At 67.5% G+C, this 181,644-nt stretch carries 160 protein-coding genes, 2 pseudogenes and 1 riboswitch (1 of these 163 running past the window's edge); of the genes and pseudogenes, 66 read left to right on the plus strand and 96 right to left on the minus strand.

Features of this window, described 5'->3' with window-relative positions:
* A protein-coding gene (locus AC1DER_RS12780; RefSeq protein WP_477243509.1) for an NADPH:quinone reductase crosses the window boundary here: on the plus strand, positions 1-330 show its 3' portion. Its footprint begins 666 nt before the window's first position; the window shows 330 of its 996 coding nt (coding positions 667-996); its start codon lies off the left edge, out of view; its stop codon occupies positions 328-330.
* A gap of 467 nt (positions 331-797) precedes the next feature.
* Here AC1DER_RS12780 and AC1DER_RS12785 read toward each other — a convergent pair.
* Positions 798-1,217, minus strand: a pseudogene (locus AC1DER_RS12785) (alpha/beta fold hydrolase); the annotation flags it as partial.
* Positions 1,218-1,391: 174 nt separating this feature from the next.
* Positions 1,392-2,195 carry an SDR family oxidoreductase gene (locus AC1DER_RS12790; protein WP_477243507.1) on the minus strand — a complete coding sequence of 268 codons (804 nt, stop codon included), beginning with the start codon at positions 2,193-2,195 and terminating at the stop codon, positions 1,392-1,394.
* A 572-nt stretch (positions 2,196-2,767) separates the two neighbouring features.
* Here AC1DER_RS12790 and AC1DER_RS12795 point away from each other — a divergent pair.
* On the plus strand, positions 2,768-3,766 hold the full coding sequence (locus tag AC1DER_RS12795) for an OmpA family protein (protein ID WP_477243505.1): 999 nt from the start codon (positions 2,768-2,770) through the stop codon (positions 3,764-3,766).
* A 75-nt stretch (positions 3,767-3,841) separates the two neighbouring features.
* On the opposite strand, the gene AC1DER_RS12800 is transcribed toward AC1DER_RS12795, so the two are convergent.
* The gene (locus AC1DER_RS12800; protein ID WP_477243503.1) at positions 3,842-4,318 is read right to left on the minus strand and encodes a hotdog fold domain-containing protein; all 477 of its coding nucleotides are present in this window, start codon (positions 4,316-4,318) and stop codon (positions 3,842-3,844) included.
* 81 nt (positions 4,319-4,399) lie between these two features.
* Positions 4,400-6,868, minus strand: a complete 2,469-nt coding sequence (locus AC1DER_RS12805; RefSeq protein WP_477243501.1) for an acyl-CoA dehydrogenase — start codon at positions 6,866-6,868, stop codon at positions 4,400-4,402.
* Between the two features lie 335 nt (positions 6,869-7,203).
* Here AC1DER_RS12805 and AC1DER_RS12810 point away from each other — a divergent pair, with 335 nt between their 5' ends.
* The 8 genes from AC1DER_RS12810 to AC1DER_RS12845 all read left to right on the plus strand — a co-directional run bounded on the left by AC1DER_RS12810 (position 7,204) and on the right by AC1DER_RS12845 (position 15,113).
* Positions 7,204-7,833 (plus strand): TetR/AcrR family transcriptional regulator, encoded by a 630-nt coding sequence (locus AC1DER_RS12810; protein WP_441817170.1) that lies wholly within the window; start codon positions 7,204-7,206, stop codon positions 7,831-7,833.
* 31 nt (positions 7,834-7,864) lie between these two features.
* Positions 7,865-9,685, plus strand: coding sequence for a phosphoenolpyruvate carboxykinase (GTP) (locus tag AC1DER_RS12815; protein ID WP_477243499.1), 1,821 nt, complete (start codon positions 7,865-7,867; stop codon positions 9,683-9,685).
* A gap of 7 nt (positions 9,686-9,692) precedes the next feature.
* Complete coding sequence (locus AC1DER_RS12820; RefSeq protein WP_441817172.1) at positions 9,693-10,277, plus strand: 2OG-Fe(II) oxygenase; 585 nt, start codon at positions 9,693-9,695, stop codon at positions 10,275-10,277.
* Positions 10,278-10,300: 23 nt separating this feature from the next.
* Positions 10,301-11,332 (plus strand): hypothetical protein, encoded by a 1,032-nt coding sequence (locus tag AC1DER_RS12825; RefSeq protein WP_441817173.1) that lies wholly within the window; start codon positions 10,301-10,303, stop codon positions 11,330-11,332.
* Complete coding sequence (locus AC1DER_RS12830) at positions 11,329-12,945, plus strand: tetratricopeptide repeat-containing sulfotransferase family protein (RefSeq protein WP_477358024.1); 1,617 nt, start codon at positions 11,329-11,331, stop codon at positions 12,943-12,945. Before AC1DER_RS12825 ends, AC1DER_RS12830 begins: the two co-directional genes overlap by 4 nt.
* Positions 12,946-13,019: 74 nt before the next feature.
* Positions 13,020-13,616: an RNA polymerase sigma factor gene (locus AC1DER_RS12835; RefSeq protein ID WP_441817175.1), complete on the plus strand. Its 597-nt coding sequence runs from the start codon at positions 13,020-13,022 to the stop codon at positions 13,614-13,616.
* On the plus strand, positions 13,613-14,128 hold the full coding sequence (locus AC1DER_RS12840) for a hypothetical protein (RefSeq protein WP_441817176.1): 516 nt from the start codon (positions 13,613-13,615) through the stop codon (positions 14,126-14,128). The genes AC1DER_RS12835 and AC1DER_RS12840 overlap by 4 nt, the downstream gene beginning before the upstream one ends.
* A 67-nt stretch (positions 14,129-14,195) precedes the next feature.
* Positions 14,196-15,113 carry a DUF4097 family beta strand repeat-containing protein gene (locus AC1DER_RS12845; RefSeq protein ID WP_477243493.1) on the plus strand — a complete coding sequence of 306 codons (918 nt, stop codon included), beginning with the start codon at positions 14,196-14,198 and terminating at the stop codon, positions 15,111-15,113.
* 93 nt (positions 15,114-15,206) lie between these two features.
* Here the strand turns inward: AC1DER_RS12845 and AC1DER_RS12850 are convergent, their stop codons facing one another.
* The 5 genes from AC1DER_RS12850 to hslO form a co-directional block, all read right to left on the minus strand.
* Positions 15,207-15,866, minus strand: coding sequence for a TIGR02466 family protein (locus AC1DER_RS12850; RefSeq protein ID WP_477243491.1), 660 nt, complete (start codon positions 15,864-15,866; stop codon positions 15,207-15,209).
* Between the two features lie 139 nt (positions 15,867-16,005).
* On the minus strand, positions 16,006-19,029 hold the full coding sequence (locus tag AC1DER_RS12855) for a TonB-dependent receptor domain-containing protein (protein ID WP_477243489.1): 3,024 nt from the start codon (positions 19,027-19,029) through the stop codon (positions 16,006-16,008).
* Between the two features lie 291 nt (positions 19,030-19,320).
* Complete coding sequence (locus tag AC1DER_RS12860) at positions 19,321-22,317, minus strand: TonB-dependent receptor domain-containing protein (RefSeq protein ID WP_477358027.1); 2,997 nt, start codon at positions 22,315-22,317, stop codon at positions 19,321-19,323.
* Between the two features lie 532 nt (positions 22,318-22,849).
* On the minus strand, positions 22,850-23,680 hold the full coding sequence (locus tag AC1DER_RS12865; RefSeq protein WP_441817326.1) for an XOO1806 family protein: 831 nt from the start codon (positions 23,678-23,680) through the stop codon (positions 22,850-22,852).
* Positions 23,681-23,845: 165 nt separating this feature from the next.
* Positions 23,846-24,778 carry an Hsp33 family molecular chaperone HslO gene (hslO, locus tag AC1DER_RS12870; protein WP_477243485.1) on the minus strand — a complete coding sequence of 311 codons (933 nt, stop codon included), beginning with the start codon at positions 24,776-24,778 and terminating at the stop codon, positions 23,846-23,848.
* A 102-nt stretch (positions 24,779-24,880) separates the two neighbouring features.
* On the opposite strand from hslO, the gene mtgA reads away from it, so the two are divergent.
* From mtgA to AC1DER_RS12885, 3 genes are all read left to right on the plus strand, one after another.
* Positions 24,881-25,627, plus strand: coding sequence for a monofunctional biosynthetic peptidoglycan transglycosylase (mtgA, locus tag AC1DER_RS12875; RefSeq protein WP_477243483.1), 747 nt, complete (start codon positions 24,881-24,883; stop codon positions 25,625-25,627).
* A gap of 353 nt (positions 25,628-25,980) precedes the next feature.
* Positions 25,981-27,000 carry a glycosyltransferase family 2 protein gene (locus AC1DER_RS12880; protein WP_477243552.1) on the plus strand — a complete coding sequence of 340 codons (1,020 nt, stop codon included), beginning with the start codon at positions 25,981-25,983 and terminating at the stop codon, positions 26,998-27,000.
* Positions 26,960-27,388 (plus strand): CBS domain-containing protein, encoded by a 429-nt coding sequence (locus tag AC1DER_RS12885; protein WP_441817183.1) that lies wholly within the window; start codon positions 26,960-26,962, stop codon positions 27,386-27,388. The genes AC1DER_RS12880 and AC1DER_RS12885 overlap by 41 nt, the downstream gene beginning before the upstream one ends.
* A gap of 22 nt (positions 27,389-27,410) precedes the next feature.
* On the opposite strand, the gene AC1DER_RS12890 is transcribed toward AC1DER_RS12885, so the two are convergent.
* Together AC1DER_RS12890 and trhA are read right to left on the minus strand one after the other, a co-directional pair.
* The gene (locus AC1DER_RS12890) at positions 27,411-29,339 is read right to left on the minus strand and encodes an AsmA family protein (RefSeq protein WP_477243480.1); all 1,929 of its coding nucleotides are present in this window, start codon (positions 29,337-29,339) and stop codon (positions 27,411-27,413) included.
* Positions 29,340-29,417: 78 nt separating this feature from the next.
* On the minus strand, positions 29,418-30,128 hold the full coding sequence (gene trhA, locus AC1DER_RS12895; protein WP_441817185.1) for a PAQR family membrane homeostasis protein TrhA: 711 nt from the start codon (positions 30,126-30,128) through the stop codon (positions 29,418-29,420).
* 203 nt (positions 30,129-30,331) lie between these two features.
* On the opposite strand from trhA, the gene AC1DER_RS12900 reads away from it, so the two are divergent.
* Together AC1DER_RS12900 and AC1DER_RS12905 are read left to right on the plus strand one after the other, a co-directional pair.
* Positions 30,332-30,955, plus strand: coding sequence for a sulfotransferase family 2 domain-containing protein (locus AC1DER_RS12900; RefSeq protein ID WP_441817186.1), 624 nt, complete (start codon positions 30,332-30,334; stop codon positions 30,953-30,955).
* A 2-nt stretch (positions 30,956-30,957) separates the two neighbouring features.
* On the plus strand, positions 30,958-31,587 hold the full coding sequence (locus tag AC1DER_RS12905; RefSeq protein ID WP_477243477.1) for an aspartyl/asparaginyl beta-hydroxylase domain-containing protein: 630 nt from the start codon (positions 30,958-30,960) through the stop codon (positions 31,585-31,587).
* 96 nt (positions 31,588-31,683) lie between these two features.
* Here AC1DER_RS12905 and AC1DER_RS12910 read toward each other — a convergent pair whose 3' ends face one another.
* The 4 genes from AC1DER_RS12910 to AC1DER_RS12925 form a co-directional block, all read right to left on the minus strand.
* The gene (locus AC1DER_RS12910) at positions 31,684-31,938 is read right to left on the minus strand and encodes a DUF1294 domain-containing protein (RefSeq protein ID WP_477243475.1); all 255 of its coding nucleotides are present in this window, start codon (positions 31,936-31,938) and stop codon (positions 31,684-31,686) included.
* 24 nt (positions 31,939-31,962) lie between these two features.
* Positions 31,963-33,567 carry a peptide chain release factor 3 gene (locus tag AC1DER_RS12915; RefSeq protein WP_441817189.1) on the minus strand — a complete coding sequence of 535 codons (1,605 nt, stop codon included), beginning with the start codon at positions 33,565-33,567 and terminating at the stop codon, positions 31,963-31,965.
* A gap of 107 nt (positions 33,568-33,674) precedes the next feature.
* Entirely contained in the window at positions 33,675-34,595 is a 921-nt protein-coding gene (locus tag AC1DER_RS12920; RefSeq protein ID WP_477243473.1) for a peptidoglycan DD-metalloendopeptidase family protein, read from the minus strand.
* A 4-nt stretch (positions 34,596-34,599) separates the two neighbouring features.
* Complete coding sequence (locus tag AC1DER_RS12925) at positions 34,600-35,724, minus strand: NHL repeat-containing protein (RefSeq protein WP_441817191.1); 1,125 nt, start codon at positions 35,722-35,724, stop codon at positions 34,600-34,602.
* Positions 35,725-35,843: 119 nt separating this feature from the next.
* A riboswitch (SAM riboswitch) is annotated at positions 35,844-35,980 on the plus strand.
* Positions 35,981-36,058: 78 nt separating this feature from the next.
* Between AC1DER_RS12925 and metX the strand changes: the two genes are divergently transcribed.
* The 4 genes from metX (at position 36,059) to AC1DER_RS12945 (ending at position 40,166) form a co-directional block, all read left to right on the plus strand.
* The gene (metX, locus tag AC1DER_RS12930; protein WP_477243471.1) at positions 36,059-37,159 is read left to right on the plus strand and encodes a homoserine O-succinyltransferase MetX; all 1,101 of its coding nucleotides are present in this window, start codon (positions 36,059-36,061) and stop codon (positions 37,157-37,159) included.
* On the plus strand, positions 37,156-38,361 hold the full coding sequence (locus AC1DER_RS12935) for an O-succinylhomoserine (thiol)-lyase (protein WP_477358030.1): 1,206 nt from the start codon (positions 37,156-37,158) through the stop codon (positions 38,359-38,361). Before metX ends, AC1DER_RS12935 begins: the two co-directional genes overlap by 4 nt.
* A complete protein-coding gene (locus AC1DER_RS12940) occupies positions 38,358-39,500 on the plus strand; it encodes a homoserine dehydrogenase family protein (RefSeq protein ID WP_477243467.1) in 1,143 nt (380 codons plus the stop codon). Before AC1DER_RS12935 ends, AC1DER_RS12940 begins: the two co-directional genes overlap by 4 nt.
* A 120-nt stretch (positions 39,501-39,620) precedes the next feature.
* A complete protein-coding gene (locus AC1DER_RS12945) occupies positions 39,621-40,166 on the plus strand; it encodes a peroxiredoxin (protein WP_477243465.1) in 546 nt (181 codons plus the stop codon).
* Between the two features lie 75 nt (positions 40,167-40,241).
* Here AC1DER_RS12945 and AC1DER_RS12950 read toward each other — a convergent pair whose 3' ends face one another.
* From AC1DER_RS12950 to AC1DER_RS12980, 7 genes are all read right to left on the minus strand, one after another.
* The gene (locus AC1DER_RS12950; protein ID WP_477243463.1) at positions 40,242-42,425 is read right to left on the minus strand and encodes a TonB-dependent receptor; all 2,184 of its coding nucleotides are present in this window, start codon (positions 42,423-42,425) and stop codon (positions 40,242-40,244) included.
* Between the two features lie 84 nt (positions 42,426-42,509).
* Positions 42,510-42,926, minus strand: a complete 417-nt coding sequence (locus AC1DER_RS12955; protein ID WP_477358033.1) for a DUF2946 family protein — start codon at positions 42,924-42,926, stop codon at positions 42,510-42,512.
* A gap of 90 nt (positions 42,927-43,016) precedes the next feature.
* Complete coding sequence (locus AC1DER_RS12960; protein ID WP_477243550.1) at positions 43,017-45,092, minus strand: glycosyl hydrolase family 18 protein; 2,076 nt, start codon at positions 45,090-45,092, stop codon at positions 43,017-43,019.
* 339 nt (positions 45,093-45,431) lie between these two features.
* Positions 45,432-46,679 (minus strand): c-type cytochrome, encoded by a 1,248-nt coding sequence (locus AC1DER_RS12965; RefSeq protein WP_477243459.1) that lies wholly within the window; start codon positions 46,677-46,679, stop codon positions 45,432-45,434.
* Entirely contained in the window at positions 46,676-47,245 is a 570-nt protein-coding gene (locus AC1DER_RS12970) for a (2Fe-2S)-binding protein (protein ID WP_441817199.1), read from the minus strand. The genes AC1DER_RS12965 and AC1DER_RS12970 overlap by 4 nt, the downstream gene beginning before the upstream one ends.
* Complete coding sequence (locus AC1DER_RS12975; RefSeq protein ID WP_477243456.1) at positions 47,242-50,088, minus strand: xanthine dehydrogenase family protein molybdopterin-binding subunit; 2,847 nt, start codon at positions 50,086-50,088, stop codon at positions 47,242-47,244. Before AC1DER_RS12975 ends, AC1DER_RS12970 begins: the two co-directional genes overlap by 4 nt.
* Positions 50,089-50,190: 102 nt before the next feature.
* Positions 50,191-51,588 carry an L-serine ammonia-lyase gene (locus tag AC1DER_RS12980; RefSeq protein WP_441817201.1) on the minus strand — a complete coding sequence of 466 codons (1,398 nt, stop codon included), beginning with the start codon at positions 51,586-51,588 and terminating at the stop codon, positions 50,191-50,193.
* A 194-nt stretch (positions 51,589-51,782) separates the two neighbouring features.
* On the opposite strand from AC1DER_RS12980, the gene AC1DER_RS12985 reads away from it, so the two are divergent.
* Positions 51,783-52,031 carry a glutaredoxin family protein gene (locus AC1DER_RS12985; RefSeq protein WP_477243452.1) on the plus strand — a complete coding sequence of 83 codons (249 nt, stop codon included), beginning with the start codon at positions 51,783-51,785 and terminating at the stop codon, positions 52,029-52,031.
* 4 nt (positions 52,032-52,035) lie between these two features.
* Here AC1DER_RS12985 and AC1DER_RS12990 read toward each other — a convergent pair whose 3' ends face one another.
* From AC1DER_RS12990 to AC1DER_RS13000, 3 genes are read right to left on the minus strand one after another with little or no spacing between them, the layout of a single operon-like run.
* Positions 52,036-52,599 (minus strand): YceI family protein, encoded by a 564-nt coding sequence (locus AC1DER_RS12990; protein ID WP_441817203.1) that lies wholly within the window; start codon positions 52,597-52,599, stop codon positions 52,036-52,038.
* Positions 52,599-53,180, minus strand: a complete 582-nt coding sequence (locus tag AC1DER_RS12995; protein ID WP_477243450.1) for a cytochrome b — start codon at positions 53,178-53,180, stop codon at positions 52,599-52,601. The genes AC1DER_RS12990 and AC1DER_RS12995 overlap by 1 nt, the downstream gene beginning before the upstream one ends.
* The gene (locus tag AC1DER_RS13000; RefSeq protein ID WP_477243548.1) at positions 53,177-53,941 is read right to left on the minus strand and encodes a YceI family protein; all 765 of its coding nucleotides are present in this window, start codon (positions 53,939-53,941) and stop codon (positions 53,177-53,179) included. Before AC1DER_RS13000 ends, AC1DER_RS12995 begins: the two co-directional genes overlap by 4 nt.
* Before the next feature lie 187 nt (positions 53,942-54,128).
* Here AC1DER_RS13000 and AC1DER_RS13005 point away from each other — a divergent pair, with 187 nt between their 5' ends.
* Entirely contained in the window at positions 54,129-57,689 is a 3,561-nt protein-coding gene (locus AC1DER_RS13005) for an ATP-binding protein (protein WP_477243448.1), read from the plus strand.
* A gap of 48 nt (positions 57,690-57,737) precedes the next feature.
* On the opposite strand, the gene AC1DER_RS13010 is transcribed toward AC1DER_RS13005, so the two are convergent.
* The 4 genes from AC1DER_RS13010 to AC1DER_RS13025 form a co-directional block, all read right to left on the minus strand.
* The gene (locus AC1DER_RS13010) at positions 57,738-59,381 is read right to left on the minus strand and encodes a bifunctional AfsR/SARP family transcriptional regulator/alpha/beta hydrolase (RefSeq protein ID WP_477243446.1); all 1,644 of its coding nucleotides are present in this window, start codon (positions 59,379-59,381) and stop codon (positions 57,738-57,740) included.
* Positions 59,378-60,286: an alpha/beta hydrolase family protein gene (locus AC1DER_RS13015; protein ID WP_477243444.1), complete on the minus strand. Its 909-nt coding sequence runs from the start codon at positions 60,284-60,286 to the stop codon at positions 59,378-59,380. The genes AC1DER_RS13010 and AC1DER_RS13015 overlap by 4 nt, the downstream gene beginning before the upstream one ends.
* A gap of 172 nt (positions 60,287-60,458) precedes the next feature.
* Entirely contained in the window at positions 60,459-61,265 is an 807-nt protein-coding gene (locus AC1DER_RS13020; protein WP_477243442.1) for an SDR family NAD(P)-dependent oxidoreductase, read from the minus strand.
* Positions 61,252-61,416, minus strand: a complete 165-nt coding sequence (locus AC1DER_RS13025) for a hypothetical protein (RefSeq protein WP_477243440.1) — start codon at positions 61,414-61,416, stop codon at positions 61,252-61,254. The genes AC1DER_RS13020 and AC1DER_RS13025 overlap by 14 nt, the downstream gene beginning before the upstream one ends.
* A gap of 162 nt (positions 61,417-61,578) precedes the next feature.
* Here AC1DER_RS13025 and AC1DER_RS13030 point away from each other — a divergent pair, with 162 nt between their 5' ends.
* From AC1DER_RS13030 to AC1DER_RS13045, 4 genes are all read left to right on the plus strand, one after another.
* Positions 61,579-62,502 (plus strand): LysR family transcriptional regulator, encoded by a 924-nt coding sequence (locus AC1DER_RS13030; RefSeq protein ID WP_477243438.1) that lies wholly within the window; start codon positions 61,579-61,581, stop codon positions 62,500-62,502.
* Between the two features lie 299 nt (positions 62,503-62,801).
* Positions 62,802-63,200: a YbjQ family protein gene (locus AC1DER_RS13035; RefSeq protein ID WP_477243436.1), complete on the plus strand. Its 399-nt coding sequence runs from the start codon at positions 62,802-62,804 to the stop codon at positions 63,198-63,200.
* A 133-nt stretch (positions 63,201-63,333) separates the two neighbouring features.
* Positions 63,334-63,729, plus strand: a complete 396-nt coding sequence (locus tag AC1DER_RS13040) for a GFA family protein (RefSeq protein ID WP_477243434.1) — start codon at positions 63,334-63,336, stop codon at positions 63,727-63,729.
* Positions 63,730-63,786: 57 nt separating this feature from the next.
* Positions 63,787-65,052, plus strand: coding sequence for a M24 family metallopeptidase (locus AC1DER_RS13045; protein ID WP_477358036.1), 1,266 nt, complete (start codon positions 63,787-63,789; stop codon positions 65,050-65,052).
* 14 nt (positions 65,053-65,066) lie between these two features.
* Here the strand turns inward: AC1DER_RS13045 and AC1DER_RS13050 are convergent, their stop codons facing one another.
* Together AC1DER_RS13050 and AC1DER_RS13055 are read right to left on the minus strand one after the other, a co-directional pair.
* Complete coding sequence (locus AC1DER_RS13050; RefSeq protein ID WP_477243430.1) at positions 65,067-67,253, minus strand: hypothetical protein; 2,187 nt, start codon at positions 67,251-67,253, stop codon at positions 65,067-65,069.
* Positions 67,254-67,271: 18 nt separating this feature from the next.
* Positions 67,272-70,394: a hypothetical protein gene (locus AC1DER_RS13055; RefSeq protein WP_477243428.1), complete on the minus strand. Its 3,123-nt coding sequence runs from the start codon at positions 70,392-70,394 to the stop codon at positions 67,272-67,274.
* Positions 70,395-70,643: 249 nt separating this feature from the next.
* Here AC1DER_RS13055 and AC1DER_RS13060 point away from each other — a divergent pair, with 249 nt between their 5' ends.
* Positions 70,644-71,204 carry a dihydrofolate reductase family protein gene (locus AC1DER_RS13060; protein WP_477243426.1) on the plus strand — a complete coding sequence of 187 codons (561 nt, stop codon included), beginning with the start codon at positions 70,644-70,646 and terminating at the stop codon, positions 71,202-71,204.
* A 37-nt stretch (positions 71,205-71,241) separates the two neighbouring features.
* Here AC1DER_RS13060 and AC1DER_RS13065 read toward each other — a convergent pair whose 3' ends face one another.
* The gene (locus AC1DER_RS13065; protein ID WP_477243424.1) at positions 71,242-71,697 is read right to left on the minus strand and encodes a DUF6010 family protein; all 456 of its coding nucleotides are present in this window, start codon (positions 71,695-71,697) and stop codon (positions 71,242-71,244) included.
* Between the two features lie 286 nt (positions 71,698-71,983).
* On the opposite strand from AC1DER_RS13065, the gene AC1DER_RS13070 reads away from it, so the two are divergent.
* Complete coding sequence (locus tag AC1DER_RS13070; protein ID WP_477243422.1) at positions 71,984-73,972, plus strand: M13 family metallopeptidase; 1,989 nt, start codon at positions 71,984-71,986, stop codon at positions 73,970-73,972.
* An 18-nt stretch (positions 73,973-73,990) separates the two neighbouring features.
* Here the strand turns inward: AC1DER_RS13070 and hemE are convergent, their stop codons facing one another.
* The 5 genes from hemE to AC1DER_RS13095 form a co-directional block, all read right to left on the minus strand.
* On the minus strand, positions 73,991-75,067 hold the full coding sequence (hemE, locus tag AC1DER_RS13075; protein WP_477243419.1) for a uroporphyrinogen decarboxylase: 1,077 nt from the start codon (positions 75,065-75,067) through the stop codon (positions 73,991-73,993).
* 138 nt (positions 75,068-75,205) lie between these two features.
* Positions 75,206-75,460: a WGR domain-containing protein gene (locus tag AC1DER_RS13080; protein ID WP_441817222.1), complete on the minus strand. Its 255-nt coding sequence runs from the start codon at positions 75,458-75,460 to the stop codon at positions 75,206-75,208.
* 20 nt (positions 75,461-75,480) lie between these two features.
* Positions 75,481-76,587, minus strand: coding sequence for a 3-dehydroquinate synthase (gene aroB, locus AC1DER_RS13085; protein WP_441817223.1), 1,107 nt, complete (start codon positions 76,585-76,587; stop codon positions 75,481-75,483).
* Positions 76,584-77,168 (minus strand): shikimate kinase, encoded by a 585-nt coding sequence (locus tag AC1DER_RS13090; RefSeq protein ID WP_441817224.1) that lies wholly within the window; start codon positions 77,166-77,168, stop codon positions 76,584-76,586. Before AC1DER_RS13090 ends, aroB begins: the two co-directional genes overlap by 4 nt.
* A gap of 78 nt (positions 77,169-77,246) precedes the next feature.
* The gene (locus AC1DER_RS13095) at positions 77,247-78,080 is read right to left on the minus strand and encodes a kinase (RefSeq protein ID WP_477243416.1); all 834 of its coding nucleotides are present in this window, start codon (positions 78,078-78,080) and stop codon (positions 77,247-77,249) included.
* A gap of 17 nt (positions 78,081-78,097) precedes the next feature.
* Here AC1DER_RS13095 and pdxH point away from each other — a divergent pair, with 17 nt between their 5' ends.
* Entirely contained in the window at positions 78,098-78,700 is a 603-nt protein-coding gene (gene pdxH / locus AC1DER_RS13100) for a pyridoxamine 5'-phosphate oxidase (RefSeq protein WP_441817226.1), read from the plus strand.
* Entirely contained in the window at positions 78,697-79,515 is an 819-nt protein-coding gene (locus AC1DER_RS13105; protein ID WP_477358039.1) for a cobalamin-binding protein, read from the plus strand. Before pdxH ends, AC1DER_RS13105 begins: the two co-directional genes overlap by 4 nt.
* A 24-nt stretch (positions 79,516-79,539) precedes the next feature.
* On the opposite strand, the gene AC1DER_RS13110 is transcribed toward AC1DER_RS13105, so the two are convergent.
* Genes AC1DER_RS13110 through AC1DER_RS13120 form a run of 3 tightly spaced genes read right to left on the minus strand, consistent with a single transcriptional unit; the run spans position 79,540 to position 81,578 of the window.
* Complete coding sequence (locus AC1DER_RS13110; RefSeq protein WP_477243412.1) at positions 79,540-80,016, minus strand: DUF4426 domain-containing protein; 477 nt, start codon at positions 80,014-80,016, stop codon at positions 79,540-79,542.
* Between the two features lie 18 nt (positions 80,017-80,034).
* A complete protein-coding gene (gene proC / locus AC1DER_RS13115; protein WP_477243410.1) occupies positions 80,035-80,880 on the minus strand; it encodes a pyrroline-5-carboxylate reductase in 846 nt (281 codons plus the stop codon).
* Between the two features lie 41 nt (positions 80,881-80,921).
* Positions 80,922-81,578 carry a YggS family pyridoxal phosphate-dependent enzyme gene (locus AC1DER_RS13120; protein WP_441817329.1) on the minus strand — a complete coding sequence of 219 codons (657 nt, stop codon included), beginning with the start codon at positions 81,576-81,578 and terminating at the stop codon, positions 80,922-80,924.
* A gap of 170 nt (positions 81,579-81,748) precedes the next feature.
* On the opposite strand from AC1DER_RS13120, the gene AC1DER_RS13125 reads away from it, so the two are divergent.
* Both AC1DER_RS13125 and AC1DER_RS13130 read left to right on the plus strand, forming a co-directional pair.
* Positions 81,749-82,786 carry a type IV pilus twitching motility protein PilT gene (locus AC1DER_RS13125; RefSeq protein ID WP_386705023.1) on the plus strand — a complete coding sequence of 346 codons (1,038 nt, stop codon included), beginning with the start codon at positions 81,749-81,751 and terminating at the stop codon, positions 82,784-82,786.
* 119 nt (positions 82,787-82,905) lie between these two features.
* A complete protein-coding gene (locus tag AC1DER_RS13130; RefSeq protein WP_441817230.1) occupies positions 82,906-84,051 on the plus strand; it encodes a PilT/PilU family type 4a pilus ATPase in 1,146 nt (381 codons plus the stop codon).
* A 9-nt stretch (positions 84,052-84,060) separates the two neighbouring features.
* Here the strand turns inward: AC1DER_RS13130 and AC1DER_RS13135 are convergent, their stop codons facing one another.
* Together AC1DER_RS13135 and AC1DER_RS13140 are read right to left on the minus strand one after the other, a co-directional pair.
* Positions 84,061-84,627, minus strand: coding sequence for a DNA-3-methyladenine glycosylase I (locus tag AC1DER_RS13135; RefSeq protein WP_477243407.1), 567 nt, complete (start codon positions 84,625-84,627; stop codon positions 84,061-84,063).
* Positions 84,628-84,716: 89 nt separating this feature from the next.
* Positions 84,717-86,444 carry a dipeptidyl-peptidase 3 family protein gene (locus AC1DER_RS13140; protein WP_477243405.1) on the minus strand — a complete coding sequence of 576 codons (1,728 nt, stop codon included), beginning with the start codon at positions 86,442-86,444 and terminating at the stop codon, positions 84,717-84,719.
* Positions 86,445-86,546: 102 nt separating this feature from the next.
* Between AC1DER_RS13140 and AC1DER_RS13145 the strand changes: the two genes are divergently transcribed.
* The 3 genes from AC1DER_RS13145 to AC1DER_RS13155 are packed head-to-tail and all read left to right on the plus strand — an operon-like array spanning position 86,547 to position 88,536.
* Positions 86,547-87,113, plus strand: coding sequence for a YqgE/AlgH family protein (locus tag AC1DER_RS13145; protein WP_441817233.1), 567 nt, complete (start codon positions 86,547-86,549; stop codon positions 87,111-87,113).
* Positions 87,113-87,610, plus strand: coding sequence for a Holliday junction resolvase RuvX (ruvX, locus tag AC1DER_RS13150; RefSeq protein ID WP_441817234.1), 498 nt, complete (start codon positions 87,113-87,115; stop codon positions 87,608-87,610). Before AC1DER_RS13145 ends, ruvX begins: the two co-directional genes overlap by 1 nt.
* A complete protein-coding gene (locus tag AC1DER_RS13155; protein WP_477243402.1) occupies positions 87,607-88,536 on the plus strand; it encodes an aspartate carbamoyltransferase catalytic subunit in 930 nt (309 codons plus the stop codon). Before ruvX ends, AC1DER_RS13155 begins: the two co-directional genes overlap by 4 nt.
* Positions 88,537-88,725: 189 nt before the next feature.
* Here the strand turns inward: AC1DER_RS13155 and AC1DER_RS13160 are convergent, their stop codons facing one another.
* From AC1DER_RS13160 to AC1DER_RS13230, 15 genes are all read right to left on the minus strand, one after another.
* Positions 88,726-89,520 carry a carboxylesterase family protein gene (locus tag AC1DER_RS13160; protein ID WP_477243400.1) on the minus strand — a complete coding sequence of 265 codons (795 nt, stop codon included), beginning with the start codon at positions 89,518-89,520 and terminating at the stop codon, positions 88,726-88,728.
* Positions 89,521-89,573: 53 nt separating this feature from the next.
* Complete coding sequence (gene mgtE, locus AC1DER_RS13165) at positions 89,574-90,935, minus strand: magnesium transporter (protein ID WP_441817237.1); 1,362 nt, start codon at positions 90,933-90,935, stop codon at positions 89,574-89,576.
* A gap of 127 nt (positions 90,936-91,062) precedes the next feature.
* Entirely contained in the window at positions 91,063-92,787 is a 1,725-nt protein-coding gene (gene ptsP / locus AC1DER_RS13170; protein WP_441817238.1) for a phosphoenolpyruvate--protein phosphotransferase, read from the minus strand.
* Between the two features lie 108 nt (positions 92,788-92,895).
* Positions 92,896-93,165: an HPr family phosphocarrier protein gene (locus AC1DER_RS13175; protein WP_441817239.1), complete on the minus strand. Its 270-nt coding sequence runs from the start codon at positions 93,163-93,165 to the stop codon at positions 92,896-92,898.
* 15 nt (positions 93,166-93,180) lie between these two features.
* A complete protein-coding gene (locus tag AC1DER_RS13180; protein WP_441817240.1) occupies positions 93,181-93,573 on the minus strand; it encodes a PTS sugar transporter subunit IIA in 393 nt (130 codons plus the stop codon).
* A 126-nt stretch (positions 93,574-93,699) separates the two neighbouring features.
* A complete protein-coding gene (locus AC1DER_RS13185) occupies positions 93,700-93,975 on the minus strand; it encodes a hypothetical protein (RefSeq protein ID WP_477243397.1) in 276 nt (91 codons plus the stop codon).
* A gap of 220 nt (positions 93,976-94,195) precedes the next feature.
* Positions 94,196-95,077, minus strand: a complete 882-nt coding sequence (rapZ, locus tag AC1DER_RS13190; protein ID WP_441817242.1) for an RNase adapter RapZ — start codon at positions 95,075-95,077, stop codon at positions 94,196-94,198.
* Positions 95,078-95,125: 48 nt separating this feature from the next.
* Positions 95,126-96,076, minus strand: coding sequence for an HPr(Ser) kinase/phosphatase (gene hprK / locus AC1DER_RS13195; protein WP_441817243.1), 951 nt, complete (start codon positions 96,074-96,076; stop codon positions 95,126-95,128).
* Positions 96,077-96,196: 120 nt separating this feature from the next.
* Positions 96,197-96,523: a ribosome hibernation-promoting factor, HPF/YfiA family gene (hpf, locus tag AC1DER_RS13200; protein ID WP_158734200.1), complete on the minus strand. Its 327-nt coding sequence runs from the start codon at positions 96,521-96,523 to the stop codon at positions 96,197-96,199.
* Positions 96,524-96,693: 170 nt separating this feature from the next.
* Positions 96,694-98,112: an RNA polymerase factor sigma-54 gene (locus AC1DER_RS13205; protein WP_441817244.1), complete on the minus strand. Its 1,419-nt coding sequence runs from the start codon at positions 98,110-98,112 to the stop codon at positions 96,694-96,696.
* Between the two features lie 93 nt (positions 98,113-98,205).
* Positions 98,206-98,925, minus strand: a complete 720-nt coding sequence (lptB, locus tag AC1DER_RS13210) for an LPS export ABC transporter ATP-binding protein (RefSeq protein WP_441817245.1) — start codon at positions 98,923-98,925, stop codon at positions 98,206-98,208.
* Complete coding sequence (lptA, locus tag AC1DER_RS13215) at positions 98,925-99,452, minus strand: lipopolysaccharide transport periplasmic protein LptA (RefSeq protein WP_477243393.1); 528 nt, start codon at positions 99,450-99,452, stop codon at positions 98,925-98,927. The genes lptB and lptA overlap by 1 nt, the downstream gene beginning before the upstream one ends.
* The gene (gene lptC, locus AC1DER_RS13220) at positions 99,433-100,005 is read right to left on the minus strand and encodes an LPS export ABC transporter periplasmic protein LptC (protein ID WP_477243391.1); all 573 of its coding nucleotides are present in this window, start codon (positions 100,003-100,005) and stop codon (positions 99,433-99,435) included. The genes lptA and lptC overlap by 20 nt, the downstream gene beginning before the upstream one ends.
* Positions 100,002-100,583, minus strand: coding sequence for a KdsC family phosphatase (locus tag AC1DER_RS13225; protein WP_441817248.1), 582 nt, complete (start codon positions 100,581-100,583; stop codon positions 100,002-100,004). Before AC1DER_RS13225 ends, lptC begins: the two co-directional genes overlap by 4 nt.
* A 6-nt stretch (positions 100,584-100,589) precedes the next feature.
* The gene (locus AC1DER_RS13230; protein WP_441817249.1) at positions 100,590-101,615 is read right to left on the minus strand and encodes a KpsF/GutQ family sugar-phosphate isomerase; all 1,026 of its coding nucleotides are present in this window, start codon (positions 101,613-101,615) and stop codon (positions 100,590-100,592) included.
* Between the two features lie 147 nt (positions 101,616-101,762).
* Between AC1DER_RS13230 and AC1DER_RS13235 the strand changes: the two genes are divergently transcribed.
* The 4 genes from AC1DER_RS13235 (at position 101,763) to AC1DER_RS13250 (ending at position 104,950) form a co-directional block, all read left to right on the plus strand.
* Complete coding sequence (locus tag AC1DER_RS13235) at positions 101,763-102,005, plus strand: BolA family protein (RefSeq protein WP_441817250.1); 243 nt, start codon at positions 101,763-101,765, stop codon at positions 102,003-102,005.
* A gap of 66 nt (positions 102,006-102,071) precedes the next feature.
* Entirely contained in the window at positions 102,072-103,367 is a 1,296-nt protein-coding gene (gene murA, locus AC1DER_RS13240; RefSeq protein ID WP_441817251.1) for a UDP-N-acetylglucosamine 1-carboxyvinyltransferase, read from the plus strand.
* A 10-nt stretch (positions 103,368-103,377) separates the two neighbouring features.
* Complete coding sequence (locus AC1DER_RS13245; protein WP_477243545.1) at positions 103,378-103,689, plus strand: EF-hand domain-containing protein; 312 nt, start codon at positions 103,378-103,380, stop codon at positions 103,687-103,689.
* A gap of 121 nt (positions 103,690-103,810) precedes the next feature.
* Positions 103,811-104,950: an SDR family oxidoreductase gene (locus AC1DER_RS13250; RefSeq protein ID WP_477243388.1), complete on the plus strand. Its 1,140-nt coding sequence runs from the start codon at positions 103,811-103,813 to the stop codon at positions 104,948-104,950.
* A gap of 257 nt (positions 104,951-105,207) precedes the next feature.
* Here the strand turns inward: AC1DER_RS13250 and AC1DER_RS13255 are convergent, their stop codons facing one another.
* Genes AC1DER_RS13255 through purM form a run of 4 tightly spaced genes read right to left on the minus strand, consistent with a single transcriptional unit; the run spans position 105,208 to position 108,423 of the window.
* Positions 105,208-105,921 (minus strand): DUF3108 domain-containing protein, encoded by a 714-nt coding sequence (locus AC1DER_RS13255; protein ID WP_477243386.1) that lies wholly within the window; start codon positions 105,919-105,921, stop codon positions 105,208-105,210.
* Positions 105,921-106,637 carry a DUF3108 domain-containing protein gene (locus AC1DER_RS13260; protein ID WP_477243384.1) on the minus strand — a complete coding sequence of 239 codons (717 nt, stop codon included), beginning with the start codon at positions 106,635-106,637 and terminating at the stop codon, positions 105,921-105,923. Before AC1DER_RS13260 ends, AC1DER_RS13255 begins: the two co-directional genes overlap by 1 nt.
* Positions 106,638-106,667: 30 nt before the next feature.
* On the minus strand, positions 106,668-107,354 hold the full coding sequence (purN, locus tag AC1DER_RS13265; protein WP_477243382.1) for a phosphoribosylglycinamide formyltransferase: 687 nt from the start codon (positions 107,352-107,354) through the stop codon (positions 106,668-106,670).
* A gap of 7 nt (positions 107,355-107,361) precedes the next feature.
* Positions 107,362-108,423, minus strand: a complete 1,062-nt coding sequence (gene purM, locus AC1DER_RS13270) for a phosphoribosylformylglycinamidine cyclo-ligase (protein ID WP_477243380.1) — start codon at positions 108,421-108,423, stop codon at positions 107,362-107,364.
* A 184-nt stretch (positions 108,424-108,607) separates the two neighbouring features.
* Here purM and AC1DER_RS13275 point away from each other — a divergent pair, with 184 nt between their 5' ends.
* The 3 genes from AC1DER_RS13275 to hda are packed head-to-tail and all read left to right on the plus strand — an operon-like array spanning position 108,608 to position 111,605.
* Entirely contained in the window at positions 108,608-109,714 is a 1,107-nt protein-coding gene (locus AC1DER_RS13275) for a DUF2066 domain-containing protein (RefSeq protein ID WP_477243378.1), read from the plus strand.
* Between the two features lie 14 nt (positions 109,715-109,728).
* A complete protein-coding gene (locus tag AC1DER_RS13280) occupies positions 109,729-110,874 on the plus strand; it encodes an AI-2E family transporter (RefSeq protein ID WP_477243376.1) in 1,146 nt (381 codons plus the stop codon).
* Between the two features lie 29 nt (positions 110,875-110,903).
* Entirely contained in the window at positions 110,904-111,605 is a 702-nt protein-coding gene (gene hda / locus AC1DER_RS13285; RefSeq protein WP_477243543.1) for a DnaA regulatory inactivator Hda, read from the plus strand.
* Between the two features lie 3 nt (positions 111,606-111,608).
* On the opposite strand, the gene murU is transcribed toward hda, so the two are convergent.
* The 4 genes from murU to cysG all read right to left on the minus strand — a co-directional run bounded on the left by murU (position 111,609) and on the right by cysG (position 116,022).
* Positions 111,609-112,364 carry an N-acetylmuramate alpha-1-phosphate uridylyltransferase MurU gene (murU, locus tag AC1DER_RS13290; protein WP_477243374.1) on the minus strand — a complete coding sequence of 252 codons (756 nt, stop codon included), beginning with the start codon at positions 112,362-112,364 and terminating at the stop codon, positions 111,609-111,611.
* Complete coding sequence (locus AC1DER_RS13295) at positions 112,361-113,383, minus strand: aminoglycoside phosphotransferase family protein (RefSeq protein ID WP_477243372.1); 1,023 nt, start codon at positions 113,381-113,383, stop codon at positions 112,361-112,363. The genes murU and AC1DER_RS13295 overlap by 4 nt, the downstream gene beginning before the upstream one ends.
* A 190-nt stretch (positions 113,384-113,573) precedes the next feature.
* On the minus strand, positions 113,574-114,554 hold the full coding sequence (gene cysK / locus AC1DER_RS13300) for a cysteine synthase A (protein WP_477358042.1): 981 nt from the start codon (positions 114,552-114,554) through the stop codon (positions 113,574-113,576).
* Positions 114,555-114,597: 43 nt separating this feature from the next.
* Entirely contained in the window at positions 114,598-116,022 is a 1,425-nt protein-coding gene (gene cysG, locus AC1DER_RS13305; protein WP_477243368.1) for a siroheme synthase CysG, read from the minus strand.
* Between the two features lie 196 nt (positions 116,023-116,218).
* On the opposite strand from cysG, the gene AC1DER_RS13310 reads away from it, so the two are divergent.
* Both AC1DER_RS13310 and AC1DER_RS13315 read left to right on the plus strand, forming a co-directional pair.
* The gene (locus AC1DER_RS13310; protein ID WP_477243366.1) at positions 116,219-117,202 is read left to right on the plus strand and encodes a LysR family transcriptional regulator; all 984 of its coding nucleotides are present in this window, start codon (positions 116,219-116,221) and stop codon (positions 117,200-117,202) included.
* 137 nt (positions 117,203-117,339) lie between these two features.
* The gene (locus tag AC1DER_RS13315) at positions 117,340-117,870 is read left to right on the plus strand and encodes a tetratricopeptide repeat protein (protein WP_477243364.1); all 531 of its coding nucleotides are present in this window, start codon (positions 117,340-117,342) and stop codon (positions 117,868-117,870) included.
* 69 nt (positions 117,871-117,939) lie between these two features.
* Here the strand turns inward: AC1DER_RS13315 and AC1DER_RS13320 are convergent, their stop codons facing one another.
* From AC1DER_RS13320 to AC1DER_RS13330, 3 genes are read right to left on the minus strand one after another with little or no spacing between them, the layout of a single operon-like run.
* Complete coding sequence (locus AC1DER_RS13320; protein WP_441817265.1) at positions 117,940-118,680, minus strand: phosphoadenylyl-sulfate reductase; 741 nt, start codon at positions 118,678-118,680, stop codon at positions 117,940-117,942.
* On the minus strand, positions 118,677-120,395 hold the full coding sequence (gene cysI / locus AC1DER_RS13325; protein ID WP_477243361.1) for an assimilatory sulfite reductase (NADPH) hemoprotein subunit: 1,719 nt from the start codon (positions 120,393-120,395) through the stop codon (positions 118,677-118,679). Before cysI ends, AC1DER_RS13320 begins: the two co-directional genes overlap by 4 nt.
* A gap of 1 nt (position 120,396) precedes the next feature.
* Complete coding sequence (locus AC1DER_RS13330; protein ID WP_477243359.1) at positions 120,397-122,256, minus strand: assimilatory sulfite reductase (NADPH) flavoprotein subunit; 1,860 nt, start codon at positions 122,254-122,256, stop codon at positions 120,397-120,399.
* Between the two features lie 224 nt (positions 122,257-122,480).
* On the opposite strand from AC1DER_RS13330, the gene cysD reads away from it, so the two are divergent.
* Both cysD and cysN read left to right on the plus strand, forming a co-directional pair.
* Positions 122,481-123,395, plus strand: a complete 915-nt coding sequence (cysD, locus tag AC1DER_RS13335) for a sulfate adenylyltransferase subunit CysD (protein ID WP_477243357.1) — start codon at positions 122,481-122,483, stop codon at positions 123,393-123,395.
* Positions 123,395-125,287, plus strand: a complete 1,893-nt coding sequence (gene cysN, locus AC1DER_RS13340; RefSeq protein ID WP_477243355.1) for a sulfate adenylyltransferase subunit CysN — start codon at positions 123,395-123,397, stop codon at positions 125,285-125,287. The genes cysD and cysN overlap by 1 nt, the downstream gene beginning before the upstream one ends.
* Before the next feature lie 84 nt (positions 125,288-125,371).
* Here the strand turns inward: cysN and AC1DER_RS13345 are convergent, their stop codons facing one another.
* Positions 125,372-125,620: a GlsB/YeaQ/YmgE family stress response membrane protein gene (locus AC1DER_RS13345; protein ID WP_477243353.1), complete on the minus strand. Its 249-nt coding sequence runs from the start codon at positions 125,618-125,620 to the stop codon at positions 125,372-125,374.
* A gap of 55 nt (positions 125,621-125,675) precedes the next feature.
* Complete coding sequence (locus AC1DER_RS13350; RefSeq protein WP_441817271.1) at positions 125,676-127,166, minus strand: M20 family metallopeptidase; 1,491 nt, start codon at positions 127,164-127,166, stop codon at positions 125,676-125,678.
* 237 nt (positions 127,167-127,403) lie between these two features.
* On the opposite strand from AC1DER_RS13350, the gene AC1DER_RS13355 reads away from it, so the two are divergent.
* Positions 127,404-127,826 (plus strand): ComEA family DNA-binding protein, encoded by a 423-nt coding sequence (locus tag AC1DER_RS13355; RefSeq protein WP_477243351.1) that lies wholly within the window; start codon positions 127,404-127,406, stop codon positions 127,824-127,826.
* A gap of 207 nt (positions 127,827-128,033) precedes the next feature.
* Entirely contained in the window at positions 128,034-128,648 is a 615-nt protein-coding gene (locus AC1DER_RS13360; RefSeq protein ID WP_477243349.1) for a HutD/Ves family protein, read from the plus strand.
* Positions 128,649-128,677: 29 nt separating this feature from the next.
* Here AC1DER_RS13360 and AC1DER_RS13365 read toward each other — a convergent pair whose 3' ends face one another.
* The 16 genes from AC1DER_RS13365 to AC1DER_RS13440 all read right to left on the minus strand — a co-directional run bounded on the left by AC1DER_RS13365 (position 128,678) and on the right by AC1DER_RS13440 (position 145,980).
* Positions 128,678-130,315, minus strand: a complete 1,638-nt coding sequence (locus AC1DER_RS13365) for a flavodoxin domain-containing protein (protein WP_477243347.1) — start codon at positions 130,313-130,315, stop codon at positions 128,678-128,680.
* A complete protein-coding gene (locus AC1DER_RS13370) occupies positions 130,312-131,280 on the minus strand; it encodes an FAD:protein FMN transferase (protein ID WP_477243345.1) in 969 nt (322 codons plus the stop codon). Before AC1DER_RS13370 ends, AC1DER_RS13365 begins: the two co-directional genes overlap by 4 nt.
* A 14-nt stretch (positions 131,281-131,294) precedes the next feature.
* Entirely contained in the window at positions 131,295-132,104 is an 810-nt protein-coding gene (locus tag AC1DER_RS13375; RefSeq protein WP_477243343.1) for a DUF4198 domain-containing protein, read from the minus strand.
* A 68-nt stretch (positions 132,105-132,172) separates the two neighbouring features.
* The gene (locus AC1DER_RS13380; protein WP_441817277.1) at positions 132,173-132,682 is read right to left on the minus strand and encodes a DUF2271 domain-containing protein; all 510 of its coding nucleotides are present in this window, start codon (positions 132,680-132,682) and stop codon (positions 132,173-132,175) included.
* A 38-nt stretch (positions 132,683-132,720) separates the two neighbouring features.
* Positions 132,721-133,365: a PepSY-associated TM helix domain-containing protein gene (locus AC1DER_RS13385; protein WP_441817278.1), complete on the minus strand. Its 645-nt coding sequence runs from the start codon at positions 133,363-133,365 to the stop codon at positions 132,721-132,723.
* A gap of 7 nt (positions 133,366-133,372) precedes the next feature.
* Entirely contained in the window at positions 133,373-134,059 is a 687-nt protein-coding gene (locus AC1DER_RS13390; RefSeq protein WP_441817279.1) for a Fe2+-dependent dioxygenase, read from the minus strand.
* Between the two features lie 66 nt (positions 134,060-134,125).
* On the minus strand, positions 134,126-136,480 hold the full coding sequence (locus tag AC1DER_RS13395; RefSeq protein WP_477243340.1) for a TonB-dependent receptor: 2,355 nt from the start codon (positions 136,478-136,480) through the stop codon (positions 134,126-134,128).
* A 179-nt stretch (positions 136,481-136,659) separates the two neighbouring features.
* A complete protein-coding gene (locus AC1DER_RS13400; protein WP_477243338.1) occupies positions 136,660-139,023 on the minus strand; it encodes a TonB-dependent receptor in 2,364 nt (787 codons plus the stop codon).
* A gap of 132 nt (positions 139,024-139,155) precedes the next feature.
* Positions 139,156-139,479 carry a non-heme iron oxygenase ferredoxin subunit gene (locus AC1DER_RS13405; RefSeq protein WP_441817282.1) on the minus strand — a complete coding sequence of 108 codons (324 nt, stop codon included), beginning with the start codon at positions 139,477-139,479 and terminating at the stop codon, positions 139,156-139,158.
* A gap of 3 nt (positions 139,480-139,482) precedes the next feature.
* A complete protein-coding gene (locus tag AC1DER_RS13410) occupies positions 139,483-140,049 on the minus strand; it encodes a GNAT family N-acetyltransferase (protein WP_477243335.1) in 567 nt (188 codons plus the stop codon).
* A complete protein-coding gene (locus tag AC1DER_RS13415; protein WP_477243333.1) occupies positions 140,046-141,281 on the minus strand; it encodes a cysteine desulfurase in 1,236 nt (411 codons plus the stop codon). The genes AC1DER_RS13410 and AC1DER_RS13415 overlap by 4 nt, the downstream gene beginning before the upstream one ends.
* Positions 141,278-142,573, minus strand: a complete 1,296-nt coding sequence (gene sufD / locus AC1DER_RS13420; RefSeq protein WP_477243330.1) for a Fe-S cluster assembly protein SufD — start codon at positions 142,571-142,573, stop codon at positions 141,278-141,280. The genes AC1DER_RS13415 and sufD overlap by 4 nt, the downstream gene beginning before the upstream one ends.
* Position 142,574: 1 nt before the next feature.
* Entirely contained in the window at positions 142,575-143,339 is a 765-nt protein-coding gene (sufC, locus tag AC1DER_RS13425; RefSeq protein ID WP_441817286.1) for a Fe-S cluster assembly ATPase SufC, read from the minus strand.
* A gap of 25 nt (positions 143,340-143,364) precedes the next feature.
* The gene (gene sufB / locus AC1DER_RS13430) at positions 143,365-144,813 is read right to left on the minus strand and encodes a Fe-S cluster assembly protein SufB (RefSeq protein ID WP_441817287.1); all 1,449 of its coding nucleotides are present in this window, start codon (positions 144,811-144,813) and stop codon (positions 143,365-143,367) included.
* Between the two features lie 44 nt (positions 144,814-144,857).
* Positions 144,858-145,313: an SUF system Fe-S cluster assembly regulator gene (locus AC1DER_RS13435; protein WP_441817288.1), complete on the minus strand. Its 456-nt coding sequence runs from the start codon at positions 145,311-145,313 to the stop codon at positions 144,858-144,860.
* A gap of 106 nt (positions 145,314-145,419) precedes the next feature.
* The gene (locus AC1DER_RS13440; RefSeq protein ID WP_477243327.1) at positions 145,420-145,980 is read right to left on the minus strand and encodes a hypothetical protein; all 561 of its coding nucleotides are present in this window, start codon (positions 145,978-145,980) and stop codon (positions 145,420-145,422) included.
* Positions 145,981-146,130: 150 nt separating this feature from the next.
* Here AC1DER_RS13440 and AC1DER_RS13445 point away from each other — a divergent pair.
* From AC1DER_RS13445 to AC1DER_RS13455, 3 genes and pseudogenes are all read left to right on the plus strand, one after another.
* A pseudogene (locus tag AC1DER_RS13445) lies at positions 146,131-146,592 on the plus strand (SET domain-containing protein); the annotation flags it as partial.
* Between the two features lie 497 nt (positions 146,593-147,089).
* Positions 147,090-147,887 carry a 3-hydroxybutyrate dehydrogenase gene (locus AC1DER_RS13450; RefSeq protein WP_477243325.1) on the plus strand — a complete coding sequence of 266 codons (798 nt, stop codon included), beginning with the start codon at positions 147,090-147,092 and terminating at the stop codon, positions 147,885-147,887.
* A 251-nt stretch (positions 147,888-148,138) separates the two neighbouring features.
* Complete coding sequence (locus AC1DER_RS13455; RefSeq protein WP_477243323.1) at positions 148,139-150,361, plus strand: DUF5916 domain-containing protein; 2,223 nt, start codon at positions 148,139-148,141, stop codon at positions 150,359-150,361.
* Here AC1DER_RS13455 and AC1DER_RS13460 read toward each other — a convergent pair.
* The 5 genes from AC1DER_RS13460 to fusA all read right to left on the minus strand — a co-directional run bounded on the left by AC1DER_RS13460 (position 150,333) and on the right by fusA (position 155,634).
* Positions 150,333-150,791: a putative toxin-antitoxin system toxin component, PIN family gene (locus AC1DER_RS13460; RefSeq protein ID WP_477243321.1), complete on the minus strand. Its 459-nt coding sequence runs from the start codon at positions 150,789-150,791 to the stop codon at positions 150,333-150,335. The genes AC1DER_RS13455 and AC1DER_RS13460 overlap by 29 nt on opposite strands.
* Before the next feature lie 7 nt (positions 150,792-150,798).
* Positions 150,799-151,506: a hypothetical protein gene (locus AC1DER_RS13465; RefSeq protein WP_477243319.1), complete on the minus strand. Its 708-nt coding sequence runs from the start codon at positions 151,504-151,506 to the stop codon at positions 150,799-150,801.
* A 1-nt stretch (position 151,507) separates the two neighbouring features.
* On the minus strand, positions 151,508-152,107 hold the full coding sequence (locus AC1DER_RS13470) for a YceB family lipoprotein (protein ID WP_477243317.1): 600 nt from the start codon (positions 152,105-152,107) through the stop codon (positions 151,508-151,510).
* Between the two features lie 101 nt (positions 152,108-152,208).
* Complete coding sequence (locus tag AC1DER_RS13475; RefSeq protein ID WP_477243315.1) at positions 152,209-153,510, minus strand: DUF2272 domain-containing protein; 1,302 nt, start codon at positions 153,508-153,510, stop codon at positions 152,209-152,211.
* Between the two features lie 66 nt (positions 153,511-153,576).
* A complete protein-coding gene (gene fusA / locus AC1DER_RS13480; protein ID WP_477243313.1) occupies positions 153,577-155,634 on the minus strand; it encodes an elongation factor G in 2,058 nt (685 codons plus the stop codon).
* 273 nt (positions 155,635-155,907) lie between these two features.
* On the opposite strand from fusA, the gene AC1DER_RS13485 reads away from it, so the two are divergent.
* Together AC1DER_RS13485 and AC1DER_RS13490 are read left to right on the plus strand one after the other, a co-directional pair.
* On the plus strand, positions 155,908-156,345 hold the full coding sequence (locus AC1DER_RS13485) for an OsmC family protein (protein ID WP_477243311.1): 438 nt from the start codon (positions 155,908-155,910) through the stop codon (positions 156,343-156,345).
* Between the two features lie 51 nt (positions 156,346-156,396).
* The gene (locus tag AC1DER_RS13490) at positions 156,397-157,068 is read left to right on the plus strand and encodes an alpha/beta hydrolase (protein ID WP_477243309.1); all 672 of its coding nucleotides are present in this window, start codon (positions 156,397-156,399) and stop codon (positions 157,066-157,068) included.
* 14 nt (positions 157,069-157,082) lie between these two features.
* Here AC1DER_RS13490 and AC1DER_RS13495 read toward each other — a convergent pair whose 3' ends face one another.
* Positions 157,083-157,979, minus strand: coding sequence for a PhzF family phenazine biosynthesis protein (locus AC1DER_RS13495; RefSeq protein WP_477243307.1), 897 nt, complete (start codon positions 157,977-157,979; stop codon positions 157,083-157,085).
* Positions 157,980-158,160: 181 nt separating this feature from the next.
* On the opposite strand from AC1DER_RS13495, the gene AC1DER_RS13500 reads away from it, so the two are divergent.
* From AC1DER_RS13500 to AC1DER_RS13515, 4 genes are all read left to right on the plus strand, one after another.
* Entirely contained in the window at positions 158,161-160,743 is a 2,583-nt protein-coding gene (locus AC1DER_RS13500) for a bifunctional aspartate kinase/diaminopimelate decarboxylase (RefSeq protein WP_477243305.1), read from the plus strand.
* Positions 160,740-162,146, plus strand: a complete 1,407-nt coding sequence (murL, locus tag AC1DER_RS13505; protein WP_477243303.1) for a UDP-N-acetyl-alpha-D-muramoyl-L-alanyl-L-glutamate epimerase — start codon at positions 160,740-160,742, stop codon at positions 162,144-162,146. The genes AC1DER_RS13500 and murL overlap by 4 nt, the downstream gene beginning before the upstream one ends.
* Positions 162,127-163,542, plus strand: coding sequence for a UDP-N-acetylmuramoyl-L-alanine--D-glutamate ligase (murD, locus tag AC1DER_RS13510; protein ID WP_477243301.1), 1,416 nt, complete (start codon positions 162,127-162,129; stop codon positions 163,540-163,542). Before murL ends, murD begins: the two co-directional genes overlap by 20 nt.
* Before the next feature lie 114 nt (positions 163,543-163,656).
* Positions 163,657-164,442 (plus strand): dienelactone hydrolase family protein, encoded by a 786-nt coding sequence (locus AC1DER_RS13515; RefSeq protein WP_477243299.1) that lies wholly within the window; start codon positions 163,657-163,659, stop codon positions 164,440-164,442.
* A gap of 39 nt (positions 164,443-164,481) precedes the next feature.
* On the opposite strand, the gene AC1DER_RS13520 is transcribed toward AC1DER_RS13515, so the two are convergent.
* Positions 164,482-165,495, minus strand: a complete 1,014-nt coding sequence (locus tag AC1DER_RS13520) for a polyprenyl synthetase family protein (protein ID WP_477243297.1) — start codon at positions 165,493-165,495, stop codon at positions 164,482-164,484.
* A gap of 156 nt (positions 165,496-165,651) precedes the next feature.
* Here AC1DER_RS13520 and AC1DER_RS13525 point away from each other — a divergent pair, with 156 nt between their 5' ends.
* The 8 genes from AC1DER_RS13525 (at position 165,652) to AC1DER_RS13560 (ending at position 172,778) form a co-directional block, all read left to right on the plus strand.
* Complete coding sequence (locus AC1DER_RS13525; protein ID WP_477243295.1) at positions 165,652-166,065, plus strand: hypothetical protein; 414 nt, start codon at positions 165,652-165,654, stop codon at positions 166,063-166,065.
* Between the two features lie 67 nt (positions 166,066-166,132).
* Positions 166,133-166,462 carry a DUF5076 domain-containing protein gene (locus AC1DER_RS13530; protein WP_477243293.1) on the plus strand — a complete coding sequence of 110 codons (330 nt, stop codon included), beginning with the start codon at positions 166,133-166,135 and terminating at the stop codon, positions 166,460-166,462.
* 199 nt (positions 166,463-166,661) lie between these two features.
* Positions 166,662-167,162: a single-stranded DNA-binding protein gene (gene ssb / locus AC1DER_RS13535; protein WP_477243291.1), complete on the plus strand. Its 501-nt coding sequence runs from the start codon at positions 166,662-166,664 to the stop codon at positions 167,160-167,162.
* 117 nt (positions 167,163-167,279) lie between these two features.
* Entirely contained in the window at positions 167,280-168,332 is a 1,053-nt protein-coding gene (gene rfbB / locus AC1DER_RS13540; protein ID WP_477243289.1) for a dTDP-glucose 4,6-dehydratase, read from the plus strand.
* Positions 168,333-168,342: 10 nt separating this feature from the next.
* Positions 168,343-169,227 (plus strand): glucose-1-phosphate thymidylyltransferase RfbA, encoded by an 885-nt coding sequence (rfbA, locus tag AC1DER_RS13545; RefSeq protein WP_477243287.1) that lies wholly within the window; start codon positions 168,343-168,345, stop codon positions 169,225-169,227.
* Positions 169,224-169,784, plus strand: coding sequence for a dTDP-4-dehydrorhamnose 3,5-epimerase (gene rfbC / locus AC1DER_RS13550; RefSeq protein WP_477243285.1), 561 nt, complete (start codon positions 169,224-169,226; stop codon positions 169,782-169,784). The genes rfbA and rfbC overlap by 4 nt, the downstream gene beginning before the upstream one ends.
* Entirely contained in the window at positions 169,781-170,677 is an 897-nt protein-coding gene (gene rfbD, locus AC1DER_RS13555; RefSeq protein WP_477243283.1) for a dTDP-4-dehydrorhamnose reductase, read from the plus strand. The genes rfbC and rfbD overlap by 4 nt, the downstream gene beginning before the upstream one ends.
* 103 nt (positions 170,678-170,780) lie before the next feature.
* Positions 170,781-172,778, plus strand: a complete 1,998-nt coding sequence (locus AC1DER_RS13560) for an alpha/beta hydrolase family protein (RefSeq protein ID WP_477243281.1) — start codon at positions 170,781-170,783, stop codon at positions 172,776-172,778.
* Positions 172,779-172,890: 112 nt separating this feature from the next.
* Here the strand turns inward: AC1DER_RS13560 and AC1DER_RS13565 are convergent, their stop codons facing one another.
* Positions 172,891-174,678 carry a peptide MFS transporter gene (locus AC1DER_RS13565; protein WP_477243279.1) on the minus strand — a complete coding sequence of 596 codons (1,788 nt, stop codon included), beginning with the start codon at positions 174,676-174,678 and terminating at the stop codon, positions 172,891-172,893.
* A gap of 150 nt (positions 174,679-174,828) precedes the next feature.
* Between AC1DER_RS13565 and AC1DER_RS13570 the strand changes: the two genes are divergently transcribed.
* Both AC1DER_RS13570 and AC1DER_RS13575 read left to right on the plus strand, forming a co-directional pair.
* Positions 174,829-176,835, plus strand: a complete 2,007-nt coding sequence (locus AC1DER_RS13570) for an OPT family oligopeptide transporter (protein WP_441817314.1) — start codon at positions 174,829-174,831, stop codon at positions 176,833-176,835.
* A gap of 147 nt (positions 176,836-176,982) precedes the next feature.
* The gene (locus AC1DER_RS13575) at positions 176,983-179,052 is read left to right on the plus strand and encodes a S9 family peptidase (protein WP_477243276.1); all 2,070 of its coding nucleotides are present in this window, start codon (positions 176,983-176,985) and stop codon (positions 179,050-179,052) included.
* A 73-nt stretch (positions 179,053-179,125) separates the two neighbouring features.
* Here the strand turns inward: AC1DER_RS13575 and AC1DER_RS13580 are convergent, their stop codons facing one another.
* Both AC1DER_RS13580 and AC1DER_RS13585 read right to left on the minus strand, forming a co-directional pair.
* On the minus strand, positions 179,126-180,193 hold the full coding sequence (locus AC1DER_RS13580) for an NAD(P)H-dependent flavin oxidoreductase (protein ID WP_477243274.1): 1,068 nt from the start codon (positions 180,191-180,193) through the stop codon (positions 179,126-179,128).
* Between the two features lie 122 nt (positions 180,194-180,315).
* Positions 180,316-181,332 carry an integron integrase gene (locus tag AC1DER_RS13585; RefSeq protein ID WP_477243272.1) on the minus strand — a complete coding sequence of 339 codons (1,017 nt, stop codon included), beginning with the start codon at positions 181,330-181,332 and terminating at the stop codon, positions 180,316-180,318.
* Positions 181,333-181,644 lie beyond the last annotated feature (312 nt).

Consider the following 181,644-nt stretch of genomic DNA (forward strand, 5'->3'; position numbering starts at 1 on the left):
GACTTTGCCGCCAACGTCGAACGCGACTTCGCCATGCTGGCGCCCGAAGGGCGGATCGTGGTCTACGGTAGCGGTGCGGGCGAGATCGCGGTGCCGTTCGTACCTGCGATCCTGAAGAGCGTGCGCTTGTCGTTCTTCATCGTCTACAACCTGTCGGATGCCGATCGCGCCGGTGCCATCAAACGGTTGCACCAGTGGGCAGGAACCGATGCCCTGCAACACGCCATCGCCCTGCGCCTGCCGCTCGAGGAGACCGCGCAGGCGCATGAGGCAGTGGAATCGGGCCGCGTGATGGGCAACATCGTGCTCGCCATTGGCGGGCAGGCCTGAGCGCGAGCCGGGTCAAGCCGGAGCGAGCACGCGACGCGAGCGACGGATGCGGATGGCCTGCACCGCAGCTCCAGCCAGGTACACCAGGAAGCCGACGCCCACCAGCATTTTCAGCGTGGAGATGGAAGAACAGCGTCAGCGAGTAGCCCATCACCGCCACGTAGCGCGGCAGGCCGGCATGGCCGGGGCGACGCTCGGCCCAATAAGCAATGGCCAGCACGACCAGCGTGATGATCGACAGCACATGCGGAGGCCCGAAGCCGCCGTGGTGGAAGATGAAAAGCCCGGTGATGCAGGTCGCCACGGTGAAGAGCACGTAGGTCAGCCCCGAACGCGTGCCGGTACCGATCTCCCCGTAGCGAACGATCGCGATGATGCCGGCCACCACCGCCACCAGGGCGATGGCGGTGTGGAACATTCCGAAAGCACTCATGTTCAGCATGGCAACCTCCCGCCGGTTGGCAGGGTCAGGCTTTCACGAATGCCAGCAGGTCGGCATTGAGCCGTTCCTTGTGGGTGTCGGTGATGCCGTGCGGCGCACCTTCGTAGACGATCAGTTTGCTGTCCTTGATCAACTTGGCCGAAGCGCGTCCGGCGGCGTCAATGGGAACGATCTGGTCGTCGGAGCCGTGGATGATCAGGGTCGGCACGTCGAACTTCTTCAGGTCGTCACGGAAGTCCGTCTCGGAGAAGGCCTTGATCGAGTCGTAGGTGTTCTTGTGCCCGCCCATCATGCCCTGCATCCACCAGGCGTTGATGACGCCTTGCGACGGCGTCGCGCCAGGGCGGTTGTAGCCGAAGAACGGGCCGCTGGGGATGTCGAGGAACAACTGCGAACGGTTGGCGATCATGCCCGCGCGGATGCCGTCGAACACCGAGATCGGCAGTGCTGGGCAGGCCGTGCGCGCCGACGCGTGCACCTTGCGGCGCGGATATGATGGCGATGGACATCGTGTGCTCCGTTGTGACCAGCCAGCAGTCTCCATCGGATGCACGTAAACCCTCTATGTCTGCCAAGGTTGCATGCGTAAGCGTCGCGTAAATTCTTCCGCGGCCAGGTGCTATCGGCTGCTTGTCATCGGGTTCGGATGATGGACGTGCGGTATCTCGACGCCGCCGTTGAGGTAGCCATCGAGCCAGTCCCTGAAATGCAGAGGCGCCAGCAGCGCCCCGGGTCCGGGTGTGAGCGTGTGGTCATCCAGGATTGCGTCGTAGTAGCGCGTCTGGGGGTCTGCCACCACCGGCCGGTCGTCCTGGTAGCTGTACATGACCCATTGCACGAGTTCGCACAGCCGGTAGGTTTCCGGGCCGGCGATCTCGATGACGGTGCTCGATGGCGGCTCCGCCACCAGTTCGGCCAGGCGTTCGGCGACATCATCGGCGGCGGCAGGCTGCACCAGCGCCGGCGAAAGATGGACGATGTCCCTGCCGCTGCCCGGTGGAATGATGTTGGCCATGAACTCGAAGAACTGCGTCGCCTGTACGAGGGTGTGGGGAACATCCGATGACCGCACCAGCCGTTCCTGCGTGTCTTTTGCGCGGAAGTAAGGACTGCTCTGCAGTCGCTGCGTTCCCACGACGGAGAGCGCGATGTGGTGGGAGACGCCGGCGCGCGCGCCAGCCGCAAGCAATTGCCCGGTGGAGCGACGGAAGAATTCGCCCACGTCCGGTTCGTCGAACGAGGGCGAGTTGGTCACATCGATCACGGTATGCGCGCCGTCCAGCGCCGCCTGCAGGCCCGCGCCGGTCACGGTATCCACGCCGGATCTTCGCGAGGCGGCGAACACGTCGTGGCCGCGCTGCTTCAATCTGGCGACCAGCTTCGATCCGACCAGGCCGTGCCCGCCTGCTACCACGATCTTCATTGTCCGGTTTCCTGTCGTGTGCGCGTGATCCCGGACCATAGTGCGGCAGCCGCAGTGAAGGAAGGCGCGGTCCCGGACACCCGGTGTTGTCCATCGCGCAACAAAGCCCGGGGCGGCATGACGCTCCGCGAGTTCCGTATTCCGCTGGTACAAAGCGTTGGATGACACGACAAGCCGGCATGAATCACGCCAGTGCCGGAAGTTTCGCGCGGGCCGGATATTGTTGCCGTCTGTCGGACAGGTATCGGCCTGAACAGCAAGCGATCGCATCGCGATCGACCTGCTGCGCCCGGGTTTCTGCCGAAACCGTGTCTCCGCCTTCAAGTGCAATAGCGAACGGCCGCAATGACTTGCATCGCATAGCTTCGCCCGATGCTGCGCAATCGCCTCATCACCGTTCGCCCTCACATCGCGCGGCGCTTCACTGCTGCTGAACGGCACCGGGACCACTGTCCCAGACCTTGCGGGCGCGGTCCGCGGTTTGGAGAAGGGCAATGAAACGCACGTCGATAGTCTTGACCGGGGCCATGGTGGGGATTCTCGGCGGAATTGTTGCGCCGAGTCTCTTTGCCGTGGAAATCATCACGAAAGAAGACATCGTCAACAACGTGGTCAAGAAGGATCAGCTGGAGAAGGTGGCCGACAACGCCGTCTTCCTGCTCGACACGTCGTCCTCCACGAACCGCAAGTTCGGCGACACCGGCAAGCCGGTGGTGCAGGTCGTCAAGAGTGAACTCAGGAACCGCAACTCCTACTTCCCGGACCTTGGCTTCAATGTCGGCATCTATACCTACACCGGCTGGCAGGACAACTACCCCATGCAGCCCTACGACCGCGAAAAGGTCGATGCGGCGCTGGCCGGGGTACGCGACAAGGGCAGCGGCATCACGCCGCTCAACACCGGCCTGGAAAAGCTCGAGGGCATCCTCAAGCCGCTGACGGGCAGGACGGCGGCATTCGTGTTCTGGGATGGGGAGTACACCGGACAGAATCCGGCCGAGATCGCCAAGCGGCTGGCCAAGGAATACGACGTCTGCTTCTATGTGGTCAGCAGCGCGAAGCCGGCAAGGGAGGCCACGCTGACAACGGATGTGGAAAGTCTCAACGCCTGCTCGCGGGTGATACCGCTGGCCGACTTCTTCAACCATCCCGAGTACACCAGCGGCGCACTCTATGACGTCAAGGTCACCGAGCAGGTCGTCACCACGACAGACACCAAGGTGGTCGGCCTCAAGGTCGACAACATCAACTTCGCCTTCAACGAGACCGCGCTCGCCGACAAGGACAAGGTCGAACTGGACAAGGTCGCCGCGTTCATGAAGGACAAGCCCACGGCCTACGCCGTCATCGCCGGATACACCGACAACGTCGGAACCCGGGACTACAACGAGCGCCTTTCCCGCGACCGCGCGAAGATGGTCGGCAATTACCTGACGGAAAAGCATGGCATCGACCACGGCCGCATGGTGCTGTTCTGGTACGGGCCGAAGAATCCGCTCGTCGCCAATGACACCAAGGAAAACCAGGCGAAGAATCGCCGCGTCGAGATGAACGTTGGACTGAAGGGCTAGCGCTCTGGTCCCTGCGCCCTCCAGGCCGATGCCGTTCGCGGTCCGGCCTGGTCGTGCGCGTTTGACAGTGCGCCGCTAGGCGGACGCCCGGCGCGGCGACACCCACATGATGATGCGCGCCCGGAACACGACCTCGCCTGCGTCGTCCTTGACCGCGACGCTCACAGGCAGCTCATAGCCGCTGGCCGATTCGACCACAGGCATGTCCGGCGTGGCCACGCCGTGCATCGTGCCGGTCGCCTTCTTCAGGTACTCGACGCTCATGCCCTTGGGGATCCAGCGCATGCTGGCGGGGATGGTCGCGTCGGTCATCACCCCGGCGCTGAGTTCGGCCAGGTTGCACAACGCGATCGCATGCACCGTGCCGATGTGGTTGTGGACCCGGCGGCGGTCGCGGATGCGCACCTCGCAGCGGCCGGGCTCCAGCGCGACGAAACGCGGCGCGATGGTGGCGAAGTAGGGCGCCTTGAAGCAGATGGCACGCGAGAACAGCCAGTGGCCGGCGGGCCAACCGGTGATGCGGCGGTACAGCGCGAGGATGGGCGTGGCCATGGTCGTTGCGTTCCTTGTGGCGAAAAAGACCACGGCGGGTCATGCCCGCCGTGGTCTTCATTCGTTGCCGCTGCGATGGTTTCAGGCGGCGGCGCGATTGTCGTGCTGCAGGTTGCGGTAGCCGGCCGAGCGCAGCTCTTCGCTGTCGAAGTCGTCGACACTGATGGTATCGATGGTCATCTCGCGCAGCTCTTCCAGCTGGCGGCGCTCGTCGGCGGTGATCCAGCCTTCGCGCACACCCTCGTCCAGCTGCGAGACGAAATCGTGCGCCTCGATGTCGCTGTTCTTGAGCGCCTTGAGGAACTTGCGCTCCACCGGTTCGGCCAGGATCGCCTTCTGAAGGTAGCTGTTGATGCGGCCAGCCGGGTTGTTCTCGCCGGGCGTGGTGAAGATGCCTTCGGCGAGGCGATCGCGTGCTTCGTTCGGCGACATCAGCAAGGATGCAGTCTTGTGGCCCAGGCGGTCGCTCGGCGCCTGCGCGCGGCGGCCCCACGGGAACACCAGCAGCCACAGCAGCCAGCCGACCGGACGGATCGGGAAGTTGCGCAGCGCCGCGGAGAAGGCGATCTCGATCTTGTGCACGCTGTTGTGCACCGACCAGGCCAGCAGCGGCTGGTCGGACACCGGACGGCCCTGGTCCTCGTAGCGCTTGAGCATCGCGCTGACGATATACAGGTGGCTGAGCACGTCGCCCAGTCGGCCGGACAGCGATTCCTTGAACTTGAGCTTGCCGCCCAGCAGCAGCATCGAGGTATCGGCCATCAACGCCAGCGCGGCCGAGTAGCGGTTGAGCTTGCGGTAGTAGCGGCGCGTGTAGCCATCGCCGGGAGCGGCGCCGAAGCGAGCGTTGACCAGACCGTACCACCAGCTGCGCACGGCGTTGGAGATGGCGAAGCCGATGTGGCCGAACAGGTTCTTGTCGAACTCGCGCAGGCGCTCCTCGGGATCGGGCAGCGTGGCGGCCTTCATCTCCTTGAGCACCCACGGATGGCACAGGATCGCGCCCTGGCCGAAGATCATCAGCGAGCGCGTCATGATGTTGGCGCCCTCCACCGTGATCGCGATGGGCGAGGCCTGCCAGCCGCGGCCCAGGTAGTTCTTCGGTCCCAGGATGATGCCCTTGCCGCCGTGGATATCCATGGCGTCCTGTGCCGCCTGGCGGCCCATCTCGGTGCAGTGGTACTTGGAGATCGTCGAAGGCACGGCCGGCAGTTCGCCGCGTGCGACCGCCGCGGCCGAGGCCTCGGCCAGTGCGCTGGCAGCGAATGCGTTGCCGGCCAGGCGCGCCAGCGCTTCCTCGACGCCCTCGAAGCGGCCGACCGAGAGGCCGAACTGCTTGCGGATGCGTGCGTAGGCGCCAGTCACCACCGCGGCCATCTTGGCGCCGCCGCTGGCGGTGGAGGGCAGGGTGATCGAGCGTCCGATCGACAGGCACTCCACCAGCATCTGCCAGCCCTTGCCGGCATAGGCTTCGCCACCGATCAACTGGCTGAGCGGGATGAATACTTCGCGGCCGTGGATGGGGCCGTTCTGGAACGGTGAGTTGAGCGGGAAGTGGCGGCGCCCGATCTCGACACCGTCGGTGTCGCGCGGCAGCAGCGCCAGTGTGATGCCGATGTCCTTCTTGTCGCCGATCAACCCTTCCGGGTCGTACATGCGGAAGGCAAGACCAATGAGCGTGGCCACCGGCGCCAGGGTGATGTAGCGCTTGTCGAAGGTCAGCTTGACGCCGACCACGCGCGCGCCGTTCCACTCGCCCATCGCGACGATGCCGTAGTCCGGGATCGAGGTCGCATCCGAGCCGGCCCACGGACCGGTCAGGCCGAAGCACGGCACTTCACGGCCATCGGCCAGGCGGGGCAGGTAATGGTCCTTCTGTTCCTGCGTGCCGTAATGCATCAGCAGCTCGGCCGGGCCGAGCGAGTTGGGCACGCCGACGGTGGAGCTGACCACCGAGGAGATCGAGGCCAGCTTCTGGATGACCTTGTGGTTGCCCAGCGCCGAGAAGCCCAGGCCGCCGTACTCCTTCGGCACGATCATGCCGAAGAACTTGTTCTTCTTGATGAAATCCCACACCGGCGGCGGCAGGTCCGCGTGGACGTGGGTGATCTCCCAGTCGTTGATCATCCGGCACAGCTCTTCGGTCGGGCCGTCGACGAAGGCCTGCTCGTCGGCGCTGAGGGTCGGCTTGGCCTGGCTCAGCAGCACGTTCCAGTCGGGCTTGCCGGAGAACAGCTCACCTTCGAAGCCAACCGTGCCGGCTTCCAGCGCCACGCGCTCGGTTTCCGACAGCGGCGGCAGGATCTTGGTGTAGAAGCCCAGCAGCGGCTTGGTGATGAACGGCAGACGGAACTGCGGCAGCAGCAGCGGCACCGCGATGAGGGCGGTGATGAAGGCGGCCACCAGCGTGGCGGTGGCATTGGCGCCCAGCAGCCAGCAGGCCACCAGCGCTGTGGCGGTCAAGGCCGCCCACACCGGCAGGCGCAGCCGGTGATAAGCGGCGATGGCCCCGACCAGCAGGAAGGCAATGAAAGGAATCGCAATACTCATGACAACGCTCCAGCGGCGATGCGGCTAATTGAAGGTCTGCAAGCAGGCCAACCATCGGGGTGTGGGCGCAGCGGCCATTCAAGCAACCGCATCAAACGCTCAACATACGGCCGAGTATGGTAAGGTTGCCGGGCCGCTGTCAAGGAAGCCGGGGCCGGAAGGGACGATCAGCGGTACAGGTCCGGTTTTGCCGTTTACCAGAGCGTAACCCGCCCGTCGCGGCCCGGCGGCCCCCGCGCGGTCACCTCGGTGTTTCCCGCCGCGCCCTTGCCGTCCCGGTGTCTTTACAGAATGCATACTGTTCCCGGCGGTGCCGTATGGATAAACTTGTCGCCATGAGCTCGACCGCGAACCCCAAGCAGGACCGTCCCGGACAAGCCCGCAATGGCGGCTCCGGCAGTGAACGAACCGGCCGCCTCAGCGCAGACGATTGGGCGCAGGCCGCGCTCGACCTGATTGCCGAACAGGGAGTGGCCGCGGTCGCGGTCGAACCGCTGGCGCGCCGGCTGGGGGTGACCAAGGGCAGCTTCTACTGGCACTTTCCCTCGCGCGACGCCCTGCTGGTCGCGGCGCTGGAGCGCTGGGAGAAGGTCGAGCAGGAGACCGTCTTCGGCCAGCTCGAACCCATTTCCGATCCGCGTGAACGCCTGCGTGCGCTGTTCACCCTGGTCGCGCACGAGTTCAAGTCGCACGTCATCTATTCCGAGCTGCTCAAGGCGCTCGACCACCCGGCCGTGCAGCCGGTGATCGGGCGCGTCTCCGAGCGCCGCCTCGACTACCTGACCGCATCGTTCCGCCAGGCCGGCCTGGCCCGCACCGATGCCCAGCATCGCGCCCGCCTGCTCTACGCCGCCTATGTCGGCTTCCTGCAGTTGAACCTGCAGTTGCACCAGGCGCGCATGCAGCACGACGAATTCGAGGCCTATGTCGAGCACATGATGGCCACGCTGATCCCTTCTTCTTGATAGCCCAGCCCCCGCTGGAGGATGTTTGCAAATGAATGCGATTTCACACGACGTCTCGAAACCTGTCATTGCACCGGGGAGCGAAGGCAGCAAGCTGGCGGCGCTGAACGCCTGGGTCGCCCAGGTCGCCGCGCTGACCCGGCCCGACGCGATTGTCTGGTGCGACGGCAGCGACGCCGAGAATGCCGCGCTGATCAAGCAGATGCAGGCCGACGGCACGCTGGTCAAGCTCAACGAGCAGACCCATCCCGACAGCTGGCTGCACCGCTCGCACCCGGACGACGTCGCCCGCGTCGAGCACCTGACCTTCGTGTGCACGAGCGAGCAGGAAGACGCCGGCCCGAACAACCACTGGATGTCGCCGGCCGACGGCCACCAGCAGATGGACGCGCTGTTCGACGGCTGCATGCAGGGCCGTACGATGTACGTGATCCCGTACTGCATGGGTCCGATCGAATCGCCGCTGTCGCGTTGCGGCGTGGAGATCACCGACAGCCCGTACGTGGTCGCCAACATGCGCATCATGACCCGCATGGGTGCGCCGGCACTGGCGCGCATCGAGAAGGAAGGCCTGCTGCATGACGGCGTGTTCGTGCGTGGCCTGCACTCGATCGGCGAACTCGACCCCGAGCGCCGCTTCATCATGCATTTCCCGGAAGAACTGACGATCAAGTCGTTCGGCTCCGGCTACGGCGGCAACGCACTGCTCGGCAAGAAATGCCACGCCCTGCGCATCGCATCGCACCAGGCCCGTTCGGAAGGCTGGCTGGCCGAGCACATGCTGATCCTCGGCCTGGAGAACCCGCAGGGCGAGACGCATTACGTGGCGGCTGCATTCCCGTCGGCCTGCGGCAAGACCAACCTGGCCATGCTGATCCCGCCGGAGGGCTACCGCGCCCAGGGCTGGAAGGTGTGGACGGTCGGCGACGACATCTGCTGGATGCGTCCCGGCGCCGATGGCCGCCTGTACGCGATCAACCCGGAAGCCGGCTTCTTCGGCGTGGCTCCGGGCACCTCGGACAAGTCGAACCCGAACGCGCTGGCCTCGATCCAGCACGACACCATCTTCACCAACGTTGGCGTCACCGCCGACAACCAGCCGTGGTGGGAAGGCCTCGACAACGGCCAGACCCCGGTCACCGACTGGCGCGGCAATCCGTATGACGCCGCCAAGGGTCCGGCCGCGCATCCGAACTCGCGCTTCACCGTGTCCGCCAGGCAGTGCCCGAGCTACTCGGAGCAGGCCGAGAATCCGGCCGGCGTGCCGATCAGCGCGATTGTCTTTGGCGGCCGCCGTGCATCGCTCGTGCCGCTGGTGTTCGAAGCACGCGACTGGGCGCACGGCGTCCTCGTCGGTGCCGCGATGGGTTCGGAGACCACCGCTGCCGCCACTGGCGCGGTCGGCGTGATGCGCCGCGACCCGATGGCGATGAAGCCGTTCTGCGGCTACAACTTCGCCGACTACTTCAGCCACTGGCTGTCGTTCGACAAGGCCGACGCGAAGCTGCCGAAGATCTTCCACGTCAACTGGTTCCGCAAGGGCGACGACGGCAAGTTCCTGTGGCCGGGTTTCGGCGACAACCTGCGCGTGCTGGAGTGGATGATCCAGCGCGTGAAGGGCGAGGCCGGTTCGGTCGAAACGCCGATTGGCCACCTGCCGGCCGACGGCGACCTCAACCTCGATGGCATCAGCCTCAACGATGAGGCCCGCGCCAAGCTGTTCGGCTTCGACCATGCCGGTTGGCAGGCCGAGTTCGACAGCATCGGCGAGTACCTGGACGAGTACGGCCCGCGCATGCCGCAGGCCCTCAAGGACGAGCACAAGCGCATCGCCCGGGACCTGGCTGGCTGAGGACTCCATGATCGATAATCCCGCCGCGCTCGCGGCCAGTCGTGAACTGCTGATCGACGGCCGCCCGCTGCGGGTGTTCGACGGGCACCTGCCCAACGTCGGCGACTACGTGCGTGGCCTCTCGCGGGCCGCGTACACGCGCACCGAAATTGCCCGGCCGGAGACGGCCGAGCACAAGCACTGGGCCACCGAGGTGAAGCTCGAAGCCCTGTTGCAGCAGCCGATCTTCGACATCACCCGGCGCGCCGTGCTCGGCTTCACCACGGCGACGTTCGGCTATCGGCCGTATCGCGCATACACCAACGTCGCGTCGTTCGGCGACATGCTTTTCACCCATACCGATTGCCTGCCCGACCAGCACGACCTGACCGCACTGTGGTACCTGTGCGAGAACTGGGACCTGGAGTGGGGCGGCGAAACGATGTTCTTCGACGCCCAGGACGAAGTCGCCGCGGCGATCCAGCCGCGCCCGGGCCGGCTGGTGATCTTCGACGGTGCCATCAAGCACGTGGGTCGCCCGCCGAACCGCATCTGCTATGCGCCGCGCTACACGTTCGCGATCAAGTTCGAGCGCCAGGCCGCGGGTCGCTGAGCGGGCATGACGGCGTGGCGTCGATGATCGACTCCGCAGCTACGGCGCTGCAGCGCGCGGCGGATGCCAGCTGGTTTCCGCTCGACCTCGACGTACCGGCACGCAGCTTCAGCTTTGCCCGGCTCGATGTCGAAGCGCTCGAGCGTTCCACGTTCATGGACACGCGCCTGGATGCGGCAATCGCGCAGGTCGAAGCCGTGCAGGCTGACGCGCTCGCGGCGATGCCGGCGCCGGCGGCGCCACCGGCCTGGCTGTTGCACACCTCGTTCTGCGGCTCGACCCTGCTGGCACGCGCGCTGCACGTACCGCCGCACCAGGTCGCGCTGAAGGAGCCGCTCGTATTGCGCCGCCTCGGTGATGCGCGTCATGCGGGCCGCTCGCTGGGAGACCTTTGCGAATTGTCGGCGCGGCTGCTGTCGCGACCGTGGTCCCCCGGTGGCGGTGTCCTGGTCAAGGCCACGCATGCGGCGCTCAACGTCGCCCCCGACCTGCTGGCGGCGATACCGGCCAGTCGCGCGGTGGTGCTGACCTCGTCGCTGGATGACTTCCTCGTCTCCAACCTCAAGAAGAGCGCCGAGACCCAGGCCAAGATTCCCGCCCTGGCCGAACGCGCGCTGCAAGCCGGGACGCTGCACCTGCGCTTGCCGTCGCAAGCGATGCAACCGCCCGACCTGCTGTGCGCCGCGGCGCTGCAATGGGCAGGCCAGCGCGATCTCGTCATGGCGCTGGCCACCCGCTTCGGCGAGGCGCGGGTGCGCGTGGTCGATTTCGACGCATTGCTTGCGTCGCCGGTGGAAGTGGCGGTCGCATGTTCGCGCTGGTTGCAGCTGCCGGCGTCGGAAGCCGACATCACCGCACGCGCCAGCGAGGTATCAAGCCGCAACGCCAAGGCGGTGTCGGTGTCCTACGGCGCCGGCCAGCGTGCACAGGAAGCGCAACTGGTGCTCGACCGTTACGCTGATGCGATATCCCGCGCCCGCGACTGGGCCAATCGTTACCTGCAGCCTGCACTGGAAACCCGTTTGCCGATGACCGCAGTGGAACACTGGACATGAGCGCGACCCTGGCTTCGCTGTGGCAGCAAGGCGAAACCTACGCCCGGCAGGGGCAGTGGGCCGCTGCGCTCAAGGCCTACGATGGCGTGCTCGGCCACGATCCGGGCCACGTCATGGCGATGTTGCGCGCCTCGCGCATGGCGCTGTCGCTGGGCCGCTACCGCGACTCGCGCGACTACGCGATGCGCGCGCTGGCAGCGCGCCCAAGCGGCGACGAGCCGGTGCTGACGCTGGCGCGCGCGCTGCGAATGTTCAATGAACCGCTGGCGCTGCTGGAGTGTGTCGAGAATTCGCGCTGGCGCGAGCGCAAGTCGGCGCAGTGGCTGACCGAGATCGCGATGCTGGTCAGCACCATCGGCGAGAACAAGCTGGCGATGGAGCTGCTCGACCTGGCCGTGCAGCGCGATCCAAGGAACCCGCCGACGCGCTATTTCCGTGGCGTGGTGCGGATGTTCTTTGGCGAGATGGACGCCGCCGAGCAGGAGCTGGAGCTTTGCATCGCCCAGCTGCCGACCTACGCCCAGGCGCACTGGGTCCTGTCGCGCCTGCGCAAACAGACGCCCGACAAGAACCACGTCGAACGCATGCAGGCGCTGATCTCGCGCGTCGCTCCCGGCACCGAGAGCCGCGTCTACCTGGCCTATGCGGTGCACAACGAGCTGCACGATCTGGGCCGCCATGAAGATTCCTGGCAGGCGCTCGACCACGCCTGCAAGGTGAAGCGGCAGCTGTCCCCGCACGATCGCGACGACGCCCGCCGCATGTACGAAGGGCTGATGAAGCTGTGCGATGCGGGCTTCGTCACGCCCTCGGCGCAGTCCGCGGCGACGCAGCCGCCGTACGTGCCGGTGTTCATCGTCGGCATGCACCGCTCCGGCAGCACACTGCTCGAGCAGCTGCTGGCCGGACACCCGGATGTAGCCGACGGCGGCGAGACCTATTCGTTCACCTCGCAGATGCGCTACTTCGGCGACCACCGCAACAAGGGCGTCGCCGACGCCGAACTGGTGCGCCGTGCCGCCGCCATCGACTACGAGCAGGTCGGCCAGCGCTTCTACGAGCACACCGCCTGGCGCGCGCAGGGCAAGCCGGTGCTGACGGAAAAGCTGCCGTCGAATTTCCTCAACCTGGGTTTCATCGCCCGGGCGCTGCCGCACGCGCGCATCCTGCACATGGTCCGCGATCCGCTCGACACGTGCTTCTCCAACCTGCGCACGATGTTCTCCGACGTCAACACGTTCTCCTACGACCAGCGCGAGCTGGCGCAGTGGTACGGCCAGTACCACCGCCTGATGGCGCACTGGCATCAGGTCATGCCGGGCAGGGTGCTCGACGTCCATTACGACAAACTGGTCGCCGACCCCGAGGGCGTGATGCGCGGCGTGCTCGACTTCTGCGGCCTGCCCTGGGACGCGGCCGCAACCCGCCTGGACCGTGAGCAGGGCGGGGCCGTGGCCACGGCCAGCAGCCCGCAGATGCGGGGCGGCATCATCAAGAACCGCAGCGCCGCCTGGGCTCCCTACGAGGACAAGCTGGCGACCCTGATCGAGGGCCTGGCGCCGTACCGCAACGTCACGCCGGGCCATGCCGGCCCGGACGCCGCCTCCGGCTGACCTCCCGCAGTCGGCGCGCCTGGGGCCGGGTCGGGTACTTAAACCGGCGGCTCGTTCGGCGCATCACAAGGACCATGCTGACCGTCGTGACCGAATTTCTGACCGATGCCCCTGCCGCCAGCGATGACGGCGCCGACGAACGTGGCCTGGTGGCCGCGGCCGCGCGCGGCGAAGTGCGGGCCTTCGAGTCCCTGTATCGGCGACATGCCGGTCGCGTTCATGGCGTCATCGCCCGCCTGGTCGGCAACCAGGGGGCGCGGGCCGAGGACCTGACGCAGGAAGCGTTCGTGCGGGCGTGGCAGGCTCTGCCGGCGTTCCGATTCGAATCGGCGTTCTCGACCTGGCTGCACCGGCTGGCGGTCAACACCGCCCTGATGGAACTGCGCAGCCGCCGCAGCCGCCCGCAGGACGACGGCGATTCCGACGAGGAGGTCTTCGACCTGCTCGGCAGCACCGACTCGGCCGGTCACACGACCGCGCTGACCATGGACCTGGAACGCGCGGTGGCGACATTGCCGCCCCGCGCCCGCGCCGTCCTCGTCCTGTACGACGTGGAAGGTTGGAAGCACGAAGAGATCGCCGCCGAACTGGGCATGGCGGTCGGCAGTTCGAAAGCGCAATTGCACCGCGCGCGTGGCTTGCTGCGCGAGCGGCTGGGAGGACAGGCATGAACAGCAACGACAAGAATATCCATACCCCCGAAGACGAGCTGCCCGACGCACTGCGCTGGCAGTTGCGGGCGATGCGCCGCGACGTCGAGCCCGGCAGCGACCTGTGGCCCGGCATCGCCGGACGCCTGCAGGCGCAGCGACCGAAAGCGGCAACGCGTCCACGCTGGCTGGCGCCGGTGGCGATGGCGGCGACGCTGGTGCTGGCGGTGGGCATGGTCGGTGTGTGGCGCGGCGGCGACGTCGGCGACGCGCCGGTCGGCGCTCCGCCCAGGGCCACGCTCGTCCAGCGCGAAGCCGAGGGCATGACCCTGCAATACCAGGCCGCCTTGCGCGAGGTCGATGTCGGCCAGCCGCCGATGGAGCTGCAGCCGGTCTTCGATGATCTCGACCGCAGCGCCGGGCTGATCCTGCAGGCACTCACGCGCGATCCTGATTCGCGCCTGCTGCTGGAGCAACTGCGCCGCACCTATGCACGCCGCCTGGCCCTGGCACAGCGCCTTGTCTATGCGTGATCCGTACCTCACCACCTCGATTTCCCGTCTTGAACCGCGAACCACGCCCGCTTTCCGGAGAAACTCCATGACCCGCGCCAATTTCCAACGTCTCGCACTCGGCCTGGCTGTGCTGGTGGCGAACTCCGCCATGGCGGCCACGCCGATCAATGAGACCCGGCCGCTGGATCCGCGAGGAACGGTCGAGGTCGAGAACGTCAAAGGTCGCGTCGACGTGCGCACCTGGGACCGGCCCGAGGTCAAGATCGAGGGCAGCCTCGGCCAGGGCGTCGAGAAGCTCGAGATCGAGGGCGACAGCGGCCACCTGACGGTGCGGGTGAAATACCCCAATCGCGGCGGCGGCGGCCTGTTCGGCAGCAACGACAAGAGCGAACCGACCGACCTGCGCCTGACCGTGCCGGTCCGCGCCGACCTCGATGTCGATGTGGTCTCGGCCGACGTTTCGGTCGAAGGCATCGCGTCGAGCCAGCTCTCGATCGACAGCGTCAGCGGCGACGTCACCGTCGCCGGCGCACCAAACGAAGCCAGTGTCGACAGCGTCAGCGGCGACCTGATGCTGACCCTCAACAGCAACCGCGTGCGTGCCGAATCGGTCAGCGGCGATCTCACCCTGCGCGGCCGCATGAGCGGCGAAGTGGATGTCGAAACGGTGTCCGGCCGGGTCGATGTCTCGGTGCTGCAGAACCGCCTGCAGCGGCTGTCGGGCTCGTCGGTGTCGGGCGACATCCGCGTCGCCACAGGTCTTGCCAGGAACGGCCGCATCACGCTGGAAACCGTCAGCGGCGACCTCGTCCTGGTGATGCCGGGCGACCTGTCGGCCAACGTCCGCGGCGAGAGCTTCAGCGGTGACCTGACCGCGCCGGGCGCGCAGGTGATCCGTCCCAAGCACGGTCCGGGATCTTCCTTCGAGCACCGCTATGGCAGCGGCGACGGCGACATCAGCATCGACACTTTCTCCGGCGATGCAACGCTGCAGCTCGATTGAGCGACCAGCACAGATAGCAAAAAAAGCCCGGGTTTTCCGGGCTTTTTTCGTTATGGCGCTGCCGGTGCCCGGCAACCGCGCTGGCGAAATGAACTACGCGTCCTTCATCCCGAACCAGCAATTGAACGCAACCGTGATGCGCTCGTCGTTGCCGAAGAAAGGCATCACTTCGTGCTGCAGCCAGGACGGGAACAGCACCAGCTGGCCCGGCTGGAAGCGCACGTTCCAGGTGCCATGGTGGTACGGCTCGCGCAGGTGCGCGTTGCCCGGATCCAGGAACAGATTGCTGTAGTGGTGCGGATTGTGGAAACGCAGGACGCCCGATTCCGGGCGGTCGTCGGGCGTCTGGCCCGGGTCGACGCAGTACACGCCCGACCACGACGCCATCGGATGCGTGTGCAGGATCGTGAAGCCGCCATTGCGGGTCACATGGAACCAGGTGTGCGAGAAGATCTGCAGGCGCTGCATTTCCTGCGGGCTGTAGCCATTGAGCTCGGCGATCGTGCGCCCCAGCGTGCTCCAGCAGAACTGGCGCAGTTGCTGGACACAGGCCTCCGGCCACGCAAACAGGTTGAAATTGCTCTCGAACACCCCGGTCTGCTGCTTCAGGGACGGGTTCGGGTTGGCGTATCGCGCACCTTCGCCCTCGCGCTCCAGCAGCAGCGTCTTGAGCTGGGCATTGATGGCCTCGGCATCGGGCAGCGTGTCCTGGGCGAAGGGCACCGCGAAGAGCGGATTGAGCTGGTAGGGCATCGCTTCCTGATCGCTGCGGGATGGATGGGGGCAAGTGTAGCGCGCCGGCCCGGACCGGCGGCGGCCCTGCAAACGCCTCCCGCGGATAGCACTACGGCCCCTCGCGGGGCCGTAGCGGTGGTCGGCTGCAACCGGACCGTCAGAACTTCTGCGAGTAGCGCATGTAGAAGAACTGGCCCGGGATCTCGTACTGCGGATCGAACGAATTGGCGAACGCGGTGAAGGCGATCGGCGGGTTCTTGTCGAAGATGTTGTTGATGCCGAGGGTGACCTTGGCATTCCACGGCGCGTTCCAGTAAACGCTCACGTCGTGGTAGGTCGTGGCGCCGATGTGGTGCTCATTGGCAGCCACCTGGGTCACCGAATCGCCACCGGCCTCGCCGTCCCAGACGCCATTTCCGTTGGTGTCGGTGGGCACGCCGACGAAGCGATCGGTCGTCGTGCACAGCCAGCCATAGCCGTAGTCCTCGAAGGTCTGGCAGGGCTCGGTCTGGTCGGAGAAGTAGCGGACGTTCCAGGTCGCGCCCCAGTCGCCATGCTCCCAGCGCGTAGCCAGGTTGCTGCGGATGCGCCAGTAGTTGAGCAGGTTCGGGCCGTCGTACTCGCCGACCAGGTTGCCGCCTTCGTTGAACTCCATTGGCGCGCCGATAGCCGGCGTGCGCAGGATGTCCTCACCGAAGCGACCGTCACCGTTGGAGTCATTGAGGAATTCCGACAGATAGGTCGTGTCCCAGGTGAAGCTGACCTTGCCCCAGGAATACTCCGGCAGGCGATAGCTGACGGTCATGTCGTAGCCTTCGACCTTGGTGCCACCAATGTTCGTGGTGGTGTTGAGCAGCGTGAGGATTTCACCGTCGGAGCGTCGGCTGTAGAGGCTGCACGTTGCGCTGGTGCCGCCCGAATCGATGCATTGCTGGATGATCTGCGCGCCACCGATGGTGGTGATCGCATCCTCGATCTTGATCTTCCACCAGTCCAGCGAGATATCCAGGCCCTCGACGAAGCTGGGGCTGTAGACCACGCCGAACGTGGTCGACTCGGCCTTCTCGGGCTGCAGGTTCGGATTGCCGCCCACGGTGATGCGGATCTGCGTATTGCTCTGTGCATATCCGCCCGGCGCCACGCCCTCGGCGACGCAGCGTGCCTGTGCCGGCGCGGTCTGGTTGCCGAAGTTGGCCTGGTTGCAGGGATCGCTCAACTGCGGGAACGAGTCGGCCTGGCCGGCGAACAGTTCGGCGATGGACGGAGCGCGGAAGCCCTCCGACCAGTTGCCGCGCACCAGCAGGTCCTCGAACGGCTTCCAGCGGAAACCAAACTTGCTGTTGAGCGTGTCGCCGAAGTTGCTGTAGTCGGAGTAGCGCGTGGCAAGGCTGAAATCGAGCAGCTTGGCGCCGGGCACGTCCGCCAGCACCGGAATCGCCAGCTCGAGATACGCTTCGTCGACGTCATAGCCGCCGTTGGTGGCGGTGCGCGCGTTGCCGGTGGTGTTGCCCGAATTGATCAGCGCATCGGGGGAGTCATACCCTTCCTCGGTGCGGTGTTCCAGGCCGATCGAGAAGCCCAGCGGGCCGCCGGGCAGGTCGAACAGGTCGCCGCCGATGTTGGCGTAGTAGGTCTTCTGCGTGTAGCTGTACTCGTCGTGCGCGGTGAACGTGCTGTAGTCGAGCATGGCCTGGGTGGCCGAGCCGGCGCCACCGAGCAGGTTCAGCGGTACGCATCCTGCGACGACGGTGCTTAGGTCACCTGCCGTGCCCACGCAGACCGGATTGCCCGTGGCATCGAGCATCGACGGGCCCAGTGCCGCGTCGAGCGAGATCACGTTGAACAGGCCGCGCGTGGTGTTGTTGGCCTTGTTGCGGCCGTAGAAATAGCCCGCTTCCCAGTCGTAGTACTTGTCGCCGAAGGTCAGCGTTCCTTCCAGGCCGGCGTTCATCGCGAACGTGCGAACGTCCTGGTTGAACGAACGGCCTCCGGTCTCGACCATGCGCCGCTGCACCCAGTCGATGTCGGTGCCGAACGGGTTGTAGAGGCTGTCGGCGCTGATGACGACGTTGCCGGCGTTGGTGCCTTCGACCGGTACGCCCAGCGTGACCGGCATCGAGGCGAGCAACTGCTCGGACTGGCGCTCGTTGTAGGTCAGCGTGGTCTTGAAGCGGATGTCGTCGGTGATGTCGATCGAGGCATTGCCGAAGACCGAGCGACGCTCCTGTGGCGTGATCAGGTAGTTGTCGGGCGCGAAGTTGTAGATGTCGTCGCCGGTGAACGGACGCCAGGCATTCGGGTCGCCTGCGCCGCGGTTGTAGGTGAAGCTGCCGGTGCTGCCATCGGGGCGGCAACGCGACGGCGCGCCACTGGCGGTGAAGCATTCGCCGAAGCGGACGCTGAAGTTGCCGTCAGGCGTGGTGGAGCTGCCGCCGAGCGCGGCGCCAGTGGTGTAGATCGGCTCCTTGGAAATGTAGCGGTCACCGGCCATGACCGGATCTTCCTTGACGTAACCAAAGCCCAGCATCACCGCGAAGCGGTCGGATGTGGTGCCGATGGTGAAGTCGTACGACTGGCGCATGCCGTCGCCCTTGTCGAACATGCCAAGGTAGGCGTTGGCTTCGGCGCCTTCGAAGTTCTGGCGCAGGATCACGTTGACCACGCCGGCGATCGCGTCGGAACCGTAGATCGTGGAGGCGCCGTCCTTGAGGACTTCGATGCGCTCCACCGCCGCGGTCGGGATGGAGTTGAGGTCGACCTGGCCGCCCAGGCCGGTGCCGCTGGCGCCGCCGACCCAGCGGCGACCGTTGACCAGCACGAGCGTGCGATTGGCGCCGAGGTTGCGCAGGCTGACGCCGGTATCGCCGTTGCCGCCGTTGTTGAAGGTCGAGTTGAGCGTGGAACCGTTGGCCGTGATGTTCTGGATCACGTCGCCCACGGAGGTCAGGCCCTGCGCGGTGATGTCATCGCGACTGAGCGAGAAGATCGGCTGCGAAGTTTCGATGTCGGCGCGCTTGATGCGCGAACCAGTGACTTCGATGCGGTCGAGGGTGGTGGCTTCTGCTGGCTGGGCGGGAGGAGTCTCCTGCGCCTGCGCTGCGCCAGTGCCGGCAAGTGCGGTGGTGCCCAAGGCGAGGGAAACACTAATGGCATCCCGGAGCTTTGTTGTGTGCAAGATCATCGCTCTCTCCAAAGTCGGTCTCAGGTGGGGAACCTACCGGGTGGAGTACAAACCAACGCCAAGTCCGGCAAGGTCGGGGCCGATGGTATGCCCGTCTCGCCAATACTTAAAGTGTTGTTAATCTTCATTATTCTGAATGCGAATTGTGCTGTTTTTGGCACAACGGCGATCCGCTCTACGCAGCATTCAGGGATGTGACGCGTTAAGAATTCGCGTGGTCGGCGCTTCGTTCATCACAAAAAACTACGGCCCCTTTCGGGGCCGTAGAGGTACATCAGGACAACAGGTCGATCAGAACTTCTGCGAGTAGCGCATGTAGAAGAACTGGCCCGGGACCTCGTACTGCGGATCGAACGTGTTGGCAAACGCGTTCAGCACGATCGGCGGGTTCTTGTCGAAGATGTTGTTGATACCCAACGTGACCTTCGCGTTCCACGGTGCATTCCAGTAGACGCTGGCATCGTGGTACGTGGTGGCGCCGATGTGGTGCTGCGAAGCCTTGCGCGACTGGATCGTGTCGCCGCCAGCCGTACCGTCCCACACGCCGTTGCTGTTGGTGTCGCTCGGGATACCAACGAAGCGGTCGGCGTCGGTGCACAGGTAACCGAAGCCGTACTCTTCGAAGCCCGGATCGCAGGGTTCATCCTGAGCCGAGTAGAAGCGCACGTTCCAGGTCGCACCCCAGTCGGCCTTGTCCCAACGAGCGGTCAGGTTGGAGCGGATGCGCCACCTGTTGTCGTTCTGGAAGTACTCGCCGACCTGGTTGCCGCTCTCGTCGGCGTTCAGCGGCTGGCCAATGGCCGGTGCCTGCTGGATGTCCTCACCGAACTTGCCGTCGCCGTCGAGATCATCTTCCTGGTCAGCCAGGTAGGTGGTGTCCCAGGTGAAGCTGAAGTTGCCCCACGCGGTTTCCGGCAGGCGGTAGCCGACGGTCAGGTCGTAACCTTCGACCTTGGTGCCACCGATGTTGGTGGTGGTGTTGAGCAGCGTGTTGATGTCGCCAGCTGCGTTACGGTCGTACAGCGAGCAGGTCGGACCGGTGCCGCCGGAGTCAAGGCACTGCTGGATGATGTTCGCGCCGCCGATCGTGGTGATCGCGTCGGTCAGCTTGATCTTCCACCAGTCCAGCGAGACGTCGAGGCCTTCAGCGTAGCTGGGGCTGTAGACGAAGCCGAAGGTGTACGACTCGGACTTCTCAGGCGCCAGGTTCGGGTTGCCGCCGACGGTGATGCGGATCTGCGCGCTGTCCTGACGGTAACCACCAGCCGCAACACCCTCGGCACGGCACTGGGCCTGGGCGATGGTGGTCTGGGTGCCGTAGTTGGCCGTGTTGCAGGGGTCAGCCAGGCTCGGGAACGAGTCAGCCTGACCAGCGAACAGCTCGGCAATCGACGGAGCGCGGAAGCCTTCCGACCAGTTGCCGCGGACCAGCAGGTCTTCGATCGGCTTCCAGCGGAAACCGAACTTGCTGTTGAGCGTGTCACCGAAGTTGCTGTAGTCCGAGTAGCGCGTGGCGATCGAGAAGTCGAGCAGCTTGGCGAACGGCACGTCCGACAGCACCGGCACGGCCAGTTCGAGGTAAGCCTCGTCCAGGCCGTAACCACCGGCAGTGGCGGTACGGGCGTTGCCCGTGGTGTTGCCCGAGTTGATCAGCGCGTCCGGCGAGTCGTAGCCGTCTTCGTCGCGGTGTTCAAGGCCGAACGAGAAGCCCAGCGGGCCGGCCGGCATGTCGAACACTTCGCCGGAGATGTTGGCGTAGTACGTCTGCTGGGTGTAGCTGTACTCGTCGTGCGCGGTGAAGCTGACGAAGTCCAGCATGTCGCGGGTGATGCCGCCGACGCCGCCGAGGACGTTGAGCGGAACGCAACCGGCGATCGGCAGGGCAGCCGTGCCGCAGCGGGCGGCGCCCGTTGCATCACGGAACGACGGGCCGAGGGCCTGGCCCAGGGCGATCAGGTTGAACAGGCCCTGGGTGGTGTTGTTGGCCTTGTTCTCGCCGCGGAAGTAACCGCCTTCCCAGTCGAAGTACTTCTCACCGAAGTTCAGCGTGCCTTCCAGGCCGGCGCTCATCGCGAACGTGCGGACGTCCTGGTTGAACGAACGACCACCGGTCTCGGTGATGCGACGGTTGATGCGGGTGACGTCAGCGCCGTACGGGTTGTAGATGCTGTTACGGCTGATGAAGACGTTCTGCGCGAGCGGGGTAGCGCCCGGGGCCAGGCCCAGGACGACCGGCATCGCCGCGAGCAGCTGCTCGGAGACGCGCTCGTTGTAGGTCATCGTGGTCTTGAAGCGGACGTCGTCGGTGATGTCGACCGAGGCGTTACCGAAGACCGAGCGACGCTCCTGCGGGGTCAGCAGGTAGTTTTCCGGAGCGAAGTTGTAAGCATCCACGCCCGGAACGTACGGACGGGCCGGGGTGCCAGCGCCGTCGTAGGTCCAGGTGCCGGCAGTGCCGACGCCGCCGAAGTTGGTCTGACCGCCGGTGCACACGTGCGTGGCCGGGTTGTAACCACCCGGGCACAGCGCGAAGCGACCGTTCGGGCTGGTGCCGCTACCGAAGAAGTTGCCGGTGGTGTAGGTCGGCTCCTTCGAGATGTAGCGGTCGCCGGCCATGACCGGCTCTTCCTTCACGTAACCGTAGCCGAGCATCGCGGAGAAGCGATCGCCGGAGGTGCCGATGATGAAGTCGTAGGCCTGACGCGAACCGTCGCCCTTGTCGAACTGGCCGAGGTAGGCGTTGGCTTCAGCGCCCTCGAAGTTCTGACGCAGGATGACGTTGACAACGCCGGCGATTGCGTCCGAACCGTAGATGGTCGAGGCGCCGTCCTTCAGGACTTCGATGCGCTCGACTGCTGCGGTCGGGATGGTGTTGAGGTCGACCGAGCCGCCGAGGCCGGTGCCGCCAACCCAACGACGGCCGTTGACCAGCACCAGGGTGCGGTCCGAACCGAGGTTGCGCAGGTTGACGCGGGTTTCGCCGTTGCCGCCGTTGTTGAAGGTGCTGTTGAGCGTGGAACCGTTGGCGGTGATGTTCTGGATCACGTCGCCGACGGAGGTCAGGCCCTGCGCGGTGATGTCGTCGCGGCTCAGCGAGAAGATCGGCTGCGAGGTCTCGATATCGGCGCGCTTGATGCGCGAACCAGTCACCTCGATGCGATCAAGGGTGGTGGCTTGCTGTTTCTCGCCTTCCTGGGCGTTCGCTACGCCGGTACCGGCGACAGCAGTGGTGCCCACTGCGAGCGCGAAGGTAATCGCGTCGCGGAGCTGGGTGGTCTTCAGGGTCATCTCTCTCTCCAAAGCAGGGTCGGTACTTCCCAATGGGTGGGCCAGGCCGGCGGAGTCAAGAAAGACGCCAAATGCGGCAAGGCTTAACCCGATCCTAACCCCATGCTTGGAAAAGTGAAAGTAGCGTTAACGCCCGGTTATCGGGTCGTGAGCCCCTGAATAGGGCGGTTCCGGCCGAAGCCAGGCCGGATGGGCGGGGTTGCAAGGTGGCGCCGCGCTATTGCCCGCGGCATCGGCGCCAGCGCTGGCTGGAGGGACTGGCTGTTCAGGCGCAAACCGCGCAAAGGGCCGCGGCCCGGAGCGGGTCTCACGGCGGCGACAGCCGGGGGAATGGCGAGCAGTTCGTCAACCCGCCAGATTCGGCAAAGTTGCCCCTTCGGAGTCGAGGTTTGCGCGAGGCGTGGATGGCCCTGAAAGCATGCGGTGATGCGCGTGGATGCGAGCGTCGAACACACGCAGACGCAGGCCCCGGCGCGGCCTGTGGATGAAGATGAGTGATCAGCCGCCGCGCGTTGCGCGGCAGGTCAGCAGGTCAGAGATCCTGCTCGTAACGGACATAGGGCACGGTGCCTTCGTCCTTCTCGTCGCTGCCGGGTGCGAACGGATTCTTGCCGCGGGTGACGACGTTCTCGGCGCCCACCGTCAGCTGTCCGCTCCACGGCGTACGCCAGGTCAGGCCGACGCCGAGGCCTTCCCATTGCCCCGGTTCGCCCGGGATATCGACGACGCGTCCGACGACGTTGGCGCTGAAATTACCCAGGCCGGCACCGATCGTGACGCTCTTGCTGCTCCAGCGGTCGGCCAGTGCGGGAACTTCGCCAGCCGGGATCAGCCTGGCCCGTGCCCACGTGCCGCCGATGGAGACCGTGGCCTCGCGACCGATGTTTTTCTGGCCGTAGACGGTGAGGGTGTTCTGGTCGACCTTGCTGGCCTTGTTGTTCGGACTCAGCCAGGCCGGCATCGCGTCGCGGCCGCTGCCCAGGGTCAGGCCGACCTTGCCAGCGGGGCGGCTCAGGCTGGCGCCGACGGTCGCGGTGCGACTGCCGGAGTAGTCGCCATCGTCGTCGAGGGTGGCCAGCATGCAGTGGTTGGCGAGGTTGCCGATGGCGCCGGCCAGGCCGGTCTGGCGATCGCAGACCAGGCCGAGTGTGTCTCCGGCCTCCAGGCCGAAGGCGGCGCCGAGCGTGTTGCTGCCGACCTGCCAGCGGGCGCCGGCAATCGGGGTGCTCGCCGGCTCCAGTTGCAGCAGGTATTCGAGCTTGCCGCTGGTCTGGTTCCAGACCGGGAGATAGGTCGTATCGCTGGCGACGTGCTTGCCGCTGCTCTGCGCATGGACGCCCGCAGCCACGCCCAGGGCGAGCAGCAGGGTCAACGGCAGTCGAAGCAGGCGCGCGTGCATGGTCTGGTTACGACCGGGTAAACCCGGTGGAGTTCCCCTCTCCTTAGGACCGCGACTATAGACCGTTTATGTTTATTTAACAATTTCAGATGAAACTGAGACTGCACCCGCAACGCCTGCTGGAGACGGCTACTGGAGCCGCTCCGGGGCGGCCAGTTCGGCAGCCGCCACCGAAAACAAGCTAGCGATTTCCTGTTTATCGAATTGATAACTGTGTCCGCAAAACTCGCAACGGATCCTGGCCTCGCCACCGGCCGCGTCGGCCGCCGCCTCCGCCTCGTCCGGTCCGAGCGAGACCAGCATGGCCTCGACCCGCTCGCGTGAGCATGAACAGGCAAACCGCAGCGGTTTGCGGCCCAGCAACTGCACCCCGTCCTCGTGGAACAACCGGGTCAGAAGATCGTCGGCGCTCCAGTCCAGGAGCTCGCGCGGGCTGAGGGTGTCGAAGAGGGCGCAGGCGCGGGCCCAGCCGTCGTCGTCGCCATCATCCCCCGGAAGCTTCTGCAGCATCAGTCCCGCGGCATGCCGTTCGTCGGTTGCCAGCAGGAGCCTCGTCGGCAGCTGTTCGGACTGGCGGAAATAGCCCTCGAAAGCCCCGGCCAGCGAGTCCGATTCCAGCGCCACCAGGCCCTGGTAGCGGGTCGGCTCGCGGCCATCGCCGGAGGGGTTCTCGATGGTGATCGCCAGTACCGCGTCCGGGCCGAGCTCGGTCAGGTCACGCGAGACTTCGCCGCTGTCGGCAAGCTGGGCGATGCCGCGCAGGGTGCCGGCGGCGGTGCATTCGGCGAACAGGGTGCGCAGGGCGCCATCGCCGCGCAGCTGCACCGACAGGCGCCCGTCGACCTTGGCATGGCCGGTGAAGAGGGCGGCAGCGGCGGCGGCTTCGCCCAGCAGTTCGGCGGCGGCCTGGGGATACTCGGCGCGTTCGCGGATCTGGTTCCAGGTGTCCTGCAGGTGCACACGCACGCCGCGCACGCCGGCGCCTTCGATCAGGAATCGGGTCAGCTGGTCGCGGTCGTTGCCTGCGTCGCTGCCGGGTTTTGTGGTGCTGGGTGCGGTCATCATCGTGCTCGTGCTGCCGGCGCGTGGCATTGGCGGATAATGCACGCGACCGTGTGAAGGGTGACGAGACAAGATGGGGATGGAGATGGCGCAGTGCAAGGCATGACCGGGACCGAAGCGGCAACCGTATCCGTGGCCGTTCCGGTCCGGCGCCGCCGTCGATGGCTGCGATGGGTGTTGGCGTTGCCGTTGCTGTTGCTGGTCACCAGCGTGGTGCAGGTGGCGACGCTGCGGTTCGTCAACCCGGCCTTCAGCGCTTTCATGCTGTCGCGGCAACTGGAGGCCTGGGGGGCGGGTGAGTGGTCGTTCCGCATTGCCTACGATTGGCGCAATCTGGACGAGATCTCTCCGAATCTGCCGCTGGCGCTGGTGGCGTCGGAGGATCAAAACTTCGCCGAGCACTTCGGTTTCGATCTCAAGGCGATCGAAAAGGCGCGCAAGAACAATGCGCGTGGTCGCAAGGTTCGCGGTGGCAGCACGATCAGTCAGCAGACTGCCAAGAATCTGTTCCTGTGGAGTGGGCGCAGCTACGTGCGCAAGGGCATCGAGGCCTGGTACACGCTGTTGATCGAGGCGCTTTGGCCCAAGCATCGGATCATCGAGGTCTACGCCAACATCGCCGAGTTCGGCGACGGTGTGTACGGTGCGCAGGCGGCGGCGCGGACGTTCTTCCGCAAGGACGCCAGTCAGTTGGCCGCGGCGGAGGCCGCGCGCATGGCGGCGGTGCTGCCCAGCCCGCGCCACTACAGTGTGGTCCGGCCGGGGCCCTACGTGCAGCGCCGTTCGCAGGCGATCCAGCGGCAGATGCGCTACATCGGCGGGGCGGAGTATCTGAAGCGTCTGGAGTAGCGGCGGCTGGTGCGTTGCGGGACTTCGTGGCGCCTTCCTTCGGAGTGGCGGCTTCCTTCGGCACCTTCCTTCGAAGTGGCGCCGTCCGCCGGGCCGGGGATTGCTCCGCCCCTTAGTCGGACATCCTTGTCCGATGCGGGGCGCGGGCCATCCATGGCCCGCTGCTACGCAATCCCCGACCCGGCGGACGACGCTCCGGCGTTTTGTTGCCCGGTCTTCGGCTCCTGGCGTCATTGCTCCAGGCCCGTCATTCCCGCGAAGGCGGGAACCCAGCGACGTTGCCTTTGCCCCGTCATCCCCGCGAAGGCGGGGATCCACGGACGCTGTTCGTTCGTCGGGCTACTATTCGCGGCATGAGCGACCGTCTGACCATCGTCATTGCCGCCTTCAACGAGGCCGACAATCTGCCGCTGCTGCATCCGCGCATCGCCGCCGCGCTCGATCCGCTGGCGCAAGAGCTCGATGCGCAGGTGCTGTATGTCGACGATGGCAGCAGGGACGACACCTGGCAGGTGATGCAGCAGTTGGCCGCAGCCGATCGGCGCGTTGCGGTGCTGCGGCTGTCGCGCAATTTCGGCAAGGAACTGGCGTTGACGGCCGGGCTGGACCGGATCGAGGAGGGTGGTGCGCTCATCCTCGATGCCGACGGTCAGGACCCGCCGGAGTTGATCCCGCAATTCGTGGCCAAGTGGCGCGAGGGGTACGACGACGTCCATGGCACGCGCCTGGAGCGCGAAGGTGAAGGCTGGATCAAGCGCAGCACCGCGCATGTCTTTTATCGTGTGATCGGGCGGCTGTCGCGGACGCCGATTCCCGCCGATACCGGGGACTTCCGCCTTCTGTCGCCACGGGCGCTGGCGGCGCTGCGCCAGTTGCGTGAGCGGCACCGCTTCATGAAGGGTCTGTTCGGCTGGGTCGGGTTCAACAGCGTCGCCATCGCCTACCACCGTGAGCCGCGCGCGGCCGGCCACAGCAAGTTCAATTTCTGGCGCCTGTGGAACCTGGCGCTGGAAGGGATCACCAGCTTTTCAACCGCTCCGCTGCGATTGGCTACCTATCTGGGCCTGCTCACCGCGCTGTCCGCCTTCGGCTATGGCATCGCGGTGATAGTGAAGGCGCTGTTGTGGGGCGACCCGGTCGCGGGCTGGCCGACGATGATGGTGGTCATCCTGTTCCTGGGCGGGGTCCAGCTGATTGCCCTGGGCGTGATCGGTGAATACCTGGGTCGCCTCTACGACGAGGCCAAGCAGCGGCCGCTGTACCTCGTCGACACCTGGCAGCCGGCGGCAGGAGTATCCTCCGGGCAAGCCCCGCTTGCGGAAGGAGACGGCCATGCGCACCGTGCGACAACTGCTAGAAGCCAAAGCGCCTGAGATTTTCGCGATCGGTCCGGATGCGCCGGTGATCGAGGCGATCCGGCTGATGGCCGAGAAGCGGATCGGCGCGGTACTGGTGCTCGAAGGCGGGCAACTGGTGGGGATACTTTCCGAGCGCGATTACGCGCGCAAGATCGTGCTGCAGGGGCGCTCGTCTGCCGACACGCCGGTGCGCACGATCATGACCGCGCAGGTGCTCACGGTCGGCCTGGACGACAGCACCGATCACTGCATGCAGATGGTGACCGACCGCCGCATCCGCCACCTTCCCGTGCTGCACAACGGCCAGGTGCTCGGCGTGGTGTCGATCGGCGACCTGGTCAAGGCGGTGATCGAGGACCAGCAGATCGAACTCGACCAGCTGCAGCGGTACATCGCCAGCTGAGCCGCGCCAGCTGCGCCGCGCACTACTTGGCGTAGCGCCCGCCACAGCCGGAATCCTCGCCGGGGCCCGTTTCCAGTGTCGCCAGCAGTGCTGCTGGCGGCGTGATCATGCCCAGGGTCAACGCGATCGCACCGCGCAGTCCGACCCCGGCCAGGTCCGGGTGGATCTTTGGCTGGCGGAAGCTTCCGTCGACCAGCAAAGGCGTGCGGAAGACCAGCAGGCTGCGGTCCTTGGGGCGCGGCTTGATGGTCAGGTCCAGGGTTTCCTTGCCCAGATCGATGGTGCCCGAGCCGATCAGGATGGTGTCGGTGGTGTCGAACGCAAACGAGCGTGCGGTCATCACGCCGTCGGCAACGGCGAAGTCGGCGAAGCCGCATCGCACCGGGATCAGGCGGTCGCCGGAGAGCTTGAACTTGATCATCTCGGCCAGGTCGATGCCGGCCATCTCCATCAGCATGTTGCTGATCTTGCCGCGGCCCATGCCCAGCAGCATCGTGCCGTCGCTGCTGCCAAGCATGTGCGCCACCGAGTTGCCGGTGCCGGCGATGTTGATCTTGCCGCCGACCTTGCCGATGGCGTTCTGCGCCAGTTTCACGTCCGGTAGCAGCTTGGCCAGGCTCAGGCCGGCCGCGTCGATGTCGGCGCGCGTGGTGATGGTGCTGGTGCGCGCGTCCATGCGGATCGTCGAGCGGATGTCGCCGTCGGCGACGCCGAAGTTGAGTGGCTGCATGCGAAGCAGGCCGCCTTCGAGCAGCAGGTGCGCGTCCATGTCGTCCAGTGGCAGGCGCGGCGCGTTGATGTGGGTGGCGCGCAGGCGCACGTCGGCGTCCATGGCGCGCAGTTTCTCCAGTTCATAGGGCTTGTCCGGAATCAGGCGCGGGCTGGCCTGGCGCGCGGCCGCCTTGGCCTGTTGCTCGGGGTTGGCCGTCTCGCCACTGCCGGCCTGCGGCGAACCGCCGACGAACCCGGCGAGGTCGTCGAAATCCAGGCGCTGCGAGCGCAGGTCGGCGCGCAGATAAGGGCGCTTGCGGCCGGTTTCCACGCTGGCGTCGCCATGCATGTCGCTGTCGCCGATCCGGCCGGTGAAATCGCGGTAGTGCCAGACATTGCCTTCGCGGCTGAAGCGGCCGTCGAGCGAGTACGGCGGCGTGGTCGGGATGGCCAGGCCCAGCAGCGGGTACAGGTCGGCCATGTCGCGCCCCGACAGCGCCATGCGCAGGTCGAATCCGCGCAGGCGCAGCGGGTCGAGCAGGGTGCCGCGCGCATGGGCGTGAGTGGCGCCGGCAGAAGCGCGCACGTCGATGCGATAGGGCGCGTCGCGGTCGCGCAGCAGCAGCGGCGAAGCGGCGTTGCCGCGCAGGCGGAAGTCGCTGCCGCGCCATTGTCCGCCGCCGACCACGGCCACCGGCGCGGCCTGGGCGTCGGCAGGCAACGCGTAGCTGCTGACGCCAATGCGGATGTCGGTGCGCTTGGGGCGGTCGAGGAAACGGATCTGCCCCTGGTCGATGCTGACGCGACGGAACTGCATGTCGGTCTCGCCCGGTTGGCCGAAGACCCAGTTGCCTTCGCCGCCGCGCGGGTTGGTTTCCAGCAGCAGGCGTGGGCGCTCCAGCGTGATCTGCGGCAGCAGCACCTGGCCGTGCAGCAGCGGGCGCAGGGCGATGTCGAGTTCAGCGCGGCTGGCGTCGGCCATCATCGGCTGGCTGGACCAGGCGGCGTTGCCGAAACTCACCTGCTCGGCGGTGATCCGCGGCGTCCAGCCCAGGTCGACATCGAGGTTGCCGCGGATGTGGAATTCACGACCGGTGCGCGCCTGCACCTGGCGTTCGATTGGGCCCCGGAACCAGTTCCAGTCCCAGATCGCGATGAGGACGACGATTGCCAGCGCCAGCAGTGCCAGCGCGGTCCACAACGGATGCCGCCTGGGCCAGGACGCTCCCGAACCATGCACGCGGTGTCTCCCTGCAATGAGCCGTCGACCACCTTCAGTGGCAGTCGGTCAAGCGGGGGTGAATACGTTGTGAGCAGTTCAGCTGGGAATCACCGCGCCGGGCGTCAGGACCTGTGCCATCACGGCGACGTAATGGCAGACGCTGCCGGCGACCACGAACAGGTGCCAGATCGCATGCGAGTACGGCAGCGACGGCCGGTGATAGAACACGGTGCCGAGCGTGTAGAAGATGCCGCCGGCGAACAGCCAGCCGATGGTCCAGGCATCGAGCGCACCGAGCAGCGGCTCGATCGCGACGACCACCAGCCAGCCCATGGCGATGTAGATGCCGGTCGACAACAGCTTGAAGCGGCCGGTATAGAACAGCTTGAAGATCACGCCGGCGACCGCCAGCGTCCAGATCGCCGCGAACAGGCCCCAGCCCCAGGGGCCGCGCAGTCCGATCAGCGTGAAGGGCGTGTACGTGCCGGCGATCAGCAGGTAGATCGCGCAGTGGTCGAACACCTTCAGCCGCGCCTTGGCGACCGGATTCTGGATCGCGTGGTACAGCGTCGAGGCCAGGTAGAGCAGCAGCAGGCAGATGCCGAAGACGATCGCGCCGGCGAGCTGCCAGCCGTCGCCGAACAGCGCGGCCAGGGTGATCAGTACTGTCCCGCCCGCCAGTGCCGCGGTCGCGCCGAGGCCGTGGGTGAGTGCGCTGAGGAATTCCTCGCGCAGCGACGGCGCGGCGCTGGTCGCCGGGCGCGATGCGGGGATGGAACCGTCGTTGACGGAGCGTGCGGTGGGCATGGCCACAGCATCCTAGCGCAGGTTGGAGCAAATACTCTGGAGAGACCGCCGCCGCTGTGACCAGATCGGCAAATGCCCTGTGCGCGGTGCGGCCGGGCAAAGCGCGCAAGAGCGGGCCGGGAGGCTGGCGAAGATCGCCGCAGGCGACCCTGCCCGGGCCGCGGAAGCCACTATCATGCGGGGACCAACGCACCGGCCCTTCCATGATCATTTCCCATCAGCACCGCTTCGTTTTCGCCGCGATCCCCAAGACCGGGACCCACTCGGTCCGCCAGGCGCTGCGCGAGCACATGAGCGAGGAGGACCTGGAACAGGTCGGCCTGTTCGTGAACAAGCGGTTCCCGTTCGAAGAGCTGGCGGCGATCAAGCACGGCCACATCACCCTCGACCAGATCCGGCCATTCCTGGGCGATGACGCGTTCGCCGACTATTTCAAGTTCGCCTTCGTGCGCAATCCGTTCGACCGCTTCGTTTCCTATTGCGCGTTCATGACCCGCGCCGACGGCGCCTTCCTGAAGAATCCGCAGCAGGTGATGCGCTACCTCCTGTTCCAGGCGCGGCCGGTGCAGCACATCCTGTTCCAGCCGCAGCACACCTTCGTCACCGATGGCGAGGGCAAGGTGCTGGCCGACGAGGTCGGCCGTGTCGAGGACATGCAGGCGTCGTACGACGCCATCTGCGCGCGCATCGGCATCGCGTCGGCGCAGCTGGGCCAGGTCAACAGCTCGCGCCGCGGCAGTTACCGGGACTACTATGACCAGGCGCTGATCGATGGCGTCGCCGACTACTACCGGCGCGACTTGGAACTGTTCGGATACGAGTTCTGACCATGCAGTCTCCCGCCATTTCTCCGCTGGATATCCACCCCAACCCGCGCAAGACGACCTCGATGCGCGCGCTGGGCCAGGTCGACATCGGCCGCCTGCGCGAAGCGGTGCTGGCCATCGAAGACGCGCTATGGGATGCCGAGAACGCCGACAAGCCCAACCGTTTCGAGGCGCTCGACCGCACCCGGCACATCGTTTTCCGCTTCGTCAGCGATTTCCAGGATTGGCGCAAGTCCTACGACCGGCCGCTGTGGGCGCAGTGGCGCGAACTGCTGGAGCCGGTGATGGCGCAGGCGGTGGCGTCCTACGGTTATGCGCGCGCGGAATTCCCGCGGGTGATGCTGGCGCGGATGGCGCCGGGCGGCGTGATCAAGCCGCATCGCGACGCCAATCCGGCGGCGAAGTGGCCGCACAAGATCCATGTGCCGCTGATGACCAGCGAGCAGGTGACGTTCTTCATCGACGGCGTCGGATACCACTTCGCCGAGGGCGAAGCGGTCGAGGTCAGCAACATGGCCGTGCATGCGGTGGAGAACAACGGTGCGAGCGATCGCATCCACCTGATCTTCGAGTACTTCGACCTGGACCAGCCGGCACCGGACTGGGTGGGGAAGTTGCCGGCGCGCTCTTGACCGGCGTTCGCGCGAAGGGGGGCGGCGGTACAGCAAGATGGGTCCCGGCGTTAGCCGGGATGACGCCATAGCAGCGTTCGCCGGGATGACGGCGGGTCAGCGGGTGAGGGCAAGCAGCGCGATGGCGGCGATGACCTGCACTGCGGCCACCAGTGCGATCGCGTTGCGAAAGCTTGGCTTGGCGGTCTTGTGGCGGAAGGTCCACATCGCCAGCAGGGCGCCGGGCATACCGCCACACAGGGCCAGACCGAGCAGGGTGCGCTCGGGAACGCGCCGGCGGCGACCGCCGGCGATGGCCTTGTCATAGCCGTAGACGAGCACGGTCACCGCGTTGAACGCGAGCAACCACATGGCCCACGCCGGCACCGTGCGGCCTCAGTCGATCGGCGTGGCGTGCGCGTGCTCGCGCGTGGCCATGAAGGTCACGTCCGGCGCGCGTTCCTGGGCCAGCTGCAGGTTGACCCGCGTCGGCGCCAGGTAGACCAGCTCGCCGGCGGCATCGATGGCGAGGTTCATCGCGTTCTTGTCGCGGAACTCTTCCAGCTTCTTGTCGTTGTCGCAGCGGATCCAGCGCGCCGTGGAGACGGCGACCTGTTCGAAGCTGGCATCGACGCCGTACTCGTCCTTGAGGCGGTAGGCGACCACGTCGAACTGCAGCACGCCGACCGCGCCGAGGATGAGGTCGTTGCTCATCAGCGGGCGGAAGAACTGGGTGGCGCCTTCTTCCGACAGCTGCGCCAGGCCCTTCTGCAGCTGCTTGAGCTTGAGCGGGTCGCGCAGGCGCGCGCGGCGGAACAGTTCCGGGGCAAAGTTGGGGATGCCGGTGAAGCCCAGCACCTCGCCCTCGGTGAAGCTGTCGCCGATGGAGATGGTGCCGTGGTTGTGGATGCCGATGACATCGCCCGGCCAGGCGCTTTCGGCGATTTCGCGGTCGGAGGCCATGAAGGTCAGCGCGTTGGCGAGCTTGACCTCCTTGCCGGTGCGCACGTGGAAGGCCTTCATGCCGGCGGCGAACGAACCCGAGCAGACGCGCATGAACGCGACGCGGTCGCGGTGCTGCGGGTCCATGTTGGCCTGGATCTTGAAGACGAAGCCGGTGAGCTTGGGCTCGTACGCGCCGACTTCGCGCGTGGTGGTGCCGCGCGGGCGCGGCGACGGCGCGTGTTCTACGAAGAAGTCGAGCAGCAGCTGCACGCCGAAGTTGTTGACCGCCGAGCCGAAGAACACCGGCGTCTGCTCGCCGGACAGGTACCGGGCCGGATCGAACGGATGCGAGGCACCTTCGACCAGCTCCAGCTCGTCGCGCAGCTCCTTGAGCATGTTCTCGCCGATGCGTTCGGCCAGGGCCGGATCGTCGATCGAGGTGAAGATGGTGGAGTCCTGGCGGGTGAAGTTGCGGCCCTGTTCGTACAGGTGCACCTCGCCCGTGACCAGGTGGACCACGCCCTTCAGGCGCTGGCCCATGCCGATCGGCCAGGTGATCGGCGCGCACTGGATGCCCAGCACCGACTCGACTTCATCGAGCAGGTCGATCGGGTTCTTGCCCTCGCGGTCGAGCTTGTTGATGAAGGTCATGATCGGCGTGTCGCGCAGGCGGCACACCTCCATCAGCTTGATCGTGCGCTCTTCGACACCCTTGGCGACGTCGATGACCATCAACGCCGAGTCCACGGCGGTCAGCACGCGGTAGGTGTCCTCGCCGAAGTCGGCATGGCCGGGAGTGTCGAGCAGGTTGACGATGCGGCCCTCGTAGGGGAACTGCATCACCGAACTGGTTACCGAGATGCCGCGCTCCTTTTCCAGCGCCATCCAGTCCGAGGTGGCGTGGCGCGCGGCCTTGCGGCCCTTGACCGAGCCGGCCATCTGGATGGCGCCGCCGAACAGCAGCAGCTTTTCGGTGAGCGTGGTCTTGCCGGCGTCGGGGTGCGAAATGATCGCGAACGTGCGGCGGCGGGCGGCTTCGAGGGAAACGTCGGACATGGCGGCGGCGGGCGGGTCCGGGGACCGGTCCGCGAATCGGGAAGCGGGTGAGGGGGGCGATTATACGCGGCCCGGCCACACTCCCCGCGGAGCTTCAGCCCAGGAGTTCATCCCCCCGAAATGCGCAGCGGGCCGGCCGGGCCGAGCATCCTGAACGGAATCGACTCCAGTCGCATGCCCCGGTTCACCTGCACGGCAAAGTGCAGGTGCGGGCCGGTGGTGAAGCCGGTATTTCCCGACAGGCCGATCTGCTGGCCGGCGCGGACGCGCTGGCCCACCCGCACCAGCACGCCGTCGTCGGCCTTCAGATGCCCGTAGAGGGTCATGCTGCCGTCGTCGTGGAGGATGCGGACGAAATTGGCGCGGCCGCCGTATTTCTCGCGGTTGAGCCCGGCCTTGTCGAAATCCGACTCGACCTGCATCACCACGCCGTCGCGCGCGGCCAGCACCGGTGTGCCGATGGCGGCGGCGAAATCGACCGCGTAGCGGCTCTGCGCGTCGTTGTGGCTGAAATGCCCGCCGTAGCCCTGGTCGATGCGGAACGTCGCCTGCTGCAGAGGCAGCACATAGTCGACGTTGCGCGGGTGTGCGTCGGGGTCGCCGGGCAGGCTTTCCATCTGCAACTCGAAATCGAAGCCGCGCTCCGGGTCGGCCGACTCCAGCACCGCCACCAGGGCGCTGCCGCGGGCGGCGACGGTGGCGCGGGCCGGCAGCAGCGGCCGCCCGACCACGTTGTCGCTGCGGCTGAAATCCAGCTGGACTTCGATCGGACCTGACAGCCGGTTGTCGGCAAAGGCCAGGTAGCGGTCGCCATCGTTCTCGATGCGCAGCTGCGCGATCGCGCTGGGCTCGGCATAGACAGGAATCGTGCGGACCTGCGCCGGCGGCGCATCGGGCACGTGGTCGCCGTAGTGGGTGATGCCGCTGCCGTCGGTCCAGCGATAGAGCTTGGCCGCACCGGCGGCAAACGCCAGCAGCAGCGCGGCGCTGCCGAGGGTGACTGCCGCCAGGTGGCGCCTGGTTGCCATCGCGCTAGCGGGTGCAGTCTGCCGACAGACCCAGCACGCGCACGACCTCGGCCAGGTCGAACGCGGTGACCGACTTGTCGTCGTGCACGGCGAACAGCGCGCCATTGGGGAACGCCGGCGTGGAGGCCGCATGCAGGGCGACGCCGTCGGTGTGGGCCGTGGTTTCGCCTTCGAAACTGCCACGCGGTGCGAGTGTGGCGCGGTCGAAAAGATGGAACACGGTCAGCGGCGCCAGCTGGTCGACGGCGATCCAGTAGCCGCCGCCATTGGGGCACGTCCACAGCGCCACGCCTTCGGCTTCGGCGGCGAAGCTGTCCTGCGGCAGGCTGCGGCCGCTGTACTTGCCGCTGAAGCTGTACTCGCGCAGCGTCGATTCGTGGCGGCGGTCTTCGTCGGCGACCAGCAGGCGGTCGTTGTCCGGATCGCCGGCGATCGACTCGACCATGCGCAGGCCGCCGGCCTCGCTGGTGTCGCCGAACGAGCCGCCGTAGCTGCTGCGCAGCCGGCCGTTCTGGTCGAACTGGACGCGGAAGCGGCGCACGCGCTGGTCGAGCTCCGCCAGCGGCGGCACCTGGTCGAACTTCTTGCCGTACATGAAGCTGTCGGTGACGTAGACCTCCAGTTCGCCCGGCTCGGTTTCGGTCAGCCACAGCCCGTAGGGGCTGCGCAGTTCCTTGTCGCCGAAGCTGCCAAGCGGCGTCAGTCCGGGCAGGTTGAACACCTGCACGCGGTGGTTGTCGCGCTCGACCACGAACAGGTAGTCGCCGTAGACGGCCACGCCGTTGGGGCGGTTGAACTGGCCCAGGGCCTGGCCTTCGCCGCCGACTTCGCGCAGGCGCTTGCCGGTGTCGGCATCGAACACCACCAGGCGATGGGTCGACTTGGCCGAGGCGATCAGCCAGGTGCGGCCGTCCTCGCTGGTCCAGGTGGCGAGCGAGTCGAGTTCGTCCTGGGGCGTTTCGGCCGAGACGTAGCTCTCCAGCACGGTGCGGACATCCGGGGCGCCGGCCGGAGGCGTCGCTGGTGCCGGGGCCGTGGTGGCGGTAGGGCCGGTGGTGGAGCAGGCGGACAACAGCAGGCTCGCCAACATGACTGCGGTGGCGGCGGGGGAAAGGAGGCGTGGGGTCATGTACGGAAGTGTATTCGCGTGGCCTTAACAATGTGGCCTCAAGACGTGACCGAAATAATAAATCGCTATATGCGGATAGAGCGATTGACACGCCTCGGCGGACGCTGGCAGACTGCGGCCATCCATCGAGACCGGCAGAGGGACAGGCCCTTTGAAGCCGGGGCAACCCAACCCACCACCCAGCCATTGCGGCGGGGCAGTGAGGTGAAGGTGCCAATTCCTGCGACAGGCGCCCGCGCCGGTCGGAAGATGGTTGTGAGTGCCCCCTGCCGATCGATGGCCGGGTGCACCGCGACTCGCAGGCTCGATGGCCCCGTCACTTCGGATGCCCGCCATGAGTCTCGCCAACGCCCCCGCCACCACCCACGACCACAGTGGCCATAGCGCCCACGACGCAGCCGCGACGCTGGATGCCATCGCCCATGCCGCCGCCTGGGTGAAAGGCACGGGTGTCCCCGCCATCGACGCAGTGCGCGGCCAGTGCACGGTTGAACTGCCGTTGCGCCATGCCGGCCGCCAGCGCCTGGAGCTTCGCTACGAAATCCTTGGCGATCGCACGCTGCCGGTGGTGTTCGTGGCCGGGGGCATCTCCGCGCATCGCCATGTCGGCGCGTCTGCCGCCTTCGGCGAAGCGGGCTGGTGGCAGGGCCAGGTTGGTGAAGGCCGCACGATCGACCCGCGCCAGCACTGCGTGGTCGCATTCGACTGGCTCGGCGCCGATGGCAACCTCGATGCGCCGATCGACCCGGCCGACCAGGCCGACGCGATTGCGGCGCTGCTCGACGTTCTCGACGTCGATCGTCTGCACGCCTTCGTCGGCTGTTCCTATGGCGCAATGGTCGGCCTGCAGTTCGCGGCGCGCCATGGCGCCCGCCTGCAGCAGCTGGTCGCGATCAGCGGCGTGCACCGAGCCCATCCCTACGCCAGTGCATGGCGCGCGCTGCAGCGCCGCGCGGTTGCACTGGGCGCGTTGCAGTGCGACGAAACCCATGGTCTTGCGCTGGCGCGTCAGCTGGCGATCCTGAGCTATCGCACGCCGGAGGAATTCGCGGCGCGCTTCGCTGCTGCCCAGGTCAGCGACGGCCGAGTCCGCGTTGGCGCCGAGGACTACCTCGACCATTGCGGCGCCACCTATGTCGAGCGCACTTCGCCGACCGCTTACCTGCGCCTGTCGGAGTCGATCGACCTGCAGGCGGTCGACCCCGGTGCGATCCGGTTGCCGGTGACCGTCATCGCCGTCGCCGAAGACCGCCTGGTGCCGCTCTCGGACGCCTACGACCTGGTCGAGCGCCTGCGCGGCGAGACCCGCCTGCGCGTGCTGCGCTCGCTCTATGGTCACGACGCCTTCCTCAAAGAGGAAGCCGAAGTCGCCGCGGTGCTGCGCGAGGCACTCGAAGACTGCGTCGCCGATGCACGCACGCAGGTGCTGGCATGAGCACGCGCAAGCGCTGTACCGCCGCCGTCCGTGCCGGCATCGACCGCGATCCCGCCTTCGGCGCGGTCACTCCCCCGATCGTGCTGTCGTCGAACTTCAGCTTCGCCGGCTTCAACGAGAAGCGGCAGTACGACTACACCCGCAGTGGCAACCCCACCCGCGACCTGCTTGCCGAAGCACTGAGCGAACTGGAGGGCGGCGCCGGCGGCGTCATCACCGCCACCGGCATGGGCGCGATCACGTTGCTGCTGCACGCTCTGCTCAAGCCCGGCGACCGACTGGTGGTGCCGCACGACGGTTACGGCGGCAGCTGGCGCCTGTTCAACGCGCTGGCCGCCAAGGGCGCGTTCGAACTGATCACCGCCGATCTCACCGATCCACGTTCGCTGACCGACGCACTGGCCTGCGACCCGACCGTGGTGTGGATCGAGACCCCGTCCAACCCGCTGCTGCGCATCACCGATCTGCGCTTCGTGATCGAGACCGCGCAGGCCAAGGGCGCGCTGACCGTGGTCGACAACACCTTCCTGTCGCCGGCGCTGCAGCAGCCGCTGGCGTTCGGCGCCGACTTCGTACTGCATTCCACCACCAAGTACATCAATGGCCACAGCGATGTGGTCGGTGGCGCGGTGGTTGCGCGCGATGCGCAGCAGCACCAGCAGCTGGTCTGGTGGGCGAATGCGCTCGGCCTGACCGGCTCGCCGTTCGACAGCTTCCTGACCCTGCGCGGCCTGCGCACGCTCGATGCACGCCTGCGCGTGCACCAGGAGAACACCGAAGCGGTGGTCGCATTGCTCGATGGCCATCCGGCGGTGCGCACCGTGCATTACCCGGGGCTGGAATCGCACCCGGGCCATGCCCTCGCGGCGCGCCAGCAGCTGGGCTTCGGCGCGATGCTGAGTGTTGAACTTGAAGGCGGCGTGCATGGTGAGGAGGAGCGCGCCGTGCGCGCGTTCGTCGAAGGTCTTGAGTGCTTCACCCTGGCCGAATCGCTCGGCGGCGTCGAAAGCCTGATCGCGCATCCGGCGACGATGACGCACGCGGCGATGTCGGCCGAAGCGCGCGCTGCCGCCGGCATTGGCGACGGCCTGCTGCGTCTGTCGGTCGGCATCGAGCATGCCGACGACCTGGTCGCCGACCTCGAAGCCGCGCTGGCCCGCGCCCAAGTCGCAGTGGCCACCGCCGAGCGCGCGAAACGATGAGCGCGGCCGCGCTCGACGTCGCCCCAGCTGTCGTCGACCGCGCTGTCGTCGACCGCGCTGTCGTCGACCGCGCCGTCGTCGCGCAGCCGCGCCACGCGCCGGCCCGGGTCGCGCTGCTCGGCACCGGTACGGTCGGCAGCGCCGTACTCGAGCGACTGGCTGCATGGCATGGCAGCAGTTTCGGCCAGCGCCTGCAGCTGGTGCATGTCGCCAATTCACGGCAGTCCGCCAGCGACCGTTCGGGCCTGGCGCCGGCAGAGGCCGCGCAGCGTCTTGCCCTGGCGCCGCAGCGCAGTTCGCTGGAGACGATAGAGGCGGCGCTCAAGGGCGACGGTTCGCGCATCGTCATCGACGCAACCGCGAGTGAGGCCGTTGCCGAGCGCCACGCCCACTGGCTGCAGCAGGGCATCCACGTCGTCACCGCGTGCAAGATCGGGCAGGGCACCTCGCTGTCGCGCTGGCGGTCGATCCGGACTGGCGCGGCGATCGGCAATGCCGGCTACGGCGACAGCGCCACGGTCGGCGCGGGCCTGCCGCTGTTGCGTTCGCTGCGCGAACTGCAGGCGGGCGGCGACCGCATCCATTCCATCGCCGGCGTGCTGTCGGGCTCGCTTGCCTGGCTGTTCAACCACTACGACGGCATGCGTCCGTTTTCGGCGCTGGTAAGGCAGGCCCGCGATGCCGGTTACACCGAGCCGGATCCGCGCGATGACCTCTCCGGCGAAGACGTGCGGCGCAAGCTGCTGATCCTCGCGCGAAGCGCAGGTGTCGAGCTGGACGCCGGCAATGTCGAAGTCACCTCGCTGGTCCCGCCGGAGCTGGCGATCCTGTCACGTGATGCGCTCGACGCTGCATTGCCGGCGCTCGATACGCCGCTGCGCAACCGCTACGCCAGCGCCTACAAGCGCCACGAGAAGCTGCGCTTCATCGCCCGCCTGCAGGACGGCGTCGCCCGGGTGGGGCTGGAGTCGCTGCCGGCCGACCATCCGCTGGCCGGTGGCGCCGGCACCGACAACCGGGTGGCGATCTGGTCCGACCGCTACTGCAACCAGCCGCTGGTGATCCAGGGGCCTGGTGCGGGCGCCGGGGTAACCGCGGCCGGGCTGCTCGACGACGCGCTGCGCCTGGCGGGTCGGTGACCTTGTGAACCTTTGATGGCGCCGGTCCGGTCCAGTTGATCGCAGGCGACCCTTCTTGACCCGCGCATATTGATCCGCGCAGTCGTATCGTATGCCGCACCCGCCACCCGGACGCCCGCCATGAATTCCCTGCTCAAGCTCTCCGCCGCCGGCTTCGTCGCCGCCGTTGCTTTTGCCGCTCCGTCCTACGCCGCCCTCAAGGAAGGCGCCAAGGCCCCCGACTTCAGCGCCCCGGCCTACCTGGCCGGCGAGCCCTTCACCTTCAAGCTCGCCGACGCCCTGAAGAAGGGCCCGGTGGTCGTGTACTTCTTCCCGGCCGCGCACACCCCGGGTTGCAACCTCGAAGCGCACCTGTTCTCCGAGGCCGCCGACCAGTTCAAGAAGGAGGGCGCGACCCTGATCGGCGTCACCGCCGGCAACACCAGCGAGCTGGCCGCGTTCTCCAAGGAAACCGAACATTGCGGCGGCAAGTTCCCGGTCGCCGCCGACAACGGCGCCAAGATCGCCAAGCAGTACGACGCGATCCTGGCGCAGAAGCCGGAATGGTCGGACCGCACCTCGTACGTGATCTCGCAGCAGGGCACCATCGTCCACGCCTACTCGGAGCTCAAGCCGAACCAGCACGTCAAGGAAACCCTCGACGCGGTGAAGGCGCTCAAGAAGTAAGCGTCCCGACGCCTGCCCGGGGCTGACGAAACTGCCCCGGGCAGCGCGGTTCAGCGCAGTCAGAAGGCCTGGCGGTCAGAAGGCTTTCTTCAGTTCCAGCTCCCACGACCGCGGTTCGCCGAGATAGACCATGTCGGTGTTCAGCGCATAGGTGACGACGTCGCGGTCGGCGAGGTTTCGGCCGCGAACGGTCAAGCTGGTGCTGGGGTCCAGCTGCCAGCGCAGGTGCGCACCCAGTACGCCGTATCCCGCCGCCCTGGTCGTGTTGGCGGTATCGGCATAACGCGACGAAAGCGCGCGCAGGTCCAGGCCCGCACTCCATTGCGGCGCGAACAGGTAATCCAGCCACAGGTTCGCCACGCGCGAAGGCGTGTTGGTCGGGCGATTGCCGGCGCGCGACACCGGCACACCGCCCACGCTCTCGTAGAAGTCGTCGAGCGAGGCGTCGACCCAGGCGAGATTGCCATCGATCGACAGCGCCTGCAGCGGCTTCACGCCAAAGGCCAGCTCCACACCGCGCGAGGACTGCTGGCCCACCGGCAGCGTCTGCCCGGGATTGGCGGGATCGGTGATGGCCAGGTTCTCGCGGACGATGTGGTACGCAGCCAGCGTGGCGTAACTGCGACCATCGCCCGACTGGAACTTGGCGCCGATCTCCTCCTGGCGGCCGGTGCTCAGATCAAAGTCGCGCAGCGTGGCGAAGTTGGCAGTGGTGAGGATGCCCGCCGGCGGATCGGCCGAGGTCGCGACCTGGGCGTAGACGCTCGCGCGCGGCGTCCACGCATAGTCGAGCGCGACACGGCCGGTGGTCGGTGCGTAGTCGTGCTGGAAGCGCGCCGGGTTGGTTGCGCTGACCGCGCGGTGATTGACCACGTCCAGGCCGATCCAGTCGTGACGGAGTCCGGTCAGCAGTGACAACCTGGGATTCAGGTGTGTCAGGTTCTCGACGAACAGCGCCTGCGTATGGAGCCGGTTGGTGCGGTCCGGGCGGTAGACCTGCTCGGCGCCGGGCACGTCGAAGAAGCTGCCCGGGGTGACAGAGTCAATAGGCACGGTGTCGACCACGCCCGGCAGCGACAGCGGGAAGCGCGTTTGCCGGTTGTAGCTGACGTCGACGCCGGCGCTCCATTGCGTCGGCAGCGTAGCCAAGGTGCCTTCATGCGACCACTCGACGCGGTCGCCGAACAACTGCTGGTCATGCCGCTGCAGCAACGCGCCGGAGCGGATCACGCCCTGATGGTCCGCCGTCAGCCGGTACGACTCGACATCGCGGTAGTCGCGCAGGGCGTCGTAGTGATAGAGCGTGTTGCGCACCTGCGTCTGCGCGGACGGCCGCCATTCCAGCAGCGAGCGCGCCCACAGCACCTTCTGGCCGTAATGGCCGTCAGCGACGTTGTAGTTGCTGGTGCGGGTGCCATCGACGATGCGCAGCGTGTCGCCGTCGCGATACGCAGGTGTGCCCCAGTACGGCCGCTCGCTGTCCTCGTCCTGGTATTCCAGCGCGAGCGTGTGGCTCAGGTCGTCGCCGATCCGGTCCAGCCACGACAGCGCCAGCGTCGTGGCTTCGCGCTTGTTGCGATCGGCCCAGCCGTCGCTATGCGACCAGGTTGCGTCGGCGCGGATCGCGTCATGGGCATCATCGCCGCCGATGCGCTGGTTGGTTCCGGCGGCGACCATGCCGCCGCCAAACGAGCCCACGGTGGCGAGCGCCTGGGTGTCGTCGCGATCGAGCTGCGCCAGGCGGGTGACGTAGTTGATGGAGCCACCGACCGCACCGGCGCCGTGCAGGAAACTCGAAGGCCCGCCGATGGCTTCGACGCGCTCGTAAATCCAGCCGTCGACCGGCCGGGCGGCAATCGCGTCGTACTGGACGCCGATGCCGTTGAACAGCTGCGCGATCTGCGCGCCGGAGAAGCCGCGCCAGGTCACGGCATTGCCGTTGCCCGGCGGCGAGGCCACCGCCAGGCCGGGAATGCCGAACAGGGCCTCCTGGGTGTTGCGGACACCACGTTCGTCCATGGTCTGGCGATCGATCACGGTGATCGAGGCGGGGGTTTCCTGCACGCTCAGGTTCAGGCGCGTGCCGGCGGCGGCCGAGGCGTCGAGGGGGTTGGGGCTGGCCGCGACTTCGATCCGTTCGAGGGTCGTCGCATCGGCGGCGATGGCATCGGCGTTGGCTGCGAAAGGGGTGGCGCACGCGAGCGCGGTCGAGATCGCCGCGCACAGGCGCGACGACGACCATAAAAACTGGGATGACATGGAAACTCCAAAGCACAAGGGCACGCGGCGTCATGGCCGCATGCGGGTATCAGGTGTCCGCAGGTAGCGGCGAGGTCTTGTGGTTCAGAGCGCGAGCGGGGGGCCGCGTGAGCCCAGGCCGCAGGGATGCCAGCGTGCCCAAGGCGGCGGTGTGCGTCGTGTCGGGACCTGCCGTGGTCGCGCCGACGGGGCGAACGCGAACACCACGCACAGCACCAGCGCGACCAGCGAGTTGAGCAACGGGCAATAGGCGCAGTCCTGCATCGGCAGGTCGCCCCCGGGCTGGGGCTTGGGCAGCACAGGGTCGAGCGGATTGGCGTCGCCCGCGGACACCTTGACCAGCTTCAGGCCGGCCATGGTGCACATCTGCGTCCAGACCCCACCGTCGCGCGCCCCGGACGCGCCGGCCAGCAGCCGGCCGACCGTCGGCATGAGCAGGAGCAGCAGCATGGCGGCAAGCGCCAGCAGGCTCATTCGACGGTGGAAGGGGGAGTGGCGCATGGGGTCGCGCATTGTAAAGGATGCAAAAAAAGAGCGCCGATCGGGGGATCGGCGCTGAGGGTCAAAACCCGGGAGGGTTCTGGAGAGGGGTTACTTGAGGCCGTTGCTCATCGTGTTCACCAGCGTGCCCTGGGCGTCGTCACCGCTGAATTCCCAGAAGAACGCGCCGCCCAGGTTCTGCGCCTTCACGTAGCCCATCTTCTCGGTGACCATGGCCGGCGTGTCGTAGCTCCAGAACGTGTTGCCGTCGTACTTCCAGGTGGCGCGCGCGTTGGCGTCGGTGTAGATCGTGCCGGCGCGGTCCTTGAGCACCTTGTAGTCCTCGTTGCCGGCTTCATACGTGCCCGGCGCCGCGGTGCCACTCTGGTACAGGCCGTTGTTGACGTTGGGCACGTTGGTCCAGCCGCGACCATAGAAGCCGATGCCGATGTTGAGCTTGGCGGCTGGCACGCCGCGGCCCAGGAACGCTTCGAGCGCGTCGTTGCTGTTGTAGAACTTCTGGTCGCCCGTGGATGGATCGCTGGGCGAGTCGAACAGCGCCGAGTGATGGTTGGTCTGCGGATCCCACGTGCCGTGGAAGTCGTAGGTCATCACGTTGATGTAATCCAGGTACTGCGAGTACGCCGCCGGATCGGTGACGCGGACCTTGTCGACACCGGCGCCGGCGGCGATGGTCAGCAGCAGCCCCGGACGCACCGCATCGAGCTGGCGGCGGAACTCGGCCAGCAGCGCGGTGAAGTTGGCGTTGTCGGCAGGCGTGCCGCAGCTCAGACCACAGGCGACGGGGTATTCCCAGTCGATGTCGATGCCGTCGAACACGCCGGCCGCCGCACCCGGGCCGCCGGCGCTGTCGGTCACCGGCAGGTTGCCCTTGATGTAGGCATCCACGCAGGAGGCGACGAAGGCCTGGCGGTTGGCCGCGCTGGCGGCGCTGGAGAAGTTGCGCGAGTACGTCCAGCCGCCGAGCGAGATCAGCACCTTCAGGTTCGGGTACTTGGCCTTGAGCTGCTTGAGCTGGTTCCAGCTGCCACGCAGCGGCTGGTCCCACGTATCGGCGGTACCGCTGACGCTCTCGCCCGCGCCGAACGACTTGGTGTAATCGGCGAACGCATCGCCGCCTACGCCGGTGTTCGGATCGGAGGCCTGGGTGACGCCGACTTCGCAACGGTTGTTGCGGACGTTGCCGAAGGCGTAGTTGATGTGGGTGATCTTTGCCGCCGAACCGCTGGTGTCGATGTTCCTGACGCGGTAGTTGCGGCCGTAGATGCCCCATTGCGCGAAGTAGCCGATGACGCGCTTGTTGCCGCCGCCACCCCCGGCGAGCGTGGTCGCGTTGACCGCGGCGCTCTGTGCCGATGCATTCGCAGGACTGGCGTTGTCGCGCGCACGCACGGTGAACGAGTACGTGGTGTTCGCCGCCAGGCCGCTGCTGGTGTAGCTGGTGGTGGTCGGCGAGGCGATCAGGCTGCCGTTGCGGTAGACGTCGTAGCCGGCCACGCCAGTGCCGCCGGTGTTGTCGGTGGAGGCGTTCCAGCTCAGGCCGATGCTGCTCGACGACAGCGCGCTGGCGGCCAGGCCGGTCGGCACGCCCGGTGGCGTGGTGTCGACGGGTGGCGTGCCGGTCACGGTGATCGTGTTGGTGGCCGAGGTGGCGATGGCGCCCAGGTTGTCGGTGGCGACGGCCTTGAACGCGTGCGTGCCGGCGGTGGCGTTGGACCAGGTCACCGCGTACGGCGCGCTGGTATCGACGCCGAGCGACACGGTGCCACGGAAGAACTCCACCTTGCTGACGCTGCCGTCGCTGTCGCCCGCATTGGCGGTGACCGCGATGCTGCTGCCGGCGCTGTAGCTGGCGCCGTTGGCGGGTGCGGTGAGGCTGACGGTCGGCGGCTGGTTGCTGCCACCGGCATCGCAGGTGCCCAGGTCGGTGTACCAGCCGCAGGTCGGACAGTGGGTCGGCGGCGCATTCCAGATCTGGATGTTGGCCTGGTAGAGGTGGTTCTGGTAGACGAGTTTGTCGCCCGGGTTGTAGATGGTGGATGCAGTCCAGGCCGGAATCGCCGCGCAGGACGCGGCCTGGGCCGCGGGCGTGGCAACGAGTGCGAGCAGGCCTGACAGCAATGCAACCGCGGGTAATGCAGTGACGGGCAACGCCTTGACGGGCAACGCCTTGACGAAGCGAGCGACTTCCTTGGATGCGTATTTCACGAGCTTCCCTCCCTACGTGATGGACCACCACACATGCCGACCCGCCCGGGCCGGCTCCTTTTCGGAGAAGGTCGACGGCCCGTCATTGGCCGTGCATCTGTTGACAACGTTGTCAGCTCGGGTCAGGTCGAAATGTGCGTTTCAGCACATTTCGCATCCGAGGCAGGGGGCGAAGCGACGAACGGACGGAGCTGTCACGTCCTGGAGTGCAGGTTTGTCACAGAGTTAACAAATGTCTTGCGGACAAGCGACCGGTGGCCGGGGACGCGACCCCCGGACAATTGCCCACCCGGCCGGTTACTTGCGCAGCTTCGCCACCGTCGCCGCATCGACTGCGGACTGCCCGCCATGCCGCTGCCGCAACCAGCTGGCAAGCGCCGCCACCTGCGCATCGTCGAGGTCGCCGGCAAAGCCCGGCATGTCCTGCATCCGGGCCAGACCCGGGAAGTCGTGTTCGGGCAGGCCGTCGAGAATGGCGACGATGAGGTTGTGCGGGTCGCTGTCGTGCACGGCGGTATTGCGCTGCAGGCTGACCGCCACGTTGGGCACGCCCTCGCCATCGCGGCCGTGGCAGCCCGAACACAGGTCGAGGTAGTGGCGCTGCCCGGGGCCGGCCACGGCGGCTACCGGCGTTACCGGCTTGGCCTGTAGTGGCGAGTCGCCGAGCAGGTACACCGTGATCGCGTGCACGTCGGCGCGGCTCAGACGGCTGGTCGACAGGCTCACCACGCGCAGCATCTCGTCCGACGCAACTGCCTGCGCACTGACGCCACCGGCGAGGTACTGCTGCAATGACGCCGCGTCCCAACCGCGTGCGGCCAGTCCTTGCGGGGTGATGTCGGGTGCGGAGAAGCGGCCCAGCTTGTTGTTGCCCGAAAGGGGATGGTCGCGGTCGACCTGCCCGAGTGTCCCGCGCGGACTGTGGCATTCGCCGCAGTGGCCCAGCGTTTCCACCAGGTAGTGCCCGCGCTTCCAGTCCGCGCTGGAGCCCTGCGAAGCGGGGCGGACCTGCGGACGCGCAAACAGCAGGTTCCAGCCGTGCACCGCGGTGCGGATGTTGGCGGGGAAGTACACGCCGTTCTTCTGGTTGGGCACGTTCACCGGCGGCTGGTTCATCACGAATGCATGGATCGCGTCGCTGTCCGCGCGCGAGATCGTGCGGTACGAGACATACGGCATCGCGGGATACAGCTGGTGGCCATCGCGCGCTTCGCCGTGGGTCAATGCATGGAAGAAATCGTCGGCGGTGTAGCGGCCGATGCCGTGCTCGCCATCGGGGGTGATGTTGGTGCCATGGATGATGCCGAACGGCGAATGCAGCGGCACGCCGCCGGCCAACGGGGCGCCGCCATCGGCGGTGTGGCAGCCGGCGCAGTCGGCAGCGTCGGCCAGGTAGCGGCCGCGCGCGATCTGCTCGGGCGTGGCCTGCACCTTCTGCACGGGCCCGCGGTTGGACCACCAGCGCGAGAGCCAGCCGATCAGCAACACGGCCACGAAGACCAGCAGCAGCCAGGCCACAATGCGCTTCCAGCCGACGCGGGTCATGGCGCACGCTCCTTGCCGCCCTTCACCAGGCCGGGCGTGGCCAGCACCAGCTCCTTCACCGCCTGGTAGTAGCGCACGTAGCCGGTGCAGCGGCACAGATGCGGATTCAGCGCTTCAGTGATCGTGTCCTCGACCTCCTCGCTGCGGATCGGCGCCTTGTGCAGTCGCTCCAGCAACACCGTGGTCGCGTTGACGAAGCCCGGCGTGCAATAGCCGCACTGGAAGCTGAAGTGATCGAGGAAGGCCTGCTGCACCGGCGACAGCTCGACGATCCGGCCGGCGTCATCGCGTTTGGCGTGGCCCTCCACGGTGCGGATGTGCTTGCCGTTGAAGTAGTGCGCGCCGGTGATGCAACTGCGCACTTCGCGCGGACCGCGCTCATCGTCGAGGATGACCGTGCAGGCGCGGCACACGCCCTGACCGCAGCCGAAGCGGGTGCCGGTGAGGCCCAGGTACTCGTGCAGCACGTCGACCAGCATCATGTCCTCCGGCACGTCGATCGGCCCGTGGGCGACGCCGTTGACCTGCAGCGACAGTGGGCGGGGCTTGGCGGGCATCGTGCTCATGCCGTCTGCTCCTGCACGCGGCCGGCCACCAGCGCGGCGCGAACCTTTTCCGCGGTTACCGGCAGCTCGCGGAAGCGCAGCCCGGTGGCATGGGCGATGGCGTTCACGATGGCCGGAACCACCGCGATCATCACCACTTCGGCCATGCCCTTGGGCGGGTCGCTGGCCGACAGCGCCGGCATCACTTCGCCGGTCTGTTTCCACACCGCGACATCGGTGGCGCGCGGCAGGGTGTAGCGGTTGAAATTCCAGGTGCCGTTGCCGGGCCCGTCCTCGTACAGCGGCAGGTACTCGTGCAAGGCGTGGCCAATGCCCATCGCAAGGCCGCCTTGCAGCTGCCCGGAGACCAGTTCGGGCACGATCGCGTTGCCGCATTCGAGAACCGAATGATGGTTGATCAGCTCGACCTGGCCGCTGGCGGTATCGACCGCAACCTCGGCAATGGTGCCGATCGCGCTGTAGTAGACGACGCCGGCGTTGTTGCGCTGGGTCGGCGGGTAATGCGCGCGGGTTCGTTCGATCATGCGATAGCCATTGGCGGTTGGCGTGCCCTTGCCGGTGCTGCCGTCGGCGCCCCAGCGCATGGCGATGGCATCCAGCGGCAGTCGAGCGTCGTCGCCATCGAGCGGGAACTCGGCTTCCGCCCATTGCCAGCGATTGAAGGTGTGGACGATCGCGCCGGTGGCCAGGCCGAGTTCGTAGGCCTTGGCGATGATCACCGGCAATGGCAACCCGGCCAGGCCGCCGGCGGTGAGTTTGCCATCGACCCAGCGCGCGTCCTCGCGGCGAATGGCCAGCGGCGCCAGCTGCCCGCCGCCGAAGCCTTCGCCCCATATGGCCCTGGCTGCCGGCCACAGGCCCTGGGTGAACAACAGGCGCGCCGCCTCCCGCGTGGCGTGGCTGAAGAAGTAGGCCGAGTTGCTGGCGCTGCTCGGGCTGCACAGGTTCGGCGTCCAGCGCGGATTGCCGACGTTGCGGTCCTGCTCGGCCTGCTGCATCAGCCACGGATCGCCAGTGGCGACCAGCGGCAGCTCCGGCCACTGCGTCTCGCCGGTGCGTATCTCGTCGGCCGGTTTGCCCAGCCACGGGATGCACAGTGCGGACTGGCTGGTGGCCATGCCGGTGCCCATGTCGATGCCGATGTGGCGCAGCAGCAGGCGGCCGTCGGGCGCGAGCGACACCTCGACGAACGCGGCCTCGGCGCCGGTGCCGAAATCCTTCTGCACGCAACCGAAGCCGGTGCCATGGCGCTTGCCCGGATGCGCGGCCTCGTACTCGCGCTTGCGCTTGTCGCGGTCGCGCCACAGCGGATGCGCGCGGCAGCGTTCCAGCACCTCGTCTGCGCGCTGCGCACCGCCGGGGATCGCACCCTGCGTGTTCTTCATGCCGGTGGTGAATACGTTGCGCTGGCGCAGTTCGATCGGATCGAGCCTGAGTTCGGCGGCGACCTCGTCGACCAGCATCTCGGTTGCGCCCATGCTCTGCAGCGTGCCGTAGCCGCGCGCGGAACCGGCGTCGAGCGCGCGCGAGGAGATCACCGTGCTGGCCAGGTCGCTCTGCGGGAAGTAGTAGATCGATTGCGCAGCCGTTGCCGCCACCAGGCATACCGACGGCGAGAAGTTCTGCCGCCCGCCGCCGTCGCCGATCATGTCGCCCTGGAAGATTCCGAACTTGCCGGTCTTGCGGTCGATGGAGATTCGATAGCGGATGCGGAAACTGTGGCGCTTCAGGCTCGACTGGAACTGCTCGTAACGGTCGTTGGCCAGCCGCACCGGCCGGCCGTCGCCGTAGAGGCCTGCCATCAGCACGTAGAACGGCATCGGCGCGTGGTCCTTGGAGCCGTAGCCGACGGTGTAGCAGGGGTGCAGCACCAGGTTCTTCACGTTCAGCGCGCTCGCCGCGAGCATGAGCGGACCGGATTCGGCGATCTCCTGGGGAGACTGCGTCGCCACGACCACGTGCAGCGTGGCGGTGGCGGCGTCGAACCAGGCGTTGCCGTTGTCGGGTTCCAGCGCGGCGGTGTCGATCGACTGCGAAAAGTACTCGCGTTGCAGCACCAGCTGATCATTGCCGGGCGAATCGAGCGCAGTCGCGATTGCGGCGGCATGGGCCGCGCCCTGTGCGTCGAGGCCGCCGTGCGGATTGGCCTGCGGCCACTGCGGCCGCTTCTTGCTGTAGGCGGTGGGGAACAGCGGTGTGTCTTTCAGGCTGGAATAGGCATCGTCGTCGAAGGCTGTCGCGCCGCCGACGCGGACGTAACGGAACGCGGCCCAGGGATCGCGTTCCAGCGGGCCGGTGACCGCGCCATGGCGGACGATGTCGTCGCGGAACTTGAGCGCGGTCTTGCCGGCGCGGAAACGGGCGAAGTCGTGCCAGATCAGCAAGGCCACCGCGTGGCCGAGGTAGGCCGGCGTCTTGCCTTCCGGCAGCAGCATGTCCTCGCCGTAGAACTGCGGGAACTGCACGCCATCGCGCTGCAGGTCGGCGGCGGTGACGATGCGGTCCGGACGCAGGGCATCGCCGAGGATCGACAGGTCGATGCCGGCATAGGCGCGGTCGGCGCGGGTCGCACGCAGCAACATCGCGTGCGCCTGCTCGCGCGGCCAGCCGGGGAGGTCGCGGCCGCGCATGTCGAAGCTGAAGATCTTCTCGCCGGTGACCTTGGCGGTAGCGTCGGTGCGGTAGCGGATCTTGCCGGTGCCCGGGTCCCAGGGAAGCGGTCGCGAGCGTTGTTGTTCGAACAGCGCCGCCAGCGCGGCACTGCCGGGCGCGGCGATGTAGACGCTGATGCCCGCGACCACGCTGCACTTGAGGAAGTCGCGACGACTGACGCGGGCTGGCATGGGCACGCTCCGGCTGGCCTGTGGTGGATGGTAACCACAGTGGCGGGAACGGCGTGTTGGCGGCGTGTGAGGGCCGCTAGCGATCCGGGGTGACGGGCTTCCTCAGCACTCGATCACGTTGACCGCCAAGCCACCGCGCGAGGTTTCCTTGTACTTGTCCTGCATGTCGCGGCCGGTGTCGCGCATGGTCTTGATGACCTTGTCCAGGCTGACCTTGTGCTTGCCGTCGCCGCGCATCGCCATGCGGCTGGCGTTGATCGCCTTGACCGCGCCCATCGCATTGCGCTCGATGCACGGGATCTGCACCAGTCCGCCGATGGGGTCGCAGGTCAGGCCGAGGTTGTGCTCCATGCCGATCTCGGCGGCGTTCTCGATCTGGCTGGAACTGCCACCGATGGCTGCGGTCAGGCCAGCGGCGGCCATCGAGCAGGCCACGCCGACTTCGCCCTGGCAGCCCACTTCCGCGCCCGAGATGCTGGCGTTTTCCTTGTAAAGGATGCCCACCGCGGCGGCGGTCAGCAGGAACGTGCGCACGCCCTGGATGTTCGCGCCCGGGCAGAAGCGGTCGTAGTAGTGCAGCACTGACGGGATGATGCCGGCGGCGCCGTTGGTCGGCGCGGTGACGACGCGGCCACCGGCGGCGTTCTCTTCGTTCACGGCCAGTGCGTACAGGTTGACCCAGTCCAGCGTCGTCAGCGGATCGCGCATCGCCGCTTCCGGGCGATGCGACAGTTCGGCGTGCAGCGTCGGCGCACGGCGTGACACGTGCAGGCCACCGGGCAGGGTGCCGTGGGCGCGGATGCCGCGGCCGACGCAGGCCTGCATCGCCTCCCAGATTTCGTCGAGGCCGGCGTCGACCTCTTCCGGGGTGCGCCAGACCTGTTCGTTGGCGTACATCATCTGGGCGATGGTCATGCCGCTTTCGCGCGCACGCATGAGCAGCTCGTCGCCGGAGCCGAAGGGGTAGGGCTGTTCGGTCTCGTCGGCGACGATGCGGTCTTCGGCGGCCTCGTCCTGGTTGACGACGAATCCGCCGCCGACGGAGTAGTAGTCGCGCGTGGCGATGACGTTGCCGTCGGCGTCGAAGGCGGTGAATCGCATGCCGTTGGTATGGAACGGCAGCTTCTGGCGCTTGTTCATGATGAGGTCGTGCTTCTCGTCGAAGCCGATCTCGTGCTGGCCGTGCAGATTGATGCGCTTGCTGTTGCGGATGCGCTCGAGCGCCGGCGGGATGATGTCCGGGTCGATGCCATTGGGCAGGTGACCTTCCAGGCCCATCAGCACTGCCTTGTCGGTGCCGTGGCCACGGCCGGTCAGCGCCAGCGAACCGAACACTTCGGCGCGGATGCGCGCCGTGCGCTGCAGGTCGCTGCCGTCGCCGTCGCCGCCCTCGACCAGCCAGCGCTGGACGAAGCGTGCAGCGGCGCGCATCGGGCCGACGGTATGGGACGAACTCGGACCGATGCCGATCTTGAACAAGTCGAAACTGCTGACGGCCACGTGGGACTACTCCGGAGGGGCGGGCGGCGCGGGGGATTGCGCGCTGGCTGGACGGTCTGGCAGCGCGCGCCTGCGGCACACGCTGGTAATCGGGCTATTCTACGCGCCCCGGCAGGGTCGCCCTGCCATACCCTGCCGCATTGCCGATGCCCGGATCCGTGAGCGATTCCATGCCCCTTTCCCCGCATGACTCAGTGCCTGCCGCCGCTCCGGCGTTGACGCTGTTCCAGCGCGACGATTGCCACCTGTGCGATCTGGCCCTGGACATCCTGGCGACGGCGCGCGCACCGGAATTCGAGAGCGTCTTCATCGACGCCGACGACGGCCTGGAACAGCGCTACGGCGTGCGCGTGCCGGTGCTGCGCGATGAAGGCCGCGGCATCGAGCTGGACTGGCCGTTCGACCTGGATCGCCTGCGGGCATTCCTGGCGGAGGCGCTGTAAGGCGTCACTTGGGTGGTGCGAACACGACCTTGGTGCTGATCGCCACTTCGTTGGGGATCAGTGCGGTGTCGGCCCAGTCGCCGCCGCCGACGCCGAAATCCAGGCGCTTGATCGTGGCCTTGCCGGTCAGCACCGGCTTGGCGCCCGGTGTCCAGGTGAAGGTGAGCGTCACCGGCTTGCTGATCCCGCGCAGGCTCAGCGAACCGTCAGCGGCGTATTGATTGCCGCCCAGGCTGCGGAATTTGGTCGCGGTGTAGCGCGCCTGCGGAAACTTGCCCGAAGCGAAGAAGTCGTTGCCCTTGAGCGCATCGTCGCGATCGGTGTTGGCCGTGCTTGCCGACGCCAGCTGGATGGTCACGTCGAGCTTGGCGGTCGCCAGCGCCTGCGGATCGAAGCTGAAGTTGGTGGCGAAGGTGGAGAAGCGACCGGTGAAGACTTCGCCTTCGTACTTGCTGGCGAAGGTGAGGCTGGAGCCTGCGGCCTGCACGTAGTCGGCGGCGAATGCAGGCGCGGCCAGCAACAGCGAAGCGGCCAGGCTGGCGGCCAGAGTAAGGCGCTTGATCGACATCAGCGGATCTCCGAAACAGGGGAGGGCGCGCGGCGCCGGCCCGGCAGCATGCGGGACAGGGTGGCGTCGTGCTGGAACAGATGGTGGTACAGCGCCGCCGCGGCATGCACGGCGACCAGGGCAATGAGCGCCCAGAACAGCCATTCGTGCCAGTCGCGCACCAGCGGCTGCAGTTGCTGGCTGGGCGCGGCGATCTTGGGCATCTTGAACAGTCCGAACCAGCGCATCGGCCGCAGGCCGCTGACCGAGTCGTAGAGCCAGCCCGACAGCGGAACGGCGAACGTCATCACGTACAGCAGGCCATGGGTGGCGGTGGCGATGCGATGCTGCCAGCCCGGTGTTCCGGCGATGGCCGCCGGCGCACCGGCGAACAGGCGCCAGACCAGCCGCAGCACCATCAGCGCCAGCACGGTGATGCCGAACGATTTGTGCAGGTCGTAGACCCAGAAATAGCGCGGCGATTTCGGCAGTTCGACCATCACCAGGCCGACCACGCCCAGGCCCAGGATCAGCAGCACGATCAGCCAGTGCAGCAACTGGCTGACGGCGCCCCAGCGGTCGGCGGTGTTCTTCAGCGTCATGGGGTCGTCGATTCCGGCGTCGTTTGCGGGGGCGTCTGCGGGGTCGTTTGCGGGTTGGCCGGGTCGGTGCCCGCAGGTTCATTGGGTTCGGTTGACGCTGGCTCCGCCCCGGGTGGCGCGTCGGCAGGCGGCGCGGTGCCGTTGTCCGGTTCGCCGGCGCCGTTGCCGTGGATGGCCTCGGCCTCGATGCGCAGTTCGACGCTGTCGCCGATCACGTTCTTCCATGCCGTCAGGCCGAACTCGGCGCGACTGAGCGTGGCCGTGGCGGAGAAACCCGCGGTGCGACGGAACGGTGGCAGTGGATGGCGCTTGACCGCATTGAGCGCCACGTCCATGCACAGCGGCTTGCTCACGCCGCGCAGGGTCAGCTCGCCGCAGACCTTGGCATGGTCGCCATCGACCGGCTCGACCGACGAGGAGACGAAGTGGGCCTGCGGATAGCGATCGCCGTTGAGCAGGTTGGTTGCCAGCACGGCCTTGTTCCACTTCGCGTCGCCCAGGTCCAGGCGCTGCAGTGGCACCTGCACGTCAAGGTGCGCGGACGTCCAGTCGTCGCGGTCGAACACCAGCGTGCCCGTGCTGCCCGATACGGTGCCCATCGCATGCGAGAAGCCGGCGTGCTCGACGGCAAACAGCACGCGGGTGTGCACCGGGTCGAATGACCAGGTTTCCGGCGGCGCAGCCAGGGCCAGGCCCGGGGCGAGCGCCAGCAACGCGAGCATCCGCCCCACGCTGACTGGTATCCGGCAGATCCGTGGCATCGGGCGTGGGCTCATGGGTGGTCGGCGTCCGGGTCAATCCAGGCAGCGATTCTAGGCGCACACAGGTGAACGGGTCGGTGGATCCCTGCAACGGAACGTTGCAGCGTTCCGGCCGGGCGCAGCGGACTTGCGCCGCCCCGGCGCTTCGACCAGCCTAGGGGCGGGGACAGGACGCCGGAAAGGGGCAATGCCGACACGAACGAGCGCAAGGACGGTGGCAAGGATCGTCGCAAGGACCTCCCTGGCGCTATGGCTGGCATGTGCGGCGCTGGCCGCGGCCCACGCCGCCATTCCGGAAACCCCGCGGCCGCGCCAGATCACCGTCGCCGACGGCCTGCCATCCAATCGCATCAACGGCATCACCGAAGACCACAACGGCTACCTGTGGATCGCGACCAGCGACGGGCTGGCGCGTTACGACGGCATCGGCTTCCGCATCTGGCGCGCCGAGGACGGCCTGCGCGACAACTTCGTCTGGGCGGTCCACGTCGATGCGCGCAACCGGGTCTGGATCGGCACCAGCCAGGCGGGGCTGGCGGTGCTCGACGCCGACCGCAAGCAGCTCCGCTATTACAACCGCGCCAACACGCCCGAGATCGGCAGCGACACTGTGTGGGCCGTCACCTCCACGCCCGATGGTGCGATCTGGTTCGGCACGTCCTTCGGTGGCCTGCACCGGCTCGACACGGACGGCAAGGTCACGCGCTTCATGCCCGATCCCGCCGACCCGCGCAGCCTGCCCGACGCCGAGGTCGGGCAACTGGTGGTCGCTCCCGACGGCAGCCTGTGGGTCGGCACCAAGGGCGGCGTCGCGCGCTGGACCGGCCGCGACTTCGAACGCCTGCCAACGACCGCGTTGAGTTCGCCGCTGGTCAACGGCATCACCGCCGAATCCGATGGCACGTTGTGGTTCGCCACGCCGCGCGGTGTCGGCGTGCGCCGTGCCGATGGCCACGTTTCGGCAACGCCGTGGGCGGAGGCGGGCATCAAGGACACGATCCTGCACGTGCTCCTGCGTGACCGCAGCGGCATCTACTGGTTCGACGTCCCGCAGGGCCTGGGCCGCGACGAGCGCGGCAAGCTCAGCGTAGTGCCGCTTTACAGCGGCACCGCGCAGGGGCTGGTGCGTCCGGGTTGGGTCGGTGCCTACCAGGATCGCGAAGGCGGCGTCTGGTTTGCCAGCAGCAGCAACGGACTGTGGTACCTGCCGCCGAACTGGCGCCAGTTCGCGGTGATGTCGCGCCGCATCGACGACACCCGGTCGATCGCCAACGCGCATGTGCGCGGCATCGCGCCGTCGGCCGATGGCGCGATGTGGCTGGTCGGCAGCGGCGGCGTGCTCGACCGCCTCGATCCCGACAGCGGCGCGGTCAGCCACGTCGCGCGCGACGTCGGCGACGGCTACGTCCTGTCCAGCGTGCTGGAAGATCGCGCCGGCAACGTGTGGGTCAGCTACGTCGGCGGCCTGGCGCGGATCGAGGCGGGCACGCGGCGCTTGCGGCGCTGGACCGCCACGGACGCGAACGACCCGGCACCGTCGGGCGAAAGCAAGCTGGTGCAGACCGGCGACGGCATGATCTGGCTGATCACCGAAGACGGCGCGATCCAGGTGCGCACGCCCGATGGCCGCATCCACGAGACGATGGCCGCAGGCGCCAACATCGGACTGAGCAAAGGCGTGTTCATCGAGCAGGCCAGCCCCGGCCCCGATGGCGCGTTGTGGCTGGCCGGCAGCGATGGCCTGTCGCGCTGGAACGCCGTCGGCCACCGCTTTGAACCGGTCCCCGGCGCCGGCCACGGCCGCATCCACGGTTTTGCCACCGATGCGCATGGTCAAGTGTGGCTGGCGCGCCTGGGCGAACTGGAGTCCTACCGCTGGGGTGGCGCGACCCTGCATCGGCTCTGGCGCATGGACAGCGAAGACGGACTGCCGCTGGTGGCCTCCGGCGGCTTGACCGTGGATGCGACCGGCATCGTCTGGATTTCCAGCGTGCGCGGCCTCACCCGCGTCGATCCCGCACGGCGCGCGGTGCGCGTCTATGGCGTGCGCGACGGCCTGCCGAGCCAGGAGTTCGACAACGCCCCCGTGCCCAGCCGTCGTGACGGCCGCATCCTCGTCGGCAGCCCGGAGGGGCTGGTCCTGTTCGACCCGTCGACGGTGCGTCCCAACCTGCAGGCGCCGCATCTGGTGATCGAGAGCATCGATGCCCGCCGCAACGACAGGCGCGTCTCGTTCTTCCCGGCGCAGCCGTTCGAGATCCGCCACGACGACCGCGACCTGCGCATCGTCGCGCGGCTGTTGTCGTTCAACGACGCCGGCAACCACGCATACCGCTTCCGCCTGGCCGGCTACGACAACGGCTGGGTAGCGGTCGGCTCGGTCGGCGAGCGCGTTTTCTCCCAGCTCAAGCCGGGCCGCTACGAACTCAAGGTGGCCGCGCGTACCGCCGACAACGTCTGGTCGAGGGCGCAGACGATCATCTTCACCGTGGCCGCGCCGTGGTGGCAGACCTTGCCTGCAATCGCCGGTTTCGTCGGCCTGGCACTGCTGCTGGGGTGGTGGATGTTCGATGCCTATCGTCGCCGCCTCAAGCGCCGTCACGACTGGCAACTGGCACAGCAGGAACGCGAACTGGCCAAGCAGGCCTCGCTGGCCAAGACCCAGTTCCTGGCCACGCTCGGCCACGAAGTGCGCACGCCGATGACCGGCGTGCTGGGCATGAGCGAGCTGCTGCTGGACACGCCACTGGACCCGCGCCAGCGCGGCTATATCGAATCGATCCGCCGCGCCGGTCGCCACCTGTTGCGGCTGGTCAACGATGCGCTCGACCTGGCGCGGATCGAATCGGGCAAGCTCGAACTGTCCGACGCACCGTTCGCACTGCACGAGGTGGTCGACGAAGCCGCTTCGCTGATGGCGCCATTGGCGCGCCAGCGCGGCCTGGCCTTCAACGCCGACATCGGCGTCGACGCCCCGGCAGGACTGCGCGGCGACAGAAGCCGCGTCTGCCAGGTCCTGCTCAACCTGCTCGGCAACGCGATCAAGTTCACCGACAAGGGCTCGGTTTCGCTGCGCGTGTCGGCGTTGTCGCCGCAGGGCGTGCGCTTCGAAGTCGCCGATACCGGCCCGGGCATCAACGCCGAGCAGCAGGCGCGCCTGTTCCGCCGCTTCGAGCAGGCCGATGGCGCGCGCACCACGGCCCGTTACGGCGGCAGCGGACTGGGACTGGCGATCTGCCAGGAACTGGCCGAAGCAATGGGCGGCAGCATCCGCGTCGAAAGCACGCCCGGCGAAGGTGCGCGCTTCATCGTCGAGCTGCCGCTGGCAGAGGCGGAGGCCCCGGCCGCACACGACGGCGGTGGCGCACTGCTGGCGTCGCGTGGCGCGCCGTTGTCGTTGCTGCTGGTCGAGGACGATCCGATCGTCGCCGAGGTCATCACGGGTCTGCTGCGACTGCAGGGCCATCGCGTCACGCATGCCGCGCATGGCCTGTCCGCAATGACCGAGGCAGCGACCGCATCTTTCGATGCGGCGCTGCTCGACCTCGACCTGCCGGGCATGGACGGCCTGGCGCTGGCCGAGCAGTTGCGCGCGCAGGGCTTCAGCCGGCCGCTGCTGGCCATCACCGCACGCGCCGATGCCGATGCCGAACCGCAGGCGACCGCGGCGGGATTCCAGGGGTTCCTGCGCAAGCCGGTGACGGGGGCGATGCTGGCGGGTTTGCTGGAGGGTGTGCCGCGGCGGTAGCCGTGTGCGGCGTACGTCAAACCGGGCCAACAACGAGTCCGTGAACTACTAGCGCTGGCTATCAGCCAAGCGCCGTGCGAAGCCCCTGATCGCTTCGATGATCGGTGTCGTCTCGCCCAACCACCACCAATGCGCGGACCCGGGAAATTCGAGCCACTGGGCTCCGGAGATCGCAGTTGCGACATGACGGCCTGCCTCGATGCGCACGGCGCGGTCGCCCGTTCGATGCATGACCAGCGTCGGCACGCGCACGTGCGGCAGCAAAGCGCGTACGTCGGTCAGCGCGAGTGTGCGCAGGACGGCGTGCATGCAGCGCGGGCTGGAGCCGAGACGCAGCATGCGCGCCCACCAGCGCTGCACCAGCGGATCGCTCGCGTGGTCGGGCGCGAAGGTGTCGATTGCAGCCGGGCGGCCCCATTGCGCGACGAGTGCATCGAGCCAACGCTCATAGCGCTCGGCCGTCAGTGCCCACGGATAGTCGTGCGCCGCGGTACCTCGGGCAAGCGTGGCCCAAAGAGCCAGCCCCGCAACACGCTCTGGATGCTCGACTGCGAGCCGAATCGCGATCGGCCCGCCTTCGGACACCGCGAACACCAGCGCGCGCCGGCTGCCTACCGCGTCGAGAACCGCCAGTGCGTCGGCGCTACTGACCGATGTGTCGGCGGGATCGACGGTGCGATCGGAGAGCCCGACACCGCGCCGGTCGTACAGGATGAGCCGAAAGTCGCGCGCGAGCTCGCCGAAGAAGGCCGCGGGCCCGCCAGGCTCCCAAGCCTGCTCCAGGTTCGAGATGAAGCCGCTGATAAGGAGCACATCGAGCGGGCCGGCGCCAAGTACCTGATAAGCGAGATGAACGTCGCCGCTGCGCGTGAACCGCACTGCCACCGCTGCGGGCGGATCGTCGGCAAGCGCCGTCGTGGCGGCGTCTCGCCCGCGGATCCCGTCGGCGACGCGGAGGGTTGCGGCTTCCGGCTCGACGCCGAGCTCGTCGTGCAGGATCTGCCGGCACCGCTCGAACTGCTGCAATGCTGCGCGGGGCTGTCCGACTGCGGCATACAGCCGGATGAGGCGGCGCTGCGCAGCCTCGTTCAGTGAATCGATCGCTACCAGCTCTTGCGCATAATGGAGCGAGCGCTCGTGCTGCTGTGCGTCTTCGAGCTGAGTGACGAGATGCGCCAGCGCCTGCGCGCGCGCCTGGTGCAGCGATTCGCGCTGTCGTTGAAGCCACGCCGACAGCTCGTCGCATTCGTCGAGCACCAGCCCCTCCGCGAACTCGGCGGCGGCCAGATCCGCCGCGTTCTCGAGGGCGGCGAGGCTCTCGTCGCTCGCGTCCTCGGCCGGTCGATACAGTCCTTGCGCAAGGGAACGGCGCAGCGAGGCGAGATCGGTAGCGGCGCACACATCGCTCGCGAGTGCGACGGTCTGGCGATCGGTCACAAGCGCGTTGCGCCCAACGTGGCTCGACATCTCGTGCAACAAGCGGCGCATGCGCCCGCGCGCGTCAACGTCGTCGGCATCGGGCCAGAGCATTGCAGCGAGGCGGGCGCGGCTCATCGGACGAGCCTCGGCCGCGAGCAGGGCGAGGAGCGCCTGCTCGCGCCGTGCGCCCGGCTCGAACGTCCCCGATTCCTGCTCGAGCCGCACCGGCCCGAGCACGCGAAGCGCGAGACGTGCCGGCACCTCAATGCTCATGCGACGGACCGCTCGAGGCATTCGACGTTGACTCGGTGCAATTGCGGGCGCAACCAAGCGACGATCTCAGCGACCACCTTGTCCGGATTCCGTGCCCAGGAAAAGTGACGCCGCCACGGCGCGTCTGCCGTGACGCCGTCGATCTGCCGGCGCTCGATCGCGCAGGATGCGAGCTTGGCGAGCAGTTCGGTCGTCGCGCCGGTCGGCGCCACGGGATCGGCGCGGATCTCGACCGACAGGACGGGCAGCACGATGTCATTCAGCGCCTCCTCGTAGTCGATTCTACTGCCTGCACAGCGATAGCGACCGGTGCTGGCGTTATAGCTCCAATCGGCCATCAATCGACGCGGCTGGTCGCCGCCGAAGCCCAGCAGCCGGCCCGGGTACCAGGGCAGCAATGCAGCCACGATTCGGACGGCCCGCACCGCAATGCCCGCGCGCCATCGCAATCCTTTTGGCCACACGCGATGGTGCGCGGTGCCGCTCGCCACCAGGATCAGGCCCGCGAGGCAGGGCGCCGTGTGCACTGTCGCGAGGCTGCCGAGCTGACCGCCCAGACTATGGCCGACCAGATAAATGGGCCGATCGGGAAACTGCGCGGCGATCGCGGCGGTCAACGACGGGATGTCTTGCGCGACGATTTCCTGATACCCGAATTGCGCGCCGCGTCGTGCGAGCGCCTCGCTCTGGCCCTGTCCACGCAGGTCAGTCAATACCGCCACGCCCCTCGTGGCTTGCGCAAGCGCTTCCGCGAACGGCGTATAGAAGCTCGCGGCAACACCCATCGCCGGCAGGCAGACGAACACCGGGGCGCGTGTGTGCTGCCGGGAATGATTGAAGATGACGACGAGCGTTGCCTGATCGTCATCGGCGAACAATGGTCGGCTGGGATTGAAGATCGTCATGAGCGGCTCCAGGTTCGCCAAGGAGCCGTGAGGGTAGCCAGCGAGCGTCCGCTGATCGTCCGCTGGAAGATCGGGTCGGGGCGTGAAACCGGTCGAATCGGCCCCGAGGATCAGGCAGTGCGGAACACAGCGTCATGGAAGTCGGCTTTGAAGGTTTCGGTGGCGCGGCGTGTCAAACCATGACCCGCCCACCAGCGACGTCGAGTACCACGCCGGTGATCCATGCGGAAGCGTCGCTGAGCAAAAACAGGGAAGCGGCAGCTACGTCCTCCGGCGTGCCAAGACGCCCCAGCGGAAATCCCTCCTGCATTCGAGCCTGCCGCTCCGGCGATAGCGTTGCACGCGTGCGTTCGGTCAACACGGCCGAGGGCGAAATGCAGTTGACGCGCAATCCCTGCGGACCTGCTTCCTGGGCCAGGTGGCGTGTGAGCATGATGATCCCCGCCTTTGCCGCGCCGTAGCCGGCCGGCGCCCCCGAGGCCACACGGGCGCCGGCCGAGGCCATGGTCAGGATGCCACCGCTGCCTCGTGCCAGCATGCCGGGCAGGAAGCATTTCAGAGTGAAGAAGGTCGACGTGAGATTGTTGTCGATGCTCGAGCGCCAGTCCTCCTCGGTGATGTCCTGCACCGGCACGGGCCGCCCCGTGCCGCCTCCGGCGAAGGCCAGCACGAAGTCCGGTGCGCCGAAGTGCGCCTCCACCTGAGCCTGCATTCGCTGGACCTGGGCGAGATCCGAGCAGTCGGCTGCCAAGCCGATCGCTTCCCCGCCAACGGCTTGCACTGCGGCGACGCTCGTCTGCAAGGCCACCGGATCGCGTCCGTTGATGGCCAAACGCACACCGTTGCGCGCGAGGGCAAGGCAAGTCGCTGCGCCGATGCCGCGCGACCCCCCCGTGACCATCGCAACCTTGCCGGACATGTCCGGGAACAGGGGCGGGGGAACGCTCGCAGCGGGGGTATGGGCATCAGCGCGGGTCATGGGTACGTACCTCGATGTTGTGACGATCAGGATCGAAGAAATAGATGGCCTCCGCCCAGCCCCGGGCGCCCGGTTGCAGGGCCGAGCGACCATCCCGGCTAAAGGGATCGCCACCGTAAGGAATGCCAATGAGGTGGTCGATGTGCAGCATGCTCGCGATTCCCGGAGTTGGCGTCTGGCGCTGGATATCTGTCGTGGCTGGAACGTTGTCTGGCAGAGGACGCGTGTGACAGTCTAGGAAGCGTCGCGGGTTGATGCAGCCATCGATTTGGCATGCCCGTCATTCGAAAATGCATGGAACAGGGGGGGCCTGATGAGCGTTGGCTGGGATGATCTGAAGATTGTGCTGGCCATCGCCCGCAATGGCAGCCTGAGCGCGGCTGCGCGAGCACTCGGTACGACCCAGCCCACCGTGAGCAGGCGGCTCGAAGCGCTGGAGCGCAGCCTCAACGCGAAACTGTTCGATCGCGACGCCGGCGGACTGCGATTGACCGCGTTGGCTCAATCCCTGGTCGGTGGCCTGGAGCAGATGGACGCGGGAGCGCTGGCTGTGCAACGGCAGGTCGCAGCACGCGATACAGGCTTGAGCGGGCAGATCCTGGTGACGAGCCTGGACTGGCTTGGCGATGAGGTGATCGCGCCGATGCTGGCGCGGTTTGGTGCCCTGCATCCCGGACTGGTCATCGAACTGATCAACGACACCAAGGTGTTCAATCTGGCACGTCGCGAAGCGGACCTGGCGTTCCGTTTCGGATCGTTCTCTCAGGAGAATCTGGTGGAGCGACGCATCGGCGATATCGCGTACGGGTTGTACGCAGCGAGAAGCTATCTGGAGCGGCACGGGCATCCCGAGGCTGCCGACGGTTTCAATGGTCACTTCCTGGTGCTTCTTGACCGTGCGGCAGGGGAGGTTCCCCACGAGGCCTGGCTGCCTGTGCTGGCACATCGTGCGCGCACCGTGCTTCGAGCCAACGGTCTGCGCGCCCACCTCGCTGCCATCCGCAGTGGCGCCGCCATGGCCGTGCTGCCGAGCTTCATCGCGGAGGCAGATTCAACACTGCTTCGCGTTGCGGTGTCGCACCCCATGCCGGTGCGAGCGGTGCGGGTCGGCTTTCACTCGGACATGCGCGATACGCCGCGCGTGCGTGCCCTGGTGGACTTCGTGGTGCAGGAGTTCTCGCAGTTGCGCGCGCGGCTCAATCCGCAGGAATGTACGGCGGGCCGCTCCACTTGTTAGCCAACCCCGGTTTGCCTAAGCTCAGGCCGAACGGGGGCAGGCGTCCGATCGTCGGGTCGCCTCGCATTTTCAAAAGGGGCCCATGGTTGCGCTCATGGGTAGTGGGATGACTGGCATCGCCGGAGGCGCAGGTGGGCAAGGCAATCGCGTACTTGATTCTCGTGGTCGTGGGGGTGTTTTTCGTTCGGCAAACAGGCTGCGAGCAGTTGGAGAAGTTCGAGACGAACCCGCACGTCCTTCAATAGGCGCAGGCTGCAATAGGCGCAGCCCAGCGCCAGTCGCTTGACCAGGGAAAACCAATGACCGACCCATACAACTCCTCGTCAGTCCGTTCGACACAGCCATCCCTGAACGACTCGATGGTCACGACGGCGCTCGAACTCCCCGGCTATCGGATCGTTCGCAATCTTGGCCTCGTGCGCGGCATTACGGTCAGGTCCCGCTCGATCGTCGGCAACTTCCTAGGTGGGCTCCAGACACTGTTCGGCGGCAACATCACGATCTACACGGAACTGTGCGAGCAGGCTCGTCACGAGACCTATCGAGACATGGTGCAACACGCCAGGCAGCTGGGCGGCAACGCGATCATCGCCGTCCGTTATGACGCCACCGAACTCATGGCCGGTCTTACGGAGGTGCTGTGTTATGGCACGGCGGTTGTTGCCGAGCCGGACGGCGGCCGCTCAGGTCAGGGCTAGTTTCCGCTTTCGACCCATGGCGGGTCCACGCGCGCAAAGCGCAAGCGTTCGATCAAGGACCGCTTCTACTACCTGAAGTGCCGCCCCAGAGGTATAACCGCACCCACGGGTCCCTATCGGGTAGCTGGATGCCATGACCGACCGTCTAGCTTCATGCAGCTGTGGAAAGCTCACCGCCAGGACCCGGGGAGAGCCCACCCGGGTGTCCATCTGTCATTGCCTGGCTTGCCAGAGACGCACGGGTGGCGTGTTCGCCACCCAGGCCAGGTTCCCCGCCGAGGCGGTGACCATCGAGGGGGAGAGCACGCAGTACGTGCGCGTCGGCGACGAGGGAACCGCGGCCCGGTTTCACTTCTGCCCGGTGTGCGGCTGCACTGTCTACTATTTGCCGGAGGCGTTTGCGGACGTGGTGATCATTCCGGTCGGCGCCTTCGCCGACCCCGGTTTCCCGCAGCCAGGCGTATCCGTCTATGGGGTTCGCAGACACCGTTGGGTTGGCCTTCCTGACGACATCGAGCACCTTGATTGAGCGGCGCGCGGTCCATCTGATCCTTGCAAGAACCCCTGGCATCTATCCGGAGTTTTCATGCGTCGTCGCGACTTCCTCACTGCGGCCGTAGCCGCCACCAGCGCCGCCTCCACCGGTCTACTGCTGCCCGGCCGGTCGGCCCAGGTGGCACCCGCCGCGCGGCCCGCCTTGACCTCCCTGACCGTCGGCGCCAAGCCTATTCCGGTAGAGGAGCGCGTGGCGCGGATTGCAAAGCTGCAACGGCTGATGGTCGACCAGAAGGTCGGCGCCCTGATCCTGGAGTCGGGTTCGAGCCTGGACTACTTCACCGGCATCCAGTGGCATCGCTCGGAGCGCACGACGGCCGCCGTGATCCCGGCCCGGGGCGACATCGTCGTCGTGACGCCGGCCTTCGAAGAACCCTCGATCCGCGAAACCCTGGCGGTCAGTGGCGACGTGCGGCCGTGGAACGAGCACGAAAGCCCGTTCGCGCGTCTGGTTGGCGCGCTGGTCGACCGCGGCGTCAGTTCCGGCCCGATCGCATTCGAATCCACGACGCGCATTTTCATCGTCGACGGGGTGCGCGAGGCCGGCGCCGGGGCCTACCGCGTGGTGTCCGGCGACGCCCTGGTCAAAGCCGTCCGGTTGATCAAGTCGCCGGCCGAACTGGCGCTGATGAAAGCGGCCAACGACGTCACCCTGGCGGCGCTGCGCCACGTCCACGGCAACGTCCGCCCCGGCATGCGCCCTGAAGAGATCGGCGCCATGACCGACGCCGCCACCGCGGCCCTGGGCGGGGAGCCGGGATTCGCGCTGGTGTTGCTCAACGAAGCCAGCGCCTATCCGCACGGCTCAAAGAAGCCGCAGACCGTGCGCGAAGGCTCGGTCATCCTGATGGATGTGGGCTGCACCGTGCATGGATATCAATCGGATATCTCGCGCACGTGGGTGATGGGCCAGCCCACCGCGAAACAGCGAAAGGTCTGGGATACCGTCAAGCGGGGCCAGGAGCTTGCATTGGAGACTGCCAGGCCGGGCACTCCGGTGGGCGCCATCGACGACGTGGTGCGCGCCTATTACGAGAAGGAAGGCTGGGGCCCCGGCTACCGCCTGCCGGGTCTACCTCACCGCACTGGCCACGGCATCGGCCTGGACGGGCACGAGCCGCCCTACCTTGTGCACGGCGACGCCACACTGCTTGCGCCCGGCATGTGCTTCTCCGACGAGCCGGGACTCTACATTCCAGGCGAATTCGGAATCCGGCTGGAAGACTGCTGGCACATGACCGAGACCGGCCCGAAACTGTTCACCGAGCTGGCCAGGTCGATAGACGATCCGATCTGACAGCCAGGTTCTGACTACCAGCCGCCGATGCGCCGCAGGAATCCGTCCTCGTTCGCGAAGGCGGGCGGTGGGACGGTCGGCAGCGTGGGGTCGACTGCATCCAGCAGGTGCTCGCGCACTCGCCCCAGGATGCCGATCTTCCGTTCCTTGATGGCCAGGCGCACCGCACTGGTCACGCGCAGATCCGGGCGTGTGTTCAAGGCGCCGGACGTACGCAGGTTGTCGATGAGCTGGTTCTTGAGTTTCTCGACTTTCTCGCCGTAGGACTTTTCCACCGGCACCAGCTCCCGCTCGAGCTCGGCGGCGTACGTTCTGCGGACCTGCATGTTCTTCATGCGCGGCGCGTACCTGGTCCACAGCTCGTGGGCCTTGTCGTTCCAGAACGGGATCACGTCGCTGTTGAACCATGCGATCTCCAGATCCGTCAGCTTCTTGTAGTTGACGACATCGAACTGGAAGACCCTGGTGCCGGGCTTGTCCACGTCGGTGGCGAAGATGCGGGCGCCGCCCTTTGCGCCAGCCTGGTCGTAGACGCTGGCAATCTCCGCCATCTTCGGCGGATCGGACACCTTGGCGATCTGCACGCGCACCAGCGGCAGATCGACCCCGCGCGCATACCACTGGACCGCGTAGTCCTCCATGAACTTCCTGCGCTTGTCGGCTTCAGGGTTTGGGTCGGGATTGGGATCGTCGGATGCGCCGTCCTCCCAATCCTTCCGCCAGATCTTCTCGTCATCCGGGGCGAGCCATTTGACCTGGTCGTTCTGGATCACGACGAACGGGAACTCGTCGAACTCCACGAGGAGGCCGACATGGATCGGCAGGAACAGGAAGGCCGCGCGCGGCTTGGCCTTCGACTTCTGGACAATATGCATCCCGAACTTGAGCAGGATGTACGCTCCCTTCGCCGCGTAGACGCCGCAGTCCCATAGCATCGCCCCGTGCAGCGTGCGCGGAAACGCCCGGCCCAGGTAGCTCGGCGATTCGGCCAGGTTCTGCTGGCTGTGGATCGCCAGGGTGTGGTGGTGCAGTCGCAGGATCTCGATGCACTCCTCCCAGGCTTCCTGGCGCGGTTGCTTCGCCTTCGGGTGGGCCGCGACATGCGCATCGAAGAAGGCGCCCATGAAGTCCGCCAGCCCGTCCTCCGTCCGCACATCGAACGACTTGGCCTGCTTCGCGACGCGATCCACCAGCGCACGACGCTCGGCGAACGCCGCCTTGCGCGCCGCCGCGGTGTCCTTGTCGGCCTTGGTTACCGCGGGCGCTGCGGTGGGGTCCTCGAAGAACTCGCCGAACAGGTTGAGGTAGTAGTGCAACTGCGTCGTGCGGTACTGGACCAGCTCGAAGATGTTCACCTCTGCCGGCTTGGGCAGGTCCTTGGCATTGCGGTCGAAGTCGTTGAACTCGAACCTGCGGGCGGTGTGCGGCACGAATGCGTCGAAGTAGAAGTGCCTGCCGGCGACATCCTGGTTCACCGTGAGAGGCACGGCTGTCAATCCGGGGTTGTTGCTCTTCTTGCCTGGCTTCGTGTCTTCCTCGATCCAGCCGCCGGTGAAGGCCTTGCGAGTCAGCGATGTCCACCAGGTGTAGAGCTGCAGGAAAGGTTTGCCGCGATCCTTGCCGCGCTTGGCCATGCTGTCGAGGGCGCGATCGAGCGCAATCTCGAACAGCGCCATCAACCGCGTCGAAAGGCGGATGAGCATCTGGCGGATCGATTCCCACTGCGTGGGGATCGGTGTCGGCGTGCGCGAGGGTTGCGTGCGCAGATGGACGTTGATGATCGTGACAAAGTCATTGGCCAGGTCCTGGAAGGCTTGCTGAAGCTCGCTTTCCTTGAGGGCCTTGGTGATGTCCGGAACCGGCACCAGCGCAATCAACTTGTCCCACCACGCACTGCGCACCGTTTCCGCCGACGAGGCCAGGTTCGTGGCAACGATCCACTCGAGCACGATCAGGAACTCCAGGTCCATCGCCATGTGCATCAGGCGCAGCAGGGCCTGCTCGTACACCTTCTCGTCGATCTGGGCGACGTAGTGGTTCTCCCAGCGCACCTTGCGGAACGTCTGCGCCGCGATCATCACCTTCGCGCCGCTCCGGGCCTCGATGGCCTCCATGAACTCCAGCACCCGCTGGATATCACCGGAGTTGCCTGCCTCCCTGGCGAGGTTGACGACCTGCTGGTAGAACAACGGTCCGGCCATGGACGCCCCCGGCGTGCGTCAACCGGGGAGCCAGGTGCCGTCGGCCTGCTTGATCCAGGTCGGCAGCTTGTCGTCCGGGCGCAGCTTCACCAGCGAGGTCGGCACGCGCACTTCCCACGGATCGCCCACCGGCACCTCATCGCCGGGACGTCCGAGCTTCTCGGCAATCTCGGTGGCGATGGGCAGGTAGAGGTCATCGGAGATGGCCGGCAATGCGCCGCCGTTCCACAGGTCGCCGGTCTTGCGGAAGTGGTCGAGCGCTTCGGGGAAACCCGGACGCACCGGAATCTGCACCCGCAGGTAGCCGGCCTTGAGGAAGGCCTGGAAGTCGGCGTCGTCGTCTTCGATGGCGATGCGGTCCAGCCAGGTCGACTTGCGTCCCCAGAAGTACCCGTAGGGCACCCACGACAGGTTCTCCCATTCGAAGGCCTGCTCGAAGAAGCGAGCGTAGGAACCTTCCTTGCGCGCTTCGACGAAGTCCAGCGTGGGCAGGGAGTTGGCGTCCGACCCGATCGCACCGAACAGGTCGAAGTGCTGCTCGGTGAGGATCGAGATGCAGGTGCGCTTGACCTCGTCCACCATCAGCGCGTGGTTGCGCGGGCTGGGCCCGCTGATGATCTCGGCAGGTGCCTGTGCTTCGAGCTCGGCGAGCTTGGCCTCGTACTCGGACAGCCGCGCGGTGTAGGCGTTGTAGAGCTTGGCATGGGTGTCGGCGCGCCACAGGTCGACGGCGCGCTCGGTCGATTCGCAGATGACCTCGACGGCGACGGCAATGTCGCCGACCTTGTCGGTCACCAGTGCGAAGGGCACCGCGGCGGTTTCTTCGTCCAGCGCGGTCGGCCACACCCAGGCGCCGCTGACGAAGCGATGCGAACGCTGGCCGATGACGACATCGACGCACCAGTCGTCCCAGACGGCCGACACCTGGCCGACGGTCGCACGCACGGCGCGGTAGCCATCTGGAATCTTGATGCGCGTGGAGTTGGTGAACTCCTGGTCCACGTCCTCGCCGCCGGTGTTGAAGTCGTAGGACTCCATCACGTACGGCTCGGGCGGCGGCTTGACGTCGGTGGCGCCGTACAGCGCGATCCAGGTCTGGTAGTTGGATTGGTTGAGGTCGGACGGGCGTAGGTTGAAGTCCGCCGGCTTGTCCAGTTCCACCGCGGCGGTGCGGCGACGGCGGAACGCCTCCAGCAGCAGCGCGCCGGGCTCGGGGACCATGATGTCGTAGACGGTGCGCGGGCCGTAGTTGAACACTTGCGCTTCATAGACCTTGGTCACCCATTGGTACACGCCGGAAACGTGCGCCGCGGCGCCAACGCTGTTGTCGAAGCTGTGCAGGTTCGACTCTTCGACCTGCCGGTTGACGCGCAGGGTCTCCCGGCGCAGCACACGCTCGGTGACCTTCTCCGACGCTTTCTGGGTGACTTCGCGCGCCACTTCGCTTGCGGCACGCTCGGACTCCTGCGATTTGCGATTCCACGACGCCTCGCCCGACGCCTGGAACTCCACCGACGGTCCGTACTTGCCCTTCACCGACAGCGATCCCTTGACCGCGGTTTCTTCCTGCAGCGCAATCTCCGATTCGCGGCGGATCTCGAAACGGTCGGTGGTCTCCAGTTCCGTCAGCGTTTCGACGGTGCGCTCGGATTCGGTGAACGTGATGGTCTCGGTTTCCAGGCGGGTGCGATGAACGCGTTCGCTCTTCTCGCCTTTGAGGACGTTGGCGATGTGCGAGACCTCGGCGGCCTCGTAGCCCTTGAGCTGCTGGCGCACCAGCAGCAGGTCCATGATGCCGGACGGTTTGATGTCGGCGTGGGTGTTGGGGACGCTGGCGGGAACGCTGCCCAGGCCGCCAAACAGATCCACCAGCGCGCCGGGGGCGAGGCAGTACATCGCCGCATCGGGGGTCGAGGTGACAGCGATCGAGGTGCTGCCGATGCGGCGGAAGGTCTTCTGGGCCACCGGGCGCATCAGCGCCTGGGCGGCTTCATGGGCGATTCGCTGTTCCTGCGAGAGGCGGTCGAGGGTACGGGCGAGGGGGTCGGCCGAGTTCATGCCGAATTCGGCGAGCACCTTGCGCGTGGGATCGCTCAGGGCCTGTTGCGTCGCTTCGTTCAGGCGCAGGCCGAGCAGGCCGGGCAGGGCGGGTTGGAAATCGGGGCGGCCCGTCAGCGCAATGCGCGCTCCGCGCCCCACGCCGACGCCGGGCTTGTCCCACAGCAGCGCTTCGGATTTCAGGAACGGCGCCGCGGCCGTCGCAGACATCAACAGCGACATGCCGGGCGGTGTGGTGTCGCGCGCCGCCGTTTCGAGGCCGGTCACGGCCACGCCGGACGAGAACACCGTCGCCTTCAGCGCGGCGTTGCGGATGGCGAACTCCTGCTCGAACAACTGGGTCGGGCGGAACTTCTCCGGCGGCAGGCGGCCGGGCATTTCATGTTGCGTCACGGTGGCATAGCCGTCTGGCCGCACCTGGCGCAGCTCGCCTATCGCCGCGGTCAGCCGGTCATGGCGCTCAGCCAGGTCCTTGAGTCTGTCGCCGACGCTTGGCGGTGTCGGCGGTGTTTGCGGTGGCCCTCGCGACGGCAGCACCGCGTCGGGAAGGCGCAGGCCGCTGCTTCGCGCCGCGCGCAACGCGTCGGCGTCAGCCGGGAAGGCGGTGTCGTCGACGAAGCGTTTGACGAGCGCATATGCGCGCAGGGCGGATGCGAGCTTGAGGATTGGCCTGGAATGATCCGCCGGCGACAGCTTGATGGCGACGATGCTGTCCTTCAGCGATGCGATCTCGGCGTCCAGACCCGAGGTCCCGAGGTAGGCGGCCGGCGCCTGGCCCAATGCGGTTTCCAGTGCATCTGCCACCTTGGCGCGCGTGTATTTGCCTGATGCCAGCAAGCCGTCGATCGCTGCATCGACCGACAGCAGGGGCGCCAGCTTTGGCGAATCCGACGGGTCGCGGAATGCGTCCGATGCGACAAAGGCGTGGGCGAGGTCGTGCAGTGCCTTGCGCCGTGCATCGCCAGCGGGGATGGCCGCTGCGTCGGTCTGGAATTGCGATCGCGTCGCGAGATCGATCGGGGCGACGTCGTCTGCGGTGGGCGCTGCCTCGCGCACGATGTTGAAACGGAACAGGACTTCCATGGCGCCATCCTGGGGGAGGGATGTTCGCGGGGCCGCGTGTCCCACGGCGCCGCTACAGAAACAACGCCCTGCCTGCGCGATGGCGGCCACTTCCGGAGCCAGCCCCAGGGCCGCGCGCCGTCGCCAGACGCCCATCGCCGTTCCCTACGTCGAGCGGTGCCTCGACTTCCGACCCGTGAAATCCAGATTGAAGTGAACTATCGTCAACGCCGGGCCGTCACGGCCACCAGCGCACTGCAGGAGGACCCAATGCGACCCCTCAGGTATTCCATCAACGTCACCGTGGACGGGTGCTGCGACCATCGTGCAGTGATCGCCACCGAGGAACTGCATCACTTCCATGCCAGGAACCTGGCCGAAGCCGACGCCCTCATCTTCGGTCGGGTGACCTACGAGATGATGGAATCGGCGTGGCGGGAGCCGGCGGAGACGGGCGTGGTTCCCGATTGGGCCGAGCCCTGGGTGATGCCGTTCGCCCATACGATCCACGCGGCGAAGAAGTACGTCGTCTCCAGAACCCTGGATCGCGTGGACTGGAACGCGGAGCTCGTGCGCGGAGATCTGCAGCAGGCCGTGGAAGCGCTGAAGCGGGAACCGGGCAAGGGAATCGCCGTGGCGGGCATGAGGCTGGGGCTGGCGCTGGCGGAGCTGGGATTGATCGACGAGTACGAGTTCGTGGTGCATCCAAGGCTGGCCGGCCACGGGCCGATGGTGTTCGCCGGCCTGTCCAGGTACGTCGACTTGAAGCTCATGGGTACGCTGGAGTTGGACTGGGGTGCGGTGGTCATGCGATATGAGCCACGAAGGTAGCCAGCGCTACTGACGGCCTCGCCTTGGGTTTCTACTTTCAGAAGAACCCATGGCGCCGCCAGAGCACCAGCAGGCCCGCGCCGACGATCACGTCGATGACCACGCACCACGGCACGTACCAGCCAGGTATCGCCACCAGCGGCAGGCGCGAACGGTTGTGGTGCGCGAAGTCCCAGGCGGCGTGGCCGAAGTAGGCGAGCGCGAGCACGAGCGGCCAATGGAGCAGCCCGAGCAGTCCGGCGACGGCGAACATCCCGCTCACGGTGAACTCCACGAACTGGTCGCGGGGCGAGCCGTTCACGACGGCGAAGCCGAAGTAGATCCCGCCAATCAGCGCGATCAGCACCGCGGCAAAGCCCAGCGACGCTTGCGGCGACAGGAACAGGTGCGGCAGCAGCGAGGCGATGCCGACCGCCACGCCAGTGGTGACCGGATGGCGCGCGAAGACCGACGCCTGCGCGTGCTCGTGGGGAATCGAATGGGCAGAGGGCATGGCGTCACTCCGGGATGAGGAGGGGCCCATTCGGCATCCGGGCGGCGGGCGGTGGTCCTGTCTGGCTGAACGCGGCAGTCGGAGGCAGTCGGCCACCAGATGAACCTGATTCGGGATTCGCGTGCTTTCATCGCCACGCATCGTTGCGCGCAATGACCGTCTGCCGCCCCCGACAAGTCAGGACTTCTGGGACGGGTCCGCGGCCAGCCTGCGGCTATAGTGGCGGGCACCAAATCCAGCAAGGGGCGTTGCCGTGATCAGGTCCAGCCTTCCGCTCGTCGTTTTGTTGGCAGCCGCCACCACCGGCTCGGCCGGTGCGGTGCACGGCATCCATCCCGAGGACATCAACCGCAAGGGCGATGCCTGCACGGATTTCTTCGACTACGCCAACGGCGCATGGCGGCAGCAGAACCCGATCCCCAACTACATGGACCGCTGGAGCCGGCGCTGGCAATCGGGCGAGGTCAACAAGGAACATGTGCGCGACATCCTGACTGAACTGTCCGCGCGCAACGACTGGCCCAAGGGCAGCGCCGGCCAGCTCGCCGGCGACTACTACGCTGCGTGCATGGATGAGTCGCGCGTCGATGCGCTCGGCGCCAAGCCGGTGCAGCCGTGGCTTGCCGAGGTCGGCTCGATCAAGGACAAGGCCAGCCTGCAGCGCATGATCGGCAAGCTGCAGGACGTGGGCGTGTCCGTCCCGTTCGTCGTCTTCGCCGGCGAAGACCTGCACGAACCGTCCAGGACCGTCGCGCACATCTACGCCGGCGGCCTGGGCATGCCCGACCGCGACTATTACCTCAAGACCGAGCCGCGCTTCGTCGAAGCGCGTGCGCAGTACCTGATCCACGTGGCGAAGATGTTCGAGCTCGCCGGCGTCCCGGCGGCGCAGGCGAAGCAGGATGCCGACACCGTGTTCGCCTTCGAGAAGCGCCTGGCGCAGGCCTCGTTCGACAACGTGCAGTTGCGCGACCCGAAGCTGCTCGACAATCCGACCGCGTTCGCCGACCTGGCCAAGCTCACGCCCGCCTTCGACTGGACGAAGTACTTCGACGCCGCCGGCATGCCGCGCGATGCGGTGAACGTGACCCAGCCGAAGTTCCTGCAGCAGGTCCAGACGGAACTGGCGACGACCCCGCTGCCGCAGTGGAAGGTCTACCTGCAGTGGCACGTGCTCAACACCGCCGCCGACTCGCTGTCGCAGCCCTTCGTCGAGGAGAACTTCGCCTTCAACGGCAAGTTCCTGACCGGCGCCACCGAGATCAAGCCGCGCTGGAAGCGCTGCGCCGAATCCACCGACAACCAGCTCGGCGAGGCGCTCGGCCAGAAGTACGTGGAGAAGTACTTCCCGCCCGAAGCCAAGGCGCGCATGCAGGACATGGTGAAGAACATCCTGGCGGCCATGGACGACACCATCGGCGGCCTGGACTGGATGGACGAGGCAACCAAGAAGAAGGCCCTGGAAAAGCGCTCGACCTTCTTCCCCAAGCTGGGCTACCCGGACAAGTTCAAGGACTACAAGGGCGTTGAGGTCTCGCGTGATTCGGCCTGGGACAACCTGGTCGCGGCCTCGCGCTGGAACGTCGCCGACAACCGCAGCCAGGTCGGCAAGCCGACCGATCGCAGCCGCTGGGGCATGACGCCGCCGACGTCCAACGCGTACTACAACCCGTCCCAGAACGAGATCGTGTTCCCGGCCGGCATCCTGCAGCCGCCCGCGTTCGACGTGAACGCCACCGACGCGGTCAACTACGGCGCGATCGGCGTGGTCATCGGCCACGAGATCAGCCACGGTTTCGACGACCAGGGCGCGCAGTTCGATGCGCAGGGCAGGCTGTCCAACTGGTGGACGCCGGAGGACAACAAGCAGTTCCAGGCAAAGGGCCAGTGCGTGGTCGACCAGTTCGAGGGCTACTTCATCGAGCCGGGCGTGCATCACAACGGCAAGCTGGTGCTGGGCGAATCCATCGGCGACCTGGCCGGCGCCAAGCTCGCCTACCGCGGCTATCTGAAGTCGCGCGAGGGCAAGGGCCCGGAACCGACCATCGACGGGTTCACCCCCGAGCAGCAGTTCTTCATCGCCTGGGGCCAGTGGCGAGGCGATGAAACGCGCATGGAGACGCAGCGCACCATGGTCCAGGGCGACCCGCATCCCATCGCCAAGTACCGCGTCAACGGCCCGCTGTCGAACCTGCCCGAGTTCGGCGAGGCGTTCCAGTGCAAGGCGGGTGCGCCGATGGTGCGACCGCAGGCCGATCGCTGCGAGGTCTGGTGAAGAGAAGGGCGGTGAACCTCAGCGCTTGCTGAGCTCGTGCACCGCCGCCACCAGCGCGGCGACGTGGTCGGGACTCATGTCCGGCGACATGCCGTGGCCGAGGTTGAAGACGTGGCCTTCGCGCGAGCCGCCATTGCCGGCGGCGTAGTCGTCGAGGGCGCGGCCGACTTCGCGGCGGATCGCATCGGGCTGCGCGTACAGCGTGACCGGGTCGAGGTTGCCCTGCAGGGCGACCTTGCCGCCGGTGCGGCGGGCGGCTTCGCCCAGCTCCACCGTCCAGTCGACGCCGACGGCTTCGGTGCCGCTGGCCGCGAGCTCCTCGAGATAGGCGCCATTGCCCTTGCCGAACAGGATCAGCGGAGTCTTCTCGTCGCCGCGCGGCAGCGCCTCGGCGATGCGCTTGAGGTAGCGCAGCGAGAACTCGCGGTACATCGACGGCGACAGCACGCCACCCCAGGTGTCGAACACCTGCAGTGCCTGCGCACCGGCCTGGCGCTGCGCGTCGAGGTACGCGATGACCGAGTCGGTGACCACGTCGAGCAGCTTGTGCATCGCCGCCGGATCGTTGAGCGCGAGCGACTTCACCTTGGAGTAGTTGTCGCTGCCGCCGCCTTCGATCATGTAGCAGGCCAGCGTCCAGGGGCTGCCGGAGAAGCCGATCAGCGGAACCGAGTTGTCCAGCTCGCGACGGATCGTGCGCACCGCGTCGGTGACGTAGCGCAGCTCGCGGTCCATGTCGGGCACGGCGAGGCGGGCGATGTCCTCGTGGCTGCGGATCGGGCGCTCGAACTTCGGGCCCTCGCCCTCGACGAAATACAGGCCCAGGCCCATGGCGTCGGGCACGGTCAGGATGTCGGAGAACAGGATGGCGGCGTCCAGCGGGAAGCGGCGCAGCGGCTGCAGGGTGACCTCGCAGGCCAGTTCCGGGTTCTTGGCCATCGCCAGGAAGCTGCCGGCGGCGGCGCGGGTGGCGCGGTACTCCGGCAGGTAGCGGCCGGCCTGGCGCATCAGCCACACCGGGGTCGCGTCGACCGGCTCGCGGCGCAGGGCGCGCAGGAAACGGTCGTTCTTGAGGGGCGTGGCGGCTGCGGTCATTGCGGGTCCTTGGGTACTCAGCTCGGCGCGGGGGCGCACGGTCCGGTCAAACGGTGGGGGGCGACATTATCGCTGCTGGCGGCCGCTGCCGCAGGCCGGGCCGGTGCTGCCAGCGCACCGGACTGTTGCGGCGAAGGGCTACCTGGGTGCGTCGGCACCCTGTACGAACATCAGCTGGAAGCCGCGCTTGAGCTGCTGGTCGCGTGCCGCCTCCAGCGCTTCCAGGGCACTGGCCTGGTCGAGGAACTGCTCCCGGCGCAGGGTGCTCTTGCCGCCGATCTGCCCCGATTCGCGCACCAGCGTCCAGCCGCCGAGAAGGTCGGGCTGCAGCATCAGTTGCACGAAGCGCGGCGCTTCGCGGCCATCGGGCCGTTGTTGCAGTAGCAGGCGCATGGCCGGGATTGTACGGGAGCTCAGCCCGCGCGCAGCACCTCAAGCACGCGCTCGTCCGGCACGCCGCGGACCAGGGTGGCCAGGCCGGCGCGATCCCAGAGGATGAAACGCAGGCCGCCAGCGTCCGCCTTCTTGTCCAGGCGCATGCGCGCCAGCAGGGCCTGCGGGTCGAGCCCGGCAGGAATCGCGGTCGGCAGCCCGAAGCGCTGCAACAACGCCTGCAGCCGCTGCGCGTCGGCCGCCGGCGCGCGCCCGAGCGACGTCGACAGCCGCGCCGCCAGCACCATCCCGACCGCAACCGCCTCACCGTGGTTGAGCGCGTCACTGCCGGCGCCGGCGTAACCCTGCTCGGCCTCGATGGCGTGGGCGAAGGTGTGGCCGAAATTGAGCAGCGCCCGCTCGCCATGCTCGTACGGATCGCGCGAGACCACTTCGGCCTTGTACAGGCACGAACGCGCGATCGCCTCCGTCAGCGCGACATCGTCGCCGTCCAGCAGCGCGGCAGCGTGCGACTCGAGCCAGCCGAGGAAATCGGCGCCGAAGATCGCCCCGTACTTGACCACCTCGGCCAGGCCAGCGCGCAACTCGCGTGCCGGCAGCGAACGCAGCACCGTGGTGTCGGCGATCACCGCGCGTGGCGCATGGAATGCACCGGCGAGATTCTTGCCCGCCGCCAGGTCGACGCCGGTCTTGCCGCCTACCGACGAATCGACCATCGCCAGCAGCGTGGTCGGCAACTGCACCACGTCCACCCCGCGCATCCAGCAGGCCGCGGCGAACCCGGCGAGGTCGCCGATCACGCCGCCGCCGAGGGCGACCACCGTGGCATCGCGGGTCGCGCCCATCCTGGCCAGCGCGTCCAGGCATTCGCAGAAACGCGACAGGGTCTTCTCCTGCTCGCCGGCCGGCATCACGAAGCGTGCGACCTCCAGGCCCGGCCGCGCCACGTGCAGCGTCTCCTCGACGCGGTTGGCATACAGCGGGGCGACGTTGCTGTCGCTGACGATCAGGGCATGGCGTCCGCGCAGGACGTGGCTGATGCGCACCGACTCGGTCAGCAGCCCGGGCCCGATGCTGATGTCGTAGAGCGATTGGCCTTCGACCCGGACGGTGCGCATCGTGCTCATGACGTTTCCTTGCTGTGCGCGCGCTGCAAGCCGGCGCCGGCCCGCGCCGCTGCATCGCGCTGCCAAAGCGACTGCAGTTCCTGCGTGAGACGCGAGGCGACTTCGGTTGCGGTGTACTGGTTGGTGTCGAAGCGAAGGTCGGCGACCTGGGCGTAGAGCGGCTCGCGTTGTGCGGCCAGTGCCCGCAGCACCTGCTCGCGATCGCCTTGCGCGAGCAGTGGTCGGCTGCGGTCGCGGGCCAGGCGCTCGATCTGCTGCTCGACGCTGACGTGCAGGTGGACGACGAAGCCACGCTCGCGCAATCGGCGACGGTTGCCGTCATCGAGCACCGCGCCACCGCCGGTCGACAACACCACGCCGTCATCGGCGAGCAGTTCGGCCAGCGCGTCACGCTCGCGCGCGCGAAATCCGGCCTCGCCCTCGAACTCGAAAATGGCGTTGATGCTGGCGCCCGCGCGCTGCTCGATCTCGCGATCGACGTCGGCCAGGCGCAAGCCGAAGTGCTCGGCGAGGACTCGGCCGATGCACGTCTTGCCGGCGCCCATCGGGCCGACCAGGACCAGGTTGGTGGCGGGGTTCATCCGCCGATTGTAGCCAGCCACGACCCGGATCGTGCTCGCGTCATCTTGACGGGGCGCGGCGTACCGTCGGCTCCACAGTCAGCGCTGTCCAGTGCGCGGCCGCCGCTGATCGTCCAGCGGCAACGTCCACTGCGCAATATCGGGCAGCCGCAGCAGCGCCTGCCGGCTGACCCGCTCGAACAATTGCACGAAGCGTTGCACCGCGGCCGCATTCATTGCCCGCGGCGCGGGCGCGGCCGCGTTCGCCACACGCGCCTGCAGCGCCTGCTCCTGTTGCCAGCGCCATTGCGGCACCGTCTCGAAACCCGGTGGCTGCAGGAACAGCAGCCGGTCCAGCCGCGACCACAGCGACGGATAGTCGCGCGCGAGCGCCTCGTTGCAGTAGTGGCGCCAGCGTCCGTCGGGATCTTCGTCACGCTCGACCGCGTTGATGGGAGCGCTCAACTCCTGCGGCGACTGCGCCGGCGTCTTCAGGAACCAGCCTTCGAACAGCACCAGATCCACGGCGCGCGCCAGCGGCCACCGTGATGGCGGCCGGCGTGTGTCGGTGAGCTTGTCGAAGCGCGGCAGTCGCACTGACTGGCCTTGCCGCAGCGCATCCAGGGTGGCGCAGGCCAGTGCCAGGTCGTGCGTCCCGGGCGGGCCGCGAGTGGCCAGCAGCGGATGGACGTCGCGGCCCAGGCGTTGCCGCTCGCGCCGGCCGAGATAGAAATCATCGATCGACAACACCGCCACGTGCAGGCCACGGCCGCGTGCGAGCGTGGCCACCTGCGCCGCCAGCGTCGACTTGCCCGATCCCTGCAGCCCCGCGATGGCGTGGATGCGGCTGCCGTGCGCCAGGGCGTCGTCGAGCACCCGTTGCACAAGGTCGCTGGCGAAGCCGGGGGCGGAGGGATGCAGCCGTGGCGACATCGGCCCACAATAACGCAATGGACACCCCCGACCTGCTCAACGAAGCCCTCACCACGTTCGCGCAACTGTTCGGCGAAGCCGGCCAGGCCGGCGAGCCCGACCCGACCGCGATGTACCTCGCGACCGCCGGCCTGGACGCGCGACCTTCGGTCCGCACCGTGCTGCTCAAGGCGCACGACGCACGCGGATTCGTCTTCTACACGCACCTGGACGGACGCAAGGGCCGCGAGCTGCAGGCCAATCCGCATGCCGCGCTCCTGTTCCACTGGCCGCGCGTCCGCGAGGGCGTGCAGGTGCGCATCGAGGGCCCGGTCGAGATCGTCAACGACGACGAAGCCGACGCCTACTTTGCACTGCGCCCACGCGGCAGCCAGCTCGGCGCCTGGGCATCGAAGCAATCGGAGACGCTGGATTCGCGCGAGACGTTCGAGCAGCGCCTGGCCGAAGCCGAACAGCGCTTCGAAGGCCGCGACGTACCGCGCCCACCGCGCTGGACCGGATTGCGCGTGCGGCCGTCGCTGATCGAGTACTGGTACGGCGCCAATTTCCGCCTGCACGAGCGCCAGTCCTACGAGCTCGATCGCGCCGGCGAATGGCACAAGCGGATGCTGTATCCGTGAAGCGGGCAGGGCCGCAACGGATCGTCTGCCTCACCGAAGAGCCGACCGAAACCCTGTACGCCCTCGGCGAGCAGGACCGCATCGTCGGCATCAGCGGCTTCACCGTGCGCCCGTCGATCGCGCGCAAGGAGAAGCCCAAGGTCAGCGCTTTCACCAGCGCCAAGATCGGCGAGATCCTGAAACTGCAGCCGGATTTCGTCGTCGGCTTCTCCGACATCCAGGCCGGGATCGCCGGCGAACTGATCCGCCACGGCGTCGAGGTCTGGATCAGCAACCACCGCAGCGTCGACGGCATCCTCGACTACATCCGCAGGCTCGGCGCCCTGGTCGGTGCATCCGACCGGGCCAACGCCTACGCCGACGAACTGCAGCGCGGGCTGGACGCGATCGCGGCGGAGGCGGCACAGCTGCCGCGCCGGCCAAAGGTGTACTTCGAAGAATGGGACGAGCCCCCGATCACGGGCATCCGCTGGGTCGCCGAGCTGGTGCGCATCGCCGGCGGCGAAGACATCTTCCCGGAGCGTGCGGCCGAGTCGCTGGCCAAGCAGCGCATCCTCGAGGACGCGAGCGAAGTGGTGCGGCGCGCACCGGACATCATCCTGGGCTCGTGGTGCGGCAAGAAATTCCGCCCGGAGAAAGTATCGGCGCGTCCAGGCTGGGACGCGATTCCGGCAGTGCGCGATGGCGAACTGCACGAGATCAAATCCCCGAACATCCTGCAGCCCGGCCCGGCGGCATTGACCGATGGCGTACGCGAGATCGCAGCGATCGTCAGGGCCTGGTCAAAGCGTTCGCCGGGACGACGGGTGCCCTGACACGAGGCGCTGACAGGGTGCGCTTCAGCGCGGATAGAAATCCCGGCTGAACTGCATCGTCGACGTCGCCCCGTTCTCGCGCACGATCGTCACGTCGAAGCGCAGCGTGTCCGGCGCCGTTACCTCGGCCGTGCCGATGTAGTCGAGCAGATCGCCGCTGCGCAACTCGCGCATCTCGATGTTCTGGCGGCGGCCACGCAGATCGGTCGCGCTGGCCGTGATCCGGGCCGGCAGCGCGACCTCCTGCGCCTCCGGCCCCTGGCGCACGGCGACCAGCAGCATCACCAGATTGTCGGCGCGGCTGATGCCGTACTGACCGGCCACCGGCGCCGACAACGCCGAAGTCTGCATCGCGTTGGCACGGATGCTGACATCACCGACCCGACTGACCGACTCGCCCTGCGCGGCGGTCGCGGCCGGCGCAGCCGGGGGCGGAGCACTGCCGCTGCAAGCCGAAAGACCGGCGATCAGCAACACAAGAAAGGGAGCGACAGACCGCATGGGGAACTCCTCAGACCATCAATCGTTGGCGGCCGACAACTGCCGGCCGCGCTCGGTCGCGGCCGCAATCGCGCGCGCGACCAGCTCGCGGAAACCGCCAGCCTCGAACGTTTCGATCGCCGCCTGCGTGGTGCCGCCCGGCGAGGTCACGCGTGCACGCAGCACGTCGGCCGGCTCGTCCAGTCGGGTCAGCATCGTCGCCGCGCCCAGCAATGTCTGCTGCACCAGCGCCCGCGCCGCCTCGGGCTTCAGGCCTTCGGCGACCCCGGCTGCCTGCATCGCCTCGGCCAGCAGGAAGACATACGCCGGGCCACTGCCCGACACCGCGGTCACCGCATCCATCCGGCTTTCATCGTCGATCCACACGGTGGGGCCGACCGCGTCGAGCAGGCCCGCGGCATGGTCGCGCTGGTGGCCATCGGCGTGGTCGTTGGCATACAGGCCGGTAATGCCCACGCCGAGCAGGGCCGGCGTATTGGGCATCGCCCGGACCACGGCCAGGCCACCGCCCAGCCAGCCATCGAGCTGCGCGGCGGTGATGCCGGCGGCGATCGAGATCACCAGCGGCCGCTGCGACTGGGCGATGTCGGCCAGTTCGGCGCAGACGCCGGCCATCACCTGCGGCTTGACTGCCAGCAGCCAGACGCCGGCACCCGTCGCCGCGGCGGCGGCGCCGTCGAAGCCGCGGACGTGGAAGTCGCGCTCCAGCGCGGCGCGCAACGCCTCGGCCGGTTCGGCCACATGGATCGTCCTGGCCGACTGGCCGCGGGCGACGAGGCCACCGATCAGGCTGCGCGCCATGTTGCCGCCGCCGATGAAGGCGATGGCATGGGAGAAGTCCGGAGGGGAATCGATCTGGGGCATGGGCGGTGGCAGCGGGGCAGGCCAACGAGGATAGCAAGGGGTCAGGCCGGCCTCGGCCGCGCCCCGAACAGGGCGGTGCCGATCCGTACCATCGTCGCCCCTTCGGCGATCGCGATGGCGTGGTCGTCGCTCATGCCCATCGACAGCGTGTCTGCACCGGGGTGCGAAGCGCGCAGCGCCTCGAACAGCGCTCGCGTGCGCCGGAATGCACCACGGCGCTGCTCGGGATCGGGGTGGGGCGTCGGGATGACCATCAGCCCACGCAGGCGCAGCCGTGGCTGCGCGGCGATGGCGTCGGCCAGGGCCGGCACGTCTTCGGGCTGGCAGCCATGCTTGCTGGCTTCATCGTCGATATTGACCTGGATCAGCACGTTCAGCGGCGGCCGGTCGGAGGCCCGATGCTGGGCCAGGGCGGCCACCAGCTTGGCCCGGTCGACGGTCTGGACCCAGTCGAACAGGACCGCCGCCTCCCTGGCCTTGTTGGACTGCAAGTGGCCAATAAGGTGCCATTCCAGTCCCAGCCCGGCCAGCGCCGGCTGCTTGCCTGCGGTCTCCTGCACGTAGTTCTCGCCGAAGGCGCGCTGCCCGGCGGCGGCCAGTTCCGCGACGGCCGTCGCATCCTGGGTCTTGCTGACGGCGAGCAGCCGCGGTACTGGCCGTCCAGCCGCCTCCGCCGCGTTCTCAAGCTTGAGTTGCATGTCCTGCAGGGCGCTGGCGCGCACGTCTCAATTCCTGTCTAAAGTGCTGGAAAAGTGGCAAGGTTAGGGGGCTATACTGCGGCTCAGGGGTAGTGTGGTTCCAGTTTGGGTTTCTTGAAAGTCTTGTACTTCAAGTCCTGTTTTTCCAGTGGCAGTGCAGGGGAGCACGCATGGATATCGCCGAACTTCTGGCGTTTTCGGTAAAGAACAAAGCATCCGACCTGCACCTGTCTGCGGGCCTGCCGCCCATGATCCGGGTCGATGGCGACGTCCGCCGCATCAACATCCCGGCTCTGGACCACAAGCAGGTGCACGCGCTGGTCTACGACATCATGTCGGACAAGCAGCGTCGCGACTTCGAAGAGTTCCTCGAGGTCGACTTCTCCTTCGAGATTCCCGGCCTGGCGCGTTTCCGCGTCAACGCCTTCAACCAGAACCGTGGCGCCGGTGCGGTGTTCCGTACCATTCCCTCGGAAGTGCTGACCCTGGACGACCTGGGTTGCCCGCCGATTTTCCGCGAGCTGATCGACCAGCCGCAGGGCCTGATCCTGGTGACCGGCCCCACCGGCTCGGGCAAGTCGACCACGCTGGCGGCGATGATCGACCACATCAACAAGAACGAATACGGCCACATCCTCTCCGTCGAGGACCCGATCGAATTCGTCCACACCTCGCAGAAGTGCCTGATCAACCAGCGCGAGGTGCACCGCGACACCCACGGCTTCAACGAGGCGCTGCGTTCGGCCCTGCGTGAAGACCCCGACTACATCCTGGTCGGCGAGTTGCGCGACCTGGAAACCATCCGCCTGGCGCTGACCGCCGCGGAAACCGGCCACCTGGTGTTCGGCACGCTGCACACCTCCTCGGCGGCCAAGACCGTCGACCGAATCATCGACGTGTTCCCCGCCGGTGAAAAGCCGATGGTGCGCTCGATGCTGTCCGAATCGCTGCGCGCGGTGATCTCGCAGGCGCTGCTGAAGAAGGTCGGCGGCGGTCGTACCGCGGCCTGGGAAATCATGGTCGGCATCCCGGCGATCCGCAACCTGATCCGCGAGGACAAGGTCGCGCAGATGTACTCGTCGATCCAGACCGGCCAGCAGTACGGAATGATGACGCTCGACCAGCACCTGCAAGACCTGGTCAAGCGTGGCCTGATCCTGCGTCCGCAGGCACGCGAGTACGCCAAGGACAAACGTCTGTTCGAATGATCGAGCATCCACTTCTCCCGTCGCGGGAGAGGGACGGCCGCCGCGGCGGCCAGGGTGAGGGCAGTTCCATCAGTCACACGCCGCACCGGCTGGGGAGCCTGGCGGCACTGGAGTAACGCATGAGCAGCAGCACCGGCGGCAGCATCGATTTCACCTCGTTCCTCAAGCTGATGGCGCATCAGAAGGCGTCGGACCTGTTCATCACCGCCGGCATGCCGCCGTCGATGAAGGTCCACGGCAAGATCTCGCCGATCACGCAGAACCCGCTGACGCCTCAGCAGAGCCGCGACCTCGTCCTCAACGTGATGACGCCGCAGCAGCGCGAGGAGTTCGAAAAGACCCACGAGTGCAACTTCGCGATCGGCGTGGCCGGCGTCGGCCGCTTCCGAGTCAGCTGCTTCTACCAGCGCAACCAGGTCGGCATGGTCCTGCGCCGCATCGAGACCAAGATCCCGACGGTCGAAGAGCTCAACCTGCCGCCGGTGATCAAGACACTGGCGATGACCAAGCGCGGCATCATCATCTTCGTCGGCGCAACCGGTACGGGTAAGTCGACGTCGCTGGCGGCCATGATCGGCTACCGCAACCTCAACTCGACCGGCCACATCATCACCATCGAGGACCCGATCGAGTTCGTGCACAAGCACGAGGGCTGCATCATCACCCAGCGCGAAGTCGGCATCGACACCGACAGCTGGGACGCGGCGCTGAAGAACACGCTGCGCCAGGCGCCGGACGTGATCATGATCGGCGAGGTGCGTACCCGCGAAGGCATGGACCACGCCATCGCCTTCGCCGAAACCGGCCACCTGGTGCTGTGCACGCTGCACGCCAACAACGCCAACCAGGCGATGGACCGCATCATCAACTTCTTCCCGGAAGACCGCCGCCATCAGTTGTTGATGGACCTGTCGCTTAACCTCAAGGGCGTGGTCGCGCAGCAGCTGATCCCGACGCCGGACGGCAAGGGTCGGCGCGTGGCGATGGAAATCCTGCTCGGCACGCCGCTGGTGCAGGACTACATCCGCGACGGCGAGATCCACAAGATCAAGGAAGTGATGAAGGAGTCCGTGCAGCTGGGCATGAAGACCTTCGACCAGAGCCTGTTCGAGCTGTACCAGGCCGGCGAGATCAGCTACGAGGACGCACTGCGTTACGCCGATTCGCAGAACGAGGTGCGTCTGCGCATCAAGCTGGCCCAGGGCGGCGACGCCAAGACGCTGGCAGCGGGCATGGATGGCATCGAGGTCGCGGAAGTGCGCTGATCGCGGCGATCAATCCTTCCGCCGCCACGGCGGATCCAGCGGCGGCTTGAGCTTGACGATCCGTGCCTGCACCGGACAGCTGTCGCGATGCGCACCGGGCAGGTACCCCAGGCTCATCAGGAACTCGCCGGTGATCTCGCCACCGGTAAACCGGAAGGTCTTCTTGAACAGCTTCACCCAGTCGGCCTTGTCGCGGCGCTTGCCATCGACATGCCGGTTGGCATCGAGCCACTGCGCGAAGCTTCCGTGCGCCTGGCGCAGTTGCTGGATGACCTTGGCGTTGTGGATCGCTGCGTCCACCTTCAGGCGGTTGCGGATGATTCCGGCGTCGTTGAGCAGGCGCGTGCGGTCGGCTTCGCCATAGGCGGCGACTTTGTCGACTTCGAAGCCGTCATAGGCGCTGCGGAAGCCCTCGCGCTTTCGCAGCATCGTTTCCCAGCTCAGGCCGGCCTGGTTGATCTCCAGCACCAGCCGTTCGAACAGCACCGCGTCTTCGCGCTGCGCAAAGCCGTACTCGCGGTCGTGGTACGGCCCGTGCAGCGGATGGCCGGGGGCGTGGTCGCAATAGGTGGACATGGTTCTGCGATCAAAGGTCAAGTGGCGCCGTTCGTCCTTCGACTTCGCGCCTACGGCGCTACGCTCAGGACGAACGGTGAGGGGGGCGGTTATTGCTTCTGCACGTACTGTTCCAATCCCAGCACGCCGAGCCCCTGCTCGAAGCGGATATCCACCGGAATCTTCGCGTCCTTCAGCCGTCCCAGGTCTGCGGCCAGCTCCGGCTTGATCATGCCCAGCGTCTCGGTCATGCGCTTGGCCTCGGCATAGTCGCCATCGCCCTGCACCTTGAGCAGCTTGGCGCTGAGCGCGTTCATGGCGGCGCGCATCTTCTCGAAATCGACGCGGTAGCGGCCATCCGGGTCGCGGCTGAAGGCGCCCTGCTCGGCGAAGAAATTGAAGCGCACCATGTTGGCCTTGCCGTGCGCGTCGCTGGCGCCAAAGCGCACCGAGCGCAGGATGCCGGCGAGGAAGGTCACATAGCCGTCCTGGAGCTTGCTTTCTTCCAGTTCGCCCTTGCGGCTGAGCGCATCGATCATGTACAGGCCGAGGATGTCTGCCTTGCCTTCCTCGAAGCTCGACGAGTATTCCTTCAGCGCCTCGTCGACCGTGCCCTTGCCGTCGAGGGTCTTCTTGATGCCCAGGCCGTGCGCGACCTCATGGAACATCACGTCCTCGAAGAAGGCGTCGAAGGTGACGTGCTGGAGCTGGTCGGAGGCGATCAGTTCCTTCGCGATCGGGGTGAGGATGGCGTCGAACTTCGCCTTCATCACGTTCTCCAGCTGCAGCCTGCGCGTGCCCTTGGCCAGCTGCACCTCTTCGTCGTTGGGCAGGTTGATGGCGATGGTCTTGGCGGCGACGTTGGCGTTGCCGCCGTAGTAGACGATCTGGTACGCGTTGAGGTCCGCCGCCGAGCCCGGCACTTCGGCCTTGTACTTGTCCTCCACCGGCAGGCCCTTCTGCAGCGCCGGCAGGAAACTGGCGAAGCGGGCGAGCTTGCGGCTCCACTCGATGTCCTTGACCAGCACCAGCCCCTCGTAGGCGGCCTTGTAGCCGAACAGCTGGTCCTCGTAGGTTTCGATCGGCCCGATGACGATGTCGACCGGGTTGGTCTTCATGTCCATCCATGCCATGTCGCTGGGACGGAAGTCGTCGTCCAGCAGCGCCTTGGCGCGCATGCCCAGGTAGTCGGCGAAGCCCTTGTCGGCGCTCAGCGCGGCCGCCTCGCGCAGTAGTGCGGCGGCGCGTTCGAGATCGGCCTGGTAGGCCTGGTGGTAGGGCACCGTCACCAGCTTGCCGTTCTCGCGGCGCAGCAGCGTGTAGTTGGACGTCTTGTCGGGCAACGACGCCGCTTCGAACTCGGCCTTGCTCATGTCGGCCGGATAGAACGGACCGCCCGGCGGGCGCGGACCGATGCCGTCGATCATCGGCGTGTCTTCGTTGAGGCGGTCCCAGGGGCCGAAGTTGATCTCGACCAGTTCACGCGTGGCCGGGTCCGGCGCGCGCGCCAGCAGGGCGGCGCGGTCGCCGTCCCAGGACTGCTTCCAGAAGATGTCGTTCATCACTTCGCTGGCCTGAACGAGCTTGGCGATCATGCGCTTGCCGGCATCGTCGAAGGCCGACAGGTCGGCCTTGAGCGGCACCACCGCATAGTCGCCGGCGTGCGCGGCGGCGTAGCCCGCGGCAGGCGTGGCCGCGGCCTGCGCAGCCGGTTTGGCCGGCTCCTGCGGGGCTTGCGGCTTGCAGGCGACGAGGGCCAGGGTGGCCAGGCAGGCGACGGCGAGGCCGCGCAGGCGGAAGGCGTGAAGGGAAGATGCGCTCAGGTTCGAAGCTGTCATGGCGGCGGCCGGCGAGACAGGGAAAGTCGCCATCCTACGCCCGAGCCGGGGCGGCACGCATCGGGAGGCACGCATAAGGAATCGCGGGCTAGAATGTTGGCCATGTCAGTGACTCCCACGCCACTTGCCAACCAGCTGCTGATCGCGCTGCCGGCCCTGGCCGATTCGAACTTCGCGCGCAGCGTCGCGCTGATCTGCCAGCACGATTCCGACGGTGCGATGGGCCTGGTGGTCAATCGTCCCTCCGAGTACACCCTGGGCGAGGTGTTCGGCCAGATGGGCCTGGAAGGCGGCGACCCGTCGCTGCTGTCGCAGATCGTCCTGGCCGGCGGCCCGGTCCACCCCGAACGCGGCTTCGTCCTGCACGACGGCGGCTCGCAGTGGGACTCCACCCTGGCGATCACCGAACGCCTGTTCCTCACCACGTCGCGCGACATCCTCGAAGCGATGGCGCGCGGCGACGGCCCCGACAACGCCATCGTTGCGCTTGGCTGCGCCGGCTGGGGTTCGGGCCAGCTCGAGCAGGAACTGACCGAGAACGACTGGCTGACCGCGCCGGCCGATGCCGAACTGCTGTTCAAGTTGCCGCTGGATGCGCGCTGGCAGGCTGCGGCAGGACGCATCGGCGTCGATTTCGCGTACCTGGCCGACTACTCCGGGCACGCCTGATGGTGGGCGCCGCGGACAAGCCGTCACCGATCCGGCGCGACGGCACCGTGCTCGGCTTCGATGTCGGCGCACGTCGCATTGGTGTCGCCGTCGCCAGCGCGTTCGGTCACGGCGCACGCGCGCTGGCGGTGATCGATGTGCACGGCCACGGCCCCGACTGGGCCGCGATCGACCGGCTGCGCAGCGAGTGGCGGCCCGATGGCCTGATCGTCGGCGACCCGATGAGCCTGGACGGTGGCGATCAGCCCATCCGCCTGCGCGCCCATGCCTTCGCCCGTGAACTGCACGCGCGCTACAAGCTGCCGGTGGTGCTGGTGGACGAGCGCATGAGTTCGATCGAGGCCGCACAGCGCTTCGCCTCCGACCGCGCCGAGGGCCGCAAGCGCCGCCGCGACGCCGAGGCACTCGATGCAGTGGCCGCGGCGGTCATCATCGAGCGCTGGCTGGCCGCGCCGGACGACGCCCTCGATCTTTCCCAATTGCACAGCGACCCATGAACGCACCACACACGCACCTGCCGCGCCATCTGCTGACCCTGCACGACCTCGAACGCGGCACGCTCGATGCACTGCTGGTGCGCGCGCAGGCCTTCGCCGAAGGCCATTACGACCGCCGTGCGCTCGACGGCATCGCCGTGTGCACGCTGTTCTTCGAGCCGTCCACGCGCACGCGCATGAGCTTCACGCTGGCGGCGCAGCGGCTGGGCGCGGACGTCATCAACTTCGATGCCTCGACCTCGTCGACGCGCAAGGGCGAGACCGCGCTCGACACGCTCAAGAACCTCGAGGCGATGGGCGTGCGCGGCTTCGTCGTGCGCCACCACGAGGACGGTGCTGTCGCGGGCCTGTCGGCGCACGTCAATGACGGCACCGTGCTGGTCAACGCCGGCGACGGCCGCAGCGCGCACCCGACCCAGGGCCTGCTCGACATGCTGACGCTGCGCCAGGCCAAGGGCGCCGATTTCTCGAAGCTGAAAGTGCTCGTCGTCGGCGACGTGAAGCATTCGCGCGTTGCCCGCTCCGACCTGCAGGCACTGCGCGCGCTGGGCACCGGCGACATCCGCGTCTGCGGCCCGGCCTCGCTGCTGCCCGACGACGGCACGCTGCAGGGCTGCAACGTTTCGCATGATCTCGATGCCGCGCTGGAAGGCGTCGACGCCGTGATGATGCTTCGCCTGCAACGCGAGCGAATGGAAGAAGGTCTGATCGCCTCGCTCGACGATTACCACCGCGCCTACGGCCTGACTGCCTCGCGCCTCAAGCGTGCGGCGGGCGACGCCGTGGTGATGCATCCGGGCCCGATCAACCGCGGCGTCGAGATCACCGACGAAGTCGCTGACGGCCCGCAGTCGCTGATCCTGCGCCAGGTGAGCAACGGCGTGGCGGTGCGGATGGCGGTGCTGGAGGCGTTGCTGCGCGGCTGACGGTCCTTCGACTTCGGCGCTGTGCGCCTACGCTCAGGACGAACGGTGTGTGGTGGTCGCCTACGCTCAGGACGAACGGTGTGTGGTGGTCGCGTGCGCTCAGGACGAACGGTGTGTGGTAACGGTGTGCGGTAGCCGCCGTTGTGACCGTTCGTCCTGAGCGTAGCGCAGCGAAGTCGAAGGAAGCGCCTAACGCCGCCGCTGCGCAAACACCCAAGCCCACAGCTCCGGCATCGCATACGCCCGATCCCACACGTCGTGCCCCACGCCGGCCAGCTCGCTGTAGCGCACATCCGCGCCGACCCGGCGCAGCGCCTCGGCCATGTGCCGTGACTGGTCCGGAGTGACCGCGGCGTCCTCTGCGCCGTGGAAAAGCCACATCGGCAGGTGCTGCAATCGCTGCGCAGCGGCCACGAACGGATCCGGCGCCTGCGCCACGCCCTCGACCTGCAGCCGTTCTGGCACGCCCGGCGGCTGGGTGATGCCGCCGCAGACCGGCACCAGCGCGGCGAATCGCAGCGGCTCCATCAACGCCAGCTCATACACGCCGTAGCCGCCGCGCGACAAGCCGGTCAGGACGATTCGGTCCTTGTCGCCATCGAATTCGCGCACGCTCGCATCGAGCGCGGCCAACGCCATGCGTGCATTGGCGCCGTCCCACGACTGGCCCTCGGGCGACTGCGGCATCACCACGATCGCCGGGAAGTCGGGCAGATGCTTGCGCAGGTACGGCCCCAGGCCCACCTCGGTCTGCTTCTGGTTGTCGCTGCCGCGCTCGCCGGAGCCGTGCAGGAACACGATCACCGGCGGATGGCGGCCGCCGGCCTGCGCCGAGGGCACGAACACCTGGTAGCGGTGCGTGGCGCCTCCCATCTGCAGCTCGCGCTCGACAAAGCGGCCACCAGCTTCGCGCGCTGGCCGGTGCGCGCAGGCGGTGGTCAGGGCCAGACACAGCAGCACGAACAGTCGGGACACGTTCGACATCGACAAGCCTCCGGATGCGAAGACGCAACGTCAGCAGGGCTACCGCAGCAGGGCTAGCGCAGCAGGATGAGCGTCGCCAGGCCGAGGAAGGTGAAGAACCCCATGACGTCGGTAACGGTGGTCAGGAAGATGCCGCTGGCCAGCGCCGGGTCGAAGCCCGCGCGTCGCAGCGTCACCGGCACCAGGACGCCCGCCACTGCCGCGAACAGCAGGTTGAGGGTCAAGGCGACGCCGATCACCAGCGACAGTCCGACACTGTGGAACCACAGCAGCACGATCAGCGCCAGCAGCGTCCCCAGCACCAGGCCGTTGAGCAGGGCCACGCGCGCTTCCTTCCACAGCAGCGTGCGCACGTTCGCCGCGCCGACCTGGCCCAGGGCAAGCCCGCGCACCATCAGCGCCAGCACCTGGGTGCCGGCGTTGCCGCCCATGCCGGCCACGATCGGCATCAGCACCGCCAGCGCCACCAGCCTGTCGATGGTGTCGGCGAACTCGCCGACCACGCTCGCGGCCAGGAAGGCCGTGCCGAGGTTGATCGACAGCCAGATCAGGCGCCGGCGCATCGCGCGCCAGACCGGGCTGAAGAGGTCTTCGTCCTCGTCCAGGCCGGCCGCGCTAAGAGCCTGATGCTCGGCCTGGTTGCGGATGATGTCGACGACGTCGTCGATGGTGATGCGGCCGAGCAGGATGTTGTTGTCGTCGACCACCGGCGCGCTGAGCCAGTCATGGTCGGAGAACTTGCGCGCGACTTCGTTCGCCGATTCCTCGACGTCGATGGCGCCCTGTTCGTCGTCGATCAGCTTGTTGATCGGCGTTCCCGGTTCGTGCGTCAGCAACGCGGCCAGCGCCAGCCGGCCCAGGTACTGGTGGCGGCGGCTGACCACGTACAGGTGGTCGGTGTGCTCGGGCAGCTCGCCGCGCAGGCGCAGGTAGCGCAGCACGACATCGACCGTGGTGTCGGTGCGTACCGTCACCACGTCGGGGTTCATCAGGCGGCCGGCGGTGTCCTCCGGGTACGACAGCACCTGCTCCAGGCGCTCGCGGTTCTCGCGGTCCATCGACTTGAGGACTTCATCGATGACCGTGTCGGGCAGGTCCTCGACCAGGTCGGCAAGGTCGTCGATTTCCAGGTCGGAGGCCGCGGCGATGATCTCGTCCGGGTCCATCTCCGCCAGCAGGCTCTCGCGCACTTCGTCGCCGACGTGGACCAGCACCTCGCCGTCGTCCTCGGCATCGACCAGGCCCCACACGATCGTGCGCTTGGCCGGCGGCAGCGATTCGAGCAGGTTGCCGATCTCGGCGGGGGAGAGCGTATTGACCAGCCGCCGCACCGGACCCAGGCGACCGCTGTCGAGCGCATCGGAAAGCAGGCGCAGCTGTCGTGCGGTCTTGTCGTGGCGGACGGCTTCGGCCATGCGGGGCTTCCGGTGGCGCATCGCACCACGATGGCGCGACAGGGCTAGGCGTTCATGGCGCGCATTATCGCCCCTGGCGGCCGATAAGCCCACCCCTGCGAATGCGGAGCAGGCGACGCGCCAGCGTCTACACCGCTGGCGCGTTGGCGTGGATCCATTCCTCGATCGCCGTGCGGTCGCGCGCGCGCAGCAGCGCCGCCGCATTGGCCTTCAACTGGCCCAGGTCGCAGTGGCGGATCGTGCGGCGCAGTTCCAGCAGCGTCGCCGGGTGCAGGCTGAACTCGGTCAGGCCCAGCGCCAGCAGCATCGGCGCGAAATGCGGATCGCCGGCCATTTCGCCGCACACCGCGACCGGCTTGCCCTTGGACTCGCCCAGGCGGATCACGTCGCGGACCAGGCGGATCACTGCCGGATGCAACGGCGTGTAGAGATTGACCAGCGCTTCGTTGTTGCGGTCGGCGGCGAGCAGGTACTGGACCAGGTCGTTGGTGCCGATCGACAGGAAGTCGACCGCGCCGATGAAGGTGGGCAGGGCGATGGCTGCCGCCGGCACTTCGATCATCGCGCCCAGCGGCACCTGCTCGGCCACTTCGTGGCCTTCCTCGCGCAGCCGGGCGGTGACGCGCTTGAGCATGCTGCGCACGGCGCGCACCTCTTCGCGGCTGCTGATCATCGGCAGCAGGATGCGCAGCGGACCGTAGCCGGAGGCACGCACCAGCGCACGCAGCTGCGACTCCAGCAGACCCGCGCGCGCCAGCGACAAGCGAATGCCACGCAGGCCCAGCGCCGGGTTGGGTTCGTCGCGCAGGGCCAGTCCGGTGCGGTCGGCCTTGTCGGCGCCCAGGTCGAGCGTGCGGATGGTCACCGTGCGCCCGGTCATGCCCAGGACGACATCGCGGTAGACGCGGAACTGCTCGTCCTCGTCGGGCAGCTCGTTGCGCTGCAGGAACAGGAACTCGGTGCGGTACAGGCCGACGCCGGCGGCGCCGAGCGCGTGCGCTTCGGCGACATCGTCGCGGGACTCGGCGTTGGCGAACAGCTTGATGTCGACGCCATCGGTGGTCCGCGTCGGCTCGCGCCGCAGGCGGTGCAGCTGCTTGCGCTCGCGGGCGAGCTCGCGGACGCGGCCGCGGTGCGAGCGCAGGTCGTTGGCGTCCGGTTCCAGCACCACCCGGCCACTGGCGCCGTCGACGGCCAGCACGTCGCCATCGTTGATCCGCTGCAGTGCCTGCGCGGCGCCGACCACGTACGGCAGGTGCAGGCTGCGCGCGAGGATCGCGCTGTGCGACAGCACGCTGCCGGCGGTGGTCACGATCGCCATCACGCCCTGTGCCTGCAGCTGCACCAGTTCGGCGGGGGCGACGTTGTCGGTGACCAGGATTTCCCCGGCGACACCGGAGATGCTGCTGTCGTGGCGGTGCAGGGCCGCGTGGACGCGGCCGATGACCTGGTCGATGTCGTCGACGCGGCTGCGGAAATAGGCATCGTCCATGGTCTGGAAGACCGAGGCGATGCGGTCGCGCTGCAGGCGCAAAGCGTAGTCGGCGGAGTAGCGGCCGGTGCGGATCAGCTCGTCCAGGCCGTTGAGCAGTTCCGGGTCGTCGAGCAGCAGGCTGTGCAGGTCGAGGAACTCGCCGACCTCATGCACCAGTGCGCCATGCAGGCGCTCGCGCAGGGCGAACATCTCGTTGCGGACGGTGGCGATGGCGGCGTGCAGACGCGCGACCTCGCCTTCGACGGCCTTGGCGGGAATGTGCTCCTCGAGTACTTCGAGCACGTGCGGCAGGCGGACACGGGCGCGGCCGAGGGCGCTTCCGCGCGATGCACCGTGTCCGTTGAACTCCTGCCTCATTGCGTTGCTCCAGTGGGTGCGGCGATCCAGTCCTCACGCTGGTGAAGCGGGAATACGGCAAGGGCCGCGTCCTCAGTTCCTCATTCCGGTGCCCCGGTCCAGCCTTGCTCAGCTATCTTCGTCGAAGCGCCGCTCGAACAGCGAGATCACAGCTTCCGCGGCGCTGGCCTCGTCCTCGCCCTCGACCCGCAGCTTGACCAGGGTGCCTTGTCCGGCCGCCAGCAACATCACGCCCATGATGCTCTTGGCGTTGACCTCGCGACCCTTGGCGGTCAGCGTGGCGCTGCTGCGGAATCCCGACAGTGCCTGCACGAGCTTGGCGGTCGCGCGCGCGTGCAGGCCCAGGCGGTTGGAGACGGTCAGTTCGTGTTCGATCATCGCCGGTTCCTCGCCTCACGCCTCATCCACGATGACGCCGTTGCGCGCACCGGCGGCGGCCACGGCGGGCAGCTCGTCCAGGGTCAGGTCGGCGTAGTTCATCACACGAAGCAGCATTGGCAGGCTCAGCGCGGACACGCGGCGAACCGGAGTGCCCAGGCGGGCGACCTTGGCGGCGAGGTTGCTCGGGGTCGCGCCATACAGGTCGGTCAGCACCAGCACGCCTTCGCCCCCATCGACCCGGCGCAGTGCGGCGCTGGCCAGTGGCAGCAGTGCGTCCGGGTCGCCGTCGAACGGGACCTCCAGGGCTTCGGTCTTCAGCGGCAACGGACGCATCAGGCGCCCGGCCACCGCGAGCAGCGCGTTGCCAATGCCTTCATGGGTGATCAGGAGGATGCCGACGGCCATGCGATCAAATTAGCAGAGCCGGGTGACGGGCCGGAAGCGTTGTGCGCAAAAAGAAGCGGCCCGCATTGCTGCGGGCCGCGGTTGGCGGTCGGGGCGACCGCGGGGGCCGTCGCTGGAGCTGGGGGATCAGTGCGACGGCGGGGTGGTGTCGTCCTTCGGCGGGGTCTCCGAGCCTTCCGCGGGCGGGGGCGTCGGCGCGCCGGATTCGGGTGTCGTCGCCGGTGGCGTGGTCGTATCGGCAGGTGGCGCCTCGGCCGGCGGAGGCGGCGTCTCGGGCGGTGGTGTCTCCACGGGTACCGGCGTGGTGGTTTCGGTCTTCTGGCAGCCACTCATGGCCAGTGCCGTGGACATCAGCACCAGCGCGAGGGCGCCGATTGTCGGATGGGACGGTTTCGATCTCATGAGCGCTGTCTCCGTTTCACGGTGCCGCGCACCGCAACCCGACCGTACCGCCATCGATGGGAGATGGATGCAAGCAACTCGCAAAATTTTCGTGATGCGCCGTTGCGACGCGATACGAAGTCAGCGGGGATTCACTGGAGGATGCACTGGGGGATTCGCAGGCGGATTCGCAGGAGGATTCACTGCGCGATCCAGACGCGCCGATGCGCTTGCGGCAGCGTCAGTCGAGTTCGCGGTGGTGCACCGCGACTTCTTCCCAGCCCTGTTTGCGCGCGTGTTCGGCAAGGCGCTCGGCCAGGTATACCGAGCGATGCCGGCCACCGGTGCAGCCGAATGCGATGGTGGCGTAGCTTCGTGTGCTGTCGACGTGCAGGCGCGGCAACCAGGTGTCGAGGAACTGGCTGATCTGGTTGGCGAACAGGTTCACATCCGGCTGCGCTTCCAGATAGTCGCCGATCGCGGCATCGCGGCCCGACAGCGGGCGCAGCACCGGATCCCAATGCGGGTTGGGCAGGGCCCGCGCATCGAACACGAAGTCGGCATCGGCCGGCACGCCGCGCCGGTACGCAAACGATTCGAACAATAACGACATGCCGGTGTCGCCACCGATGCCGAACTCGGTGATGACCTGCCGGCGCAGCTGGTGGACGTTGAGCTCGCTGGTGTCGACGACGGCATCGGCAATCGAGCGCAGCGGCTTGAGCACCTGGCGTTCCAGCGAGATCGCATCGGCCAGCGACAAACCCAGGTGGCTGAGCGGATGGCGACGGCGCGTATCGGCATAGCGCTTGAGCACGACCGCGTCGCAGGCATCGAAGAACACCAGCTTCGGATCCAGGCCGAGCGCACCCACCGCCGACAGCCATTCGGGGATGTTGCTCAGGTCGTTGTGGCGGTTGCGAACATCGATGCTCACCGCGAGCTTGGCCGGCGCGCCCTCGTCGGCGCGCTGCACGCTGGCGACGAACTGCGGCAGCAGGTCAGCCGGCAGGTTGTCGACGCAGAAGTAGCCCAGGTCCTCGAAGGTCTTCAGCGCCACCGACTTGCCCGAACCGGACATGCCGCTGACGATGACCAGGGAAGAGGTGGGTGTTTCGCTCATGGGCCGGAGTCTTTGATGGTGGCGCGTTGATGGTGGCGTCGCGCGACGTCAGGAGTCGCCGCGTTCGAGGAAATTGCTGTGGCGCGCGATGAACGCCGCCGCCGGGTCCAGGCCTTTCATGCGCAGGCTGTGCAGGCGCGTCGCCGCTTCGGTCAGCACGGCCAGGTTGCGGCCGGGCATGACCGGCAAGGTGATCATCGGAACGTCCAGGTCGAGCACGCGGCGCACGCCGCTGTCGCCGGTGAGGCGCTCGATGCCCATCGGCTTGGGCTCGGTCATCGGCTTGGCCAGGTGCACGATAAGGCGCAGGTACTTGTTGTTCTTCACCGCGGTGTCGCCGAACATCTGGCGGATGTTGAGCACGCCCAGGCCGCGCACTTCGAGCAGGTCCTGGAGCATGTCCGGGCAGGTGCCGTCGAGCACGTCCGGTGCGATCTGGGTGAACTCCGGCGCGTCATCGGCGACCAGGCGATGGCCGCGCGTGACCAGTTCCAGCGCCAGTTCGCTCTTGCCCGAACCCGACTCGCCGGTGATCAGCACGCCGATCGAATAGATCTCCATGAACACACCGTGCAGCGTCACCCGCGGCGCCAGCGTGCGCGCGAGGTGGTACTGCAGGTGGTTGAGCAGTTCGTGCCCGCGCCGCGGCGACACCCATAGCGGCGTCTGGCTTTCCTGTGCGGCGATGCGCAGGTCTTCCGGGCAGGTCTGGTCCTTGCTGATCACCAGCGCCAGCGGCCGGAACTGGATGATCTTCTCGATCGTCTCCCAGCGCAGGCGCGAATCGAGCGCATCCAGCCAGGCCAGTTCCTCGGTGCCCAGGATCTGCACCTTGTTCGGGTAGATGGCGTTGAGATAGCCGGCGAGCGAGGGCCGCCGCGCCACGGTGTTGACCGACTCGAGCACGCGCCGCTCGCCCTGCTGCCCGGCAAGCCAGCGCAGGCTGAGGCGATCGCGTTGTTGTTCGAACAGTTCCCCTGCGCTGATGCTCGTGCTCATGCGGGCCTCAGGCGAGGTCGTCCGGCGGGCGCAATGCGCCCGCACGAACGGATGTACTGGACAAGGTTCGCGACCGCGGTCGCACTCAACGATTCATCCAGGGGCATGGAGTGGGAAGGGTCAGCCGAAGCTGTCGCTGCGTGCGGCGCTCTCGCCGCGGTGGTGATCGACGACCTTGCTGCGGTGTTCCTTGAGCAGGCGGTCGAGCTTGTCGGAAAGCAGGTCGATCGCGGCATACATGTCGATGGCAGCGGCGTCGGCGTGAAGGGTGCGGCCAGCAATGTTGACGGTGGCCTTGGCGCGGTGATTGGGCTTGTCCAGGCTGAGCTGTGTGCGGACGTCGAAAGCCTGTTCGCAATGCCGTTCCAGTCGGGCCAGCTTGGATTCAACGTAGTCACGCAGAGCCGGTGTGACTTCGATTTGCTGGCCGTAGGTTTCGATACGCATCGGAGACCTCCTTTACGTCGCAACGGGAAGACAGGATGGCACGACCGGTGCGATGTGCAAGTGGCCACCGTTCGCAGTTTGGCCAATGTGGGCCGGAAGGCCTTGATCCGTCGATGGTTTTGGCTGAAACCATCAAACACCCAGCGAATCTTTAACGCGCGCTGCGCAATTCAGCCGATGCGCACGCGATCCTGCGACGAGGGGATGCTCATGGCCTCGCGGTACTTGGCGACGGTGCGTCGCGCCACTGGCACGCCCGTTGCCTTGAGCGTTTCGGCCAGGCGCGCATCGGACAGGGGCTTGCGCGGGTTCTCGGCCTCGATCAGGCGCCGGATCATCGACTGGATCGCGGTGCTGGACGCTTCGCCGCCCGCGCCCGTATCGATCCCCGAGGCGAAGAAGGCGCGCAATGGCACCGTGCCGCGTGGCGTGCGTGCGTACTTGCGTGCGATTGCGCGCGAGACGGTGGATTCGTGCAGCCCGACTTCGGCCGCGACTTCGCGCAGCGTCAGCGGCCTCAGCGCGCTGTCGCCAAATTCCAGGAACGCCGCCTGTTGCTTGAGCAGGCAACGGGCGACCTTGATCAATGTCTCGCCACGCGCTTCCAGGCTCTTGAGCAGCCAGCGCGCTTCCTGCAGGTGTCCACGCAGGTAGCTGGCATCGGTGCCGCTGGCATGGCGCACCATGCTCTCGTAGCCGCGATGGATCGCAATGCGCGGACGCATGCCGTCGGCCAGCGCGACCCGCCACAGGCCGTGCTGGCGCCAGATGACCAGGTCCGGGGCGATGTAGGTGTCGCTGGCGATGGCGCCGATCTGCGCGCCGGGCCGCGGATCGAGCGAGCGCAGCAGGTGCACCGCGGTCTCGACCTCGCCCAGCTCCAGGCGCATCTCGCTGGCAAGGCCGGCGACACCGACTTTCGGCAACCGCTCCAGCGGGCCGTTGGCCAGCTGGTGGGCCAGGGCCTTGCCCGGGGTTTCGATGGCGAACTGCGCCAGCTGCAGGCGCAGGCATTCGCCCAGGCTGCGCGCACCGACCCCGACCGGGTCGAACTGCTGCACCTGGTGCAGCACGGTGGTGATCTCTTCCTCGCTGGCCTCCACGGCCGGCGCCAGCGATTCGGCGATCGAATCCAGCGGCTCGCGCAGGTAGCCGTCGTCGTCGATGGCTTCGATCAGGGCCACGCCGATCAGGCGGTCGCGCGGCGACAGCGGGCTCAGGTGCAACTGCCACAGCAAGTGGTCGTGCAGCGTGTCGGACTCGGCGACCTGTTCGGCAACCGGGGCATCGTCATCGCTGTCGGCCGGGCCGATGCGCTCGTACCAGGGCTCGCCGTCGTTGCTGCCCCATTCGGCCTCGGGCGGCAGGTGCTCGCTGCTGTCTTCGTGCGACGACGAATCGCTTGCGCCATTGCCATTGGTGACGCTGATCGCGACTTCGGTCCAGTCCAGCAGCGGATTGCTCTCCACCGCAGCCGCCAGTTCAGCTTCAAGCTCGACTGCCGACAATTGCAGCAGGCGGATCGCCTGACGCAACTGCGGTGTCATCACCAGCTGTTGTCCTAGTGCGGCTTGGAGGCGGGGCTTCATTGTCTGAGACTAACGCGACCGGGGGAGGTCGACGGCCGTGCCGCGTTCGTCGTGGTGCGCGTGCTGCGCACCACATCCTTCATCGACTTGAAATCAAAGCCGGAAGGTTTCACCCAGATAAACGCGTCGGACGTCGGGATTTGCAAGCAGCGCGTCGGGTGCTCCCTGCGCGAGCACGCCACCTTCGTTGAGAATATACGCCCGATCGCAAATACCCAAGGTTTCGCGAACGTTGTGGTCGGTGATCAGCACGCCGATGCCGCGATTCTTGAGGTGGCGCACGATTCGCTGGATCTCGCCGACCGAAATCGGGTCGACGCCGGCGAAGGGCTCGTCGAGCAGCATCAGCCTGGGCTTGGCCGCGAGCGCGCGGGCGATCTCGACGCGGCGGCGTTCGCCGCCCGAGAGGCTCGCGCCGATCTGGCCGGAGACGTGGGTGACCTGCAGTTCGTCCATCAGGCTGGCCAGTTCGCGCTCGCGCCCGGCCTTGTCGAGGTCCTCGCGCAGTTCCAGCACCAGGCGGATGTTGTCGGCGACGCTGAGCTTGCGGAAGACCGACGGCTCCTGCGGCAGGTAGCCGACGCCGTACTTGGCGCGGGCGTACATCGGCTCGGAGGTGATGTCCTTGCCGTCGAGCACGATCTGCCCGGCATCGGCCGGGACCAGGCCGACGATCATGTAGAAGCAGGTGGTCTTGCCGGCGCCATTGGGGCCGAGCAGGCCGACAACCTCGCCGGCATCCAGGGTCAGGGCGAAATCCTTGACGACCTCGCGGGAACGATAGGCCTTGCGCAACCCCTGGGCGACCAGCATCAGCCGCCTCCCTGCGCGTTCTTGGGCATGATCCGGATCTTGACCCGGCCGGCATCCTGGCCGCCGCCCTGCACCTGGCCGGTCTTCATGTTGTAGATCACCCGCTCGCCGGCGATGGAGCCGCTGGGCTGCTGGATGTTGACGCCGCCGGTGAACACGACGATCTCGCTCTTGAGGTCGTAATCGACCTTGCTGGCGACCGCGTTCATGGCCTTGCCGTCGTCGAGCTCCTGCTTGAGCGTGACCGGCGAGCCGGTCAGCACCGCCCGCACCGGGTCGCCGCCGGCGGAATGGATCACGGCCTGGGTGGAGCGGATGTCTAGGGTGCCCTGGGTGATGATCACCCCGCCGCTGAGGGTGGTCGGCTTGCTGTCGTCCATCGAGTAGTCGCTGCGACCGGCATCGATGTCCATCGGCTTGTTGCGATCGCTGGTGCGGGCCAGCACGCCGGCGGGAGCCAGCGCCAGCACGGTCGCCAGCACGATGGCCAGGCGCAGTATCGGCAGGCTAGCGGACTGAACGGTCATAGCGGGCCTTGACGTCGGATTGAAGGATGATGCGCTTGGCATCGAGGTCGGCTTCCAGCCCTTGGCCGTTCAGTATAAAGCCCGGCTGGGTCACGGTTACCTTCGCGGTCGAAGTGGCGCGCTTGTCGTCCGGGAAAACGTTCAGGTGGTCGGTGGCGATGCTCACCGGCTTGCCGTCGGCATTGTTGCTGAGCGCCTTGACGTTGCCGCGCAGGCGTACCTCGTCGCCTTTTTCGCTGACCCAGCCGGTCTGCGAGCGCACCTCCCACGGGGTCGCCTTGCTGCCGGCCTTGGGCGGGATCACGAACAGCGGCGTGGCGATGTCCAGCGTCTTCGCCCGCGGGTCGCGGTCCATCCTGGGGGCCTTCAGGGTAAACGCTTCCTGGCCCTGCTCGTCGAGCACGGTCAGCTCGAAGTCGTGAAGGGTGTAGTCGGGCCGGTTGCTGGCGGCGCTGGAGCGCGTGTCGCGATCGCGCTGCGACCACAGGGCCCAGGTGCTGAGTACCGCGCCGACGAGCAGCAGCAGGAATATCACCAGGCCGCGGCGGGTCATGCGTTGCCCTCGACGCGGACGCCTTCGACCTTGCTGACCTGCGTCAGCAGCGTTTCCGCGTGGCCCTGGGCGGCCAGCAGCAGGTCGCACAGTTCGCGCGCCGCGCCGTGCCCCGCACGGCTGCTGGTGCGCCAGTGCACACGGCCGGCGACCCACGGATGGGCGTTGGCTGGCGCCACCGCCAGGCCGGTCTGCAGCATGACGCGCAGGTCCGGCAGGTCGTCGCCCATGAACGAGACCTGGTCCATGGCGATGCCCAGCCGCGCGGCGATGTCGCGCACGCAGGCGAGCTTGTCCGCCACGGCCGTATGCACTTCGGCGATGCCCAGGTCGGCCGCGCGGCGCTGCGCCACTTCGCTGGCGCGTGCCGTGACGAAGGCGACCGTGATCCCGAACTTCCGCAGCAGCACCAGGCCCTGCCCGTCATGGACGTGGAAGGCCTTGAGCTCGCGGCCCTCGCCGTCGAAGTAGAGACGACCGTCGGTGAGCGTGCCGTCGACGTCGAAGCAGGCCAGGCGGATGCGCGTCGCGCGCTCGCGGATGTCGGCCGGATAGTCGTTGAGGTGGCTGTAGGTCATGGGTCCTTAGACCACCCGGGCGCGCAACAGGTCATGAATATTCAGCGCGCCCACGACCCGCCGCGACTCGTCGACCACGAGCAGGCCGCTGATCTTGTGTGCCTCCATCAATTGCGCCGCCTCGACCGCGAGCGAATCGGAATCGATCGTCTTGGGCGAGCGCGTCATGACTTCGGCGATGCGGGTGTGGCGCAGGTCGACGCCGACGTCGTCGAGCGTGCGGCGCAGGTCGCCGTCGGTATAGAGGCCGAGCAGGCGCCCCTCATCGTCGACCACGGCCGTCATGCCCAGGCGCTTGCGGCTCATCTCGATCAGGGCCTCGCTGACACTGGCGTCTGCGCTGACCTTGGGCACGTCGTCGCCGGCATGCATGATGTCGGCGATGTGCAGCAGCAGCCGTCGGCCAAGCGCGCCGGCCGGGTGCGAGCGGGCGAAATCGTCGGCGGTGAAGCCGCGCGCATCCAGCAATGCCACCGCCAGTGCGTCGCCCAGCGCCAGCGAGGCGGTGGTGCTGGAGGTCGGCGCCAGCGCCAGCGGGCAGGCTTCGGCCGGGACGCTGACGTCCAGGTGCACGTCGGCCTCGCGCGCCAGCGAGGACTGCGGGCGGCCGGTCATGGTGATCAGCTTGTTGCCCTGGCGCTTGAGCACCGGCAGCAGCATCAGCACTTCGTCGCTCTCGCCCGAGTAGGACAGCGCCAGGACCACGTCGACGTCGGTGATCATGCCCAGGTCGCCGTGGCCGGCCTCGCCCGGGTGGACGTAGAAGGCCGGGGTGCCGGTCGAGGCCAGGGTGGCGGCGATCTTGCGGGCGATGTGGCCGGACTTGCCCATGCCGGTGCAGACCACGCGGCCGCTGGAGGCCAGGATCAGCTTGCAGGCCGCGCTGAAGTCGCCATCGATTCGCTCGGCCACGGCGGCGAGCGCCTGCGCCTCGATCTCGAACACGCGGCGGCCGCTGGCGGCGAGCTGCGCCGGATCATCGGCATACGGCTGGATGGGGTGGGGCTGGGCAGGGGTCGGGACGCTTGCCATTTCGGACCGGGGGCCTTTCCGCTAGGCTAATCCATCAATTCTATGCGGTTCATCCGCCAAAAGCCCGTCAAGCCCGGGCTCCCGCCCACCGCGAGACCGCGCGCAGCCCTGCTGCCGCAGGCCGCATGCACTCCGAGGCCCTGCTACGTGAATCCCGAGACCATCCGCCAGCTGATCGAACAGGGCCTGCCGGGCTCGCGCGCCGACGTGCGCGGCGACGACGGCGTCCATTTCGAGGCCACCGTAGTGGCCGAGGCGTTCCGCGGCAAGCTTCCGCTGGCCCGCCATCGCCTGGTCTACGCGACCCTGGGCGAGCGCATGGGCGGCGAGATCCACGCGCTGGCGCTGAAGACGGTTACACCCGAAGAGGCCGGCCAACAATCCAGTTGATCGGCTGATCGGCTGCCTCTCCAGAATCCACACATCCAGACCTAGACCCAGACCCAGACCCAGACCATGCAGAAGATCGTAGTAGAAGGCGGCGCCGCGCTGAACGGCGAGGTGCAGATCTCCGGCGCCAAGAATGCGGTGCTGCCGATCCTGTGCGCGACGCTGCTGGCCGACGGCCCGGTGTCGATCAGCAACGTGCCGCACCTGCATGACGTGGTCACCACGGCCAAGCTGCTGGGCGAGCTCGGCGCCGGCATCACCGTCGACGAGGGCACCATCAGCGTCAACGGCAAGCCCGGCCGCGGCCGCGGGATCGTGGTTGATCCGACCACGGTGCACAGCCACGTCGCCCCGTACGAGCTGGTCAAGACCATGCGCGCTTCGGTGCTCGTGCTCGGCCCGCTGCTGGCCAAGTTCGGCGCCGCCGAAGTCTCGCTGCCCGGTGGTTGCGCGATCGGTTCGCGTCCGGTCGACCAGCACATCAAGGGCCTGCAGGCACTGGGTGCGGAGATCACCGTCGAGAACGGCTACATCAAGGCCCACCGCAACGGTCGCCTGAAGGGCGCGCGCTTCGTCTTCGACGTGGTCACCGTCACCGGCACCGAGAACGTGCTGATGGCAGCGGTGCTCGCCGAAGGCACCAGCGTGCTCGAGAACGCGGCGATGGAGCCGGAGATCGTCGACCTCGCCGACTGCCTCAATGCGCTGGGCGCGAACATCGAGCATGCCGGCAGCGGCCGCATCGTCGTCCACGGCGTCGAGCGCCTGCACGGCGGCAGCCACGACGTGCTTCCCGACCGCATCGAGACCGGCACCTTCCTGGTGGCCGCAGCGATGACCGGCGGCCGCGTCACCGTTCGCCGCGCGCGTCCGGACACGCTCGATGCCGTCATCGACAAGCTCAAGCAGGCCGGCGCGCAGATCGACATCGAAGGCGACCGCATCACGCTGGACATGCAGGGCAAGCGCCCGCGCGCTGTCGACCTGACCACGGCGCCGCATCCGGCGTTCCCGACCGACATGCAGGCGCAGTTCATGGCGATGAACTGCATCGCCGATGGCGTCGGCGTGATCAACGAGACGATCTTTGAAAACCGCTTCATGCACGTCTCGGAACTGCAGCGCCTGGGCGCGGACATCCGCGTCGAAGGCCACACCGCGATCATCCGCGGCGTCGAGCGCCTCACCGCGGCGCCGGTGATGGCGACCGACCTGCGCGCGTCGGCGTCGCTGGTGCTGGCCGGCCTGGTGGCCGAAGGCTCCACGACCATCGATCGCATCTATCACCTCGACCGCGGTTACGAAAACCTCGAAGAGAAGTTCTCCGGGCTGGGTGCAACCATCCGCCGCATTGCCGGTTGATGGCGCCGTGATCCTCGCGCGCGGAAAGTTCTCGACCCGTCGCAAGGCCCTGCTGGGCCTGGTGCTGGTGCTGCTGGGCGTCGTGGCCTGGTTGCACTTCACCGGCTCTGCGGCCACCCGCGGGCTCGAGCGCAAGCAGATGGACTGGAACAGCGACGGCCAGGTCACGATGGGCGAGATGCTGCAGTCGTTCTATGCGGTGACGGTTGAGGTCACCCACGAAGGCCCGCGCGAATGCCGTGCCTATTCGTGGCGCGGCTCGACCGAAACGCTGCGCGTGGACTGCCGCACGACGATGCAGCCGGCAGCGCCCAAACCCTGAGGCGTTGCCGCCCTGGCGATGCTGCGCGTCGCCGGGGTCCATGCTGTCGCCCATGCCGCATCGCACATGCAATCCGTTGCCGATGTGCTAAGAATTCCGGCGACTCGCCAGGAATGTCCGCATGACCACCACCCGTCGTGACCTGCTCAAGTTCGGTGCACTCGCCGCGGCCTCTGCCGCGCTGCCGCAGTGGGCACGGGCCAGCCCATCAAAACCGATCGGGCGCGCAGCCAGGCCGCTCAACATCCTGATCCTTGGCGGCACCGGTTTTACCGGTCCGTTCCAGGTCAATTACGCGCTCGCGCGCGGGCACAAGGTGACCTTGTTCAACCGCGGCAAGCGTCCGTCGCCGGAATGGCCGGGCCAGGTCGAGCAGTTGTTCGGCGATCGCAACACCGGCGATCTCAAGTCGCTGCAGGGGCGCAAGTGGGACGTCTGCCTCGACAACCCCACCAGCCTGCCGTTCTGGGTGCGCGATGCCGGCAACGTGCTCAAGGGCAACGTCGGCCATTACCTCTTCATTTCCAGCATCTCGGCCTATGCCGACGGCAGCCATCCGGGCATCACCGAGGATGCGCCGCTGGCGGTGTACGAGGGCAAGGACGCGATGACCGAGACGCAGGAGTCGCTGCGCGCCGATCTCGAACATCTGTACGGTCCGCTCAAGGCATTGAGCGAGGCCGAGGCGCGCAAGCAGTTCGGTGAGCGCGTCACCATCGTCCGCCCCGGTTACATCGTCGGGCCCCGCGACGAAACCGATCGCTTCACTTATTGGCCGCACCGGGTGGCGCAGGGCGGCGAGATGCTGGTGCCCGGCGACGGTTCCGATCCGGTGCAGATCATCGACGGCCGCGATCTGGGCGAGTGGATGATCCGCCTGGCCGAGGCGGGCACGTTCGGCACGTTCAATGCGGTCGGGCCGAAGGATCCGCTGAGCATGGCGGCGATGCTCAAGGGCTGCGAACGCGTCACCGGCAAGAAGCCCACATACACGCACGTGTCTGCGGAATTCCTCGACGAGCAGAAGATCGAGTTGCCGATCTGGGTGTCGTCGAAGGGTGGGCCGTATGCGGGCTACGGTGCGGTCAGCAATGCGCGCGCCGTGGCGGCCGGGCTTACCTGTCGGCCGTTCGATACCACGGTTGCGGAGCTGCTTGAATGGTTCCACAGTCAGCCGGCCGATCGCCAGGCGACCTTGCGCGCGGGTATCTCGCGGGAGCAGGAAACTGCGCTGCTGAAGGCTTGGCACGCTAAGGCGTGATGGCGTGATGGCGTGATGGCGTGATGGCTTGAGGTGCGCGGCGTGGCGGGCTTCGGGAGGGCGTCGTCCGCCGGGCCGGGGATCGCTACGCCCCGCAGACGACATCCTGTCTTGATGCGGGGCGTGGGCCATCCATGGCCCACTGCTCCGCAATCCCCGGCCCGGCGGACAACGCTCGGGCGCTGGGGGGCATGGTCTTCGTGCGACGGTCAAACGGTGCCCTTGTCCGCACCGGGTACTCGTCTTCCCTATCGGGATCAGCGCACTGCCTGGACTAGCAGGTCGATCGCGTCCTGGCCCTTGTCGCGCTGCAGGATGCGCGCGGGCACCGGCATGCCGTCGACGATCCAGGCGATGGTCTGCTTGTCGCCATGCGTGGAGACAACCTTGGTGGCCTGCTGCGGCTTGCCGGCGACGGTGATCTGTTCCTTGCCGGCGACCGTGTAGGTGAGGTCGCGGACCTTGCCGTCTTCGACCATCCGGTAGTTCATCGGCTTGCCGGCGGCCAGGTCGCGCACGATCGCCAGGTTGATCAGCAGGGCATCCAGGTCGCCGCTTTGCAGCTTGATCGGGCCGGCGCGGTCGGGCTTGACGTCACCGGTCCAGGTGGCGACGCCGCGGCCCCAGTCGTAGGTCGCGTTCTTGGTCTTGCCCTTGGCCAGCACCTTGGCGGTGTCGACGCCGGACAGCGGACGCCATTGCCCGCCCTTGTCCTCGAACACCGTGGTCTGGCGCAGGTCGGCCAGCGGCGCGGTGACGGTGAGGCTGTATTTCCAGCGGTTGGCGCCGTCGGCAACGAGCGTCATGCGGCCATTGCCGACCACGCCCATGTAGCTGGCCTGGTAGTCAGCGGTGAACGGCTTGATCGCCAGCGCCGGGGCACTGGTCACTGCCAGCAGCGCGGCGGCGAACAGGCCGTGCAGGCGCGCGCGTGACGTGCGGGTTGTGGTGGTGGTCTTGCTGGGGGCCATCATTGGGCTCCTTTGTAGTCGACCAGGCGCAGGTCGAAGGTGTCTTCGCCATTTTCACGCTGCAGTATGCGCACCGGCGTGGGCACGCCCTCGACCACCCACACCACCGTTTCCTCATTGCCGCCCTGTACGCGCTGGACGCGCATGGCGTTGAAGCTCATGCCATCGACGGCGACGCTTTCCAGATCGGCGGCAACCGCATAGCGCTGATCACGGGCGCGGCCGTTGTCGACGAAGCGGTAGTCGAGGGTGCGACCGGGTTGTGCGTCGCGGATGATCGCCAGGTTGATCAGCAATCCGCTCATGTCGCCATCGCGCAGCGGCACCGGCTCCCGCCGGTTCTTCTTGACGTCGCCTGTCCAGCGCGCCGAGTGGCTGGCCCAGTCGTAGGTGCCGGTCATCTGCTTGCCGACGAACAATGCCTTGCGCACCGTGCTCTGGCTGAGCGGGCGGTACACGTCGCCAACCATCTCGAATACGGTGCTCTGCTGCGCGTTGACGCCGGCCAGGCCCATCAGGCCACGGGTGCCGCGCATGTTGAGGTCGATGCGCCAGCGCCCGGCGCTGTCGCCGGGCACCACCTGCATCGTCGCCTCACCCAGCGCCTTGCCGGCGTTGAACACCTGGTAATTGGCGACGAACGACTCCAGCGCCAGCGCCGGAGCGGAAACCGCGGTGCACAGCAGCAGAGTCAGGACGCGGAGTATCGGCTTCATCGAACCTTGGATCGGGGACGCGCGGAGGCGTCAGACTGGCACAGAAGGCGAGGCGCCGGGAACGTGGTGAGCGTGCAAAACACCGGCGGAATCTAAGCGCAGCGCTGTAAACAGGGGATGACCGTCAACGCTGATGGTTGTCCCCTGTTCAGCCAGGCGGCCGGAAACGGCCAGGCGCAAGACTGCCACAAGCAGCGGGTGCTCCACCGCCAGTACACGCGCCGACAAGGAGTCGACGTCGTCGCCAGCCAGTACCGGCACTACCGCCTGGGCGATGACATTGCCTGCGTCCAGTTCGGGGATGACGAAATGAACGCTGGCGCCATGCTCGCGCTCGCCATCGGCAATGGCGCGCGCATGCGTGCGCAGTCCCGGGTACTTCGGCAGCAGGGAAGGGTGGATGTTCAGCAGGCGGTCGCGGAAACGCTCGACAAAGGCATCGCCGAGGATGCGCAGGTAGCCGGCGCAGACCACCCAGTCCGGCCGGCAGGCGGCGACCGCATCGGCGAGGTCGGCATCGAAGGCCTCCCGCGACGGATAGGCCCTGGCGTCGGCGCTCCAGCGCAGCTCCGGGGCGACCCGCTGCAGCGCGGCGGCCGCCGGTTTGTCGGAGAACACACCGACGATCCCGGCGGCCAGATCGCCCGCCGAGATCGCATCGATGATGGCCTGCAGGTTGCTGCCCCGGCCCGAGGCCAGCACCGCGATGCGTTGCATGCCTGGATCAGCCGATGTGCACGCGCTCGCCGTCGCCGGCCTTGACCACCTGGCCGATCGGGCGATGGCTCAGGCCCAGGCGGTCCAGGTCAGCGCTGACCGCGGCGACGTCGCCCGGCGCGACCACCAGCACAAAGCCCACGCCGCAGTTGAAGGTGCGCCACATGTCGTCGTTGGGCACCGCGCCTTCGCGCTGCAGCCAGTCGAACACCGGCGGCAGGACGATGCTCGATGCTTCGATCTGCAGGCCCAGGCCGTCGGGGATCACGCGGATGATGTTCTCGGTCAGGCCGCCACCGGTGATGTGCGCCATCGCGCTGATTCCACCTTCTGCACCGTCGTGCTTGCCGAGCAGTTCCAGGATCGGCTTGACGTACAGCGCGGTCGGCGCCATCAGCGCGTCGATCAGCTTGACGCCGCCGAGATCGAGGTCTGCCGGGCGGCCGGCGCGATCGTAGATCCTGCGCACCAGCGAGTAACCGTTGGAGTGCGGGCCACTGGAGGCGATGCCGAGCAGCACGTCGCCCTGGCGCACCTTGGCGCCGTCGAGCAACTTCGACTTTTCCACCGCGGCGACGCAGAAGCCGGCCAGGTCGTACTCGCCCGGCGGATACATGTCGGGCATCTCCGCGGTCTCGCCGCCGATCAGCGCGCAGCCGGACATCTCGCAACCCTTGGCGATGCCGCCGACCACGGCCACGGTGGTGTCGACGTCAAGCTTGCCGGTGGCGAAGTAGTCGAGGAAGAACAGCGGCTCGGCGCCCTGCACCAGCACATCGTTGACGCACATGCCGACCAGGTCGATGCCGATCGTGTCGTGGCGGTTCAGCTGCTGGGCGAGCTTGAGCTTGGTGCCGACGCCGTCGGTGCCCGAGACCAGCACCGGCTCCTTGTACTTGCCCGACAGATCGAACAGGGCCCCGAAGCCACCCAGGCCACCCATCACCTCGGGACGGAAGCTGCGCTTGACCAGCGGCTTGATGCGTTCGACGACCTCGTTGCCCGCATCGATGTCGACGCCGGCGTCGCGGTAGGTGAGGGTGGTGGGGCTGGGGGGAGTGCTGGACACGGGCGGCCTCGGCGGTCGCGGGATATGAAGGGGCGATTTTACCAGTCGTGACGCCTTCGAATGGACGTGCCGACGCCACTGCGGCACCATTTCCGCTCATTACGCACCACCAGGGATAGCGATGGTTCGGGCAATTGGCACGGGAACACGCTCTGCGAGCGGCGCAACAGGCATGCTGGGGCGCATGAAGATCCATTCGAAAGTCCTGGGCAAGGTGGTGGCCGCAGCGATGACGGCAGGGCTGGCACTGAGCCTGCAGCTGGCCAGTTTCAGCGCCGCCGCGCAGCGCGTGGAGGGCGACCGGGCCCGCGCCGAGGGCATCTACGCCACCGAGGTGCAGGTCAACGGCCAGGGCGAGGGGGAGCGCAATTCCGCTTTCGCCCGTGGCCTGGCCCTGGTGCTGGGCAAGCTCTCCGGCGACCGTGGCGCGGCCTCGCGACCCGGCGTGGGGCAGGAGCTGCGCCAGGCCAGGACCTATGTCGACAACTACGACTACCGCCAGGACGAGGGCCTGGGCCCGACCGGCGCGCCGAGCTTCCGCACCACCCTGGTGATCAACTACAACGAGGAGGCGGTCAACGAGCTCGCCACCACGCTGGGCATCCCGGTCTGGCCGCAGCCGCGGCCCAAGCCGGTGCTGTGGCTGGCGATCGATGACGGCAGCGGCCCGCGCCTGGTCGGGTTGCCGCAGGTGAATGCGGCCCGTCCGGCCCTCAACCGCGCCACCGAGCGCGGCTACAAGCTCGGCCTGCCGACCGGCAACGCCGCCGAACTGGCCGCCGTCGGCGCGATCTGGCGCGGTGACAGCGCCGCGGTCGCGCGCGCATCGGCCCGCTACAGCCCGCCGATGCAGCTGATCGGCAAGCTCTACCGCGACACCACCGCTGGCTGGAAGGCCGACTGGACCTTCGTCGACGGCGGCAAGGTGCTGTCGAGCTGGTCGCAGACCGGCACCGACCCGCGCCAGCTGATGGCCAACGGTGCCGACGGCGCCGCCGACGCGCTGATGAAGCGCTACGCCAAGCGCGCCGACTCCGGCCAGGCCGGCAGTTATCGCGTGACCTTCACCGGCATCGACAGCAGCGACGACTTCATCCGCCTCGCCGGCTACCTGCAGAAGGTGTCGGTGGTGCGCCGCATGACCCCGATGCGGGCAACGCCGCTGGGGCTTGAGTACGAGCTGGAACTGGTCAGCGGCATGCCGGGCTTCAACCGCATGCTGGCGCGCGATGACGTGATCGAGGTGATGGAAGGCCTCGAAGGACAGCCGCCGGTCTATCGGCTGCGTTGACAACAGGGAACCCCATGCAAACGCAATCACTGGACGAGATCGCGCTGTTCCTGCGCCGGCTGCAATGGACTGCGCTCGGCCTGGGCGTGTGCTGGCTGCTGTGGCTGCTGGCGCCGATCCTTTCACCGTTCGCCTTCGCGCTGATCCTGGCCTGGCTGGGCGACCCGCTGGTCGACCGGCTCGAGCGCGCCGGCCGTTCGCGCAACACCGCGGTCGCGATGGTGTTCACGATGATGGCGCTGATCGTGCTGGCAGCGCTGCTGATCCTGTTGCCATTGATGGAACGGCAGATCACCACCCTGGTCACGTCGCTGCCGCGCTATCGCGAGTGGCTGATGACGACCGCACTGCCGTGGGTCGAGCGCCGCACCGGCTTCGAGATCACCGACTCGCTCGATTTCACCCATTTCGCCCAGCTCGTCCGCGAGAACTGGGACCAGGCCGGCGGCATCGCGACGACGATGCTGGGCTATCTCTCGCGCTCGGGTTCGGCGGTACTGGCCATGGTCGCCAACATCGCGCTGCTGCCGGTGATCGCCTTCTTCTTCCTGCGTGACTGGGATCTGCTGGTCGAACGCGTCGCATCCTTGATCCCGCGCAATCACCTGCCCACCGCCGCCCGGCTGGCGCGCGAATCGAGCGACGTGCTCGGTGCGTTCCTGCGCGGCCAGTTCCTGGTGATGCTGGTGCTCGGCGTGATGTACGGCCTGGGCCTGTGGGCGGTCGGCCTGGACCTGGGCATCCTGATCGGCCTGATCGCCGGCCTGCTGACCTTCGTTCCCTACCTTGGCCCGGCCAGCGGCATCCTCCTGGGCGTGATCGCGGCGCTGGTGCAGTTCGGCGACTGGCAACATGTTGCCGGCGTGCTGGTGGTGTTCGGCATCGGCCAGGTGATCGAAAGCTACGTGCTGACGCCCAAGCTGGTCGGCGACCGCATCGGCCTGCATCCGGTCGCGGTGATCTTCGCCGTGCTCGCCGGTGGTCAGCTGTTCGGCTTCCTCGGCATGCTGCTGGCGCTGCCGGTGGCGGCGGTGGTCAACGTGCTGCTGCGCTATGCGCAGGAGCGTTATCGTCACAGCCGCCTGTATGTCGGCGAAACGGTTCCGGATCCGTTGACCGACCCGCACCTGGCGCCGCCGCTGGACGACAGGCAAGAGTGAGCGATCGGTTCAGTGGCGAGAGGCCCGCAGTGAGCGTTCCGCAGTTGCCGCTGGCGTTGCGTTATCCGCCCGACCAGCGCCTTGATGCGTTTGTCCATGCGCCCGCCGGGACCGTGGAGCAATTGCTTGCGCTGGCAGCGGGCACCGCTGAGGTGCGCACCGACAACGTCTACCTGGCCGGGCCGTCGGGCGTCGGAAAGACCCACTTGCTGCTGGCGACCTGCGCGGCCACCGAAGCCGCCGGCCGTCGCGCCGCCTACCTGCCGCTGCTGGCCGCGGCCGGCCGCCTGCGCGACGCGCTTGAGGCGCTGGAAGGCAACGACCTGATCGCGATCGATGGCCTCGATGTCATCGCCGGCAACCGCGAGGACGAGGTCGCGATGTTCGACGCGCACAACCGCGCGCGCGCCGCCGGCGTGGCGCTGGTCTATGCCGCGCGCGACATTCCCGATGCGATCGGCCTGGGTTTGCCCGATCTGCGCTCGCGGCTGGGCCAATGCACGCGCATCACGCTGGCGCCGCTGGACGACGACGGTCGCCGCGAAGTGCTGCGGCAACGCGCGCAGCGCCGTGGACTGGTGCTGGAGGAAGCCGCATTGGACTGGCTGCTCAAGCGCGTTGGCCGCGACCTTGGCGGATTGACCGCATTGCTCGACCGCCTCGATCGCGCATCGCTGGCGGCACAGCGTCGGATCACCGTGCCGTTCCTGCGGCAGACGCTGGGAAGCTGAGACCTAGCCGCGCAGTTCCGCATCCAGCGTGGCCAGGCGCTCCGGCGTACCCACATCCGTCCAGCGGCCACGGTGGTGCTCGCCAGTCACGCGGCCCTTGGCCATGGCCGCCTGCAACAGCGGTGGCAGCTTGAAACGCGGCGGATGCTCATCGGCGCCCGCGACGTTGCCGACGATCCCGCGCCAGCCGTCGAGCACCGAAGGCCGATAGAGGGCGATGCCGGCGTAGGTCTTGCGCAACGCGTGCGCGCCCGCCGGCGGAACCTTGCCGTGCAGCCCGTCACCGAACGTGACCCGCCCCGATTGCTCATCGAGGATGAAATCGCCACCCGGGTGCTGTGGCGGATTGTCGACCAGGACCAGATGCGCGTCGCCGTCGATCTGGCGCGGAAGGCGGGCGAAGTCGAAGTCGGTCCAGACGTCGCCATTGACCAGCACGAACGCGCGGTTGTCGTCCTCGCCCGAGCGCAACAAAGGCAGCGCATGCAGCATCCCGCCACCGGTCTCCAGCGGCGTCGGACCTTCGTAGGAGTAGTGCAGGCGCAGTCCCCAGCGCGAGCCGTCTCCGAGCGTGTCCGGGAACTGGCCGGCGAGCCAGCTGGTGTTGATCACCACCTCGCGAACGCCTGCCGCGGCCAGCTTTTCCAGGTGCCACACGATCAGCGGCTTGCCACCGGCGACCAGCAACGGCTTGGGCGTGTGGTTGGTCAGCGGGCGCATGCGCTCGCCCAGCCCCGCGGCGAAGACAAGCGCCTTCATGCGTCCACTCCCCTCATCGCCGGACGGATGCGCGAGTCGAGCAGGTCGCGCAGCGGCGACAGTTCCGGATAACGCGGCAACACTTCATCGAGATAGGCAATGAAGCGCGGCGCATCGGCGATGTAGTGCGACTTGCCGTCGCGATGGTGCAGGCGGGCAAAGATGCCGAGGATCTTCAGGTGCCGCTGGATGCCGAGCCAGTCGGCATCGCGGCGGAACTGCGCCAGCGGCGGCACCGGCACGCCGGCGGCGAGCGCACGCGCGTGGTACTGCGCCAGCCATTCGTCGACGCGCGCGAGCGGCCAACTCAGGAAAGCGTCCTTGAACAGGCTGACGGCGTCGTAGGCTACCGGACCGCTGACGCAGTCCTGGAAGTCCAGCACGGCCGGGCCGTCAGCCACCGGCATCAGGTTGCGCGGCATGAAGTCGCGATGGGTCAGCACGCGCGCCTGCGACAGGGCGTTGTCCATCAACCGCCGCTGCACCAGCTGCAGGTGCTCGGCATCGCCGCAGCCGAGCGCGATGCCGAGATGACGGCGCAGGAACCATTCCTCGAACAGGCCGGCATCGCGCTGCAGCAGCGCCTCGCCGAACTCGCCCATGCCCGGCGGCGGCACGATCGCCTGCAGCTTCAGCAGTTGCGTGATCGCGGCGGCGAAGTGGGCGTCGGCGTTGGCGTCGTCGATGACCTTGGCCAGGGTCGGGCCGCCCAGGTCCTCCATCAGCAGGAAGCCGGATTCGACATCCTCGACCAGCACCTGCGGCACGCGCACGCCGCCGCCTTCAAGCAGGTCGCGCATGCGCAGCCACGGACGCACGTCCTCGAGCGCGGGCGGCGAATCCATCACGATGTGCGAGCCCGCGGCGCCGCTGGCGCGCCAGTAACTGCGGAAGCCGGCGTCGACCGAGGCGCGCTGCAGGGACAGCTCGGGGTTGCCGCTGGCGGCACGCGCCCAGGCAAGGCGCGCGGTCTCGCGGTCGATTGACTCGCGATCGGGTGACTGGGGTACTGCGGTCATGCATTCTCCGGGCGGCGACAGCCGCACACGCACAGCGTAGCGGGGCGCTGCGCGCGGGGGAATGCGAAATCAGGGGCGGCCCTCATCCGGCCCTTCGGGCCAACTTCTCCCGTGAACGGGAGAAGGGCCTGGCGGGAGATGGGTTGGGGTGAGGGTGAGGGGTTGGGGTGAGGGCCCAGGCGCAGCCGCCTCAGGCCGCCACGGCCGCCTTGCCCTCCAGCGACGCCAGCCATTCGTCGTCCGACCCTTCTGCCACGCCCTCGAACAGGAACGTCGACAGATAGCGCTCGCCGGTATCGGGCAGCACCGCCAGCAGCACCGACCCTTCCGGCGCGCGCTCGGCCACCTTCAGCGCCGCGGCGACAGTCGCACCGGCGGAGATGCCGACGAACACACCTTCTTCCGCAGCCAGGCGGCGCGCCGTGTCGCGCGCCACCACGTCGTCCACCGGCAGCACTTCGTCGGCGATCGTGCGGCTCAGTACCGCCGGCAGGAAGTCCGGCGTCCAGCCCTGGATCTTGTGCGGCTGCCACGCATTGCCCGACAGCAGCGCCGCACCGGCCGGTTCGCTGGCGACGATCTTCAGGTCAGGACGCGCAAGCTTGAGCACTTCGCCGGCTCCGGTAATCGTGCCGCCGGTGCCCCAGCCGCTGACGAAATAGTCCAGGCGCTTGCCGGCGAAATCGCGCAGGATTTCCGGGCCGGTGGTGCTGCGGTGGTACGCCGGATTGGCCTCGTTCTCGAACTGGCGGGCGAGGAACCAGCCATGTTTTTCCGCCAGCTCGGCGGCCTTGCGCACCATGCCGCTGCCGCGTTCCGCGGCGGGGGTCAGGATCACCTTTGCGCCGTATGCGCGCATCAGCTTGCGCCGTTCGACCGAGAAGGTCTCCGTCATCACCGCAACGAACGGGTAGCCACGCGCGGCCGCGACCAGCGCCAGGGCGATGCCGGTGTTGCCCGAGGTCGCTTCGACTATCGTCTGCCCGGGTTTGAGCAGGCCCTTGCGCTCTGCATCGAGCACGATTGCGAGCGCGAGGCGATCCTTGACCGAACCGCCAGGATTGAAGGATTCGACCTTGGCATAGAGGGTGACGTGCGCAGGGGCGATGCGGTGCAGGCGCACGATCGGCGTGCTGCCGATGGTGTCCAGGATGCTGTCGTACAGGGCCATGGGTTTACTCCGGCGAATCTGTGGGAGGGAGGCGGGTGCGGTCTCAGGCAGCCAGCGCCAGCGGTGCTTCACCCAATGGCGCAGCGCCGAACCAGTGCAGCGACTGGGCCAGCGACGCCACTTCGCCGACGATCAGCAGTGCCGGCGACTGCACCTCGTGGTGGCGCGCACGCTCGGCCAGGTCCGCCAGCGTGCCGACCACCACCCGCTGTTCGGGGCGCGAACCGTTCTCGACCAGGGCGAACGGTGTCGAAGGTGCGCGGCCGTGCGCGATCAGCCGATCGCGCAGCGCATCCAGTCCGGCCACGCCCATGTAGACGGCAAGCGTCTGCCGTTCGAGCGCCAGCGACGGCCAGTCGAGCGTGTCGAGCGAATCCTTGCAGTGCGCCGTGACCAGCCGCACCGATTGCGCGTGGTCGCGATGGGTCAGCGGCACGCCCGCGTAGGCCGCGCAGGCCAGTGCCGCCGTGATGCCCGGCACGACCTCGAACTCAATGCCGTCGGCGCGGAGCACTTCGAGCTCTTCGCCGCCGCGACCGAACACGAACGGATCGCCGCCCTTGAGCCGCACCACGCGCTTGCCGGCGCGGGCATGCTCGAGCATCAGCGCATGGATCTGTTGCTGGGTGGTGTGGTGGTTGCCGGCCTGCTTGCCGACCTCGATCCGCTGCGCATCGCGCCGCACCAGTTGCAGCACGTCCTTGCTGACCAGGCGGTCGTGCAGGATCACGTCGGCTTCGTTGAGCACGCGCAGGGCGCGCAGGGTCAGCAGGCCCGGATCGCCCGGGCCGGCTCCCACCAGCGCGACAGAACCGCGTGTGCCGGAATCGCTGGACTCGCCCAGTGCCGCGCTGAACTCGCGCTCCGCGGCCAGTGGCTGGCGCTGGCGCAACAGTTTCGGCACCGGACCTGCCAGCAGGCGATCGAAGAAGCGGCGACGCTGGCCGGTCTGCGGGAATCGTGCGCGGATACGTGGTCGTTCGCGTGCCAGCAGTTCGGCCAGCGCGCCGATCGATTCGTCGAGTTCCGATTCGAGCTTCTCGCGCAGGTGGCGCGCCAGCATGGGTGCGCCGCCGCCGCTGGAGATCGCGACCTGCAGCGGTCCGCGTTCGATCCGCGCCGGGATCTGCACGCTCGATGCCTGCGCATCGTCGACCACGTTGACCCAGATGCGCCGCGCTTCGCCGGCGTCGGCGACGGCCTGGTTGACGGCCTGGTCATCGGTCGCGGCGATCGCGAGCCAGGCGCCGTCGAGCCAGTGCGCCTGGAACGGACCCTGCAGATGCTGGATCCGGCCCTCGCCGGCATGGTGCGACAGCGCGGCGCTGATCTCCGGCGCGCCAAGGCGGACCCGCGCGCCCGCTTCGAGCAACGCCTCCGCCTTGCGCTGGGCCACCGCGCCGCCGCCGACCACCAGCACGTCACGGCCGCGCAGGTCGGCGAATACGGGAAACAGTGGACTGGCCATGGTGTCGATCAAGGGTGGGGGCGGCGATACCGTGAACCTACCCAGGCCGCCTCGCCGGCGGAAATGACGCGGGCGCCTGGCGGTATGTCGTTTCGGAATGACCGCCACAGCTCTGGACAGCCGCCCGCGGGCGGGGTAGTTTTCTTTCCATCCCTTTATTCGTATTGAGCGATAGATAACCCGGTTCGCTCCCCCCATGACCCTCACCCAGCTCCGCTACCTCGTCGCCATTGCCGACTCCGGCCTCAACATCACGCTGGCCGCCGAGCGCGTGCATGCCACCCAGCCCGGCCTGTCCAAGCAGCTCAAGCAGCTCGAGGACGAGCTCGGTTTCCAGCTGTTCACCCGCAAGGGGCGCAGCCTGGAAGCGATCGCGCCGGCGGGTGAGCGCGTGCTGATGCACGCCCGTCGCATCCTCGAGGAAGCCAGCAACATCCGCGCCTATGCCGCCAACGAGCGCGGCCAGCACAGCGGCCGGCTGGTCCTGGCGACCACCCACACCCAGGCCCGTTTCGTCCTGCCGGAAGTGATCGCCGCGGTGAAGCGCGAGTTTCCGCAGGTCAGCGTGCACCTGCAGGCGGCGGCCGATGGCGAAGTGCTCGAGCAGCTCGCACGCGGCGAAGCCGACCTTGCCGTGATCAGCACGGCCGGCGGCGAGCCCGAGGGCGGAGTCGCCGTGCCGCTGTACCGCTGGCGCCGGGTGGTGCTGGTGCCGCTCACCCATCCGCTGGCCAAGCTTGAGCGCGCGCCGACGCTGGCGGAACTGGCCGCGCATCCACTGATCAGCTACGAATCCTCGACCAGGCACGAGTCCTCGCTGCACCGCACGTTCGCCGCTGCCGGGCTGGAACCGCAGCTGGCGATGACTGCGCGCGATGCCGACCTGATCAAGACCTACGTACGCGCCGGTCTCGGTGTGGGCGTGCTGGCGGAGATGGCGGTCGGCGTTCGCGACACCGACCTCAAGGCGTTGCCGGCGCCGGAGGCATTGCCCGAGTGCATCACCTGGGCGGTGATCCCGCGCGCGCGCGTGCTGCGCGAGTACGCATTGGCATTGATGCATGGCATCGCGCCGCAGCTCGACCGGCGCGACCTGCGCCGCATTCTTGAAGGTAACCTGGAGCCACGCTGGCCGGATGCGCCATCGTGGCGCGAGCTGAGCCAGCCGATCACGACCTGAGGGCTGTTCGGCGCGCCCGCGCTTACCTATGCTGCGGGCGGGGAAAGGCAATCGACCAGCGACCGCGGCACGAACGTGGCCGTCGCCGGCTGCCTGCGCGCAACGCTCATCGTTCATTCGACCAGGGAGAACCGCCAATGCAGCTTCGCTCCATCATCGCGTCTGCCGTCATCACCGCGAGCCTCTTCGCATCCGGCGTCGCCGTCGGTTTCGCCGCGCAGAAGCCGGGCGTCTGGCCCTATCGCGACAAAAACAACCAGGAAGCGGCCCTGGCCATGCTCGAACTGGCCAAGGTCCAGGCCGATGGCGGCAGCTGGGAGCGCATCGCCATTGGCCGCATCTACTACCTCAGCGGTTCCAAGCCGGCCGGGCAGGCGATCTTCGACGAAGTGCTGGCCGACGAGCCCGAGCCGAGCGATCTGTTCCGGATCGCCCGCGTCTATCGCGAAGCCGGCGAATGGTCGCAGGCCAAGGCCCTGTTCGACCGCTACGTCAGCGAGAAGCCCAAGGACAGCAGCGGCATGGCCGAGGTCGGCGCGTACTACCTGATGCAGGGCGACCGGGCCGCCGCCGAAGCGCTGTTCGATCGCTCGTTCAAGCGCGAACCCAACGTCTGGGCGACGGTTGCCGCGGCCGGTAGCTACCTGGGTGTGACGCCGCAGGAATAAGCGCGTGGGCCGCCCGCTACGGGCGAGCCGCATCTGTCAGCCGTCCCGGCCATCGCCGGGACGCTGCCATCAGGCGGCGTTGGGCTCGCTGTCGAAATGCAGCCCGCACTCACGCTTCAGGCCGAAAAAACGCGTGTCTTCCTCGTTCATGCCGGCCTCCAGCGGTCGCGTCGTGTGGATGTCGCCGATCGACACGTAACCCTGGTGCCACAGCGGGTGGTAGGGCAGGTCGTGCTGCTGCAGGTATTGCCAGACTTCGCGGTCGCTCCAGTCGGCGATCGGGTGCAGCTTCCAGCGGCCGTCGCGCAACTCGAGGAAGTCGATGTTGGCGCGGGTGCGCGCCTGGCTGCGCCGCAGGCCGGCGATCCAGGTACGCACGCCCAGTTCGTTCAACGCGCGCTGCATCGGCTCGACCTTGCGCATGCGGTTGTAGCGCTCGATGCCGTCCAGGCCGTTCTCCCAGATCTTGCCCAGGCGCGCCTCCATCCAGGCGATGCCGATCTGCGGCCGGTAGACCTTGAGGTTCAGGCCCAGCCGCTCGCTGAGCTGGTCGACGAAGCGGTAGGTCTCGGGGAACAGGTAGCCGGTATCGATCAGGATCACCGGCATGTCCGGCTGCTGGCGCGTGGCCAGGTGCAGCGACACCGCCGCCTGCGCGCCGAAGCTCGACGACAGCGCGTGGGTGCCGGCGGTGTTCTCCAGCGCCCACGCAACGCGCTCTTCGGCGCTGTGCTGGCCAAGCCAGCGATTGAGTTCCGCCAGTGCCTGCGGCGACTCGGCGGCGGTGATCGGATCGGGGGGCGTGCTCATGCCGCGTTCTCGCTACGCAGTTGCAAGGGAATCGGGGGCCTGGGTGGTGCAATCACGGCAGTGCGGACGAGGAAATCGCCAAAGCCTTCATCGGCCTGGCGCTCGCCGGCATAGCGCGCAAAAAGTGGATCGAGCTCGGCGAGGATCTGTGCCTCGACGATGTTCTCGCGGTACAGGGTGTTCAGGCGCTGGCCGCGGTGGTCGGCGCCGAGCATGAGGTTGTAGCGGCCGGGTGCCTTGCCGACCAGGGCGATCTCGCCCAGGTACGGCCGCGAGCAGCCATTCGGGCAGCCGCTGATGCGCAGGTGGATCGGCGCGTCGTGCAGGCCATGGCCGTCGAGCAGCTGCTGCACCTTGCCGGTCAGCTCGGCCAGGTAGCGTTCGGCTTCGGCCATCGCCAGGCCGCACGTCGGCAGCGCGACGCAGGCCAGGGCATTGCGCTGCAGCGGGGTGGCCTTGCTGTAGCCGTCCAATTCGTACTGCGCGACCAGCGCGTCGATCCGCGTCCGCAGCGCCGCCGGTACGCCCGCGATCACCAGGTTCTGGTTGGGCGTCAGGCGGAATTCCGCGTCGACCGCCGCTGCGTCCAGCACCCGCGCAATTTCACGCAGCCCGCTGAGGTGGGCCACGCCTTCGTGATCCCAGATGCGCCCGGCAACGATACGCAGGGTGAGATGGGCAAGACCGTTTTGGCCCTCGATCCAGCCGAATCTGTCCCCGTTGTGGACGAAACTGAAAGCACGCGCCGGTAGCAGCGCAAAGCCGGCGCGCCGCTCGACCTCGGCCTTGAACCAGTCCAGGCCGTGGTCGTCGATGGTGTACTTCAGCCGCGCGCGCTTGCGCACGTTGCGATTGCCGTGGTCGCGCTGCGCGGTGACCACGGCTTCGCCAACGGCGATCACCTGGTCGGGCGTGACGAAGCCGATCACGTCGCCCAGGCGCGGATAGGTTTCCGCATCGCCATGGGTCGCACCCATGCCACCGCCGACGCTGACGTTGTATCCGGCCAGCGTGCCGCCATCGTCGAGGATGGCGATGAAGCCCAGGTCCTGGGCGAACACGTCGACATCGTTGTAGGGCGGGATCGCAAAGCCGATCTTGAACTTGCGCGGCAGGTAGGTCGGCCCGTACACCGGCTCGTCCTCGCTGCCGCTGCCGACGATGCGCTCCTCGTCCAGCCAGATCTCGTAGTAGGCGCGGGTGTTGGGCAGCAGGTGTTCGGACAATGCCGCAGCCTGCGCATGAACCGCGGCATGCGCCTGCGACAGCAGTGGGTTGGCGGCGACGGCGACGTTGCGGTTGACGTCGCCGCAGGCGGCGAGGGTGTCGATCAGCGTGGCATTGATGGCCTGCATCGTCGACTTCAGTTCGGTCTTGATCACGCCATGGAACTGGAACGCCTGGCGGGTGGTGATGCGCAGTCCGCGCTCGGCGAAGCGGGTGGCCACGCTGTCGAGCTTGAGCCACTGCGCCGGCGTCACCACGCCACCGGGCGTGCGTGTGCGGATCATGAAGCTGTAGGCCGGCTCGAGCTTGGCGACGCGGCGCTCCTCACGGATGTCGCGGTCATCCTGCTGGTAGCTGCCGTGATACTTGATCAGGGTCTGGTCGTCATCGGCGAGCGCGCCGGTGAGCGGGTTGGCGAGCGACGCCAGCAGCGTTCCGCGCAGGCGCGCGCTTTCGTGCTTGATGTCCTCGACCGAATGGCTGCTCATTTCAGTACACGTCTCTTGCGTAGCGGCCCTGCTGCTGCAGGTCGTTGAGGTAATCGTTGGCGGCTTCGGCGGACTTGCCGCCGTGCTCGGCGATCGCGTCGAGCAGCGCCGCATGCACGTCGCGCGCCATGCGCGTGGCGTCGCCGCAGACGTACAGATGGGCGCCGGCTTCGAGCCAGTCGAATAGCTCGCGGCCCTGTTCGCGCAGGCGATGCTGGACGTAGACCTTGTGCGCCTGGTCGCGCGAGAAGGCCAGGTCGAGACGGTGAAGGCGTCCGTCCCTGAGCGCCTGCTGCCACTCGACCTGGTAGAGGAAATCGGTGCGGAAGTGCGGATTGCCGAACAGCAGCCAGTTGCGGCCACTCGCGGCAATGGCCGCGCGCTCCTGGACGAAGCCGCGGAACGGCGCCACGCCGGTGCCGGGCCCGATCATGATCACGTCGCGCGAGGCGTCGGCGGGCAGGCGGAAGCGCTCGTTGTGTTCGATGAACACCGGCAGCCGCTCGCCTTCGGCCGCCGCCGCCAGCTGGTGCGAGGCCGCGCCCCAGCGCGTGCCCTGGCCGTTGTCGTATTCGACATGGGCGACGGTGAGGTGGACCTCGTCGCCGACCTGCATCTGGCTGGAGGCGATGGAGTACAGGCGCGGGGTCATCGGCCGCAACGCCGCCACCAGCTCCTCGCCGCTCCACTCCGCGCGGTAGCGCGGCAGCAGGTCGATCACCTGCTGCTCGCCGAGCAGCTTGACAAGCTGCGCCTGCTGTCCCGGCGCGAGCAGGTCGTTGAGTTCGGCGTTGCGTGCCTGTGCGGCAAGACTGGCGACGAACGGACGCGTCAACCGCGTCAGTTCGCGCTTGTCGCCAAGCCAGCGACGCAGCGGCAGCTTCAGGCCACCGTGGCCGACCTCGTCGTCGCCGTCGAGGTGCAGCGTCGAGAGCACCGCCTCGACCAGCGCAGGCGGATTGGACGGCCACAGCCCCAGTGCATCGCCGGGTTCGTAGTGCAGGCCCGAACCTTCCAGCGACAGCTCGATGTGGCGCACGTCCTTGTCCGGGCCGGGGCGTCCCACGCTGCTGGCGCGGCTGACCAGTCGCTGGTTGAGCAGCAGTTCGGCCGCGAACGGCGCGTCGCGTCCGTGCGCGGGCGCCGGCGCCAGCGGTCGTAACGGCGTGACCGTCGCCAGCGGTGCGGTCGGCTTCAAGGCCTCCTTTGCCTTGGCCAGTGCCTGCGCCAGCCACGGCGTGGCGATGGTCTCCAGGTCGAGGTCGGCGTCGCCGCGGGGCAGCAGGCGGGTCGCTCCGAGTTCGGCCAGGCGTTCGTCGAGCTTCTGCCCGATCGCGCAGAACTGCGGGTAGCTCGAGTCGCCCAGACCGAGCACGGCGTAGCGCAGCTGCTTGAGCTGCGGCGCGCGCTTGCCGGCGATGAACTCGACCAGGGCGCGCGCATCATCCGGCGGATCGCCGTCGCCCTGCGTGCTGATGACGAGGTAGAGGGTGCGCTCGTCCTTCAGCTCGCGGGTCGGGTAGGCGTCGGCGCGAAGCAGGCGCACTGGCACGCCGGCGGCCTCGGACTGGCGTGCGAGCTGCTCGGCCAAGCGCTTGGCGTTGCCGGTCTGGCTGCCGTAGACGATGGTCAGGCGCCCCGCCGCCTGGGCTTCTGCAACCGGGGCGGCAGCCGTCAGCGCCGTCCCGGCGCCGCGGCTGGCCAGCCCGGCGGCATAGCCCGACAGCCACCACAGGCCATTCGCATCGAGTCCGTCAGTGACGTGGGCGAGTGCGGCCAGCCGATCCCCGGACAGGGGAGGGCCGAGAGAAGGGCTGGCAGTCGGGCCAGAAGCAAGCGGGCTTGAAGGTGAAGCCGACATCGGCATGGGACTGGGCGGCGGGGACCATTGCAGGCTAGGCCTCGCCGGAGGCCATATGAAAGGACGTTGGGTAATGCGCTCATGCCCCGGGCTTATTTCTGCGGCGCATGCCGGCCGCTCCTACAATGTGGTCAGATAGCCGCGACCTCCGAACCGACCCGGCGAAGACGGACTGCCGCCCTCCCGCAACCCTCCGGTTCACACCCGCCACCCACTGCCTGACGATGACCCTGCCTGTTGAACTGAGCCACCTCGATCGCCTCGAAGCCGAGAGCATCCACATCCTGCGCGAGGTGGCGGCCGAGTTCCGCAATCCGGTCATGCTGTACTCGATCGGCAAGGACAGCTCGGTGCTGCTGCACCTGCTGCTGAAGGCGTTCGCGCCGGCACGCAAGCCGCCGATCCCGCTGCTGCACGTCGACACCGGCTGGAAATTCCGCGAGATGATCGCCTTCCGCGACCGTCGCGCCGACGAGACCGGCGTCGAGTTGCGCGTGCACACCAATCCCGAGGGCGTCGCCCAGGGCATCGGCCCGATCAGCCACGGCGCCACCGTCCACACCGACGTGATGAAGACCCAGGCGCTCAAGCAGGCGCTGGACCTCCACGGCTTCGACGCCGCCATCGGTGGCGCCCGCCGCGACGAGGAGAAGTCGCGCGCCAAGGAGCGCATCTTCTCGTTTCGCAGCGCCCAGCACCGGTGGGACCCGAAGAACCAGCGGCCGGAACTGTGGAGCCTCTACAACACCCGCATCCACAAGGGCGAATCGGTGCGCGTGTTCCCACTGTCGAACTGGACCGAGCTGGACATCTGGCTCTACATCTACCGCGAACAGATCCCGGTGCCTTCGCTGTACTTCGCTGCGCCACGCCCGGTGGTCGAGCGCGATGGCGCACTCATCCTGGTCGACGACGAGCGCCTGCCGCTGCGCGAGGGCGAGACCGCGCAGTTGCGCCAGGTACGCTTCCGTACGCTCGGCTGCTACCCGCTGACCGGCGCGGTCGAGTCGCAGGCCGACACTCTGGAGAAGATCATCGCCGAGATGCTGGTGGCCACCACCTCCGAGCGCCAGGGCCGGGTGATCGACCACGACCCGGGTGCGTCGATGGAGAAGAAGAAGCAGGAGGGGTATTTCTGATGGCCACCGCACCTGCATCCGAAGCCGCCGCCTCCGACGTCGCCGCCTACCTGCAGCGGCACGAAACCAAGGGCCTGCTGCGCTTCATCACCTGTGGCAGCGTCGACGACGGCAAGAGCACGCTGATCGGACGCCTGCTGTTCGAGAGCCGCGCGCTGTTCGACGACCAGCTGTCGGCGCTGGAATCCGACAGCCGCCGCCACGGCACGCGCAACGGCGAGATCGACTACGCGCTGCTGCTCGACGGTCTCTCGGCCGAGCGCGAGCAGGGCATCACGATCGACGTGGCCTACCGCTTCTTCAGCACCGACAAGCGCAAGTTCATCGTCGCCGATTGCCCGGGCCACGAGCAGTACACCCGCAACATGGCCACCGGCGCATCGACGGCCGATGTTGCCGTGGTCCTGGTCGACGCCCGCAAGGGACTGCTCGCGCAGACCCGCCGGCACAGCTACATCGCCTCGCTGCTTGGCATCCGCCATGTGCTGCTGGCGGTGAACAAGATGGACCTGGTCGGCTTCGACTTCGCCGTCTTCGACGAGGTCGTCGCCGGCTACCGCGCGCTCGCCGACCAGCTCGGCATCGCCAACGTGCAGGCGGTCCCGCTGTCGGCGCTGCAGGGCGACAACCTGATGCAGCGTTCGCCCAACACGCCGTGGTACGACGGCCCGAGCGTGCTCGAGTACCTGGAAAACGTTGACGCCAGCCGCGGCGCCGCCGACATCGGCCTGCGTCTGCCGGTGCAGTACGTCAACCGGCCGGACCAGGATTTCCGCGGGTTCGCCGGCACGATTGCCTCAGGCATCGTGCGGCCCGGCGACGACATCGTGGTGCTGCCTTCGGGTCGCCGTTCGAAGGTCGCGCGCATCGTCACCGCAACCGGCGATCTCGACGTGGCCGGCGAGGGCCAGGCCGTGACGCTGACGCTGCGCGATGAACTCGACATCAGCCGCGGCGACGTCGTCGCCGACGCACACCGGCCGCCGCAGGTTGCCGACCAGTTCGCCGCGCACATGCTGTGGATGGGCGAGCAGGCGTTGCTGCCCGGTCGTCCGTACTGGCTCAAGATCGGCACGCGCACGGTCAGCGCCAGCGTCACCGAGATCAAGCACAAGATCGACGTCAACACCCAGGAGCCGCTGGCGGCCAAGCACCTGGAACTCAACGAGGTCGGTTACTGCAACCTCTACCTCGATCAGCCGGTGCCGTTCGAGGCCTATGCCGACAGCCGCACGCTTGGCGGCTTCATCCTGGTCGACCGCCAGAGCAATGCCACCGTTGCCGCCGGTACGCTCGAGTTCGCGCTGCGACGCGCCGGCAACATCCACTGGCAGCACCTCGATGTGGACAAGACCGCGAGGGCTCGGATCAAGGGCCAGAAGGCGCGCGTGCTGTGGTTCACCGGCCTCTCGGGATCGGGCAAGTCCACAATCGCCAACCTGGTCGACAAGCGCCTGCACGCGCTGGGCTACCACACCTTCATCCTCGACGGCGACAACGTCCGCCACGGTCTCAACAAGGACCTGGGCTTCACCGACGAGGACCGCGTCGAGAACATCCGCCGCGTCGCCGAAGTGGCCCGGCTGATGGCGGACGCCGGCCTGATCGTGCTGGTCAGCTTCATCTCGCCGTTCCGCGCCGAACGCCGGATGGCGCGCGAACTGTTTGACTCCGGTGAGTTCGTCGAAGTGTTCATCGACACACCGCTGGCGGTCGCCGAGAAGCGCGACGTGAAGGGCCTCTACGCCAAGGCGCGCGCCGGCCAGCTGCGCAACTTCACCGGCATCGATTCGCCGTACGAGGTTCCGCAAGCCGCCGAGCTGAAGCTGGACACGGTGAACGAGAGCGCCGAGCACCTGGCGCAGCAGGTCATCGACTACCTGATGGAGTGACCGGCCTGGCGTGGGTCTTGCGCCGTAGGGCGCACAAACAAAAACCCCGGCCTTGGCCGGGGTTTCTGCATGGCTTCACGCGTGTCATGCCACTGGTTTGGCGGTCTTGCTGCGTATGAACTCGTAGATGAAGAGCAGTACGACTGCGCAGATGATCGAGACGATGAAGCCGATGAATCCGCCGCCGGCGTAGAGCAGGCTGCCGATGTAGGCGCCGGCGATGCCGAGCAGGATGGTGAGGATCCAGCCCATCGGATCCGCACCGGGTTTGAAGAAACGCGCCAGGATGCCAATTACCGCACCAATGATGATCGTATAGACAATGCTGCCCATATCGCTCCCTCCTGAAGTGGTTGGGTGACGCGAGGGCATCCTAGCACCGGAGTCCTCAGCAGCAACCGTGGTCGCCACGCTCCTGGCCACCGGCCACCGCCGCCACGCCGCTGGTCTCGCCGCGCTGGCTGGCCAGGTGATGCTCGGCGATCACGCGCGACACACACGCGGTCACGCGCTTGCCCATCGGGATGTGCAGGAACTCGTTGGGACCGTGCGCGTTGCTGTGCGGCCCAAGCACGCCCGTGATCATGAACTGCGCGCCCGGGAACTTCTCGCCGAGCATGCCCATGAACGGAATCGAGCCGCCTTCGCCCATGTACATCGCCGGCTGGCCGAAGAAATCACGGCTCGATGCGTCGATGGCCTTGGTCAGCCACGGCGACTGCGCCGGTGCGTTCCAGCCGCTCGAGGATTTTTCAAGATCGAGCGTGACCTGTGCGCCGTTCGGCGGATCGCGCAGCAGCACGTCCTTGAGCAGCTCGCCGGCACGCTTGCCGTCGAGGGTCGGCGGCAGGCGCAGCGACAGCTTCACTGCGGTGTGCGGGCGCAGCACGTTGCCGGCCGAGGCCAGCGGCGGCATGCCGTCGACACCGGTCACCGACAGCGCCGGACGCCAGGTACGGTTGAGCACCAGCTCGGTCAGGTCGCTGGCCATCGGCTTCATGCCGGGCAGCAGCGGAAACTTGTCGAAGATGGCCGTGTCGAGCACCTTCGCCGCCTCGCGCGCCTGCGCCATGCGTTCGGCCGGCACTTCGACGAACAAGTCGTCGATGCGGATCTTGCCGGTGTTCTCGTCTTCCAGGCGCGACAGCAACTGGCGCAGCAGGCGGAAGCTCGATGGCACGATGCCCGAAGCGTCGCCGGAGTGGACGCCTTCGCTGAGCACCTTGACCGTGAAGTTGCCGCCAGCCAGGCCGCGCAGCGAAGTGGTGCACCACAACTGGTCGTAGTTGCCGCAGCCCGAGTCCAGGCACACCACCAGCGACGGCTTGCCGATGCGACCGGCGAGATGATCGACGTAGGCGGGCAGGTCGTAGCTGCCGGACTCTTCGCAGGCTTCGATCAGGATCACGCAGCGCGAATGCGGCAGCTGCTGTTCCTGCAGCGCCAGCACGGCGGTCAGCGAACCGAAGATCGCGTAGCCGTCATCGGCGCCGCCGCGGCCGTAGAGGCGATCGCCCTTGATGACCGGCGACCACGGGCCGAACTCCGGATCCCAGCCGGTCATCTCCGGCTGCTTGTCGAGGTGGCCGTAGAGCAGCACGCAATCGTCGTTGCTGCCGCCGTGGGCCGCCGGGATCTCGATGAAGATCAGCGGCGTGCGCCCTTCGAGACGAACCACTTCGACCTGCATGCCCGGGATCGGCTGGGCTTTGGCCCAACGCTCCATCAGCGTGACGGCATCTTCCATGTAGCCGTGCTTGACCCAGTCGGCGTCGAACATCGGCGACTTGTTCGGGATGCGGATGTATTCGACGAGTTGCGGAACGATCTCGTCATCCCATTTGCCGCCGACGAAACGGTCGACCTTGCTGCTGTCCATGGAGGGGGGCCTCGGAACGGTGGAAACCGCCAGTTTACGCCTGCGCGGCGGTCGATCCGATGCGCGATGGGGCGGGTTGGCACCCGGGAACGGCAGCGTATGGACCGGTTTTGCCTCCCGGTAGGCCTTTCCTGACCGGTTGCAGCGGTTTGCCCCTGCCCGGTTGTGAAGGCGGTGGCGATGCAGCGGCAGCCGGCCAGTGCCGACACTGGTTGCCCGCGTCCACGGAGCCACGCCATGAGAACCCCCGCCAGGATGGCCTTGCCGCTGCTGCTGACCTTTCTGATGGCGGCCGCTGCCACCGTCGCGGCCGCCGAGAAGGTCAATATCAACACTGCCGATGCGGCCACCATCGACCGGGTCATGGTCAACATCGGGCCGGGCAAGGCCGAAGCGATCGTCGCCTACCGCAAGGCGAACGGTCCTTTCCGCAGCGCCGAGCAACTGGCCCTGGTCAAAGGGGTGGGGCTCAAGACCGTGGAGAAGAACCTGGACCGCATCGTCTTGACGGCGCCTGCCGCTCCGGCAAGGCAGGCGGTGGCTGGCAAGCAGGCGCCGGCAAAGCCGCTGGCCGCGAAGCCGGCAGCCAAACCGGCGGCCAAACCGGCGGCCAGACCAGCAGCCAAACCAGCTGACCGCACCGGGGGAGTCAGCCGCTGACGTTGCTTGCCGCCGCCGTTCGCGCGGCGATGGTGGCAAGCGAACAGGCAAGGATGCCGAAGGGACACAGGGGGAGTCTCCCTGGACAAGGATGTATGCCGCCCCGTCGCAACGGATTGTGACGGGGTGGCGCTCGAACGCCGCAACCCACGACGTGCCCACCGCTAGACTGTCAGCTTCCGGTCCGCACAGGCGACGTCGAAGGCGATGACACCCGAACGCAGCAGCCGGTCGTGGGTAATCCCGGCCAACGAATACCGCCGCGAACGCTGGCGCAACCAGATGGGCTGGACGCGTGAGATCCACGCGCATGTACCGGGCACGGGGGCGCCTTCGACGGAGTGGGACTGGCGCCTGTCGATCGCCGAGATCGAGCGCGATGCGCCGTTCTCCGCCTTCCCCGGAATCGATCGCGAGCTCGTCCTGCTGGCTGGCAATGGCCTGCGCCTGCGTTTCGACGATGGCGAAGTCACGGACCTGTTGCCGCCGCACGATCGTCTGCGCTTTGCCGGCGAACGTGGCGTCGTCGGCGAGCTGCTCGATGGCCCCACGCACGACTTCAACCTGATGTGGCGTCGTGACCGCGTCCGCGCCGACCTATGGCATCGTCCGCTGGTCGGGCCGATGGTCCTGTTCGCAGAACCCGACAGCACCTGGATCGTGCACCTGATCGCAGGTCAGGCACGATTTGCCGACGACTCCGGCCTGCCGGCGATGGCGGCGGCCGATACCGCGATCATCTCGGCCGGATCACAGCGGCTGCGGCACGTGCTCGACGGTGGCGGCGAGGCGCTGCTGATCCGGATCGAAGCGCAGGGCTGACCGCACTGCGGGCCCCTGCGCTCCAGGAGCTAGTACACGTCGCGGCAATAGCGACGGTCCGCCGCCATGGCTTCCAGCGCATCCAGGCCGACCGCTTCGCGCAGCACGGCGTCGACGTCCGGCGCCATGCCTTCGAGGCTGCCGCAGACATAGACCGACGCTCCCTCGGCGATCCACTCGCGCAACTGCCCCATTCGTTCGCGCAGCAGGTGCTGCACGTACGTACGTTGCGAAGCGTCGTCGCGAGAGAACGCAAGATCCAGCTGCTGAAGCCGGCCCTGCCGCAGCCACGCTTCGATCTCGTCGCGGTAATGCAGATCGTGCTGGCTCTGGCGCTCGCCGAACAGCAGCCAGTTGCGATGATGGCCGACGGCGATGCGCGCCTTGAGCAGGGCGCGCAGTCCGGCCAGACCAGTGCCGTTGCCGATCAGCACCACCGGCCGGTCGTCGAGCGGGGCATGGAAGGAGGGATTGCGGCGAATGCGCACGTCGATGTGCTCGCCCGGCAGGGCATGCGCCGTCAGCCATCCGCTGCCGCTGCCAAGGCGTCCGTCCGGGTGGCGCATCTGCCGCACCAGCAACTGCAAGCTGCCGTCTGCTGGCAGCGACGCGATCGAGTACTCGCGGTGTGGCAATGGCTGCAGGCTGTCGGCAACAGTCTGCGCATCCTGGCCGAGGCTGTCGCGCGGCGCCGGCAATCGCGACCGCGCCAATGCGCGCGACAACGGCTCCGACACGCCAGCCACTTTGACCACGGTGTCACCATCGAGACCACGGGTGGCGAGCCAGTGCGCGACCGCGTCCTCCGGGTGGCGCGGGCCGATTTCGGCGATGTCGCCGGCATTCCAGTCGAGGCGTGCGCTGTCGCCGGGAACCAGTGCGACGTGATACGCCGGACCGCCAATGCTGCCCGGGTTCAGCCATCGGCGTTCCTGCAGGCGCCACGACTGATACGCCGGTGCGCTCCAGTCGGCGAAGTCGGCATGACCGCTGAGCTGTCCCAGTCGATGCTGCCAATGGCGCAGCGCACCGGCGTCGCCGGCATCGACCTCGATGCGGTCGAACAGCGGCGTCGCGCCGTGGTGGTGCAGCCACTGGTCCAGGCGACGACCGAAGCCGCAGAACTGCTCGTAAGCGCGGTCGCCCAGCGCCAGCACGGCGTACTCGATGCCCTCCAGCGACACCGGCCGATCAAGCACGTGACGGGTGAAACCAAGTACGTGGTCGGGCGGGTCGCCTTCGCCGGTGGTGCTGGCGATGAACAACGCGCGCCGATGTCGTCGCAGGACGTCGGCATCGACGCGGTGCAGCGGTAGCGAGCGCACTGCCACGCCGGCACTGCGCAGGGCGTCGGCGGTGTGTTCGGCCAACTGTTGGGCGAAGCCGGTCTGACTCGCCCACGACAACAGCACGGCGTCGCCGTCGCTGCCGCTGTCACCCTGGGTATTCGTTCGCGATTGTCTGCGCGTTCTGGCGACGACCGCCGCGCACCATCCCGCGTATGCCAGCAATAGCACGGTGGCCAGCAGCCAGTTGCCCAGACGCGGTGACGCCAGCCACCACGGGTCGGTCTGCCAATGGCCGAATGCCAGGGAAATTGCCAGCAGGCCCGACAGCGCCAATGCATTGCCAAGCCACGCCCGTGACGTTGCGGGTCCCGCGCTCATGCCTGCAGCAATTCCGCGAACGCCGGCGTCATGCGCTCTTCGCGCCCGCAGGCGCCGGCCGCGACGAAGCGCGCCGCCAGGTCGTGGCGACACGCGAACGCGAAGCCCTCGTCCACGCCCATCACCGTCAATGCGGTCGACCAGCCGTCGGCAAGCATCGCGTTGCTCGCGGCCACCGTGACCGCTACCGGTGCGCCGCGTGCCGGGCGACCGCTGCGCGGGTCGAAGGTGTGGCTGTAGTGCTGGCCATCGTGCTCGAAGCGATGCCAGCGGTCGCCGGACGTGGCCACGGCCAGACCGTCCAGCGCGAGCACGCGCGCCGGCGTTGCATCGTCCTCGTCGCCGGCGCAGGCTTCGACGATCACGCGCCAGGCGCTGCCGTCGGGCTTGCGCCCGCGACCGGACAGTTCGCCACCGACTTCGACCAGCGCGCTGTCGATGCCATCCGCCTGCAACTGCGCCGCCACCGCATCGACGGCGAAGCCCTTGGCGATCGCGCACAGGTCCAGCTGCGTTCCGCCCGGCTGCAGTACCCGCTGCGTTGCGGCGTCGATCCCGATGCGTTGCCAGCCGACCGACGCGAGCACGTCCGCAGGCACCTGGCCCGGCGCGTCGTGTGGTCCGGACGGGCCGAAGCCCCATGCGTCGGCAACTGCGCCGATGGTCGGGTCGTAGGCGCCGTCACTGGAGCGGGCAATATCGAGCGCGCACGCCAGCACGGTCCAGAAGTCGTCCGGCAGCGCATGCCAGGTCCCGGCCGCGGCGGCATTGAACCGGCTCAGGTCGGAATGGGCGGTCCAGTTGCTCATCTGCGCGACCACGCGATCCAGGCGCGCCTGGATGCGCGCGCGGATCGCGTGCAGGTCGACGTTCGGCCGGGTCACCAGCTTCACCGACCAGGTCGTTCCCATCGTGGCTCCGCCGAGAGTGTCGACGGCGCCACGCAGATGGCTCGCAGCTTGCATCACCGATGCGTCGATTACTGCGGCAGCACTTCGAGCGTGGCGACATAACCGACGCGGCGCTGCTTGGCCTGCGGCACGGTCGTCTTGTTGTCTTCGCTGGTGGCTTCGAGCCAGTACATGCCGGCTTCCGGCCAGGTCACGGCGAATTCGCCCTTGGCGTCGGTCTTGACCTTGATCTCGTCCTGCGCGTTGCGGTAACGGGTGTTGCCGCGCACGATCTCGACGTCGATGCCGCCTGCCGGCTTGCCATCGATCTGCATGCGGAACTTCGCCGCGTCGCCGACGAACAGGTCATTGGGATGGGTCACCGGCACCATCTCCAGGCCCTTGCCGCTGGGCTTGAGCGCGGTGTCGTTGGGCGAGCCGTTGGTGACGAAGGTCTCCACGCGGCTGATCGACTGCGAAACCTGCAGGTTCTTCGCGCCCTTGGGCACTTCGGTCGCGAACGCAGCAGCGGTGCCGCGCCAGCGCTTGGGCTTGCCGTCCTCGTCCCATTGGCCGACGACGTAGTCGTTGACTACGCCGATCTTGTAGGTGCCGGCCTGCTTGAGCTCGACATCGAACACGGTGCGGTACTTGCCGGTGGCGCTGTTCTGCGCGGCGACCGGGCTGCCATCGGGTGCGGTGATGGCGAGATTGTCGGTCTTCAGCGGCACGTGATTGAAGTAGAACAGGTCGTTCGACACCGCAGCATCGACGGTCACCCACGGGTTGTTGCCGGCGAGCACGGTCTGCGAGGGCTGCAACCACGCCTTGTGGGCCTGCGCGGCCAAGGGCAGGGAAAGCGCGAGTGCGAGTGCGGCGAACTTGAGGGTCTGCTTCATGGGGAACGCTCCGGACGAACTGAAAGAGTGGGGTGCCGGGAACCGGCAGGGCGGCTCGCGAAAAGCAGTTACGGCTTGCTGGCCAGCGTGACCAGGCCGAGTTCGCTGCTTCCTTGCGCAGAGCCGTCGCTGGCGCCGCGCCACTTGAACGGGATCTTGAGCAGCTCGCGTCCGCCGACTTCGCGTGCGGCTTCCACGACCAGCGTGTAGTCGCCGGCTGGCAGCGCGGCCAGCTCCGGATTCTTGTCGGTGAACTGCAGCGTGTGCTTGCCGACCGGACGCGTCGGGCCGGTCACGCCATCGACCGGCATCTGCAGGGTGCGGCCGCTGCGTCGCCACCACTGGCGCAGGTCGGGCAGCCACTTGCTGCCGGCGCCCTCGTTGGTCGCCTTCTGCGAGTACCAGACGGCAAGGTTTGCCGCGGCCTTCTGGTCTGGACCCTCGACCCAGATCGCCACGTACGGCCGGTGGTACTCGGCGACGTTGAGCTGGGGAATCTGCAGGCTGAGGTTGATCTCCGCCGAATGGGCCGGCAGGGCGAGCAGTCCGCTCAGCGCAATGGTCAGTTGGACACGCATGGGATCTCCGGGGGGAACGACGGAACTCGTCGGCGGGGTCAGTGGATGAAAAGCAGGGCAAGCAGCAACGGAAGCACCAACCCAAGCGCCACGTACGGCCACGTCGTGGGCCGCTGGCGCGCGTGCATCTGCAGCAGGAACAGGCCGGTGATGCAGAACACCAGGCAGGCGATGGCGAACAGGTCGATGAACCAGCGCCAGGCGGCGCCGGCGTTGCGTCCCTTGTGCAGATCGTTGAGGTAGGCGACCCAGCCGCGCGATGTGCGCTCGTACTCGACCGCACCCGTGGCACGGTCGATGCTCAGCCAGGCGTCTCCGCCGGGGCGCGGCAGCGACAGATACACCTCGTCGGCCGACCATTCCGCCGGTTGCCCACCGATGGCCACCGGCAGCACGTCGTTGAGCCAGCCGCCGACCGTGGCGGGCAATGGTGCGCTGCCGCCCTCGCGTTTGCCCAGCGCCTTCAGCACCGATGGCGGCATCTCGACCTTGCGGTTGAGCGTCTCCGGCTTGGCCTCGATCACGCTGGAGTGATTGAGCGTGATTCCGGTGACGGAGAACAGCAGCATCGCGACCAGGCAGATTGCCGAACTGATCCAGTGCCACTGGTGCAGCGTGCGCAGCCAGAAGCCACGGCGTTGCTGGCGTGTGGCGATATCGGGTGCGGCCGAGGAGGTGCTCATGTGCCGCTCAGGTCTCCGCCCAGCGTCGCAGCAGGTTGTGATAGACGCCGGTCAGCTGCACGAGTGCAGGGTGGTCGGGAACGTCCTGGGTCAGGCGCCGGATCGAGACATCGAGGTCGAACATCAGGCGCCGCTGCGCATCCTCGCGCAGCAGACTCTGGATCCAGAAGAACGAGGCGACCCGCTCGCCGCGGGTGACCGGCGTGACCTTGTGCAGGCTCGTCCCCGGGTACAGCACCAGGTCCCCGGCCTGCAGCTTGACGCGCTGCACGCCGTAGGTGTCCTCGATGATCAGCTCGCCGCCGTCGTAGTCTTCCGGCGCATTGAGGAACAATGTCGCCGACAGATCGGTGCGGATCGGCTCCGCGCCGCCGGTGCTGCGGTCGTAGCGCACGGCGTTGTCGACGTGGAACCCGAACGACTGGCCGCCGCTGTAGCGGTTGAACAACGGTGGATAGATGCGCTGCGGCAGGGCGGCAGAGAAGAACGTCGAGTTGCGGGCCAGCGCTTCCAGCACCAGTGCGCCCAGCTCACGCGCGACCGGGTCGTTCTCCGGCAGCTGCGCGTTGTCCTTGGCCTGCGCCGACTGATGACCGGCGGTGATGCGGCCATCGGCCCAACCGGCCTGCGCCAGCCGCGCGCGGCAATGCGCGACCTGTTCGGCGGTGAGGACTTGCGGAACCTGCAGCAGCATCTTCTCGCTCCTTCAATGCGACCGCCCGGCCAGGGCCGGGCGGCGCGGGGACCCGTCAGGACGGGATTAGAACCTGTAGGCGGCACTCAATACCACCGAGCGGGTATCGCCCGGCGTCGACCAGCCATTGTTGCGGACGCGGGTGTAGTACTCCTTGTCGAACAGGTTGTTGGCGTTGAGCTGCAGGCTCAGTCGCTCGTTGATGTCATAGCCGACCATGGCGCGGTGAGTCGTGTAGCCCTTGATGTCGCCGGCATTGGCGCCGACGCCGGTGTAGTACTCGAAGCCGCTCTGGTAGGTGATGCCGTAGCCGAAGGTCCACTGGTTCAGATCGTAGGTGCTCCACAGGCTGCCCGAGCGCTCGGGCGTGGCGCTGATGGGCCGACCCTTGAGCGGGTCAGGATTGGCTGCGGTGTTGCCGCAGGCGGTACTCGGACTGGCGAGGCAGTTGTCGGACACGCCCTGCAGCACTTCGCTGTCGAGGTAGGTGACGTTGGCGAAGATCGACCAGTCGTGGGTGATCTGGCCGGCGACGCCGAGGGTGACGCCGTCGACGCGCGCTTCGCCGTCGAGCTGCTGCTCGCCGGTCGGGTTGGCCGGGTTGCCCGGGTCGGCGACCTTGTACTGGTCGCGGTTGTTGCGGAACACCGAAGCGGTCAGCGCCAGGCGATTGGCGATGTCCCACTTGGTGCCGATCTCGTAGTTGACTGCGGTTTCCGGGTCGACGTTGCAGTTGGCGGTGCCGGTGGTGCTGGTCAGGGTGCAGGAACCGTTGACCGATGCCTTCGACGGGGTCTTGCTGTTGGAGTACGACACGTAGATGGTGCCGTTCGCGGCGGGCTTGAAGACCAGGCCGGCGCGGTAGGAGAACAGGTCGTCCTCGTTGGCGGCGACGGGGGCGCGGCCGAGCACGGCGCCAATGTTGGTGTTGTCGGGACGCGGGTTGGCCGGCGTCGGTGCGGTGTAGGTCTTGATGTTCCAGCTGACGCTGTCGCCCTCGTTGTGCTCGTAGCGGGCGCCCAGGTTGAGCATCCACTGCTCGTTGAACTCGAGCGTGTCGAACACGTAGACGGCCTGGTTGTCCTGCGTGCCTTCGCTGCGGCCGACCAGGGTCGGATTGACCGGGCCGGTCCAGAGCGAGTCCGGGTTGGTCAGGCTCATGATCGGCAGGACGGCCGGGCTGCCGTCCGGGTTGCGCAGCAGGTTGACCGTGTCGAGATCGAAGCTCTCGTGCGAGAACGAGATGCCGGCGACGACCGCGTGCTGCACCGAACCGGTGGCGAAGCGCGAGGTCAGGTCGGTCTGGCTGATGGCGATGCCGTTGCGGGTATCGCGCGAATGGCCGCGCGGGCCGCTGGGCTGGTAGGTGTTGGGCGTGAGCGGACGCGGGCAGGCCAGGCCGGTGGCGGCGTTGATGCCGCCCGCCAGGCACCAGGTGCCCTGCGGAGCATCGACGACGCTGAGCTGGTCGACCTGCTGGTAGCGGGCCAGGCTGCGCAAGGTCATCTGGTCGCTGAAGTCGTGTTCGAACACGCCGGTGAGCATGTCGACATCGATCTCCTGCTTGTCGATGTTGCGGTAGCCGTAGTAGTTGGATGGGTCGACGCCCGGCAGCGGGCCGCCGTAGGCACTGAAGTAGGGCACACCGTACTGCGGAACGTTGTCGTCGCTCTGGTGGAAATAGTTCAGGGTGAAGCGGGTGTCGCTGCCCAGCCCGAAGGCCAGCGACGGGGCGATGCCCCAGCGCTCGAAGGTCTCGACATCACGGCCCGGCGCGTCGTTCTGGTGAACCATCGCGTTGATGCGGAACGCGGTGCCGTTGTCGAAGTCGGTGTTGCTGTCGACGGTGATGCGGCCGTAGCTGTCGGTGCCTGCGCCGGCCTGCAGCACGGTGAAGTCGCCCTCGCGCGCGGACTTGCTGACCAGGTTGATGTTGCCACCGACCGAGCCGGCGCCGGAGTAGACCGAGTTGGAACCGTTGATGAGTTCGATCGCGTCGAGGTTGAAGCTGTCGCTGCGGCTGTACTGGGCGCTGTCGCGGACGTTGTCGGTGGTGATGTCGCTGTTGGCGTTGAAGCCGCGCAGGATGATGCTGTCGCCATAGCCGCCACCGCCTTCACCGGCGCCGAAGGTGATGCCCGGCAGCGTGGTGAGGACGTCGCGCAGGCCGATCAGGTTCTGCTGGTCCATCACTTCCTTGGTGACCACCGTGATCGTCTGCGGCGTGTCGAGCAGCGGCCCGGTGTACTTGACCGACGAGGGCTTGTCGATGTACTGGCCGTGCACTTCGATCTTGTCGAGGTCCTTGGCCTGCGGTTCACCTGCCGGATCGGCCAGCGCCGGGGAGGCGACGACAAGGGTGGCGACGGCAACCGCGACGGCGCCGGCGAGCGGCGAAACGGCGAACTTCCTGTTGGACATGGGGGAACCCTGAGAGTCGGAGTGCGGCACGCTGCCGCTGCGATCGACAATGGTAATGAGAGCGATTCCCATTTGCAACGAAAACTGAACGTGCGACCGGCCAGCCGGACGGGTCTGGGCCCTGTCCGGCGGATGAAACGGCCCCTGCGTGCCGGTTATGCGCGTGATCAGGCAGGCGGTCAGAACCGATAAGCGGCGCTGACCACCACAGAACTCGCGTCGCCCGGGGTCGCCCAGCCGGTGTTGCGGGCGCGGATGAAGTAGTCCTTGTCGAAGAGGTTGTTGACGTTGAGCTGCAGGCTCAGATGCTCGTTGACGTCGTAGCCGACCATGGCGCGGTGGGTGGTATAGCCCTTGATGGTGCCCGCCCTGGCGCCGGTGCCGACGTAGTACTCGTAACTGCCCACGCAGCTGACGCCGTAGCCGAAGGTCCACTGGTCCAGCTCATACGTGGTCCAGGCGCTGCCGGAACGTTCTGGCGTGCCGCTGAGCGGCTTGCCCTTGAGCGGGTCCGGGTTGGCTGCGGTGTTGCCGCAGGCGGGGGCCGGATTGGCGATGCAGTTGTCGGACACGCCCTGCAGCACTTCGCTGTCGAGCCAGGTGACGTTGGCGAAGATGGACCAGTCGGCCGTGATCTTGCCGGCCGCGCCAAGGGTGACGCCGTCGACCCGGGCCGTGCCGTCGAGCTGCTGCTCGCCGCCGGGGTTGAGCGGATTGAGAGGATCGGGGACCTTGTACTCCTCGCGCTCGTTGCGGAATACCGAAGCGGTGAGCGCCAGCCCGTCGGCGACGTCCCACTTGGTGCCGATCTCGTAGTTGATCGCGGTTTCCGGGTCGACATTGCAACTGGCGGTGCCGGTGGTGCTGCTGGCGACACACGAACCGTTGACCGACGCCTTGGATGGCGTCTTGCTGTTGGAGAACGAGGCGTAGACGGTGCCGTTCTCCGCGGGCTTGTAGACCAGGCCGGCGCGATAGGAGAACAGATCGTCCTCGTTGGCCGCCACCGGGTTGCGACCGAGGACGGTGCCGATGCCGGTGTTGTTGGGCCTGGGATTGGCGGCCGTCGGTGCGGTGTATGTCTTGACCCTCCAGCTGACGCTGTCGCCTTCGTTGTGCTCGTAGCGCGCGCCGAGATTGAGCATCCACTGCTCGTTGAACTCGAGTGTGTCGAAGACATAGATGGCCTGATTGTTCTGCGTGCCTTCGCTGCGGCCCGACAGGAACGGATTGACCGGGCCGGTCCACAACGAGTCCGGGTTGGCCAGGCTGGTGATGGGCGGGGCAACCGGGCTGCCGTCCGGGTTGCGCAGCAGGTTGGTCGTGTCCAGCTCGAAGCTCTCGCGGGAGAACGACACACCGGCGACCAGTGCGTGGCCGATCGAGCCTGTGGCAAAGCGCGAGGTCAGGTCGGTCTGGCTGATGGCGATGCCGTTGCGGGTGTCGCGCGAGAAGCCGCGCGGACCGCCAGGACGGTAGTCGCCAGGGCGCAGCGGACGCGGGCAGGGCAGGCCCGTGGCCGGGTTGATGCCGCTTTGCAGGCACCACGTGCCCCCGGGCGCGTCGACCACGCTGAGCTGGTCGACCTGCTGGTAACGGGCCAGGCTGCGCAAGGTCATGTGTTCGTTGAAGTCGCGCTCGAACACACCGGTAAGGGAGTCGACCTCGATCTCCTGCCTGTCGAGGTTGCGGTAGCCGTAGTAGTTGGACAGGTCGACGCCCGGCAGCGGCCCGCCAAAGCTGCTGAAGTACGGCACGCCGTACTGCGGGATGTTGTGGTCGCTCTGGTGCAGGTAGCTCAGGGTGAATCGGGTGTCGCTGCCCAGCCCAAAGGCCAGCGACGGGGCGATGCCCCAGCGCTCGAAGGTCTCGACATCACGACCCGGGGCATCGTTCTGGTGGACCATCGCATTGATGCGGAACGCCGTGCCCCTGCCGAACTCGGTGTTGCTGTCGACGGTGATGCGGCCGTAACCGTCGGTTCCCGCTCCAGCCTGCAGCACGGAGAAGTCGCCTTCGCCTGCGACCTTGCTGACCAGGTTGATGTTGCCGCCGACCGAGCCGGCGCCGGAGTAGACCGAGTTCGAGCCGTTGATCAGCTCGATCGATTCGAGGTTGAAGGTGTCGCTGCGGGTGTACTGGGCGCTGTCGCGCACGCCGTCGGAGGTGATGTCGCTGTTGGCGTTGAAGCCGCGCAGGGTGATGCTGTCGCCATAGCCGCCACCGCCCTCGCCAGCGCCAAAGGTGATGCCCGGCAAGGTGCTGAGGACGTCGCGCAGGCCCAGCAGGTTCTGCTGGTCGATGACCTCGCGGGTGACCACGGTAATCGTCTGCGGGGTATCGAGCAGCGGCTCGGTGTACTTCACCGAGGAGGGCTTGTCGGTGTGCTGGCCGTGCACCTCGATCTTGTCGAGGTCCCTGGCCTGCGGCCCGCTGGCGTGACCCGGCTGACCGGCCTGGGCGGGTGCGGTGAGGTCGAGGGCGCAAATGGCGACCGTGAGAGCGCCGGCGAGCGGCGAGGCTGCGAACTTCCTGTTGGACATGGACTTCCCTGAGTGTTCGGCGGCAGTGCCCGCCGCGTGGTCAGGAAAGCTTAATGCGAGTCATTCGCATCTTTGTCGAGTGGATGGTCCGGCTCAGGGTCCGCTGTCTTTGCAGCGGAAGGCCACTTTGCTTCAGGCGCGGTCGTCGCGGGTCCAGATCCCGCCGTCCTCGACCTTGACCGGGAACTTCAGCACCGGCTCGTAGGCGGGTGCGCACAGCGGGCGGCCATCGCGCACGTCGAACTTCGCTCCGTGCAGCACGCATTCGATCGTCGCTTCCTCACCGTCGAAGGTGCCGGCGGACAGTTCGAAGTCCTCGTGCGAGCACTTGTCCTGGAGCGCGTAGAAATCGCCGTCGTAGTTGACCACCAGGATGGGCGTATCGCCGTCCCAGGCGACGGTCGACTCGCCCGGGAGCAACTGCGAGGTAGCGCAGACGAAAACCCAGTCGCTCATGCCTTACAGGGCCTTTTCCAGGATCTCGAAACGCAGGTCGTCGCGCTTGGGTTCGCCAAAGCGCGCGTCGCCGTACGGGAACGGCTTCTTGATGCCGGTGCGGTGGTAGCCGCGGCGCTCGTAGAAGGCGATGAGTTCGTCGCGGACATCGATCACGGTCATGCGCATGGCCTTCAGGCCCCAGTCCTCGCGGACGATGCGCTCGGCCTCGTGGATGACCACCTTGCCGATGCCGCCGCCCTGCAGGGTCGGGTTGACCGAGAACATGCCGAAGTAGCCGGCACCGTCCTCGACCGCGACATGGGCGCAGGCCAGCAGCTGGCGGCGGCCGTCGCCGGCATCGCGCTCGGCCACCAGGATCACGCTCTGCGGGCGATCAATGCAGGCCTGGATGTCGTCGGCGCCGGTGCGGCGGCCGCCAAGCAGGTCGGCCTCGGTGGTCCAGCCCTGCTTGCTGGCGTCGCCGCGGTAGGCGGACTCGACCAGTGCGACCAGCGCGTCGATGTCGGCGCGGTTGGCGTTGCGGAACACGATGGTGGGCGAGTCGATCGCCGCGGCATTGGTCGTCATGCGAGCAGTTTACGTACCTTGCGCAGGGCCGCAACGAAGGCATCGACCTCGTCGTGGGTGTTGTAGAAAGCCAGCGACGCGCGGCAGGTCGCGGCGACACCGAAGTGGTGCATCAACGGATGCGCGCAGTGGTGGCCGGAGCGGATGGCCACGCCTTCCAGGTCGAGCAGGGTGGCCAGGTCGTGGGCATGCGCGCCTTCGACGAGGAAGCTGATCACCGCCGCCTTCTCGCGGGCTTCGCCGAAGATGCGCAGGCCCTCGACCTTCGACAGCTCCTCGGTGGCATGGGCCAGCAGGGCCTGCTCGCGCGCCTCGACGTTGTGCATGCCCAGCGCCGACAGATAGTCGACCGCGGCGCCCAGGCCGATGAAGCCGGCGATGTTGGGCGTGCCGGCTTCGAACTTGTGCGGCGGATCGTTGAAGACCGTGCCTTCGAAGCGCACTTCCTTGATCATCTCGCCGCCGCCGATGAACGGTGGCATCGCGGCCAGGTGCTCGCGGCGTGCCCACAGCGCGCCGGTGCCGGTCGGGCCGGACATCTTGTGGCCGGTGATGGCGTAGAAGTCGCAGCCGATCGAGGCGATGTCGAGCACGCGGTGCGGCGCGGCCTGCGAGCCGTCGACCACCGTGACGATCCCGCGCCTGCGTGCCTCGCGGCAGATCTCGCGGACCGGATTGACCGTACCGAGCACGTTGGAGACGTGGGTCAGCGACAGCAGTTTCACTTCCGGCGTGAGCAGCGCATACAGGCGATCGAGGTCGAGCTCGCCGCGCTCGTTGAGTTCGGCGACCTTGATCGTGGCGCCGGTGCGCTGGGCAACCAGCTGCCACGGCACGATGTTGGCGTGGTGCTCCATGCGCGTGAGCACGATCGCATCGCCCGGCTGGAGGCTCGGCAGCGCCCACGAGTAGGCCACCAGGTTCAGCGCGAACGTGGTGCCGCTGCACAGCACCAGCTCGTCGCCACGCACATTGAGGAACTTGGCCAGCTTGTTGCGCGCGCCTTCGTAGGCATCGGTCGCCTCGGTGCCGAGCGCATGCACCGCGCGGCTGACATTGGCGTTGTGGTGGCGGTAGAAATCGTCGACCGCGGCAATCACCGATTCCGGCTTCTGTCCGGTGTTGGCCGAGTCGAAATAGATCAGCGGCTTGCCGTGGACCTTGCGCGTCAGCAGCGGAAAGTCGGCGCGGACCCGGGCCCAGTCGATCGTGCTGTCGAGGGAGGCGTTCATGCAGTCTCCAGCGTGGCCAGCGCGGCGTCGAGGCGGGCGGTCAGCGTCTCGCGCAGGACGCGATCGCCGAACACCGCCAGGGTCTCGCGGCAGAACGCGGCGGTCAGCAGCGACCGTGCCTGCTCTGCCGGCACGCCACGGCTGCGCAGGTAGAACAGCGCGGTCGCATCGAGCTGGCCAACGGTGGCGCCGTGCGCGGCCTGCACTTCGTCGGCGTGGATCTCCAGCACCGGCTGGGTGTCGATCTCGGCGCCTTCGCTGAGCAGCAGGTTCTTGTTGGACAGGTTGGCGGCGGTGCCGTCGGCGCCTTCGCGGATCAGGATGCCGCCGTGGAAAGCGGCCTTGCCGCGACCGGCGCCGAGGCCGCGCCAGGTCAGGTCGCAACTGCCGTCGCGGCCGACGTGGTCGATGCCCAGGCGGGTGTCGAGGTGGCGCTTGCCCGTGGCGAGTAGCACGCCATTCGCATGCAACTTCGCGCCGTCGCCGTGCAGGGCGACATTGAGCTCGTGGCGCGACAGGCCGGCGCCGAGTTCGAGGTCGAGACGACGGTACTCCGATGCCTTCGCCATCACCGCGTCGGTCCGCGAGATCAACGTGGCGTTGCTGCCCTCGTCCTGCACGCGCGCGTGGTTCAGCGTCGCATTCGGGCCGAGGTGGACGTGGGTCACCGCGTTGGCGAGGTGGCTGTGGGGACCGGCGCCGAGCTGGTGCTCGACCATGGTCAGCGTCGCGCCTTCGCGAAGCTCGATCAGGTTGCGCAGGTGCCAGGCGCGGTCGCCATCGCTGGTCGCGCCGATGAACACCAGGTGCAGCGGCTGTTGGGCCTGCGCGCCGGCGTCGGCGCGCAGCACGATGCCGTCGTCGGCGAGCGCCGAATTGAGGCGGGCGAAGATCTCGTCGGCGCGGTCGAAGCGGCGGGCGAGGAAGTTGGCCTCGCGCGGTTCGCCTTCGCGCAGCACCTGCGAGAGCGGCTGCAGCGAAATGCCATCACCGAGTCCGCCGATGTCGCTATGGACGGCGTCGAGGCGGCCATTGACGAAGACGATGCGCGGCGCCGGGATGCCATCGAGCAGGCCGGCATCGAACGCTGCAACGTCGGCGCCGCTGGCGGCGAAGCTGCGACGCTCCAGCGAGCGCAGCGGCGTGTACTTCCAGGCCTCGACGCGGGCGTGAGGAATGCCGTCGCGCAGGGCCGCATCGAGCGCGGCCTTGCGGCTGTCGCCGAGGCCGGCGGCGTCGCGGGCGGCCAGCGAATCGAAGGCGCTGGCGAAGGAGTCGAGCAGGGCGCTCATGTCAGACCGCCGCCTGCGGCGCGATGCGATCCTTGACCCAGGCGTAACCATGCTCTTCCAGCTGCAGGGCCAGTTCCGGGCCGCCGGTCTCGACCACGCGACCGTCGGCGAGCACGTGCACCACGTCGGGCTTGATGTAGTCGAGCAGGCGCTGGTAGTGGGTGATGACCAGGAACGCACGGCCGGCGTCGCGCAGCGCGTTGACGCCGTCGGCGACGGCCTTGAGCGCGTCGATGTCCAGGCCCGAGTCGGTCTCGTCGAGGATCGCCAGGCGCGGTTCGAGCAGGGCCAGCTGGAAGATCTCGTTGCGCTTCTTCTCGCCGCCGCTGAAGCCTTCGTTGACGCCGCGGTGCAGCAGTTCGTCCTTCAGGTGCAGCACGGCCAGCTTCTGCCGCACCAGCTTGAGGAACTGCATCGAGTCGAGTTCGGCCTCGCCGCGCGCCTTGCGCTGGGCGTTGAGTGCGGTGCGCAGGAAATAGGTGTTGTTCACGCCCGGGATTTCGACCGGGTACTGGAAGGCCAGAAACACGCCGGCCGCCGCGCGCTCTTCGGGCTCAAGTTCGAGCAGGTTGCGGCCGTCGTACGTCACCGTGCCGGCGGTGACCTCATAGCCTTCGCGCCCGGCCAGGATGTTGCCCAGGGTCGACTTGCCCGCGCCATTGGGGCCCATGATCGCGTGCACCTGGCCGGCCTGGACGTCGAGCGACAGTCCCTTGAGGATTTCCTTGCCGGCGACGGATACGTGGAGGTTTTCGATCTTGAGCATGTTCGATTCCGGGTTGTTCATTGGGTCAGCCGACCGAGCCTTCGAGACTCACTTCCAGCAGCTTCTTGGCTTCCACCGCGAATTCCATCGGCAGTTCGCGGAACACCGACTTGCAGAAGCCGTCGACGATCATCGACACCGCGTCCTCCGCGCCGATGCCGCGGCTGCGGCAATAGAACAGCTGGTCATCGCTGATCTTGGAGGTGGTCGCCTCGTGCTCGACGGTCGCGGACGGGTGCCTGACCTCGATGTACGGGAACGTGTGTGCGCCGCACTTCTTGCCGATCAGCAGGCTGTCGCACTGGGTGTGGTTGCGCGCGCCCTCGGCGCCGCCGAGCACCTTGACCAGGCCGCGGTAGGTGTTCTGGCCGCGGCCGGCGCTGATGCCTTTGCTGATGATCTTGCTCTTGGTGCGCTTGCCGACATGGATCATCTTGGTGCCGGTGTCGGCCTGCTGGCGGTGGTGGGTCAGCGCGACCGAGTAGAACTCGCCGCTCGAGTCGTCGCCCAGCAGCACGCACGACGGGTACTTCCAGGTGATCGCCGAACCGGTCTCGACCTGGGTCCAGGAGATCTTCGAGCGCGCACCGCGGCATTCGCCACGCTTGGTGACGAAGTTGTAGATGCCGCCGACGCCGTTCTCGTCACCGGGGTACCAGTTCTGCACCGTCGAGTACTTGATCTCGGCGTCATCCAGCGCAACCAGCTCGACCACGGCCGCATGCAGCTGGTTCTCGTCGCGCATCGGCGCGGTGCAGCCTTCCAGGTAGGAAACGTAGCTGCCTTCCTCGGCGATGATCAGCGTGCGCTCGAACTGCCCGGTGTTCATGGCGTTGATGCGGAAGTAGGTGCTCAGCTCCATCGGGCAGCGCACGCCCTTGGGGATGAACACGAAGCTGCCGTCGGAGAACACGGCCGAGTTCAGCGCGGCGAAATAGTTGTCGCCGGTGGGGACGACGCTGCCCAGGTACTGCTTCACCAGCTCCGGGTGATCGTGGATGGCTTCCGACAGCGAACAGAAGATGACGCCCTTCTCGGCCAGTTCCTTGCGGAAGGTGGTGCCGACGGAGACCGAGTCGAACACCGCGTCGACCGCGACGCCGGCCAGCTTGGCTCGCTCGTGCAGCGGTACGCCGAGCTTCTCGTAGGTGTCGAGCAGCTCCTGCGGCACTTCATCGAGCGAGGCGTACTTGGCCTTGGGCGCGGAGTAGTAGCTCAGCGCCTGCAGGTCGATCGGTGCGATGTTGAGCTTGGCCCAGTGCGGCATCGGCATGGTCAGGAAATGCCGGTACGCCGCGAGGCGCCACTGCGTCATCCACTCCGGCTCGTCCTTCTTGGCCGAGAGCGCGCGGATGATGTCCTCGTTGAGGCCCGGCGGCAGACTGTCGGATTCGATGTCCGTGACGAAGCCGGCCTCGTACTTGCGGCCAAGCTGCTCGTGGATCTCTTTGTTTTCTACTACTTCGGTGGCCATTGGGCTGCCTACAGGATTCGTTGTTGCATGGCGGGCGCGGCCCGCTACGCGTTGGCCAGGCGCAGGTCGATGCGCTTGGCCGATGGTTCGGGAGGTGGCGGTGGCACCAGCATCTGCGCCAGGGTCACCCCGCGCAGGGCTTCGATCACCACGTCATTGATGCGACGCCAGTTGGCGCGCACGCCGCAGGATTTCTCGATGCCGCAGTTGCCGGCATGGACGCTGCACTCGGTCATGCCGAGCGGCCCTTCCATGGCGATCACGATTTCCAGCAGGCCGATGTCCTCGGCGCTGCGGGCCAGCCGATAGCCGCCGTTGGCGCCGCGGAAGCCCTCGACCAGGCCGGCCTGGGCCAGCGGCTTGAGCACCTTGGACACCGTCGTGGCTTCCAGACCGGCACGCTCCGCCAGCTCCGACGCGCTCAGGACGGCGTCGGAACGGTGTGCGAGCACGGTCATGACGACCGTGGCGTAGTCAGTGAGCTTGGTGACGCGGAGCATGGGCGGGGGCCGGTCGGGTCAATCCGTACCGGAATTGTACGGTTTCGGGCCGGCCCAGCCAACCGCAAGGGCGGTACGCTTCGCTCCGCCCTTGCAACAGTCCTGTTCAGGATTCGCTGGCGGACGCGTTGGCAGCCGTTGGCGGGGCTGCCGGCATGACCAGGTCGAAGTAGGGCGGGGCCGGATTCTGCCCCGGCGGCACGAAGGCCGGCGCCGGCTGCCCGCCCGGGCCGAGCGAGCGCACGAACTGGTAGATCGCGCGGCGGTCTTCCAGGGTCATGTCGCGGAGCGCGAAATCGGGCATCAGCGGCCGGGTACGCAGCTTGGCGCTGTAGTCCAGCCACTGCGTCTCGGTCATCGTCGACAGCTTCATGCGCAGGTTGGTCGGGTAGGTGGTGCCCCAGGGTCCGCGGAAGCCGACTGGCGAGCCGACCAGCCACTGGCTCTTGTCGACCGCGCCCTGGTTCTGGGCATAGCCCGGGGTGTGGCAGTCGTTGCAGCCGGCGGTGCGGGCCAGGTATTCGCCGCGGGCAAGCAGGTCCTTCGGCGCGGCGGCGTGCTCCTTGCCGGCATGCTCGTTGCCGGCTTGCCGGGCGTGTTCGCCCTGCTGGCAGGCGGCCAGGGTGAGCAGGGCCGTAATGGCCAGGGCGGATCGGGTCGTCTTCATCGTTTGTGCACATCGGGTGGTGACCCACGTCAACGCGCTGGTCGCCACGAACCGGCCAGCGCGATGGCTGTCCGATGGCTGATCGGATGGCATGACATGGCCGATCCGGGCCAGAATGTCGGCTCTCCCGCAATGACTACCGGATTCCGCATGTCGCGCAAGATCGCCGCCCGTCGCTCCGCCATCCATGGCAATGGCGTTTTCGCCGTCCAGCCGATCGCCAAGGGCGAGCGTGTCATCGAATACAAGGGCACGCGCCGCACCCACGAGGAGGTCGACGCCGGCGAGAGCGGCGACATCGACACCGGCCACACCTTCCTGTTCACGCTCAACGACGAATACGTCATCGACGCCAACTTCAAGGGCAACGATGCGCGCTGGATCAACCACAGCTGTGCGCCCAACTGCGAGGCGGTGCTGGAAGAGGACGAGGGCAAGGACCGCAAGCTCGACAAGGTGTTCATCGAGGCGGTCCGCGACATCGCGCCGGGCGAGGAGCTGTCCTACAACTACGGCATCACGCTGGCCGAGAAGCACACCAAGGAGCTGAAGAAGATCTGGGAGTGCCGCTGCGGGTCGCCGGGCTGCACCGGGACGATGCTGCAGCCGAAGTCGGACAAGAAGAAAAAGAAGCAGGAAAAGAAGAAAAAGAAGCTGGTTGCGGAGTCGAAGGCCGCCAAGGCCTGACCAGGCCGTCATCCCGGCGAACGCCGGGACCCATCTTGATCGCGCCAAGCTTCCAGTCCCGCCAGGCTTCCGTCCCGCAGTCGCGCCAGGTTTCCGCCTCCGTAGTGGCGCCGTCCGCCAACCCGGGGATCGCTACGCCCGGCAGACGACATCCTGTCTTTATGCCGGGCGTGGGCCATCCATGGCCCACTGCTCCGCAATCCCCGGGTCGGCGGACGTCGCTCCGGCGCTTCATTGCCCGGTCTTCGGCTTTCTCGTTGGAGTTGGACCGTCATTCCCGCGGAGGCGGGAACCCATGGACGTTGCGCCGGGTGGGTGCAACGTACATTCGGGCAATGGCCTGCCGGGTCCGCACCGGCCACACTTGAGGTAACGCGCGCGGACGATACTGGCGCGCCACCCCTCATCCCCAAGGAGTCCCCATGAGCCTCGAAGGCAAGGTCGCCATCGTCACCGGTGCCGCCAGCGGCATTGGCAAGGAAATCGCATTCGAGCTGGCGCGCGCGGGGGCGGCGATCGCCATCGCCGATCTCAACGCCGGGGGTGCGCAGGTTGTCGCCGCGGAAATCGTCGCCGCGGGCGGGCGCGCGCTGGGCCTTGCGATGGATGTCACCGACGAGGCGGCGGTCAACGCCGGGGTCGCCCGCGCGGTGGCCGAGCTGGGGGGCGTCGACATTCTGGTGTCCAACGCGGGCATCCAGATCGTCAATCCGATCGAGCAGTTCGCCTATGCCGACTGGAAGAAGATGCTGGCGATCCATCTCGACGGCGCGTTCCTGACCACCAAGGCCGTGTTGCCGCACATGTACGGCACCGGTGCCGACGGCAAGGCCCGTGGCGGTACCGTGGTCTACATGGGCTCGGTCCATTCGCACCTGGCCTCGCCGCTGAAGTCGGCTTACGTCACCGCCAAGCATGGTCTGCTCGGACTGTCGCGGACGCTCGCCAAGGAAGGGGCGAAGCACGGGGTGCGCAGTCATGTGGTCTGCCCCGGCTTCGTCCGCACGCCGCTGGTGGACAAGCAGATTCCGGAACAGGCCAGGGAGCTGGGCATCAGCGAGGCCGAAGTGGTGAGCCGCGTCATGCTGGGCAATACGGTCGATGGCATCTTCACCACCGTCGAGGACGTCGCCCAGACGGTGCGCTTCCTGGCCGAGTTCCCGAGTGCGGCGCTGACGGGGCAGAGTTTCGTCGTCAGCCATGGCTGGCACATGCAATAGGCAGCCGGGGCTGCCGGGCTCCCTGCGTGGGCTCGTTCAAGGCGTGATGCGCGTCCGCGGAATTTGGTTGCAATGACTAACGCCAGTCTGGCGTAGGGCGCGACTGCGTATAGGCTGTGCACCGCTCGGGCATCAAGGTGCCTGGCCTGCAAGCCCAGCACGGACGATCTGGTCGGATGGCCGCCTTCGATGGCGGCGGTTGCGGCGGGGAAGACCGGACTGGCTCCCCCGCCCATCGAGACTCCCCCGCAATGCGTGCACCGTTGACCCTGGCCATCCTTGCCGCCCTGTCCACTCCGGCCATGGGCGTGGAAATCGATGGCCGCATCGATCCTGCCGAATGGCAGGGAGCGCGCGAGATCAGTGATTTCCGCAAGGTGCAGCCGCTCAGCCGCGAGCCGGCGACACTGCAGACCCGGGTCTGGGTGATGGCCACGCCGGAAGGCCTGGCGGTGGCGTTCCGCAACGACCAGCCCGTGGAGACGCGCACCCGCCAGAAGGTGCAGCGCGACTTCGACGCCCAGGTCGACCGCGTCAACCTGATGATCGACTACGACGGCGACGGCCGCACCGGCTACAACTTCACCGTCTCATCAACCGACGGCATCGCCGATGCGGTGATCAGCAACGAGACCCAGTTCAACGACGACTGGGACGGCAACTGGAAGCACGCGGTCAGCGAGGACGACACCGGCTGGAACGTCGAGATGCTGATCCCGTGGTACATCGCGCCGATGCGCAATGGCAGCGATGGCATGCGCACCGTCAAGGTGTACTTCGACCGGGTGATCGGCTCCACCGGCGAACGCTCGGCTTGGCCGGCGGCCAGCTTCCAGCGCCCGCGCTTCCTGTCCGACTTCGAGCCGATGCAGATGGCGCAGTACAGCCAGTCGCTGCTGGCGATCACGCCGTACGTTTCCGGGCTGTACGACAACGTCGGCGGCGACAGCGACTTCGACGGCGGCGCCGACATCTTCTGGAAGCCCAACGGCCAGTTCCAGCTGTCGGCGACGATCAATCCCGACTTCGGCCAGGTCGAGAGCGACGACCTGGTGGTGAACTTCAGCGCGACCGAAACCTTCATCAGCGACAAGCGCCCGTTCTTCACCGAGAACCAGGGCATCTTCGAATTCACCACGCCGTCGGACTTCAGCCAGTTGCTCTACACCCGCCGTGTCGGCGGCCCGGCCGACGACGGCAACGGCGCCGGCGACATCACCGCGGCGGTCAAGCTCAACGGCAGCGTCGGTGCGACCAAGTACGGCGTGTTCGCCGCCGACGAGGCGGACGAAGTCGGCCGCACCTTCGGCGCCCTGCGCCTGGTGCGCGATTTCAGCCACCAGAACCTGGGCCTGATGCTGACCCAGGTCGATCGCCCGTTCCTCGATCGCGACGCGACGGTCCTGGGCGTGGACCACAACTGGCGTCCGAACCAGCGCGTCAGCGTGGAGACGCGGCTGATCGGCAGCCAGATCGACCAGGACGGCACGGCCACCGACGACACCGGCGCGACCATGTGGGTCAACTACGAAATGGACGGCGGCTGGCGCCAGCAATGGCTGGCGATGCATTTCGGCCAGGACCTGCAGATCAACGACTTTGGCTATCTCTCGCGCGCCAATCTCAACTACCTCAACTGGCAGGTGATGCGCCGTTTCCCCGACCAGCCGGTGGATTCGCGCTACGCGTCCAAGGACTGGCGCGGTCGCATCAGCGGCACCGACAACGACCACGGCGAGCGCCTGCAGCGCCAGCTGCGCATCAGCCGCGAGGGCAACCTGCGCGACGGCAGCTACGAGTACGCGCAGATCAACATCAACGGCGCCTACATCGACGACCTGCTGACGCGCGGCCACGGCAACCTCGAACTGCCGACGAACTTCAACGCGTATTACGAATACGAGCGCCCGCGCAAGGGCGACTGGGCCTGGGAGCTGGAGGCCAACGTGCTCAGCGGCGGCCTGGCCGGCAACGACAGGATCGGCTATGAGCTGCGCGTGCAGCCGACGTATTTCATCAACGACGCCTTCAGCGTCTACCTGGGCGGCTACTACGAACAGACCCCGAGCTGGCTGGTGTGGCAGCACGACAACCTGATCGGCGAGTTCGACGAGAAGATGATGCAGATCAGTGCTGGCATGGACTGGAACATCGGCAACAAGCAGGAACTGCGCGTGAAGTTGCAGGCGCTCGGGCTGGATGCGCCGCTGCGCCAGGCCTACCGGGTCGATGCGGGCGGCAACGCCGTCGCCACTACCGACGCGGTCGACGACTTCAACGTCCAGAACCTGGGATTCCAGATCCGCTACCGCTACGAGCTGGCGCCGTTGTCGTACCTGTACGTGGTCTACGGTCGCGGCGGTTACCAGCAGGAGCCGTTCTCGGAAGACACCGGCGAGGCGGTGCGCGACAGCCTGGAACTGCGCGACGACGAACAGTTGCTGGTCAAGCTGAGTTATCGCTTCGAGATCTGACGTACCGCCACGCTTCCGGGACGAGGATGTCGAACAAGCCATCACGCCGGGTCCGCCGCGCCAGCACCAGCAGCGCGTCGTCGCGGCTCAGCAACCAGCGTGCGCCGCAGGCCAGTGCCAGGCGCAGGAACTTCTGGTCATCGGGGTCGGCGCAGCGCGGCATGGCGCCATCGGGCACGGTGGCCACGGGCAGCAGCATCACCCGTGCATCGAAAGCGGCGGTGGCCAGGGACCGCGCCGCCTCGTCCAGGCGCAGTTGCGGATAGGCCAGCACGCGCAGCCATTCGTCGCGGCATTCTTCGTCGGTCACCGCGACCACCTCACCGGCTTGCAGCGCAGTGCGCAACGCCATTGTTCGCGGATCGTCGAACACGAACAGGTCCAGGCAGACGTTCGTGTCGAGGACGATCCGCGGCGGGGCCGGGTTCAACGCGCGATCAGGGCGTGACTTCGCGGATGTCGGCCGATCCGATCCGCCAGGTGCGCTGTTCCGCGGTTGCGCCGTCGACGACGGCGCGACGCAGCGTGTAGGCACCGACAAACTTGCGCTGGCTGCCGTCGGCGGCGGTGGCGGTCATCGCCACTGGGATTTCGATGTAGCGCGAGCCGGCTGCGGCATCGACCGCGCCCGGTGCGAGGATTTCGACCGAGACGCCGTTGGTGTCGCGGAAGCCGTCGGCGAACTGCTGCGGCGACTGGCCACTGGCGCGACCGCCGTCGGACCACAGTGCATAGGCGCGGTCGTAGGCGCGGCTGTTGATCGCTGCGTAGTAGTCGCGGACCACGGCCATGGCGTCCTGCGCGGTCGGCTCGTCGGCCGCTGTGGGGCTGGCGCCGGCATCAGGCGCGGCGGGGCCGGGCAACGGCAGGCCGGCGGCATCGGTCGGAGGGGCTACCGGGGCTGCAGGGACCGGGTTGCCGTTCTCGTCGAGCACGACCTCCTCGATGGCCTGCGGCGGCGGTCCGACCTGGCCCGGGCCGGGCTTGTCGGGCATGCCGGTCACGCTGCCGTCTGCCTTGCCCGAGGGCGCGGGCAGTGCTTCGGCATCGTCGCCGCCGTGCTTGCCCTGCGGTTTGTCGCCGTTGCAGGCAGTGAGGGCGGCGGTCAGCAGCAGGCAGGTGGTGATGTGTCGGAACGCAATCATGTCACTGGTCCAGATGCACGACGACGGTGCCGCTCTCGATCGCGGTGCTGCCGATGCGACGGGAACCCAGCTTGTCGAGCAGGCTGTTGTCGAAGCGGTAGATCGGTTCCTCGCGCGAGTACTCGCCCATCCAGGAATTGAGCAGCGCCCGCGAGCTGGCGTTCATCGCGCCGCCGAGCGACGGCACGTCGACCTGTTCGATGCGCGGATCCTGCAGGTGCAGGCCACGCGTGCCCGGGTCGTAACGCAGTGCGCTGGTCAGGGCGAAATGGCCGGACGGGCGGCTGCTGTCGCTGCCCAGTGCGCCCAGGCCGAGGTCGAAATCGACACGCAACCGGCTCGATCCCTCCGGGATGGTCAGGCGCGGGTTCATCAGCGTCAGTGAGACCAGGCCGCCGAGCTTGTCGTAGTGCTTGGGGAAGTTGCGGTCGAGGGAACCCTGCAGCTGCATCGGCGTGAAGCGGACTTCATTGCCCAGCAATGCGCCCAGGCCATTGAGGGTGGAGCACGCGGCGAGCACCAGGGCGAGGGCGGCGACGGCGAGGCCGCGGGAGAACATCGGCAAGGAACGGCGCAGGGACGGCGAGGACAGCGAGGACATCCGAGGCTCCACGGTTGATGCCCGGGACGATACGCGCGCGGCATCCATCAGAAAAGCCTCGACGCCCGGTTGGAGGCCAGGGCGCCAATGGGCGCCTGCTATCAGGGCGTCTTCTTCGGTGGCTCCGCGGGGGCGCCGGCGTCGGCATCGCCGCGCTTTTTCGGCTTGGACGAACTTTCCGGCGCGGTGGCAGGCGGGCGCGCCGGTGGTGGGCCGCGTTTCTGCAGCGGCAGCGGCGGCGGCGCCCGCGTGCTGCTGGAATAGCGGGCGTAGTCGCGATAGAGCTGCTGCACGGTGGGCGTGCCGTCCAGATCGTGCGTGGGGCCGGCACCCTGGCGCGGCTTGAGCACGGCGAACCAGCGGTGTGCGCCGATGATGTCGCGGTCTGTGAGCGGCTGGCCCTTGCCGTCGATGGCGATCACCGACAAGGTCACGGCCTGGTTGACGTTGCCGCCGATGGCGAAGAGGCGGCGACGTTCGAGGTCGGTCTTGACCACCAGGTCGCAGTGCAGCGACAGCGCATCGCTGACGCCGCCGCGCACGTCGGCAATCGACGAGAACGTCGCGTTGCCGCGCGCCGTGCACAGCAGGTCGCCGGCCGCCGGGACGGCTTCGTTGAGGTCGTAGGCGACATATACATGGCTGGCGTCCTGGCCATCACGGGCGCGCACCGCGGCGCGGACGTAGTCGAAATGCGCGCCGCTGCGGCGGAACTGCTCGGTCGACAATCCGGCTTCGCACGCCAGCCAGGAGATGAATGCCGCCGACCAGGGCATCGCCCAGCCGGCGTCGCTCCAGCCGTAGTTGACGATGCTCTGCACGCGCATCGCTTCCTCGCTGCCGGTCGCCGCCCAGTAGCCGGCGATGGTGCCGCGGACGGCCGAGTCGTCCTCCATCAGGCCCAGTCGCGGGGCCTGGCGCAGCACGCGGTCGCCGATCGAGGCGTTGCGGGAGGGGGCGATGATGTCGACCACGCCGGCCGCCTGCGGCATCCGCGGGACGATCGCCTGCGGCTCCACTGCCATGTCCAGCACCGGCAGGCCGAAGTACGCCCACTCGGCCGCGGCCAGGTCGATCATGCGCGTGGTCGCGCTGCCGCCGCGGTCGGGTATCGAGGGGCAGGAGGACATGGCGATACGAAAGCCGGCCGCACGGGCCGGTGATCCGTCGCGCTTGTAAAGCGGCTCGAACGAACCCGGTCCGGTGCGCACCATCATCGGCGGCGCGTCGCTGCCGCTCGCGTACGCCACGCGCAACGCCGGATCCGGAAAGCCGGCCGGGCGGGCGAAGTTGGGAACGGAGCGGCTGTTGCCCGCCTGGGCCCAGCAGGACGCGGGGACGAACAGGGGGACGAACAGGGCGACCAGCACAGCGTGCAGCACAACTCCGGGCCCGTGGCGCATGTGTGCTTCCTGTGCGGGGGAAGCCACAGCTTGGGTCAGGGCATGTGAAGCCTGTATCGCAATCCCTCAGTCCTCGTCCTGCCTGGGCTTGTAGGCTTCCACCAGCTTCTGCTGGACATTGGCGGGCACCGGCTCGTAGTGGCTGAAGTCGAGCGAGTAACGTCCGCGCCCGGCGGTGACCGACTTCAGTTCGGCGGCATAGCCTTCCAGTTCCGACAGCGGCACCTGCGCCTTCACCACGATCTCATCGCCGCGCAGGCTGTCGGTGCCGCTGATGCGCGCGCGCTTGCTGGCCAGGCCGCCGCTGACATCGCCCATGTGCTGCTCGGGGGCATTGACCTCCAGTTCGACGATCGGTTCCAGGATCTGCGGCCGCGCCTTGCCGATCGCATCGAGGAAGGCCTTCTTGCCGGCGGCGACGAACGCCACTTCCTTGCTGTCGACGGGATGGTGCTTGCCGTCGTAGACGATCACCCGCACGTCCTGGATCGGGTAGCCGGCGACGGCGCCGCTGCCGAGCACCTGGCGCACGCCTTTCTCCACGGCCGGCATGAACTGGCCGGGGATCGTGCCGCCCTTGACCTCGTCGACGAACTCGAAGCCCGTGCCGCGTGGCAATGGTTCGATGCGCAGGAACACCTCGCCGAACTGGCCGGCGCCACCGGTCTGTTTCTTGTGGCGATGGTGGCCTTCGGCGCGGCCGCTCACGGTTTCGCGATAGGCGATGCGCGGCGGGCGCGATTTCACCTCGACACCGTAACGGTCCTTGAGTCGCTCCAGGTTGATGCGCAGGTGCAGGTCCGACAGGCCGTGGATGACGGTCTCGTTGGTTTCGGTTTCGTGCTCGACCACGAAGCACGGATCTTCTTCGGCGAGTTTGTGCAGGGCAGTGGCGAGCTTCTGCTCCTGGCCCTTGCTGGCCGATTCCACCGCCAGGCCGAACATCGGCTTGGGGAAGGCGATCGGGGACAGGCGGATCTCGTCCTCGTCATGGCTGTCGTGCAGCACCGCATCGAAGTGCAGCTCGTCGACCTTGGCCACCGCCGCGATATCGCCTGGCTGCGCCTGCTCGATCTCGACGTGGTCCTTGCCCTTGAGCTTGAACAGGTGCCCGACCTTGAACGGCTTTTTGCCGTCGTCGATGAACAGCTGCGTGTCCTTCTTCACCAGCCCCTGGTAGACGCGGAAGATGCCGAGCTTGCCGACGAAGGGGTCGTTGATGATCTTGAAGACATCGGCGACGACATGCGCCCTGGCATCGGGCACGGCCTGGAAGCGCTGACGGTCGGCGCCGCGCTCGAACGGCGGCGGATTGGCTTCGGCGGGATTGGGAAACCATTGCTCGGCCACGTCCAGCAGCTTCTTCACGCCGACGTCGTTTCGCGCCGAACAGAACAGCACCGGCACCAGGTGGCCTTCGCGCATGCACTGCTCGAAGGCGTCGTGCAGTTCCTCGCCGGAGAGGCCGCCTTCGCCCAGGTCGAGGTAGTGCTCCATCACCGACTCGTTGATCTCGACGATCTGGTCGATGATCTTCTGATGCCAGTCGGCGACCGGGCCCAGGTCGCTGTCGCCGGTGGTATTGCCGAGGCAGTCGATGACCTTCTTGCCGCCGTCGGCGGGAAGGTTCAGCGGCAGGCACTCGGGGCCGAACGTGTCGCGCAGTTCGGCCAGCACCCGCTCGGCCGATGCGGCCTCGTGGTCGATCTTGTTGATCACCAGGGCGCGGCACAGGTTTCGCCCTTTGGCGTATTCCATCATCCGGCGCGTGCCGTACTCGACCCCGCTGTCGGCATCGACCACGATCACCACCGTCTCCACCGCGCCGAACGCCGACAGCGCCGGGCCGCGGAAATCCGGGTAGCCGGGGGTGTCGATCAGGTTGAGGTGGATGCTCTGGCCGTTGGCCGCGACGTGGTCGATGCTGGCGATGGCCGAGTCGACCGAGTGGCCGCGCTGCTTCTCGATGGCATCGAAATCGGACACGGTGCTTCCGCGTTCGATGCTGCCTGCCGTCTGGATTGCGCCGCCGGCCTGCAGCAGGGCTTCGAACAGTGTGGTTTTGCCGGCGCCGGGGTGGCCTGCCAGGGCCACGTTGCGAATGGATTGTGTGCTGTAGGACATGAGCGGACTTCTCCCCGGGACGGATCCCTGGTGCATAGGAAGGAAGGCCGTCATGGCTGTCCGCGCTTCGCGCCGAAGCGTTGGGCGCTCGGCGGGCGGTCATGGCGGGTGCCGGCGGGGGCCGGGAGGGCAAGCCTCGCGCAAGGGGCAGGGTGGGTCAAGCCTGAGGTGCCGGACGGTTGGATCGTCAGGTTCGAACCGCCTGGACCCGCGATGCCGCGCTAACGTTTCTGGCGCTAGGCTGTGCGCTCTTTCACGCAGCGGAGCAGCGACATGGCCTTCAAGCGTTTCGGCGAAGCGGTCTGGCAGGGCGACCTGCAGTCGGGCAAGGGCGCGCTGAGCACGCCGCAGAGCGGCCTGTTCGCCGACCAGAACTACTCCTTCAAGACCCGCTTCGGCGACGAGAAGGGCACCAACCCCGAGGAACTGCTGGCCGTGGCGCACGCGGGCTGCTTCTCGATGGCGCTGTCGGCGGTGCTGGGCAAGTCCGGCTTCACCCCGGAGCGGATCGAGACGCGCGCCGAAGCCACGATGGATCCGGGCATGGACCCGGGGCCGACCATCACCGGCGTGCAGCTGATCGTCAGCGCCAAGGTGCCCGGCATCAGCGCCGAGCAGTTCCAGCAGATTGCCGATGCGGCCAAGGCCGGTTGCGTCATCTCGCGCGCGCTGTCGGTGCCGGTGACGTTGTCGGCGACGTTGCAGGGCTGACGGCTGCAGGACTGACGACCCCGGATGCCGGCCCAAGGAAGGCCAGTCGCCGTGCTCGTGCACGGCGCGGGAGGTGGCGGCTGGGAGTGGAATACCTGGCGCGGCGTGCTTGAAGCACACGGGTTCGCCTGCAACTGCGTGGAACTGGAAGCCTCGCCGACCGGTCTGGCCGCCACCACTTTCGACGATTACCGGGCCCGGGTGCTGTCCGCCCTGGCCGTGTTGCCGCGTCCGCGCGTGCTAATCGGCGCCAGCCTGGGCGGGCTGCTGGCGGCAACCTGCGCCAGTTCCGCCGAGGCGCTGGTGCTGGTCAATCCGCTGCCGCCGGCGCCTTGGGCGTCGCAGCTTCTGCGGCGCGAATGGCCCGGGGTGGTGCCATGGCATCGCGATGCCAGGCTTGCCTCGACCCGGCGCGCGCTGCCGGACGCCGACGATGCGACGGCGTTGTTCGCCTTCCGGCGCTGGCGCGACGAGTCAGGAGCGGTATTGCGGCAGGCGCACGACGGAATCGAGGTGGCCGTGCCGGAATGTCCGGTGCTCTGCGTCGCCTCGGAACTCGATGAGGACGTGCCTGCCGGCCTGACCGTGGCGCTGGCCCAGGCTTGGGGCGCCAGCGTGTTGCATCTGCCCGGCTCGACTCACGTCGGCCCGCTGCTGGCCCGCGATTCGGCCGATGTCGCCGGGCAGGTGGTGGCCTGGCTGGCTCGGGCGGGTTGTCGGTAGGGCCTTGCCGGCGGTCAGGCCCAGTCGATCGTCCCGCGCACCACATTGCAGATCCGGCCGCCTGACCAGACTTCGCCATCGCCGTCCACCCGCAGCTCCAGCCGCGCGTCGAAACCGACCTCACGGCCTTGGCTGACGGTGTAGCGATGGCCGCCGTCGTCCTGCGACCGGCCGGGCAGGGCGCGGTTGTGGTTGAGCCAGGCCGCCAGCGTGGCGTTGGCGGCGCCCGACGCGGCATCCTCGAACCGGGCCGGCGCACCGACGAAGGCGCGCACCACCAGGTCGTAATCGCGGCCGGCGTCGGCGCGTGCGAAGGCGCACAGACCCATGGAGGCAGTGGCTTCGGCCAGCGCCGCGATGGCGTCCCAGTCCGGGCTGGCCTGGCGCAGGGCCGATTCGCTGGCCAGTTCGGCCAGCCACCAGCGGCGCCCACCGTCCATCAGGGCCGTCGGCAGTGCGCCCAGGGTGAGGCCGGACAGCGCCGCCTGCAGGCGCGGATCGCCGCCTCGGGCAATCTCGACCACCCGCGCCGTCGGCGTGCGCACCGCGATCGTGCGCGAGGGTCCGGTGCCGTCCACCGCCAGCGGCAAGGTGCCGACCGCGCCTTCCTGCAGCAGCCGGCCCTGGACCGGCTCGGCCAGGCCCGCTTCCAGCACCACGTGCGCGGTGCCGACGCTGGGATGCCCGGCAAACGGCACTTCGCGGCGAGGACTGAACATGCGGATGCGATAGCTCGCACCGGGCTGCGTGGGCGCGAACACGAAGGTGGTTTCCGGCAGCCGGGTCCAGCGGGCGATGGCCTGCATCCGGGCATCGTCGAGGCCATCGGTATCGAGCACCACGGCCAGGGGATTGCCGGCGCCAGGCCGGTCGGCGAACACATCCAGTTGCAGGTAGCGGCGAAGCGTCATTCGGCGGGGGTCCGAGGCGGTCATCCAATCAGGGCGAATCGACTAGAATTGTCGTTCTTTGTGGCCGCGCCCGGGCATCAGCCCGCAGCCGGCGCGCCATTCTAGGTTCTGTAGGGGCGTACTGCCTGTACGGTTGCAGTCGAAATCATTCCTCGAATCACTCCTCAAGAGGGCAGTTGCGGTGGCGGAAGCGAATCGCTGGGTAGTACTCAAGTTCGGCGGCACATCAGTGTCTCGCCGCAACCGTTGGGACACCATCGGACGCCTCGCCGGAAAACGCATGGCCGAAGAGGGTGTGCGCGTGCTGGTCGTGGTCTCGGCGCTGTCGGGCGTGACCAACGAGCTGCAGGCCATTGCCAATGGCGATGGCGTCGCTGCCAGGGTGTCGGCACTGGTCGAACGCCACCGCGCGTTCTGCGCCGAGCTCGACCTGGATGCCGACACCGTGCTGGGCGAGCGTCTTGCGCTGCTGCAGGCGCTGGCCACCGATGCCCGCGCCAGCGAGCGCACGCTCGACTGGCAGGCCGAAGTGCTGGCGCACGGCGAGCTGCTCTCGTCGACGCTGGGCGCTGCTTACCTGCGCACGCAGGGGCACGACTTTGGCTGGTGCGACGCGCGGCAATGGCTCGATGCGGTGTCGCTGCCCAATGCCAGCCCGTGGGCGCAGCGCCTGTCGGTGAACTGCCGGCTCGATGGCGATGGAAGCTTCAACAAGCGCTTCTCGGCGCAGCCCGCGCCGATGCTGATCACCCAGGGCTTCATCTCCCGTCATGGCGACGGTGGCACGGCGATCCTCGGCCGTGGCGGCTCCGATACTTCGGCGGCGTACTTCGGCGCACTGCTCAAGGCGCAGCGCGTGGAGATCTGGACCGACGTGCCGGGCATGTTCAGCGCCAATCCGCGCGACGTGCCCGAAGCGCGCCTGCTCACCCGCCTGCACTATGCGGAAGCGCAGGAAATCGCCACCACCGGCGCCAAAGTGCTGCACCCGCGTTCGATCGCGCCGTGCCGCGACGCCGGCGTGCCGATGGCGATCCTCGACACCGAGCGCCCGGACTTGCCGGGCACGCGCATCGACGCGACCGCGGCCACGGTGCCGGGGGTCAAGGCCATCAGCCGTCGCAACGGCATCGTGCTGGTGTCAATGGAAAGCATCGGCATGTGGCAGCAGGTCGGCTTTCTTGCCGACGTGTTCGAGCGCTTCAAGCGCCATGGCCTGTCGATCGACCTGATTGGCTCGTCGGAAACCAACGTCACCGTCTCGCTCGATCCCAGCGAGAACCTGGTCACGACCAACGTGCTCGAAGCACTGAGCGCCGACCTGGCCGAAGTCTGCCGGGTCAAGGTGATCGCGCCGTGCGCGGCGATCACCCTGGTCGGTCGCGGCATGCGCTCGCTGCTGCATCGCCTTTCCGACATCTGGGCGACGTTCGGCCGCGAGCGCGTGCACCTGATCTCGCAGTCGTCCAACGACCTCAATCTGACCTTCGTCATCGACGAGGCCGATGCCGACGGCCTGCTGCCGCACCTGCACGCCGAGCTGATCCGCTCGCGGGCGATGCCGGTGCGCGATGCCAGCGTGTTCGGCCCGAGCTGGCGCGAGATCGCCCACGGCAAGCCGCAGCGTGCGCCGGCCTGGTGGCGCGGTCGTCGCGAGCAGCTGCTGGCGATCGCAGGGCAGGGCACGCCACGCTATGTCTACGACCTGGCGACGGTGCGCGAGCGTGCCCGTTCGCTGACCGCGTCGGTCGCGGTAGACCGGTGCTTCTACGCGATCAAGGCCAACCCGCACCCGGCGATCCTCAAGGCGATCGCAGGCGAGGGCTTCGGCCTGGAGTGTGTGTCGCAGGGCGAGTTCGAGCACGTGTTCGCCTCGCTGCCCGAGCTGGCGCCCAACCGCGTGCTGTTCACTCCGAGCTTCGCGCCACGCCGCGAATACGAGGCGGCATTCGCGCGCGGCATCATCGTCACGCTCGACAACATCGAAGCGCTGCAGCGTTGGCCGGACGTGTTCCGCGGCCGCACGATCTGGCTGCGCATCGACCTTGGGCATGGCGAAGGTCACCACGAGAAGGTGCGCACCGGCGGCGTGGCGGCCAAGTTCGGCCTGCCGATGACGCGCTTCGATGCCTTCATCGAGGAGGCGCGCAAGCTCGACGTGCGCATCAGTGGCCTGCACGCGCACCTGGGCAGCGGCGTCGAGGATCCGCGGCACTGGCGTGGCGTGTACGCGCACCTGGCCGGCCTGGCCGACAGCGTCGGCACGATCGAGACCATCGACATCGGTGGCGGCCTGCCGATCCCGTACACGCCCGAGTCGCCCGAGTTCGACCTGGCGCTGTGGCGCGCCGGGCTGGAGGAGATCAAGTCCGCGTACCCGCGCTTGGGCCTGGTGATCGAGCCCGGCCGCTACCTGGTGGCCGAGAGCGGAGCGCTGCTGCTCGCGGTCACCCAGGTGATCGAGAAGGACGGCGTGCTGCGCATCGGCTGCGATGCCGGCATGAACGCGCTGATGCGCCCGGCGATGTACGAGGCCTACCACGGCATCGTCAACCTGAGCCGCCTCGACGATGGCGAGACTGCGACGTTCGACGTCGTCGGTCCGGTCTGCGAGAGCAGCGACGTGCTCGGCCGCGGCCGCACGCTGCCGGTCGACACCGTCGAAGGCGACGTGATGCTGGTCGCCGACGCTGGCGCCTACGGCATGGCGATGGCCAACACCTACAACCTGCGGGCCCTGCCGGCAGAGGACGTAATCGAATGAGTGAGTGGAAATTCAAACGCGACGCCATCCGCGCGTTCCGGTTCGTGCGCTGCGATTTCGACGCGCAGACCGGAGTGGCGCAATTGGTATATGCCTTCGACGATGGCCCCGAGCTGATCGAGACGGTGACCATCCCCGGCGCGCCGTTCGTGCTCGAAGGCGAGCGAGCGGCCGCGGTCGAACGCACGCTGCGCCTGCTGCACCTGTTCACTGGCGTCAGCTACTACAAGGCGGCGGTGCCCGGGCAGATCCTGATCGACAGCTACGACATCGATGCCGACACCGCGGCGCTGCTGGAGCTGCTGTACGTCAACGGTCTGGGCGAGTTCGCCTACCGCAACGGTTTGAACCTGCACGGCAAGATCAATTTCCCGGTGGGAAAGCCCTCCCCTTCAAGGGAAGGGTTGGGTGGGGATGGGTTGCCGGCTGCGGCCGGGCCGGGAGCACCCGTGCTCGGCCTCAAGCACCACGCCCTCGTCGCCATCGGCGGCGGCAAGGACTCGCTGGTCAGCATCGAGGCGCTGCGCGCGCTGGGCGTCGACCAGACCGTGACCTGGATCGGCGGCTCGCAGCTGATCCGCGCCTGCGCCGAACGCACCGGCCTGCCGACGTTCAACATCGGCCGCTCGCTGGCGCCGCAGCTGTTCGACTACAACCGCGAAGGCGCCTGGAACGGCCACATCCCGGTGACGGCGATCAATTCGATGATCATGCTGTTCGCCGCGCTGCTGCTGGGCGTCGACCAGGTGGTGTTCTCCAACGAGCGTTCGGCCAGCTACGGCAGCCTGATCGAGGGCACCGGCGAAGTGAACCACCAGTGGTCCAAGGGCTGGGCCTGCGAGTCGGCCATCGGCGATCACGTGCAGCGCCACATCGCCGCCGACCTGCATTACTACTCGCTGCTGCGCCCGCTCAGCGAGCTGGCCGTGGCCCGTCAGTTCACCCGCACCGACCGCTACGACGCGCACTTCAGCAGCTGCAACCGCAACTTCCACATCCTCGGCGAACGCCCGGCCAATCGCTGGTGCGGCGTCTGCCCTAAGTGCCATTTCGTCTTCCTCGCGCTGGCGCCGTTCATGTCCAAGCCGCGGCTGGTGGGCATCTTCGGCCGCAACCTGCTCGACGATCCGGCGCAGACCGCAGGCTACGACGCATTGCTCGAGTACCAGGACCACAAGCCGTTCGAGTGTGTCGGCGAAGGCCGCGAGTCGCGCGCTGCCATGGCGGCGCTGGCCGTCCGGCCGGAATGGCGCGAGGACGCGCTGGTCGAACGCTTCGCCACCGAGATCCGCCCGCAGCTCGGCGGCGACGATCTGCGCATCGAACCGCTTCTGGTCATCGACGACGAGCAGCGCATTCCGCCTGCGCTGTGGGAACGGCTGCGTGCGCATCTGGCAGCTTGAGGGCCGCAAGGTCGCGCTGTGGGGCTGGGGCCATGAAGGCCGCGCCGCCTATCGCGCAATCCGGTCGCGCCTGCCCGGGCAGGCGCTGACCCTGTTCTGCTCGCGCGATGAGGCCCTGGAGGTCGCAGCGCTTGCCGATTCGAACCTGGCCACCGAGACCGAAGCCAGCGCCGAGCGACTGTCGGCATTCGACGTGGTGGTGAAGTCGCCGGGGATCAGCCCCTACGGGCCCGAAGCCGGCGCCGCGGCCGCACGCGGCACGCGCTTCATTGGCGGTACCGCGCTGTGGTTCGGCGAGCATGCCGGCAGCGACGGCGTCGTCGCCCGCACGATCTGCGTGACCGGCACCAAGGGCAAGAGCACGACCACGGCCCTGATTGCGCACCTGCTGCGCAGCGGCGGCCACGTCACCGCGCTGGCCGGCAACATCGGCATGCCGCTGCTCGAGCTCCCCGACTCGCCGCAGCCTCCGGAATTCTTTGCGATCGAACTGTCCAGCTACCAGACCGGCGATGTCGCCGCCAGCGGCGCGCATCCGCAGGTCGCGGTGGTGCTCAATGTGTTTCCCGAACATCTCGACTGGCATGGCTCGCACGAGCGCTATGCCGCTGACAAGCTGCGCCTGTTGACCGAAGCGGCGCCCGTGATCGCGGTGCTGAACGCCAACGACACGCGCCTGCTGGCCGCAGGCAATACCGCGCGCGATGCAGGAACGGACGTGCGCTGGTTCGGTGGCCGCACCGGCTGGCATCTGCGCGAGGACGCGCTGTACCGCGGCGACACCTGGGTCATGGACACGCGCAGCCTGCCGCTGCCGGGCCGCCATAACCGCGGCAACCTCTGCGCCGTGCTGACCGCGATCGAAGCGCTCGGCCTCGACGCCGTGGCGCTGGCCCCGCATGCGGCCGATTTCCAGCCGCTGCCGCATCGCCTGCAGACCATCGGAACGCGCGACGGCATCACCTACGTCAACGACTCGATCAGCACCACGCCGCACGCCAGCCTGGCCGCGCTCGACTGCTTCAGTGATCGTCGCGTCGCCTTGCTCGTCGGTGGCCATGACCGCGGCCTGCCGTGGGAAGAATTCGCCGAGACGATGCGCACGCAGGCGCCGGCGGCAGTGATCACGATGGGCCAGAACGGGCCACGCATCCATGCGCTGCTGGCGGCCGTGGCCGACGGATCGGGATTCCATCTGAGCGCCGCGAACGACCTGGCCGATGCAATGGCGCAGGCGAGTGCGGTGCTCGGCCATGAAGGTGTCGTCCTGCTCTCTCCGGGTGCGCCGAGTTTTGGCCCCTACCGCGACTACGTTGCGCGCGGCCGCCATTTCGCCGAGCTGGCCGGTTTCGACCCCGACATGATCAGCGCCATCCCGGGGATCGGCATCGCCTGAGGCCGGAAGCGCCCGCGGCCTCCCGTGGCGCGGGACTTCACGCGTCGAGTACAGGCACCGGTTAGGCTCGCGCGCAATCGCCGTCGTTCGACGGCCTTGGCAAGGGGAGCTTCCATGCAACGCCTGCTGCTAGCCGCAATCGTGTCGCTGTGCGCGCTGCCTGCGCACGCAGCGATGGTCGAGACGCCGGTCGACTGGGCGATCGGCAAGGACCGCTTCACCGGCGTCCTCGTCTACGACGGCACCAACGCGATCAAGCGCCCGGGCCTGGTGATGGTGCCGAACTGGAAGGGCATCAATCCTGCGGCGATCGAGAAGGCCAAGCAGATCGCTGGCGACGACTACGTTGTGCTGGTGGCCGATGTCTACGGCAGCAAGATCCGGCCGAGCACCGACGAGGAGGCGGGCAAGGTCGCCATGCCGCTGCGCGAGGATCGCGCCACCCTGCGCGCCCGCGCCGAGAAGTCGGTGGCGGTGCTGAAGGAACAGGCCGGCAAGGTACCGCTCGATGCCAGCCGCATCGGTGCGCTGGGCTTCTGCTTCGGCGGCACGACCGCGCTGGAACTGGTCCGCGGCGGCGACCAGCTGGCCGGCGTGGTCAGCCTGCACGGCGCGTTGTCCACGACGATGCCGGCCAAGGACGATGGCGCGCGGACACCGCTGCTGGTGCTCAATGGCGCCGACGACCGCAGCGTCACCGACGAAGACATCGCCGCATTCGAGAAGGAAATGGACGCGGCCGGCGCCGACTGGCAGTTCGTCAACTTCAGCGGAGCGGTTCACTGCTTCGCCGAACCCGAAGCCAACAATCCGCCGGGCTGCGTCTACAACGAGCGCGCCGCCAAGCGCGCCTACGAGATGATGTTCGACTTCTTCCGCGAGCGCTTCGCGAGGAAGTAGACCGGCCGGGCCAGCCGCTGGCAGGTGCTCGCGCGCCGGTCAGTGATCGCGGCTGACCGCGTAACGCGCCAGTCCGCGCAGCGCCGCCGTGTACTCGTTGTCGTCCAGCGCATCGAGCGCACGCTCGGCGGCCTGTGCATATTCGGCGGCGCGGCGGCGGCTGTAATCGAGACCGCCGGTGGCATTGATCGCGGCCAGCACCTGCGGCAGCGCGCCGGTGTCGCCCTGCTCGATGGCGGCGCGAAGCACGGCACGGGTCGCCTCGTCGCTGTGGGCGATGGCGTGGATCAGCGGCAGCGTCGCCTTGCCCTCGGCGAGGTCGTCGCCGAGGTTCTTGCCCAGGGTCTGCGCGTCGGAGGCGTAATCGAGGACGTCGTCCGCGATCTGGAAGGCGTAGCCCAGGTTGAGGCCGTAGTCGTGCAGCGCATCGCAGGTGGCGGCGTCGGCGTCGCAAAGCAGCCCGCCCAGGCGCGTCGCGGCGGCGAACAGCACCGCGGTCTTGCGCTCGATGACGCGCAGGTACGCGGCCTCGTCGGTATCCGGATTGCGCACGTGCAGCAGCTGCAACACTTCGCCTTCGGCGATGCGATTGGTGGTGTCGGCGAGGATCTGCATCACCGCCATCCGCTCCAGCTCGACCATCAACTGGAAGCTGCGCGAGTAGAGGAAGTCGCCAACCAGCACGCTGGCGGCATTGCCCCACACCGCGTTGGCGGTGCGACGGCCACGTCGCAGGTCCGACTCGTCGACCACGTCGTCGTGCAGCAGGGTCGCGGTATGGATGAATTCGACCACGGCCGCCAGCTGGTGGGCGTCGGCGCCGATGCCCTGGCCATTGCGGCCACCCAGGGAGCCGGTCGCCAACAGCAACAGCATCGGCCGCAGGCGCTTGCCGCCGGCGCCGACGATGTACTCGGCCACCTGGTTGATCAGGACCACGTCCGAGGCGAGCCGGCGCCGGATCAGCGCATCGACTGCCGCCATGTCCTCGCGGGCCAGGGCCTGGATGGCGACCAGGTCGGGGACGGCCAGGAGCGTGGGGCTGGTTTGCATGGGCGGACCGCGTCGGTTGGGCCTGGGATTATAAGGGTCTGGTCCGGGCCCAATGCCGGGACATTCAGACGAATCTGATGTCCCGCCCCGGGCCGCGTGGACAATCTGAGGCCCTCCGGAGCCGTGGTACGAGCGCTCCGCTGGCGAGAAACCCGAATGCATGATCTCCACGGCGCGAACGTCATCGACCTGCGCTCGCGTCGCGGCCTTTCGCCCGGCGGCACGCGCTGCGCGATGCCGGACGCGCCGCCCGCCGAGGCACCGGTGGAACCGCCAGTCGAGCGGCCGACTGGGTCGCCAGCCGACCCACAGGTCCTGCTGCCGGCCTGGCCCGGGCGACGCTTTGTCGACCTCGTCGCCGAATCGGTACGCGAGGTCGCCATCCGCGACGGCCACGCCATTTTCCAGTTGATGGCCCACGCAGTCGTCCAGCACCTGGCCGCGGGTGCGCGGACGCGTGACCGCGGCGAGTCGGTGGACGCGGCCCTCGATGGCGTGCTGAGCCTGATCTCGCAGGAGTTGCAGCGCCAGGTGTCCCGCCCGGGGGCGCTGCCGAATCCACTTGCCTGACGGCCTGCCGAAGGATGCGGCAAGCGCGCGGTCGGGCACCGTTCTCGACGCCCACGGAGGTGCAGTCATGGAAGACGCCAGCAAGTTCACGCCGGAAGTCCAGCAGATGAATGCCGACGAGCTCTCGGTGCCCTCGGGCGTCGGGGCCGATCCGGCCGCGTTCGAGATCCTCAGGCTGTGGGTGGCCCACGGTCGCCTGTCAATGAACCTGCGCCACGATGTCGAAGGCGACGCGGAGGATTTCGGCATCCTGCTGGCCGATCTGTTCAGTCATGCCTGCTGCAAGTACGCGCAGCGAAGCGGACGCCCCCTGATGGAATGCCGCGAAAGCATGCTGATGGGGTTCCTCCAGCACACCCATGCCCGGCTCCGCCGCGGCGGGGTGTCCGAGCATTGAGGGGCATGGCCGGAGGGGTGCTGGCCCGCCGGTCAGGGGGCCACGCGAATCCACTGGCGGCGGTGCCCTGGCCCGGTCCGGCCGGCTCGAGGGGGCTGCTATGATGGCCGTCGATCCGGCGGTGCCAGACCCCTGCGGTGGGCACCGGCCGGCGCTATCCCATTGATTGAACAATCCTGACGAGAGGGCACGCATACCCATGGCACGTGGCATCAACAAGGTGATCCTGGTCGGCAATCTCGGTGACGATCCGGAAACCAAGTACACCCAGGGCGGCATGGCCGTGACCAAGGCCCGCCTGGCCACCACCAGCGTGCGCAAGGACCGTGAGGGCAACACCCAGGAGCGCACCGAGTGGCACCGGGTGACCTTCTTCGGGAAGCTCGGCGAGATCGCCGGCGAGTACTTGCGCAAGGGCAGCCAGGTCTACGTCGAAGGCTCGATCCGCTACGACAAGTACACCGGCCAGGACGGCGTCGAACGCTATTCCACCGACATCATCGCCGACGAGATGCAGATGCTCGGCGGCCGCGGTGAAGGCGGCGGCGGTGGCGGCGGTGCCAGTCGTGGCGGCGGCGATCGCAGCGAGCGTCCGGCACGCGCGCCGGCACGCCAGGAATCCGCGCCGCGTCGCGAGGCTCCGGCAGCCAAGTCGAACGACTTCGCCGACGATTTTGCCGACGACGACATCCCGTTCTGAGTCCGGACGGGCCGTCTCGAACTCGCTGTATTGATCTCGCTGTCTTGATCTCGCAGTCTTGATCTGGCCGTCTCGATCGAGCCGAATTGAATCCGCACTGATTCTGGAGCTCCTTAGGTGCCAACCTGGCTTGTGACCGGCGGCGCCGGTTTCATCGGCGGTAATTTCGTTCTGGATGCGGTCAGGCGGGGTGTCACGGTCGTGAACCTCGATGCCCTGACCTATGCCGGAAACCTGGACACACTGAGGTCCATCGACGGCAATCCGCGCCATGCATTCGTGCATGGCGACATCGCGGACGCCGCGCTCGTGGAGCGGCTGCTCCGCGAGCGCCGTCCGCAGGCCGTGATCAATTTCGCTGCCGAGAGCCACGTCGACCGCTCCATCGACGGGCCGGCCGCATTCGTGCAGACCAACGTGGTCGGCACGCTCGCGCTGCTGGAGAAGACCCGCGACTACTGGAAGGCGCTGGACGAGTCCGCGCGCGCTGCGTTCCGTTTCCTGCATGTGTCGACCGACGAGGTCTATGGCACGCTCGGCGAGACCGGCAAGTTCAGCGAGACCACGCCGTATGCGCCGAACTCGCCCTATTCGGCATCGAAGGCCGCGTCCGACCACCTCGTCCGGGCCTTCCATCACACCTACGGCCTGCCGGTCCTGACCACGAACTGCTCGAACAACTACGGTCCGTACCAGTTTCCGGAGAAGCTCATTCCGCTCGTGATCGCCAAGGCGCTGTCGGGCGAACCGTTGCCGGTGTATGGAGACGGCCGCAACGTTCGCGACTGGCTCTACGTTGGCGACCACTGCGCCGCGATCCATCGCGTGCTCGAGGCCGGTCGCGTCGGTGAAACCTACAACGTCGGCGGCGATGCCGAGCGCGAGAACATCGACGTGGTACGCATCATCTGCAGGCTGCTGGACCAGCGTCGCCCACTCGCCGATGGCCGCGGCCGCGAATCGCTGATCACGTTCGTCGCCGACCGTCCGGGTCATGATCGTCGCTATGCCATCGATGCGGGCAAGCTGCATCGGGAGCTGGGCTGGTCGCCTACGGTCACGTTCGAGCAGGGCATGGAGCAGACCGTCGAGTGGTACCTGCAACACCAGCCGTGGGTACAACGGGTACTCGACGGAAGCTATCGACTGGAACGCATAGGCCAGGGCTGAGGACGCGCGCATGAACCGCAAGGGCATCATCCTGGCCGGCGGCACCGGTACCCGGCTGTATCCGATCACGCAGGGCATCAGCAAGCAGCTGCTGCCGGTGTACGACAAGCCGATGATCTATTACCCGCTCAGCGTGCTGATGCTGGCGGGCATCCGCGACGTGCTGATCATCAACACCCCGCACGAGCAGTCACTGTTCCGCAACTTGCTCGGCGACGGCTCGCAGTGGGGCATGAACATCGAGTATGCCCAGCAGCCGAGCCCGGATGGCCTGGCGCAGGCTTACCTGATTGGCCGCGATTTCGTCGCCGGACAGCCGAGCTGCCTGGTGCTGGGCGACAACATCTTCCACGGCCCCGGGCTGACGGCCATGCTCAAGCGCGCCGATGCGCGCGACCTTGGCGCCACCGTGTTTGGCTACTGGGTCCGCGATCCCGAGCGCTATGGCGTGGCCGAGTTCGACCAGGCCGGCAAGGTGGTCGGGCTGGAAGAGAAGCCGGCCCATCCGCGTTCGAACTACGCTGTGACCGGACTATATTTCTACGACGGCCGCGCCAGCGATTTCGCCTCCGAGCTCAAGCCCTCGCCGCGAGGCGAGCTTGAAATCACCGATCTCAACCGGCGCTACCTCGAAGAGGGCTCGCTGCACCTGGAGCAGCTCGGCCGCGGTTATGCCTGGCTCGACACCGGCACGCATCAGTCGCTGCTCGAAGCCTCGAACTACATCGAGACGATCGAAGCGCGGCAGGGCCTGCGCGTGTGCTGCCCGGAGGAGATCGCCTGGAACAACGGCTGGATCGATGCCGAGCGCCTCAACGAACTGGCACGTCCACTGGCCAAGAACGGTTACGGCCAGTACCTGCTGAGCCTGGCCGAGCGGGGCTTCGTGCCGTGAAAGTGATCGAGACGGATCTGCCCGGCTGCGTGGTGATCGAACCGCGCGTGTTCGGCGACGACCGTGGCTACTTCTTCGAATCGTTCAACCACGACAAGCTGGCCGCGCACGGCCTGCAGCCACCGCAGTTCGTGCAGGGCAATGTGTCCTCTTCCAGTCGCGGCGTGCTGCGCGGCCTGCACTACCAGTGGCCCAACCCGCAGGGCAAGTACGTCTCGGTGGTCGAAGGCGAGGTCTGGGACGTGGCGGTGGACATCCGTCGCGGCTCGCCGCACTTCGGGCGCTGGACGGCTGCACTGCTGAGCGCGGAGAACAAGCGCCACATGTGGATTCCGGAAGGCTTCGCCCACGGGTTCGTGACCCTGAGCGAGCGTGCGGTGTTCACCTACCTGTGCACCGCGACCTACGACGCCCAGGCTGACGCCGCCATTCGCTGGAATGACGCCCGCCTGGCGATCGACTGGCCGGTGAGCGACGTGTCGCTGTCGGGCAAGGACGCGCGAGCGCCGTTCCTGGAGGAGATTGCCGAGGACCGCCTGCCGGTCTACGTGCCATGAGGTTGCTGGTCACCGGTGCGAATGGCCAGGTGGGCCATGAGTTGCTGCGCAGCCTGGCGCCGCTGGGCGAAGTGGTCGCGACCACGCGCAGTGGCGAGCTGGAAGACGGCGCTGCCTGCGAACGCCTGGACCTGTCCGACCTCGACGCGATCGCGCCGCTGCTGGATCGCGTGCGTCCCGATGTCGTCGTCAACGCCGCGGCCTACACCGCGGTCGACCGTGCCGAGGACGATGCCGAGGCCGCCTTCCGCGCCAACGCCGGAGGCCCGGGCCGGCTCGCCATCGAGTGCGCCGCGCGCAACATCGCGCTGGTGCATTACTCGACCGATTACGTCTTCGACGGGCAGGGCAGCCGCCCTTACCGCGAAGACGATGCGACCGCGCCGATCGGCGTCTACGGCCACAGCAAGCTGGCCGGCGAGCAGGCCATCGCCGCCAGCGGCGTACGACATCTGATCCTGCGCACGGCGTGGGTGTACGGCCTGCACGGCGCCAACTTCCTGCGCACCATGCTGCGCGTCGGCGCCGAGCGCGATGAATTGCGCGTGGTCGCCGACCAGCGCGGCACGCCGACGCCGGCCTGGCTGATTGCCGACGCGACCGCCGCGATCCTGCGCCAGGGGGTTGCCGAGTCGGGCCTCTTGCATCTCGTGGCCGGCGGCGAAACCACATGGCACGGCTTTGCCGATGCGATTTTTGACGAGGCGATGGCCGCCGGCCTGGTGTCGCGTCGCCCCGCCGTGACGGCCATCGCCACCGCGGATTATCCGACGCGCGCGAGTCGACCAGCCTATTCCGTGCTCGATACCCACCGGCTGCGCCAGCAGTTCGGCGTCGAACCGCCCGACTGGCGCAAGGCCCTGCACGCGACCCTCGTCGGCGCCAGGGTTTGACGTTTCCCGTGTGGAGCTTGCAGCCCGGGATCGGGTAGGCTCCGCAGGCGCGCTTGGGGGCCAGGCTGGTCGGGGCGCGCCAACACAGTCACGGGGAAGGAAGATGAAGCAAGCCGTATTGCTGGCAGCGCTTGTCGCGCTGATGCCGGTCGCACCCGCAATGGCCGCCGATGGCGGCGTCGATGTCGGGGCCTTTGTCCGCAAGGACCAGTTCACCGACGTGAAGCTATCGCCGGGGGGCGAGTACTTCGCGGCGACCATTCCGCTGGAAGACCGCACGGCGCTGGCGGTGATCCAGCGTGGTACCAACAAGATCACTGGCAGTTTCAAGCTGGAGCGCAATTCGCACGTCGCCGATTTCACCTGGATCAGCCGCGATCGCCTGCTGATCAGCATCGCCGACCGCTTTGGCGAACTGGAACGGCCGCAGCTGACCGGCGAACTGATTGCGATGAATGCCGACGGCAGCAAGACCGAGATGCTGGCCGGATTCCGCGTCGACGATGGCGGCCTGGGCACGACGATCAAACCCAAGAAGGGCAGCGACAAGATCGCCGCTTTCCCGATCGACGTACCGTTCAGCGAAAGCCGCACGGCGCTGGTCTCGACGATTCCCTTTGGCCCGGATCCGTTCACCTCGATCGAGAACATCGACGTGTTTACCGGCAGGCGCGCGCGAGTGGCCCTGTCGCCGGTGCGGTCGGCCAAGTTCTACACCGACAACAAGGGCCAGGTGCGTTTTGTCTCCGGGTCCGAGTCCGACAACATCAGGAAGCTTTACTACCGGGCCGGCGAAGGCGAAGGCTGGACGCCCTACGGTATCGAAGACACCGTCACTGGCCAGTTCGAGTACCCGATCGGCTTCTCCGCCGACGACAAGATCGTCTACCTGCGCGCCGACCAGCTGAAGGGGCCCGACAAGATCATCGCGCTCGACCTCGCCACTCGTGAGCGCAAGGTTGTGCTGGCCGACGACGATGTCGACCCGGACCAGATCATCTACCGCAACGGCACGCGCACGCCGATCGGTGCGCATTTCATGGACGGAAAGCCGCGCACGGCGTTCTTCGACGAGACTTCGACGGAGGCCAAGCTGTACCACAGCCTGGAGTCTGCATTTGCCGGCAACCGGGTCGAGATCACCTCGCAGACCACTGACGGCAGCCTCGCACTGGTGCAGGTGTCCAGCGACCTCAATCCGGGCGACTTCTACCTGTTCGACACCGTCAACAAGAAGGCGTCGCACGTGCTGGCACGGCGCCAGTGGTTCGACCCCGACAGGATGGCGCCGATGCAGCCGGTCACCGTGGCGGCACGCGACGGCCTCAAGTTGCATGGCTACCTGACCACGCCCAAGGGCAGCAGCGGCAAGGGCCTGCCCCTGATCGTGATGCCGCACGGTGGTCCGTTCGGCGTCCACGACGAGTGGGGCTTCAACGACGACGCGCAGATGCTGGCGGCGGCGGGTTATGCCGTCCTGCAGCTCAACTACCGCGGCTCCGGCGGTTACGGTCTGTCCTTCCAGCAGGCTGGCGCGCGGCAGTGGGGCGGCACGATGCAGGATGACCTGACCGATGCGACGCGATGGGCGATTGCCCAGGGTGTTGCCGACAAGGATCGCATCTGCCTGTACGGCGCCAGTTATGGCGGCTATGCCGCGCTGATGGGCGTGGCCAAGGAACCGACGCTGTACCGCTGCGCGGCTGGATACGTTGGTGTGTACGACCTGCCGAAGATGCAGGCGGACGACGCCCGCACCGGCAAACGCTTTGGCAACTGGTCGGCAGACTGGGTCGGCAAGGACCAGGACCTTGGCAAGGTATCGCCCAACCGCCTGGCCGAGCGCATCAAGGTGCCGGTGTTCCTCGCCGCAGGTGGCGAAGACGAAACCGCTCCGATCGAGCACAGCAAGATGATGGAGCAGGCGCTGCGCAAGGCAGGCACGCAGGTGGAGACCCTCTACTTCGATACCGAAGGCCACGGTTTCTATCTGCCCGAACACCAGAACGAGTTCTACACCCGCCTGCTGGCGTTCCTCTCGCGCAGCCTCGGCGGTGCAGTGGCGACCACCAGCACGGGTGCCGCCAAGTCGGCGAAGTAAGCGTTCGCGGAAGCAAGGCTGACACAAAAAAAAGAGGGGCTGCCTGGCAGCCCCTTTTTCTTGCGGGTCAGATCGCGCGGATGTCGCCGGCAAACCGGCACCCGCCACCGCCTCATTTCACGCCGTGCATCATCCTTCGCAGCATCGGCGAAGCGATCAGCGCAACCACGGCCCAGCCGATGCCTATCCACATCATCAGCCAGAACAGGCTTTCGTACTTGCTGCCGGCAACGGCGAAGTCGAGCGTGGCGCCTTCGGGGATGTCGATCGCGGCGAGCTTGCCGAACAGCGCGGCAAGCGTCTCGGAGAATGCGGTGGCCAGGAACCAGGTGCCCATCATCAGGCTGACCACGCTCTTGACCGACAACTGCGTCACCGCGGCCAGGCCGACCGGCGCCAGGCACATCTCGCCGATCTCCAGCACCAGGTAGGCCAGCACCAGCCACCACACGCTGGCGACTTCGCCGGTGGCGCCGGCGCGCTGCGCCGCCCAGGCCAGCGGGATGAAGCTCAGGCCTGCAAACAACAGGCCGAAGGCCGACTTCACCGGCTTGGACGGGTCCATGCCGCGACGGTCGAGCACATCCCACAGGCGGCCGAACAACGGCGCCAGCAGCACCAGGAACAACGCGCCCAGGTAGGTCAGCGAACCGGCGGTCTGCGGCAGCACCAGGCAGTCGCGCAGCAGGAACACCAGCATCACCAGCACCGCCGAGGCGAACAGCAGCTTGGGCATGCGCGATTCGGGATGGCGATCCGACAGCGACGCCGAGACCATGAACGCCAGCGGCGCCAGCAGCAGCGAGATCGTCGACCACGGCCACGGCGTGCCTTCGCGGATTACCAGCGAAGGCGTCACGTCCTTGGTCAGCATGCGATCGGTGAAGGTGACCCACGAGCCATAGGTCTGCTCGTACAGGGTGAAGAACACCAGGCACATGAAGATCATCGCCATCAGCGAGATCATCTGCTGGCGTTGCACCGGCGTGCAGCGCGCCGTGACGAACCAGGCGAACCAGCCCAGCACCGCCAGCATCACCAGCACCATCAGCAGCAGCGCCAGTGATATCTCGCCGCCCAGGGCGAAGCGGCCGTTGGCCACCGCCCACATCAGCGATGCGACCGGCACCAGGCCGAGCATCGTCCCCAGGTAGATCGCCCATTCGCGCGGCAGGCCGAACAGGCGCTCGCGCAGTCGCGCCGGATCCGGCGGCTCGGCGTGGCAGTGCAGGTATTTCTGACCCCACAGGAATTGCCCCAGGCCCAGCAGCATGCCGATGCCGGCCGCGCCGAAGCCCCAGCTCCAGCCCAGCGTCTGGCCGAGGTAGCCGCACACCAGCGACGCGAACAGCGCGCCGAGGTTGATGCCGGCATAGAACAGCGAGAAGCCCGAGTCGCGGCGCGGGTCGTTGTCGGGATAGAGCCGGCCGACGATGGTGGAGATGTTGGGCTTGAGGAATCCCACGCCCAGGATGATCAGCGACAGCGACAGGTAGAACACCCGCAGCGAGGCCTCGTCGCGCACGACCGCGCCGTTGACGATCTGCGCGGCATGGCCTTCGACCGCCATGCCCAGGTGGCCGGCCACCAGCAGCAGGCCGCCGAACACCACCGCCTTGCGCATGCCCAGAAAACGGTCGGCCAGCAGGCCGCCGACCACCGGCAGGCAGTAGACCAGGCCGCCATAGGCGCCGAGCACGTCCAGGCCGGAGCGGTCGCCGAATTTGTGGTGCTGCAGCAGATACAGCAGCAGCAGCGCCTTCATGCCGTAGAAGGAGAACCGCTCCCACATCTCGGTGAAGAAACAGACGTAGACGCCCTTGGGGTGGCCGAAGAGCTCGTCGCGGGTATCGCGGACGACCACGTCGCCGGGCAGGGCAGGGGCAGCGATGGTGGACATGGACGATCCGTGACTGACGTCGCCGAATTCTAGGGCCAAGACCGCCCCGGCGCGCGCCGCGCCTGGACGCCAGCGCCCCTGTGGCCTCCATGTACGGCGCGCCGGCCGGTCTGCAATACTCGCCCGAACTTGAGCCAGGGGCCCTATCCAGTGACCAGCACCAGCCTGCCCGACGCCGCACCACGCACCGAACTGACCGTGCGCAGCCTCATCCTCGGCGTCGTCATCACGCTGCTGTTCACCGCGGCCAACGTCTTCTTCGGCCTCAAGGCCGGCCTGACCTTCGCCACCTCGATCCCGGCGGCGGTGATCTCGATGGCGCTGCTGCGCAACTTCAAGGACTCCACGATCCAGGAAAACAACATCGTGCAGACCGTCGCCTCGTCGGCGGGCACGCTGTCGTCGATCATCTTCGTCCTGCCGGGCCTGGTGATGATCGGCTGGTGGACCGGCTTCCCCTACTGGGAGTCGTTCGCGATCTGCGCCCTGGGCGGCATCCTCGGCGTGATGTATTCGATCCCGCTGCGGCGCGCGCTGGTCACCAACTCCGACCTGCCGTACCCGGAAGGCGTGGCCTGCGCCGAAGTGCTCAAGGTCGGCAGCAGTGGCGACACCGCCACCGCTTCCGGCGCCGAGGAAAGCCGCTACGGGCTGCTGGCGGTGGTCTGGGGTTCGGTGGTGGCGGCCGCGTTCTCGCTGATCGTCGCCACGCGCATCTTCGGTTCGAACGTCGGCGCGTATTTCCGCATCGGCGGTGATCGCGGCGGCGTCACCGGCTTCGATTTCACACTGTCGATGGCGTTGCTTGCCGTCGGCCACCTGGTCGGCCTGTGGGTCGGCGTGGCGATGGGCGTGGGCGCGCTGATCGCCTGGGGCTGGGCGGTGCCGCATTACTCGGCGCTGGCCGCCACGGCCGGCCCTGCGGCCGACCTGGGCCAGGCGACGTGGGCGACCTACGTGCGCTTCATCGGCGCCGGCACGATTGGCGTTGCCGCGATCTGGACCCTGGCCAAGCTGGTCAAGCCGGTCGCCAGCGGCCTGGCTTCGGCGATGGCCGCTTCGCGCGTGCGCAAGGCCGGCCAGGCCGGCTTGCTGCCGCGCCAGGAACAGGACATCCCGATCGGCGTGGTCGGCATGATCTCGGTGGCCTGCTTCATCCCGATTGCATTCCTGCTGGGTCACTTCGCGCTTGGCAGCGGCCTGGGCGAGCACATGTGGAAGCTGGTGATCGGCGGGTTGCTGTACGTCATCGTGATGAGCTTCCTGGTGTCGGCGGTGTGCGGCTACATGGCCGGCCTGATCGGTTCGTCCAACAGCCCGCTGTCGGGCATCGGCATCCTGGTGGTGATCGGCGCGGCGTTGCTGCTGGTCTTCGGCATCAAGCCGCTGCTGGCGCCGGGCAACGAGAAGGGGCTGGTCGCGTTCGCGCTGTTCGTCACCGCCGTGGTCTTTGCGGTGGCGACGATCGCCAACAACAACCTGCAGGACCTCAAGACCGGCCAATTGGTGGATGCGACGCCGTCCAAGCAGCAGTGGGCGCTGGTCGTGGGCGTGCTGGCCGGCGCGGCGATCATCCCGCCGATCCTCGACCTGCTCAACCAGGCTTACGGCTTCACCGGCGCGCCGGGTGCGGTGCCGGGCCGCGCCTTGGCCGCGCCGCAGGCGGGCCTGATTTCGGCGCTGGCGCAGGGCGTGATCCAGGGCAACATCGACTGGAGCCTGATCCGCATCGGCGCCTACATCGGCGCCGGCCTGATCGTGATCGACAGCGTGCTGCGCCGCACGACCAAGTCCGCGCACCTGTCGCCGCTGGCCGTTGGCCTGGGCATCTACCTGCCGACCTCGGCGACGCTGATGGTGGTGGTCGGCGCCGTCATCGGCTGGCTCTACGACCGCCGCGCCGAGCGCAGCGCCAAGCCCGAGTCGACCAAGCAGATGGGCGTGCTGCTGGCCTCGGGCATGATCGTCGGCGAGGGCCTGATCGGCGTGGCGATTGCCGCGATCGTCGCCTTCTCCGGCAAGGACTTCCCGCTCGGCCTGGTCGGCGACGACTTTGCCGGCCCGGCGGTCTGGATCGGTGGCGCGGCCTTCGTCGCGGTCGTGTTCGTGCTGTACCGCTGGGCGGAGCGGGTGAGCGCCAAGGCAGCAGCTGCCTGAGTCGCTGAACAGGGCTGATTGGCCGCAGGGCCGGCCAATCGGCAAATGCGGCAACGGCGGCGGGCACTCTGGCCTTTGCGGCCGCCGTCACGGGGCCCTAACATCGACGGTCTTTGTACCCCGGGGTCTGTACCCGATGGAGCCGTCATGACGTTTCGCCGCGCCCTCCTGCCGCTGATGTTGGCGGCTGCGCTTTCACCCCTTTCCGTCTCGGCCGCCCCGCGCGGCTTCGAAGTCCGCGACATGGCCACGCTTGACCGCGTGTCCTCGCCGACGCTGTCGCCCGATGGCCGCCGCGTCGTCTTCGCCAAGCGCGTGGTCGATTTCGCCGCCAACAAGGGCGCCTCCTCGCTGTGGATCGAGGACCTGTTCGCGCGTGACGCCGCGCCGCCGGTGCGCCTGACGCCGGAAGGCTGGAACGTCAATTCGCCGAGCTTCTCGCCCGACGGCAACACTGTGTACTTCCTCAGCGGCAAGTCGGGCAGCCAGCAGCTGTACTCGATTGCGGCCAGCGGCGGTACGCCGAAGCAGGTGACGGCCTTCACCACCGACGTCGGCGGCTACAAGCTCTCGCCCGACGGCACGCGCGTCGCCTTCAACGCCGAAGTGTTCGCCGACTGCAAGGGCGACTTCGCCTGCTCGCAGAAGCGCGTCGACGAAAAGGGCAAGCAGAAGACCAGTGGCATGGTGTTCGACCGCATCTTCATCCGTCACTGGGACACCTGGAGCGACGGTCGCCTCAATCGCCTGTTCGTGACGACGCTGGCCGACAAGCCGGCCACCACCGCGACCCTGGTCAGCGGCGAAGTGATCGGCGACGTGCCGTCGCGGCCGTTCGGTGACAGCAGCGAATACACCTGGGCGCCCGATGGCCGCAGCCTGGTGTTCAGCGCCCGCATCGCCGATGCGAAGGAACCGACCTCGACCAACTTCGACCTGTACCAGGTCAATGCCGACGGCACCGGCGCAGCGAAGAACCTGACCCCGTCCAACCCGGCGTGGGACACCGGTGCGACCTTCAGCGCCGACGGCAAGACCCTCTACTACCGCGCGATGAAGCGTCCCGGCTTCGAGGCCGACCGCTTTGCCCTGATCTCGCTCGACCTGGCCAGCGGCCAGCGTCGTGAGATCGCGCCGCAGTGGGACCGCTCGGCGGATGGCATCAACCTGTCGGCCGATGGCAAGAGCATCTACACCACCGCGACCGACATGGGCGAGCACCCGCTGTTCGCGGTCGACATCGCCAGCGGCAAGGCCAGCAAGCTCATCGGCGACGGCACCATCTCGGCTATCGACCTGGCCGGCCCGACGCTGGCGCTGACGCGCAACTCGCTCAAGAGCGGCGACGTGCTGTACACCACCAGCGCCGATGCCACCGCGCCGCTGCGCCCGATCACTGCCACCACCGGCGAAACCCTGAAGGACGTCGCCTTCGGTGATTTCGAGCAGTTCAACTTCAAGGGTTGGAACGGCGACACGGTGCACGGCTACGTGGTCAAGCCGTGGAACTACGTCGAAGGCAAGAAGTACCCGGTCGCGTTCCTGATCCATGGCGGCCCGCAGGGCAGCTTCGGCAACGGCTGGAGCTACCGCTGGAATCCGCAGACGTACGCGGGCCAGGGCTACGCCGTCGTCATGATCGACTTCCACGGTTCCACCGGTTACGGCCAGGCGTTCACCGACGCGATCAGCCAGCACTGGGGTGACCGTCCGCTGGAAGACCTGCAGAAGGGCTGGGCCGCGGCGCAGCAGAAGTACGGCTTCCTCAACGGCGACAAGGCCTGCGCGCTGGGCGCCAGCTACGGCGGCTTCATGGTCAACTGGATCGCCGGCAACTGGAACCAGCCGTGGAAGTGCCTGGTCACCCACGACGGCGTGTTCGACCAGCGCATGATGGGCTTCGCCACCGAAGAACTGTGGTTCACCGAGTGGGAGCAGGGCGGCAGCGCGATCGACAAGGCCGCCAACTACGAGAAGTTCAACCCGGTCAACCACGTCAAGGATTGGCGCGTGCCGATGCTGGTCGTGCACGGCCAGCTCGACTACCGCATTCCGGTCGAGCAGGGCATCGGCGTGTTCACCACGCTGCAGCTCAAGGGCATCGACTCGAAGTTCCTGTACTTCCCGGACGAGAACCACTGGGTGCTCAAGCCGCAGAACAGTGTGCAGTGGCATGACACGGTCAATGCCTGGCTGAAGCAGTACATCGGCGAGTAACACTTCGGGCCCCTCTCCCGCATGCGGGGGAGGGGTTGGGGTGAGGGGGAGGGGTTGGGGTGAGGGCGATGCGTCAGCGCAACAGCGCCCCCGCCTCCTGGACCAGCGCCGCGAACAACGCCTGCGCGCGCCGATGCTTCAGCAACGGCGCACCTTGCCCGGCCCAAAGCGAAATCATGTCGCCGCGCCCCTGCGCCGCGGCCGTCGCCTTGAACGTGCCGGTGAACCAGTTCTGGATCGGGTAGGGCAGCGCTGTCACACCCTCCCATTCATCGACGAAGCGATTGCGGATGCCGCGCGCAAGCCGCCCGCTGAAGGCGCGCGTCAGCGCCGTGTACCGGGCCTCATCGGTGAACAACATCGCGCGATGCAACCCGTTGGTGCCTGACTCCTCACAGGCCAGGAACGCCGTGCCGATCTGCACACCCTGCGCACCGAGCGTCATCGCCGCGGCAACACCGCGACCATCGGCGATGCCACCGGCGGCGATCACCGGCGTCGCAACGCGATCGACCACCTGCGGGATCAGCGCGAACGTCCCGGTCAACGAATCCTCGGCCGAACGCAGGAACGACACCCGGTGCCCGCCGGCCTCGAAACCGGTCGCAACGATGACGTCGACGCCGGCCTGGTCCATGGCGATGGCTTCGTCGAGGGTGGTGATGGTGCCCATCGTGGCGATCTCGCGTCGGCGGCATTGGGCGAGAATGTCGGCGGAGGGAATCCCGAAGACGAAGCTCATCACCGGCGGCCGCGCATCGAGCATGGCCTGCACCTGGTCGTCGAAGCGCTGGCCATAGCGATCGGGCATAGCCGGTGGCGTCATGCCGAGCGCATCGTAGTAGGGACGGAACCGTTCGATGGCGTCGGCGAACTGTTCGCTCGTCAGCCGGTCGCCGCCGGGGTCCTGGTTCGACACCCACAGGTTCAACGCGAACGGGCGCTGCGTGCGCGCGCGGACCTGCTGCGTGAGCTCGCCCAGCTTCTCCGGGGCGAGGTGGTGTGCGCCGAACGATCCCAGGCCGCCGGCGTCGGAGACCGCGACCATCAGGTCGACCGAGGACAGCCCGCCGCCGAACGGCCCCTGCACGATCGGGTAGCGCAGGCCGAGGCGCCGTGTGAAGTCGTTGTCGTGCCACATGGAAATGCTCCATTGCGGGAGGGGGCGGCTGGGCGGAAGGCCAGCACCTGGGGCAACTGTAGGGGCGACCTCGCAGCGGTCACATGAAGGCGGCGCGTGCCGAGCGGGGCGGCTACCCGGATTCAGCGATCCAACGGGCTCACCACACCGTGGCCGCCGCGGTTGAGCACATGGGTATAGATCTGCGTCGTGCGCACGTCGGCGTGGCCGAGCAGTTCCTGGATCGTGCGCAGGTCGTAGCCTGCTTCGAGCAGATGCGTCGCAAACGAGTGACGCAGCGCGTGACAGGTGGCTGGCTTCGCCGTGCCGGCCCGCAGCGACGCCGCCTTCACCGCGCGCTGCAGGCCTTTCTCGTCGCGGTGATGCCGCCTCACCACGCCCGAAGCGGGGTCGACGCTTCGTGTCGTCGCAGGGAAGGCGTACTGCCATCCGAACTCCCGTGCGGCATTCGGAAATTTGCGCGCCAATGCATCGGGCATCCAGACCTCACCGAAGCCAGTTGCAAGGTCGCGCCTGTGCAACGCGCGTGCTTCGTCCATCTGCGCTTGCAGGCGAACGCCGAGCGCCTGCGGCAGCATCGTTCGCCGGTCCTTGCCGCCCTTTCCCTGGCGCACCACCAGCTCGGATCGCGCGATGTCGACGTCCTTGACTCGCAGCCGGACGCACTCCATCAGCCTGAGGCCGCTGCCGTAGAGGAGCGACGCCATCAGTCCGTGCACACCGGACATCTCGCCGAGCAGGGCCGCCATTTCGGATCGCGACAGAACCACCGGGAGCCGCTGCGGCTTCTTCGCGCGTCGGATCTCTTCCATCCAGGGGAGTGACTGACCGAGCACTTCGCGATAGAGGAAGAGCAGGGCAGCCAACGCCTGGTTCTGGGTGGAGGGCGACACGTTGTCGCGCACCGCCAGCAGGATGAGGAACTGCTCCACTTCCCGGGCCCCCATCTGGTCAGGATGACGCTTGCCATGGGCCAGGACATACCGGCGTATCCATCCGACGTAGGCCTCCTCGGTTCGCCTGGCCATGCCCAGGCGCCGCATCCGCTCGCGGACCCGATCGAGCAGGCGTGGTGGGCCAGCCGGTGGAGCGATCGCAGGCCTGGTTGTCCCGTCCGTGGGCGGGTGATAGCGTCGCATCGGGGAATCCTGAACACTTTGACCGAGCGACAGGTTAGGCGCCGGCGTTAGGCACCTCTACCCGAGACAAGCCGTTGTTTCGTGTAGGGAAGTACTGACGGCGGATTGTTCAACAAAATTGATAGACACCAGGCTTAGGCCCCAGTCTGTCGTCGAATAAATAGTTAGGACTGTAGTCGCAACGTTGCGGCCGGTCCGGGATCGACGCGCTGTCGTGTCTGAGGTCATCGCGCTCTTGCTTCGGTTGCGCGCACAACGCCCCCAGCCGGCACCATTGACACCGTGTATTGCCCGCTTCGGCCCGGCCCAGAT

This window comes from Lysobacter sp. 05T417 (genome assembly GCF_056396405.1).

Coding starts and splice junctions, on each gene's coding strand:
- AC1DER_RS12845 (WP_477243493.1), top strand. CDS start 14,196: ATGACCCGCGCCAATTTCCAACGTCTCGCACTCGGCCTGGCTGTGCTG.
- AC1DER_RS13565 (WP_477243279.1), bottom strand. CDS start 174,678: ATGTCCACCATCGCTGCCCCTGCCCTGCCCGGCGACGTGGTCGTCCGC.
- pdxH (WP_441817226.1), top strand. CDS start 78,098: ATGGACACCCCCGACCTGCTCAACGAAGCCCTCACCACGTTCGCGCAA.
- AC1DER_RS13185 (WP_477243397.1), bottom strand. CDS start 93,975: ATGAGATCGAAACCGTCCCATCCGACAATCGGCGCCCTCGCGCTGGTG.
- sufC (WP_441817286.1), bottom strand. CDS start 143,339: ATGCTCAAGATCGAAAACCTCCACGTATCCGTCGCCGGCAAGGAAATC.
- AC1DER_RS13310 (WP_477243366.1), top strand. CDS start 116,219: ATGACCCTCACCCAGCTCCGCTACCTCGTCGCCATTGCCGACTCCGGC.
- AC1DER_RS13410 (WP_477243335.1), bottom strand. CDS start 140,049: ATGACGACCAATGCCGCGGCGATCGACTCGCCCACCATCGTGTTCCGC.
- AC1DER_RS12860 (WP_477358027.1), bottom strand. CDS start 22,317: ATGACCCTGAAGACCACCCAGCTCCGCGACGCGATTACCTTCGCGCTC.
- AC1DER_RS12900 (WP_441817186.1), top strand. CDS start 30,332: ATGATCATTTCCCATCAGCACCGCTTCGTTTTCGCCGCGATCCCCAAG.
- AC1DER_RS13090 (WP_441817224.1), bottom strand. CDS start 77,168: ATGAACCCCGCCACCAACCTGGTCCTGGTCGGCCCGATGGGCGCCGGC.
- AC1DER_RS12825 (WP_441817173.1), top strand. CDS start 10,301: ATGATCGACTCCGCAGCTACGGCGCTGCAGCGCGCGGCGGATGCCAGC.
- rapZ (WP_441817242.1), bottom strand. CDS start 95,077: ATGAGCGAAACACCCACCTCTTCCCTGGTCATCGTCAGCGGCATGTCC.
- AC1DER_RS13385 (WP_441817278.1), bottom strand. CDS start 133,365: ATGAGCACCTCCTCGGCCGCACCCGATATCGCCACACGCCAGCAACGC.
- mgtE (WP_441817237.1), bottom strand. CDS start 90,935: ATGGCCGAAGCCGTCCGCCACGACAAGACCGCACGACAGCTGCGCCTG.
- AC1DER_RS13515 (WP_477243299.1), top strand. CDS start 163,657: ATGCAACGCCTGCTGCTAGCCGCAATCGTGTCGCTGTGCGCGCTGCCT.
- AC1DER_RS13010 (WP_477243446.1), bottom strand. CDS start 59,381: ATGAGCATTGAGGTGCCGGCACGTCTCGCGCTTCGCGTGCTCGGGCCG.
- AC1DER_RS13160 (WP_477243400.1), bottom strand. CDS start 89,520: ATGTCGAACGTGTCCCGACTGTTCGTGCTGCTGTGTCTGGCCCTGACC.
- AC1DER_RS12990 (WP_441817203.1), bottom strand. CDS start 52,599: ATGTCGATCAAGCGCCTTACTCTGGCCGCCAGCCTGGCCGCTTCGCTG.
- AC1DER_RS12970 (WP_441817199.1), bottom strand. CDS start 47,245: ATGAGCACGATGCCCGCCAAGCCCCGCCCACTGTCGCTGCAGGTCAAC.
- AC1DER_RS12950 (WP_477243463.1), bottom strand. CDS start 42,425: ATGTCATCCCAGTTTTTATGGTCGTCGTCGCGCCTGTGCGCGGCGATC.
- AC1DER_RS13465 (WP_477243319.1), bottom strand. CDS start 151,506: ATGATTGCGTTCCGACACATCACCACCTGCCTGCTGCTGACCGCCGCC.
- fusA (WP_477243313.1), bottom strand. CDS start 155,634: ATGTCCTACAGCACACAATCCATTCGCAACGTGGCCCTGGCAGGCCAC.
- ruvX (WP_441817234.1), top strand. CDS start 87,113: ATGGTGGGCGCCGCGGACAAGCCGTCACCGATCCGGCGCGACGGCACC.
- AC1DER_RS13000 (WP_477243548.1), bottom strand. CDS start 53,941: ATGCCACGGATCTGCCGGATACCAGTCAGCGTGGGGCGGATGCTCGCG.
- AC1DER_RS13315 (WP_477243364.1), top strand. CDS start 117,340: ATGCAGCTTCGCTCCATCATCGCGTCTGCCGTCATCACCGCGAGCCTC.
- AC1DER_RS13120 (WP_441817329.1), bottom strand. CDS start 81,578: ATGCAACTCAAGCTTGAGAACGCGGCGGAGGCGGCTGGACGGCCAGTA.
- AC1DER_RS12905 (WP_477243477.1), top strand. CDS start 30,958: ATGCAGTCTCCCGCCATTTCTCCGCTGGATATCCACCCCAACCCGCGC.
- AC1DER_RS13050 (WP_477243430.1), bottom strand. CDS start 67,253: ATGGCCGGACCGTTGTTCTACCAGCAGGTCGTCAACCTCGCCAGGGAG.
- hprK (WP_441817243.1), bottom strand. CDS start 96,076: ATGAGCACGAGCATCAGCGCAGGGGAACTGTTCGAACAACAACGCGAT.
- purN (WP_477243382.1), bottom strand. CDS start 107,354: ATGCAACGCATCGCGGTGCTGGCCTCGGGCCGGGGCAGCAACCTGCAG.
- AC1DER_RS13035 (WP_477243436.1), top strand. CDS start 62,802: ATGACCGACCCATACAACTCCTCGTCAGTCCGTTCGACACAGCCATCC.
- AC1DER_RS13400 (WP_477243338.1), bottom strand. CDS start 139,023: ATGTCCAACAGGAAGTTCGCAGCCTCGCCGCTCGCCGGCGCTCTCACG.
- AC1DER_RS12835 (WP_441817175.1), top strand. CDS start 13,020: ATGCTGACCGTCGTGACCGAATTTCTGACCGATGCCCCTGCCGCCAGC.
- AC1DER_RS13395 (WP_477243340.1), bottom strand. CDS start 136,480: ATGTCCAACAGGAAGTTCGCCGTTTCGCCGCTCGCCGGCGCCGTCGCG.
- AC1DER_RS13450 (WP_477243325.1), top strand. CDS start 147,090: ATGAGCCTCGAAGGCAAGGTCGCCATCGTCACCGGTGCCGCCAGCGGC.
- AC1DER_RS13475 (WP_477243315.1), bottom strand. CDS start 153,510: ATGCGCCACGGGCCCGGAGTTGTGCTGCACGCTGTGCTGGTCGCCCTG.
- rfbD (WP_477243283.1), top strand. CDS start 169,781: ATGAGGTTGCTGGTCACCGGTGCGAATGGCCAGGTGGGCCATGAGTTG.
- AC1DER_RS13175 (WP_441817239.1), bottom strand. CDS start 93,165: ATGATCGAACACGAACTGACCGTCTCCAACCGCCTGGGCCTGCACGCG.
- AC1DER_RS13495 (WP_477243307.1), bottom strand. CDS start 157,979: ATGACGCTTCGCCGCTACCTGCAACTGGATGTGTTCGCCGACCGGCCT.
- rfbA (WP_477243287.1), top strand. CDS start 168,343: ATGAACCGCAAGGGCATCATCCTGGCCGGCGGCACCGGTACCCGGCTG.
- lptC (WP_477243391.1), bottom strand. CDS start 100,005: ATGACCCGCCGCGGCCTGGTGATATTCCTGCTGCTGCTCGTCGGCGCG.
- AC1DER_RS13145 (WP_441817233.1), top strand. CDS start 86,547: ATGTCAGTGACTCCCACGCCACTTGCCAACCAGCTGCTGATCGCGCTG.
- AC1DER_RS13575 (WP_477243276.1), top strand. CDS start 176,983: ATGACGTTTCGCCGCGCCCTCCTGCCGCTGATGTTGGCGGCTGCGCTT.
- AC1DER_RS13295 (WP_477243372.1), bottom strand. CDS start 113,383: ATGACCGCAGTACCCCAGTCACCCGATCGCGAGTCAATCGACCGCGAG.
- cysK (WP_477358042.1), bottom strand. CDS start 114,554: ATGGCCCTGTACGACAGCATCCTGGACACCATCGGCAGCACGCCGATC.
- AC1DER_RS12880 (WP_477243552.1), top strand. CDS start 25,981: ATGAGCGACCGTCTGACCATCGTCATTGCCGCCTTCAACGAGGCCGAC.
- murL (WP_477243303.1), top strand. CDS start 160,740: ATGAGTGAGTGGAAATTCAAACGCGACGCCATCCGCGCGTTCCGGTTC.
- AC1DER_RS13080 (WP_441817222.1), bottom strand. CDS start 75,460: ATGCGCCTGCTACTGCAACAACGGCCCGATGGCCGCGAAGCGCCGCGC.
- AC1DER_RS13440 (WP_477243327.1), bottom strand. CDS start 145,980: ATGAAGACGACCCGATCCGCCCTGGCCATTACGGCCCTGCTCACCCTG.
- AC1DER_RS13250 (WP_477243388.1), top strand. CDS start 103,811: ATGACCACCACCCGTCGTGACCTGCTCAAGTTCGGTGCACTCGCCGCG.
- AC1DER_RS13375 (WP_477243343.1), bottom strand. CDS start 132,104: ATGAAGCAGACCCTCAAGTTCGCCGCACTCGCACTCGCGCTTTCCCTG.
- sufD (WP_477243330.1), bottom strand. CDS start 142,573: ATGAGCGCCCTGCTCGACTCCTTCGCCAGCGCCTTCGATTCGCTGGCC.
- AC1DER_RS12965 (WP_477243459.1), bottom strand. CDS start 46,679: ATGACCCGCGTCGGCTGGAAGCGCATTGTGGCCTGGCTGCTGCTGGTC.
- AC1DER_RS13030 (WP_477243438.1), top strand. CDS start 61,579: ATGAGCGTTGGCTGGGATGATCTGAAGATTGTGCTGGCCATCGCCCGC.
- AC1DER_RS12815 (WP_477243499.1), top strand. CDS start 7,865: ATGAATGCGATTTCACACGACGTCTCGAAACCTGTCATTGCACCGGGG.
- mtgA (WP_477243483.1), top strand. CDS start 24,881: ATGACCGGGACCGAAGCGGCAACCGTATCCGTGGCCGTTCCGGTCCGG.
- murU (WP_477243374.1), bottom strand. CDS start 112,364: ATGAAGGCGCTTGTCTTCGCCGCGGGGCTGGGCGAGCGCATGCGCCCG.
- AC1DER_RS13045 (WP_477358036.1), top strand. CDS start 63,787: ATGCGTCGTCGCGACTTCCTCACTGCGGCCGTAGCCGCCACCAGCGCC.
- AC1DER_RS13470 (WP_477243317.1), bottom strand. CDS start 152,107: ATGTCCTCGCTGTCCTCGCCGTCCCTGCGCCGTTCCTTGCCGATGTTC.
- AC1DER_RS13485 (WP_477243311.1), top strand. CDS start 155,908: ATGGCCTTCAAGCGTTTCGGCGAAGCGGTCTGGCAGGGCGACCTGCAG.
- cysN (WP_477243355.1), top strand. CDS start 123,395: ATGGCCACCGCACCTGCATCCGAAGCCGCCGCCTCCGACGTCGCCGCC.
- cysD (WP_477243357.1), top strand. CDS start 122,481: ATGACCCTGCCTGTTGAACTGAGCCACCTCGATCGCCTCGAAGCCGAG.
- AC1DER_RS13110 (WP_477243412.1), bottom strand. CDS start 80,016: ATGCGGTCTGTCGCTCCCTTTCTTGTGTTGCTGATCGCCGGTCTTTCG.
- AC1DER_RS12850 (WP_477243491.1), bottom strand. CDS start 15,866: ATGCCCTACCAGCTCAATCCGCTCTTCGCGGTGCCCTTCGCCCAGGAC.
- AC1DER_RS13255 (WP_477243386.1), bottom strand. CDS start 105,921: ATGGCCCCCAGCAAGACCACCACCACAACCCGCACGTCACGCGCGCGC.
- AC1DER_RS13135 (WP_477243407.1), bottom strand. CDS start 84,627: ATGTCCACCTATTGCGACCACGCCCCCGGCCATCCGCTGCACGGGCCG.
- AC1DER_RS12810 (WP_441817170.1), top strand. CDS start 7,204: ATGAGCTCGACCGCGAACCCCAAGCAGGACCGTCCCGGACAAGCCCGC.
- metX (WP_477243471.1), top strand. CDS start 36,059: ATGAGTCTCGCCAACGCCCCCGCCACCACCCACGACCACAGTGGCCAT.
- AC1DER_RS12920 (WP_477243473.1), bottom strand. CDS start 34,595: ATGGCAACCAGGCGCCACCTGGCGGCAGTCACCCTCGGCAGCGCCGCG.
- AC1DER_RS13260 (WP_477243384.1), bottom strand. CDS start 106,637: ATGAAGCCGATACTCCGCGTCCTGACTCTGCTGCTGTGCACCGCGGTT.
- murA (WP_441817251.1), top strand. CDS start 102,072: ATGCAGAAGATCGTAGTAGAAGGCGGCGCCGCGCTGAACGGCGAGGTG.
- AC1DER_RS13280 (WP_477243376.1), top strand. CDS start 109,729: ATGCAAACGCAATCACTGGACGAGATCGCGCTGTTCCTGCGCCGGCTG.
- AC1DER_RS12820 (WP_441817172.1), top strand. CDS start 9,693: ATGATCGATAATCCCGCCGCGCTCGCGGCCAGTCGTGAACTGCTGATC.
- AC1DER_RS13005 (WP_477243448.1), top strand. CDS start 54,129: ATGCCGACACGAACGAGCGCAAGGACGGTGGCAAGGATCGTCGCAAGG.
- AC1DER_RS13355 (WP_477243351.1), top strand. CDS start 127,404: ATGAGAACCCCCGCCAGGATGGCCTTGCCGCTGCTGCTGACCTTTCTG.
- AC1DER_RS13225 (WP_441817248.1), bottom strand. CDS start 100,583: ATGACCTACAGCCACCTCAACGACTATCCGGCCGACATCCGCGAGCGC.
- AC1DER_RS13435 (WP_441817288.1), bottom strand. CDS start 145,313: ATGCTCCGCGTCACCAAGCTCACTGACTACGCCACGGTCGTCATGACC.
- AC1DER_RS13365 (WP_477243347.1), bottom strand. CDS start 130,315: ATGAGCGCGGGACCCGCAACGTCACGGGCGTGGCTTGGCAATGCATTG.
- AC1DER_RS13025 (WP_477243440.1), bottom strand. CDS start 61,416: ATGCTGCACATCGACCACCTCATTGGCATTCCTTACGGTGGCGATCCC.
- AC1DER_RS13320 (WP_441817265.1), bottom strand. CDS start 118,680: ATGAGCACGCCCCCCGATCCGATCACCGCCGCCGAGTCGCCGCAGGCA.
- AC1DER_RS13015 (WP_477243444.1), bottom strand. CDS start 60,286: ATGACGATCTTCAATCCCAGCCGACCATTGTTCGCCGATGACGATCAG.
- AC1DER_RS12790 (WP_477243507.1), bottom strand. CDS start 2,195: ATGAAGATCGTGGTAGCAGGCGGGCACGGCCTGGTCGGATCGAAGCTG.
- AC1DER_RS13060 (WP_477243426.1), top strand. CDS start 70,644: ATGCGACCCCTCAGGTATTCCATCAACGTCACCGTGGACGGGTGCTGC.
- AC1DER_RS13130 (WP_441817230.1), top strand. CDS start 82,906: ATGAGCAGCAGCACCGGCGGCAGCATCGATTTCACCTCGTTCCTCAAG.
- AC1DER_RS12855 (WP_477243489.1), bottom strand. CDS start 19,029: ATGATCTTGCACACAACAAAGCTCCGGGATGCCATTAGTGTTTCCCTC.
- lptB (WP_441817245.1), bottom strand. CDS start 98,925: ATGCTGGTCGCCCAGGGGTTGCGCAAGGCCTATCGTTCCCGCGAGGTC.
- AC1DER_RS13560 (WP_477243281.1), top strand. CDS start 170,781: ATGAAGCAAGCCGTATTGCTGGCAGCGCTTGTCGCGCTGATGCCGGTC.
- AC1DER_RS12955 (WP_477358033.1), bottom strand. CDS start 42,926: ATGCGCCACTCCCCCTTCCACCGTCGAATGAGCCTGCTGGCGCTTGCC.
- AC1DER_RS13360 (WP_477243349.1), top strand. CDS start 128,034: ATGACACCCGAACGCAGCAGCCGGTCGTGGGTAATCCCGGCCAACGAA.
- AC1DER_RS12925 (WP_441817191.1), bottom strand. CDS start 35,724: ATGACCCCACGCCTCCTTTCCCCCGCCGCCACCGCAGTCATGTTGGCG.
- cysG (WP_477243368.1), bottom strand. CDS start 116,022: ATGGCCAGTCCACTGTTTCCCGTATTCGCCGACCTGCGCGGCCGTGAC.
- AC1DER_RS12830 (WP_477358024.1), top strand. CDS start 11,329: ATGAGCGCGACCCTGGCTTCGCTGTGGCAGCAAGGCGAAACCTACGCC.
- AC1DER_RS12975 (WP_477243456.1), bottom strand. CDS start 50,088: ATGCCAGCCCGCGTCAGTCGTCGCGACTTCCTCAAGTGCAGCGTGGTC.
- hemE (WP_477243419.1), bottom strand. CDS start 75,067: ATGACCGCAGCCGCCACGCCCCTCAAGAACGACCGTTTCCTGCGCGCC.
- AC1DER_RS13580 (WP_477243274.1), bottom strand. CDS start 180,193: ATGTGGCACGACAACGACTTCACACGGCGCCTCGGCCTGCGCTACCCG.
- AC1DER_RS13350 (WP_441817271.1), bottom strand. CDS start 127,166: ATGGACAGCAGCAAGGTCGACCGTTTCGTCGGCGGCAAATGGGATGAC.
- AC1DER_RS12935 (WP_477358030.1), top strand. CDS start 37,156: ATGAGCACGCGCAAGCGCTGTACCGCCGCCGTCCGTGCCGGCATCGAC.
- ssb (WP_477243291.1), top strand. CDS start 166,662: ATGGCACGTGGCATCAACAAGGTGATCCTGGTCGGCAATCTCGGTGAC.
- lptA (WP_477243393.1), bottom strand. CDS start 99,452: ATGACCGTTCAGTCCGCTAGCCTGCCGATACTGCGCCTGGCCATCGTG.
- AC1DER_RS13415 (WP_477243333.1), bottom strand. CDS start 141,281: ATGAACGCCTCCCTCGACAGCACGATCGACTGGGCCCGGGTCCGCGCC.
- AC1DER_RS13585 (WP_477243272.1), bottom strand. CDS start 181,332: ATGCGACGCTATCACCCGCCCACGGACGGGACAACCAGGCCTGCGATC.
- AC1DER_RS13230 (WP_441817249.1), bottom strand. CDS start 101,615: ATGGCAAGCGTCCCGACCCCTGCCCAGCCCCACCCCATCCAGCCGTAT.
- AC1DER_RS13345 (WP_477243353.1), bottom strand. CDS start 125,620: ATGGGCAGCATTGTCTATACGATCATCATTGGTGCGGTAATTGGCATC.
- hslO (WP_477243485.1), bottom strand. CDS start 24,778: ATGACCGCACCCAGCACCACAAAACCCGGCAGCGACGCAGGCAACGAC.
- sufB (WP_441817287.1), bottom strand. CDS start 144,813: ATGGCCACCGAAGTAGTAGAAAACAAAGAGATCCACGAGCAGCTTGGC.
- AC1DER_RS12915 (WP_441817189.1), bottom strand. CDS start 33,567: ATGTCCGACGTTTCCCTCGAAGCCGCCCGCCGCCGCACGTTCGCGATC.
- AC1DER_RS12885 (WP_441817183.1), top strand. CDS start 26,960: ATGCGCACCGTGCGACAACTGCTAGAAGCCAAAGCGCCTGAGATTTTC.
- AC1DER_RS13065 (WP_477243424.1), bottom strand. CDS start 71,697: ATGCCCTCTGCCCATTCGATTCCCCACGAGCACGCGCAGGCGTCGGTC.
- AC1DER_RS13205 (WP_441817244.1), bottom strand. CDS start 98,112: ATGAAGCCCCGCCTCCAAGCCGCACTAGGACAACAGCTGGTGATGACA.
- AC1DER_RS13125 (WP_386705023.1), top strand. CDS start 81,749: ATGGATATCGCCGAACTTCTGGCGTTTTCGGTAAAGAACAAAGCATCC.
- AC1DER_RS12805 (WP_477243501.1), bottom strand. CDS start 6,868: ATGAGTATTGCGATTCCTTTCATTGCCTTCCTGCTGGTCGGGGCCATC.
- AC1DER_RS12940 (WP_477243467.1), top strand. CDS start 38,358: ATGAGCGCGGCCGCGCTCGACGTCGCCCCAGCTGTCGTCGACCGCGCT.
- AC1DER_RS12840 (WP_441817176.1), top strand. CDS start 13,613: ATGAACAGCAACGACAAGAATATCCATACCCCCGAAGACGAGCTGCCC.
- AC1DER_RS13040 (WP_477243434.1), top strand. CDS start 63,334: ATGACCGACCGTCTAGCTTCATGCAGCTGTGGAAAGCTCACCGCCAGG.
- AC1DER_RS13155 (WP_477243402.1), top strand. CDS start 87,607: ATGAACGCACCACACACGCACCTGCCGCGCCATCTGCTGACCCTGCAC.
- aroB (WP_441817223.1), bottom strand. CDS start 76,587: ATGAGCACGATGCGCACCGTCCGGGTCGAAGGCCAATCGCTCTACGAC.
- AC1DER_RS13370 (WP_477243345.1), bottom strand. CDS start 131,280: ATGCAAGCTGCGAGCCATCTGCGTGGCGCCGTCGACACTCTCGGCGGA.
- AC1DER_RS12910 (WP_477243475.1), bottom strand. CDS start 31,938: ATGTGGTTGCTCGCGTTCAACGCGGTGACCGTGCTCGTCTACGGCTAT.
- AC1DER_RS13055 (WP_477243428.1), bottom strand. CDS start 70,394: ATGGAAGTCCTGTTCCGTTTCAACATCGTGCGCGAGGCAGCGCCCACC.
- AC1DER_RS13275 (WP_477243378.1), top strand. CDS start 108,608: ATGAAGATCCATTCGAAAGTCCTGGGCAAGGTGGTGGCCGCAGCGATG.
- AC1DER_RS13095 (WP_477243416.1), bottom strand. CDS start 78,080: ATGTCGCCACGGCTGCATCCCTCCGCCCCCGGCTTCGCCAGCGACCTT.
- proC (WP_477243410.1), bottom strand. CDS start 80,880: ATGCCCCAGATCGATTCCCCTCCGGACTTCTCCCATGCCATCGCCTTC.
- AC1DER_RS13140 (WP_477243405.1), bottom strand. CDS start 86,444: ATGACAGCTTCGAACCTGAGCGCATCTTCCCTTCACGCCTTCCGCCTG.
- cysI (WP_477243361.1), bottom strand. CDS start 120,395: ATGAGCAGCCATTCGGTCGAGGACATCAAGCACGAAAGCGCGCGCCTG.
- AC1DER_RS13380 (WP_441817277.1), bottom strand. CDS start 132,682: ATGCGTGTCCAACTGACCATTGCGCTGAGCGGACTGCTCGCCCTGCCG.
- AC1DER_RS13390 (WP_441817279.1), bottom strand. CDS start 134,059: ATGCTGCTGCAGGTTCCGCAAGTCCTCACCGCCGAACAGGTCGCGCAT.
- trhA (WP_441817185.1), bottom strand. CDS start 30,128: ATGCCCACCGCACGCTCCGTCAACGACGGTTCCATCCCCGCATCGCGC.
- AC1DER_RS13530 (WP_477243293.1), top strand. CDS start 166,133: ATGGAAGACGCCAGCAAGTTCACGCCGGAAGTCCAGCAGATGAATGCC.
- AC1DER_RS13525 (WP_477243295.1), top strand. CDS start 165,652: ATGCATGATCTCCACGGCGCGAACGTCATCGACCTGCGCTCGCGTCGC.
- AC1DER_RS12800 (WP_477243503.1), bottom strand. CDS start 4,318: ATGGCCACGCCCATCCTCGCGCTGTACCGCCGCATCACCGGTTGGCCC.
- AC1DER_RS12995 (WP_477243450.1), bottom strand. CDS start 53,180: ATGACGCTGAAGAACACCGCCGACCGCTGGGGCGCCGTCAGCCAGTTG.
- AC1DER_RS13330 (WP_477243359.1), bottom strand. CDS start 122,256: ATGTCGGCTTCACCTTCAAGCCCGCTTGCTTCTGGCCCGACTGCCAGC.
- ptsP (WP_441817238.1), bottom strand. CDS start 92,787: ATGAGGCAGGAGTTCAACGGACACGGTGCATCGCGCGGAAGCGCCCTC.
- hpf (WP_158734200.1), bottom strand. CDS start 96,523: ATGCGTATCGAAACCTACGGCCAGCAAATCGAAGTCACACCGGCTCTG.
- AC1DER_RS13455 (WP_477243323.1), top strand. CDS start 148,139: ATGCGTGCACCGTTGACCCTGGCCATCCTTGCCGCCCTGTCCACTCCG.
- AC1DER_RS13520 (WP_477243297.1), bottom strand. CDS start 165,495: ATGCAAACCAGCCCCACGCTCCTGGCCGTCCCCGACCTGGTCGCCATC.
- AC1DER_RS13020 (WP_477243442.1), bottom strand. CDS start 61,265: ATGACCCGCGCTGATGCCCATACCCCCGCTGCGAGCGTTCCCCCGCCC.
- AC1DER_RS13405 (WP_441817282.1), bottom strand. CDS start 139,479: ATGAGCGACTGGGTTTTCGTCTGCGCTACCTCGCAGTTGCTCCCGGGC.
- AC1DER_RS13180 (WP_441817240.1), bottom strand. CDS start 93,573: ATGGCCGTCGGCATCCTCCTGATCACCCATGAAGGCATTGGCAACGCG.
- AC1DER_RS12945 (WP_477243465.1), top strand. CDS start 39,621: ATGAATTCCCTGCTCAAGCTCTCCGCCGCCGGCTTCGTCGCCGCCGTT.